This window comes from Vibrio sp. THAF190c (genome assembly GCF_009363355.1).
GTDB classification, from domain to species: domain Bacteria; phylum Pseudomonadota; class Gammaproteobacteria; order Enterobacterales; family Vibrionaceae; genus Vibrio; species Vibrio fortis_A.
On the sequence record NZ_CP045338.1, the window covers coordinates 2,363,459 to 2,594,144 of the forward strand.

The window sequence follows — 230,686 nt, forward strand, 5'->3', positions numbered from 1 at the left end:
ATTCATAGTGGCTTTATTACTAAATGATGTAAACCCCCAATAGGGAACAATCGTCAGTTTATCGAAAAATAAAAAAGGAAGCCTATCGCAAGGCTTCCTTAATTCAATTATTGGATCCGCTTATTATTCAGGGTATATCTGAATTGAGAGTTTCCTATTAATCGTCGTTTGACGAACCATCCCACACCATGTTGAAGTTCACGTCAGTGATGTACTCACTCCACTCACCACTGATCTGGCCAATGATGCTGTAAGTTTCATTTAGCTCAAGTGAATAGCTGTTACCTAATCCAAACAGGAATGAAAGGACTGCATTCGGCGTACTACCTTCGTAGATGTCATCACAAAACTCCGGATGTAAGCTAAAGCCATTGTCAGCGGAAAGCGACTCAGATGTCACAGTGAATCGTTCAAAGATAGCGGCATCACCATCATGAGAATTCAACAATCCATCACAGCTAATACCATTCATCCATACCTTGATGTAGTCGTGAGAGTTACCAGGTGAAAGCGCGGCTGTATTCATCTGCAATGAGGTAGAAATTAATTGGTATTGGTGCTCTCGTTCACCAGGCCAGTATAAGTAAGCATCACGCAACTCAGGGCCATCACTGGATTTTACTTGAATTCGCTTTTCTGCATCCGCTTTACTGCTAAATCCAACATAACGACTCGAGCGTCCCTCTTCTGTCCAAAGCATGGTCACCGCACCTTGCGAGATAACGTTGCTGTCGTAGTCATTAGTGACATCGTAGCGCATGGTCATCGTATCGCCGTCTTCAGTATATGAACCGACTATAGTGTCACCCTCGACAACATAAGTTCCCACTTTCATTGTCGCTTCAGTTGTACACGCAGTCTTATTACTTTGGTCGCGATCGTTATAGAAGATCTCCCCATCTTCAAAACGTACTGTGTCACACCATACTTGGGAGTAATTTGTGCCGTTAGAGCCTCTTTCAAGGAAGTACCAAGTATTATCCTCTAGCGGGTGAGAATCACCTGGTGGTAGTGGCGCTTCTTCAATAATCGGAAAGCTCAGAGTTGCCGAAACCCATTCACTGTTTACACCATCATTCACTGAAAGAGTCAGTGTTTCTTCACCCGCTGCAGCTGAACGCGGAATCAGACCGGTAAAGCTCACGACACCCTTGTTGTCCACTAGAGCGTTGAAACCCGTGCGTGCAACGGTTGATAGCGTCGTTTCTACTTTGTAGCTTAGAGTATCGCCATCTTGATCTGTGAACAGCGCGCTTACATCAAGCGTATCCGTCAACGACTCGCCTTCTGTCAGCATCCATGTATTCATTGTCGACTGTAGGTTTGCAAGCTCACCCTCATCAACAACTGGAGGCTGGTTATCCGTTAACACAGTAATTTCAAACGTCAGTGGGTATGAGCGAGCACCATGCGCATCGGTCGCGAAAATGTGATAAGTGAAACCACCAGCGATCTCAGGTTCACCCGTGATTAAGCCCGTTAGCGAATCGATAGACAGGCCATTATTGCCTTCACCGCCAACGACAACCATGGTGAAAGTAATATCATCGCCTTCAGCATCTTGGAATTTGTCACTCACGTTATATGGACGCCAAGCTTCACCCAACGTCAATTCAACGGGTTCAGTGGTACCGACAACTTTTGGTCGAGTATTTGGCGTCACAATGACATCACCGCCATCTGATGGAATATCAATAATAGGCGAGTAGTCGTCTAGTGTTTGGCCGTCGGCATCAATGATCTCTTGCGTTGCCTCCGCCATCGCTTGAGTCAACTTCAGCTTAGTTTCGATATCTTGGTCGGAATGATCTACCAGCACTTCACCAATCAAATTCAGTGCTTCTGCCTGCTCTGTGGTATCGGCAATGTAGTCACCAAAGATAAGAGCTTGTGACACCTCAAGACCTGCGTCACCAGTTATGGCAGCAACGACTTGTTCCTCAGCGTCAGCAACTGTCAACTCCGAGTCTTCAGCAAGAAGTTTGTTCACCATGTTAGTCATTGGGTTGATGATTGTGCCACTGCCCGCATTTGCCAGCGTGAAGTCATGTTGAACCAGACCACGGTTGCTATCTACCGTTTGACCAGCAACGGCATCTACACAGACAACGGCATTTCGATACTCTACGCTGAGATTTGCCTGACCTTTATTGTCCGTTTTGCCCTGAGACAGATCACAAACACCATCTTGAGTACTATCCACCGAAACATTGGCATTCGCTAAGTAGCCATCAATTGCGGTAATTGAAAATGATGTTGGGCCGCTTGAATCACTGTCTGAACCACACCCGACGAGAGCCACTGCAATTGACGCTGCCAGTAAACCTTGCTTTTTCATTGATATTCCCTTTGTAAGCCTTTTATTGTTTGAGCCATGACTGAATGTTGAGAATCAGTGGCATCAAGTCGGCGTTATTTTTAGGGAGATCGCTCACCACAAACAAGACACAGGGAACAACAGAAAAACCGTAAAACTTTTTATGAATTTATTAATAAAATTAGACACTTTACAAAGATCATGCGGCAAGCCTGCTGTAAAGCCAACTCTTAGCAAATTTAAGATCTTTTTCCACCAAGCTGGAGCTGCACTCTAGAAGCTGACAGATCTCGGTGTGCCTAAGCCCAATGTAATACTTTAGCTTTAAGACATTAGATTGGCGTGGATAGTAATTGGTAAACTCAACCAAAGATTGTTCTAGCGCGATCCTGCGCTCTAAAGGCAGGCCTTCAATTGACAAGGCTTTTTCTATGACAAGGGATTGATCTGGTTGACGCTTATCCGCTTGTGCTGCCCATGCTTGGTTGATAAGAATATGCTGCATTGCTTTGGCAGCCATCAAATAAAAATCTCGAGTTTTTTCGATGGTTCCTTTGTCCAAAGCGGATACCTTCAAATACGACTCGTGAATCAGAGCGGTAGTATTGGTTGATTCTTTGTTTAGGCTAGCACCCGACTTTTGACGACGCTGTTGAGCCAACTCTTTTAGCCTACGGTAGGCAAAACGAAATATCTGCTCTTCAGACTTTTTACAACCCACCTGCCATTGTGAAATCAGCTCCGTGAGATGATCGCTATCGACCCTAACCTCTTTGGTTACAGTCATTGCTTGTTACCCCACGGACTCATTGAAAATGACAACCTCATCGGTTGGATGAATCTCATCATGCTCTTGGTCTCCTTCAGACTGCATAAGCCGTATATTCATTGGATCAATGATGTTGTATTCGATGTCATCAGCAGTGCTGCTACTGACGACTTGCATTGAAGAATTCAAATCTCCTCGCCTTTGTGGCCAAAATGACCGTGAGGGAGTGTCCAACACGAGCTTGAGCTGGTTTTCTCGGTTCTCAATCACGGCTTCCCAATCTGTTAAATCGTTGTTTAGAGGATAAACACTGGCCGTGACGTCATTGAGCATCTCGTCCAATGTCAGCTTTTGACGATTGAGATCTTGAGTCGCGGTCGACAACGCCACAATGATAGCCATCATGCTCAGCACTAGAGCAGTACTACACAGAGTAAACACTGGAGAACGAATCATTGATTTCTTTATCACTTCAACGCTTACTTTGGACTCTTGGCTTAAAGGGAAAAAGCAGCGAACATTTTCGATATCTTGCGCAAGATCTTTGGCTCTTGCATATCTGCGGCTAGGGGAGGAATGAGTCGCTAAAGCCACGACCTTGGTGATATCGCCTCTCGGCTGAGCTCGGAGGATATCCAAATACAGAATCCGACCTAAGGCATACACATCTGTTCGCTTGTCTATCGCATCACTATCAAGCTGCTCTGGGCTTGCGTAGTTTCGCGTGAGTGCCAAAACATTTTGGGTGATTAATTCCCTATCCCCAGTGCTCAGCCTTTGTACTTTTTGAGCAATGTTAAAGTCGATGATTTTCGGTACACCATCACGACAAACCAGTATGTTTTCGGGTTTAAGATCGCCATGAATAACCTGATGTTGATGAGCATGATCGACAGCCAAGCAAATATCTCGAAACAGCACCAACTTCTGATCGAAACTCAACGACCGTGAGCTTAAGTAGTCGCGTAAGTTCACCCCATCGACGAACTCCATCACGATGTACGCTGCTCCGTTATAGATACCTGCGTCGTAGACTTTGGCAATATTGGAGTGGCTAACACTGGCAAGGAGCTGTGCCTCTGAAAAGAGTGCCTCTTGACCTAGCAGTCCTAAGATCTCGGGATGGAAAAATTTGATTGCGTACTGGTGATAAAACAGTGAATCGTGGCGAGCAGCATAATAAACCGCAGCAAACCCTCCTCTACCTAGCTCATGACCGATAACATAGCGATCAACGCGAAGGTTTTCATAACAAATGGTAGATTGATTAGCTGTCGATAGATGCACTTCCAATGCATCAATCGCACAATTATTGTTGGCGTGTTTCAATAATTCATCGACGTTACGAGCAAGTTGGGGCGAATTTTGACGAACATCAGAGAGGATAAGATCGCGTTCGCTGGCGTTCTTATCAACCAATTGATAAAAGAGTTGAGTACTACTGAGGTTAAAATCCATTTTAAGTGTCAGTTATTATAGCTACTGGTTTTATATCCCAGAACTTTTAACCCTATCAATTAAAGGGAAATAACTTGATACAGTTTGTAGACTCTTGAAATAAAATTCCAACAGTTCCATTAATCAAAAAAATAACAGGGTGACGAGCAACTAAGTCACAAATATAATTAAGCCTGAAACGCAAAAAACCCGACAACTCAAAGAGCTATCGGGTTTCTTAAAATAAATGGCACGCCCTGTAGGATTCGAACCTACGACCACATCCTTAGAAGGGACGTGCTCTATCCAGCTGAGCTAAGGGCGCGCTACAGGATAGAATTATACGAATTCGAATCAGTAAAGCAACGGCTTTGTCTAACATTCTGATCTAAGTGAGTAAAAAAAGGGCAAAGGCATTATAAGTGTTGAAAATTAGACCAAAGCAAACGTTTGCTTGATGGAAATCAAAAACGTTTTCTGGAATAATGCGCCAAAACATCAGCCACTAACTTGAATATCAATACTAAGGAAATTCATGACTGCTCAAAATATTGATGGAAAGCTAATATCTCAAACCGTTCGTTCTGAAGTTGCTGCACGTGTAAAAGCGCGTACTGAAGCAGGCTTACGAGCTCCAGGCCTAGCGGTAGTTTTAGTGGGTGAAGACCCAGCTTCTCAAGTTTATGTGGGGAGCAAGCGCAAAGCGTGTGAAGAAGTCGGCTTTGTATCAAAGTCTTTTGACTTGCCTGCAACGGCAACCGAAGAAGAGCTACTTACTCTTGTTGACCAATTGAACGAAGATCCAGAGATTGATGGCATTCTTGTTCAGCTACCTCTTCCTGCCGGTATCGATAGCACACACGTACTAGAGCGTATTACGCCAGAAAAGGACGTTGATGGTTTCCACCCATACAATGTCGGTCGTCTTGCACAACGTATCCCTAAGCTACGTTCTTGTACGCCAAAAGGTATCATCACTCTGCTTGACCGCTACAACATCGACCTACGTGGTAAGCACGCGGTTGTTGTCGGCGCATCAAACATCGTTGGTCGTCCTATGACTCTAGAACTGCTTCTAGCGGGTTGTACTACCACTACTTGCCACCGTTTCACTAAAGACCTAGAAGGTCACGTTCGCCAAGCTGACGTTGTTGTGGTTGCAGTAGGTAAGCCTAACTTCATTCCGGGTGCATGGATCAAGAAAGGTGCCGTGGTGGTCGATGTTGGTATCAACCGCCTAGAGTCAGGCAAATTGGTGGGTGACGTGGAATATGATGTTGCGAAAGAGAGTGCAAGCTTCATTACTCCAGTTCCTGGTGGTGTTGGCCCGATGACGGTTGCAAGCCTTATCGAGAACACAATGATCGCTTGTGAGCAGTTCCACTCTAACAAGTAACCACTGCCTCAAATAGCTATTATCTCATGTAGCCATTGCTTCAAATAATGAAAAGCCGCGACAATCCGTCGCGGCTTTTTTGTTGGCTATTCACTTATGGAAAAGACTATAGCGACAGCGCTACACCTGCAATCGAAGCACTCATCAAGTTCGCTAGTACGCCTGCACAAATCGCGCGGAAGCCATACTTAGAGATGAATGAGCGACGCTCTGGAACCAGGCTACCCAAACCACCGATTAGAATCGCCATGGTTGAGATATTCGCAAAGCCACACAGTGCAAAGGTTACGATAGCTTGAGAGTGTTCGCTTAGTACTTCCTTCGCTTCCATTAGCTGGATGAAGGCAACAAACTCATTCACAACGATCTTGTTGCCGATCAGTGATCCCGCAACAACCGCTTCGTTCCATGGCACACCAATCAACCATGCAACGGGTGCAAACACATAACCTAGAATAAGCTCGAAGCTTAGGTCCACGCCGAACCAACCACCAACTGCACCTAGCATGCCGTTCAGCATTGCAATCACGCTGACAAAAGCAAGAAGTGTTGCACCCACTGCGACTGCAATACGAAGTCCAGACATAGCCCCATCTGCCATTGCCTCAACTACGTTCGTTGCTCGTGGAATTTCTACATCTGACTCAATGCTCTCTTGAGTCTCATTAGCACTGCCCGGTACCAAGATTTTTGCCATCAATAAACCTGCAGGCGCAGACATAAATGCCGCTGCAATTAGGTAGTTCAGATCCACGCCTAGAGACGCATAACCAACTAGCGTGCCGCCTGCTACCGATGCCAAACCACAAGTCATTACCGCAAACAGCTGAGAATCGGTCATGTGCTTCAGGTAAGGCTTAACCACTAATGGTGCCTCAATCATGCCAACGAAGATGTTCGCCGTAGCAGAAAGAGATTCCGCACGGCCTGTACCTAACAGCTTCTGCAATGCGCCGCCAATTAGGTTGATCACTTTTGGCATGAAACCGATGTGGTACAAACCTGAAATCAGAGCCGAAAAGAAAATGATGATACCGAGAACGTTAATCGCAAATACAAACCCACTATTGGTTAGGCCACCAAATAGGAAGCCGATGCCCTCTTGGCCGTAATTGATTAAGCTCGAAACGGCTCCCGTCACGCCATTAAGCACGTCTTTACCCATAGGTACGTACAACACAAGCAGTGCAAAAGAGACCTGAAGTAAGAAAGCAAGAGACACCGTTCTTAGCTGAATATTTTTTCTGTCCGTAGATAGTAACCAAGCGATTACTAGAAGAGTAATGATTCCAATTAGGGATGCCATATGCGTCAAACCTGAAAAGTTGTAGTAGGAAAGGCGACGCATTGTATAGAGGAAACCGTTTGCGGCAAGCAGTGGTTGTTACATGGATGTTGGCTTAACTGTCCATTTAAGCACCAAATATATAACTCATTGAATTAATTAAAACTTTATTGATTATTTTTAATACTTTTTCCATATAGAAATTATATTTTCAAAAACAGCGACAGTTAGCGGTGTAATTCAACGCAAGTTTTCAGATTTTTATCCCAATACGTCGGAGAACCAATGTGCTGTTTCAGGAACTCAATCACCGTGGATAGCTTCTTTGGCATGTTCTTGCGGCTTGGATAGACAGCAAAAAATGGCATGATCTGACTGGCTTTCCACTCAGGTAATACCTGAATTAGCTGACCACTGCGAAACTCCTCTTTAACAAGATAAGTCGCAAGATAGGCAATTCCCCAACCTGCCACAGCTGCGTCTCTTACCGCCTCTGCTAGATCGACAGAGTAATCACCACTAACGGTGACACATAAACTTTCTTGTCCGTTATCGAACGCCCAAGAGGTATAATCACGCTCACGGCTACGATAGATAAGACAGTTGTGGTCGCTCAGATCCGAAGGACAACTCGGCGTACCCGCTTTGATCAAATAGTCTGGTGATGCCGCGACTACAAACTGGCTGTCTGCTAATCGCTGGGCGATGTACCCTTCTGGCAATTCTTCATTATTGGTGATCCACAGATCTAAACGCTCTTCGATCATATCGACTTTATAATCAAACAGGTGAACCTCAACCTTAAGTTGCGGATAGAGCTGACGTAACTGATCAATAGCGGGAATGACATGCAAAGTACCGAACGACTGGGAGATACCAACGCGCAATTTACCAGAGACATCATCACGCTGACTTTCCATGTCCATTTGTGCAGCTTTGAGCGTACCAAACAGCTGTTCACAGTGCTGATAAAACACTTCACCCGCTTCGGTCAACGTGAGGCTGCGCGTCGTACGCTGCACCAGCTTAATCCCAATGTTGTCTTCCAACAGTGCGATCTGCTTACTGATGTGCGATACCGATACATTTAAGCTCTTCGCTGCATTGGTAAAACCGCCATGCTTAATCAAGGCGTGGAAGATCACCATTTGTGCCGCTCTGTCTGTTAACACTCCGCCTACCCTCTATCTATCTTTATGAAACGGCCTATCTGGAATAAACCACTTGTTTGAAAACACTAAAAACAAAAGGACTCCGAAGAGTCCTTTTTAATCTGTTGGCTTACGCCGCTTTGCCTTGGTTACTTTCTTTTAACTTAAGCTATTTAAACTTAATTCGATCAGCGAGGTGACTCACTGCCAGTGCAAAGTAGTACGAACGATTCCACTTCATCAGTACATTGTAGTTGTTGTAAACCAAATAAGAGCGCCCGGTTTGGTCATCCGGCATGATCAACCAAGCTTTAATATCTTCATCAAGCTTAGGCAGTGGGCTACCATCAAAGCGCGTAATACCCAGCTTTGACCACTCTTGAAGGTACTTACCTTTCTCTTCCGAGCGGCCCTGCATATCTAGAGAAATATTCGCCGGCACTTTTACTTGTCTGCCCCATGTGTACTTATCATCCCAACCAGACTGGCTCAGATAATTCGCCGCAGAAGCAAAAACATCGGCTTCGGTATTCCAGATGTCTTTTTTACCGTCACCATTACCATCTGCTGCATAAGCTAGGAATGAACTAGGCATAAACTGAGGTTGCCCCATCGCTCCAGCCCACGACCCTTTCATATCCTGAGGTTTAATATGCCCCTCTTCAAGAATGGTCAGTGCTGCCATCGCTTCTTTGGTAAAGAACGCCTCGCGACGACCTTCGTAAGCCATGGTGGTTAGCGCGTCAATCACACGGTAATTACCAGTAAAAGTACCAAAGTTACTCTCAACGCCCCACAATGCGACAATAAAGCGAGGTTGAACACCATACTCATCACCGATGCGTTTCAGTTCAGCATGGTGCTTATCATAAAGCGACTGCGCTTGCTTAACCTTCCAAGCAGGAACTGCTCTTGGAATGTACTCGTCTAGCGTCAGCTTTTTCTCTGGCTGATTTTTATCCGCCTTTACTGCACGTGGTTTAAACGTCACGCCATCAAAGGCTTGGTCGATGATCGATTGAGAGATGCCTTGCTCTGAGCCCTGCTGTTTTAGCTTTTCAACAAACTGCTCAAAGCTTAATTCATTAGCATGCAATGGAGCCAATGCATTGCCGGCTAACAACGCCGACACGGTAATTAGGGTTTGCGATAATTTACTCAACGATCATTCCTCCCTGAATAAGGTGAGTAAGACTACTCTTCATCTTGAGTGTTTTGTTGAGCCTTACGCTCTTTATACAACTCAAGTTCATTCACTGGTGGTGGCGGCAATTGCAAAAAGAAGCCGTCGGTTTCTAGAGACTCACGAACTTTATCGATGTTCACTTGCGCCAATTTACGGCCATCCATTTTGATGACCATTACGAAGCTAGGTTTACCAAACATTTCCATCAATGCGTCAGGAACTTGTGAAAAATCATCCTTTTTAGGGATATAAAGGTATGTTCCTTCTTTTTTTGAGCTTTTATATATAGAACACAGCATGACAAACCTTTTCTAAATGTTTATGACTACAAAACTCTCACATGCGAGATCAATAGTTTATGTTGGTGAAATATTGGGAACAAAACGTCCATTTGACAACAAGATCACTTGCTGTGCTTGGTCTGGGAATATAACATGATAAGCCTAGTTTCAGGCAATGTCCTTTATCGTAAAGATGAAAGAAATTGTAGCCAACCGTTATTGAGGTCCTGTAGTTTTCGATGTCTAGTAACCCAGATTTAAAAGGTAGCAGCTTTACGCTATCTGTCTTGCACTTATCCGATGATAACGTCGAAAATGCAGCGTCATTCCTTCAAGAAAAAGTCGACCAAGCACCAAACTTTTTTGCTGCAGCTCCTGTGGTAATTAACATCAGTCAAGTTGCTGGTGATATCGACTTCCTTCAGCTTAAAAACGGCATCTTTCAAGCAGGTATGATCCCTGTCGGCGTAACGGGTTGTTCCGATAAGCGCATGCAAAACCTAGCAAAAGAAGCTGGCTTCGCTGTAATGACGGCCAGCAAGTCCCCTTCACAGGCTCCGGCTAAGATGGCGCCCACAAAAGTGGTAAGAACTCCGATTCGTTCTGGACAACAGGTCTATGCTAAAGATGGTGACCTATTAATTTTGAGTCACGTGAGTGCTGGAGCGGAAGTGATTGCGGATGGCAGTATTCATATTCATGGCACATTACGCGGCCGCGCAATTGCAGGCGCAAGCGGTCAAACTGAAGCAAAGATTATCTGTAACGATTTACAAGCCGAGCTGGTTTCCATTGCAGGCAACTACTGGCTCAGCGATCAAATTGAAAGCGAGTACTGGCAGAAGAAGACCATGTTCAGCATGGACAACGACGTACTACGTGTTGACGTACTCGCACTATAAAGAAATAAAAGGAAAAAATAATGGCACGCATTATCGTTGTAACGTCAGGTAAAGGCGGTGTTGGTAAAACTACCTCCAGTGCAGCTATTGCCTCAGGTTTAGCTTTGAAAGGAAAGAAAACAGCGGTTATCGACTTTGATATTGGTCTGCGTAACCTCGATCTTATCATGGGCTGTGAGCGTCGTGTCGTTTACGATTTCGTTAACGTTATCAATGGTGAAGCAACTCTGAACCAAGCGATGATCAAAGACAAGCGCACAGACAATCTATACATTCTTCCAGCCTCTCAAACTCGCGATAAAGATGCACTAACCAAAGACGGTGTTCGTCGTGTATTTGATGAGCTAGACGAAATGGGCTTCGACTTCATCATCTGTGACTCTCCAGCAGGTATTGAGCAAGGCGCTTTGATGGCACTCTACTTTGCAGATGAAGCTATTGTGACGACTAACCCAGAGGTGTCTTCAGTTCGAGATTCAGACCGTATTCTAGGCATCTTAGATTCTAAGTCACGTCGTGCTGAAGACGGCCTAGAGCCAGTGAAAACTCACCTACTGCTAACACGCTACAATCCTGCGCGTGTAACCCAAGGCGAAATGCTAAGCGTAGAAGATGTAGAAGAGATCCTTCACATCTCACTATTGGGCGTAATCCCGGAGAGCCAAGCAGTACTGAACGCATCGAACAAGGGTGTACCAGTAATCTTTGACGAAGCCACTGACGCAGGTATGGCTTACAGTGATACTGTAGACCGTCTACTCGGCAGCCAAGTGGACTTCCGCTTCCTAACGGAAGAGAAGAAAGGCATCTTCAAACGACTATTCGGGGGCTAAGCAACTATGTCACTACTAGAGTTTTTTAGACCACAGAAGAAAACCACAGCTAACCTAGCCAAAGAACGCTTGCAGATCATCGTGGCAGAACGTCGCAGCCATGACGACCCTGCGCCTTCGTACCTGCCGCAACTCAAAGAAGACATCTTGAAGTGTATTGCCAAGTACGTTGAGGTAGATCCTTCAATGGTCGACCTATCATTCGAGCACAAAGACGATGATATCTCGGTGCTTGAGTTGAACGTCAAACTGCCAGAAGACGACAAGTAAATTCGTCAAAGTTCTAGATACCTAAAACGGATCACTTGCTTTCAAGTGGGCCGTTTTTATATCTCAAGACAATCCATACATATATCAAACCATAACCACTGGTTATTATTTGTATAAAGAGTCAGCATTATCCAAGCCTGATTGTTTTTTGTACTCTGAATAGGTTCCCTACAGACAGAAAGAGTACAACTATGACTTACCTAAACAACACATTTAAAGCCATCATCATTACCTCTGTATTGGTTGTTACTGGATGTAGTTCCCCTGCAATGGACAAAGACAATGAAAATGCTGCCAGAAATCGCGGTGCCGCAGGAGGTGCTTTGATGGGGGCAACATTAGGCGCGCTTACGGGTGAACCAGGGCTAGCAGTGAAAGGCGCTGTAGCGGGTGGTGTTACAGGAGGTGTCGCTGGCTCAATGAAAGACCTTGATGACTCTCGCCAGAGTGAAAACACTCAGGTACTGGCGGATGGTCACTCACAAGATAACCGCAGTGACGCAGAGAAACGCGTTGCCGAGCTCGAAGCTGAACTAAGAATCATGGAGCTGGAACAGCAACTGGCTGAAGCTAAAGAGAAAGAGACGTCCACAAGCGACGACAAATCGTAATGAAAAAAAAGGGTAAAGCAACTGTGCTTTACCCCTTTATACCTGTCTGCGAATCAGAAAAATGACTACTTAATCAGCTTATTCAGTTTCTCTCCTGCAATCTCTAGTCGCCAGCCTTGCATTACATCAGGCAATTTTTCTGGGTTGCGATCGTGTTTCCAAACCCAACTCAAGACCTGATTAAGCTGTTTTTTAGAAGCGATAAACTCAGTCGCTAAACCACTATGTTGAGATGCTTTCTTCACTTCATCTTTGAGGACTTTAAACATCTGCTTGTAACCAGGGAAGTCCATCAAGCGTTCAACAACCGCTGGATACTCCTCTTCTGGAGTGTGCTCTGCCAGTTTCACGATAGAGCTAATTTTCGCACCGTGGCGACGCACTGAGCGGAAATCAAAACCTTCCTCTTCCATGCGCTTTGGATTTTTAATAGCAAAACGAGCCACCGCCCAAAGGTCTTGCTCTTTGAAAATGAAGTTAAGCGCTAGGTCACGCTTAATTGCTTCTTTTAATCGCCAAGTTGCCAAAGGCTTCAAGATAGCCAGTTGCTTAGGTTTTAGCTGCCAAGCACCTTTAATGTCTAGATAAGCGTTCTCTGGCTCAATTGAGCGAATACGCTTGCTGACTTGCAGATCAGACTCTTGCTGAGCGGCATCCCACCAGCCAGCTTCCATCACTTTCTCTAGCAGCTTGTTATACATTGGCAGCAAGTAGTAAACGTCTGCTGCAGCGTAATCCAACTGCTTTTGCGATAATGGGCGCGCCAACCAATCGGTGCGTGATTCACTCTTATCAAGGTCAATACCAACGAATTCAGACACCAGAGCTGCAAACCCCGTCGATAAACCGTGTCCTAAGAAAGCGGCCATGATTTGCGTATCCACCATTGGTGTTGGCGTACAACCAAATGCATTCTGGAATACTTCCAGATCTTCACCGCAAGCATGTAACACCTTCAGTACCGAAGCGTCTTTAAGAAGCGATACGAACGGGGTCATCTCATCCAATGCGATTGGGTCAATCAAAGACAGAGTTTCACCATCAAATAATTGAATCAAACCTAGCTGCGGGTAGTAAGTTCTGGTTCGGACAAACTCGGTATCAAGCATCACAACATCGGCTTCACGGGCTTGCTGACATACACGTTCAAGGTCTTTCAATTGGGTAATGATTTGATAGTTCACAAAAACTCTCACTGATTTAATTATTCCGCCGGATACAAAAATGCCGACATTCACTGTCGGCATTCTATCACTAATTTACATTAACCGCTTAGATTAAGCGGTAAGACCATCAGTTATGCACTTGCACGTTTAGCAAGCTCGGCATCGTTCTCTTCGCGCAGTACGCGACGTAAGATCTTACCTACGTTGGTCTTCGGTAGATCATCGCGGAACTCAACCAGTTTTGGCACTTTGTAGCCTGTTAGGTGCTCACGACAGTGCGCAATCACATCTTCTTTCGTCAGGCTTGGGTCACGTTTAACCACGTAAACCTTCACAAGCTCACCAGAAACTTCGTGTGGTTGGCCAATTGCCGCAACTTCCAGTACCTTACCGTGCAGAGCAACAACATCTTCGATTTCGTTAGGGTAAACGTTGAAGCCCGATACCAGAATCATATCTTTCTTACGGTCAACGATGTGCAGTAGACCTTCATCATCGAACTTAACGATGTCACCAGTCGACAACCAACCATCATGGTCAATCACTTCTTTGGTCGCTTCAGGACGCTGCCAGTAGCCTTGCATCACTTGAGGACCACGTACTTGCAGCTCACCCACTTGATCATTTGCAACAACATTGCCTTCGTCATCAATGATGCGAACATCTGTCGACGGCACAGGTAGGCCAATGGCGCCCGTGTAATCTTTAAGATCGTAAGGGTTACCCGTAACCAGTGGAGAACACTCGGTTAGACCATAACCTTCCAGTAGGTGAATACCTGTTACCTTCTTCCACTGCTCAGCAACAGCGCGTTGCACTGCCATACCACCACCCACAGATAAGCGTAGGTTGCTGAAGTCCAGCTCATGGAAATCTTCATTGTTCACAAGCGCATTAAACAGTGTGTTCACACCGGTAATCGCCGTGAATGGGACTTTCTGTAGCTCTTTGATGAAGCCAGGAATATCACGAGGGTTAGTAATAAGTAGGTTGCGACCACCCATTTCAACGAACAATAAGCAGTTCACTGTCAAGGCGAATACGTGGTAAAGAGGCAGTGCCGTTACCACTAGCTCACGACCTTCATTCAATACAGGGCCGTACGCTCCTTTCGCTTGAAGAACGTTCGCGATCATATTGCGATGCGTCAGGATTGCGCCTTTCGCAACACCCGTAGTACCACCTGTGTACTGCAAGAATGCGATGTCATCACCAGACATGAATGGTTTTACGTATTGTAGGCGGCGACCTTTATGCAGTGCCTTGCGGAATGAGATTGCACCCGGAAGATCGTACTTAGGAACCATGCCTTTTACGTACTTCACTACGAAATCGACAATCGTACCCTTCGCGCGCGGTAGCATTTGACCAAGACTAGTCAGCACCACGTGCTTAACAGGAGTATTATCGACCACTTTCTCAAGTGTACTTGCGAAGTTCGAAACGATAACAATCGCTTTCGCGCCCGAGTCGTTTAGCTGATGCTCAAGTTCACGTGGGGTGTACAGAGGGTTTACGTTAACTGCAATCATACCAGCACGAAGTACACCAAATAGTGCAATTGGGTATTGCAGTAGGTTTGGCATCATTAGAGCGACGCGATCGCCCTTTTTCAGCTTCAGATCATTTTGTAGGTAAGCGGCGAAAGCACGGCTGCGCTCTTCGAGCTTACGGAATGTCATGACCGAGCCCATGTTTTCGAATGCAGGTTGATCAGCGTACTTCTGTACAGACTGCTCAAACATCTCAACTAAAGATTGGTACTGATCTGGGTTGATCTGTTCTGGTACGTCACTTGGATAACGTGAAAGCCAAGGTTTATCCACGATGTTACTCCTCGTTTATCAGCTGACGACTGTTTCGCCGCTATTTATCATGGCGATATTACAGCACAGCTTTAGTGCATGAGCACTAAAAGGCTCAAACACTTGTTTAAATTTTGTTAACTACACCAAGAATTAGCTCAGAAACTGACTCTGGGTTCTCTAAATGACAATGGTGTCCACCTGAAATCATCTTAATAATTGGGGGATTTTGAGTGGATTTGTAGCGATTATGCTGTAAATCCTTAAATCCTTCATTTCCCAAGATTATCAATTGAGGGCATTCTATAGCCTCATTTATCGCATCCGCGTGTGACTGAGACATGCGATAAACAGAATCACACTTCAATTTTGGGTCACTACGCCACTGCCAAACGCCCTCAAATTGCGCAATGCCTCGAACAACAACGGGAGCGATCAAATCTGGTGCAATTTGATTAGCATGAGATCTCAGTTTAATGGCGTCCTCTAGGCTAGCTAATGGACGTGAAGGCTTTCTTCGCTGTCGTTGACGACTGAGTACCCCATCTCGCAAACGAGAGACTGTTGCTTGGGGAGCTTCGGAAAGAGGTCCGTGACCTTCAATTTGGATTAATCCAGACACCATTTCAGGAAAGGCGGCACTATAGCAACTTGCGATCAATGCACCAAGCGAATGTCCTACTAGTACCAGTCTGTTTGGCGATAATTTACCCATCAACTGATGTAAATCATCGATATAGTCATGAAAAGGGTAATAACTACCGGCTTTATGCGAGGAGTGTCCGTGTCCAAACAGGTCTATCGCCACCAAATGGTAGTGGTTTGACTGAGTGTGTATGGCCTGCATTAGAGAGGTAAAACTGGCCGAGTTATCCAGCCAGCCATGAACAAAAACGACCGTCAAAGCGGCCGTTTCTGGGTCTCCGAGCTCTTGGCACACCATAGTGCCGCTCGGCAGTGAATAGGATTTTTCAATCATCCGTTGTGATCATTCCTTAATCTTGTCTATTCAAACGGGATGTAAAAGCAATAGCTCAATGACTATTCTAAGTCTTGTACCACTCGGCCTTGTCTTGGCATGGTATGGAAGCTACGACAATGTAGGCTGCGACACGAGTAGTACGTCGGGGCAAAGTCATTCACAATCACACGCTCTGTGATTTGCCATAGGCGCTGATTATCAGCGTTCATCACTGGGAATGTATACGGGAACTCACCAATTTTGCCATCTTCTGAGCCTGCCGATTGACCCACAAATGTCACCAAGCGACCTTCCGCAAAGCTTAGAGGTTCTACGTAACCATCTACATAAGCCACGAAGCGACCACTTGGCTCCGCATCGAGATCGGGTTTACCGCTGCTAGAGATCGGCATGTTTACCACTTCAACGCGTGATTTATCTTTGAGGTTAGTGACTTTAGCTATCACACCACCCAGACGGACATCCTTAGCATCAGGGAGTTGATTTACCCACTCTTGGTAATCGGTAATTACTGGTTCTGAAGAGGCTTCCAATTCAGTAGGTAAAGAGGAGCATCCAACCAATAATACTGAGAATAAGCCGAGGACGAAAAGGCGTAACTTTGCAGGGGAAATCGACATGGTTCTAACCCTTAAAATAGAAGATAAATTGATGTTTTTATATATAAATATCGACACCGATGAGTCTTGTAAGTTCCTCTTTTTTCGCCTGGTTCATAACATCCATATACTCTTCCATCGCTTTTCGTCCACGTCCTTCAGGGAGGTCGTACTGAACTTGAGCTCGATGAATATCTGATTCTTGAACATGACGAATAGAGTGCGAGACAGCATTGGCTACCTTAGTGGGCTGCCCCACAGAGGTCTTTGCATCGGTTTTCTTTACCTGATTCTTCTTGTTGGTGCGATTAGCTTTAGATGTATTGCCTATCAAAGAAGGAGGTAAACCATTAATTGATACCATTCACTCAATCTCTGCCTCGGTATGACTCTAAATATGCTCTATTTAGAGTCATGGGTTATCAGAACCTTGTAAAAGTTATGACGTTTTTGTTTGTTCCTGATTAAGACGCTTACTTTACGACCAAGGAACTGTTCGCGACTAAAAAGCTATTCGCGACCTGGAAGCTTTTTCCACGCCACTTTATCACGCAGATACACAGGCTCAGACTCTTCTACTGGAACCGCTTTACCCGCCGCAAATGCAAACTGAGCGATAAACGCCATGTCTTGCGCTTCTGGGTAAAGAACATCACTTGGTTTTGTAGTTAATGATAGCGTATCCAGGTGCTCAGCGTACGCAGCCCAACCTGTACCAACCTTTGCCCAAGTGCTTTGGTCTGCTTCAATTTGGTTCACTAGCTCTTGTGGCGGGATAACGCACTCTTCATCAGTCAAAGACCAACGACCGTCTTGTTCACGACTGTAACGAGCCCAGTAAACTTCGCTCATACGAGCATCAATGGCACTTGCAACATGTGTATCACCAAACTGGCGGTAACTCGATTGTGCCATGGCTTCCAGTGTCGATACACCAATCATTGGCAGATCAGCACCAAACGCTAGACCTTGTGCGATACCGATACCAATGCGTACACCAGTGAAGCTACCTGGACCTTGACCAAATGCAATCGCATCAAGCTCAGCTAAGGTCAATCCCGCTTCTTTCAGTACTTCATCAACCATAGGCAGTACTTTCTTGGTATGGTCACGTGGTGCTACTTCACTGCGGGCGAACACTTGCTCTCCCACCATCAATGCTACTGAACAGTTTTCCGTTGCTGTATCTACTGCAAGAATTTTTGCGCTCATTTATGTCTCAAATATTCGTTATCTAAATCTAAAAACAGTGGCCAAAGCGTCACTTATGACTTGTTCGCTTCGGCTAGAAACTCTTTAATTACCCCTAAATCTCGGGTTCGTGGAATAGGAGGTAAACTCCCCAGGAAAATGCCGCCATAATCCCGAGTCACTAAACGATTATCACAAATGATCAGTGCGCCACTGTCGCTCTTATCTCGAATCAATCGCCCGACACCTTGCTTAAGGGTGATCACCGCATCAGGCAGTTGAACCTGAGCAAATGGATCGCCTCCTTTAAGCTTACAATCTTCGATCCGCGCTTTGAGCAAGGGATCATCCGGTGCCGTAAAGGGTAATTTATCGATGATAACACAGCTTAACGCGTCGCCCCTAACATCTATCCCCTCCCAGAATGCGCCCGTTGCCACCAGCAATGCGTTACCTAATTCCATAAATTCAGCCAAGGTTTTCTGTTTGCTGGTTTCACCCTGTAGCAGCACTGGAACGCTCAATGTTTCTCGAAAGCGCTCACCCAGCTCTCTCATCATGCTGTGAGAGGTACAAAGGAAGAAACACCGCCCTTGGTTCTGCTCAATCACAGGGGCAAGCATGCGCACTAGTTTATCTGCTAGTCCCGGGCTGTTAGGTTCAGGCAAGTAGCGAGGCACACATAAACGTGCCTGTTTCGGATAATCAAACGGGCTTGGTAAAGAGAACTGCTGACTCGGTTTTAAGCCAAGACGAGAGGTAAAGTGGTCAAAGTCATCCGATACCGCGAGCGTTGCCGATGTAAAGATCCATGCTCCAGGCTTGAGCTCAATCTGTTCATGAAACTTATCCGCCACAGACAGCGGTGTAATATGCAGGGCAAAATGACGTGGCGTGGTGTCATACCAATACGAATAACCAGTAATTGAAACATCACAAACGCGCTCAATGCGAGCCTTAATCAAAGTGGCACGCTCAAACGCGGTGTCCAATAATTGGCTTCGCCCAAGAGCCAGCTTAAGAACATCAACAGCCAACTGCAGAGCATCTTGCAAACGCACCAATTCACGAGCAATCGACTCAGACTTCAATGCTTCACGCCAGTTCCCACGAAACCCTGTATCACCCAGTACAATTCTGAGGTCAGCGGCAGACTGAACCAACCTATCTCCGACTTTTTGTAGCTGGCGCATATCCTTGGCTTCAGTGCGATAGCCAATTTCAATGTCTTTCGCGAGTTCGTGTATCTGGCGGCTCGACACCGATTGACCGAAGTACTCACTGGCAATGTCGGGCAGTTGATGTGCTTCATCGAAGATAAAGACATCAGCATCGGGAATTAGCTCACCAAAGCCAGTTTCTCTGATCGCCAAATCCGCCAAGAATAGATGGTGGTTCACCACAACCACATCCGAATCCATCGCTTTTTTACGAGCCTTAAGAACAAAACAGTCCGTATAACTTGGACACTCTTTACCTAAACAATTGTCGTTAGTAGAGGTAATTGTCGGGATAATTGGGCTATCTTCGGCGATATCATCACAGTCACCAAGATCGCCAGTTTGAGTCGATGACGACCAGCTGCGCACCTTAACTAACTGTGCAAGCAACGTTGGGTCAGTGTGTGTGCCGTGACTCTCAACCATCTGACGACTGAGTCTATCCAAGCACAAATAGTTAGAACGCCCTTTTAGCAGTGCCACTTGTCCATAAAAGCCGAGCGCGTCGGTCATTAGCGGAAGGTCGCGATGGAAAAGCTGCTCTTGAAGGTTTTTGGAACCCGTACTTATGATGGTTTTCTTACCACTCAGTAGAGCGGGAACTAGGTAAGCAAAAGTTTTACCTGTACCAGTCCCAGCCTCAACCACCAACTGGCTTGAATCTTTGATTGCATTAGAAACTGCTTCGGCCATATCAAGCTGAGCTTGTCGCGGCTGAAAACCGGGAATTGCTTTACCTAGCGCACCATCAGCAGAAAACGTTTTGGATATCATAATTTACGAACTTGGAGAAAACCGTGTACAGTTTAAGGAATCTGACCGTGAAGTATGGCAGGTTTGAGGAGCCAGTGCGAATCAAGACTGCATCAGTATGATAGAAATATTAAGCATATGAATAAGAAGCAAAAATAAACAATCTAAATGGGTTCGCAGTGGGATATTTATTAAAACAATCTTTCTTCAATATATTTTGTTGAAAGTCGGTTAATAATAGATTAATTATAACAGTCATATTACAGCGCGGTTAACCGTTCGACTGGCTGTAGTTTTTTTGAAAAATTAGAATTGTTTCATGGAAGTAAGATGGAAATGGAAAAGAAAACACTGCTGACGCATTGTACCGATGCGCCGGGACTAATCTCTAAAATCACCAACATTTGTTACAAACATCAACTTAACATCATCCACAACAACGAGTTCGTAGATAACACCAGCGGCCACTTCTTTATGCGTACCGAGCTTGAAGGGTATTTCAATGACGAGACCTTTCTTGCCGATTTAGATCAAGCTCTGCCAGAAAATGCTAAGCGTAAGCTAATGGGCTCATCACGCAAACGTATTGTAGTGCTAGTGACCAAAGAAGCGCACTGTCTAGGTGATATTCTGATGAAGAATTTCGATGGTAGCCTAGACGTTGAAATTGCTGCTGTGGTTGGTAACTACGATATTCTACAAAGCCTAACTGAGCGCTTCGACATCCCTTATCACCACGTTTCTCATGAAGGGCTCAACCGTGAAGAGCACGAGCAGAAAATGCTAGAGGTGATCGACAGCTACAATGCCGACTACCTAGTTCTAGCAAAGTACATGCGCGTATTAACTCCGGGCTTCGTCGAGAAATACAACCACAAGATCATCAACATCCACCATAGCTTCCTGCCTGCATTTATTGGTGCTAAACCATATCAGCAAGCCTATGAGCGCGGTGTGAAGATCATTGGTGCTACAGCTCACTTTGTGACGAATGATTTGGATGAAGGTCCAATCATCAAGCAAGACGTGATCCCTGTGGATCACAACTTCAGCGCCAAAGACATGGCTCAGGCTGGCCGTGACGTTGAGAAGAACGTATTGAGTAAAGCTCTAAACAAGGTGATCAATGATCATGTATTTGTTTACGGTAATAAAACAGTGATTCTATAACTCGCAACCTTAGCTTTAAGTACCAATAAAAAACGCGTAATAGGTTTCTCTACTACGCGTTTTTTGTATCGAAGCTTCCATGTGAGATTCCCGACTACGCTCCTTCGTCGCTATCGGGAATGACGAGCCACCTACTCCTACCCGTCATTCCGACGAGCCTAAGCGAGATCAGGAATCTCTTTTTGGCCAGATGATTAACCCTGCTCTGATTCCACAATCTTCTTCAACGAATGTGGATGCAGCTTAATACAAATCCCTTGATGCTTAAACGCTACCGTTGGGTTGTTCAAACGCTCGCCTTCGCCTTTCGGACTGGAAAGTTTGATCTTAACGCCTTGCTCTGCCAACGTTGCAAAGTTAGCAGAGAACTGCGGGTAAGTGTCTTTAAGATCCGCTAGGTACTCATCAGCGGTTTGTGCATGAGATGGAATCACAAATTCAACGTGCTCCCAATCTTGGCTTGGGTAAATCTTACCTTCTGCCGGATATGGCAGTTCTAAACACTCAATCGACCAACCGCGGCTTTTTAATGGCTCATCAAAAGCAATCACAACAATAGGACGACCATTGATCATCGCTTGAGAAATGGTTTCACCATAACCCGCCCACGCCTCATGCGCCGCTTTTGCTAAAGCGGTCTCGTTCACTCTCATCGCAATATGGTCTGCTTGAGCAAAGCTAAGATCTAACCCTAGCTTACTACCAAACTCTTCGATCTTGCCCATAAAATCATCTAGGCGTTCAATCATCTGTTGCGGTTCTAATTGTGCTTGCGTGAGCGTCATAATTTACTTTCTCCAAATCTGATGCGCGCATGGTAGCAGCTCTATTTTTTGCAACAAGCCTTCTATTGAGCGTTGTTTTGAAATCTCTACGGTAATTGCGTTTATTTGGTTAAAGGAAATGTAAATTTTCTATCAATACGCCCTATAAGAAGCCACACAAAATTGGTATCATTACCGCCATTTTTGTGAACTCAAACAGAGTCTGTTGTTCATTTCATCACTAAAGCGTTAAGTAAATTGCACCTTAACCTTAGCTGACTCCGAAGTAACGACAACTCTTATCATCCTTGAATTGAAGGAAACGCGTGTGAATATCCAAGCACTTATTAATGACAAAGTATCTCAGGCTCTAGAAGCCGCTGGCGCACCTGCAGGCTCTCCTGCGGCTGTTCGTCAATCTGCAAAACCACAATTTGGTGACTACCAAGCAAACGGCGTAATGGGCGTTGCAAAGCGACTAGGCACTAACCCACGAGAATTTGCTCAGAAAGTATTGGACGTTCTAAACCTAGACGGTATCGCTTCTAAAGTTGAAATCGCAGGCCCTGGTTTCCTAAACATCTTCCTAGACGAAGCTTTCCTTGCACAACAAGCAGACGCAGCCTTGGCTGATTCTCGTCTAGGCGTTGCAGCGGCTGAAGCTCAAACTATCGTTGCTGACTACTCTGCACCAAACGTTGCTAAAGAGATGCACGTTGGTCACCTACGTTCAACCATCATCGGTGATGCTGTTGTTCGTACTCTAGAATTCCTAGGCCATAACGTTATCCGTGCGAACCACATCGGTGACTGGGGTACTCAGTTCGGTATGCTTATCGCAAACCTTGAGCGTGTACAACAAGAGTCTGGCGAAGTTTCTATGGAGCTTTCTGACCTTGAAGCCTTCTACCGTGAGTCTAAGAAGCTATACGACGAAGACGAAGAATTTGCAGTTAAAGCACGTAACTACGTAGTGAAACTACAAAGCGGCGACGAGTTCTGTGCAGAGATGTGGAAGAAACTGGTTGATATCACAATGATTCAAAACCAGCGTAACTACGACCGTCTAAACGTATCTCTAACTCGTGATGACGTGATGGGCGAAAGTAAGTACAACGACATGCTTCCTGCAATCGTTGAAGACTTGAAAGCTCAAGGTCTTGCTCAAGAAGATGACGGCGCACAAGTTGTTTTCCTAGATGAGTACAAGAACAAAGATGGCGACCCAATGGGCGTTATTATCCAAAAACGCGACGGCGGTTTCCTATACACGACAACCGATATCGCATGTGCTAAGTACCGTTACGAAGAGCTAGGTGCAGACCGTGTTCTTTACTTCATCGATTCTCGTCAACACCAGCACCTAATGCAAGCTTGGACTATCGTTCGTAAAGCGGGCTACATCCCTGAGTCTGTATCTCTTGAGCACCACGCGTTCGGCATGATGCTAGGTAAAGACGGTAAGCCATTCAAGACTCGTGCAGGTGGTACGGTTCGCCTTGCGGATCTTCTTGATGAAGCAGAAGTTCGTGCAGCACAGCTGATCGAATCTAAGAACCCTGAGCTAGCGGAAGACGAAAAGAAAACTATCGCAAACACAGTTGCTATGGCAGCGGTTAAATACGCGGATCTTTCTAAGCACCGTACTACTGACTACGTGTTCGACTGGGACAACATGCTTGCGTTTGAAGGTAACACTGCACCATATATGCAGTACGCTTACACTCGTGTTGCTTCTGTATTCGCTAAAGCTGGCGTTTCTATGGACTCGCTTGAAGGTGAAATCAAGATCACTGAAGAGAAAGAAAAAGCACTTATCGCGAAGCTTCTGCAATTTGAAGAAGCGGTTCAGTCTGTTGCTCGTGAAGGTCAGCCGCACATCATGTGTACTTACCTATTCGAACTTGCTGGTCAATTCTCTAGCTTCTACGAAGCGTGCCCTATCCTAGTTGCTGAAGACGAAGCGGTTAAGCAAAGCCGTCTTAAGCTTGCTGCACTGACAGCGAAGACAATCAAACAAGGTCTGTCTCTACTAGGTATCGACACTCTAGAGCGCATGTAAGCGATTCGAGATTCGAGATTCGAGATTCGAGATTCGAGATTCGAGATAATTAGAAAGGTTGGCGTGAAAGCGTCAACCTTTTGTTTTATTTGGAGGTCTAGTTTTCTGCCCAAGCGCTGGTACACACTGGCGTTCATAGTAAGAGATCTCCTACTACGCTCCTTCGTCGCTTTAGGAGATGACGGGAATAAAAGCAGTGATTACAAAGCGACACCAATGACGCGCCACCACTCTCCCCAATCGTCATTCCCTACAGTGAGGAACGAACGTGATAGGGAATCTGCTTATTGAGAACGTAAGCGCTAGCCACATTCTTAATCCAACCTTATACTCAACTAAAACAATCAATTGGAAAAATCATGAGCTTCGAACTTCATCCTCAATTAGCAAAAGACACCACTGTTATTGGTGAGTTTCCACTAAGCCTTGCCCTACTACATAAAGATAATGCCGTGCCTTGGGTTATCCTTGTACCAAAGCGTGCCAACCTTAAAGAGTTGCACCACTTACCAATGAAAGAGCAACAGCAGTTCCTTCATGAATCTCAAGCGGTAAGCCAAGCTCTAGAAGCGACTTTTCAGCCAGACAAACTGAACTTAGGCGCACTTGGTAATATGGTGCCGCAACTACACATCCATCATATCGCTCGTTTCAAAGATGACATCGCATGGCCGGGACCGGTATGGGGCAATACCAAAGGCGAGCAACGCAGCGAAGACGAACAAGCAGCACTACTGACCCGAATTCAAAACGTTCTATCTCTGAGCTCTTTGTTTCAAAAAGCATAATTAAAAATTCGAATTCAAAAAAAAACCGCAGCCAATAAGCTGCGGTTTTTCATTTTCAATCTTAAGAACTACATCATTACATTGAGCGACAAACTGTCTTGTTGATTAATAGTGTAACGTATTCGAGTCGTGTGACCATGTTGGTTGGTGTCCACTAAGCGACTTACCTTACCTTTCTTAATCCAAACATTAAGCATCGCGTCGACGCCATCTTCACTCATGCCAAACTTTGTAGCTAGCTCTTTACGAGCTGCACCACCTTGTTCACCAATGTACTGATGTAATTCTCTTAAAATCATGCGAATTGAGCCTCTAGTGCGCGCTGTTTCTGACCCAGCTTTTTAAAGCCGATGTAAGTAAGAACAAAGCCAGCCACAATCACTACCATCCAAACTGCACTTGAGATTGGGTGAGCAGCGAAGTTAGCTGCTTGGTAGTAGAAAGTCGCGCCAAAATAGCCTAGAGCCATTGTCCAAACCGCAATAAAGCGTGCAAACATTTGGCCAAACTCTTTTACGTATGCGCCCATCGCAGCAACACAAGGAGTGTATAGTAAGATAAGAATTAGGTACGCAAACGCAGCATGGCTAGAGACAAACTTCTCTTTCAGGTTACCGAAGATAGATGTATCAACTTCTTGCTCTTCAGCCACAGCGCTTGAATCTGAAAGATCACCGACTTCAATACCTAGAGGATCTGAATAGCTAAGACCTGCTAGGTTATCTGGGATTGTCATTACTGCTTCATGTAGGCTGCCCGCTAAATCAAACTCCGCAGCTTCTTCATCAGAAGGTGTTGTGTACAAGCTGTTCAGTGTACCCACTACCGCTTCTTTAGCGAAGATACCTGTAATGATACCTACTGTCGCTGGCCAGTTCTCTTCTTGAATACCGATTGGCGCAAACACAGGCGTTACCACTTGAGCTGCTTTCGACAATACCGAGTTTTCGCTATCTTCGTTACCGAATGACCCATCAGTACCTAGTGAGTTAAGGAAGCTCAGTACTGCAACGACCATAACAATAGTTTTACCTGCACCAAGAACGAAACGCTTCAGTTTCTGCCATGTTTTTAGCATCACGTTTTGCATAGTTGGTAACTCGTAATCTGGCATCTCCATTACTAGGCTGTCACTGCTGCCCGGGTAAAGAGTATTCTTCAGGAATAGGCCCGTAAAGATAGACGCAACAATACCTAACAGGTAAAGAGCGAATACGATGTTCTGACCCGCACCCGGGAAGAACGCTGCTGCAAATAGAGCGTACACAGGTAGACGTGCGCCACATGACATAAACGGAGCCATTGCAGCGGCAAGTTTACGCTCGCGTTCTTGGTCAAGTGTACGTGTCGCCATAATAGAAGGAACGTTACAACCAAAACCTAGCACCAAAGGTACGAAAGCTTTACCAGGTAGGCCAATCTTCTGCATCACCTTATCGAGAACAAAAGCGGCGCGAGCCATGTAACCTGAGCTCTCTAGAACAGCAAGGAACAAGTACAAGCAAGCAATAACAGGAATAAAAGTCGCGACCGTTTGAATACCACCACCAATGCCATCAGCTAAGATCGTCACTAGCCAGACCGGTAAATGATCATCCAATAAGTAGTGACCACCATCTACCAACAGTGCACCAACGCCGATGTCAAAGAAGTCGATAAATGCGCTACCGATGTTAATGGAGAACATGAACATCAGGTACATCACAACGAAAAAGAACGGAATGCCTACCCACTTATTCAGAATCAGTTGGTCAGCTTTCTCCGTGAAGCTTCGGCTCAATTTACCTTCGCTACGACGCACGCGCTTACAAAGCTCATGCAGCATAGTGTATTTTGCATCTGCTACCGCTAAGTCGATATCAAACTGGGCCGCCGCTCTCAGTGCATCAACTTGTTGGCGCTCGTTCGGTGCAAGGCTGTTCAAAACTAGGTAATCATTTTCAAGGGCGCGAATAGCAAGTGCACGATGTGATACGTCAGCATCATTAAATTGAGTTTCGACTTGTGGTAGTAGCGCTTCGAACGCTTCTTCATATTCGATCTTAGTCGGCTCTAAGCTAACTCCTTGGACCAACAATTTATGCAGCTTCTCTTTAAAGCGTGCAACTTGTGATTTGTCGTTTGCTGATAAGCTTAAAACTGGACAGCCAAGAGCTTTTTCTAGTGCTTTCTGATCAATCACCTGACGCTCACGCTTAAGCACATCCATCTTGTTTAATACAACAATCATTGGACGACCCATCTCACGCAGCTGAAGCGTCATGTATAGGCTGCGCTCTAAGCTACTCGCATCGACAACATTGATGATCACATCTGCTGGATGGGTAAGTACTGCACGAGAAGCAATAGATTCATCAATACTGTTGCTGTCATTACCACTATCTAGGGCGTAAATACCTGGAAGGTCAGTCAGTTTAAACTGATCACCCGCATGATTATATGTACCTGTCTTTTTCTCTACGGTAACACCAGCCCAGTTACCGACGTGCTGTTTAGCACCGGTTAAAGCATTAAACAGAGTCGTTTTACCGCTGTTTGGATTACCAACAGTCAACACTTGATAGTTCATTAGCTCACCTCGATCTGTTCAGCAATGTTTTGACGAATAGCGATAGAGACACCTCTTACTTCAACCTGTAATGGATCTCCCATCGGTGCACGACGGATCAGAGTGACTTGGGTTTTCGGAAGAACCCCCATTACCATGAGTTTTTTTCTAACATCGGGAGATAGCCCGGTGAGAGCAACAACGGTAGCCGCTTTGCCTTGCTCAAGCTGTGACAGTTTCATAAGCATCCAGTAGAGATATTGATAATGAGAAATATTGTTATTAACGCGATCATACACATCAATAACCATAATAATAATGTGTGAAATCAAAGTTTCCGAAAATAGACACTCGTAAATTTCGTTAAAACACGCTACGTCAATTCCGTTATTTTCAACACTCAATGAAAACTAGCGCGCGAGTACAAAATCAAAGAACACCAAACAAATAGATTAAAATCAATAAGTTATGATTATGTCGCATTTATTACATAATGATGTCGTTAATTTTATAAGGAAAATAAGTGCTACCCCGTATAGTTAATTCCAACGAAGAGAAACTCCTTCTCTTTAACTTTATTCCAGAGGTGATATGGCTTTCGCTGTATCACTCCGGCAGCAAGCGAAGGTGTCTTTGACACCCGTGGTATAGTCCCCCCGGCTATACCACGATATTTTTTTCTTATCTTCTCTGTCCCATCTTTTACTAATCAATCATCTATTCTTTCGTATCTCGTATCTCGTATCTCGTATCTCGTATCTCGTATCTCGTATCTCAAAAGCATAAAAAAGCCCCGAACAATATCGAGGCTCATTAGTATTCCAATTTCTATTAGTCATCACTATTTTCAGCAAACTTCGAAGGTGACATGCCAAAGTGGTGTTTGAATCTCTGACTAAAATACGACGGGTCATTAAATCCAGAATTGAATGCCACGTCAGATACCTTCTCGCCAGCCAATAGTCTTTCGCAAGCATGCTCTAAACGTACTTGATTCAGGTACTCTTTAAACGTCTTATCAAAAGCAGATTTAAAACGACGTTGTAAGCTACGCTCAGACATATATAACAAGCGTGCAGCTGAAGCCGTACCAAACTCTGCATCCGAGTAATGCTCACTAACTAATAGCGTGACGCGGTTCTTCCACTCTTGCTCAGCGCTCAGTTTCTGCTGCTCTTGCGTAAGCACAGGGTGTCTAATGGTTTCTATCTGCTCTAGAGTACTTGCTTTAATTTTCTGAGAGGCTTGGTATTCGATCGGCCATGACAGTTGCACGACATTCTGCGAATCCGATATAAACGTCTTTAGTTCGCCCCCACTCTGGTGGATAAGGAGCGGTAGTTTTTCAATGTTTAAATCTGTTGACTGAGCTAATCCAGCCTCGGGATCGGCGGCCGCCCACTTAGGGAAAGGCATCCCAAAATCACGCAGTGTTATCACAAGCTGCTGCTTGACCTCTTCAACCGAGACAAGCATTCGTTGTGATTTAAAGTTGCGTTTGATCGCACTCGCCACCAAGCTATTAAAGACAATATCAAGATTGAAGTAGTTCAGCGTTATATATCGCTGCTTGGTATTTAAGTTAACCTCAAGTTCAATACCGGCCTTTGCAAGATCGTCCTTCCATGCGGTCAACACCGACTCTAAAACTAATACCAAGTCATAATACGTTGTTTGACCGTTCTCATGGCCTTGAGCGAGCTGCTCTAAACCTTGGCGAAGCTCTACGATAGGTGATACTTCATCACTTTCTTGCCAATTAGGGATAAGTGCTGCAGCACGATTGACCTCTTCAACCAGCCCACCAGCGGTATGGGTTACCAAAACATTTTTAACCGCCAACTGTTTTTTAAGTTGTTGGTTGGTTGCCAATAAAATTCGACTTTGATGACGTAACTGATCGGTCTTCAAAGCCACTTGAGCCTTAAGCTTGCGGTTAGCAAAGGTGACAAAACGGGAACGCCAAAATACCAGCACCGTAACGAAACCTATCAACAAAACCATAAAGCTTGCGGCTGCCCAATTGCTTAAATACCAAGGTTCCAAAATAGTAAATAGTTGCTTAGTTGAAACGAAGCGATAGTGAGAGTCTTTAACAGGCTTCACTTCAAGAACATAATCTCCAGGAAGAATATGCTCCAAAGCCAACAAACCGCCTTCAAACTCAATCCAAGGTTCGTCCTCATTCAGTCGATACTCCATTGCTTGGACAAAACCAACCGGCAATACCCCAAACTTAAAGCTCAATGAGGATCCATAGGGCACTTGTAATGACTCTATGTATTTCCCACCCAAAGCAACTGTATTTTGATCAACAGTGACTTTACTTACCAACGCACGCCTTTGTGGCGTATCAGACACCAAGAGCTCGTTGGACATTGCACCAACGAGGCCATACTTAGAGCCCATAACAAGCAAGCCCGATTGCAGTGGGTCAGCCACTGATAAGCTGCACGCCCCAGGCGCAAACTCATTGAGAATCAAGCCAAATGGTGAACCAATATGTTTGTTGAGAATGCCACTGAGTCCATAAAAGCTAATCCCCTTTGACGAACCCAACCAGATCCCGTGTTTATCACTGACCAAGCAAACCGGGCTGATGTTATCTTCTACCAACTCGATATCTTCAAGGTATTCACTTCCCTTGGCAATTCGATAAACGCCATAGCTTCCAGCAAACCAGTGTGAGCCATCATTCGAGTGAGCAATATCAACCACCTTACCAAATCTCAAACTGTCTCTTTTGAAGCTAATCCTGCCATCGACTAATGAATAGAAACCATGGTCGGTGCCAATATAGACTTCGCCTTGCTTATCTACCGAGAGATCTGTGATTTTTGCAGGTAAGTACTTACTGACTAGCCAATCCATGCCGTACGATGTCGCTTTATTAGTAGTTATATTGAACGAATAAAGGTTTTGTTCAGACGTCAGCCATAATAGCCCTTGTGTATTCAGCGCGAGAGTATCGACTGGTCGTTGACGCAAGCTTCTAGGTAGCTCTAATGAGGTGAGCTGGCGACTATGTTGGTCGACTGCATTTAAGCCTGTTGGAGTAGCAAGATAAACCAAGCCCTGATGCGCGACGATATCACTTACGGGCTCAGAATAAATTCGCTTTGGAAGCTCGCCCGCATCCGGTTTCGCTACGTAGAGACCCTCCGATGTTGCTACCCAAAACTCGGATTCACTGATAGACAGTATTTTATTGACGAAAAAGCGCACCGAATGCATGCCTAATCCAGAGATGGAAGTTCTTTGAAAGGTGCTACTGTATAAAGAAAAGTAGCGTATTCCATTGTTAGTGGCTATCCACAAACCACCAGCAGAGTCGTTGACTAACGAGTATATCTTTTCACCAGGAAGCGAAAAGTCTTGGTTATCAGAGCCTTGGAAACGCTGTATCTTACCCGTAATAAAGTTGTAGCTCATCAAACCGTGTTCGGTTCCAATCCAGTATTGATCGGAGGTTTCAGCAAGAGACAACACGTGAGAGCCGGGAATTCGATTTACTACATCCGGCGATGATAAGTTAATGATCACCAACCCATTGCGCGTCCCGACAAGCAGCTCACGTCGAGCATCAGAAAAGTAGACCTCCTCGATATAGAACTTACCGGAAGCGGTAATGTGTTCAAATTCTTTCTCTTCAGAGCGATACACCCCTGCCGACGTTGCGAGTACCCACTTCGAAAGTACCCGTTCAGCGTCATTGATTCGGATATCACTGCGCTTATTGTGACGATATAGCTTGAGTAATGAATACGTTTCAAATTCACTGGTGAGTGTATTGTAGGTATAGAAGTTATTTCTATCGGTAACCCAGATATAGTCACCTGATGCGCCGATATTACGAATTTCAGCTCCCGGGCTCAGACTAAATGCAAGGAAGCTCTCTATGCCTGGGACATGTCGATAGACCTCATTATCAAAGTAGGTCCAAAATTCATCGTTTAGAAAAGCCACTTCATCGGAAGAGAATTCAAGCAAACTGCCTTTCCTGGGTAAGAGAGTTCCACCATCATAAAACATGACTTTACCGTGGACATCGTGAATCCATAGACCGCCACCTTCACCCAAATAAAGGTTTTTAGCCGCAAGAAAGTTCCCTTGCCCTTGAACGGGTAAAGGATAGAAAACAGATGATGCGGCACTCAGTGTAGAAGCACCCAGCGAAATACTCATGAAGATGAGTAATCTGATGATCACTTGATACAAGGTTTTTCCCAAAAACAGCAAATACAGCGCGGCCCACACGGCTTTGAAAGTGCGATAACCGTCGACGAGTTATTTTGTGATTATAATTATCTCACTATTTTAGCGGAAATTACCTAGGGAAAAAGACGGTTTGTAAAATTGAGGAAGGATTTATCTTATAGATCACGAAAATGCCGCAAAAACGCGGCATTATTCATAAATGTCTGATTACTAAGTCCATAAGGACTTAACGCTAACGTGAATTATCGCGCTGATAGACAGTTTGAGTAACTATCAGTCAATTGCTGTAGGAACTCAAAGTAACTGCCCTTACCCACCTCGATATTTGAACCGACCGGATCAAGTTGTCCTTTCTGAGTTGAGCTACCACGTACCACTGATTCGATAACCGCCGGTGTAAATTGAGGCTCAGAGAAAACACATTGAACATCTTGCTTAGCCAATGTCTTCTTAATTGAGATCAGTGTCTTAGCACCAGGTTTACGCTCAGGGCTCACTGTAAAGTGACCAAGCTTATTTAGACCGAATTCATCTTCATAGTAGCTGTATGCATCATGGAATACGTAGTAACCCTTGTCTTTTACTGGTGCTAGTTGTGCTTCAATCGAGCTCTTTTTCTCAGCAAGCTGTTTCAAGAAGTTCTCTAGGTTTTTGTTATAAGCATCTGCATTCTGAGGGTCTAGTTCTACGAGCTTACCGGTAATATAAGATGAAGCGACTTCCACTTGATCAATACCTAACCAGAAGTGAGGGTCATGACTACCATGATCGTGCCCGTCATGGTGGTGGTCATGTGAATCTTCACCAAACTCTTTTAAGTTGATGTTCGGAATTTCACTAATAGTCACCACGTTGTCATTTGACTTAACGACTTTAGTCAGAAAGGCTTCTAGGTCTGGACCGAACCAAATTACCATGTCAGCTTGCTGAACTTTCTTCACGTCAGACGGTTTCAAAGCGTAATCATGAGGTGAGGCATTACTGTCCATTACCGCGTCTGGCTCACTAACACCTTGCGTTAATTCAGTAACAATCATTTGAATAGGTTTAAAACTTGTTAGAATAGTGCTCGCACTGGCAACGCTTGGGATTAATAATAAGCTTGTCAGTATAAAAGATGAACGTAACATATTACCTCGATAATAGAAAAGTAGCTTAGGCTTGCTATAAATGTTACATTATAACATTAGCTAATTGCAAATGAGTTCTATTCATGGATAACTTAATCCAATTGGATTCCGTCAGTGTTGAGTTCGACGGTAGAAAAGTTTTAGACAATATCTCTCTAAATATAGAGCGCGGCCAAATCACAACTCTAATAGGCCCAAATGGTGCAGGTAAATCGACCTTAGTCAAAGTGCTACTCGGACTTCAAAAGCGATATTCTGGCACCATTACCAAAAACAAAAAACTAAAAATTGGCTATGTTCCTCAAAAACTGAAGCTGAACGACTCTCTACCTCTAAATGTAGAGCGCTTCCTCAAGCTTACCGGTAAATTCAGCCAACAAGAGATTCTTGAATCATTAAAACTGGTTGGCGCAGAGCATCTGCTTAAAAACAACATGCACCAGTTATCTGGTGGTGAGAACCAGCGCGTGCTTATCGCTCGTTCACTACTCCGTCGCCCAGATTTACTGGTACTCGATGAGCCAGCACAAGGTGTTGATGTTCAAGGCCAAATTGATCTTTATGAACTTATCGACTCAATCCGTCACCGTTTCGGCTGTGCGGTATTCATGGTATCTCATGACTTGCACCTCGTGATGGCGAAAACCGATGATGTCATCTGCTTGAATCACCACGTTTGCTGTTCTGGTGCACCGGCCGATATCAAGCACCACCCTTCGTATATCGCTTTATTTGGTACAGCGGTACAAGAGAGCTTGGCTTTCTACCATCACCAACATGATCATCACCATCACGACTTGGCAGGCCAACCTGTTTCAGGCGATGTTCACGACTGCAAAAATCATAATCACGGACATCACTAATGCTTGAGTTCCTTTTACCTTCTATTCTTGCTGGCCTTGGCATTGCACTTATTGCTGGCCCACTGGGTTCATTCGTTGTGTGGCGTAAAATGGCTTACTTTGGTGATACGTTGGCTCACGCGTCATTGATGGGGCTAGCACTTGGCTTTTTATTAGAGATTAACCTCTACTTAGCACTGCTAATCTGCTGTTTGATGCTTGCGGTGCTGCTAGTTACCTTACAGAAACAGAAGCTGGTCGCGACCGACACACTTCTGGGCATACTCGCACACAGTGCACTTTCGCTTGGTTTAGTGGCCGTTAGTTTTCTCGACAACGTACGTGTAGACCTAATGAGCTATCTATTTGGTGATCTGCTTGCTGTGTCACCAACAGACCTTCTGTTTATTTATGGTGGCGCCGCCGCTGTGGCACTAGTTTTGGCGATCTTCTGGCGCCCGTTGCTATCCACAACGGTTAACGAAGATCTTGCCGCTGTAGACGGTATCAACATAGACCTGATGCGCTTGGTATTGATGTTAATGGTCGGTATCGTTATTGCGGTAGGTATGAAGTTTGTCGGTGCTCTGATTATGACATCGCTACTGATTATTCCAGCTGCGACAGCACGTAAATTTGCTCAAACCCCCGAACAGATGGCTTTTATTGCCTCGGGTATCGGTTCTTTGGCAGTACTCGGCGGCCTTAGTCTCTCTTGGTTCTACGACACCCCAGCGGGTCCTTCTGTCGTCATCACAGCAACGGCAATGTTTATGCTGTCCCAGATGGTAAAGAATCGAGCGTAACGTTACTTTTCGTATCTCGTATCTTCGAGAACATACAAAAAAGGCTTGGTCATCGACCAAGCCTTTTTATTATCTATCACTGTAAAGCGCTGATTACCAACCAGTAATCTCGCGTAGACCTTTACCGATGTCAGCAAGAGACTTAACTGTCTTAACGCCTGCTGCTTCTAGAGCTGCGAATTTGTCTTCAGCAGTACCTTTACCGCCAGAGATGATTGCGCCAGCGTGGCCCATACGTTTACCTGGAGGAGCAGTAACACCTGCGATGTAAGAAACAACTGGCTTAGTTACATTCTCTTTAATGAACGCTGCTGCTTCTTCTTCCGCTGTACCACCGATTTCACCAATCATTACGATTGCTTCTGTTTCAGGATCTTCTTGGAACAGTTTTAGGATGTCGATGAAGTTTGAACCTGGGATTGGGTCACCACCGATACCAACACATGTAGACTGACCGAAGCCTTCGTCTGTTGTTTGTTTAACTGCTTCGTAAGTAAGAGTACCTGAACGAGATACGATACCTACTTTACCTTTCTTGTGGATGTGACCAGGCATGATACCAATCTTACACTCGTCTGGAGTGATAAGACCTGGACAGTTAGGACCGATCATGCGAACGCCAGTTTCTTCTAGCTTCACTTTAACGTCGATCATATCTGTCGTTGGAATACCTTCGGTGATCGTTACGATCAGTTCGATACCTGCGTCGATCGCTTCAAGGATTGCATCTTTACAGAAAGGTGCTGGTACGTAGATAACTGTTGCTGTTGCACCAGTCACTTCTACTGCTTCACGTACTGTGTTGAATACAGGAAGACCAAGGTGAGTTTGACCACCTTTACCTGGAGATACACCACCAACCATTTGCGTACCATATGCGATAGCTTGCTCTGAGTGGAATGTACCTTGACCGCCAGTGAAACCCTGACAGATTACTTTAGTGTCTTTGTTAATTAGTACAGACATTATTTCGCCTCCGCAGCAGCAACAACTTTCTGAGCAGCATCTGTTAGAGATTCAGCTGCAATGATATCAACATCAGAATTAGCAAGTACTTCACGACCTAGGTCTGCGTTTGTACCTTCTAGACGAACAACAACTGGTACTGTTACGCCGACTTCTTTAACCGCACCGATAATACCTTCAGCGATCATGTCACAACGTACGATGCCACCGAAGATGTTTACTAGTACTGCGCTAACATTGTCATCAGAAAGGATGATCTTGAATGCTTCAGCTACACGCTCTTTCGTTGCGCCGCCGCCTACATCAAGGAAGTTTGCTGGTTTGCCACCGTGTAGGTTAACGATATCCATCGTACCCATTGCTAGACCTGCACCGTTAACCATACAGCCAACGTTACCGTCTAGTGCTACGTAGTTCAGTTCCCACTGTGCTGCGTGTGCTTCGCGCTCATCTTCTTGAGATGGATCGTGCATTTCACGCAGTTTAGGCTGACGGTACATCGCGTTTGAGTCGATGTTGATCTTGCCATCTAGACAAAGAAGATTGCCTTCGCCAGTGATAACAAGTGGGTTGATCTCTAGTAGAGCTAGGTCGTACTGAGAGAACATTTGGCCAAGACCCATGAAGATCTTAACGAACTGTTTGATTTGGTCGCCAACTAGACCAAGTTTGAACGCAAGTTCACGGCCTTGGTAAGCTTGAGGACCTACTAGAGGATCAATCGCAGATTGGTGAATCAACTCAGGAGTTTCTTCAGCGATTTTCTCAATGTCCACACCGCCTTCAGTAGACGCCATGAATACAATTTTACGAGTTGCACGGTCTACAACTGCGCCTAGGTAAAGTTCGTTAGCGATGTTAGACGCTTCTTCAACTAGGATTTTAGTTACAGGCTGACCATTTGCATCTGTTTGGTAAGTCACTAGGTTCTTACCTAGCCACTTTTGAGCAAACTCTTTAACGCCTTCTTTTGTGTCATGTAGTTCTACACCGCCCGCTTTACCGCGACCGCCTGCGTGTACTTGACACTTAACAACTTTCTTTTCAGTAGAGATACGACCCGCAGCTTCGAAAGCTTCTTGAGCTGTATCACATGCGAAACCTTCTGGTACAGGCAAACCGAATTCTGCAAACAGCTGTTTGGCTTGGTATTCATGCAAATTCATTTTGATATTCCGTTTATTTTCCCTTGAGGGATTATTATTTCCATAACGACACAGTTATCTGTGTTACGTCTGTAGGGTCTTCTCAAATCAGCCAAGATAACTCAGATAAATAGCGAATATTTAACAAGTAATCTTTAGCTCAAGTGAAGGCCAAACGTCGAGCTAGCCTAGCCTTTGAAACTATCAACGTCTAGCTGTTGAGCACAACTAGACGTTTTAGCGATATTAAACGTCTAATAGGAGACGTGCTGGATCTTCTAGTAGCTCTTTAATCGTTACTAGGAAGCCAACTGACTCACGGCCATCGATTAGACGGTGGTCGTAAGATAGCGCTAGGTACATCATCGGTAGGATTTCAACCTTACCGTCAACCGCCATCGGACGCTCTTGGATCTTATGCATACCCAGGATAGCCGCTTGTGGTGGGTTGATGATTGGCGTTGACATCAGTGAACCAAATACGCCGCCGTTTGTGATAGTGAAGTTACCACCCATAAGCTCATCAACAGTTAGCTTGCCGTCACGGCCTTTGATCGCTAGCTCTTTGATGCCTTTTTCGATATCAGCGAAGCCTAGAGTGTCACAGTCTTTAAGTACTGGAGTTACTAGACCACGTGGCGTAGATACCGCCATGCTGATGTCGAAGTAGTTGTGGTAAACGATATCATCACCGTCGATAGACGCGTTTACTTCTGGGTAACGCTTCAATGCTTCAGTTACTGCTTTCACGTAAAAAGACATAAAGCCTAGACGCGTGTCGTGACGCTTCTCGAACTGGTCTTTGTACTGCTTACGAAGGTCCATGATTGGCTTCATGTTTACTTCGTTGAACGTCGTTAGCATTGCAGTGCTGTTCTTCGCTTCAAGCAGACGGTTAGCGACTGTCTTACGTAGACGAGTCATTGGCACACGCTTCTGGCTACGAGCTGCTGCTGGTGCTTCTACCGCTGCAGGAGCCTCTGCTTTAGGTGCAGATTTCGCTGCCGCTAGGTGCGCATCGATGTCTTCACGAGTGATACGACCGCCTACACCAGTGCCTTTAACATCAGCTGGTTGTAGGTTGTGTTCAGCTAGAAGACGACGAACAGCTGGGCTTAACGCGTCGTTGCTCTCTTCAGAAAGCGTCGCTTTGTGGCGCTTGTCTGGAGATGCTTCAGTATCTTCTGTTGTATCAGTCGTTGGTTCACCAGCAACCGCGCCAGGCTTAAGCTTAGCGATAAGTTGCTTGGAAAGTACTGTTGCACCTTCTTCTTCGATGATTGCCTCTAGAACACCTGCTTCTGGAGCTGGTACTTCTAGAACCACTTTGTCAGTTTCAATATCTACGATGACTTCATCGCGTTCAACCGCTTCACCCGGTTGTTTGTGCCAAGTTGCGACTGTTGCGTCAGCCACCGATTCAGGTAAATCTGGAACCAGAATTTCAATTGTCATATCTGTGTTTTCCTTTTACTTCTAGTTCGAAAGTAGGGTCAGAGCGTCTTCAATTAACGCTTTTTGTTGTTTCAAGTGTACTGACATGTAGCCAACCGCAGGTGATGCTGAAGCAGGACGGCCTGCATATTTAAGATCAGCACCCGCTGGAATCGCAGCACGGAAGTTGTGTTGGCTGCTGTACCAAGCACCTTGGTTTTGTGGCTCTTCTTGACACCAAACGTAATCTTCAACATTTGTGTACTGTGCAATCGCAGCTTGAACTTCCTCAAGAGGGAATGGGTATAGCTGCTCGATACGCACAATAGCAACATCGTCTTGTTCGTTCTTACGGCGCTGTTCTAGTAGGTCAAAGTAAACCTTACCTGAACAGAACACTACGCGTTTGACGTTCTCTGGCTTGATGTCATCAATCTCAGCGATTGCTGGCTGGAATGTACCCTCTGCAAGATCTTCAAGTGAAGACGTACACAGTGGGTGACGCAGCAATGACTTAGGAGACATAACAATCAGAGGACGACGCATTGGACGAACAACCTGACGACGAATCATGTGGTAAACCTGAGCCGGTGTTGATGGAACAACAACCTGCATGTTCTGTTCAGCACATAGCTGTAGGTAACGCTCTAGACGTGCAGAAGAGTGCTCTGGACCTTGACCTTCGTAACCGTGTGGAAGCAGCATTGTTAGACCACATAGACGTGCCCATTTTTGCTCACCAGACGAGATGAATTGGTCGATAACTACTTGAGCGCCATTCGCAAAATCACCAAACTGTGCTTCCCAAAGGGTTAAGCCGCTTGGCTCTGCTGTTGCGTAGCCGTATTCAAATGCCAGAACCGCTTCTTCAGATAGTACTGAGTCAAATACTTGGAAAGGACCCTGCTTATCGTGAATGTTCGCTAGTGGAACGTAAGTGCTCGCATCTGTTTGGTTATGTAGAACAGAGTGACGGTGGAAGAAAGTACCACGGCCTGAATCTTGGCCAGAAATACGGATACGTTTACCATCATCAACCAGAGTCGCATACGCAAGCGTCTCCGCCATACCCCAATCGACTTCTTTCTCACCATTAATCATGGCAGTACGATCGTTGTACAGTTTGTTTACTCGGCTTTGTAGCTTGTGGCTATCTGGGTATTGGCACAGCTTAGTACCAAGCTCTTTTAGACGCTCGATATCAATTTTGCTGTTCCAATCGATGTTCCAATCGTGACCAATGTATGGGCTCCAGTCTACAGAGTGCAGTGCCATTGGGCGCCACTCTTTAACGACAACTTCACCATGGTCTAGAGCATCACGGTATTCGTTCACCAGCTGAGTTGCTGTGTCGATACCAAACTCACCGCGCTCCATTAGGATGTCAGCATATAGCTTACGTGGTGTTGGATGCTTCTTGATTTTTTGGTACATCAGCGGTTGAGTTGCATTCGGCTCATCTGCTTCGTTGTGACCGTGACGACGGTAACAAACAAGGTCAATAACAACATCGCGCTTGAACGTATTACGGTAATCCAGTGCCAGACGCGCAATGAAAGCTACTGCTTCTGGGTCATCTGCATTAACGTGGAAAATCGGTGCCTGTACCATCTTAGCGATATCAGTACAGTACATAGTAGAACGCGTGTCACGTGGGTTTGACGTTGTGAAGCCAACTTGGTTGTTAACAACGATACGAACAGTACCGCCAACACAGAAGCCACGTGCTTGAGACATGTTGAATGTCTCTTGAACTACACCTTGACCTGCAATTGCAGAGTCACCGTGAATAGTAATAGGTAGTACGCTGCTGCCATCTTTATCGTCTAGACGATCTTGACGAGCACGAACTGAACCAATAACTACTGGGTTTACAATCTCAAGGTGAGACGGGTTAAATGCCAACGCTAGGTGAACATCGCCACCTGGAGTTGCGAAGTCAGCAGAGAAACCTTGGTGATATTTCACATCACCTGTACCCCATGTTTCGTCGTGTTTGCCAGCAAACTCGTCGAATAGGTCTTGTGGTTTCTTACCAAGTACGTTCACCAGCATGTTCAAACGACCGCGGTGAGCCATACCAATAACAACTTCACGCATACCTTGACCACCAGCATGACGAATGATCTCTTTCGTCATTGGAATCAAAGCATCACCACCTTCTAGAGAGAAACGCTTCGCGCCTGGGAACTTAGCACCAAGGTAGCGCTCAAGACCTTCAGCAGCAGTTAGCTCTTCTAGGAAAGCTTGCTTCTCTTCTTTATTGAATGATGGTTGACCAGAAACAGACTCTAGACGTTGTTGAATCCAACGTTTTTGTTCTGTGTTAGTCATGTGCATGTATTCTGCACCGATAGAACCACAATACGTCTGCTTCAAAGATTTGTAGAGATCTTTAAGAACCATCGTCTCTTGGCCAATCGCATAAGAGCCGACGTTAAACGTCTCGTTGAGGTCTTCTTCGGTGAGAGTGTGGAAGGAAGGATCCAGTTCAGCGACTGTATCTCTTTTCCATAAACCTAGTGGGTCTAGGTTTGCTGCTTGATGCCCACGGAATCGGTAAGCATTAATAAGTTGCAGAACCTTTACTTGTTTCGCATCGACATCTGGATCACTAACTTGGACACTGTAATGCTTTGTTTCTTGAGCGAGTCGTCGGAAGTATTCACGAACACGAGAGTGTGGTTGTTCCACCGCTTCTGAAGCTTGCACAGGCAACTCTTCAAAAACGCTTCTCCATTCGTCACTTACCAAGTCGGGGTCACTTAGATACAGTTCGTAGAGTTCCTCTACGTATGTTGCATTGGCGCCAGCCAAGTGTGAAGACTCGAGCCATGCCTTCATCACGCCGTTGTGCATATTTTCCCTTAACCAGTAGTTTTCACGTTTGCTGCGGTCTTATAGCCGAGCTATTAAAAGGCCGCCCAAAACAGCTAGGGCGGCAATTTTTTTATTTCTCAAACCGAGCGATTTACAAGCATGGTCTTGATGTGACCAATCGCTTTCGTCGGATTTAATCCCTTAGGACAAACACTTACACAATTCATGATGCCATGGCAACGAAAAACGCTAAATGCATCATCAAGATCAGACAAACGTTCATCTGTCGCTGTATCTCGGCTATCAATTAACCAACGGTAAGCAGCTAGTAGGCCTGCAGGACCGATGAACTTGTCTGGGTTCCACCAGAAAGAAGGACAAGACGTTGTACAACATGCACACATGATACATTCATACAACCCATCCAAATGCGCTCGTTCATCAGGGGTTTGTAGGTTTTCGCGTGACGGTGGCACATTGCCATCAGACACTAAGAATGGCTTCACTTTTTCGTAGTTGTTGTAGAACTGAGTCATGTCCACGATAAGGTCACGCACAACCGGTAGACCCGGTAGTGGGCGAATCACAATCTTGTCTTGGCCAGACAGCGCAGACAATGGAGTGATACATGCCAGTCCATTTTTACCATTCATGTTAAGACCGTCAGAACCACATACACCTTCACGGCATGAACGACGGAATGAAATTGTTGGATCTTGCTCTTTTAGTAGGATAAGAGCGTCCAAAAGCATCATGTCTGACCCTTCGTCTACTTCAAGGACGTAATCCTTCATGTAAGGCTTTTGGTCAACATCTGGGTTGTAACGGTATAAAGAGAAATTCAGTTTCATGGTTAGATCTCCTTAGTACGTACGTGCTTTTGGTGGGAACGCTTCACGGTGGATAGGTTCCATGTTTACGTTACGCTTAGACATCTCTTCAGTATCAGGATTGTAAAGCGTGTGGCATAGCCATTGCTCATCATCACGATCAGGGAAGTCAAAACGAGCGTGTGCACCACGGCTCTCTGTACGGTAGTTAGCCGCTACAGCAGTCGCGTAAGCTGTTTCCATTAGGTTTTCAAGCTCTAGACACTCAATACGCTGAGTATTGAATTCTGTAGACTTGTCAGAAAGGTGTGCATTCTTCAGACGCTCACGAATCGCTTTAAGCTCTTCTAGGCCCTCAGCCATTGCTTTACCTTCACGGAATACAGAGAAGTTGTTCTGCATACATTGCTGTAGATCCTTACGGATCTGCGCTGGATCTTCACCGTCTGTGCTGTTTTCCCAACGGTTGTAGCGCTCTAGTGAACGTGCAATGTCTTCTTCAGTTGCTGGCTTCGCATCCGCTTGTTTCTTCAGTGTCTCACCTAGGTGTAGACCTGTCGCACGACCGAATACAACCAAGTCAAGTAGCGAGTTACCACCTAGACGGTTTGCACCGTGTACAGATACAGAAGCAATCTCACCACAAGCAAATAGACCTTGTACTTCAACATCGCTACCGTCTTCAGCTTGCTTGATCGCTTGACCAGAAACTTGCGTCGGAACACCACCCATCATGTAGTGACATGTTGGGATTACTGGAATTGGCTCTTTTACTGGGTCAACGTGTGCGAATGTACGAGACAATTCACAAACGCCAGGTAGACGAGATTCAAGCGTCTCTTTACCTAGGTGGTCCAGTTTTAGTTTGATGTGTGGACCCCAAGGACCGTCACAACCACGACCTTCACGGATTTCAACCATCATTGAACGAGCAACAACGTCACGACCCGCTAAGTCTTTCGCGTTTGGTGCGTAGCGTTCCATGAAACGCTCGCCGTCTTTATTTAGAAGGTAACCACCCTCACCACGACAACCTTCCGTTACAAGAACACCTGCGCCAGCGATACCCGTTGGGTGGAACTGCCACATTTCGATATCTTGCATTGGAACACCAGCACGGATCGCCATACCAACACCGTCACCAGTATTGATGTGAGCATTTGTCGTTGAAGCGTAAATACGACCAGCACCACCAGTTGCTAGGATAGTAGCTTTTGCTTTGAAGTAGCATACTTCGCCTGTTTCCATGCAAAGTGCTGTTGTACCAAGGATGGCACCGTCTTCGTTCTTCACAAGATCAAGCGCATACCACTCAGAGAATACGGTTGTTTTGTGTTTGATGTTTTGTTGGTAAAGCGTGTGTAGCAGAGCGTGACCAGTACGGTCAGCTGCCGCAGCGGTACGAGCCGCTTGCTCACCACCAAAGTTTTTCGATTGGCCACCAAAAGGACGTTGGTAAATGGTGCCGTTATCAAAACGAGAGAATGGAAGACCCATCTTCTCTAGTTCGATAACTGATTCTGGGCCATTTTTACACATGTATTCGATAGCGTCTTGGTCACCGATGTAATCAGAACCTTTAACCGTATCGTACATGTGTTGTTCCCAGTGATCCTCATGCGCATTACCTAGCGCAACCGTGATACCGCCTTGAGCAGAAACGGTGTGAGAACGAGTTGGAAATACTTTAGAAAGCAATGCACATGAAAGGCCTTGCTCAGAAATTTGTAGTGCGGCACGCATGCCAGCACCACCAGCGCCGATTACTACGGCATCAAACTCACGAACAGGAATAGTCACTTACGCACCCCACAAAACAAACAGACCAGAGAAGAAATATCCTAGAAGAACCGCAACTACACCTACTTGAAGACCAACACGCAGTTTCGCGCATTTGATGTAGTCGGTTAGCACTTGCCATAGACCGATCCAAGCGTGAACAAGAACCGATGTAAGCGCTAACATGGTAAAGACTTTAGTGAAGGTTCCACCAAAGAACTGAGTCCATGATACGTAAGAGATATCGGTGAAGGCACAAAAGCTCACCAAATAAATTGTGTAAAGCGTCATAATGATTGCAGTTGCACGAATCAGTAGAAAATCGTGAACGCCATTACGACCAAATGTAGAAACGTTGTTTACCATACTAAGATCCCCGCTAGTAGAGACAATACCGCTGTCGCTGCGAATGCAACCTTAGCGCTCTTAGCGCCAGATTCCAGCTCTTCAAAGTGACCTAGGTCCATAAGAAGGTGACGAATACCACCAGCAATGTGGTATGCCAAAGCGGTTAAAATGCCCCACAGAATAAACTTAACGAAAAAGCCATCGACGATGTCGCTTGCTTCCGTAAAGCCTTCCGGGGAAGAGAGGGAAATATTTAATAGATAAAGTAAAATTCCGATCGCAACAAAAGTAATCACCCCAGACACGCGGTGTAGGATGGAAGCTATTGCTGTGATAGGAAAGTGGATAGTCTGCAAATCTAAATTAACAGGTCTTGTCTTTCTTTCTTTCACGGGCTTGCTCACTCAGCTCCATTGAGCATTACGGTCATTAAATAACCTTTGATATTGTTATGGACAAAATTTGGTCGCAAACCTGTAAAATTTAACATTAACTTAACAAATAACTGAAGTTGAGCCTGAGTTAATTGTAAAATTTTTGTTAACAACAAGGTTAACGAAGACACCTCACATTTCTTCTTAGCCTTGCATTTATAAGGTTTTAACCAAACTTTTCAGCGCCACTATACGGACGGCAACATTCTAATACAATTGATGTAACAAATAATGCTACACAGCACAGATTTTTAACGAATTTAATGTAAAAAACACTAACAAGTGCACACAAAGCTGCAGAAAAATTGACTTTCCCACGTAAGACCAGTAAAAAAATGGCACATAAACATCCTGGACGGATTAAATAATAAACAAAGGAGATTGTTATGGCAGATAAGAAAGCTACCCTTCATATTGAAGGTCAAGCGCCAATCGAGCTGCCGATTACGGAAGGTGTACTTGGTACGCCAGTGATCGATGTTCGTACACTAGGTTCTAATGGTTTTTTCACTTTTGACCCTGGTTTTCTTGCCACTGCATCCTGTGAGTCTCAAATCACTTTTATTGACGGCGGCAAAGGTATCCTTTTGCACCGTGGTTACCCAATTGACCAACTAGCCAATAACGCTGATTACTTGGAAGTATGTTACATCCTTCTCTATGGTGAAGCCCCATCTCGCGACGAATACGAGAAATTCAAAACTACCGTTACTCGTCACACCATGGTTCATGAACAAATCGCAAGCTTCTTCCACGGCTTCCGTCGTGATGCACACCCAATGGCCGTTATGTGTGGCGTGGTTGGTGCTCTTGCTGCGTTTTATCATGACTCACTTGATATCAATAACGACACGCACCGTGAGATCGCGGCTTACCGCCTGATCTCGAAAATGCCAACGTTGGCGGCAATGTGTTACAAGTACTCGATCGGTCAACCGTTCATCTACCCTCGTAACGACCTAAGCTACGCAGAAAACTTCCTTCACATGATGTTCGCTAACCCATGTGAAGAGTACGAAGTAAACCCTATCGTTGCTCGCGCAATGGATAAGATCTTCACTCTGCACGCAGACCACGAGCAAAATGCTTCTACTTCAACAGTACGTCTATCTGGTTCTTCAGGTGCTAACCCGTTCGCGTGTATCGCGGCAGGTATCGCATCTCTTTGGGGTCCAGCTCACGGCGGTGCAAACGAAGCATGTCTACGTATGCTTGAAGAGATCGGCAGCGTAGATAACATCGAAGAGTATGTTGCAAAAGCGAAGGACAAAGACGACCCATTCCGTCTAATGGGCTTCGGTCACCGCGTTTACAAAAACTACGACCCACGTGCAACAGTAATGCGCGAAGCGTGTCACGAAGTACTGAAAGAGCTAAACATCAAAGATCCACTGCTAGACGTTGCAATGGAACTTGAGCGCATCGCACTTTCTGACGAGTACTTTGTATCTAAGAAACTGTACCCGAACGTAGATTTCTACTCAGGTATCATCCTGAAAGCGATCGGTATCCCTGTTTCAATGTTCACAGTAATCTTTGCGATGTCTCGTACTATTGGTTGGATTGCACACTGGAACGAGATGCATAGTGACCCAACGAACCGTATCGGTCGTCCACGTCAGCTGTACACTGGTCAAGAGCAGCGTGACTTTAAAGCACTTCACGAACGTGAATAATCGCTTTTAAAGTATGATTGTTAAAAAGGGTTGATGCGAAAGCATCAACCCTTTTCTTTTTATACGAGATACGAGATACGAGATACGAGATACGAGATACGAGATACGAGATACGAGATACGAGATACGAGATACGAGATACGAGATACGAGATATTTTGAATATCCGTAACGGCCTGTCAAGGAGATTCCCTACTCCTTCCTTCGTCAGTCTAGGGAATGACGGTAAGAACAATACTGACAATATCGTCATCCCCAAGAGCAAGGGACGAGCGAGTTGGGGATCTCACGAAGCGTATAGAAAAACTTACGAAGTTCCTCAAAGGTTTAAGGGATACTCTCTACTCGTATCCCTCATCCCGTATCTGCTCTTATACCGGATTATCGATATCGATAAACTCTACATCTAAACCATGCTCTTTAGCTAGCCACTCACCTAGCGCTTTAATACCATAGCGCTCTGTTGCATGGTGCCCTGCTGCGAAGTAATGAATGTCTTGCTCACGTGCTGAATACGTTGTGCGTTCTGAGATCTCACCCGAAATAAATGCATCTAAGCCGTTTGCTGCAGCAAGCTCAATGTAGTCTTGGCCACCACCCGTACACCAACCGACTGTTTCAATCATTTTATCGGCGTTTTCTGGAGCAATATGCAGTGGCTCACGATTCAAAACTTGATTGAGCTTCTCCGCAAATTCAGCACCTGTTATTGGTTTGCTCAATTTACCAAACATAGCGACTGATTGTGGGTGCCCTTCTAAACCGCCTTCTACCTCGATATCAAGCAGCCGAGCCAGCTCAGCGTTGTTACCTAATTCCGGATGAATATCCAGAGGTAAGTGATAACCCATAAGGTTGATGTCATTCTTAATCAAAGTGCGGATGCGTTTACCCTTCATACCACGAATCGGCTCAGGCTCACCTTTCCAGAAATAACCATGATGAACAAGCAGTGCATCTGCGTTTAGCTCAACCGCCTTATCAATTAAAGCTTGTGAGGCAGTAACACCTGTAACAATGCGTTTTACTTCAGGCGTACCTTCAACTTGCAGACCATTCGGACTGTAATCTTTAATCTGTTGAGGTTGCAGCTTCTCATTAAGAATTTTTTCTAATTGTAGGTTATTCATTGCTTGTTCCAGCTTACATTTTTGATAACGTGGTTATATCAATTTACGGGTAGAATGTCGAAAGCATACTTGGGTCGGACGACCTTAGCCAATCAGTGAGGAATAGATGGCGTCATTACAACGATTTTTTCAATGGATCATGGATTCACCGCCACTGTTAGAGTGCAAGCAACCCGTCAGTGATTTAACACAATTTGCATCGTCACATTCGCTGCCAAGCAACCATCAATATCAAGGTAATCCAAGACTAGGGTTTGTCTATCAGCACTTGTGTCAAACCCTTTTCGAAAACTCACCACATTACGTCATTTCTCATGATGAAATTCAAATCAATGTAAATGGTCGAACATTGGGTGCCATAGACTTTATTCTAAAAGATAAGCGCAACGCTCAATTGGAGCATTGGGAAGTGGCAATTAAGTTTTATCTGCTTCATGAAGATACTTGGTACGGTCCGAATGCGCATGACCAACTCGACAAGAAGTTTGATCGTATGCTTAGCCACCAGCTCAAGATGTCGAGTTCTGAAGCATTTCGCGCTCAATACCCTGACCTCGATATTCAATCGCAACATCTGTTAATGCAAGGCCGCTTGTATATTAACCCGTTTCTTGAACAAAAAGTTCCAACTCATTGTTTAAGTTATAAAATTAACTCCACACAAGTAAACGGCTACTGGTGCTATCAAAATCAAGCTCACCTCATTGAAGAAGCGCTGTACCCACTTACCAAAAACCAATGGGCGTCAGGTACTGAGGATTTCGAGCAATCACCCATTACAGAGTTTGGTGATCGCTTCGTACATGGCCAAACAAAGTCCGGTCAATTCTGGTTCGTGATGCCAGAACGTTGGCCACATGGATAAAGCTATTTTTAAAATGGTACAAAAAAGGTTGATGCGTTCACATCAACCCTTCTATTTATATAGCTAAAATCGATTGTCGATTATAGGCCTGCCGCAGCAAACACTTGGTTAACGATCTCTTGAGCTTCTGCTTCGATTTGCTTCAGGTGCTCTTCGCCTTTAAAGCTTTCGCAGTAGATCTTGTAGATATCTTCAGTACCTGACGGACGAGCTGCAAACCAACCGTTTTCAGTTGTCACTTTAAGACCACCGATTGCTGCACCATTACCAGGAGCGTGCGTTAGACGAGCAGTGATTGCATCACCCGCTAATGTTTCTGCTGCAACCATCTCTGGCGATAGCTTTTTAAGTACGTCTTTTTGAGGACCGTTAGCAACGGCTTGAATACGGTTGTACTTAGACTCACCGTGTTTTGCCGCTAGCTCTTCGTAGTAGTCTTGTGGGTTCTTACCCGTTACCGCGGTAATTTCAGCAGCAAGAAGACACAAAATGATGCCATCTTTGTCTGTTGACCATGGTGTGCCGTCTTTACGTAGGAATGATGCACCCGCAGACTCTTCACCACCAAAGCCGAACGTACCGTTGTATAGACCATCAACAAACCACTTAAAGCCTACTGGAACTTCACAAAGTTCACGACCAAGATCTGCAACTACGCGGTCAATCAATGCACTTGATACCAGTGTCTTACCAACAGCAACATCTTTGCCCCAACCTTCACGATGACGGTATAGGTAGTCGATACATACCGCTAGAAAGTGGTTCGGGTTCATTAGGCCTTTTGGCGTTACGATACCGTGGCGGTCGTAATCAGGGTCATTACCAAATGCTAGGTCGTACTCATCTTTAAGCGCTAGCAGACCTGCCATTGCGTAAGGAGAAGAACAGTCCATACGAACCACGCCATCTTTATCTAGAGACATAAACTGGAACGATGGGTCAATCGCTTCACTTACTAGAGTTAAATCAAGGTTGTATGCCTTACCAATTTGACGCCAGTAGTCGATGCCGCTACCACCAAGTGGATCAACACCAATTTTTAGGTTCGCTTTTTGGATTGCTTCCATATCGATCACATTAACTAGATCATCGATGTATGGCTTAACAAGATCCATCTCTACAAACAGTTCAGATGCTTTCGCTTCTACAAGAGACATGCGTTTTACACCCTGTAGACCTTCTGCGATCAGAACGTTTGCACGATCTTCGATAGCTTGAGTCAGCTCAGCTTCAGCAGGGCCGCCGTGTACTGGGTTGTACTTGATACCGCCATCTTGTGGTGGGTTGTGAGATGGCGTAATAACGATGCCGTCAGCCTTATCTTCGTGCTTAAGGTTGTACGTTAGAATCGCATGAGAAACACCCGGTGTTGGTGTGTAGCCATTGTCTTGTTGAGTGATCACTTGAACGCCATTGGCAACCAGTACTTCAACAACACTAGAGAATGCTGGCTCAGAGAGCGCGTGTGTATCTTTGCCTACAAACAGAGGACCTGTCGTGCCCTGCTCTGCACGCACTTCTGCTACTGCTTGAGCAATAGCAAGAATGTGGTTTTCATTAAATGTTGATTTGTCTGCTGTACCACGGTGACCAGAAGTACCAAACTGTACTTTATGGTCTGGGTTAGAAGCATCCGGTTGCTGTAAGAAATAGTTCGCAACTAAAGCCGGGATATTATGAAGATCTTCCTGCTGAGCTTTCTGCCCGGCACGAGGGTGCATAGCCATTTTGACATCCTTATATACAAAATTAAAAAACAAAAAAACCTCATAATATCTTCTTTAACATGGATATTATGAGGTTTAAATCAGATTTCCTTAGATTGAACCTGTTACTTTTTCTATTAGTTCAGCTTGGAAATTCATGCGACTCATCAACTGTTCAACCATCTGTCTCTTACGACTGGTGTTGTTGTTGGTGATTACCCAAAACGGGCTCTGCGGAATCGCTTTTGGCTTAGTGGTGTTACCGTTAGCCAATAGTGTCGCTTCATTGTCTGCGAAGTAAACACGTTTGCGACCTTTTACTTGAGTCGCTTCTGAAAAGCTCGCTGGGTCAATTTTATGCAGTGTTGATAGCACCAGCATGAAACGATCAATGGCTTTCTTTAAAGAGGCAAATTCATCTGAAATAAGCAGTGAGCGCATCTCTTTTACGCCATCCAGCTTCTCTGGAGTAAAGCCTACTTCCTTACTCACAACGATACCTTTCGGCTCCACGATCTCTTCAGCCGGAGCCAAGCCTTGGTTATCCACCTGCAATAAGCGGCGCAGAATATCTGAAGCACTTTCGCCGATACGTTCTGTCTGACCCGCGATATAACGGTATAGGTCCTCATCAACCTCAATTGTTTTCATTCGCTTTTCACAATCTCAATGTTTAAACTCTGGGGGATTATAGCGAGATCCGCGCGGATACTCTACGTCAAACCCACCATGAATAAGATAAAAATGTCAGTACAGCTCAACTATAAATTGGAAGGTGAGGGTCACACCATCGTTTTGATCCATGGATTGTTCGGCAATCTGGATAATTTAGGCCTACTTGCTCGCGATCTTAGAACCGATCATCAGGTACTCAGTATTGATCTACGTAACCATGGTGTATCCCCGCACAGCGGCACCCACGATTACCGTTCAATGGCCGAGGATGTTGCGCAGCTTTTGGCGTCACTCAACATCTCTAATCCTATCGTTATTGGTCACTCAATGGGTGGCAAGGTTGCGATGGCGCTGACTGAATTAACAGATATCGATAAACTCATTGTCCTCGATATGGCACCTGTCGCTTATACGCAGAACCGCCATGACAATGTTCTTGCTGGTTTGAATGCTGTTATTAAAGAGCAACCGACTTCTCGTTCAGAAGCGCTCGAGGTATTAGCTCGTCATATCGAAATTGACGGCGTACGACAATTTTTGACTAAGTCATTGTACAAAAACGAACATGGGATAATGATTTGGCGATTTAATGTTGCATCGCTAGAGGCCAATTACGCCAACATTATTGGTTGGGAACCAATTGAGAAAACCAGCGTCAAAACTCTGCTGATTAAAGGTGGCGACTCTGACTACTTGATGCCAGAACATCAACCTATGGTTCAGCAGCAGTTTTCTAATGTAAAAGCGCACGTCATTGCCAATACTGGTCACTGGCTGCATGCCGAGAAACCAAAAGAAGTCCTCAGAGCTATTCGCAAGTTTTTGAGCTAATAGTCTCGGCTTTTTGAAAGAACAATCTCTATATCAATAGATAAATGAGAAGTCAGCGATTTCTGCTGATTAACTTTATCCCACAACAGTGATATAGTGCGCCCAAGCAAAATTGGTATATAAGGTTCCCATGCTTTACGACTACATGAACATCATTGAATCTATTGGTTTAGATCTTCTATTTGCATCGATTTTCTTTCTAATCGGTATGGCAATCAAAGACGTTCTGAAACAGGGGAATGTTCCGGCATTTGGTCGTCGCATCGTATGGTTAGTGTTGTTCCTTGGCTGCGCAGGTTTTATCGCCAAGGGAATTATCCAAGTGAGCTGGGAAGGTTCAGGAATCGGTTGATTCTCGTCCAAACTTTATTACACCGACAACAGACAAAATGAAAGGTAATGATTCTATGGCAAGTGTAGGTCTCTTCTTCGGTAGCGATACAGGTAACACTGAAGCTGTTGCAAAGATGATTCAAAAGCAATTGAGCAAGCAGCTCGTTCACGTTCAAGACATTGCAAAAAGCAGCAAAGAAGACATCGATAACTTCGACCTGCTTCTTCTAGGTATCCCAACTTGGTACTACGGTGAAGCACAATGTGATTGGGATGACTTTTTCCCAGAGCTAGAAGCTATCGACTTCTCAACTAAGCTAGTTGCTATCTTTGGTTGTGGTGACCAAGAAGACTACGCTGAGTACTTCTGTGATGCTATGGGTACTATCCGTGATATCGTTGAAGCGAAAGGCGGTACTATTCTAGGTTACACTTCAACTGAAGGTTACGAGTTCGAAGCATCTAAAGCACTTGTTGAAGGCGACGATAGCCAATTCGTTGGTCTATGTATCGATGAAGATCGTCAACCAGAGCTAACTGACGAGCGCGTTTCAAGCTGGGTTAAGCAAATCCACGAAGAGATGTGTCTAGCAGAGCTAGAAGACTAATCCGTCTTTAAGCTAACTGAACATATTAAAAAACCTCCCAAGCGGAGGTTTTTTTGTTTCTACTTTTTACAGAATACGATTAGTTAGGCCTCAACAGGTTCATCGTCTTCCCTAAATTGTGGTTTCTTCCTTACGTAGAGCGTACGTTGGATTTCAGACACCACCTGCCCTTTTTTATCTTTTACATAAATAATAAACTCTGGGAAACACTTTTCACCCAGTTGAGTCTGACGATAAATGTCATCCAACTGATTTTGACTAATTTCAAACTCGGCATACAGATCCGACTGACCTGGCTTGATAAAGTTAATGCTCGCTTCTTTATCCCAAACATAATAACGCTCACCAAGAATTCCCATTAACATCAATGAGTAAACTGGATCAGTAAGAGAAAAAATGCTCCCTCCATACTGAGTGCGATTGGCATTTTTGTTCCACCAGCGTAGCTTCAATACGGTTTTTACAACTCGGAAATCAGGGCTAATGTGGGCAATTTTGATTCCTGCGCCCCAAAAAGGCGGCCAGATGTTGAGCGCAAACTTAACGATATTGGGTTTGTAGATTCTAGCGAGTTGCTTATTCATTACGATCTTCCATGTTCTGTTTTTTATTCACCACCATAATAACTGGTCGTACCTCCAATATAAGAGAGATATTTAGATTTTACAAAACAGATTGTGATGTAAGTGAGTAACCCTTTGAAGTTCGTGGTTTATTGTTGTGGTCGAGTATCCTATAATAATGGGAATATTGAATTCTGTTAATTGCTGCAGATCATCAACAGGAAAGTATATGTCAGACAACAATCAAGCGCTAAAAGATGCTGGTCTTAAAGTGACCCTCCCAAGGCTCAAAATTCTAGAAGTATTACAACAGCCAGACTGCCAACACATTAGTGCTGAAGACTTGTATAAAAAGCTAATCGACCTCGGTGAAGAGATTGGCCTTGCGACCGTTTATCGAGTTCTTAACCAATTCGATGACGCTGGCATTGTAACTCGCCACCACTTCGAAGGCGGTAAGTCTGTATTCGAACTATCAACGCAGCATCACCACGATCACCTTGTATGTTTAGACTGTGGTGAAGTGATTGAATTCTCAGACGACATCATCGAAGAGAGACAAAAAGAGATCGCTAAGCGTTACAACGTTCAGCTAACAAACCACAGTTTGTACCTTTACGGTAAGAGCATGACGGGTGATTGCAAAGGCAACCCAGACGCACATAAACCGAAGAAATAGAAAAAACGCTGGCCTCGGTCAGCGTTTTTTATTTGTCCGCTATGAATAATATCTCGACTTCATCATCTCAAAACGGCTTCACACTGATTGAAATGATTGTTGCTATAGCAATCATTGGTATCATTGCGGTAGTTGCCCTACCGCGATTCCTTGGTATACAAAACGACAGTCGAATTGCTCAATTTCAAGCTGCAGAGTCACAGTTCCAAACTGCCGTTACCTATGCTCATAGTAAATGGTTGGTCAATGGTGGTGGCAGCTCAGAGATGAATGATCTACCCGGGTTTGGTGAAGACGAAAACGGTAATCCTCAGCTCGATATCAACGACGAAGGTTATCCATTAGGCACAACCAAAAACAATCCTATGGGCGCACCGTATAATATTGGCCAAGGCCATCAAGGCTGTGTTGATATCTGGAATGCGATTATGAACACGGAACTAACCGTTACGACAGATAGGGATAATTTCGAAGGCTTTGACTTTGTATCGAGACGACAAAACCTCGATTTCTTCACCAAAGAAGGCCAATTTATTCAAAATGCTAAAGCCGTTTGCTATTACATTTATACGGCTATCGGCCATCACCGTAACCCAGATAGAGCCGAATACGTCTTTTGGTATAACTCGCGTACGGGTGAGATCAGTAACAGTCGGCCTGAGGATATGACTCCTTAAGTCAATAATCTCGGCTAACCCCTTTGGCCTCTATCATCTAGACGTAAAAAAGCCGGCAATTATGCCGGCTTTTAATATGTCTAACAGAAGATACAATTAAGCTTCTGTTTTACCCCAAGTATCACGTAGACCAACCGTACGGTTGAACACTAGCGCGTCTGCTTTCGAGTCTTTTGAGTCTACACAGAAGTAACCTGTACGCTCAAACTGGAAGCCTTGCTCTGGGGCTGCTTCTGCTAAGCTAGGCTCAACGAAGCCGTTCAGTTTAACCAAAGAGTCTGGGTTGATTGTTGCAGCAAAGTCATCCGCAGCCGCTGGGTTAGCTACTGTGAATAGACGATCGTACAGACGAATCTCTGCTGGTAGTGCTTTGTCAGCAGATACCCAGTGAATAACACCTTTTACTTTACGACCATCAGCTGGGTTCTTACCTAGCGTTTCATCGTCGTAAGAACAGAAGATCGTTGTGATGTTACCTTCTGTATCTTTCTCGATACGTTCAGCTTTAATCACGTAAGCACCACGTAGGCGAACTTCTTTGCCTAGAATCAAACGCTTGTACTTCTTGTTTGCTTCTTCACGGAAGTCATCACGCTCAATCCAAACTTCACGAGTAAATGGTACTTCACGAGTGCCCATTTCAGGTTTGTTCGGGTGGTTTGCTACCGTTAGTGTTTCCACTTTGTCCGCATCGTAGTTTTCGATCACGATCTTAACTGGATCCAGTACAGCCATTGCACGTGGTGCGTTCTCGTTAAGGTCGTCACGGATACAAGACTCAAGCGAACCGAACTCAATCATGTTTTCTTGCTTGGTTACACCAATACGCTTACAGAACTCACGGATTGACGCAGGCGTGAAACCACGACGACGCAGACCAGAGATGGTTGGCATACGTGGGTCATCCCAACCGTTAACTAGGTTTTCAGTCACAAGTGTGTTCAGCTTACGCTTAGACATCACCGTGTACTCTAGGTTTAGGCGGCTGAATTCATACTGACGTGGCTGACAATCAATCGTAATGTTATCTAGCACCCAATCGTACAAGCGACGGTTGTCTTGGAATTCTAGAGTACAGATAGAGTGCGTAATGCCCTCTAGTGCATCAGAAATACAGTGTGTGAAGTCGTACATTGGGTAAATGCACCACTTGTCACCAGTTTGGTGGTGGTGAGCAAAACGCACACGGTAAATAACTGGATCGCGCATTACCATGAACGACGAGCTCATGTCGATCTTAGCACGCAGACACGCTTTACCCTCTTCAAAGCCACCATCACGCATCTTTTCAAATAGCGCTAGGTTCTCTTCAGGGCTGCGATCGCGGTATGGGCTCGCTTTACCAGGCTCTTTTAGTGTGCCACGGTATTCACGGATCTGCTCAGGACTTAGCTCGTCAACGTACGCTAAGCCTTTATTAATTAATTCGACAGCGTAAGCGTAAAGCGTATCGAAGTAGTTTGATGAGTAACAGATGTCACCAGACCACTCGAAGCCTAACCAGCTTACATCATTCTTAATTGACTCAACGTATTCAACGTCTTCTTTTTCAGGGTTTGTATCATCGAAACGAAGATTACATTGTCCCTGGTAGTCCTGAGCAATACCAAAGTTCAAGCAGATAGATTTAGCGTGACCGATATGCAGGTAACCATTAGGCTCCGGCGGGAAACGAGTATGCACGCTAGTGTGTGTACCATCCGCTAAATCTTTATCAATAATTTGGCGAATGAAATTCGATGGACGAGCCTCAGCTTCACTCATCTATAGCACCTCTATGTATTTAGTATTGTCAGAGAAAAATTCTTCTTTCTGTTCTAGAAACAGCGCTTTTAACTCAAGCCTAGGATAGAAAGATCATTGTTGCTAATCATCCACAATTCTTAGGCTTTACACAATAAGAACCATCAGTTTATTGCGAATATTTCTGCTATTCGATGAAGAATAGAACGCTGAATGATTCAAGCGCCAAAGGCAGATACGAAAAAGCCTCCCATAAGGGAGGCTTCAATTTCGACTTACTTAGTTCCTTGCGCTGTTGCGTGAGTGTTTTACTCTACGCGAAAGCGACTAAGGAAGTTTAACGTCTGATAGGTCTTCACCTGCACCGATTGCTTTCATTTCGCCAGCAACGATTTCAGCTAGCGGGCCTAGGATAACCTGTAGGTTGTTTTCACCTAGTTTAACCACACCTTTAGCACCTAGTTTCTTAAGAACAGCTTCGTCAGCTACTGAGCGGTCTTTAAGAGTTAGACGTAGACGAGTGATACAAGCGTCGATTGAAGTTAGGTTCTCGTGACCACCAAGAGCTTTCAGGTATTGACGAGCTAGGTCACCTTTTGGCGCTTCACCGTCAGTTGCTGCAGCACCTTCTTCGTCATCTTCACGACCTGGCGACTTCAGGTTGAAAGCGCGGATTGCGAAGCTGAATGTGAAGAAGTATAGAGCACCGAAGCCTAGACCGATGAATAGTAGCGTCATTGGCTTAGTCGCTAGACCGAAGTTCAATACGAAGTCGATTAGACCAGCAGAGAAACCGAAGCCGTGAAGCGTACCGAACATGTTAGCGATTACTAGAGATAGACCAGTAAATACAGCGTGCATTGCGTATAGAGCAGGAGCTAGGAATACGAACATGAATTCTAGTGGCTCTGTGATACCTGTTAGGAATGAACAGAATGCTACTGAGAATAGTGCGCCACCAACTTGACCGCGTTTTTCAGCTGGAGCTGCTAGGTACATTGCTAGTGCTGCACCTGGTAGACCAAACATCATTACTGGGAAGAAGCCGTTCATGAATACGCCAGCGCCTTTGTCGCCGCCGAAGAAGCGGTGTAGGTCACCAGACTTAACTGTTTCAGTTACTTCTTTAACAACTGCAGTGATTTCTGGGTTTACAGAGTTCGCGAAGTTGAATGTGTACTCTTGACCAACAACTAGAGTTTTCGCTAGAGCTGGGTCAACACAAAGTTGCTTGAAGCTTTCGAAGCCAGCAGAACCAGCTACTACGATCTCTTGACAAGTACCCATACCGAACCAGAAGTAAGAGTTCAATACGTGGTGTAGACCTACAGGGATAAGTGCACGGTTAAGAGTACCGTATACAAACTGACCGATAGCGCCAGACGTTGATACTGCGTGAGCTAGTGCATCTAAACCAGATTGAACACCAGGCCATACCACACCAGAGATAGCACCAGCAACTAACGCAAATAGACCGGCCATGATAGGCACAAGACGTTTACCTGCGAAGAATGCTAGCCACTCAGGAAGGCGTGTTGCATGGAAAGCGTTGTATGAGTGACCTGCGATGATACCTGCGAAGATACCGCCGAAGAAAGACATGTTTACGTCAGCATTGATTGTTGTTGCTGTCGCTGTTAGTACGAAGTAAGCAACCGCACCAGCAAGACCTGCTGCACCGTTACCATCTTTAGAAAGACCAATTGCGATACCTAGACCAAATAGCAGCGGTAGGTTACCGAAGATAGCACCACCAGCTTGCGCCATGAATGGAATATCAAGTAGATCGCCTTGACCTAAACGTAGTAGAAGCGCCGCAATCGGAAGCGTTGCGATAGGAAGCATTAACGCTTTACCCAGCTTCTGTGCATATCCTAGAATATTCACCTGTTGTTTCCCCCTATAGGATTTTTAGAATTCGTTTGAGAAACTTATTTTAGTCGCTCAATTTAGTCCTAATCAGTGTATTCAATTAATTTTGCTCCGCAAATTAAAACCTTACCATTTGTGATCCTAATCACCAGTTTTTGCCAAATCCCAAGGTTTTTGCTAGCGAGATCATAAAACTTATTTTATCATTCAAAAAAATGAAGATTTACAGATAAAATTCGACACTAAACATTAGGCCAATGCATAGGTAGCACCCGCTTTCTTTGCCTCACTAATAATCAATAACCAGGCCGCCTAATGAAAGGCTACAACGTATTTGTTTACTGTATTTTCAATGGCTTAATTCGCACTTCACTTTGAAGTTTGCCGATTTAAAAAAGTTAAATCGTTACGTAAATGATGTTTGCAAACTAAGTCGACATTTAGGTAACGAACAAAATTTAAAGATCTCACGAAATAAGGATTAGCTGACTATGTACGCGCTAAGTAACTGTAAAATCTACACTGGTAGTGATGTTCTCACCGATCACGCAGTTGTTGTTGAAAACGGACTGATTAAGCAAGTCTGCCCTGTTGCTGAACTGCCAGACGGTATTGAGGTTCGTGACCTAGACGGTGCTAACCTAAGCCCGGGCTTTATTGACCTACAACTTAACGGTTGTGGTGGTGTGATGCTTAACGATCAAATCACAGCAGAGACTATGCAGATTATGCATCGAGCTAACCTTAAGTCTGGCTGTACTAGTTTCCTACCAACACTGATTACCTCTTCAGACGAAGATATGCGCGCAGTCATCACTGCTGCTCGTGAATACCACAACCAATACCAAAACCAATCTCTTGGTTTGCACCTAGAAGGCCCTTACCTTAACGTTGCAAAAAAAGGTATTCACAGCGTTGACCACATTCGCAAATCAGACAGCGAGATGATCGATCTAATCTGCGAAAACCGCGATCTCGTTGCTAAAGTTACTTTGGCTCCTGAATTAAACGACCCTGAGCATATCGAACGCCTACACAAAGCTGGCGTTGTGGTTTCTATCGGTCATACCAACGCGACTTACGCTGAAGCGCGTAAAGGCTTTGAATCTGGTATCACGTTCGCAACACACCTATTCAATGCGATGACACCAATGGTTGGTCGTGAACCAGGTGTTGTAGGCGCAATCTACGATACGCCTGAAGTTTACGCAGGCATTATCGCTGACGGCTTCCACGTTGATTACGCAAACATCCGTATTGCGCATAAAATCAAGGGAGAAAAGCTTGTATTAGTGACGGATGCCACAGCTCCTGCAGGTGCTGACATGGAATACTTTATTTTTGTCGGTAAGAAAGTATATTACCGAGATGGTAAGTGTGTTGATGAGAATGGCACACTGGGCGGCTCAGCTCTGACTATGATTGAAGCAGTACAGAACACAGTTGAGCACGCTGGAATCGCTTTGGACGAAGCTCTGCGAATGGCGACTCTGTACCCAGCAACAGCGATGGGTGTGGAAGATAAGCTAGGTCGAATCAAGAAAGGCATGGTTGCAAACCTGGCTGTATTCGATAGAGACTTCAATGTAAAAGCGACTGTTGTTAACGGACAATACGAGCACAATTAAGTATGAATGGCGGACAAATAGGTAACGTAGACTTAGTTAAACAACTAAACAGTGCGGCGGTATATAGGCTAATAGACCAACAAGGTCCTATCAGTCGTATACAAGTGGCTGACGTAAGCCAACTCGCACCAGCAAGTGTTACAAAAATTACCCGCCAATTATTAGAACGTGGCCTTATCAAAGAGGTCGCGCAGCAAGCGTCTACTGGCGGTAGACGCGCTATCTCCCTAACAACAGAGGTGGAACCTTTTCACTCCATCGCTGTTCGTTTGGGCCGAGATTATATCCAACTCAGCCTTCATGACCTTGGCGGTCGTGAACTGGCTTTTGTTCAAGAAGACCTAAATTACTCAGATCAATCCGATTTGATGGAAGGCTTGTTGACGACTCTTAAGTCTTTTGTTGCTGAGCAGCAGTATCAAATCGACCAATTGATTGCGATCGGTATTACCCTACCTGGCCTTGTAAACCCGACAACGGGTGTGGTTGAGTACATGCCAAATACCGATATCGATAACCTAGCCCTCAGCGACATTATTCGCGACACATTCCACGTTGCTTGTTTCGTAGGCAACGACGTTCGAGGTATGGCATTAGCAGAACATTACTTTGGTGCAAGCCAAGACAGTCAAGACTCTATCCTAGTCAGTGTTCACCGTGGTACGGGTGCGGGCATCATCGTTAACGGCCAAGTGTTCTTAGGGCATAACCGTAACGTTGGTGAGATTGGCCATATTCAAATCGACCCATTGGGTGAGCAGTGTCAATGTGGCAACTTTGGTTGTTTAGAAACCGTTGCAGCAAACCCAGCTATCGTGGAGCGCGTTCAAAAGCTTATTAAGCAAGGTTACGAGTCCTCTCTAACTGAGCTTGAGCGCATCACAATTCAAGATGTTTGTGACCACGCGATGAATGGTGATGAACTGGCGAAACAGAGCTTGGTTCGCGTTGGTAACCAATTAGGCAAAGCCATTGCCATGACGATCAACTTATTTAACCCACAAAAGGTGATCATTGCTGGTGATATTACTAAGGCTCAAGACATTGTTTTCCCCGCAATTAAGCGCAATGTAGAGAATCAATCGCTAACGACTTTCCATAGCGGCTTGCCTATTGTAGCATCTGAGATCGATAAACATCCGACAATGGGTGCTTTCGCGATGATCAAGCGTGCCATGCTCAACGGCGTGTTATTGCAGAAGTTACTCGAAGACTAAAGAAAAACAATATTGATTTTCCGCGGGCCGTGTTTGGATAAACACGGCCCGTTTTTATAAGCTAGGGAACAACAACTACAAGTTATGGAACTTATATTATTATCCGCTGCATTTATTGCAGGCTTTATCTCTTTAAAGTGTCAACTTCCCCCACTCGTTGGCTTTCTCATTGCTGGCTTTGCGCTTAACGCGTTTGGCTTTGAAAGTAATGACACCATCGTGACTCTTGCCGACCTCGGCGTAACCCTGTTGTTATTTACGATTGGCCTTAAGCTAGATATCAAAACCTTGCTATCCAAAGAGATCTGGGCTGGCGCAACAGTGCATAACCTGCTTTCTACCCTCTTTTTTGCACTGGCTCTGTTTGGCTTTAAACTACTTGGGATCTCTTCCCTTGCGGCAATGTCGAACGAACAGATCATCTTATTAGGTTTTGCACTCTCCTTCTCTAGTACTGTTTTTGCAGTCAAAACCCTTCAAGAGAAAGGTGAAATGAATGCCACCTACGGTACCCTAGCGATCGGCATCTTGGTTATGCAAGATATCTTCGCAGTGGTATTCCTAACGGCTTCTACCGGTAAAATCCCTGAATGGTATGCCATTGCCCTATTTGCACTTCCTCTACTGCGCCCACTCTTCTACAAAGTACTCGACTGGGTAGGTCACGGCGAAATGTTGGTGCTATTTGGTATCTTCTTCGCATTGGTTGTTGGTGCTGGCCTATTTGATTTTGTTGGTGTAAAACCCGATCTTGGCGCACTGATCTTAGGTATGTTGCTTGCAGGTCACGCTAAAGCATCGGAACTATCAAAGTCACTCTTTAACCTAAAAGAGCTGTTCCTTGTCTGCTTCTTCTTAAACATCGGCTTGTCTGAGCAACCGACTATTCAAGGCTTTATGCTGGCAATCCTGTTCTTACTGCTACTGCCAGTCAAAGGCTTCCTCTACTTTTGGGTGCTCAACTTCTTTAAATTCCGCGTCCGCACCTCGCTGCTTGCGTCGCTTTCTCTATTCAACTTCAGTGAGTTCGGCCTGATCGTTGGTGGTCTTGCATTTAAGATGGGATGGATGTCTGGCGATATTTTGGTCGCAGTCGCAATTGCTGTCTCTCTCTCTTTCTTGATTGCAGCGCCACTCAATCGCGCTGGGCATAAACTGTATCAACAGTCTGGTAAGTGGCTAAAAGAGCACGCGGCAGAAAAGCTCAATCAGCGTGACAAGCGAATTGACCCAGGGCATGCCCAAGTATTGATTCTTGGCATGGGTCGAATCGGTACCGGTGCTTATGACGAACTCCGCGCTCGTTACGGAAAAGTCAGCCTAGGGGTAGAAGTAAGAGAAGAAGCTGCACATAGCCATCGCAGCCATGGGCGTAATGTTATCTCTGGCGACGCAACCGACCCGGATTTCTGGGAACGCATCTTAGATACCGCGAATGTGAAGCTGGTTATCCTGGCGATGCCTCATCACCAAGGTAATCAGACGGCTCTCGAACAACTCAAAGCGCGTAACTTTAAAGGTCAAATCGCTGCTATCGCCGAATATTCAGATCAGTTAGAGACACTTAAAGAAAACGGTGTTGATGCTGCATTCAACATTTATAGCGAAGCGGGTAGCGGTTTTGCACGTCACGTATGCGAGCAGCTCAACCCTAACATCATGAAAATGTAGTCTTTGACTCCAGCCACTCCTTCTTATTTTCGATCAAATATTGTCGATAATTTGAGAGGAGTGGCTAAAATTCACACCACATCTAAACCTCATCAATCAGAATCGCATTTAAATTAAATGTTTTTTAATAGAACCCTCTTTATATAATTTTTTTCATCATACCCGGTTGCATTTTTTAACCAGAATGGCAAATTGAATGCAGTTGATTTGGAAATGATTTGAAAGGAAGTTCTATGTGTTCAGTATTTGGCATTCTTGATATTAAAAGTGATGCTGCAGCACTTCGCCCTGTTGCTCTAGAGATGTCTAAAAAACTCCGCCACCGTGGTCCAGACTGGTCTGGTATTTACGCAAGCGACAAAGCAATTCTTGCTCACGAGCGTCTAGCTATCGTCGGCCTAAATAGCGGTGCACAGCCTCTATACAGCCAAGACAAAAAACACATCTTGGCAGTAAATGGCGAAATTTATAACCACAAAGAACTTCGCGCTCGTTACCAAGATAAATACGAATTCCAAACGGATTCTGACTGTGAAGTTATCTTGGCACTATACCAAGAGCTTGGTGCAGACCTGCTTGAAGAGCTAAACGGTATTTTTGCATTCGTACTGTACGATGAAGAGAAAGACGAATACCTTGTTGGTCGTGACCACATCGGTATTATCCCTCTATACCAAGGTTATGATGAGCACGGTAACTACTACGTTGCCTCAGAAATGAAGGCACTAGTGCCAGTATGTAAAACAGTGAGCGAATTCCCTCCTGGTTGTTCATACGGTTCAAAAGATGCTGAGCCTCAACGCTACTACGTTCGTGACTGGAACGAATACGCAGCGGTACAAGGTAACTCAACCAGCAAAGAAGAGCTGACAGAAGCACTAGAAGCTGCGGTTAAACGCCAACTAATGACTGACGTTCCTTACGGTGTACTTCTATCCGGCGGTTTGGACTCATCTATCACATCTGCAGTAGCGAAACGCTTTGCGGCAATGCGTATCGAAGACGATGAGCAGTCTGAAGCTTGGTGGCCACAACTACACTCTTTCGCTGTTGGCCTTGAAGGCGCGCCTGACTTAGTCGCTGCTCGTGAAGTTGCTGACAAGATTGGTACGGTTCACCACGAAATGACCTACACAATCCAAGAAGGTCTGGATGCGATTCGCGATGTTATCTACCACATTGAAACTTACGATGTGACCACCATCCGTGCATCTACTCCAATGTACCTACTTGCTCGTAAGATCAAAGCGATGGGTATCAAGATGGTACTTTCTGGTGAGGGTGCGGATGAGATCTTCGGCGGCTACTTGTACTTCCACAAAGCACCGAACGCAAAAGAGTTCCATGAAGAGACAGTACGTAAACTTCTAGCTCTGAACATGTTTGACTGTGCTCGTGCTAACAAATCTCTAGCCGCTTGGGGTGTTGAAGGTCGTGTACCTTTCTTAGACAAAGAGTTTATTGATGTAGCAATGCGTCTAAACCCAGAAGATAAGATGTGTGGTAACGGTAAGATGGAAAAACACATCCTGCGTGAGTGTTTTGAACACTACCTACCAGACTCTATCGCATGGCGTCAGAAAGAGCAGTTCTCAGATGGTGTAGGCTACGATTGGATCGATACTCTGAAAGCAACAGCGGAAGCGAAAGTAACCGACCAGCAAATGGAAACAGCGAAATTCCGTTTCCCATACAACACGCCAACAACCAAAGAAGGTTACGCTTACCGTGAGATATTTGAAGAGTTGTTCCCGCTAGAGTCTGCAGCAGAGTGTGTACCAGGTGGTCCATCTGTCGCATGTTCATCTGCGAAAGCGATTGAGTGGGATGAGTCATTCAAGAACAATGCTGACCCTTCAGGTCGTGCTGTTAAAGCGGTTCACAACGACTCTTACTAGAAACCAGCATTCTAGAAAATCAAAAAAGGCGCTCACAGCGCCTTTTTTATTATCCAATGATTCGAAAGTCAGATTAGATACGCGCTGCTAGCGCTGCATTCTCAATGCTTACCGGAACCACTTGACTGATCATCTGTACCAGCATTATGGAGCGTGCTTCACCATCTTTTTCATGGTAAACCGCCTTGATACCTGCAAACTGACCACTGCAGATCTCAACCACATCACCTGCTTGATAGTCTGGACACAACTGCGGACAATCATCCACTGGGTAGCCCTGACACTCTCGTTCAATCTGCTTCAGTTCGTAAATCAGATCACCTTGGACCTCATGTGGCATCGCGCCAAATTTTATGAAATCCACCACGCCTCGTGTTGAACGCAACGTAGTAAAGCTTGGGCCCTGTTCATAGTCAAATCGAACAAAAATGTAAGAAGGAAACAGCGGCTCTTTGACACGCATCTTTTTTCCTCTAACAACTTTTTCGACTTCAAGTTGAGGATAGAAACACTCTACCCCCTGATTTTCCATATGCTGCTTCGCTCGGAGTTGCTCTCCTCGCTTACAGTAAAGTAGATACCAACGTTTCATTTTCCTAGCCATTTTGTATTTTTTTTACATCTTAACATAGCCAAATTCGGATTAACTCACGTTAATGACATGAATTGCCTATCGCTAACAAATATTGCGGAATAGACCAATTAATCAACAAAAATAACTTTATCGATAACCACAAACCGAACTATACAGTAAAGCGTACCTAAAAATACAGAGCAAAATACATACGCTTACAAATCACAAATTGTTACTTACAAGCTAAAAAGCCATCAATAACACCTTATTCAATAATGGAAAATTAGTTTGCAGCACATAAATACCGTCCAACATTTCCAATAAAACCAAACTAAATCATCTACTTAACAAATTTTAATTGTCATCACTATAAAAACACCCTATTGCAGCTTTTTATCTGGGTATGTATACATGAGTGACTATAAAATCTTTTAATATCTAAAATTAGTAAAACTTATGCCAAACACACACAACATCTTCGGCCATCCAAGAGGGCTGTTTCTACTCTTTAGTACAGAGCTGTGGGAGCGCTTCTCCTACTATGCAATGCGTGCCATCCTTGTTCTGTTTTTAACAGATACCACCATCAATGGCGGCCTAGGTTGGTCAACCAAAGACGCACTGGACCTTTACGGTATCTACACTGGTCTTGTTTACATTACCCCACTTATTGGCGGCTGGATTGCAGACAACTACCTAGGTCAACGTAAATCTATTCTCATTGGTGGCGTGTTGATGGCATTGGGTCAGTTCACTTTAGCACTACCTAACGGCTTTATGGGATTAGACCAGGTGAGCGCACTTTACCTTGGCTTGGCTCTACTGATCAGCGGTAACGGCATGTTCAAGCCAAACATCTCAACTATGGTTGGCGACCTTTATCAAGAAGGCGACAATCGTCGTGACGGCGCATTTACTATTTTCTACATGGGCATCAACCTAGGAGCACTACTGGGTGGTCTAATTTCTGGTGCTGCTGTGGATTCATATGGTTGGAAAGCCGGTTTCCTTGCTGCAGGTATCGGTATGGTCATCAGCCTTGTTATGCAAATGACAATGGCCCAATCTTGGTTAGGCGATATCGGCTCCGTACCAGCGGCTGCTCGTGCAAAAGCGCTAAGCAAATCGAAAGAAAAAGCGCCACTGACTAAGGAAGAGTTCGATCGACTAAAAGTTATTTTGATCATGGGTCTGTTCGTAATTGTTTTCTGGGCTGGCTTTGAACAAGCGGGCGGTCTAATGAACATCTACACCCAACAATACACTGACCGTATGATTGGTGATTTTGAGGTACCAGCTGCCTGGTTCCAATCTCTAAACCCATTCTTCATTATTACGCTAGCACCAATTATCGCTGCATTTTGGGTGAAACTAGGCAAGCGTGAACCAAACTCACCGGTCAAGTTTGCTATGGCTCTATTCTTCTTAGCTCTTGGCTTCGTTTGTATGATCGGTGCTGTTATGGAACAAGGTGGCGATCTGAGCGTTAAGACCTCAATGCTATGGTTAGTTGGCGCGTTCTTCTTCCATACTCTTGGTGAGTTGTGCCTATCGCCGATTGGGCTATCACTAGTAACGAAACTGGCTCCTCTTCGCCTCGCTTCTTTGATGATGGGTGCATGGTTCGGTTTCAATGCGATCGCAAACTATGTAGCTGGTCTAGTGGGTTCTCACGTCGGTGAGCTAGGTGCAATGGCTATCTTTAGTGGTATTGCTATCTCAGCAACGATTAGTGGTGTAATTCTACTTCTTTGTGCGAACAAGCTAGTTGCTTGGATGCATGGTGTCGAAGGCAACCCTGTGAATACCAAGTCAGAAGAGACTAGTGCACAAACTTCGCTAGCTTAATACTAGACTCAACAAACAGTAGATAAATAAAAAGGAGTGGCTCTGTGAGTCACTCCTTTTCTGTTTTCAATAATGCCGTTTAACTATCGATGCATCTCGACGAGTTCTGCCATCATTTGGATGTGTTCTTCATTGTCGTTGAGGCACTTAATATAACTGAAGGCTTCGCCACCAGCTTCAATGAAGGTCTCTTTGCATTGATCAGAGATCTCTTCCAATGTTTCCAAGCAATCTACAGAGAACGCCGGAGCCATGATGTCGAGCTTCTTAATGCCTTGCTTTGGCAACTCTTCTAACGTTTCGTCCGTATATGGCTTTAGCCACTCTTCACGACCAAAGCGCGACTGATACGTCATGGTAATCTTGTCTGCAGACAAACCAAGCTCTTTAGCTAACAACTCGGTCGTTTTCTCACAATGTTGAGGATAAATATCACCTTGGTCAGCCAAACGCTTCGGAATACCGTGGAAAGAACAAACAAGATGGTCACCTTGCCCATTTTCACGCCAATGCTTTCTCACACTCTCAGCCAGAGCTTTAACGTAGCTTGGATGACTGTAGTAATCACGGATAAAGCGGTAGCCCGGTATCACTGGCAGTTGCTTGAACGCTTTGGTGAGTCCGTCAGAGACTGCAGCCGTCGTTGTACCAGAATATTGAGGGTAAAGTGGTAGTACAATGACCTCTTCGACACCTTGCGCCATCAGGGCTTCAATACCGGATTTTAGACTTGGGTTGCCATAAGTCATACCAAGCGCAACTGGCATCTGCAATTTATCTTGTAGCTTAGCGACCTGACGTTGGGAATAAACCAACAGAGGCGACCCTTGATCCATCCACACAGAATGGTAGAGCTTTGCAACTTTAGGTGAGCGGATTGGTAAGATCACACCATGAAGAATCGGGCACCAAAGCCAGCGAGTGAGGCTCACAACTCGCTTGTCATGCAAAAATTCGCTTAAAAAACGGCGCACAGCTGCAGGCGTTGCTGCATCAGGTGTCCCTAAGTTCACCAACAACACACCCTGCTTTTTTTTATTTTCCATAGATACCTGAGACCATTAATGAAATTTGGAAAGCTTTATACTCAGCCAGTTACTCTAGGGATCACCTTGATATACCTATTCAAATTCTCAGCTCGTTTTGTGTAATCTAACAACCACTTTAGCGATTACATAATCGAACCTGACTGAGCATCAATATAAAAAAAGCGACCTAACCGGTCGCTTCCAATATATCAAATTATAAAACTGGCTGTTAGCCAATTATGCTAGTGCTTTCTCAAGTTCTGCACTAACTTCAGCAACTTGCTTAGTACCGTCAAATTTAAGGTACTTAGTGTTACCCGCTTCAGCTTCTTTACCGTAGTAAGCGATAAGTGGTGCTGTTTGCTCATGGTAAACACCTAGACGAGCACGAACTGTTTCTTCTTTGTCGTCATCACGTACAACTAGCTCTTCACCAGTTACGTCATCTTTACCTTCTTCTTTAGGCGGGTTGTACACAACGTGGTATGTACGGCCAGAAGGAAGGTGAGCACGACGACCAGCCATACGCTCAACAATCACATCATCAGCTACGTCAAATTCAACAACGTAATCTACAGCGATACCCATCTCTTTTAGGCCATCAGCTTGTGGGATTGTGCGTGGGAAACCGTCAAGTAGGAAACCTTTTTCGCAGTCATCTTGAGCGATACGCTCTTTGATTAGACCAAGGATAATTTCATCAGAAACTAGCTGACCAGCGTCGATTACTGATTTAGCTTGCTTACCAAGCTCAGTACCCGCTTTGATAGCAGCACGTAGCATGTCACCAGTTGAAATTTGAGGGATACCAAATTTGTTCATGATGAAGTTTGCTTGAGTGCCTTTACCCGCGCCAGGAGCACCTAGAAGAATGATGCGCATGTTTAATCCTCTTATAAAATTATGATTTATACCGAAGCTCACTATTTGATTTCACAGTTGACGAATAGAGTTCAAAAACTGCAAAAATAAGCACAACGGTAAGTTTCGGTATAACGTTTAAAAATCATACAGGTAGAAACCAATTTAACGATTGCTACCCGATTAGGTCGAGCATTCTACCACATTAATATTCATTATGGCTGAATTTAAGACTAAAGAATGTAAGGTTGAAGATCGATGCCTCACTCCTTGATATTTTTTAACCTAATGGCGACCGTTCAACGACGTTCATTAAAAAAGCCCGCATTTGCGAGCTTTTTAATACAATTAGACTTTTAGCCCAAAGTCGAAAGCTTAGCGTTTCGACAATAGTTCATTGATTGCACCCAAGAACTGTGATGGATCTTCCATTGAGCCCTTCTCTGCCAACATTGCTTGACCAAGTAGAAGCTCAACCCAGCGACCAAACGCTTGTTCGTCCGCTTCATCAGCCATTTGCTTAACAAGTGCATGTTCAGGGTTAATCTCGAAGATGTATTTCACTTCAGGTGCCGCCTGACCAGCAGCTTCAAGAAGCTTCGCCATTTGCGTGCCCATTTCGAAATCATCGGTAACAACAACTGCTGGTGTGTTTGCCAGCTTGAACGTTGTACGAACCTCTTTAACACGATCACCTAGGTAAGATTGAGTGCGCTCGATAACAGACTTGAACTCTTCTTCTGTCTCTTTCTGCTTTTCTTTCTCTTCTTCACCTTCGAACTTGCTTAGATCTAGGCCAGCCTTAGTGATAGATTGGAACTGTTTACCGTCGAACTCAGTTAGGTAGTTCATCAAGAATTCGTCGATACGATCAAACATCAGTACCACCTCAATCCCTTTCGCTTTAAATTGCTCTAGGTGAGGACTGTTCTTCGCTGCTGTGTAGCTGTCTGCCGTCAAGTAGTAGATCTTATCTTGACCTTCTTTCATACGCTCAACGTAAGACGCTAGGCTGATTGCCTGTTCAGAAGACTCCACTTCCGTTGAAGCAAAGCGCAGTAGGCCGGCAATCTTCTCTTTGTTTGCCATGTCTTCTGCTGGACCTTCTTTCATTACTAGGCCAAACTCTTTCCAGAACTCTAGGTACTTCTCGTTGTCATTTTTTGCCATGCGCTCAAGCATAGTAAGTACACGCTTGGTACATGCACCACGAAGAGACTGAGTTACCTTGTTATCTTGCAGAATTTCACGTGATACGTTCAGCGGTAGATCGTTTGAGTCAATCAGGCCGCGTACGAAACGCATGTAAGATGGCATAAATTGCTCTGCGTCATCCATGATGAACACACGTTGTACATAAAGCTTTAAGCCGCTCTTGTGGTCACGGTTCATCATGTCCCAAGGTGCTTTAGATGGGATGTAAAGCAGGCTTGTGTAGTCGTTTTTACCTTCAACTTTGTTGTGGCTCCAAGTCAGAGCGTCAGCAAAGTCGTGAGAAACATGCTTGTAGAACTCTTGGTACTCTTCTTTAGTAATGTCTGACTTGTTACGAGTCCAAAGCGCTTGAGCTTTGTTGATTTGCTCCCACTTCTTCTCTTCGGTGTCTTTACCTTCGTCATCTTTGACTGCGGTTAGAATCGAAACTGGGATGCCGATATGGTCAGAGTATTTGCTGATTACATCGCGTAGACGCCATTCATTTAGGAATTCTTTACCTTCGTCGCGCATGTGAAGGATGATGTCAGTACCACGAGACTCTTTTGAGATGGTCTCAATTGTGTACTCACCTTCACCCGCAGAGTGCCATTGAACCGCTTCGTCGTTTGCTAAGCCAGCAGCGCGAGTACGAACAGTTACTGCGTCCGCAACGATAAATGCCGAGTAAAAACCAACACCGAATTGACCAATCAATTGAGAGTCTTTGCTTTGGTCTTCAGAAAGCTTAGAGAAAAAGTCTGCTGTGCCTGATTTTGCGATCGTACCTAAATGCTCGATCACATCTTCGCGGCTCATACCAATACCATTATCAGAAATGGTTAGGGTGTTTGCGTCAGCATCGAAAGAAAGCTTCACGCCAAGGTCAGCATCGCCTTGGTACAAATCACCGTTTGATAATGCTTGGAAACGCAGCTTGTCTGCAGCGTCAGATGCATTTGAGATCAGTTCACGAAGGAAGATCTCTTTGTTTGAATATAGTGAGTGAATCATCAAGTGAAGCAACTGCTTAACTTCTGATTGAAAGCCACGAGTCTCTTTATTTTGCGTTGCTGTTTCGCTCATTTTTACTCCAAAACATCTATACTTTAAACGTCAAAATCGGAAGGATGTTCTGTTTGTCCCCCCAGCATGTTCATTAACATGAGGATGACAATTGTAAATTCAAGGTCAAAAATCATAAAAACACTGTTTTTTTGATCTGTTTTTATTATGCTAAGGATCATAAATATAAAAGAACATAAAAGAATCATGATTTAGATGGAATTGAAGCTGAATTCCTTCGCAATTTGTCTATTTCGCATCCAAAAAACCACTCAAAAACATAGAAGAGTTCAATGAGCAATATCGGCACAAAGTTTATTCTCGCGCAGCGATTTGTATTTGACCCTAATAGTAATTCCCTCGTTGATCAGACCAACGAAGGCGAGATCGTTCGTTTAGGCAGCAATGAAAGCCGCATTCTCCTTATGCTTTCAGAAAGACCGAATGAAGTGATCACTCGAAACGAACTTCACGAATACGTATGGCGCGACCAAGGTTTCGAGGTTGATGACTCAAGCCTAACTCAAGCAATCTCTACGCTGCGTAAAATGCTCAAAGACTCAACCAAATCCCCTGAGTTTGTAAAAACTGTGCCAAAGCGCGGTTACCAGTTTATTGCTACAGTAGAACGTTCAGCGCCGTTTTCATCAAGCGATCAAACCGCTTCAATGGAAAAACAAGAAGTTGCAGCGGAAGCAGTGAGTTCGGCACAAACTCCAGTTGAAGAGGCCGTTGAAGCAGCACCTGTTGAGCCAGTTGTATCTCCAACACCAGCCGCTAAGCCTGAAGTCCCTAGCCAAAATGCTAACGCTAATGCAGCTTCACCTGATGAAAATAAATGGCTATATCGCGCACTGTGCTTCTTAGCGATTCTACTGCCGATCTTAGTTGTTACGTTTACGAATCCTGCTGAGTCTGAGTTCCGAACGTTGACAGAAGTAGACGGTGTACAGATCCAATCACCAATTAATCACCCAGATTTATCGGGCTGGATTCCTGCGATTGAAAAATGTGTCACGCACTACAATGCAGAGCATGGTGGTCAGCTCAAGCCGACACAGATCATTGCGACTGGCGGCCAAACCAATAACTTGGCTCTTAACTACATCCATGCGCAAGAGTACTCAAGTGAGAACATCACACTAAGACTTTACGCTAACCAAACTGACCTAAGTGAAATTTGTAAGGGTGACCAGTAATATGAAATTAAAAATCTCACTCGCGTTACTCGTAGCTTCTGCACTATTCAGCGGTTGGTTGTATTGGGGCAGCGATGCCAAGGTTGAGCGCCTTTTAACTGCACATGAGTGGCAGTCAAAGATGGTGACTCTCATTACTGAAAACAAGCAAGAAGACACAATTGGTCCACTGCGTAAGGTAGAGCTATCTTCAAATGCTAAGTATCTACCAAACGGCACATATCTAAGAATGTCGATTGTTAGACTGTACGGTACAGAAACGGCACCAGCCAATGTCATCAACATTTCAGAGACTGGACAGTGGGACATCAACGACAACTACTTACTAGTATCACCAACTGAGTTTAAAGATGTGACTTCGGCGCAGCGCCAAGACTTCTCACAACAGCAGCTGGATTTGATCACTCAAGTCATCAAAATGGATGCTGAGCAAAGTAGAAGAATTGATATCGTAAATCCAAAGGCACTGTTATTAACTAGCTTGAACCACGGTTCTACAGTATTGTTTTCTAACTAAGTCACTCAACAATTACGATAAAAAAGGGGCATTACGCCCCTTTTTGCTATCTATGACTATATATTTGGTAAAACGAACGAATCCATACCATCGATGAGAGAACACGACATGGAACAATCTACTCTTAATCAAGCTTCTGATAAGCCAACAGTCACTATCTATTACTGCCGCCAGTGTAATTGGATGTTGCGCGCTAGCTGGTTATCTCAAGAGCTTCTGCACACCTTTAGTGAAGAGCTTGGCGCAGTAACGCTTTGTCCAGATACAGGTGGTCGATTCGAGATTTTTTGTAATGGAGTACAAATCTGGGACAGAAAAGCCGAAGGTGGATTCCCTGAAGCAAAAATACTCAAACAGAGAGTTCGTAATATTATTGCTCCAGAGCGAGATTTGGGCCACGTCGATTCAAAATAATCTCAGACCCTGTGTTTCAGACTGGGTTATAAAGTAGCTTAAAAGCAGATTCTCTTATAGAGCGCAGCTTTTCAACACTTCGCCATCGAAACTCACGACCGAAAACAATCCGTTCTCATAGAGACCATAACTGGCTGGGTGGCCATCACGAGGAAAGGTGACAGAGCTTGGATTAAAGATGAAAATTTCATCTTGGTACTCTGCAACTGGGATATGAGTATGGCCATGAGCAATAACGTCACCTGAATTCAATGGCGGACGCTTGTTGGTGTTATACAGATGACCATGAGTCAGAAAGATACGCTGTCCAGTAGGCAACAACACCCACGAGTAATCCATCATCATAGGGAAAGAAAGCAGCATCTGATCCACTTCACTATCGCAGTTACCTCGTACTGCAATAATCTGCGAAGCAAACTCATTTAATTTATCCGCAACAGCTGGAGGATTGTAACCTTCAGGAACTGGGTTTCTTGGCCCATGGTTTAGGGTATCGCCCAATAGCACTAAGTATTGGGCACCGGATGCCTTGTATAGCTCTAGCACTTTTTCAGTTGCTGGTAGCGAACCATGTAAGTCTGAAGCAAAAAATAATTTCACGCGCACATCTCCATAAAAACTATGGGCCTATTGTACGGTTACACTTACTTCACGTCATCCTTCGCCATGCCATTTATCACGATATTATTGTAACTGACCATGCCGATTATTTTTCCCTCTTGAATTACCGGAGCTCGGCTCACACCGAAACGTTCAAACAATCGAGCGCAATACTTAACATTCATATCCGCTGATACACTCAACGCGGGCTTAGTCATGATTTCGTAGATATTAGTCCGTTGCGGCGCTCGATTCTTGGCCAAGACCTGTTTAGCAATATCATTCATCAACACAATACCGTACTCATCACCATCGTGACGTTTATCAACGATGAGCGCTTTGACCTGATGCTGCCTAGCTAACCTGATCGCTTCATCAACGGTGATCAATCCATCCACAATAATGTAGGTATTCGCCATTACGTCAGCGACGCACATTGTTTGTTGTTCGCTCATAGCTTGTCCTCAACAACCTTGGTTAATGTTTCAACTTGGTGGGCTACGCCGACGGCATCCTCAACGTCGATCTGTACCGCAATCCCCTGTCCCGATTCTTGGTCGAATTCGCCCACCTCACTGATGGTTTCTAGAATATGGCGAGACAAGTGCTCCTCAACGACAAATAAAACTACGTCTTTCTGGACCTCTAGCGTTAACCCAAAAAATGTTCGCTTTTGATTAAGCCCTTCTCCACGAGCATTGCTGATCACCGTTGCGCCTGTCGCCCCAGCACCGCGCGCCGCATCAAGAACGATGTCCGTCTTACTGTCTTCAACAAAGGCTAAAATGAGTTTGAAACGCATCTACTGCTCCTTATATTCTTGTGATTGAACTTCTTGTGGCTGAGCTTTCTCTGGTTCTGTCCGCTGTGATTGATTGAGCCATTGAGTGATTTGTGCGTAACACATGACAGAAATAATTGGGAAGAGGCTGGCAAAAGCGATCAAACCAAAGCCGTCTATAACTGGGTTTCGACCAGGGACAGTCGAAGCTAAACCGAGTCCTAATGCGGTAACCAAAGGTACTGTAACCGTGGATGTCGTTACACCTCCTGAATCATACGCTAGGGGCACAATCAGCTTCGGTGCATAAAATGTCTGAATGACCACCACCACATAGCCACAAATAATGTAGTAATGAATAGGATCGCCCGCGACAATCCGATAGCTCCCTAAAGAGATACCAATGGCCACCCCTAAGGCGACGGCAATACGAAGCCCATTGACGCTAATACTGCCACCTGAGACCTGATTCGCCTTAATAGCAACTGCGATAAGTGAAGGCTCGGCTATCGTGGTACTAAAGCCGATAAAGAAAGCGAAAAGATAGACCCAATAATAGTCAAACCAACCAAGCTGCTGACCATCGCTGAATTTAAAGTTACTCAAAAAGTCTGGAGCCGTCAGCTGCATTGCCATCGTCTCTCCCAATGGGAACAAGGCAAGTTCTAGCCCCATTAAGAAAAGCGTTAAACCCAGTATGACGTAAAAAAAGCCAAGAATGACTCTAATCAGATTGGTAACAGGCTTGCGAAGAACGGCCAACTGAAAGCCGAAAATGATAGCCGCAATCGGTATCACATCTGTCACAGTGCCTAAAAATGTATCGATAAATAGGTTCAAACTCATCATGCGATCACCATCCCATATACCATCACAAACATCATTGGCAGTAGAGAGGCGAAGGCGATCAGGCCAAAGCCATCAATCATAGGGTTACGGCCTTTTATCGAAGAAGCCAGCCCAACCCCTAAAGCTGTGACAAGAGGGACGGTAATAGTTGATGTGGTTACCCCACCCGAGTCATAGGCGATACCGATTATGTTTTCTGGAGCAAATGCTGTCAGGATGACGACGCCCACATAGCCGCCAATGATCATGAAATGGATCGGCCAACCTTTCAGGATACGCAGCACGCCAAGCACGATCGCTAGTCCAACAGAGAGAGCTACTGTGACACGGAGGCCGTTGGCATACTCTTCCATCTCTTGGTTAGAATTAGGAATCACCCCACCTTCTGCCGCGACTTCTGCAGCCTCATCAGCGACTGCTGTCAATGCGGGTTCAGCGATAGTGGTGCCAAAACCCAAACAGAATGCAAAAATCAACAGCCACATGACGCTACCCTTGCGAGCAAACGCCTGTGCCATCGACTCACCAATAGGAAAGAGTCCCATTTCCAGTCCAAAGATAAAAAAGGTCAACCCCAGTACAACGAGTAACAGACCACTTAAGATTGAAAATAGATTTGGGAGTGGCTCTTGCAGCACCACCAGCTGAAAGAATGCAATAACAACGACAATGGGCAGCAAATCTCTTAGGCTACCGAGCATGGCTTTCATCAAAGCAAGTATCGCTGTCATCAAATCTCCTTGGCTATCGAGTTAGTGCGGGCAAATTAACCACACAGTGAGTGTTACTTCTCAAATAAGCATGACAAATTATCCTTCGTTGTTATGTGACTCGCATTAAGCACTCAGTAACATATTGAAACATTTTCGCTAAACTGTGAACACAACCACCCACTAAAGTTAACGCGCAATCTATTCCACTCTTTGCGCTATCACATGAATGAAACCTTATGATCGTTATATAGTTTTCTGCGTATTGGTTGGCAGACTAAAACAAGCCGGGTCTATAATTAATAAATTAAGAGGAGGTTGGTATGAAGATATTGTTGACGGGTGGCACTGGGTTTATTGGCTCAGAATTGATCAAAAGCTGGCAGACAGACGAAGTGACACTGCTCACTAGAGATCCGTCAAAAGCACAGAGCGCACTCAGCCACCTCAATCAAAATAATCTTCACTACATCACATCGTTGGATGAGCTTTCTGATCTGAATAACTTTGACGCGGTAATAAATTTAGCTGGTGAACCCATTGCCGATAAACGCTGGAGCTCACAACAGAAAGAGCGTATCTGTCAAAGTCGTTGGCACATTACCGAGAAAATCGTGGAACTGATTCACGCAAGTACTAACCCACCGAGCGTGTTTATTAGTGGGTCCGCCGTCGGTTATTACGGCGATCAACAAGAACACCCTTTTGACGAGGCTCTGCATGTTTCAGACGATAGCTTCCCGCATAAGGTGTGTGCGCACTGGGAAGAGATAGCCAAGCGTGCTCAATCAGAAAACACCAGAGTCGTGCTACTCAGAACGGGGATTGTCTTGGGAGAACACGGCGGCGCACTAAAGAAAATGCTACTGCCGTATAAGCTTGGTTTGGGTGGGCCGTTAGGTTCAGGTAACCAATATATGCCCTGGATCCACCTTCTCGATATGATTCGAGCAATCAACCACTTGCTCAAAACCCCCCACGCTCAAGGGGAATTCAATATGTGCGCCCCTCACCCTGCAACCAACAAACAGTTCAGTCGCACCCTAGCCAAGCAGCTTGGTCGACCACACATCTTATTCACGCCGAAGTGGGCTATGTCATTAATGATGGGCGAATCCTCATGCCTACTGTTTGACAGCATTCGCGCTAAACCAAAGAAACTCACTGAAATGGGCTTTATATTCAGTTACTCAAGAATTGAACCTGCATTGAAAAACTTGTTACAACATCAAGACTAATTCCTTTAACCTAAGGAAAGGTAACAGACCCTAGGAAAGGAACCCCCGTGACGAAATCAATATTGATTACTGGATGCTCAACCGGTATTGGCTACACCTGTGCTCACGCCCTCAAACAACGAGGCTTTCATGTGATTGCATCGTGCCGCAACGAGCAAGATGTCATAAAACTGCAGCAGGAAGGGTTAGATTGCATTCAACTCGATCTCAACAATGAACAGAGTATTGAACGAGGCATCGAACAAGCATTCGAGTTGGCCCCTAATGGCCTATATGCCGTATTTAATAATGGCGCTTATGGCCAACCGGGCGCGTTAGAAGATCTACCAACGCAAGGGTTACGCGACCAATTCCAAACCAATTTTTTCGGCTGGCATCATCTGATTCGCTTAGTGCTTCCTAGTATGCGTGAACGTGGTGAAGGACGAATCATTCAAAACAGCTCAGTACTTGGTTTCGCAGCGATGAAATATCGGGGTGCTTACAATGCTTCTAAGTTTGCGATTGAGGGATGGACAGATACCCTAAGGCTTGAGCTTCATGGTAGCGGTATCCACATTTCCCTGCTTCAACCAGGTCCGATTGAGACGGAGTTTCGACGCAACGCTCTGGTCGCATTCAATCGTTGGATTAATCCAACCAGTAGTGTTCACAGTCAGTACTATCAACAGCAACAACAGAGACTGGAAAACGAAACATCCGGCAACCGTTTCGTGCTTCCTCCTGAAAGCTGCGTTGAGCCTGCCTATCATGCACTCACTGCCGACAAGCCCAAACTACGCTATCGAGTCACGACGCCAACAAAGATCTTTGCGATCCTAAAACGCCTGCTACCCAACCGTTGGCTGGACCCGATTTTACGTAAAGCAGCCTAACAACAAATAATCGAATAAATCGCAAAAATAATGTAACGATGTAATTTGTTCGTAACAATAAGATGTCATGATTCACATCGTAGCATCAAGCGTCCCTGCTTGATGTATCCATTGAAGGTACATTCATGACTCTTAACACCTTAAACTGGGTTGGTGTGAGTGTTGCCATCACCCTATTTTTACTGTTTTGAGTACTAAAAGGGATTGCACCTCCAACCTGATTGGTAAATGACGCTATGCTTTCGCGCCCTAATAAACGGCGCCGAAAACGTAGCGTTTTTTATTATTAGCCTCTAATTCCTCTTATCCTTTTCACCTTGAAATTACGATGATTGCCCCCATAGTGTTGTTAGCACTCAATTAAACTCAAGGAACGCCGATGCAATCGCCGCATATTGTTGAACTCAATGAACAGAACTTTCGTCAGGTATTAGAAGGTTCGATGCAGACACCTGTTCTGATCCATTTTTGGGCACCAATGAGCCAAGAGAGCGCTCAGATCATCCCTGATCTGCAAACGCTTACCCAGCAGTACAATGGTACATTTACCTTGGCATTACTAAACTGCGAGCAAGAACAAGCGATTGCGAGCCAATTTGGTGTACAAGCACTGCCTACTATTGCTCTATTCGTTAATGGACAGCCAGTAGACGGCCTAGGTGGTCCTCAAACTTTAGAAGCGATTGTTGGCATGCTAAGCAAGCATCTTCCTAGCCAAGATGAATTAGCGCTTCGTCAAGCTTTGGAGCAGATGCAAGCAGGAGAACACCTACAAGCTCTGACTGCAATGCAGCAGTTGCCAGAAGAGCTCACCAGTAAAGGCGAAGTGAAACTAGCGATTGCCGAATGTCTTCTAGAAACGCAACAGTTTGAATTGGCGGAAGCACAACTCGCAGCTATCCCGCTAGAATACCAAGACAACTACTTCAAAGGCTTAGTGGCAAAACTCGAACTGCACAAACAAGCTGCCGATAGTCCTGAGATCCAAGCATTAGAAGCGAACCTACAAGCTAACCCTAGCGATGCGAAAATCGCTGCGGAACTCGCACTGCAATATCACCAAGTCAATCGAAGTGAAGAAGCGCTTGAGTTGCTGTGGTCATATCTAGTGAAAGACTTAAACGCACTAGACGGTGACATGAAGAAAAGCTTTATGGATATTCTAAGTGCACTTGGCCAAGGTAACGCCAGTGCGAGTAAGTACCGTAGACAGCTCTACTCGCTACTCTACTAGGCTCAATTACTGCGTAAACACTCAATAATTTAGCGAAACAATCAAGCGATAAGAATTCAAAATGGGCCATAAAATCAATGTTTTATGGCCCATTTCTCATTTATAAATTTGCTCAGAGTACAAAATTAAGCCACTATCTTTAAAAGTAAAATTGAAGACTCGTTTAAACAAGGATTTTGTATGGCTATTGATACTCTGATTACTATCGGCGGCTTCACCGTTGTTGCCCTTCTATTTATTTTCGCTGGTGTAAAAACCGTCCCTCAGGGGAACAACTGGACCGTTGAACGTTTCGGTCGTTATACCCACACCCTCAAACCTGGTTTGAATTTGATCATTCCATTCATTGATAGCATTGGTCAAAAGATCAACATGATGGAACGTGTATTAGATATTCCAGCACAAGAAGTTATCTCTAAAGACAACGCGAACGTTGTTATCGATGCAGTCTGTTTCGTACAGGTGATCGATGCGGCAAGAGCCGCTTATGAGGTTAACGATCTTGAGCACGCAATTCGCAACCTAACGCTCACTAACATTCGTACCGTCCTTGGCTCAATGGAACTGGATGAAATGCTAAGCCAACGTGACATGATCAACAGCAAGCTATTAAACATCGTTGATGAAGCCACCAATCCTTGGGGCGTCAAAGTCACTCGTATCGAAATCAAAGACGTGCAACCACCAGCGGATCTGACCGCAGCAATGAACGCACAAATGAAAGCTGAGCGTAACAAACGTGCTGACATCCTAGAGGCAGAAGGTGTGCGACAAGCTGAGATCCTAAAGGCTGAGGGTCACAAGCAGTCAGAAATCTTAAAAGCAGAAGGTGAAAAGCAAGCGGCTATCCTTCAAGCAGAGGCGCGTGAGCGTGCTGCAGAAGCAGAAGCGAAAGCAACGGAAATGGTATCTACGGCGATAGCCCAAGGTGACATGCAAGCGGTAAACTACTTTATCGCTCAAGGTTATACCGATGCGCTTAAATCGATTGGTCAAGCAGAAAATGGTAAGATCATCATGCTGCCACTAGAAGCATCGGGGCTAATGGGCTCAGTTGCGGGTATTGCTGAGATGTTTTCTCACAAAGGAACAAATAACAAGGAGTAGCTGATGATTGAACTGTTAGATCAGGTGAACCACTGGCACTGGCTTGCTTTTGGCTTACTGCTACTTGGATTAGAGCTATTGGGCACTGCAGGGTACTTTCTCTGGATTGGCATCTCAGCAATGATTGTCGGCGCACTACTTGGCGCTTTACCGCTGAGCTGGCAAATGCAATGGCTCTCTTTCGCCAGTTTCTCTCTAATCACCACCTGGCTATGGTGGCGTCGACAACTCAAAAGTGATCGTAAGTCAGATAAAGCTCGAGTTCTCAATCAGCGCGATAAGCAGTTGATAGGAAAAACGACTCGATTGGAAGATGATATCCAGAAAGGTAAATGTCGAATCCGACTCGGCGATACAACTTGGTCAGCCATTACTGCGACTGACATAACCGCAGGAACCGAAGTTGTGGTCACAGCGGTTGATGGTATTGTTCTCACTATCGCACCAGTAAACAAGTAATCACTAGGCCCTAGGCCATTAGGATGTATGTGAACACAACGTACTATGCTAATGGCCTAATCTATTGCTCATCGACCAGATCATTAATGATCGGGCAATGACTGTTAGTATCTCCAGGACACTTCTCAACCCACCCCTCTAATGTTGTCTTTATCGCCATCAAATCCGAAATTTTTCGATTCACTTCATCAAGCTTACTTTGAGCCTTAGCTTTGACATCGGCACTTTCTCGGCAAGGGTTGTCAGCTAAAGCGACCAATTCTTTACACTCTTCTAAAGAAAATCCGGCGCTTCTTGCCTTGGCAACCACGCTCAACTCTTTTAATTGCTTCTGAGTATAGGTTCGATAGCCATTTTCTGAACGCATTGGCTCAGAAATCACGCCTTTATCTTCGTACAGACGAATCGACTTCGTGGATAGGTTGGTTAGCTTAGCAACTTCACTTATATTCATGATATTACTCAAATCATTAGCTGAGTAAGGCCGTTTTCCTCACTCATAAATCATCATATTACACTCGTAATCATACACCCAAATACACTCGAGGCGTAGCAAAGATAATAAGAGAAAATAAAGCTTGCGAATTATGGTCAGTTTCGCTGACTTTTAAGTTAAACGAGCAAATTTCAACAAATAGGCGCTACGTAATTTCAATAAGTTACTGATTAATTTAACCAAACTATCGATTGTTATTTTTTATAAGAAATTTTTATATTTTTTTGATCTTTGAGAAATAGTTCACATACTAATGAGTATCTCTTATTTGAAGGGATTTTAAGTGAGGTGTCATTATGAAATATTTTTTAGCATTTGCGTGTAGTTTACTTTTTAGTTTCTCTGTATCGGCTCAGAACGTTGGAAGCACAGCTTCAGGTCCAATCGTAAAGTGTGAATCAAATAACGGAGTGGTTGAACATGTACCAATCATTATCTGTAAACACAGCAATGGGAAAGTACACTATTAAAAAAGGAGCCGTTAGGCTCCTTTCAAGGAATTTAGTAATCGAGTAATGATTTAATAATTAAATTTCTCTCGTCGTTTGACGCTTTTTCGAACCAATAGCTGAACATCTCAACTTCTTTTGAAGTTGTGTCGATACTATTCTTTACTCCATTGCGATTAGCAACAGCCCACGAAATGGTAGAATCTCGTTCGTCGACAGGGATTTCCTTAAACCAATAATTAGACATATCAACTGCTTTGGTTGTAGGCCCAGCTTCTACTGGTGGTGTCACAACAGCTGTTGATGTGGCCACAATCGCAGTCTGGGAAGCTGAACGCTCTTTAGCTGTTTTTACAATCGCTTCGATGTAGCCTGCAGGAATAGAGAAAGAAATACTATTAGAATTTGATGCCTGGACATCAAAAACTAAGTCCTTATATGGGGCCTGATCAAAAGAATCACTTTCAATAGGAAATTGGATGTATTGTGTTTGCGTACAAATATCGCTACAAGTTTCTGCAGCCGCTGCATAAGGCTTTAATTTAACCTTTTCTTCAGTCCCTTGGACAAATGCGGTTCGATACTCGTTGTAGTTCTTAAAATACTGTAGCTCCATTGTAATGTATGAATCTGGAGCGGAATTATTTCCATAAGGCTGAACGTAATTCAACTCAAGTGAAGAATTAACCAACTGCCCTTGATTTACTTTTATCACGTCAGGTGTTAGAGATTCACCTATCACTACCTTGTAGTTTTGCTTGCTATCTATGCGCTTAACCGCATCGGAAAAATCACTATTAGAATCTAATGTTGTACACCCTAGAAGAAAGAAAGGTATCGAGGCTAAAGCTATTTTTTTCATATTAACGACCTTGGGGATTCCCCTTAATATTAATCGATGCCCTTAGATTCGAAGGCAACACATAAACTAATAAGCGCTGGCTTTTAACGGCCAGCGCAATAATTATTCGAGCAAAGAGTGTCTTAGAAACCGTACTCTAAGCCAATACGTGTAACAAACGTATCTGTTTGTGCACCACCAGATTTGATATCACGTTGTGCAAGACGGATGTATGGAACAAATCCATTGTGAACATACATTAGCTGACCAGAGATAACGCTATCTTCATCATCCTGTTTAACACCGGCGGTTTTAGACTCCATGTTAGCAGCATAGCCTAACTTAAAGCCCCATGGACCATTCCAGTATTGACCGATTACAGAGTAAGAAGATTGCTCAGATTTAGCGCCACCCTGAACATCTGACTCACCAGACTTGTATGCCGCTGAGATACCAAAACCAGCAGGCAGTGAAGCTTCGAAGCCAACTAAGTAGCCGAAAGTATCAGCCATTTCAGCATCAGTTGCGGCAATAGCATCACCAAAATTGATACCTGTACCACAACCTGCCGCTTCTACACATGTGCTCGCAGCTGTTGCTGCCTTTAACTGACGATCTGATTCAGCTTCTACTGCTGCGTGGAAAGTAATAGTATCAGCTAGACGGTAATGAGCAGCTGCACCATAGAAGTAGTTATCTTTAACGCTAGAGTCACCACGACCTGTTGCTAGGTTAAATGTGAAACCATTTAAGTCAGCAGAATCGTAACGAGCCATATCGCCATGACGGTCACGGTTGTATTTAACATCACCGCCCCAGTCCCATACTGCGCCCAGACCTGGGTTTGCGTATGGCCAGTCAATTACTTCGTACATTGGTGTTAGCATACGACCGAAACGAACTTTACCCCAATCACCTTGTAGGCCTAAGAACGTATCACGGTTACCTAGCGTAGCACCGTCACCATTTTCACCCACGTAACCCGATTCGATCTGCATAAAGATATTTACGTTATCGAACATATCTTTACTTGCACGGAAACCGATACGAGATTCATTCTCGTAGTCGTAGCCAGTACCGGTATCAGTTTTAACGCCGCCTTCCGTTTTTTCAGAATCATAGTTAACGACTGAGATCGCTGCCACACCGTAAGCTTGCACATTAAAGTCAGAGATAATACCAACTTGTGAAGACTCAGATGCCATTGCACCAGAAGAGATCATTGCTACTGCCGCACCTAATAGAGTGCGCTTGAAAATTTTGTTGTCCATGGAATAAAACTCCTAAAAATGGATATAGCTGTTTGATTATTTCTCACCTAAAGTTGGCCGCCGTAGAGAGAAATACCTTTTCTTGTTTAGAACCTCTAACCGCCCGAGGCTCTTTTTCCTTACTGGGTATACACTGCGTGCATCCATGTCACTAAGACTAACTTTGCCCTTAAAAAGATCAATGAGAACTTAATTTTCATCTAAAAAAATATGAGTTGGTGCAAATTTATCTATGACTTAGTGATCCTGATCGACAAAATCCAAACTATTAAGAAAACAAAAACAAAAACAAACCAAATCAATAGCTTAGTTTAAATCTCACTTTATAAAAAGTGATATCACTCGCAAATAAACAAGCGACAGAACGGTATTTTATTATTATTGAGCAAGCTCACAGTCCCAAAATCAGACTTAATATAGCTACAAATTTTTCTTCAGATAAAAAGAGCAAAACTTAGTGTCCGCATACAAAAAAGGCACTCCACATTGGGAGTGCCTTTTAGCTTTTTTTAGAGCAGGTTAATTATGAAAGTAGGTCAATTAAGTCTTGCTCATTTCTTATTTCGATACCCAAATCTTGTGCCTTAGTGAGCTTAGAACCTGCCGCTTCACCAGCAAATAGAATGTCTGTTTTCTTAGAAACGCTGCCTGTTACTTTTGCACCCAGTGCTTGTAGCGCTGCTTTAGCTTCGCTGCGTCCTAATTGAGAGAGGGAACCTGTCAAAACTACCGTCTTACCTTCAAGTGGTAGTGACTGCCCTTCTACAGGCGCTTCTATTGCTGGCCAAATGAGCCCTAGCTCTAGAAGTTCATCAACTACTTCACGGTTCTTCTCTTGGGAGAAGAAGCTGGTAATGTGACTAGCAACAATATCACCGATATCTTGCACTTCTACGAGTTGTTCGTGAGTCGCAGTCTGAACCATATCAAGCGACTTAAAGTGCTGAGCAAGGTTCATTGCCGTTGCCTCACCAACCTCTCTAATACCCAGAGAGTACAAGAAACGAGCTAGCGTCGTTTCTTTCGCTTTGGTCAATGCATTCACCACGTTCTGAGCTGATTTCGGCCCCATGCGGTCTAGCACAGTTAAGACACCAGCACTTAACTTAAAGAGATCAGCTGGGGTTTCAACCATTTCACGGTCAACCAACTGCTCAATCACTTTCTCGCCCAAGCCGTCAACATCCAGTGCTTTACGCGAAACAAAGTGCTTGAGCGCTTCTTTACGTTGCGCCTGACACACTAGTCCGCCTGTACAACGAGCCACAGCTTCACCCTCTACACGTTCGACAGCAGAGCTACACACAGGGCAAGCTTCAGGGAAAACAATCTCTTTTGCAGTCTCAGGGCGACGCTCCGCCACTACAGCAACAATTTGAGGGATCACATCACCGGCACGGCGAATAATCACACTGTCCCCGACCATAACGCCTAAACGTTCTATTTCATCAGCGTTATGCAGAGTCGCATTACTTACCGTTACACCGCCAACAAACACAGGCTCCAGTTTCGCTACTGGTGTAATTGCACCCGTTCGACCGACTTGGAACTCTACGTCGTTAAGTAACGTGATCTCTTCTTGTGCCGGGAATTTGTAAGCTATCGCCCAGCGCGGAGCTCGAGCAACAAAGCCTAGAACCTCTTGAGCCGCAATATTATCAACTTTGATCACTACGCCGTCGATCTCATAAGCTAACGCGTCGCGGCGAGCCATAATGTCTTGGTAGTACGCTTTAACGTCATTTAATGAGCTCAGTTGCTTTGTCTCTGGGCACATAGGTAAGCCCCAGCTCTTCAACTGAAGAAAACGTTGGTAGTGGCTACCTGAAAGCTCTGCACCTTCAACAACGCCAACGCTATAAGCATAAAACGCTAACGGACGCTTAGCCGTAATACGAGAGTCTAACTGACGTAGGCTACCTGCCGCGGCGTTACGAGGGTTTACAAAAACCTTTTCGCCTTTCTTCAGTGCTTGTTCATTCAGTTTGTCGAATCCCGCTTTCGGCATAAAGACTTCGCCACGCACCTCAATACGTGTCGGCCATCCCTCACCTTGAAGCTTGAGTGGAATTGAGCTAATGGTACGAACGTTTTCAGTGATGTTCTCACCGGTTGTACCATCACCACGAGTGGCTGCTTGAACAAGCGTGCCATTTTCATAAAGAAGACTCACCGCTAATCCATCTAGCTTTGGCTCACAACAGAATGTTGTTAAGTCAGCCAGAGGAGCGCGATCAGACATACGCTTGTTAAATGCGTCTAAATCTTCATCAGAGAAAGCATTGTCTAAAGAGAGCATCGGAATTTCATGGGTCACTTGGGTAAAGCCATCCAACGGTGCTCCACCAACACGCTGACTTGGCGAGTCAACGGTGACCAGTTCTGGATTTTCTTGCTCAATCTTCAGCAGTTGCTGCATTAATCGATCATATTCTGCGTCAGGGATCTCTGGGCTATCCTCAACGTAATAGCGAACGGCATGATAGTGCAGAGTCTCTTTTAACTGCTCTAAAGTACTTTGAATGGATTCTTTCATATCATTCTCTGTCAGATTGAAATATCAAAAAGGGCCCCATCAGGAGCCCTTTCTATCATTATAGATTAACTGTAAGGCTTACATTGTCTACTAAGCGCTTTGATTAGCCATAAAGTCTCGAATTTGTTTGCGGTAATCAGACAAGCGGTTTGGCGTCATCAGGTTTCTTGACTCATCCAATACGTTACCGCCCAAATCGTCAGCAATTTGTTGTGCTGCGCTCAACATAACATTGAAGTTCTGATCAGCCTGACCGTAACAAGGCAGCGTCATAAAGAACGAAATGCCTTTGGTTGTGAAGTCTGCAGGGTTGTCGTGTTCTAACGTACCTGGCTGCATCATGTTCGCAACACTAAAGATCACCTTCGGTGTCTCTGCCGCTTCAGCGAAGCAGTGGTAAATAGACATCTCACCATAGGTTAGTCCATTGTTTTCCATACTGCGGAAAAGCTCAGTACCTACAAACGGCGTTTCACCGGCACAGTGTACATTCAGTACAATCACTTCTAAGCCCAAGTCATCTTCTTGTGCTTCTTGAGGTGCAACTGCTGCCGCTTCAACGGTTGGGGTGGTGTCTTCTTGTTGCAAATTCTGTTGAACAGGCTGAGTGTCAGACTCAGGCTCTTGCGACATAGCGCCGTAATGCTCTTTAAAGTCAGCGTGGCTCTCTTTTTGCTCTTCGGTTAACTCAAAGCTTGGGACAGCTGGCTCAGCGGGTGCCTCTGTTTGAAATTCTGGCTCTGCTTTAACAGGAGTCTCAACACTGAAAGATGGTAGATCGTTGAGCTCAAGATCCTCTTGCTCACTTTTCGCCGATGGGCTTGAAGTCAACGGATCTGAATCAATCAATGGGTCTGCATTTGTTGGTGATACAGCAAAGTCCGGTTCTTTACGCTCTTTACGAATGATCTCGAAGTCGTCTTCTGGCGCAAAAGAGCGCTCTGGCATAGCGCCCACGTCATCTAAGCTGTCGTTGTCGAGCTTGCCAAGTGGCTTATCACCAAATTTGGCTTTCCCTTCTTTTTTACTCGTCCACAATCCGTGGAACAATAATGCGGCGATCGCTAATGCGCCAACAATAATGAGTACAAATCGCAATTCCTGCATTTTTCGCTCTCAGCTTTCATAGTCACCCTGAGTTTTCAGGTCGCTATATCAGTTAGGTTAATTTGACCAATCTCACTACTCTATCAAAAGTAGCTACTGTTTTAGAACAACTTAATACAATAAGTTCCTCAGTTGATGTGATTTTCACCACGCTTTTTTTCTTAATATCGGTCGAGTACACTATAGGTGTTTGCTATTTAACCAACTCCCCTTATGTGAGCTGATATTCTAATATGACTAATTTATCGATTCCTCGCTCTGGCTTCGGCTATTTCATTTTCGGCGCTAAAATCGCTCTTTCTCCAAGTATCCGTAAATTCGTACTGATGCCTTTATTAGCTAACGTATTGTTGGTTGGTGGCGCGTTGTTTTACATCTTTTCTAACCTCAATACTTGGATTGATGGCTGGTTAGAAGGCCTTCCTAGCTTTCTCACTTGGTTGACTTATGTTTTGTGGCCACTGCTGGCGCTGACCATTCTTGCCACCTTCTCATACTTCTTTAGTACCTTAGCGAATTTCATCGCCGCCCCATTTAACGGCTTACTATCAGAGAAAGTAGAAGAACTTTTAACGGGCAAAAAAGTGAATGACGATGGCTTAATGGACGTGGTTAAAGATACGCCGCGTATCCTGGCTCGTGAATGGCGTAAGCTGGTTTACACACTACCAAAAGCAATCGGGCTTTTCTTATTGCTGCTGATCCCAGCTCTTGGTCAAACTGTCGCGCCGTTTTTGTGGTTCATTTTTACAGCGTGGATGCTGGCAATTCAATACGCAGATTACCCGTTTGATAACCACAAAATCAGCTTTGATGATATGAGAAGTTCATTGAAACAAAAGCAAGGTAAGAGCTATGGATTTGGAGCATTGGTTTCTATTTTCACAACCATTCCAATCCTTAATCTAATTGTTGTACCTGTAGCAGTATGTGGCGCCACTGCTATGTGGGTATCAGAACACAAAGGGCAATTTACCCACCTTCGCTAACCTCTTCTATTATTAGCAGAACTCTCGCCCATTTCGTTGAATCACTGATTTCTATCAAAATGGGCGTGCATTCTGCTACATATCTATATGATATAACTTTTTAATCCTTTTACCTTTTTTTCAACTTGTTTAATCTAAATTCAAGTTAAACAAACATTGAAATAAACGGGACGACTAAGTCATTGATATGCCGCGTTTAGTTCTGTCATCAAATGAAGGAATATTCCATGAGCAAGATTTACGAAGATAACTCCCTTACGATCGGTAACACACCACTGGTTCGTTTGAACAAAGTAAGTAAAGGTAATGTACTAGCGAAAGTGGAGGCTCGTAACCCAAGCTTCAGCGTTAAGTGTCGTATCGGCGCGAACATGATCTGGGAAGCTGAAAAAGCTGGCACTCTTAAGCCAGGCGTAGAGCTTGTAGAACCAACAAGTGGTAACACTGGTGTGGCACTTGCTTTCGTTGCAGCAGCTCGTGGTTACAAACTAACGCTAACTATGCCTGAGTCGATGAGTCTAGAGCGTCGTAAGCTACTTAAAGCACTAGGTGCCAACCTTGAGCTAACAGAAGCGGCTAAAGGCATGAAAGGCGCGATCGCAAAAGCAGAAGAAATTGTTGCAAGCGATCCAGAGAAGTACCTACTTCTTCAACAATTCAACAACCCTGCAAACCCAGAAATTCACGAGAAGACTACTGGTCCTGAAATCTGGGAAGCGACTGACGGTGAGATCGATGTATTTGTAGCGGGTGTTGGTACTGGCGGTACGATTACGGGTACAAGCCGTTACATTAAAGGTGAGAAAGGCAAAGCAATTACTTCTGTAGCGGTTGAGCCAGCAGAATCTCCAGTGATTGCCCAAGCGCTTGCAGGCGATGAAATTCAGCCAGCACCACACAAAATCCAAGGTATCGGCGCAGGTTTCATCCCTGGTAACCTTGATTTAGAGCTTGTAGACCGTGTTGAGTCGGTGACTTCAGAAGAAGCAATTGAAATGGCACAACGCCTGATGGCTGAAGAAGGCATCCTAGCTGGTATCTCTTCTGGTGCAGCAGTAGTTGCAGCAAACCGTCTAGCGGAACTACCTGAATTTGCTGGGAAAACAATTGTTACAGTTTTACCAAGCTCAGGTGAACGATACCTCAGCACAGCCCTGTTTGCCGGCATTTTTACCGACAAAGAGAACCAACAGTAATATGTGGTCAAATCAATATTTGGTCTAAAAAAGCCCCTAATTGGGGCTTTTTTGTTGATCCCTGCCTCACCTTTGGTAATATCACCCCTGTTTTATTTTTCGCTTCAAAATAAAAGAAGCAATAAACCAGATTCTGAAAGTCGTGAGTTCTCACAAAAGAGCACCATGGCTGGATAAAATTTTAACCAAACTGTTCAAACACGAACATGGCGTACTACACTCTGGCGCATGCATGTCAAAGAAGTTAAGCTAAACTTGGTTATAAACTTTACAAATAATAAATTAATTGGGGTATATAAAATGTACGAGAAGCAAGTAGAAATCACAGCAGAAAACGGTCTTCACACTCGTCCAGCTGCACAGTTCGTTAAAGAAGCAAAATCTTTCGACGCAGACATCACTGTGACTTCTAACGGTAAAAGCGCAAGCGCTAAGAGCCTATTCAAACTACAAACTCTAGGCCTAGTTAAAGGTACTGTAGTTTCTATTTCTGCTGAAGGCCCACAAGCTCAGCAAGCTGTAGACCACCTAGTTGCTCTAATGGACCAACTACACTAATTCGGTCTCCTTCTTTCAAAGCCATTTTGCCCTGCAAAGTGGCTTTGTTCGAAATAGAACAGAATAAGCTCGGCATAACGCCAAGCGGAAAAAGTCACACACTCTCCCGTTTACAGTTGACCAACTTAAGGTAAAGCTATGATTTCAGGTATCCTAGCATCTCCTGGTATTGCTATCGGTAAAGCACTACTACTTCAAGAAGATGAAATCGTTCTAAACACTAACACTATCACTGATGACCAAGTTGAAGCAGAAGTTCAGCGTTTCTTTGACGCACGTAACAAATCTGCAGCTCAACTAGAAGTTGTTAAGCAAAAAGCGCTTGAGACTTTCGGTGAAGAAAAAGAGGCGATCTTTGAAGGTCACATCATGCTTCTTGAAGATGAAGAGCTAGAGGAAGAAATCCTAGCACTCATCAAGAACGACAAGATGCACGCTGATAACGCAATCCACACGGTTATCGAAGAGCAAGCATCTGCACTTGAGTCACTAGACGACGAATACCTAAAAGAACGTGCAACTGATATCCGTGATATCGGTACTCGTTTTGTTAAAAATGCACTAGACATCAATATCGTCTCTCTAAGCGATATCAATGAAGAAGTTATCCTAGCAGCATACGACCTAACGCCATCTGAAACTGCACAAATCAACCTAGACTACGTACTAGGCTTCGCTTGTGACATCGGCGGTCGTACATCTCACACATCTATCATGGCGCGTTCACTAGAGCTTCCTGCTATCGTTGGTACTAACGATATCACTAAGAAAGTGAAGAACGGCGACATGCTTATTCTTGATGCGATGAATAACAAGATTGTTATCAACCCATCAGAAGCTGAGCTTGAAGAAGCAAAAGCAGTTAAAGCTGCATTCCTAGCTGAAAAAGAAGAGCTAGCAAAACTTAAAGATCTACACGCAGAAACTCTAGACGGTCACCGTGTAGAAGTTTGCGGTAACATCGGTACCGTTAAAGACTGTGACGGCATCATCCGTAACGGTGGTGAAGGCGTTGGTCTGTACCGTACTGAGTTCCTATTCATGGACCGTGATGCACTTCCTACTGAAGAAGAGCAGTACCAAGCGTACAAAGAGGTTGCAGAAGCAATGAACGGTGAGTCAGTGATCATCCGTACTATGGATATCGGTGGCGACAAAGATCTGCCATACATGGATCTTCCAGAAGAGATGAACCCGTTCCTAGGCTGGCGTGCAGTACGTATCAGCTTAGATCGTCGCGAAATCCTACGTGACCAACTACGCGGTATCCTTCGTGCATCTGCGCACGGTAAACTTCGCATCATGTTCCCAATGATCATCTCTGTTGAAGAGATCCGTGAACTGAAGAAAGCTATCGAAGAGTACAAAGCTGAGCTTCGCGCTGAAGGCCTAGCATTCGATGAAGAGATTGAAATCGGTGTAATGGTTGAAACTCCAGCTGCGGCAGCTATCGCGCACCATCTAGCGAAGGAAGTTGCTTTCTTCTCTATCGGTACTAACGACCTAACTCAGTACACACTTGCTGTAGACCGTGGTAACGAGATGATTTCTCACCTTTACAACCCACTGTCTCCTGCTGTTCTAACAGTAATCAAGCAGGTTATCGATGCATCTCACGCTGAAGGTAAGTGGACTGGTATGTGTGGTGAGCTTGCTGGTGATGAGCGTGCAACACTGCTTCTACTAGGTATGGGGCTAGATGAGTTCTCTATGAGCGGTATCTCTATCCCTAAAGTGAAGAAAGTTATCCGTAACTCTAACTTCGCAGAAGTTAAAGCAATGGCTGATGAAGCACTTTCTCTACCAACTGCTGAGGAAATCCAAGCAGTAGTAGAAAAGTTCATCGCTGAGAAAACTCAGTAATCACCAATGGCTTAATATGGTTAGACGACTAAAAAAAGTCGTCTAATTTGCTAGATTGGTATAGTATATTCTACAGAATAAAACTAAACGTTAGGAGCATGACACAATGGGTCTGTTTGACAAACTTAAGAAGCTAGTATCTGATGACAGCGCTGACGCTGGTGCAATCGAAATCATCGCACCTCTATCTGGTGAAATCGTAAATATCGAAGACGTGCCAGATGTTGTTTTCGCTGAGAAAATCGTTGGTGACGGCATCGCGATCAAACCAGCTGGCGACAAAATGGTAGCTCCAGTTAACGGTACTATCGGTAAGATCTTCGAAACTAACCACGCATTCTCTATCGAGTCTGACGACGGTGTTGAGCTATTCGTTCACTTTGGTATCGATACTGTTGAACTTAAAGGCGAAGGCTTCACTCGCGTAGCAGAAGAAGGCCAAACTGTTAAAGCTGGTGACACTATCATCACTTTCGACCTAGCGCTTCTAGAAGAAAAAGCAAAATCAACTCTTACTCCAGTTGTTATCTCTAACATGGACGAAATCAAAGAGCTGAACAAACTTGCTGGTTCTGTAACTGTAGGTGAAACTCCAGTTCTGAAAGTGACTAAGTAATCTTTACTTAGCATTTCAAAAGTTCAAAAAGCGCAGCCTCACGGCTGCGTTTTTTGTTGTCTGGAAAAATTAACCTAATAAAGAAAGAGCAGTACCCGTATTTTGATTCGCTTGTGCGAGCAGTGTTGACGTGGCACGTTCAAGCATCTGAGATTTGGTCAGCTCTGTCGTGAGCTTAGCGTAATCGGTATCTTTGATTTGCCCCTCTGAATCAGCAATACGATGAAAGGTATTGTTGAGGCTATTCATAGTGCGGCTGACTCCGTTCTGGAAACCACCGATTTCACTACGATGCCCGTCTACATAATTCAATGAGGCATCAATCACCGCAACACCAAGCTGCGCTCCACCGACGGTTGTCATGTCCACATCATCTAACGATATCGCCTGAGTATCACCAAAATCAAACTCATTCGCGGCACTACCCGAGACTTCAAAGCCTTGAGGAGAGTCAGCATAAGCAGCGAACAACTGAAGCTGGTGTTCTTCGTTTACCGATGCTCTAACCACACCCTGCTGCCCGTTAATATAGGTGGCTACCTGATAGATATCATCGCCCTCTTTAAGCTTAAAATCGAGCGCCTGTGACTCATCATTGCTATCTTGATAGCTGATACTTAAACCTTGATCATTAGAAGAGACTTGCCAATTCTCATCAACGTCACTATTTGCTTCTGTAAACTGCCCTCCCATCTGTGGGATATTGGTGTACATGCTCTTAAGCGTGAGCGAGACCGCATTCGAATCAGGGCCAAGATTGAAGTTACGCTTTCCAAAAGAGCCATCAAATAGCTCATCCCCTGCAAAGGTCGTTGAGGATGCAATACGATCAAGATCATTGATCAGCATCTCCGATTCGATCTGGATACTTTCGCGCTCATCCCGACTCAATGCACCATTGGACGCCTGTAATCCAAGATCACGGAGTTTTTGGAGCATATTAGTACTTTCGTGCAGCGCGCCTTCGGCAGTTTGTGCAATAGAATCAGCATTAGTCGCATTCGACAAGGCAGCATCAATCCCTCGAGTTTGGGCTTTGAGTCGATTGGCTATTTGAAGACCTGCGGCATCGTCGCTACCCGCGTTGATACGCGAGCCGGATTGCAGTTTTGATTGTGCATCAACGGCTTGGCTTTGAGCTTCACCAAGATGTCGCTGAGCAATAGAGGAAGATATATTGGTTTGTATCGATACCATTTAGTTGTATTCCATTTAGCTAGGTTTACCCCAACTCACCATTTGTGTCGTTCCTTCAACACCAATTGCATACATCTGAATGATACAACCTACACCATCAATACAATTAATCATTCGGTAAATTTTACTCATAAAAAGAAAGCTAGGTGTTTGACCACCTAGCTTTCGGTTTCAATTTTATTTCTAATTAGCCAAGTAGGCTAAGTGCTGAGTTCGGTGCTTGCTTCGCTTGAGCAAGAATCGAGCTAGACGCTTGAGAAAGAATTTGCGACTTAGTCATTTGCGTCGTTTCTTTCGCGAAGTCTGTGTCTTTAATACGGCTCTTAGATGCATTCACGTTTTCGTTGATGTTATCTAAGTTGTTGATAGCATGGTCGAAGCGGTTCTGGAATGCACCCAGCTCTGCACGGTGGCTATCTACGTACTTCAGTGCAGCATCGATGATAGCAACAGATTCTTGTGCGCCACCTACCGACGTTACGTCAATAGTATCAACCGTTACTTCTTTACCACCTTGAATGCCAAGCTCACCTGCAAGACCACCAGAGAAGTCTACGTTGCCGTCTACTTTATTGTTACCTGCGAACATTTGTAGCTTGCCATCTTCAGTTACAGACGCTTTTACAGAGTCTTGTTGACCGTTGATGTAAGTTGCTAGCTCTTCGATGTCGTCGCCTGCTTTTGCATTGATGTCGATTTCTTGAGCTTGACCAAAGTTATCTGTGAACGTCATTTTTAGGTCGTTAGAGCCTGCTTGTACGTTCCAGTTCTTGTCTTTAGCGCTTTCAGTTTGGTAGCTCTTACCACCCATTTGAGCGTTGTCTGAACGCATGTCTTTCAGCTCAAGCATTACGGCTTCACCGTTGTCTGCACCGATTTGGAAAGACTTAGTGCCGTGTGTACCGTTCAGAAGCTTGTTACCACCAAAAGAGGTAGTTTCTGCGATACGGTTAAGTTCGTCGTTTAGTGCTGTTACTTCTTCTTGAATCGCTACACGCTCAGACTTAGAGTTTGAACCGTTTGCAGATTGTAGAGAAAGGTCACGCATACGTTGCAGGATGTTTGTTGTCTCGTTCATTGCACCTTCAGCAGTTTGTGCAATCGAGATACCGTCGTTCGCGTTACGTACTGCTACGTCTAGGCCGCGGCTTTGTACGTTCAAACGGTTAGAGATTTGTAGGCCCGCAGCGTCATCTTTTGCGCTGTTGATTTTAGAGCCAGAAGCTAGACGCTCCATAGAAGTCTGTTGAGCGCTGTTTGCGTTGTTTAGGTAACGTTGCGCAGTCATCGCTGAAACGTTGGTATTTACATTCACTGCCATGGTGATTTCTCCAATTGATTTTCCGGTGTTGCGGTTTCCGACGTCTCGGAAAACCAAGTAGTTCTCTCAAAGTTACTTTTAATAGCGGCGCTAAATCTGAAACCTTTAGAGAAAAAATGAGAAAATTCAGAAATAAATTCGGTTGAATGAAAAAACGTGATTGGTGGGGTAAATATAAGAAAAAAGGAGAAAAAAACACTAAAGTTGTCAGGAGTGTTGCCGAGAGACGTGGCAATTTACCCCAGCAGAGTTAACGCCAAATTAGGCGCCTGTTTGGCTTGAGCAAGAATAGTGGTGCTCACCTGCTGCAAGATTTGCTGCTTGAGCATCTGCGTAGTTTCTTTGGCGTAATCGGTATCTTTAATACGGCTGTTTGAGGTCGCCAAATTCTCATGCACGTTTTGCAGGTTATTAATCGCGTGATCAAATCGATTCTGCATCGCACCCAGCTCTGAGCGATGGCTATCTACATATTTCATCGCTGTATCAAGAATAGATACCGCTCGTTGCGCTCCACCAGCGCTAGTTACATCAATATCATTGACCGATTCATAGCGACCTGATGACATGGATAACTCATCCGCTAGAGAACCTGAAAAGGAGATTGTTCCTGACGTTTGCTCGCCCGCCATGTAGATTTGTAGCTGCCCATCTTCATTGACCGATGCAGATACTTGGTCTGTTTGGCCGTTGATATAGGTCGCAAGCTGCTCAATACCATCACCCGCCTTAGCATTGATCGAGATGGATTGAGATTGCCCAAAACGATCGGTAAACGACATATTGAACTTAGTATTACCTGAACTCACCGCCCAACTCTTATCAGCCATACCATTAGCAACATAGCTAAAGCCGCCCATGTCGATACCATCTGTTCGCATACTTTTTAGGCCTACTTGTACCGCCTCACCAGAACTACCACCTATTTGGAAAGCGGTATTCCCAAAACTCCCATTCAATAGCTTCTTGCCACCAAATGAAGTCGTTTCGGCAATTCGGTTCAGCTCGTCATTAAGGGCAGTAATCTCTTCCTGAATAGCAATTCGCTCAGATTTACTGTTCGAACCATTCGCTGACTGCAAAGAAAGATCACGCATGCGTTGCATGATATTGGTGGTCTCATTCATCGCACCCTCTGCGGTCTGCATAATAGAGATACCGTCGTTAGCGTTTCTAACCGCAACGTCAATACCGCTCATTTGCGCTTCAAGTCGATTTGAGATTTGTAGACCGGCAGCATCATCCTTAGCGCTATTAATACGGTTACCTGAAGCCAGTCGCTCCAAAGATTGATTCAGCATGTTGCTGGCATTAGAGAGATTTCTCTGAGCCACCAGTGCTGAAACATTGGTATTTACCGTAATAGCCATAGATGTTCGCTTATCCGTTGGGAGGTAATAAAGTCAATCGTTGCTTCTATATCGACCAACTTTGCCAACTCTTTAATCAAAAAAAGAGGCATAACGCCCCTTTTTGTATTTATTTAATTGTCGCTACGGCTATCGTTACTTAATCGACAGTTCAGCCAACATCTGCTGTGACGGTGCGAAGTAGTAAGCGCCAGTCACTGCACGGGTAAAGCGCAGCAATTGGTCAGTCTTACCATCTGTTACGCCATACATGCTTTCAAGCATTGCATCAAAGTTATGGCGAACATTACAGTAAGCGATGAATAGCAAGCCGTGATCTCCCGTCGCGCTACCGTAAGGCAGGCTATGACGAACAATTTTCAGACCTTTGCCTTCTTCTTTGATATCAACACGGCCAACATGCGATGCTGCAGGCACATCGTCTAGCTCAATAGAATCAGGCTTAGTACGGCCGACTACCTTCTCTTGCGCTTTAACATTTAGGCGATTCCAAGCAGGTAGGTTATGGATAAAACGCTGAACCATAACGTAACTGCCACCCGCAAATTCACCTTCAGGGATAAGTGCCACTTCAGCACGCTGAGCATCTTTCGGGTTCTCGGTGCCATCGACAAAATCCGTCATATCACGGGAATCTAGATAGCGGTAGCCGTAAGTCTCATCAACGACTTCTACATCTTCAGACACGTGCTCTAGCAACTTACGAATCACATAGAAGTGCAAATCGTGGCGGTTAGAGTGGCAGTGAAGCAGCACATCAGAGTCTGTACTTGGTGCCGTTACGTCACCCTCACCAAGTGCCGGGAAGGCGATTAAGTCAGCCGGAGCTGCTTGTTCAAACTTGTCCCAAAATGTCTTAGAGAAAGCCAATGAAAGAGTCAGGTTAGACTCTGGTTGTGTCTCGTTCAGTTCTGCAACTAAAGAAGGCAGCTGCTTTAGTTGTTCTAATACTTGTGGTGCATTGTTTACGACTTTTAGCTGCACATACAGAGCGAAAGGCCCAGCTTCAGGTAAAATAGCACCTTGCGCTAGAGGCTGCTCATTTGAAGAGTTAAGCATAGTTCGATCCTTTCATTTTTAGCTTCTAGTATAAATATGATTGTATTAATTATTTTTGATTATTGTCAGTCTTCAGCTTCAACGGTGATAAAACAATCTCGTACAGTATTGCTCTTGATGAGATAGATTAAAAACCACAATAACAGCGTCAGTGTGACGCCATGTAACCAATGAAACACACCGTGATCGAGATAGACAAGATAAACGGTATGTGCAAACTGGCTTAAAACAGCGAAAAGGGTGACCCATCGTCCCCAAGAGACAATCGTATTAACATACGGGCGTTCCGGCGATCTCAGGCCAAACAGCCACATCAATAGAACGCTCGGCACACTGAGAGCAATTCCCACATAAAACATTTGATGGTCGGGGTAAGCTATCTCTAGTATTTTAGCTCCTGACTCACGACTGGCACCAGCCACAACAAACACGACCAAGGCCTTGGCCAAAAACAACCAACCCAGCCACAGTAAAATCGGTGCTTTAAGAAAGCCGTGTTTATCATATTGTTCTAAAGAATACCGCACAGCTCTCACTTCAGCTTATTAGAAAACAGACACTTTAACGCAAATCATTCATACTTCTCTAGGTTTACGTTATCTTATCTACATATTGGTATTAACGATTATCTCAGCATGAAAAAGAAGACACAGACTCCTTCTGTTGAATCCCAACAAGAAGCGTTCAAAATTGCCAAAGCAACTCAAAAGCCAGGGCAAACCAAAGAGCAGACTAAACTCATTGCTCAAGGCATCGAGAAAGGCATCGCGCAATACAAAAAACAGCAAAAAGAGCGAAACCGTCAGGCCGATAAGGCTAAAAAGAAGCAACAAAAAGAGAAGCAGCAAAACCTTGCTCAAGCCAAAGAGGTCGCCACTGAGCCCGCCGCAGAACCAGCACAAAAACAAAGTATGCTGCCGTGGGTACTATTGATTGTGAGTTGGCTTGGCTTTGCTGCCTACATTACTCAATCGTGAGATGATGAAATGAAACGACTAACAATAGGGCTACTGACTCTCGGCCTACTAGCAGGGTGTACAACCCCGACTAAAGTGCCACATGAGAACGCTCACCTAGTAAGGATGGACTACCATGGCATTATTGACATCAGTGGTTGCCAATACAAAGGGGAGATAACCGGGAGCGAGGGGCATTGGTATAGCTATCTATTCTTCCCGAATGATACCTTGGTTCAAGGAGCGATGAATGAGCTTAAATCTAATGCTATCGCGCTAGATGCAGACACCGTCATTTTTACGCTACCGCAAGACTTCGCGACATCGGTGACCATGCTTGGCGCTGCTTATGACTGCCCATAATGTTTTCGCGGTTTCGATAACATCAAATTGAAAACGAGTTGATAAAAAAGAAAAAGCCAGCTTTCGCTGGCTTATGCACTAAATCCAAGACTGGACGCTATATCATTCTTACGCTCCAGAACCCATTGACTGTCGAATGGTCCCCAATCAGATAACTGATAGTAACCATCATTATGACGTCGCCCATCTTGAATAAACATGAGTTCGATACCGATCCCCGGTAACGCCTTGAGTACATCTTGAATAGTACGACGAGGCCAACCCGTTTTTTCGATGAGTTTAGGCACATTCGGCCTTTCAAGGCTTTCGACGAGTAACGCTAAATATAGCCGCCTTGCAAAAACAGGACTCAACTCCATTGACACCTCCTATATATGTGCCAGTTAATTATTTCTTTTTTCTCATCCGACATGTTGAGGTTGATCAATAAGTCTCCATTCGTGACATTTTCTTACTGTTTTTTTTCGTTCTTTGAAATATTCCTCACTCTGTTTTGTCTGAATTCCGAGTTCCTGATAGGATTCCACACATAACAATGAAAGAAGATCACCAAAAGGAAGAATAATGACTATCACAATGTTTGGTATCCCGAACTGCGACACAATCAAAAAAGCTAAAAAGTGGCTACAAGCTGAAGAGATCAGCTTCGAATTTCACGATTACCGTAAACAAGGTGTCGATGAAGCGCTAGTCCGCGGCTTCTGTGAGGAGCTAGGTTGGGAACAAGTGCTTAACAAGCGTGGCACGACTTATCGCCAGCTCACTCAAGAACAAAAAGATGGCCTAAATGAAGAAAATGCCATCGCTCTTTTGGTTGAACAACCTGCAATGATTAAGCGACCAATCCTAAAAGTTGATGATAAGCTGCATATTGGCTTCAAAGCTGATCAATATTCCGCTATTTTTGCTTAATCCCCATTTGCACTAGCACTGAAAACAACTTTAGAAACGTGGTGACCAAACGCCACGTTTTAAAAAAACAAAAGACAAGTAGAACAAGGAACTCAAGGATGACAGACAGCCCAACTTTGGCTCTGGCAAAAGACCTCATTAGCCGTCAATCAGTAACACCAGAAGACGCTGGCTGCCAAGAAGTAATGATCAATCGCCTCAAAGCCCTCGGCTTTGAAATCGAGGTGATGGTATTCGAAGACACCACCAACTTTTGGGCTCGCCGTGGCACAGAAGCACCGCTGTTCGCTTTCGCAGGTCATACAGATGTCGTTCCTTCTGGTCCTGCAGAGCTTTGGGATACGCCACCATTCGAACCAACGATTGTTGATGGTTACCTTCACGGCCGTGGTGCAGCGGATATGAAAGGTTCACTGGCTTCGATGATTGTTGCCGTTGAACAGTTCATCGCAGAAAACCCGGTTCACAAAGGCTCTATCGGCTTTTTGATCACTTCGGATGAAGAAGGACCATTCATTAACGGTACTGTACGTGTTGTTGAAACACTGATGGCTCGTGGCGAGAATATCGACATGTGTATCGTGGGTGAACCTTCAAGTACAGAATTCGTCGGAGATGTAGTAAAAAATGGCCGCCGTGGCTCAATCACGGGCGATCTTACAGTCAAAGGTACACAAGGCCATGTTGCCTACCCGCACCTAGCGAATAACCCTGTACACAGCTCTCTGCTTGCGATTCATGAGCTTGCAACAACCGAGTGGGATAAAGGTAATGATTACTTCCCACCAACGAGCTTCCAAATTCCAAACGTGAGCGCAGGCACTGGTGCATCAAACGTTATTCCTGGCGAATTCAACGTTCAGTTTAACCTTCGTTTTAGTACTGAACTAAGCAACGACATCATTGTAGAGCGCATTACGAGCACTCTAGACAAGTACGACTTTGAATACGACCTGAAGTGGACATTCAATGGCGACCCGTTCCTGACTGATACTGGTGCTCTTCTGGATGCCATCGTTGATGCCGTTGACCACGTAAACGACGTAAAACCAGCGCTGTTAACCACTGGTGGTACATCTGACGGTCGCTTCATTGCACGCATGGGTGGACAGGTTGTGGAACTAGGCCCGGTGAATGCAACCATTCACAAAGTGAACGAGTGTGTGAAAGTCGCTGATCTAGAGAAGCTGACTGATATGTACCAACGTACATTGGTGAACCTACTAGCAAACTCATAGTCTTTAAAAACCAAAAAGACAACAATAAAGTTGGGCAACCTCATGACACCTAAAGAGTTAACCGGACAAGTAGAGTCTCATTTAGCAGAGACATTAATTGGAAGTAAAACCTTTCTTGTACATCATGAGGTCGCCCAAGATCTTCGCCGCTTAGTTGCTGCCGCCGAGCAAGCAGGTTACAAAATGGAGATCGCCAGTGGTTTTCGAAGCTATCAGCGTCAGTCTTTGATCTGGAATCGAAAATACGCAGGAGAAACCGCTATTTTAGACAGCGATAGTCAACCGTTAGATGCCGCTCAGTTAACGGACACTGAAAAACTGTGGGCTATCTTGCGCTGGTCTGCCCTACCCGGTGCCAGTCGTCACCACTGGGGGACTGATTTTGACGTCTTTGCTCGCAATTATCTTCCCGCTGACACCCAACTGCAGTTAGAGCCTTGGGAATACTTCGAAGGCCACCAACATAGCTTTTATCAATGGCTAGAAGCTAACGCTGATGAGTTTGGCTTTTTCTTCCCATATCGCAAGGACTTAGGAGGCGTGGCTGTGGAGCCGTGGCACATTAGTCATAAACGTACTGCGCAGCTTTGTCTATCACAGTTATCGTGTCCCCTACTTGGCAATCAACTTCAGTCTGAGCCAATATTAGGGTATGAGGTCGTTATGGAGCACCTTGAATCCATCTATGATCGTTTCATAACGAATATCAGTAACTAGGAGCTTATATGCTTGAATGGCTAACCAACCCTTGGGTCATCATTTTTATCGTGGTTAGTGTTGTCGTCGGTAACATTGCAGCACTCAAGTACACAGCAAACATGAACGTCGGCAAGGCAGATAAACTGAAAAAAGAGAGTGATCTCGACAAGCTCAACCGTTTAGACAAACTCAATCGAGAAAACCTCGACGACAAGTAACGAATAGACGATACCGAGCCGTCATTCTCAAGCTAACAGACACAAAAAAGAGGACATAGCGTCCTCTTTTTTAATTGATGTCATTGAGACAGTAACGGATCAGCTAAGTTACTTTTCTTTGGTATCTTTAGTTTGATCTGCTACATGCGCCAAGATAGGAACCAGAGACTTCAATAGTTCTTCTTCCACTGGTTTACCCGAAGCGTCAGTAACGTTGATAGACGTACGGTTACCCAAGTCACCAAATAGGAAGGTGTATGTACCCGGGCTTAGGTCGATCGGCTTAAGACCAATCTCATCCCAAAACTCGTCATCTGGAGACGCATATTTCGCTTTCACGGTACCTTGTGACTGGTTACGTTCCTCTAGCTCAAAGCCCATCTGAGGCAGAAGCTTAGGCAGACGCTGCCACAATACGTTATAAGGCGTACGCGCGATGATCACAGGGAATCCGCTACGGTCTGAGCCCATCGAAATTGGGATCTTCTTAACCAGCTCTTGCGCTTTCAATGCTGCTTCAGCACGCAAGTTCTCGTCATACTTCGCCATCACCAAGTTGGTCATGAAGGCGTTGTAACGCTCTTTATTGGTCGCTGACACAGGCTTCTCTTCAGAACCCTCACGCCAATCAATCAAGTTAATCTTAAAGCCGTGACGATTATTCGCTTCAAAACGAGAGATAGTGTAACGACTGCCGATCTCAACTTCTTCGTCTTCAGAGACCCAAGTAACCCAATCAGTCTCAATCTCTTTATCAGACTGCTCACGAATACCAATGTTACGCTCTGTCAGCATGTCCACGGCGGTTTGCCACACACGATCAGCTTCTTCAGCACGCAGTAACCAAAGAGTGACTTCACCGTTTTGACGCTCAGCACGCGCACCTGGGATCAGCTCCAACACCTGTTGTGGTGGGCGAATATCGACATCGCGGCCAATACCACCAGCAAACTCTCCCTTAGGGATATCGTAGTTTGGGTAGAATTGAGGGGTAGCGTCTTCAGGCAGTTGCCATTGAGTCAACGCTGGGGTTTCTAAGTATTCGAAGTCATCCTTGGCTTGACGACGTTGAGTCGGGCTGCCAGAGCATGCTGTAAGAACGAAAACAGCCAGTGAGCCGATCACTAGCTGGTGAGAATACTTCATTTATACTCCTAAATGCCGAAGACAAGCTTCGGCACTGTTTCAAACATTTAGTAAATACACGCTTCTGTCATTGCTTGCGCAACGATAGGTTGAGCTGGTTCTGACAGTTCTGTCAGCGGAAGTCGAAGACTGCCCTCAGCGATCAAACCCATTTTATGAACCGCCCATTTTACTGGAATTGGATTAGATTCAATGAACAAATGTTTGTGAAGTGGCATTAAACGCTCGTTAATTATCTCTGCCTCTTCAAATTTGCCCTCTTTCGCCAGCTTAAACATAGTAGCCATGTCAGCTGCTGCAACGTTATTCGTTACTGAGATAACACCATCACCGCCACGTTTTACGAATTCTAGGCCTGTGAGGTCGTCACCACTTAGTAAGATAAAATCTTCGCCACAAAGTTCACGATGAATTGCAATTCTGTCTAGATCACCCGTCGCATCTTTAAGTGCAACGATGTTTTCAATCTTTGAAAGACGAGCCACAGTCTCTGGCAATAGGTCTACTGCCGTACGGCCCGGTACGTTGTACAAGATTTGAGGAACGTCGCTCACTTCTGCGATCGCTTTGTAGTGCTGGTACAAACCCTCTTGTGTTGGTTTGTTGTAGTAAGGTGTCACACTTAGACAACCTGCAATACCAGAACCATTGAGCAGACGGCTGAACAGTACTGACTCATGAGTTGCATTTGCACCCGTACCTGCAATCACAGGTATACGGCCATCAGCAAACTCAACCATCTTAGTAACGACTTTGACATGCTCTTCGATAGTCAATGTAGAAGATTCACCCGTAGTGCCTACTGCTACTAGACCATCACTACCTGCTGCAATGTGGTGCTCGACCAGTTTTTTAAGGCTTTCGAAATCCACTTCACCGTCAGAATTAAATGGTGTAACCAGCGCAACGATACTTCCTGAAAACATGTCTATCTCCCTTAATTTGTTCTTTTTGCATGTTACTGTAAGCCGATTAAGAAACACAAGCGATTAAAGTCGCTTCGCGGCCACAACTGTATGAAATATTGTCGTATGTTAGAGGTCAAACGACTTATAAGCAGGTTCAATGCTAGAAATGATTTGCTTACGCCCAATGTAACCGATTTAACACCTAACTTGTCAGCGCTCGGTTAGTGGTAGGCTTTTCTCAATATGTTCTCAAACTGAAGTGTCATACTCCGCTCATTGAGTACCCACTTAAGTCTAAGTGACTCATAAAAACACCCCGACCTTCACTCATTAGTTCCTGTATCTGTGCTAACATGCTCTCATCAATGGAATATAAAGAGACGTGATTTTATGACTCAACATCTAGTAATCACCGCAGTGGGCACAGATCGCCCGGGTATTTGTAACCAAGTGGTTCAGTTAGTCACCCAATCAGGCTGTAATATTATCGACAGCCGTATCGCGATGTTTGGTGAAGAGTTTACTCTCATTATGCTGTTATCAGGCAAAGCCAACAATATTACGCGTGTGGAGACGACCCTACCCTTGCTTGGTCAGGAGCATGACCTGATTACTATCATGAAGCGAACGTCCCCGCATGATCATATCGAGAACTCCTATACGCTCGAAGTATTTATCGAATCTGACGATAGACTTGGTCTTACCGAAAAGTTCACTCAGTTCTTCGCCGATAGAGAGATTGGTTTGGACTCGCTCAGCGCGCAGACCATCAACAAGTCGAAGGTACAACTCGATAACGATCAATTCCATATTTCAATTACTGCTTCTGTTCAATCAGAATGTAACCTGATGCAGCTACAAGAAGAATTTAACGCGCTGTGTCAGAGCCTATCAGTCCAAGGCTCGCTCAACTTTATCAAAAACAGTCTTTAAAAAGGAAATGTCATGAATACGCTGACAGCTGGCACTCCAGCACCTGCATTCTCTCTTCCAGATCAAGATGGCAACATCGTTTCTCTTGGTGACTTCAAAGGCAAGAAAGTCCTTTTCTACTTCTACCCAAAAGCGATGACACCGGGTTGTATTGTGCAAGCAGAAGGTCTGCGCGACATCAAGGCTGAGCTAGATGCACTAAACGTTGTGGTTCTTGGTGTAAGCATCGACCCAGTTAAACGTCTACCAAACTTCATTACCAAGAAATCACTGAACTTCTCACTGCTTTCTGATGAAGACCACGCCGTTGCTGAGCAGTTTGGTGTTTGGGGCGAGAAGAAATTCATGGGTAAGGTTTACGATGGCCTGCACCGCATCAGCTTCTTAATCAACGAAGAAGGTGTTATTGAACACGTATTCAACAAGTTCAAGACCAAAACGCACCATGAAGTGGTTCTAGATTACTTCAAGCAAGACTAAACCAGCTTCTGAGACTGTTTCAGTCCAATATAAAGAAAGGCCGAATATCTTTAATATTCGGCCTTTCTTTTTAATCGTGTTTTAAATCAAGCAAGTTACGCTTGTTCTATCTCATCTTCTAAAGCATGGCTTGGTAGTGCGTTCCACACAGCCTTCACCAACGTTGCGAGAGGAATCGCGAAGAAGACGCCCCAGAAGCCCCACAGACCACCAAACACCAATACCGCGACAATGATAGCCACTGGGTGCAAGTTTACTGCCTCTGAGAACAACACAGGAACTAAGACATTACCATCAAGCGCTTGGATGATACCGTACGCCAATAGCAGCCAGTAGAACGGTGGCGCCAGTCCCCACTGGAACAGACCAACGATAGCCACCGGCACAGTTACCGCCGCTGCACCAATGTACGGAATCAACACCGATAGGCCAACCGCGACAGCTAACAGCGCTGAATAACGCAAGTCTAGGATAGCGAAGGTCACATAGCTCACACCGCCAACAATTAAGATCTCAAGTACCTTGCCGCGAATGTAGTTTGAGATTTGTTGATTCATCTCAACCCATACTTTAGTTGCCAAACGACGGTTCTGAGGCAGTAGTCCGCTCGCCATTCTGATCATCTCTTCTTTGTCTTTCAGCAAGAAGAAAATAAGCAGTGGTACCAAGATTAGGTATACAGCAAGCGTTGCAATACTCACCAGTGATGCCAGAGAGCCTTTCACAACGCTCTCACCCATACCTAACACTTTGTTTTTCGCGTTCGACATCACTGACTCTACGATTTGTAGGTTAGCCAGTTCTGGGTAACGTTCAGGGATCGTCGCGATGAACTTTTGCAGCCCGAGGTACATATTCGGGATATCGTTAAGTAGGTTGCCAACCTGATTCCAAATGGTTGGAACCAAACCAAATAGAGCTATCAGCATCACACTGAAGAACATCAAGATAACCAACATCACAGACGGCGTTCTTGGCAAACCGAGACGCTGTAGTTGTGTCACTGGCCACTCAAGTAAGTAGGCAAGCACTATCGCCACCAGCAGTGGTGCGATCAAATGACCGAAAAAATAGATGGTAATAAAACCAAATAAAATGATGGCCACCAAACTGACTGCATGTGGATCAGAAAAACGTCGTTTATACCAACGATTCATCATTTCAAGCATTTGATTGCAATTCCTTTTTTGTAACTTGGATTTGGTGATGACCAGAGCAAGCTTCAACTTCTACACTAAAGGCATGCTTGGATAAAAAGCTTACAATATCGGTCATTGAGCTCTGATCAGCAATATGTATCAACAAGGACTGACCATTTTCTAACTTAACACTGTGACGCTTGGCTAATAATAACGCCATTGGGCAGCGCTCTTGGCGTAAATCTAGAATATTAGGTTTCATTATCTAGCTCGATGCTTATTATAAGGGTCGTATTGTAATCTGTTTTTGAAAACGTGCCATCTTTCATTCCGCAACCTTTAGTTTAACGCACGTACTTAAACAAAGGTGAGAACAGATAAAGAACCATTTCGTGTTGTCCTTGTCTTACTGTCAGAAGAAACGGAGTATTACTGACTAATATGTTTAAACGCGCTCGCTCAATAGCTTGCTTATGCATCGCTACAACACTCGGTAACCCATTACTGGCTCAAGCAAATAGTTTGGACCTTCCCGATATCGGAACGGCGGCCGGCGGCACCCTGACCATAGACCAAGAGTTGATCTATGGTGATGCTTACATGCGCATCATTCGTAGCAGTCAGCCTGTGGTTAATGATCCCGTGCTTAATCAATACATTGATAGCCTGGGTCACCGACTCGTCGCCAATGCCAACGACGTAAAAACGCCGTTCAACTTTTTCATGATTCGCGACAGAAACATCAACGCATTCGCCTTCTTTGGTGGCTATGTCGCATTGCACTCCGGTCTGTTCCTACACGCTCAATCTGAAAGTGAGCTGGCTTCGGTACTGGCTCACGAGATCGCACACGTGACTCAGCGCCACTTAGCGCGAAGTATGGAAGACCAAGCTCGTCGATCGCCGGCAACCATTGCTGCACTTGCTGCATCGGTGTTGTTGGCAATCGCTGCACCAGAAGCAGGTATCGCGGCTCTGACAGCCACAACAGCTGGAAACATGCAGAGTCAGATCAACTACACGCGTAGCAACGAGAAAGAAGCCGATCGCTTTGGTATCAGCACCATGGCTAAAGCCGGATTTGATGTGAATGCGATGCCCCGCTTCTTTGGCCGTCTTGCTGACGAGTACCGTTATGCAAGTACACCACCACCAATGTTGCTGACTCACCCATTACCAGAGGACCGTATTACCGACTCGCGCGCACGTGCTCGCAGTTACCCGCCTCTCAAACTCGCACCATCACTTGACTACCATTTGGCCAGAGCGCGCATTGTTGCTCGCTATGCAGGTATTGATGGCGATGCGGCATTAGATTGGTTTGAGCGTAAGTTGAAGAAGGCTCCGAAATCTATGGTCCCATCTCTAGAGTACGGACAGGCGCTGGTATATCTAGATACGAAGAAGCTTGATAAAGCCGAACCGATTCTAAACAAGCTGATCACCAATGACCCGACTAACCTTTTCTATCTCGATGCGATCTCGGATCTGCACATCGAACAGAAAAAACCGCAAAAGGCGATCAAAGAGCTGAAGGCGGCATTAGTACGTCAACCAAATAACTCAGTGCTGACAATCAATTACGCTAATGCGTTACTTGAGAACCAGGAGCAGCAGGAAGCGGTCCGAGTGCTACAGCGTTATACTCACGACAACCCAAATGACACCAACGGTTGGCATCTATTGTCGAAAGCAAATATCGACTTAGGTAACAGTGATGAAGACCTAGCTGCACGAGCGGAAATTCTAGCTCTGCAAGCGAACTGGAATAAAGCGATCCAGTACTACACTCAAGCCAGTCAAATCGCCGAGCTAGGCAGCCTTAAACAAGCGCGTTACGACGCACGTATTGACCAATTAATGATTCAACGTGAACGCTTCTTGGCACTACAATAGTAATCACCTTAAACAAGACTCAACCTGTTAGGGTTGCCTAATGTGTCGCCCTAACAGAAATAAACTAAAAATAATACCGAGGAAGAACCATGTCTGTCGTAATTTATCATAACCCTCGCTGCTCAAAGAGCCGTCAAACTTTAGCGATTCTTGAAGAAAATGGTGTTCAACCAGAAATCATCAAATATCTAGAGACGCCTTTGTCTGTTGAGCAACTAAAGGTTCTGTTTTCCCAACTAGGTTTTGAAACCGTTCGCGAGATGATGAGAACAAAAGAAGCAGATTACAAAGAAGCAAACCTAGGCGATAGTTCAGTAACCGATGAGCAACTGTTCGCTGCGATGGCGGATAATCCAAAACTATTTGAACGCCCTGTTGTTGTTGCCAATAACCGCGCAAAAATCGGCCGCCCACCAGAGCAAGTACTAGAGATCCTATAAGGCTTTATGAGCGTTTCAATACTGGTCTTATATTACAGTCGTCACGGCAACACACTCGCATTGGCTCGACAGATCGCGCGTGGCGTTGAATCAGTCTCTGGTTGCCAAGCCGTGTTACGAACAGTGCAAGAGATCCACACCAGCGATGCTTCTCCACGTAATGACGTTACAGTGAACGACCCGTGCGCTAGCCTTGAAGACCTAAAAGGATGTGATGGCTTAGCGCTAGGCAGCCCTGTGTGGTTTGGTAATATGGCAGGGGCGATGAAGCACTTCTGGGATAGCACGACCCCGCTATGGGTTAACGGTGATCTCATCGATAAACCAGCCTGCGTCTTTACTTCCTCTTCCTCTTTACATGGTGGTCAAGAGACTACTCTACAAACGATGATGCTACCTTTACTGCATCATGGCATGCTCGTTATGGGAATTCCCTACTCTGAACCTGCTCTGCACACCACTCAAACGGGTGGCACACCCTATGGAGCAAGCAGCGCTGGTGAAAACAGCACGTTGAGCAAAGAAGAGATTGAACTGGCACAAAATCTTGGAAAGCGTTTGGCGAGAACGGCAATAAACCAGAAAGGAATATCTTGATTATGTATATGTCTGAAAAAGCGATGTCTCCCAAGACTAAGCTATTTCGTTACTTTGCTTTGGTGGGTAACTTATTGCTTTTGGGCTGGGTAGTTGCATGGCAAATGACCCTTTCCCCGCACCCTCATTTAGACAACGTCACACTGGCGATTGTATGGGCGGTACCACTGCTTTTGCCACTACCGGGTATTTTGTCGGCTAAGCCTTACACCCATGCGTGGGCTAACTTCATCTTGATGCTCTATTTTCTACATGCATTAACGATTTTGTATGTCGATGGTGGTGAGCGCATGCTCGCGGCAGTTGAGCTTCTGCTCACGACCTTAGGTTTCGCTGGCAACATTCTGTTTGCTCGTTTCCGAGCGAGAGAGCTGGGCATTAAGCTTAAACGCCTATCTGAAGTCGAAAAGAAAGAGAAAGCCAAGTTTGAACAGTAATTGGTAGGTGATCTCTTCGTTAGCACCGCTATCGATTACAGCACCCAACAGCTATAAAAAAGCCCTGCATCGCAGGGCTTTCTTCATTGTTAAGCTCGATTATCGAATCCACTCATAAACCAGGCTTGGCTTTAGTGGTTTTGGAGCGCTGGTAGTCTCAACAATTTCACGGCCTGCGACTTCTCCGGCTGCTTCTTCACTGACATTCGTTTCTGACTTGACTTCCGATGCTTTGACTTCAGCAGATAAGTTACTTGGAGTAACCACTTGTGGCGCTTTCTCAGCTTCCGATTGTGGTTCAACGCCACCCACCGACAAGGTGTTGTCTTGTGCTTCAAATTCAGGCGTCTGCTCTGGCTCTATATAAGATGCTTCAACTTTCGCCACAGAACGTAGGCGCTCCACTTCTGTCTCAAACTCATCTTGAGTAGATAACAGGTGAATTCTGAACGTCACTTCATGATTCTGAATCTTTAGGATATCTAAGCTTGCTACTGAATTAAGTGCTTTTAACGCATTCTCTAGCTGGAAGAAGTCTTGTGCATTATTCAAACTAATGAATTGCGCAAGAATTGACTCCGAAGACTCACTCGCGACTGTGACCGCACTTTTCTTAGCGTAGTAGTTACTGATATCGTTAATCAATGACTGAGACGCAGACGCAGAAGCACCAGTGCCTGAAACAGACCCCGTTACCGGTGATTTCGGTGAACTGGTTATCTGGTTAGGCTGTTGATCGTAAAGTGTCCAACGTAGACCTGACGGCTGAGCACGCACAACCAACACCGCATCCACAGGATAACGTTGACTTGCTTGACTGATAGGTGAAACAAAACCACCCCACAGATCAGACGTTGCAATACCTGTGATGTCGTCGAAGTCACCTACAGGTAGCGTAATTGGTAGGCCACGCAGTTTCGCATTTTGTTGAATGCCTGCCGCTAGCTCAGAATTCGAGTGCTCCCAAACGATATTCTTGTCGTAGTTTTGTTCTTCAACTAGCCACACTAATACGTTGGAACGTGTTTCAGGCCAGTAAGGTAATTGAGCTTGAGTCAGTAGGTTGCGAATCTGGGCGCCATTAAAGCGCATGCGCAACGTAGTTTGCTCACTTGCCTCACCAAAACTCATTTGTGACAGGTACTGAGCGCTTTGACGCATCGCCTTTTTTACCGTCTCATTAGCAGCAACGTCTGTTTGGCCAGTTGCACGGACCAGCACCTGTTGCATGCCCTCATTTCTAGCCGCTCTCTCTGGCTCTTTCTGTTCTGAATTGATGGCCACTTCGGCACTGAAAATATCCACCTGAGTCAGTGCATAACTCGGCGCAGCCAAAAGTCCCATCAACAATGCTAAATAACGCATATCGATCCTAGTCTTAAAATCTTGTGCCCTGATGATAAGCAACTATGGGTAACTGGGCAAGGACGATGGCAGATACTCGATTGAATAACCGAGAATTATCGGGGTGATATATAACTATTAAGGAAAAATAGTGAAGACTTAAGTGATAATGCACATATTTTCGGCAAATGAGCGATAAATTTGACATAACCTATATAGCAATCGATTGCGAGGTGATAAAATCCCGCGAATTTTATTTTTTACTTCACGATTAGCTCAAGGACCTATCATGAAAAATGCTTTGCAAGGTGCGCAAATGCTCTTTGTCGCCTTTGGTGCACTGGTATTAGTCCCCCTACTTACCGGTTTAGATCCCAATGTTGCACTGTTCGGTGCTGGTATTGGTACCCTCCTCTTCCAAGTCATTACTCGCCGTTCGGTTCCAATTTTCTTAGCCTCTTCTTTCGCGTTTATCGCACCGATCATGTTTGGCGTACAAACTTGGGGCATAGGTGCCACAATGGGCGGCCTAATGGCAGCAGGTGTGGTCTATGTGCTGATGGGCGGCCTAATTAAAGTTCGCGGCGTTGGTTTTATCCATAAGCTATTACCGCCAGTGGTAGTTGGTCCGGTTATCATGGTTATCGGTCTTGGTTTAGCACCGGTAGCCGTTAACATGGCACTGGGTAAAACTGGAGACGGCGCAGTACAGCTGGTGGATGCCGATGCGGCTCTTTGGATCTCAGCGATTTCACTGATTGTTACCATCATTATTAGCGTATTCGCTAAAGGCTTTTTAAAACTGCTGCCAATCTTTGGTGGTATCGTAGCGGGTTACATCACTAGCCTAGTCTACGGCGCGGTCGACTTTACTCCGGTAGCTCAAGCCTCTTGGTTGGCTATGCCTAACTTTGTGGCGCCAGAGTTCAACATCAATGCGATCTTCTTCATGGTGTTCGTTGCTATCGCTCCTGCCGTTGAACACGTTGGTGACATGCTGGCCATTTCGAACGTAACGGGTAAAGACTACCTTAAAAAGCCAGGCCTTCACCGCACCATCACAGGTGACGGCGTGGCAACGATTGCTGCTTCTATGCTGGGCGCGCCACCAAACACAACTTACAGTGAAGTAACGGGTGCGGTGATGCTAACGAAAGCCTTCAACCCAGTAATCATGACTTGGGCTGCGGTCACCGCTATCGTGCTTGCACTGGTTGGTAAGCTTGGTGCATTACTTCAAACTATCCCGGTTCCAGTTATGGGCGGTATTATGATCCTACTGTTTGGTTCTATTGCAACAGTTGGCCTAAATACGCTCATCAAAAACCAAGTTGACCTACACAAATCACGCAACCTAGTGATCGTCGGTGTGACACTGGTATTTGGTATCGGCGGCATGGCTTTTGGTATCGGCGATTTCAGCCTTCAGGGCGTAAGTTTGTGTGGTATCGTAGCAATCCTACTAAACCTTGTATTGCCGGAAGAGCTAGGTGAGAACCACTCTGTAGACACTGCGCAAATCAAGTAATCGAATCAATCGAGCACAAACAAAAAGGGAGCGTATCGGATGATACGCTCCCTTTTTTCATTATTATTGGTCATAGCAAATATCGCTACAACCAACCGAATTACTTAGTACCGAAGATCTTATCGCCAGCATCACCTAGACCAGGAACAATGTAGCCCTTGTCGTTTAGCTTCTCATCGATTGCCGCAGTGTAAAGCTCTACATCTGGGTGTGCTTTCTCAAGTGCTGCAATACCTTCTGGCGCAGCAACAAGAACAAGAATCTTAAAGTGCTTACAACCTTTCTCTTTCATAAGATCGATAGTTGCGATCATTGAGCCACCTGTTGCTAGCATTGGGTCAACAACAAGAGCAATACGCTCATCGATGTTAGACGCTAACTTGTTGAAGTATGGCACAGGCTCAAGTGTTTCTTCATCACGGTAGATACCAACTACACTGATACGTGCACTTGGAATATGCTCTAGTACACCGTCCATCATGCCAAGACCAGCACGTAGGATTGGCACAACTGTTACTTTCTTACCTTTAATTTGGTCAACTTCTACTGGACCATTCCAGCCGTTGATCTCTACACGCTCAGTTTCGAAATCTGCTGTCGCTTCATATGTTAGAAGGCTACCCACCTCTGTTGCTAGTTCACGAAAACGCTTCGTGCTGATTTCGCCTTCACGCATCAGGCCAATCTTGTGCTTAACTAGCGGGTGTTTTACTTCAACAACTTTCATTTCCAACTCCGGCAATATTTAAATAAACCCACAGATTATACATCGTTTTTATCACATTTTCAGTATGTTTATTTGGCAAAAAATTTACGCAAACGTTTGCTCTTATTTGGCAAGCCCTGTTAGAATAGCGCCGTTTTCACATCCAACTTAAGACCGAGGACTATCCCGTGAGCGGTAATAATTCTTCTCTAAGCTACAAAGACGCTGGTGTTGATATCGATGCAGGTAACGCACTAGTAGATCGTATTAAAGGTGCTGTAAAACGCACTCGTCGCCCAGAAGTAATGGGTGGCATTGGTGGCTTTGGCGCCCTATGTGAACTACCAACTAAATACAAAGAGCCCGTACTGGTTTCTGGTACAGATGGTGTAGGTACTAAACTTCGCCTTGCTTTGGATATGAAAAAACACGACACCATAGGTATCGACCTAGTGGCAATGTGTGTGAACGACCTAATCGTTCAAGGTGCAGAACCTCTATTCTTCCTAGACTACTACGCAACAGGCAAGCTAGACGTTGATACCGCAGCAGACGTAGTTTCTGGTATCGCTGAAGGTTGTGTGCAATCAGGCTGTGCACTTATCGGTGGTGAAACTGCTGAAATGCCTGGAATGTACGAGGGCGAAGACTACGACGTAGCTGGCTTCTGTGTTGGTGTTGTTGAGAAAGCAGACATCATCGACGGCACTAAAGTTGCGGCGGGTGATGCGCTTATCGCTGTAGGCTCAAGCGGCCCACATTCAAATGGTTACTCACTGATTCGTAAAGTACTAGAAGTATCTGGTGCAGATAAGAACGAAGAGCTAGAAGGTCGCACCATTGGTGAACACCTACTAGAACCAACTAAGATTTACATCAAGTCAGCACTTAAGATGATTGCAGAGCATGATATCCATGCTATCTCGCACATCACAGGTGGTGGTTTCTGGGAAAACATCCCACGCGTACTTCCAGAAGGTACCAAAGCAGTCATCGACGGCAACAGCTGGGAATGGCCAGCTATCTTCAACTGGCTACAAGAGAAAGGTAACGTGGAGACATTTGAGATGTACCGCACTTTCAACTGTGGTGTTGGCCTAGTCGTTGCTCTTCCTAAAGAGCAAGCTGAAGCTGCTGTTGAACTGCTAAAAGCTGAAGGCGAGAACGCTTGGGTGATTGGTGAAATTGCACAAGCGGCTGAAGGTGAAGAGCAAGTTGAAATCAACTAAGCTTGATTGCTAGCTCGCACGATTAAGAATGAGGACTTTAGGTCCTCATTCTGCTATTTACGCCCCAGAAAACCTTAAAATATGTAGGTAAATTGTTATTTACTCTCACTCATCGCGTTTGATACCTCTATGAAAAATAATGCCCCTCAGAAAAACATCGTCGTTTTGATCTCCGGAAGCGGAAGCAACCTCCAAGCCATCCTTGATGCTTGTCAGAACCAGCACATTAATGCTTCTATCAAAGCAGTTTTCTCAAATAAAGCAGAGGCATATGGCTTAGAGCGTGCACGTACTTCAGAAGTCCCAGCACACTCTCTTGATCCAAAATCATTCGAATCAAGAGAAGCGTTCGATCACGAACTAATGCAACAGATCGATGCCTATCAACCTGACTTAATTGTTCTCGCTGGCTATATGCGTATTCTGAGTGCTGATTTTGTTCGTCATTACTTAGGGAAAATGATCAACATTCACCCTTCACTATTGCCGAAGTATCCAGGGCTGCACACACACCAAAGAGCCATTGATGCCAAAGACAAAGAGCACGGAACCAGTGTCCACTTTGTCACGGAAGAGCTAGACGGTGGCCCTGTGATCTTACAGGCAAAGGTGCCTGTTTTTGTAGAAGACGATGCAGACGAATTGGCAAGCCGAGTACTGACACAAGAGCACCAAATCTACCCATTGGTGTGTCAGTGGTTCTGTGATGATAGATTGGTGATGAAAGAGGGTTGTGCTGAGCTCGATGGAAACACGCTTGGCAAGCATGGCTACGCACAAGACTAAAAACGTGCTCATGGCCATAAAACATGTTAGTTCGAATACTAAAAAGGCCGCATTGCGGCCTTTGTTATTTGGAGCTTAGTGTAATGATTACTCTAAGGGTTCGGTCGGAGCTTGGCTTGCCACCTTTTTAGGAGCGTAAGCCACATCAGCTAAAGCTTGATGGTTTGACTCAATCAACTCACCGAAATGGAACAGTGCAAATTCGCCTGGTTTCATGCGCGCCCACTCTTCGTTGTCCGTTAATGGCTGTGTTGCAACCACACTCACAACATCATTCGGCGTGGTCTCTTCCTGAAAATTGATCTCTACATCTTCATCAATCAGGCTCGCTTTTCCAAACGGAGCTCGTCGTGTGATCCAGTAAAGGTGATTGGTACAGTAAGTCATCACATACTCGCCATCACTCAGAAGCATATTGAATACGCCCTTTTCACGCAGCTTGTCACAGCACTCAGCAACAAAGCGGAACATCCCCATCATATCTTGAGGAGGCTCAGGAAAACGATCTTCTAACTGCTTAAGTAGCCAGCAAAACGATAGCTCACTGTCTGTCTGACCAACTGGGCGAAAACGGCCGCTTTCAAGGTCATCATAGTCGGTTAACTGACCATTGTGAGCAAAGGTCCAGTACTTACCCCATAACTCGCGAGTAAAAGGATGAGTATTTTCTAGGTTAACACCACCACGATTTGCTTGACGGATATGACTAACAACAGCACAGCTTTTAATTGGATAGTTTTGAACCAGCTCTGCGATCTTTGACTCGCAGCTTGGATTCGGATCCTTAAAAGTACGAAAGCCTTTTCCTTCATAGAAGGTAATGCCCCAACCATCTCGGTGTGGGCCAGTTTTACCGCCACGTTGCATCAATCCAGTAAAACTAAAACAAATATCCGTTGGCACATTAGCGCTCATGCCGAGCAATTCACACATGGTTAAACCTACTCCCTCTTCAACCAAACATGGAGCTCAACTTAAAGAGCTCCAATCTATTGTTACTTTTTATTCCATCTCTTTTTCAACAAGTTGAATGATGATGTGAATAATTTTGATATGAATTTCCTGAATACGGTCAGCGTAACCAAAGTGCGGAACTCGGATTTCAATATCCGCGCAGCCAGCCATTTTACCGCCATCTTTACCCGTTAAAGCAATTGTCTTCATGCCTTTCGCTTGAGCGGCTTCAATTGCTTTCAGGATGTTGCCAGAGTTACCAGACGTTGATAGACCGAATAACACGTCACCCTTACGGCCAACCGCTTCAACATAGCGAGAGAAAACGAAGTCGTAACCAAAGTCGTTGCTCACACAAGAAAGGTGGCTTGGGTCAGAAATAGCGATGCCTGCATAACCTGGACGGTTCTCGCGGTAGCGACCTGTTAGCTCTTCCGCAAAGTGCATAGCGTCACAGTGTGAACCACCGTTACCACAAGAAAGTACTTTACCCTCTTGTTTGAAAGAATCAGCAATCATCTTAGCGGCTGCTTCAATTTGCGCGATGTTGTGATCATCACTTAAAAACTTGTTCAGAACCTCAGCAGCTTCGTTTAATTCACTTTTGATTAGGTCTTGGTACATAAGGCTTATCTCTTATATGTTTGTGCGTCACTTAAGCATACGCGAAATGAGAATGGAGGTTGTTTCCCCCTTTTACTTGAGTTTACCCACAAACATTTAAGAGTGTCGACAGTTAAGCCAAAAGATTGCCACCTTTATTGTTGTTCTGGTTTCAATTCGCACATTTATTCACCACACACCTCTCACAATTAGAACTTTAACTCTACAGAGATCACTTTTTGCTCAAATTAGAGTTTTACAAATATTTAATACTTTGTTTACACTTAACTGGTTAGACCTCTTACCTAGACCAAAACAATAAGTGATCTCTGAAAAGGAAATCGATCATGAACATACTGCTCTCTCTACTGTGCATGACCATCGTACTAAGTGTCTGCCTGTACCATCGAGTCACCATCACTCGTGCACTCGTGGCATTAACTGCCACTATGTTTGCTCTGACCTTCGCCGCTGATGTCGGCATGACGGGTTGGCTGAGCTACCTACTTGCTGTCGCTATTTTTGCTATTCCAGCAATTAGACAAACACTCATTAGCCAAAAAGCACTGACTGTCTTTAAGAAAGTGCTACCTGCTATGTCTCAAACAGAAAAAGAGGCATTGGAAGCGGGTACAGTTTGGTGGGAAGCAGAGCTGTTTAAAGGCAAGCCAGATTGGAAGAAGCTGCAGAACATCGCAGATCCTAAACTATCCGCAGAAGAACAAGCTTTCTTAGACGGCCCAGTAAATACTGTGTGTGAGATGGTGAGCGATTACCAAGTCACGCATGAGCTTGCAGATCTACCACCGGAAGTTTGGCAATATCTGAAAGATGAAAAATTCTTCGCGATGATCATTAAGAAGAAATACGGCGGCTTAGAGTTTTCTGCATACGCACAATCATTAGTACTACAAAAACTGACTGGTGTTTCTAGCGTTCTATCATCAACCGTAGGCGTGCCTAACTCTTTAGGTCCCGGTGAATTGCTACAGCACTACGGTACTGAAGAGCAAAAGAATCACTACTTACCTCGCCTAGCTGAAGGTAAAGAGATCCCTTGTTTCGCTCTGACTAGCCCAGAGGCAGGTTCAGACGCTGGCTCAATTCCTGATTACGGCATCGTATGTAAGGGCGAGTGGCAAGGTGAAGAAGTTCTGGGTATGCGCTTAACATGGAACAAGCGCTACATCACTCTAGCACCTGTGGCAACAGTTCTTGGCTTAGCATTCAAACTGCGCGACCCTGACGGCTTGCTCGGTGACACACAAGACCTTGGCATTACCTGTGCACTTATCCCAACCGACCTTCCAGGTGTTGAGATTGGTAATCGTCACTTCCCATTGAACGTTCCATTCCAGAATGGACCTACTCAAGCTCAAGACCTGTTCGTTCCAATGGATTTCATCATTGGTGGACAGAAAATGGCAGGCCAAGGTTGGCGTATGCTGGTTGAGTGTCTTTCGGTGGGACGTGGAATCACACTACCGTCAAACTCAACAGGTGGCCTGAAAACGGCAGCTCTCGCAACCGGTGCTTATGCACGTATCCGTCGCCAATTTAAACAGCCTATCGGTCGTATGGAAGGTGTCGAAGAGCCGTTGGCACGCTTGGCGGGTAACGCTTACGTCATGGATGCGGCAAGCAATTTAACCGTTGCTGGTATCGACCTAGGTGAAAAGCCTTCGGTTATCTCAGCTATCGTTAAGTACCACTGTACTCACCGTGGCCAACGCAGCATCATTGATGCAATGGACATCGTAGGCGGTAAAGGTATCTGCTTAGGGCCTTCAAACTTCCTAGCACGTGGTTATCAAGGGTCACCAATTGCGATCACCGTAGAAGGTGCCAACATCCTAACTCGTTCTATGATCATCTATGGTCAAGGTGCTATCCGTTGTCATCCTTATGTACTGGAAGAGATGAATGCTGCCTACTCTGAAAGCAGTGATGCACTCGATAAATTCGATAGTGCACTGGCAGGGCATGTAAGCTTCACCATGAGTAACCTAGTACGCAGCCTATGGTTTGGTTTAACTGATGGTCGCGGTTCAAGCACACCAGCAGATAAAGAGACTAAGCGTTACTACCAGCAACTGAATCGCTACAGTGCCAACTTAGCACTACTATCTGATATCTCGATGGCGGTACTGGGTGGTTCACTGAAACGTAGAGAGCGTTTATCTGCTCGTCTAGGTGACATTTTGAGTCAGCTATACCTTGGCTCAGCGACTCTAAAACGCTTTGAAAGTGAAGGAAGCAATAAAGAAGATCTGGCTTTGGTTCACTGGGGTATGCAAGACAGCCTTCGTCAAACAGAAGTTGCTATTGATGAGTTCCTAGCGAACTTCCCTAACCCAGTTGTCGGTCGTCTACTGCGTGTTATCTTGTTGCCATTTGGCCGTATTCGCCGTGCTCCAAGTGACAAACTAGATAGCCAAGTGGCTCAAATCATCCAAACTCCAAGCGCAACTCGCTCTCGCCTTGGTCGCGGACAGTTCCTTGCACCAACTGAACACAACGCAGTCGGTAAGATTGAGCGTGCACTAGAAGTGATTCTAGAGGCTGAACCGTTATTTGATAAGGTGTGTAAAGAAACGAGTCAACGACGTCCATTCCTACGCTTAGACCTAGTAGCTGAGATTGGTTTAGACAAAGGTATCTTAACTAACGAAGAGGCAGCCCTACTGAAGAGTGCTGAAGAACATCGTCTGTACACCATTAACGTTGACGACTTCGCTCCTGAGGAACTAGCAGCAAAGCCTCAATACCCAGAGACATCGATTGATAACGTCGCATAGGGTTAATGTTGCCTAATTATAATAGTTGATATTAGAAGCAAAACGGGACTCATTGAGTCCCGTTTTTTTATACTTAATTTTGGCACACTGAAGAGCTATATGTGGAGGTAATAATCAGCGTTGAATCCCCCCCAGCTCAAATGGTTTGAGCGCTAACAAACAGTGACCACCCAATAGCGGCAATCAAAAGATCACTACGCTATCTTGCAGTAATAACATCAAAGAGAGCTTTAAGCTTGTGACGACTAAGACTTCGGTACCGATAACTGCATCTCTGGCTGTGCTTGCTTCTTGGCTCTAATTTTACGAACGACAAACCAAATCAGCAGGCCAAGTAGAATAGCCACAACATTACCAACACCGATAATGATCATGCTGCGCTGTCGCTCTTCTTCACGCTGCTTCAACAACAGCTGCTCAGCAGCAATACGTTTTTGCTCAGCTAAAGCCTCTTCCTGTAGGCGACGAGACTCAGCTAAATCGATATCTTCAACGACACTGTAGGTTTGTTGTTTAATTGGGAACATCAACGGACGTTGGCTTGAAGCGTCCGTTGCAAATACACGTCCAGACCAAGAGTAAATTCCCAGTTCACCAACGTAAGGAACCTCCATCGAGACTTTCATACCGTCAGTCGCTGCTTGTCCTTGCTGATAAGAGACATACTCGTCTGGCGCAGTGTGCTCGACATGAGTGGCCAACGAGCTTGGTGCAATCATGCCCTGCTCGCCGGATACAATAATCGTGTGCGGTGAGCCCTCTTTGCGAGACTGGATAAATGTGGTTGAGATCGGTGACGGATAAACAAGGACTTGCTGTTCTTGAGCTCGAAGGAATACCCCGTTTCCAGATGTAATTCGAGCACGATACTTACCCGGTTCAATATCAATCGGTAACGCAACAGTGAATACGCCATCGCCCGCTTTCTCATCAAGATCTTCACCGTTATCGGCAAATTCCCCCATGATAACAGGCACAGGGCGAGCTTCTCGAACCAAGGCATCTTCGTTTTCGATGTATTTAGTAAAGGTCACCTTGAGATTAACTCTATCCAGAAAATCACGAAGTACTAGAGGCTTGCCATCGGAAGTCAGACGAGCCGTGAACTTCAGAACCTCTGTTTGATAGAGTTTGTCTGGGAACTGCTTGGCATCGAGCACCAGATGAGAAAGCAACTTAATGTTATTCTTTGGAGAGACTTTCCCTACAGCCTGCCAAGGCCCCGGCATAGGGTGATCAATCGAGACAATGTCCATTGATGACTCTTGGTACCAACGAACATTGTCTGCGTTGCGCCACGAATAGTATTTTTTACCATCCGGACGCACCAATACTACAGGTTGAGAATTGTCGGCTCGATAGATAACAAATGTAATCTGTTCAATACTTGGATCTACTCTAAAGCGGTTATCCAAGAGTCGAATTGAGGACTCTGTTGCCGCTTGTACACCGATACTAATAAGTAACAAGCAACTCCAAGCCAATGCCTTAAACATACTCTCTCCCTACTGACGCCAGAGGCAGCTTCCACTCTCCTCGACGAGATCTAAACGATTTTTATGCGCTTCTAATTCATCGGCCGTTGCACGCAAAACCTTTAGCGATTTTCGTCCACTTTCGACACGACGGATCCCTTCAACTGCACCTTCTTGCTGACCCGCATTGAATTGTAGTGAGGTTTGTCCACCTGTCATTAACAAGTAAACGTCGGCTAGGATCTCCGCATCGAGCAAAGCCCCGTGGAGCGTTCGGTGAGAGTTATCAATACCGTATCGTTCACAGAGGATATCGAGGTTATTACGCTTACCTGGGAAGGTCTTCTTCGCCATGGCAAGGGTATCGGTGACCTTACAGTAATCGTCGGTCTTGCCTATACTTGGGTCGAGTCTCTCAAACTCGTAGTCCATAAAGCCGGTATCGAAGGGCGCGTTGTGCGCGACCAGTTCTGCGTCTTTAATGAACTCGAGAAACTCTTTATGAACATCTTGGTATTCAGGTTTATCAACCAAGAACTCATCGGTAATACCGTGAACGCCAATCGCCTCTTCTTGAATCGCACGATCGGGCTTGATATAGACGTGGAAATGACGCCCAGTCAGTTTACGGTTAATGATCTCTACCGCACCGATCTCGACAATGCGGTGCCCTAGGTAATGCGGTCCACCCTCGGTGTTCATACCCGTGGTTTCGGTATCGAGTACAACAATACGCTTATTTTCAGCGTTTGAGTGGTGTTCAGAATTGTTACTGGTATTCATAAGGATAACTGTGTCAGACTATGCCGATAATGTGCTTGAGGTAATAGTATCAAATCATGACGAAACAAGTTGAAATTTTCACTGATGGTTCGTGTCTCGGAAATCCGGGCCCTGGTGGCTATGGGATTGTACTCCGTTATAAACAGACTGAGAAAACTCTCGCAAAGGGCTATTCGTTAACAACAAACAATCGTATGGAGATGATGGCTGCGGTTGTCGCTCTACAAACCTTGAAAGAGCCTTGTACAGTTATCCTGACTACCGATAGCCAATACGTTCGTCAAGGTATCACCCAGTGGATCCACAACTGGAAGAAGCGCGGCTGGAAAACTGCTGATAAAAAGCCGGTAAAAAATGCCGACCTCTGGCAGCTCCTTGATAAAGAGACTGCACGTCATCAAGTAGACTGGCGCTGGGTTAAAGGCCATGCGGGTCATCGTGAGAATGAGATGTGTGATGAGCTAGCGCGCACAGCTGCAGAAAACCCGACTGAAGAAGACACGGGTTACCAAGCGAGCTAAGCTTCTTGAACAAACTCGTTAACTCGATTAGTCGTTCATTCCAATAACATTAGCTGACCGCACTAAGATCTAACAAAACGTAAACGCAATAAAGCCGACCATCAGTCGGCTTTTTTATTGCCGTTGGATAATGAAGAAGGCTCAAGAGACGTGCTGCGAACTCCGGCTCTGAAGCTTGCTCCGACCGGAGAAAAGCGTCTCTTAAGGTGCCAGTGAGGTTTAATTGGCTTAATTGGGTATGTGCGTTTACGCGCCACAATAAAGTACTGGCTACCCGCTACCGAAGCACAGCTGCCGAGGCTGTTCTCAAGCCATGTCCAAAACGCGCGATAGCGGCTCATTGGGAATAACGCATAGGTATCGCAGTGAATGACTTGATAATTAAGGACACCTAACCAATCTTTAACTCGGTTTGGCGTGTACATTCTGCCGCTCCAAGGTAGACTGTTTTTGCGCCACGGCAATAAGCTTGCGAGCCCTGTAAAGCTGAATGGATTGAACCCAGTGACAATCAGATAACCATCATCCATCATCACTCTATCGACTTCCCGCAACATCCGGTGAGGGTCATTGCTATAATCTAGTTGATGACTAAGGACGACAACATCAAAGCTCTTCTCTAAAAAGGGCAAATTATAGTCATCTGCAATCACATTATGTAAAGGGTTCTGGATATCTAGATTTACTTGATGTTGAATATTGCATGTGCAGCTGGATATCTCGCAACTGAGACCGCCGAGCTTGAGCATATGATAGCCAAACAGCTTAGGGCACCATTCATCCAGACGAGTTTGAATAGACTCGCGGAGCCAAGGGCCATTGTGTAATTGTTCCCAAGTATAAGGTCGCTCAAATTTCTTACGGCTGCGTGCTGGCTTCATCAATAATCTGTCTCACTATTCTGTCGCACTAAAAGTGACTGGAGAACCAATAATGTTACATATCAAAAGCATACCTGCATTCAATGACAATTACATCTGGCTGATTGAAAATAGCGATCGTCGTTGTGCTGTTGTCGATCCTGGTGATGCGGCTCCAGTGCTTGAATACTTAGAGCGCCATGAGCTAACTTTAGATGCAATCTTAATTACGCACCACCACAACGATCACATCGGTGGCGTTCCAGAGTTAGTAAGACAATTCCCAACCATTGATGTTGTTGGCCCTAAAAACGAGCCTATCCCAACCCTAACTCATCCAGTCGACGATGGTGATCAGTTAGAACTGTTCGGCGAAGTGTTCTTAGTACTTGGCTTAAGTGGCCATACTGCAGGCCACATCGGTTATGTGGGCGACGGTAAGTTATTCTGTGGTGATGTACTCTTCTCTGCTGGTTGTGGTCGTATCATGGAAGGTACGCCAAAGCAGATGTTTGACGCCTTAAATAAGATCACTGCACTGCCTCAAGAGACTGAGGTCTACTGCGCCCATGAGTACACAGCAGCTAATATCGCGTTTGCCCTTGCGGTTGAACCTGACAATATGCAACTTCAGCAATACCGCGACGACGTGAACCGTTTACGCGCACAAAATAAGTCGACCATTCCGACAAATTTGCGTTTAGAGAAGTGGATCAACCCATTCCTTCGCTACAGCGAACCAAGTGTAATTAAATCAGTGTCTAATCGAACTGAGCAAACGGATCCCCTTTCAGTATTTACAGCGCTTCGTGCGTGGAAGAACGAATTTTAACAATTAGAGACTTGTCACTCATAGGGAGTGACAAGTATTATCAGCAGCCGTTTAAAAAAAAGGCTGTAACATGCGAGTTAAGTACAGCTGGGCTTTGGTATTACTACTTTCTGGTTGCCAATTAACTCAGCCAGATAATCAAGACCAAGCTTCCGAGCAAACCAACACCTCCCCTGCGAAAGAGATTTCTCAATCAGAAGTTTCCGTATCCAAAGCAGAAAAAGAACAACCGAAAGTTGAAGCACCTGTCGTAACTCCACAAACACAACAAGATGTTTGGAAACGCATTGCGATGCAACTTGAAATGGATGTACCTAACCACAAAAAAGTCGACTACTACCGCACTTGGTATTTGAAGCACCCTAACCACCTAAAAACCGTATCGAAACGAGCTGAACCTTTCCTCTACTTGATCACAGAAAAGATTGAAGAGAAAGGCCTACCGCTTGAGCTTGCTCTACTCCCGGTCGTAGAGAGCTCATTTGACGCGTTTGCCTACTCTCATGGTAGTGCTGCCGGTTTGTGGCAATTCATCCCAGGTACCGGTAAATACTATGGCCTTGAACAGAACTTCTGGTACGACGGCCGCCGAGATGTTGCAGCGTCAACTGATGCAGCTCTTGAGTACTTAGAATCACTAAATAAGCGCTTTGATGGTGATTGGAGCCACGCTATTGCTGCTTATAATAGCGGCGGTGGTCGCGTAAATAGCGCGATCCGCAAGAACAAGAAGTTGGGTAAGCCGACAGATTTCTTCTCTCTCGACCTTCCGAAAGAGACCAGTGGCTATGTGCCAAAACTGCTGGCTCTAGCAGATGTGATTGCCAACCAAGAAAAGTACGGCATCGACATTCCACCTATTGCCAACAAACCCGTTCTTAAGCTAGTGAACCCTCAAGAGCAGCTTGATCTAGCGATTGCGGCCAACTACGCGGGCATCCCTGTAAAAGAGCTACAAAGCTACAACCCTGCTTACAACCAATGGGCAACTGCGCCAGAGAAACATCAACAACTCCTTCTTCCAATCAATTCGGTTGAACAGTTCAACAAAGAAGTGGCTGCGAACAAGGGTAAAGGCATGAAGCTTGTCCGCTATAAGGTAAAGTCAGGCGATAGCATCAGCGTACTTGCTCAGCGTTACAACACCACCAGCAAAGTCATTCGCAGTGCCAATGGCATGTCCAACAACAACATCCGCGTTGGTCAGCACCTAATGATCCCGTCATCAACCAAAGATGACAAAGTCTATGCCCTAAGCGCCTCTAACCGCTTGGCCAATACACAGTCGAAAAGCCGTGGCCAATACAAACTGACCCACACTGTAAAAAGTGGCGATAGCCTATGGACGATTGCACGTGCTAATAAAGTCTCTCATCAATCTCTTGCTAAATGGAACGGCATGGGGCCAAGAGACACACTACGCATCGGTCAAAATCTAGTCATTTGGAAGAACAGTTCTGATGGCGCGATCATACGAACTGTCTACTACAGCGTAAAATCTGGTGACACAGTCAGCGGTATTGCATCAAAGTTCAAAGTAAAAACTTCGGATGTTGTAAAATGGAACACTTTGCAAAACAAGAAGTACTTGCAGCCAGGCCAAAAGCTCAAGCTGTATGTTGATGTAACTAAGGTAAGTGTATGAACCCGTCAAGTAACCCACTCGTAATGCTGTTGGATATTTTCCGTTCTCCAACCGCGTGTTTCCTAGCGCTGTATCAGCGAGGAGCCTGGGGGTGGCAACCCTACGTTGTCTTAATGCTCAGTCCATTTCTATTTTGGGGTGCCTATTTTTCTAACGTAGATTTCACCTGGTTAAGTGCAGAGTTGACTCGCCAACTTGCACAAACTAACCCGGATCAATTGGAGTTACTTGATAGCAATACACTGCTTGCCAGTGAAATCATCAGTGATGTCTTTGGTCGTACGCTGACTATTGCAATGCTGGCTTTCTGGTTCAACCTAGCAACGAAACCAAGCCAGCACCAACACGGCTACTGGAAATGGTTTGCTGCCTCAGCAGTGATCACCTTCCCAGCCGTGATCGGCGATATTGCTAGCTACGCAAGCCTGCTTCTTAAGCATGGTCAGGTAATGAACTACGCTGCTGACCTGAACAGCATTAATGGTCTGATTAAGCTGCCACTAACCAATGATTGGTCACAGTTTGCAAGCTCATTCCCACTGTTGTTGCCTTGGTACATCGTACTCGGTTACGCAGCGGTACTCACTTGGACTGAGTTTGAACGTGGTCAAGCACTGGTAATCTCGGCACTGCCTTGGGTCGGCTACTACCTGATCTGGGCGCTGTATATTCTAGTGTCTTAATTCAGTCTGATTACTGAACATCAAACGTAACCTGCATAGGGTTATGATCAGAAGCGTTCGATTCGGGCGCTTTTGCGTTTCTTACGGTCAGTCCACGATAGAAGATATGGTCCAGCACTAACCCAGTCACAAACTGAGTTCGATGATCTGGTGTAAAAGTAACCTCAGCTAAACCAACCTCACTCAAAGCTTTCTGTAAAACTTCAAAGCGGGCTTCACTCCAACTGTTAAAATCTCCAGCAAAGATAATTGGACCGCGATACTCTCGTAATACTGATGTCAGTGCCGATAGCTGCTGTACATAGTCTTCGGTACCCAGAGTAAAGTTGACTGCGTGAATGTTCACCACAGCAAGCTGCTCACCATTACTCAATTGATAACGCGACCATAGTGCCGATTTCGGTAACTGTAGCCAAGGCTCTTCATGAGTGTAAGCACAGGCCTCAATAGGAAGATGCGCCGCAAGGTTTAGCACCCCAGCACTTTGATTGAACGCCTCAAAGGCGTTAACGCGATTGCTACCCCATAAACCGCTGGTGATCCAAGATTGCATCTCTTCGCTCATGCTTGCCTCTTGAAGCAGTACCAACTGGCTCTCATTGGTCAATGCGTTAAGGGCCGTGCGCCAGTTATCACGATTCTGTTTGTAGATATTCCATACCGTCACATTCAACCCATTGGTGACATCTAGCGCTTGTGGTTCTGAGTTTTGATAGCAGCTATAAACGTCATTGCTGATGGTGGGAGAATAAGTGACAAGATTGGGTTGAGTCGGAATCTTGAAAATCAGTTTAAAGCTCGCAAAAACAAGCGCGGAGCCAACAACAAAACCAAGCAATATTTTCTTCAACATACACCACGCCCTAAAAAATGAAAAAGGAGCGATAATCGCTCCTTTTAGGGTAAATGTTTTTTTAAACGGCGTCTTCGTCTTCTTCGCCAGTGCGGATACGAACCACACGCTCAACGTCGGTAATGAATATCTTACCATCGCCGATTTTACCGGTCTGTGCTGTCTCGATGATGGTATCAACACATTGATCCGCCACTTCGTCAGTCACTACGATTTCTAGTTTTACTTTTGGAAGAAAATCAACCATGTACTCTGCACCACGGTAAAGCTCAGTGTGGCCTTTTTGACGTCCAAAGCCTTTTACTTCAGATACAGTCATGCCCGTAATACCCACTTCAGCCAGTGCTTCACGTACATCATCAAGTTTGAATGGCTTGATAATGGCTTCAATCTTTTTCATGTTCATCCCTTAAACTCTACGAATAGCCCATTATCGAATAGCTATCATAAACATTCAATGAAAAAAGCCAGCGCTAACAAGCACTGGCTTAGAAATCACATTCACATGTAAAACTATTTTAGGCTTGCATAGTAAGCCGCAAGGTTCGCGATATCTGCATCGCTTAACATTGCAGCCTGAGCCTGCATCACAGCAGCAAGGCCGCCATTACGCTGCTTGTTTTTGTAAGCATTAATTGATGTAACTAGGTACTGCTCGTTTTGACCTTTCAGGTTTGGGTAACCTGGGATCACCGCGATACCGTCAGCACCGTGACAAGCTGCACACACTGCTGCTTTTGCCTGACCTGCTGCAACATCACCTGCTAGAGCATTGCCACTTAATAGTCCCAGTCCAAGGACAAATCCTACTGCTATCTTCTTCATTGCTTATTCCATTGATTATTATTGATATAAGTGCCTTTAAATTGTGCCACAAAGTTCTATTACTTGCTCCAGACAGCTTCACAATCTTGGCCTTGGTAGCGCCTATCAACAAAAAGTCCCATCACCGCTACTACATGTTCTCCATCCATGAGTATCGGTGTTCTTCTGCGCAGCCAACTCGGCACCTTATATTCTTGGAACAGCTTTTTCATTTTTCGGCTATGCCCTCGCTCCACGGGGTGAGCCTCTAAACCTTCAGGATTAAATATCACTTTTAATGGGCCAGAAGCATTAGACAATGAGAAATTTAGCGCGCCTTTCGCCTCTTTCGAATACTCGTTGTCGATGATGCTTAATGAGAGGGAACCTAAACTATCGGGTAGTTTCAGAGACTGCCCCACTTGTAACTCAGCTTGCCAAGATTCTAATGAAGATCGAGATTCGATAATAAACAGCTTGTTGTCAAAGCGTCGCACTTCGGCATGACCTAACACCAAAACTGGATTTGCATCTTGCTGTGCACAAGCGACCTCACTCCACAACAGTTCTAATTGCTTCTGACTTGGCATAACTAGACCATTGTCAGCTAGCCACATTCTTAGTAGCCGTGCGCGCATCAAGCTTGAACACTCTGACAAGCTTTCAATTTTCAAACTATGATAATGGCCAAGTGCTTGGTTCAATTTGGGAACCAGCAATTCATCGAGCAGTAATTCTTGCTCAGCACATAATTGCGCACTGCGAGTAACCGAGTTAGGGAAAGAGGGCCAGCGCGCCACCAGCTTAGGCGTCACCTCATGACGAATGAAATTGCGGTCGAAGCGCTGATCTTGATTACTTTCATCTTCGACCCATTCAAGCCCACTTTGACTGGCAAACGCTTCTATCTCTTGACGAGAAGCACCAAGCAAGGGGCGAACCAAAAATGCTTCACCCATCGGCATCACTTTTGCCATTGAAGACAGACCTTTAGGTCCACTGCCTCGCTTTAACGCAAGCAAAAACGTCTCTAGCTGATCATCTTGATGCTGCCCGGTAAGCAAAATGTCGCCCTTACGAAGGTGTGCTTTTAGCACCCCATAACGTGCATCTCGAGCAAGCTTTTCTAGGCTTTCACTGCTTGAGGTATCTAGAGAGACTCGCTCGACATAAAGCTTTACAGCTGACCCCAAACACCATTGTTGGCATTGTTCTACCCAAACATCGGCGTTGGTGCTCAAGCCATGATGAACATGAACGGCAATGCACTCAATGCCTTGCTCTTTACCATAACGAGCAGCCAACTCTAACAACACTCGTGAATCAACACCGCCACTGAATGCGATAACAATTCGATTGATAGAAGATGAATGAATTTCGAGTGCAGATGAGAACGCCTGATATAGATGGGACATGGGGATATGGTAGTTAAGAGTAATGTAATCATAATAAAAAAGGGTTGGCACTGAGTCCAACCCTTTCATTGTTGCTTATCCAATCTAAAAGACTGTGATAATCAAACTGTCGTCACCGAATTAGCAGTAACCGTAGCTCATTAGGCGCTGGTAACGACGCTCAAGTAGCGTATCGTTATCAAATTGCTCTAACTCTTCTAGTTGTTTAACTAGTGTCGCTTTCATGTTCTCAGCCATTTGGATTGGATCACGGTGAGCACCACCTAGTGGCTCAGGAATGATCTCATCAATCAGCTCAAGCTCTTTTAGACGAGGAGCAATTAGGCCCATCGCTTCTGCAGCTTGTGGTGCTTTGTCTGAGTCGCGCCATAGGATTGATGCACAACCCTCTGGAGAGATAACTGAGTACGTAGAGTACTGAAGCATGTTCACGTAGTCGCCAACACCGATAGCTAAAGCACCGCCTGAACCACCTTCACCAACAACGTTACAGATAACAGGAACCGTTAGACCTGCCATTACTTTTAGGTTCTTCGCGATCGCTTCAGATTGACCACGCTCTTCTGCGCCAACACCTGGGTATGCACCTGCAGTATCGATGAAAGTAATGATTGGCATGTTGAAACGCTCAGCCGTTTCCATTAGGCGAAGCGCCTTACGGTAACCTTCTGGCTTTGGCATACCAAAGTTACGGATTACTTTTTCTTTAGTCTCACGACCTTTTTGGTGACCAATAACCATAACTGGACGACCGTTTAGACGAGCCATACCACCAACGATCGCTTTGTCGTCAGCGTAAGCACGGTCACCCGCTAGCTCTTCAAATTCAGTGAATACGTTCTCTAGGTAATCTAGCGTGTAAGGACGCTGTGGGTGACGAGCAAGTTGAGCCACTTGCCATGCACCTAAGTCACTAAAGATTTTCTGTTTAAGCTCTAAGCTTTTTTTCTCTAGTTGTTCAATTTCTTTGTCTAGATCTACCGCAGCATCACCACCGTGACGAGAAACGTCACGTAGCGCTTCAATTTTTGCTTCAAGTTCAGCGATAGGCTTTTCAAATTCTAGAAAGTTCAGGCTCATCTATGAATCCTTGTTGACTCAGCTCCCATTAGCAAGAGCTGAATTTTAGTTAAATTCGAGTTCTACTTGGCTATTTCCAAGTAGCTGTTTTAATTCATCTATCAATGTATCACTTGGCGTTACGCGCCATTCTGTGCCCAATGTTAACCGCGCTCTAGCGTCGGCACGCTGGTAGTATACATTGACTGGGACCGTTCCGGCTCTATATGGTTCTAAGATTTGGCTAAAACGCTCAAAAAATTGACCATTAATTTGTGATTGATCGATAGAAATCGATAATCCGCGAGCATATTTTTCTCGGGCGCTTCCTAAGTCCATGACCTCGCGCGCGGACATTTTAAGCCCACCATTGAAGTCATCAAAGCTGACCTGTCCGGAAACGACCACAATTTTGTCTTTTTCGAGCAATTCTGCGTAGCGTTCGAGCGCATCTGAGAACAACATCACTTCCATTCGACCAGATCGATCGTCGATCGTCATCAAGCCGATTCGTGTACCACGTTTAGTGGTCATCACTCGAGCCGCAATCACTAAGCCGGCAATCGTCAATGACTGATCACGACGAGTCGGTGTCGCATCTTTTAAACGACAGCTAGTGTATTTGGCAAGCTCTTTAATATACGCATTAACCGGGTGACCTGTTAGGTATAGACCTAGAGTTTCTCTTTCCCCTTCTAGCCATACCTTCTCTGGCCATTTAGGTACCTGAGTATATTTCTGTTCAACCTCTTCTGGCGCATCAGTCAACACACCAAACATATCCGATTGACCGAACGATTCTGCGTGGTGATGTTGGCTCGCCGCTTTCACCGCATCGTTAAGCGAAGCCATCATTGCTGCACGGTGTGGGCCCAAGCGATCGAGTGCACCCGACATAATAAGCTTCTCAATAACACGCTTATTAACTTTCTTGAGGTCGATACGAGCACAGAAATCAAACAGGTCTTTAAAATATCCACCCTTATTTCTGGCTTCGATGATCGCTTCAATCGGGCCTTCACCTACCCCTTTAATCGCACCGATGCCGTAAACAATTGCACCATCTTCATCTACGTTGAAGCGGTATAAGCCGGAATTGATATCTGGCGGCAGCAGCTTCAACTTCATACGGAAACACTCATCCACAAGGCCGATGACCTTCTCAGTGTTATCCATATCCGCTGTCATTACCGCAGCCATAAATTCAGCAGGATAGTGCGTTTTCAGCCATAGAGTTTGATAAGAAACCAGAGCATAAGCAGCAGAGTGAGATTTGTTAAAACCGTAGCCTGCAAACTTCTCTACCAAGTCGAAGATTTTCATGGCCAGTTCGCCATCTACTCCGTTGGCTTCTGCACCCTCTTTAAAGGTACCGCGCTGCTTCGCCATCTCTTCTGGCTTTTTCTTACCCATCGCACGACGCAACATATCTGCGCCACCTAGCGTATAACCCGCTAGGATTTGGGCAATCTGCATTACCTGCTCTTGATACAAGATAATGCCGTAGGTTGGCTCAAGCGTCTCTTTTAACGATTCGTGTTGCCATGTTTCATCTGGGTATGAAATAGCTTCTCGGCCGTGCTTACGGTCGATAAAGTTATCTACCATGCCCGATTGCAGTGGACCCGGACGGAACAGGGCTACCAATGCGATAATATCTTCGAAACAGTCAGGTTGAAGACGTTTGATTAGATCTTTCATACCACGAGATTCCAGCTGGAATACCGCAGTAGTTTCTGAATTTTGTAACAGGTTGAACGACGCTTGGTCATCTAACGGAATCGATTCGATACGAACTGGATCTTTGCCTTCGCGCTCAAGTCTTGGGTTTACTAATCCTAACGCCCAGTCGATGATGGTCAGTGTACGTAGACCCAAGAAGTCAAACTTAACCAGACCTGCAGTTTCTACGTCGTTCTTATCAAACTGAGTTACAGGGAAGTTACCTTCGGCATCAGCATAGATAGGTGCAAAATCCGTGATGGTGGTTGGTGAGATTACAACACCACCCGCGTGCTTACCGGCGTTACGAGTACAACCTTCAAGGATACGACATTTGTCGATCAGCTCACGCACCTCTTCATCACCATCATACAGCTCTGGCAATGCTGGCTCAGCTTTAAAGGCTTTTTCGAGAGTCATTCCCGGATCAGGCGGGACGAGTTTGGAGATTCGATCAACGAAGCCAAACGGGTGACCAAGTACACGACCCACGTCGCGAATTACCGCTTTTGCCGCCATCGTACCGAACGTGATGATCTGAGATACCGCATCACGACCATACATTTCTGCAACGTGATCAATAACTTGGTCACGCTTATCCATACAGAAATCGATATCGAAATCGGGCATTGAGACACGTTCAGGGTTCAAGAAACGTTCGAAAAGTAGATCGTATTCAAGTGGATCAAGATCGGTGATATCCAACGCGTAGGCCACCAGTGAGCCAGCACCCGAACCACGACCAGGGCCTACCGGTACATCATTATCTTTAGACCACTGGATGAACTCCATTACGATCAAGAAGTAACCCGGGAAACCCATGTTATTAATTACTTCAAGCTCGACTTTCAAACGATCATCATAGTCTGGTCTGCGCTCGGCACGTACTTGTTCATCAGGGAAAAGAAATGCAAGACGGCGCTCAAGCCCCTCTTCAGACTTCTTAATCAAGAAGTCTTCAATCGCCAAACCTTCTGTTGGGAAGTTTGGTAGGAAGTACTCACCTAAACGAACCGTAACGTTACAACGCTTGGCAATCTCAACGCTGTTTTCTAGTGCTTCTGGAATGTCAGCGAAGAGCTCACACATCTCTTCTTCACTACGAAGATATTGCTGCTCACTGTAGTTTTTAGGGCGTCGAGGGTCTTCTAAAGTGTAACCATCATGAATCGCTACTCGAATCTCATGCGCTTCAAACAAGTCTTCCGAGATAAATACCACTTCATTGGTTGCAACCACTGGCAGTTCTACTCGTTCAGCAAGATCCAGAGCAAAGTGCAGGTAAGATTCTTCATCAGGACGGCCAGTACGAATCAGCTCAAGATAAAAGCGATCGGAAAAGTGTTCTTTGTAAAAGGCAACACAGCTATCGACAAGAGCTTGATTGCCCTTCAATAGTGCTTTACCAATCTCGCCGTCTTTCGCACCAGATAGAATGATTAAGCCTTCCGCATTCTCAATCAGCCACTCCTTATCAATAACAGGGTGGTGTTGAACATGCCCACGAAGATAGGCCTTCGATATCAACAGAGTTAGGTTGTTATAACCCTTGTTGTCCGTCGCTAGCACCGTTAAGCGCGTGAGCTCCTCACCAAATTCTGGAGACTGCATCAGGAAGTCTGCACCAATGATAGGCTTTACACCACAGCCATGAGCTGTGCCATAAAACTTCACCAGACCACATAAGTTGGTAAAGTCGGTGAGCGCCATCGCAGGCATGCCCATCTCAGCAACTTTTTTCACCAACGGCGGTACTTTGGAGAGTCCATCGACCATTGAAAAGTCACTATGAACACGAAGGTGGACGAATTTAGGATCTGACATTCTTCTTCCTGATTTCTAGGCTAAGCCTAGGGGGTAACAACGTTTTGTTAATTCTATGAGTTTCTATTGGTCAACGCGACTGCTAATCAAGCCCTAAAATGCGTTTTACAGGCTTAAAGCTCTTACGATAATGCTCAGTCACACCATGTTTTTCAATAGCTTCAAAGTGTGCTTTGGTTGGATAGCCTTTATGTTTCGCAAAACCAAATTCTGGATGTAGCTTGTCCAACTCTTCCATCTCTTGGTCTCTCACCACCTTGGCAATGATCGAAGCTGCACTGATTTCTGCAACTCGAAGGTCGCCTTTGACAACGGCTTGACCTGCCATTGGTAAATCAGGCACTCGGTTACCATCAATCAATGCCATATCAGGTTGTACACTTAAACCAGCGATTGCGCGTTGCATCGCAACCATGGTCGCTTGCAGGATATTTAACTCATCGATCTCTTGAGGCGAGCAGCGTCCTACAGACCACGCTAGCGCTTTCTCTTTGATCTCAGGTAATAGGGCTAGGCGTTTCTTTTCTGATAGCTTCTTCGAGTCGTTAAGCCCTTCAATCGGATTATTTGGGTCAAGAATTACCGCTGCGGTTACCACATCACCGACCAAAGGCCCACGACCAACTTCATCAACGCCTGCAAACAACTGGTAGCCTGCAGGATACTCGAAAGGAGGAAGTTCTTTTTTATCTTTTACTGCCATAGTGTTCTCTTGGGCATTTAGTAATCTGTTATTTGTCCTGCGTTGGCCAGCCAATCAGCTTCAACACTTGGCTCGCCGCTTGTTTATCAGCATCTTTACGAATCCAGTGGTGCATCTCGGTAAAGCGCTCGATTAAAGCAGAGTTATCACGAGAAAGCATGGCGTCTACCGACGGGAATAAGAAGTCAGGGTGGCACTCTTCAAGGATGTGCTCCTTAACGATCTCTTCGCCAGCAAGAATATTAGGCAAAGAAACAAACTCGGTAATCGCTAGCTTCTTAACAATGTAGCCAGTCAGTTTATTTACCTTGTAACCGACCACCATAGGGCGTTTCAGTAGCATACATTCCAGCGCAACCGTACCAGAAGCGAGTAGTACTGAGTCGGCAGCGGTAATTACATTGCGCGCAGTATCTTGCACAATAACAAAGTCCAGCTCTGGTGCCGTTGCCTTCCAGATCTCGGTAAACTGCTGCTTGCGAGTCTCATTCACTGCTGCGACAACAAAGCCGATCTCCGGGTACTTTTCGTGAACGCGTTGGCAAGTTTCGATAAATGGTTGAGCAATCAGCTTCATTTCACCGCCACGGCTACCAGGAAGTACGGCTAACCATTTCTTGTCTTGATCTAAACCGAGCAATTCACGTGCTTGTGCCTGATTTGGTTCTAGTGGAATCGCATCAGCTAACGTATGCCCAACGAACTCACAAGCAACGTTATATTTGTCATAAAACGCCTTTTCGAATGGAAGGAATGCCAATACCAAGTCGGTCGCTTTATCGATTTTAAAAATGCGTTTAGGACGCCATGCCCACACAGATGGACTTACATAGTGAACCGTTTTAATGCCTGCATTTTTTAGGTCTAACTCAAGGCGTAAATTGAAATCTGGCGCATCAATGCCAATAAAAACGTCTGGTGGGTTACTTGTGAAATACTTCACCAACTCCGCCTTAACTTTCAGCAATCGTGGCAGTCTTCCAAGCACTTCCACCAAACCCATTACAGCAAGCTCTTCCATTTCGAACAGAGACTCGCAGCCCAAGGCTTTCATTTTTGGACCACCAATACCAACAAACTCCGCATTAGGGTACTGCTCTTGAATCGCTTTCATGAAGCCTTCACCTAGGGTATCACCAGAGAGTTCACCAACAACAATACCCACTCTTAATGGGCGTTCAGAAGGCGCTTGATTATGGTTTGATTGCATCGTTTCTACTGACATAAACCTTTCCTGATTCCTTACGGCTTAAAACAAAAAAGATCGCTTATGTGAGAGCGATCTTTTTGTTAATGGGTAAATGAAACTGTGAATACACACATAAACGCCATTTACCCTGTCATTTTACTATCGGATAATTCCGCGCTCTGAGCTTTCAAGCATCTCAAGCATTGGGTTGATCGATGGGAATTCATTCGCCATCTCTACCAATGTCTCTTTTGCTTCGTCTAGCGTTTTACCTGAACGGTAGATTTCTTTATACGCTTTTTGTAGCGCACGAATCTCAGGCTTCTCGAAACCATTACGCTTTAGACCAACAAGGTTCAAGCCAAATGGCGCCGCATGGTTACCTTGAGCCAGAACATACGGAAGTACATCTTGTACAACTGCAGAACAGCCGCCAATGTAAGCATAAGCACCGATAGAGCAGAATGGGTGGATAGCAGATAGCGCCATAACACCGGCGTAATCACCAACCGTTACGTGCCCCCCCAAGATAGCATTGTTGCCAATGTGGGTGTGATTACCAACAATAACGTCATGCGCTACGTGAGCGTTAACACAAAGCAGGTTGTCATCACCAATCACTGTGGTCGCTTTATCTTGAACCGTACCACGGTGAATTTGAACCGCTTCACGAATCACGTTGCGATCACCGATAACTACAGTCGTATCTTCACCACCGTACTTTTTATCTTGGTTCTCTTCACCAATCACAGCATGCGGGAAGATTCGGTTATCTTTACCGATTGTCGTGTGACCTTTAATCACAACATGCGACATAACTTCAGTGCCTTCACCAATAGTTACGTTGCCAGAAATGTAAGTGAATGGCCCCACAGATACGTTTGCACCAATGGTCACCTCACCTTCTATTACCGCTGCTGGGTGAATGTTTGCTGTTTCATGGATCATATTAAAACTCTCTACGAGCACATTTTAGTTCAGCTGAACATACTACTTCACCGTCCACTTTTGCTACACCATTGAATGATGCGATGCCACGGCGTTCTTTAAGGAATTCCACTTCAATAACAAGCTGGTCACCAGGGACTACTGGCTTGCGGAACTTAGCTTTATCAACACTTGCAAAGTAGTACAACTCATTCTCTGATGGTGCACCAAAAGATTTAAATGCAAGCAGACCTGTTGCTTGAGCCATAGCTTCAAGAATCAACACACCTGGGAATACAGGAAGTTGTGGGAAGTGGCCAGTAAACTGAGGCTCGTTCACAGAGACATTCTTAATCGCTGTCAGTGTCTTCTCTTCTTCAAAGTGAGTAACACGGTCGATCATTAGGAATGGGTAGCGATGAGGTAGTAGTTCCTGAATTTCAGTAATGTTCATCGTTTTCTGTTCAGTAGTCAAAGTCGTATTCCTATTTGTATTCTTTAGTCAATTAAAGGGATTATAAACGAAAAAGACCCGCATGACGCGAGCCTTTTAATTAGAAATGCTGGAATTATGATTCCGAGCCCTTCTCGATAAGTTTTTCAACAGTTTTCAGACGCTTGTTCATCTCATCAATACGGTGAACGCGCGTTGCCGTTTTACGCCACTCTTTATTTGGCTGTAAAGGAATACCTGAAGAGTACATACCTTTCTCAGTGATGCTACGCATAACCATACCCATACCGGTAATCGTTACGCCATCAGCGATCTCAATATGACCATTGATAACGCTACCACCACCAATGATACAGTACTTACCTATCGTTGTGCTGCCAGCGACGATAGTACCACCCGCCAACGCTGAACCATATCCGATGTGAACGTTATGAGCAATTTGCATCTGGTTATCAATGATTACGTTATCTTCAATAACAGTATCATCTAGCGCACCACGGTCAATCGTCGTACATGCACCGACCTCAACACGGTTACCAATGCGAACGGTGCCGACTTGAGGAATCTTAATCCACTCGCCTTTCTCATTCGCATAACCAAAGCCATCAGAACCAATCACGGTGCTTGATTGAACCAAACATGCTTCACCTAACACCACTTCATGGTAGATGCTCACATTAGCCCACAGCTTGGTACCTGAGCCAATCTTCGCATTTTTGCCGATGAAACAGCCGGCACCAATTACAACGTTATCACCCAGCTCAACACCAGATTCAATCACCGCATTCGCACCGATAGATACGTTTTCACCTAAAACTGCTGACTCAGCAATCACTGCAGAATCTGCGATAGCCGAAGCCGGTTCAGGAGTAGTATCAAGAGCTTGTGCTACTTTAGCAAACGCAACATATGGATCATCAACCACAATTACATGAGTTGTGCACAGTTCGCGTTCACTCTCTTTTACCATCACAGCAGACGCTTTACATTCAGCTAAGTGTTTGCTGTATTTTGCATTTGAAAGGAATGTTACGTCCCCTTCTTGTGCCTTATCCATTGGAGCTACTGCAGAGACAACCACGCTGCCTTCACCATGTAGCTCACCTCCGGTAATTTCTGCCAGTTCGGCTAAAGTCAGATTCTTCATAGAGCTTATTTCAGTGATTTGATTACTTTCTCAGAGATATTGTATTCAGGTTTCGCGTATTGAAGTGTAGAGATGTCTACGATCATATCGTAGCCTTCTTTCTCAGCTACTTTTTCTACTGCTTCTTGAATCACTTTAAATAGCTTCTGCTTCTCTTGAGCTTCACGACGTTGGCTCGCTTTCTCAAGCGCTTGCGCTTTAATCTTGTACTTGCTGTCTAATTGGCCAACTTCAATACGTAGCTTTTCAACTTCTTCTGGACCAAGCAGCTCGCCATCGCGCTTTAGCTTTTCAATCTTGGTTTGAGCTTCCGCTTGAATGCTTTGCAGTTCAGCCGCTTTGTCTTTGAACTCTTCCTGCATTTTTTGAAGAACAACTTCACGCTGAGGTAGAGCTTGGAATACTTGTGCAGTGTTCACGTAGCCAATTTTCTGTGCCGCTTCTGCAGCTGTTGCAAAGAAAGAAGAGCTAAGAACGATTAGGCCTAGACCTGCTGCTTTCATCATATTTTTCAAAATATTGTCCTTTAAGTATTAGAAAGTTCTACCAATGGTGAATGTGAAGAACTCTTCATCATCACCTTCGTAAATTTTAATTGGTTTAGCTAGAGAGAAAACCAGTGGTCCCATCGGCGACATCCACTGTAGGGCTGCACCGTATGAAGAGCGATAATGTGTTGGGTCAGAGTAATCGTAGTAGTACTGAGAGCCGTTACTCGGCGCTTCACGATCGACAAACTCTGTATCCCATACACTTGCCATATCAAAGAACACACTGGTTCGGATCTGGCTGCGAGCCTCATCTGAAGCAAATGGCGTAGGTACAATTAACTCTAAGCTTGCAAGTGCGATTGCGTTACCACCAATTGAGTCATCAGTTGCTGTATCGTAAGTCGGGTTGTTACCCGTGCTGTTTGAGTAAACAGCCTTTGGACCAGCAGAGTTAGAGCCGAAGCCACGCAACGTTGTGAAGCCACCAGCGTAGTAGTTCTCGTAGAATGGGAACAGGTTATCATTACCATCTGTCTGGCCATAACCATTACCATAGCCTAAACGACCACGCATCAGTAGCGTAAACTCATGCTTTTTAGTCAGCGGGATGTAATGTTTTACATCGTACTGCATCTTGAAGTACTTAACGTCAGAGCCTGGTACTGTCATTTTAGCGAAAGCACGTTGGTGGTTACCCGCAGTTGGGAAGAAGCCACGGTTCAGATTGTTACGCGTCCAAGAAATGTTGATGTCGAAATCATCGGTAAGGATGTTTTCATCACCATATTGGTTGATACTTCTAGCAAACTGTTCAACTTGAATATAGGTAGGAACATTACCGATCTTGTTGTGGGTGTAACCGACACCAAACTCAAGACGGTTTAGTTCATCCATAGGGAAACCCCAAGTCAGGCTGGTACCATAACTTTGGTTGGTATAGTCAACAATACCCGCTTCCGATGCTTCAAACTCGTTGTAGAAGATCTTACCACCTAAACTCACACCATCAAGGTTCCAGTATGGGTCGCGATAGTCCAAGCTCACATTCTTTTGGTAATCGTTCATCATGGCACTGACACCAACACGGTTACCAGAGCCCGCAAAGTTATCTTGCTGAAGACCAACTTGGAAACTGATGCCTGATTCAGTACCGTAGCCGACACCAAAGTTGATGCTACCCGAGTTTGCTTCTTTCACGTTATAAACCAAATCAACTTGGTCTTCGGTACCCGGAACACGTACCGTCTGAACATCAACGGTTTCGAAGAAGCCCAAACGATTCAAGCGGCTTTTACCCGTATCAATAGACTTCGAGTTAAGCCAGCTGCCTTCCATTTGACGCATTTCACGACGTAGTACTTCATCTTTAGTTGAGTTATTACCCGTGAAACGGATATCACGCACGTAGATACGGCTGCCCGCTTCTACGTTAATAACCAAAGAAACCTCTTGGGTCTCATCGTCGAATTCAGGAATAGTACGTACTTGTGGGTAGGCATAACCTGACTCACCTAGGATACGCTTAACGTTCTCTTCTAGAGAGGTCACCGCAGAGCCGTTGTAGGTATCACCCTCTTCAAACGGTACCAGCGCTTCGAAGTCCGCTTCTCGACCAATAAGCTCACCACGGAACTTAACGTCTTTCACCTTATAAGGCTTACCTTCATCTAGGCCAAGCGTAATGTACACGCCCTTCTTATCAGGTGAGATAGAGACTTGAGTCGAATCAACTTGGAATTTTAAGTAACCACGGTCCAGGTAGTATGATTTCAACGCTTCAATATCACCCGCAAGCACTTGCTTCTGATATTTTTCGTCCGCTAAGAAGTTCCACCAAGCAACATCCACATTAAGGTTAAAGCGGCTCAACAACTCCTCATCACTGTATACTTCGTTACCGATGAAGTTGATCTGTTGGATCTTCGCAGATACACCTTCAGTGAACACAAACTTAAGGTCTGAGCGGTTACGAGGGAGAGGTGTTACCACCGCTTTTACAGTCGCGTTGTATTTACCCACACTGTAGTAAAAATCTTCTAACCCTTTTTCAATGTTGCTCAGAGTCGTACGATCTAGCGCTTCACCTTCACGCACACCTGATGCATCTAGGTTTTGCTGAAGCTGCTCTTCTTTAATCGCTTTGTTGCCAGAAAAAGAGATACTAGCGATTGTTGGACGCTCTTTAACTTGAACAATCAACACACCTTCATCACGTAATACTTTTACGTCCTCAAAGTTGCCTGATGCGTAAAGCGCACGAATGATCTCAGATACATCGCTTTCGTCTACTTGGTCGCCAATACGCACTGGCATTTTCAAGAGAGCAGCACCTAATGCTACGCGTTGTAGGCCTTCAATCTTAATATCTTGAACTACGAAGTTTTCTGCCCCATTCGCAGCCACGCTTGTGGCCAATAGACTTGCGAACAGAATTTGCTTAATCGCCATACTTATTCTAATTATTCCTTGCTACTACCAAAGCCTGTGAGGAACCATTCACAGACGAGTAAAGTCGTTAAATATTGCTAGGGCCATCAGTGAGAAGATAATCGCACTGCCCACTCGGTATCCCATCTCTTGTACCTTTTCTGGTACAGGTTTACGAGTAATTGCCTCAATAGCGAAAAAGAGCAAATGACCGCCATCTAACATAGGCAGCGGTACTAAATTAATAATGCCTAAGTTCACACTAATCAGAGCTAAGAAACCTAAGAAATAGACCAAGCCATAATCTGCTGTGGTGCCCGCACCTTTAGCAATCGAGATTGGCCCACTTAGGTTATTTAGTCCTACATCACCCACGATAAGCTTCTTAAGCATCGTCAGTGTTAGGTCAATGATTTGACCCGTTTTATCAATCGCCTTTCCTACTGCTTCAAATACACCAAATTGCAGCTCAAAGCGATAGTCTTCCGGCCATTCTGCGACTTCTGGAGCAATACCAGCATAACCGATTGAACTACCATCAGACAGTTCACGAGATTTCGGTGTTAACGTCAGCTCAGTTTGATAGCCATTGCGGTCGACAGCTATATTCAATGCTTGTTCAGGATTAGAGCGAATGGCTTCGACCACCATCGGCCAATCATTCACCTCTACGCCATCAATGCTGACAATCTGGTCACCTACTTCAAAGCCTGCTGAATACGCCGCACCATCTTCCATTACCTGAGCAAGCGTTGTTGAGATTTCAGGAGAAAATGGTTTGAAGCCTAAGGTCGACATTGCCGATTCTGTTTCAGGGTCAAAAGACCATTGAGTCAGATCAAGAGTCAACTTCTGTTCTAGACCAATATTGTCTTGAGAAGCTACGGTCACTGTCATGCTGTCATCACCAATATGTGAGATCAGACCAATGTTCACAGATTCCCAATCAGCGGTTTTGATTCCTGAAATAGATTTAAGTTCCATTCCAGATTCAATTCCTGCTTGAGCAGCGATAGATTGCGGAGCCACCTCACCAATTACGGGCTTAACTGCAGGCACACCTATCAAAAAGACTAACCAATAGGCAAAAATGGCGAACAAAAAGTTAAACGCTGGGCCAGCACCCACAATCGCCGTTCGTTTCCACAAAGGCTTCTTATCAAAAGCGTATTGTTGCTGCTCTTCGGTGACGTCATCGACTCTACCGTCGAGCATTTTAACGTAGCCACCAAGAGGAATAATTGACAGGCTGTACTCCGTGCCATCTTTTCCGACTTTGCTCCAGATTGATTTACCAAAACCAATCGAAAACTTTTCAACTTTTACGCCACAGCGACGAGCGACCCAAAAATGGCCAAACTCATGAACTGCGACCAGTATCCCTAACGCAACGATGAAGGATACGAAGTTCCATAAAATTCCACTCATAACAACTGCTCTTCAATAAACTGAACGGCAAGGTTTCGTGCCATAGTATCTAGCTCTAGCAAGCTTTCCAAGCTATCTAGACTTTCAGACGTGTGCTGTTCACAGACTTTGTTCATAACGTATTCGTTAATCACAGCAATGTCGGTAAATTTCACTTTTTCATTTAAGAATGCATCCACCGCCACTTCATTAGCAGCATTAATTGCCGTTGTAGCATGCTGTCCAAGGTAGCAAGCTTCGATGGCCAGTTTTAAGCATGGGTAGCGTGCATAATCCGGCTCTAAGAAAGTCAACTCACCTACTTTGGTAAAATCGAGAGGCTTCACACCAGCATCGATACGGTCTGGGTAAGACATCGTCAGTGCGATTGGCGTTGCCATATCAGGCTCGCCCATTTGTGCCAATACTGAACCGTCTTTGTATTGCACCATAGAGTGAATCACTGACTGCGGATGAATAATCACTTTCAGCTGCTCTTGAGATGCATTAAAAAGCCATTTCGCTTCAATGTACTCTAGACCTTTGTTCATCATAGTCGCTGAATCGACTGAGATCTTAGGCCCCATAGACCAGTTAGGGTGCGCTATCGCTTTTTGCGGAGTCACCGACTCCAGTTCAGATACTTCTGTGTAGCGGAACGGACCGCCAGATCCAGTCAAAAGGATATGGTTGATGCCGTTTTCGGTAAGGTCGCAACAGCCAAGTTGAGTTTGAACTCGCTCTGGCAAGCATTGGAAAATCGCATTGTGCTCACTGTCGACAGGAAGCAGTTCAGCACCGTACTTTTCGACGGCATCGATAAACAACTGCCCCGACATAACCAAAGCTTCTTTGTTTGCAAGCAAAATACGCTTACCAGCCTTTACCGCAGACATCGTTGGCAACAAACCAGCAGCACCAACAATAGCTGCCATCACTGTATCGACATGGTCTAAAGCCGCAACCTGACACATGCCATCATTGCCACTTAACACTACCGTTGAAACAGCGTCTTGTTGCAGTTGACGCTCTAGTTCTTCAGCCGCTTGAGGACACGCCATAGCAACGTATTCCGGCTGCCACTTAGCCACTAGCGCTCGCATTTTTTCTACATTAGAACCCGCAGCTAGCGCCACAATATTGTATTGAGTAGGATTCTGTTCAACGACTCTTAGGGTGCTCGCACCAATTGAGCCTGTTGCGCCAAGGATAGTTAGATTTCGCATCTCAGTAAGACCGTAGGAATAAAACAAAGGGCAGATTGCTCTGCCCTTAAAATTTAGAATGCTAAGTAAAGCAGAGCAAAGACTGGGAAGGCAGCGGTTAAGCTGTCAATTCGGTCCAGTATTCCACCGTGACCAGGAATTAAATTGCTGCTGTCTTTAATACCAGAAACTCGCTTGAACATACTTTCAACGAGGTCACCCAATACAGAGATCACTACGGTAATTAAAGTGATCGCAACCATTTGGATCGGACTAGTAAATTGAATATCAAATAGACCCGCGAAAATCCATGCAACAATCAGCGCAGTAATGATACCGCCAATCAAACCTTCAATGGTTTTATTTGGACTCACTGCTGGAGCCATTTTACGTTTACCAAAGCTCTTTCCAGCAAAGTAAGCACCGCTGTCCGCTGCCCATACAAGCAAGCAAACAAACATAACCAGCTTAGCACCATGGTATGGGTCTTGGTCGATACCATTTGCTCTTAGAATCACTACGCTCCAAAAGAACGGGAGTAGTGTCAAAATACCGAAACAATGTCTCAGTAAACTAGAACCCTGCCATGCTGACGTAGACTTAGGATAGGTCACGGCTAAACCACTTGCGATAACCCACCATACAGAACCGATCGCTAACACAGCAAAATGCGCGCTTGAGAGGTGGTTTAAGCTAAACGCATCAAATGGAATTAACGCGAAGCTTGCAACACTGATCGCCACCGTTGGCACAAGAGCCAAGTAACGTGACTTGCTCTCTACAAACTGAGTCCATTCCCAGTAACCTAAAAGGGTAATCACGAAGAGTGATAAAATGAAGGTTGCCAGTGATAACTCGAAAATGCCCAGAATAACCAGAGGAGCCAAGATCAGCGCAGTTATAATTCGTTGTTTCAAACTAAAAAATCCTTATTAGCTGTCCATCATTGCTTTGATTTGCTCACCAGTACAACCAAATCGACGCTCTCGATTTACAAACCATGTTACCGCTTCAACCAAGCTATCTTCGTTAAAGTCAGGCCAGTACTGTTCTGTGAAATACATTTCTGCATAAGCAAGTTGCCACAGCATGAAGTTGCTGATTCGACATTCACCACTAGTGCGAATAAGCAGATCGACTTCTGGAATATCAGACATAGTAAGGTGCGAAGTGATCAGTGGCTCATCGATCTCATCAATGTTGAGTTCGCCCTCTTTCACTTGAATTGCAATAGACTTAACTGCCTGTTGAATATCCCATTTACCGCCATAGTTGGCTGCAATATTAACAACCATACCGGTGTTATTACTGGTTAAAGCTTCCGCTTCTTCGATTTTCTTTTGTAGTCGTTCATTGAAACGACTTTTGTCACCAATAACACGCAACTGTAGATTGTTCTTATGCAGCTTTTTAACCTCGCTAGCGAGAACGGTAATAAAAAGCTCCATAAGGACACCCACTTCTTCCTCTGGACGACGCCAGTTTTCACTACTGAACGCAAACAAGGTTACGGCTTTAATGCCGAGTCTTGCAGAAGATGAGATGGTTTTACGAACCGCTTGAACGCCATTTTTATGGCCAAAAACGCGAGGTTTACCCTGAGCCTTAGCCCAGCGGCCATTACCATCCATGATGATAGCAATGTGCTTTGGGAGAGAGTCTGTGAACGCTTGAGAATTATGCATAAAAGAGTGAATCAAATTCTAATAGTCGGACAGAGTAGCATAAAAAAACGCTGAACGGTGAGAACAGCGTTTTTCCAACAGAGAAGAATGTGGAAAATTAAACTTCCATCAACTCTTTTTCTTTAGTTGCTAGTACTTCATCTACGTTCTTAACCGCAGCGTCAGTTAGCTTTTGAATTTCGTCTTGTGCTTTGCGATCTTCGTCTTCAGAGATTTCTTTATCTTTAAGAAGTGCTTTTAGGTCGCTGTTTGCGTCACGACGGATGTTACGGATAGCAACACGGCCACCTTCAGCTTCGCCACGAACGATTTTAACTAGGTCTTTACGACGCTCTTCCGTTAGCGGTGGAAGTGGAACACGGATAACCGTACCCGCAGACATAGGGTTTAGACCTAGGTCAGAAGTCATGATCGCTTTTTCAACTAGTGGCGTTAGTGTTTTATCAAACACTGTGATTGCTAGAGTACGAGCATCTTCAGCGATAACGTTAGCAACTTGAGTCAGAGGTGTTGGTGCACCGTAGTACTCTACAGAAATACCAGACAGTAGGCTTGGATGCGCACGACCTGTACGGATTTTTTGAAGGCTATTTCTTAGTGCTTCAACACTTTTTTCCATGCGCTCTTGAGCGTCTTTTTTGATTTCGTTAATCACAATTTCACCTTGATTATGTTCTTTCTTCAAGAAAGCTTTTTAGGAGTGATGAAAATAAACTCGCCAAGGCAATACCTTGGCGAGAGGGTCATTATTCAGTTTCGCTGATTAATGTACCTTCAGTCTCACCCATCACCACGCGGCGTAGTGCGCCTGGCTTGTTCATGTTAAATACGCGGATTGGCATCTTGTGATCACGTGCTAGCGTAAATGCAGCCAAGTCCATTACTTTTAGCTCTTTCTCAAGAACTGTGTTGTAAGACAAAGTATCATACAGCTCTGCGTCTGGGTTTGCTACTGGGTCTGCCGTAAATACACCATCTACTTTAGTTGCTTTTAGCACAACATCAGCTTCAATCTCGATACCACGTAGACATGCAGCAGAATCTGTAGTGAAGAATGGGTTACCTGTACCCGCAGAGAAGATCACAACACGACCCTGACGAAGTTGAGAAATCGCATCAGCCCAGTTGTAGTCGTCACATACACCTTTAAGAGGGATTGCAGACATTACACGTGCGTTTACGTAAGCACGGTGTAGAGCGTCACGCATAGCAAGGCCGTTCATTACTGTTGCTAGCATACCCATGTGGTCACCCACAACGCGGTTCATACCTGCTTCAGCAAGACCTGCGCCACGGAAAAGGTTACCGCCACCAATTACAACACCTACTTGAACGCCTAGTTCAACCAATTCTTTTACTTCTTGAGCCATACGATCAAGGATCGTTGGGTCAATACCAAAACCTTCTTCGCCTTGTAGCGCTTCACCGCTAAGTTTTAACAGAATACGTTGATACGCTGGTTTAGGGTTCGTAGTCATGGAGTTTACCTTCCAAAGAGTTGATGATTAACAGTCATGAATAAACAAAAATGTGTCGAGATTCTTATCCATTCATCACGGCTAATTTTCCATGCGCTATTCATAAAAAGACCGTAGCATGGGCCACGGTCTTTTTTCGAACAATACGCTAAGGATTAACCTTTTTGTACCGCTGCAACTTCGTCAGCGAAGCTCATTTCAGCAGCTTTCTCGATACCTTCACCAACTTCTAGACGTACGAAGTTAGATACTGCAGCGCCTTTCTCTTTAAGGATTTCGCCAACAGTTTTCTTAGGTTCCATGATGAAAGCTTGACCTGTTAGAGAGATTTCGCCCGTGAATTTCTTCATACGGCCGATAACCATTTTCTCAGCGATCTCTTGAGGCTTGCCTTCGTTCATAGCGATTTCAACTTGAACAGCTTTCTCTTTAGCTACTACGTCTGCAGGTACGTCTTCTGGGTTAACGAACTCAGGACGAGATGCAGCAACGTGCATTGCAACGTGCTTAAGAGTTTCAGCTTCGCCTTCACCAGCTACAACAACACCGATTTTCTCACCGTGACGGTAAGAAGCTAGTGCAGCACCTTGTACGTATGCTACGCGACGGATGTTGATGTTTTCGCCGATTTTTGCAACTAGAGCAACGCGAGTTTCTTCGAACTTAGCTTGTAGCTCTTCTACAGAAGCTTGAGTAGCTACTGCGTCAGCTGCTACTTCTTCTGCGAATGCAGTGAAGCTAGAATCTTTTGCTACGAAGTCAGTTTGACAGTTAACTTCAAGAAGAGCAGCTACGCCGTTCTCTTCTTTGATGATGATTGCGCCTTCAGCAGCAACGTTACCAGCTTTCTTAGCTGCTTTCGCTGCGCCAGATTTACGCATGTTTTCAATTGCTAGTTCGATGTCAGCGTTTGCTTCTACAAGCGCTTTCTTACATTCCATCATGCCAGCGCCAGTGCGCTCGCGAAGTTCTTTAACTAGAGCAGCAGTTACAGTTGCCATTCTCTATTCCTCGGTTGATTCGAAAATAAGGTAAAAATCAGGGGCCAAAATGAGGCCCCCGATCTAACTATAACTTAGCTTACATTTAATAAAGATTTCAAAATCTAGATTAGTAAACCAAGCGTGATTCAGAGCCGCTATTATTCAGCTTCTACAAAACCATCTTTTTCAGCAGCTACAGCAGCAACATCTTTGTTACGACCTTCTTTAACCGCGTCTGCAGCAGCGTTTAGGTAAAGCTGTACTGCACGGATTGCATCGTCGTTACCTGGGATAACGAAGTCAACGCCGTCTGGGTTAGAGTTAGTATCAACTACAGCGTAAACTGGGATACCTAGGTTGTTTGCTTCTTTAACTGCGATGTGTTCGTGATCAGCATCGATTACGAATAGAGCGTCTGGTAGGCCGCCCATGTTCTTGATACCACCAAGAGACTTCTCTAGCTTCTCCATTTCACGAGTGCGCATTAGAGCTTCTTTCTTAGTTAGCTTGTCGAAAGTACCGTCTTGAGCTTGAGCTTCTAGGTCTTTTAGACGCTTGATAGACTGACGAACAGTTTTGTAGTTCGTTAGCATACCGCCTAACCAGCGGTTGTTAACGTAGAACTGGTTGCTGTTTACAGCAGCTTCTTTAACAGCTTCAGATGCAGCGCGCTTAGTACCAACAAAAAGAACTTTACCTTTCTTCTCGCCAACTTTAGCTAGTTCAGCTAGAGCGTCGTTGAACATTGGTACAGTTTTTTCTAGGTTGATGATATGAACCTTGTTACGAGCACCAAAGATGAATGGCTTCATTTTTGGGTTCCAGTAACGAGTTTGGTGACCGAAGTGAACACCAGCTTTTAGCATATCGCGCATTGATACAGTTGCCATTTTTAAAATCCTCTATGGGGTTAGGCCTCCACATCCCCCATGAATCCGACCCCTAACAACTAACGGCTTAAAGCAGCGGTTATTTATGTTGTTGAAGCACCCCGGAACATGTGTCGGAATGTGTGTGATTTAAAGATATAGTAAGTGAACACAAAGGCTGTTTCGCCAAGAGGGAGAAAACAGTCCTGATGTCCGGCGCGCTTTATACCATATTTTGTCTATCTTTGGCTAGAAAAAATTCTGTTTTAAGGCTCAACAACAGCTACTGATAAAGTGCATTTTTACGTCGCTGTGATGGAATCATTTGTCGTCTTTCCACCAGCACTAAGAGTAACCACCCCTTTAGTATGGATATGGCAGTGTTGCGCTAAACTGCTGCACTGCTAGAATAGCCCCATACGCACACTTAGGTGCGACCTAATTAAGAGATATGCAATGGCTGTAAAAATTAAAACTGCTGAAGAAATCGAAAAAATGCGCGTCGCCGGTAAACTGGCTGCAGAAATCCTAGAGATGATCGAACCTCACATTCAAGTGGGTACGACAACGGAAGAGCTGAACAAGCTTTGCCACGAGTACGCTCTAGAGAAAGGCGCATATTCAGCTCCCCTTGATTACCATGGTTTCCCTAAGTCAATTTGTACTTCTATCAACCACATCGTTTGTCACGGTATTCCAGCAGAGCAAGACGAAGTGGGCAGCACTGGTCAGCACAAGCCAGCAGTACTTAAAGACGGTGACATCCTAAACGTAGACATCACGGTTATCATCCCTGATGACAAAGACGCAGACTTAAGCGTACGTCCTCAAGGTTACCACGGTGACACTTCTAAAATGTTCCTAGTTGGTGACGTATCACCAGCAAACAAACGTCTATGTATGGTTGCACAAGAAGCCCTATACGAAGGCATGCGTCAAGTTAAGCCAGGTGTTCAACTAGGTCAAATCGGTACTGCGATTGAGAAGTACATCAAGACCAACAACAAGAACAACCCTCGTGCTAAGTTCTCTATCGTAAAAGATTACTGTGGTCACGGCATCGGTTCTGAATTCCACGAAGATCCACAAGTCGTACACTACAAAAACAATGACCGCACAGTACTGAAAGCGGGTATGTGTTTCACTATCGAGCCAATGATCAACGCAGGTAAGTTTGGTTGCCGTCTTGATGACGAAGACAGCTGGACAGTGTACACCGCAGATAGCAAGAACTCTGCACAGTGGGAGCACACGCTTGTTGTGACAGACACTGGCTGTGAAGTTCTAACGCTACGTAGCGATGATACTATTCCTCGTATCATGAAAAACGCTTAATTCATCGAATTAAACAGCTCGAAAGAATGAAAATGTCCTCGCCTTGTCGAGGATATTTTTTTATCTGCAGATCTTCTCACCTCTCTTCGATAAACCGTTTGCACAACCATTTCGGTTTCCGCGCAACCTCTGGTAAATTGTCTGTTATTCCTATTTTTGCTTGCACGGATAGCAAACTATGCCATACCAATGCCCTCTTACGTTCAAAGAAGAACAGATAGAAATCAGTGAACTCAAACAAAAACTCGAACAGTTCACCGAGCATCAGAAAAACGAGTTTCTCAATCATCACCCCGTTACCGACCTAGTCCTCTCACGCTCCGAATATATGGACCGTATTTTGAGTCGACTTTGGCAGCACTTTGGATTTAGTGAATTACCCCACATCAGTCTAGTTGCCGTGGGCGGCTATGGCCGCGGCGAACTTCACCCGCTTTCCGACATTGATATTCTTGTCGTTTCCCAGAAAACACTACCCAAAGCGTTAGGCGATAAGGTCAGCGAGTTCATCACGCTCCTTTGGGACCTGAGATTAGAAGTCGGTCACGCAGTTAGAACCGTCGCTGAATGTTTAGACATTGGCAGTGCCGATCTTACAGTAGCAACGAACCTGCAAGAATCTCGTTTATTGTGTGGCAGTGAAGATACCTTCCAGCAGCTAAAGATGAAGATCCATTCTGACTCATTTTGGCCAAGCGAGACCTTCTACAAAGCAAAGATTCAAGAACAGAAAGAGCGTCATGCGCGCTATCACGACACAACCTACAACTTAGAGCCAGACATCAAGTCGACTCCGGGCGGCCTGCGCGACATTCATACATTAAGTTGGGTTGCTCGCCGTCACTTTGGCGCGACGTCTCTACTTGAGATGAGCAAATATGGCTTCCTTACCGACGCCGAGTACCGCGAGTTAGTCGAATGTCAGGATTTCTTATGGCGCGTACGTTTTGCGCTACATATTGAACTGCGCCGCTACGACAACCGACTCACCTTTGCCCACCAAGCTCAGGTTGCCGAGCATCTTGGCTACTCTGGTGAAGGTAATCGCGGCGTAGAGATGATGATGAAGGAGTTCTATCGAACCCTGCGTCGAGTCGCTGAGCTCAATAAAATGCTGCTTAAACTGTTTGATCAGGCGATCATTAATGGCGGAGAAACCCAAGACGCTCAAATTCTCGATGAAGACTTTCAAAGACGCGGCTCTCTGATTGAGGCTCGCAAGCCAGCTCTATTCCAGGCGCGTCCAGAAACCATTCTCGATATGTTTATCCATATCGCTAATGATTCCTCTATTGAAGGCGTGAGCCCCCCAACGTTAAGACAGCTACGTACAGCACGTCGCAGGCTTAACCGCTTTCTGCATACGATCCCTGAAGCGCGTGAAAAGTTCATGGCCTTGGTACGCCACCCTAACGCACTGCATAAAGCCTTTAGCCTGATGCACAAACTTGGGGTACTTTCCGCTTACCTACCACAGTGGAGTCAGATTGTCGGTCAGATGCAATTCGACCTTTTCCACGTTTACACCGTGGATGAGCACAGCATTCGACTGCTAAAACACATCAACCGCTTCAGTTATGCTGCCAACCACGACAAACACCCAATCTGTTGTGAAGTTTACCCACGTATCCAGAAAAAAGAGCTGTTGATTCTGGCAGCCATTTTCCATGATATCGGAAAAGGGCGCGGTGGTGATCACTCTGAGATTGGCGCTGTGGAAGCGTACTCTTTCTGTATCGAACACGGTCTATCTAAACCCGAAGCTAAGCTTGTCTCTTGGCTGGTTCAAAACCACCTATTGATGTCAGTGACCGCTCAGCGTCGTGACATTTACGACCCGGATGTGATCACAGAATTCGCCAAGAAAGTACGTGATGAAGAGTCACTGGAGTATCTGGTCTGTCTAACTGTCGCTGATATCTGTGCAACCAACCCTGAGCTCTGGAACAGCTGGAAGCGAACCCTGTTAGCTGAACTCTTCCACTCTACTCAGCGAGCTCTACGCCGTGGCTTAGAGAACCCTGTCGATGTGCGTGACCGTATTCGCCACAACCAACAGATGGCATCTGCCCTACTGCGTAAAGAAAGCTTTACTGCACGCGAAATAGAGGTGCTGTGGCAACGCTTTAAGGCTGACTACTTCCTGCGCCATAGCCATAAGCAGATCGCTTGGCATTGTGAGAACCTGCTGCGCCTTGAAGACTCTAGTCAGCCCCTGGTACTGATCAGTAAAAAACCAACACGTGGCGGTACAGAGGTATTTGTGTATTCAAAAGACCAGCCGGCACTGTTTGCGACCGTGGTCGCAGAGCTGGATCGACGCAACTTCAACGTCCATGATGCTCAAGTGATGGTAAGTAAAGATGGTCATGTTCTCGATACCTTTATGGTGCTCGATCAGCATGGCGAAGCCATCGACGAGGCGAGACATAAAGCGGTCATCAAACACCTAACCCATGTATTGGAAGATGGTCGACCAACCAAGATCAGAACTCGTCGCACACCGCGTAATTTGCAGCACTTTAAGGTGAAAACTTCCGTAGAGTTTTTACCAACCAAGAGTAAGAAGCGTACCTTAATGGAGCTAAGAGCGCTCGACACGCCAGGATTGTTGGCGCAAGTGGGTGCAACCTTTGCCGAGCTCAACATCAACTTACATGCAGCAAAAATTACCACCATAGGTGAACGTGCCGAAGACTTGTTTATCTTAACCAGTGATATTGGAGGGCGCTTAACCGAAGAGCAACAGCAAGCCCTACGTGAACGTCTTACTGAGCACGTATCAGAGCTCGCGCCATAGTTAGACCACCTCTAGCAGGTAGTTGAATATTCTGCTTTTAGTGTGGGCAAGGTCGAGAGAGCGATCTTGCCCACAACTTAGTATCAATTCATTCACCAGCGCTATCTAGCTCATGATTAGGCTGCTACATTAACCTATGTAATCCGTCTTCCATTCAGATACTAGAGGTCGCTTATGTATCCAAACCTCACTGGTTTAGGCATCCATGAACCTAAACAGATTGAACGTTACTCACTTCGTCAAGAAGCTCACAAAGACATCCTAAAGATCTACTTCCGCAAGCAAAAAGGCGAGCTGTTCGCTAAAAGCGTCAAATTCAAATACCCACGCCAAGTAAAAAGTGTGTTGGTCAGCGGCGGTAACAACCAGTATAAGGAAGTTACTGAGATCAACCGCAATCTAACGCTAGTGATTGATGAGCTGAATAAGATCACCAAGCCATCACCAAGCAGTGACGTCGATGTGAAACAGAAGATACTGACCGACTTACGTCACCTAGAAAAAGTAGTTTCAAGCAAGATCGCAGAGATCGAAGCGGATCTAGAAAAACTGAAGTGATCCCTTTCTTAAGTTAATAAAAAGGGCTGGTAGTTTTCCACTATCAGCCCTTTACTTTATTTTGTAGTCAGCGATTTACTTCTGCGCAACTAACTCAGTATCCCACTCAAACTGCCTAAACAGGTTCAGCCAAGTCTCATCTAAACTCGCTCTCATCACCACCTCTTGCTGAGTAAACGGGTGAATGAAGCGCAATTCTGAAGCGTGTAGCAGCAGACGGTGTGAATCAAGGTTCTCTCTAAATAGTCGATTGTGCTTACCATCACCATGCGAGGTATCCCCGACAATTGGATGTCTCAAGTGAGCCATATGGCGACGCAGTTGATGCTTTCGACCTGTCTTTGGCAACATTTCAACTAAACAGTAACGACTGGTTGGAAAGCGCCCTGTCGAATACGGCACTTCTACTTTAGCGAGAGGCTCATAGACAGTGATCGCCTCCTGCGCCTCTTTATCTTCTTTTGCGAACTTGTCAGCGATCTTATCCAGTTCAACCTTAAGTGCGTAATCTAGGGTATCACCCTCTTCTATCCACCCACGTACGATCGCATGATAGGCTTTCTGCATCTCATGGTTCGCAAACATCGGCATCACCTCAGAGGCAACTTCACTCGATAAAGCAAAAACGAGCACACCCGATGTCGGCCTATCTAAACGGTGCAGAGGAAACACGTGTTGACCAATTTGATCACGCAGCGTCTGCATAACAAATTGTGTTTCATGTTTATCAAGCCACGAGCGGTGAACCAACATACCTGCAGGCTTATTGACCGCGACAAAGTACTCGTCTTGATAGATGATTTCTAACATTATGCGCACACCTCATCAATCTGCTTTATGAGCATCAATAGCTCACTCTTAAACGCATCATTTTTCCACACTTCAACAAAGTAAGGAGCCATTGAAAAACCTTTCGGCAGTGCTGCACCTGACGCGATCATCGCCTTAATTCGAGCAATGAATATCCACTGAAGCCACTGTTCAGGCTCAAGCGTATCAATAGCAAAAGGCTGCGTGCTCGCCAGTGCTTCATCGCTAGGCGGCACCTCACTCCATAGCTGTGCGTGTTGTAATTGCAGCTCCAACTGCTGAAGCAAAGAGAATAACTGTGTGGTTGCCGTCATTTTTCACCAAGTAATTTATCGCATGACCTTGAAATTGGGCCATAGAGTACCATCTATTGGGGAAAGAAAGTTAGGAGCTTATTACTGATGGAAACAATTCACACGCTCACCCAGCTGTTGAAAAATAGCGGCTGCCAATATGAAATCTACGATCTTGGCCGTCGAATTCAAAAAGTCGACAACGATCTATTTGCCGATGTTGAACAAGGCATGCAGCCCTACCCGTTCCCATTACAAAAACAGGCACACCTAGCAATCAGCTACTGGAACGAACAGAAGCAGCCTTGGATCTGGTTTCTAAAATTTAAGCTCGATGAGCGCGGCCTATTGAGCCAAGCTGATATCGGTAACTTCTTAAAATTCGTACTGGAGGCAATGGGCACTCGTCTAAGTGGCGATATGAGTGAAGAGCAGCAACAAAAGCTCTCTAACAACCCATATACCTTTAAGCCATCAGAAGACAAAATGGCGGTATTCCATAGCCAAGTTCGCGCTGAGCTATCACTGCCAACGAGCCAGTACTATGAGCATGCACAGCACTACTTTACGGGCGATCTTGGTTGGGAGAACTGGCAGACCGTGGGCTTGCAAGGCATCACGGATATGTGTGCTCGTTTAGGCGATAAGCAAAACGGCGTTGCCATTCGTAAAGCCCTTCGCAAACTGCCTTCTGAACCACTTTATGCCACCCTTGGTGCACTTGAACACGCCACTCTTAGCGATAAGCTTGCAGAGCGTATTCAAGAGATGGCTGACGACCAGATCAACAGCCAAGATCCAGACCTATTCTTACTGTCTGCATTAGTTCGTGCTCTATCAGGCGCTGACTCTTCAATCGCAAAACAAGTCGTCAACAGCGTACTGGCTAGCCCAAGACTGAGTCACCAAGAGGTATTGATTGGTCTTGCAGGAAGAGGCTGGCACACATTACAAGACGCTAAAATCGCAGAGCAGTTCTTGCTTCGCCTTGCCCAAACAGGCAACCAGAACCTGTTCAATCAGCTGTTTGCTGATCTTGTGATGATTCCAAGCTTACGAATGGTATTCTTACCACTCTTAAACTCGAACCCATCACCAGAACTAGCTAACGCTTTGATTAAGCTACAACAAGCTGCAAAAGCCTAATCAATTCAAGCTTTGTGAAGATTGAATACAAGCATTAAAACCGGATTGATACAAAAGGACGTGTCGAAGAATGATAGATAATTTATTGGGGATTCTGTTTCTTTGTTTCTTTTGCTTTCTGTTTTGGCAGCAACGCCGACAGTCAGAGCTTGCTAAGGCGGCGATTGCGAGAAAATGCAAAGAACTCGATCTTCAGTTGCTAAGCGTGGCATTCAGTGGTCACAAATTAAAAATGCGTCACGAGTTAACCACAATTTGGCGCTGGCACACCGTATATCAGTTCGAATTCTCTGCTCTAGGTGATGACTGCTACAAAGGCAGTCTTACCATGGTTGGCTTTCGCGCGATGCGTTTTGAGCTACAGCCTCATAGAATGTGATTTTCTTTTCGCTAAGTTCCGAGTAACGATATTCGTGGTAAGGACCAAATTCATCTTGCTTGGTTCCTGCAAATTCAAAGCCTAGCTTGTCTAGCAATTTAATGGAGGGGTTGTGAGTGACATTCACTGTTGCCACAACCTCATTCAGATCCGCTTCAAATCTCGCCATATTGAAAAAGGGTTTCGCCACTTCGCTGGCAATACCTTGATTCCAAAAGCGCTTGTCTAGAATAAATCCCAGCTCATAACGACCTTCGCTGTGAGAGATAAAGATATGTCCCATATATTCGCGAGTTTGGTTATTAAGAATGGCGCGGGCAAAGCCTTCTTGATCAGATAATATGTGCTGAAACAGACGCTTTGCTGATGAGATGGTATGAGGTCCATTCATTTCTGCTCGATTTACCGGACAACAGTTGAGCTTGATAAAATCAAGTTCTAGCTGCTCGGTATACGGCACGATTAAAGTTCTTGCAGTCGCAATCGTCATATCACACTCCTTGTGTGGACAATATTGAATTTGAATAGATAAAGAAAAGCCCCGACACCGAAGTGTCAGGGCTAGGGTCTTACTCGCAGCAGTCCGGCTACTAATTAATGCTCCATGCATCATCCATAATAGTGGCTGTAATCCTTCAGCTCTTTCCTTTACTTCGCCGTCCTAGCGGTGTCCTATCATCCTGAAAGCTAACAATCCTCGTTAGCGCACATCACTTGTTCCGTGAGCGGTGTCCTTTACATCATCCTGATGTTGTTCCTAACCTTTATCCTAAAGGTGTCCATTGCCAATCCGTTGCAGTTAATGTCCTATCAACTGTCGTATCCCTACAATGTCCTTACGCTCCATGCTTGATCACTCATCCTAAGTAACCAAATCTTCATCCTGAAGATAACCAAATCCTTGGTGCTTTCCTGTTCCGTGTCAGACTCCTTCCGACAAGGTTTAATTTACGCGATTTAGGATTTCGGACAATAGATTTGCATCACATTTTGAGTTCAACCAAGTTGTTAATTATATAAAACAATTAAAATTCAATACCTTAACCATATGCATATCAATTTCTCCAAAGAAGTATTCGCGTTATCTCACAACGTTTGTAAGAGATCTCTCACAAGCGAATGTCGCTTTTAGGATTCGCTATCCACAGCTTGAGCGAGTAACATACAGAGAGATGACGTTATGGAGGTTAATATGCTAACGAAAGATGTCTCAGACGAGCTAAAAAGTGTTCTGGAAGGACTGCAAGCTCAAGGAAAAGAACCGACGGTTGCACTGGTCAAGGCACGTATGAGTACACCGGTGCCAATGCCGGCACTGATAACGACGATTAAAAGCTGGAAGAGTGCCAACCGAGTTCCAAAAGTCGAAGTCGCAGCTCCACAAGACAATGCCACCGACAAACTTGCACAACTCGAACAACAAGTGATCGCCCTTACTGAGCGTGTAACTCAACTTGAAGCAAAACTAGCAGAGAAAGAATAGATGATGAAGATTTGGGTTGATGCCGACGCCTGTCCTAAGGTAATTCGAGAAACCATCGTACGTGCCGCAGAGCGTACAGGCGTTGAGTGTACCTTTATTGCCAACCACGTAGTGCCTGTTCCAAAGCGCAATAACATTCACTCGATCCAGGTACCCAGTGGTTTCGACATTGCAGACAACGAGATCGTCAAACGTACCGAAGCGGGTGATCTAGTGATCACATCAGATATTCCACTCGCCGATGAAGTCATAACCAAAGGTGCATTAGCACTCAGTTCTCGTGGTGAGCTATATACTAAGGAGACCATCAAAGCACGTCTCAATATTCGTGACTTTATGGAAACCATGCGTTCTAGTGGTGTACAAACGGGTGGCCCAGCATCACTTTCACAGACGGATCGACGAGAGTTTGCCAACCATCTCGATCGCATTCTTGCTAAACGCTAAGCCACTCATAAATCATCTCTGAAATAAAATTCGCACTGCTCCGTTCTTATCTATTACGACAATAACGGAGTATTGCTTATGATGTCTCGCATCGCCCTTCCACTTGCCCTGGCTGTCACTGCCAGTTACCCCACTTTTGCCAGTGAAGAATATGGTATTGTGGGTGGTAGCCTCACTGTAGGTGAAAGCGTCTTTTCAACCAAGGACTCAACTCAAGTGGGTGCTACACCCAACCTTTTCTATTCAGGCCCTATCGGATTTGTTGACGGCAGCTTAGCCAATTGGCAGGTCTTACCCTATGTTGGTCTTTCTGGTCAGTGGCGCTTCGCCGAAGTGTCCGATACCTTTACCGACTTACCTAATGGTATTGAAGACAGAGACGGGAGTGGTGAACTCGGCTTAACACTCGGCACTGTTGGAGCGCGTGTAACTTTTCTGCATGATGTAACCTCAGAGCATGAAGGCTATGAAATTCAGCTGCACCTAGGACGCACACTTGATACTTGGGATTCTGCATTCACCCTTACCCCCTACTTTGAAGTCGACTATCGTGACGAAAAACTCTCAAATCATCTTTATGGGATAAGCGCAGCAGAATCGACCGCATCTGGCTTAGCCGCCTTTGATGCAGACGGGACATTTGTTTATGAGGCTGGTGTGATAGGACTGTATGAGTTTACTCCTCACTGGATTGGTATCAGTAAGGCTGAGTTTATTCACCATGATACCGATAGCCCGCTTATCCAAAGAGATGTAGGTTGGTCGTTAGAGGTAGGTTTGACCTATCGTTTCGCAGGCCTGTAGTCTTGTGATACTCGCTATTAGCTCTTCTATAAGTTGTTTATAGCTAGCTACAACATGAACAAAAAAGCCTGCACACTGTGCAGGCTTTTACATTCATTATGAATTTACGATTCAGTACTATGGCGTGTAGTAAGTTGCAGCGCCAGGACCTACAGGTAGGCCGAATACGAATACCCATACGTAGAACATTAAGCTCCAACCAACGATGAATACAATCGAGTATGGAAGCATAGTTGCGATCAGAGTACCAATACCTAGGTTCTTCATGTAACGCGTTGCTACTGCAAGGATAAGACCGAAGTAGCTCATCATTGGAGTGATGATGTTCGTAGTTGAATCACCGATACGGTAAGCCGCTTGAATCGTTTCTGGCGCGTAACCAACAAGCATAAGCATTGGAACAAAGATAGGTGCTGTTACCGCCCATTGAGCAGAAGCTGAACCGATCATCAGATTAATGAAGCCACACATTAGGATGAATGCGAAGAACAGCATTGGACCTGTTAGACCGATGTCTTGTAGGAAGCTTGCACCCGCTACTGCGAATACTTGACCGAAGTTCGTCCACTTGAAGAAAGCAACAAACTGAGCAGCGAAGAATACAAGTACGATGTACATGCCCATAGAAGACATAGACTTAGACATTGCATCGATAACGTCGCGGTCAGTTTTCATTGTGCCGGTCACTTTACCGTAAACGAAACCAGGAACTGCGAAGAATACGAAGATGAACGCTACGATACTCTTAAGGAACGGAGAACCCGCTACCGTGCCAGCTGCAGAACGTAGAACACCGTCTTCAGGAACAATTGTCCAAGCAAGAAGAGCTGATACTGCTAGAACTGCGATACCTGCTAGCTTAAGACCTTTCTTTTCAACGTCTGTCAGCTTGCCCATTGAATCGTTTGATAAATCTTCAGACGCTTCTTCGTCATTGTATTTACCCAGTTTTGGTTCAACAATCTTCTCGGTTACGAATGCACCCGTAATTGCGATGAAGAAAGTAGACACAAACATGAAGTACCAGTTTGACTCAGGACCAACTGTGTAAGTCGGGTCGATCATTTGTGCTGCTGTTTCTGTAATACCAGAAAGCAGTGGATCAACCGTACCGATTAGAAGGTTTGCAGAGTAACCACCAGATACACCAGCGAATGCTGCCGCTAGACCGGCAAGAGGGTGACGACCTAAAGAGTGGAAAAGCATTGCTGCAAGTGGGATAAGTACCACGTAACCAAGCTCAGAAGCTGTGTTAGAAATGATACCTGCGAATACCACAGTTACAGTAACCATACGCTTAGATGCGCCCATTACCATGCCACGCATCGCAGCAGATAGTAGACCAGAGTGCTCAGCAATCGCTACACCTAGCATTGCAACAAGCACAGTACCTAATGGCGCAAAGCCAACAAAGTTTTTAACGAGATTCGTTACGATAAGTTGTAAGCCTTCAGCATTAAGTAAGCTTACAACGTGGATCATGCCGTCTGCAGCACGACCAGGGGCACCTTCTGGACGAGGGTCCATAACAGACACTTCAAAGTAACCAGCGATACCTGAAGTAACTAAGATTGCGACACAAAAGATTGCGAAAAGAGTGATCGGGTGGGGTAATAGATTCCCCAAATACTCAACACCATCGAGAAAACGGGTAAAAATAGGTTTCTTTGGCGAGTTGTTTTTTATTGAAGCTGATGAACTCATCAGTTCCCTCCTTGTAGTGATTCCTATGCAAATGTGACAAAAATGTTCAAATTGCAGGCGCAGAGTACTCGACAAAACAGTCAATTAGAAATGCAAAATGTTACAAAGTGTGTAATAAATCATATAAATTAACGCCATTAGAACAAAAAATTAGCAAATAACACCAATTTAAATACAAATAACAGATTAATAATTCATATAAATACATTCATTCTGTTTATACGTCGTACCCTAACTACTTGATTCAACTGCGAGTAAAATTACTCCGTACGATAAAAAACCTTCTAAAATCGTTAAAATGCTCGCTAGAGAAAGAGATCACTGCCTAATAATGAAAAATGTGACCTCATCTCCGATTTTTACATGCTTTTCACATGCCATTGACGCTTACTTTTGCACCGCTTTGAATCTTGGATTGGTTTTGCAAATTACATAAAGGCGCCCTCTTCGCTTCACGATTTGGCAATCAGGATGACGACTTTTAGCGCTTTTTAGGGATTTAACGACTTTCATTTACTTCTCTCCTTTGCTGAATTGACCAAAGCGACGTGTAAAGTTCGCCACGCGACCTTCTTTATGGATCACACGCTGCTTGCCGGTGTAGAAAGGATGTGATTTCGACGACACTTCAATCGTGAAGTACGGGTAAGTGTTACCATCTTCCCACTCAATAGTGCGATCCGTTTGCAGGGTCGAACCAATTAGAAAATACTCATCAACACTCGTATCGTGAAAAACAACAGTACGGTACTCAGGGTGAATATTCGGCTTCATTTCTTTACTCCATCATTTAATTGTTATGATATAACGTTGCAAATGATAATTATTATCAAAAGAAACACAAGCGGTTTTATGATATTTTTGCCACAAATCGTAAGTTGAGACGCCCAAAGTATGTACACAATTGAGCCTATTGGTTTTATAGAATCGCCATATAAAGAGAAGTTTGCCGTACCTAGACAGCCAAGGTTAGTGCCTTCAGCACGTGCTCGCGTCAAACTATCGGGAACCGCGAACTGCTTAGAGTCAGTGCGAGAAATAGAACAATTCAGCCATATTTGGTTACTGTTTCTATTCGACCAAAACTTACAAGCGGGCTGGAAGCCTACGGTTCGACCACCACGCTTGGGCGGCAACGATAGAGTTGGCGTGTTTGCTTCTAGAGCCACTTTTAGACCAAACGGTATTGGCATGTCAGCAATAGAGCTAAAAGGTGTCACGCAAGAGAAAGGCCAAACTTACCTAGAATTGGGCAGTGTTGATTTGGTTGATGGCACACCAATTATCGACATCAAACCCTACATCCCCTACTCAGATTCGATTCCAGATGCACAAGGGGGTTTTGCGACCGAAGAGCCGATGACATTAGAAGTTAATTTCTCTCAACAAGCGCAGCATAAACTCAGTCAACACCCAAGTGGCCGTCATATGATCGCCGTGATCAAAGAGGTACTTGCCCAAGATCCTCGCCCTGCTTATAAGAAAGGCAAGCCAGATTCCAAGGAATATGCAGTAAATTTGTTCGATCTGAACGTGAAATTCACTGTTGAGGCACTTTTCATCAATGTTACTGACATTGAACGCTTTTGAGATCCCAAATAGGCTGATATTATATGCGGCTAAATCGGATTTATTGTGGCAAAAGCTGCAGTAAATTTTCTTTAATTTATGATGAAACGGATACCATAGAATGCGTACCAGTAACTATCTTCTTTCTACTCTGAAAGAGACTCCAAACGACGCAGAAGTTATCAGCCACCAGCTGATGCTACGTGCAGGTATGATCCGTAAGCTAGCTTCAGGTTTATACACTTGGCTACCTACCGGTCTGCGTGTACTGCGTAAAGTCGAAAACATCGTTCGCCAAGAGATCGATAATGCAGGTGCAGTTGAGACTTTAATGCCCGTAGTGCAGCCGTTTGAACTATGGGAAGAGACTGGTCGCAGCGAAAAAATGGGCCCAGAGCTACTTCGCTTTACTGACCGTCATTCACGTCCGTTTGTTCTTAGCCCAACAGCTGAAGAAGTGATCACAAGCCTAGTTCGTAACGAAGTAAACTCGTACAAACAGCTACCACTGAACTTGTACCAGATTCAAACTAAGTTCCGTGATGAGCGTCGTCCACGTTTCGGCGTAATGCGTGCACGTGAATTCAGCATGATGGATGCGTACAGCTTCGATATCGACAAAGCAGGTCTAGAAAAATCTTACCAAGCGATGCACGATGCTTACTGTAAAGCCTTCGACCGTATGGGTCTTGAGTACCGTCCAGTACTAGCAGACTCAGGCGCTATCGGTGGTAGTGGTTCTCAAGAGTTCCACGTACTAGCTGAAAGCGGTGAAGACCTAATTGCATTCTCTACAGAATCTGATTACGCAGCAAACATCGAAAAAGCAGAAGCACTTGCTCCTACTGAAGAAGCTGCGGCTCCAACTCAAGAGATGGAACTGGTTGATACTCCAAACGCGAAAACTATCGCAGAGTTGGTAGAGCAACACGGCCTAGCAATCGAGAAAACAGTTAAGACTCTATTCGTTAAAGCTTCTGATGAAGTAGATGCAGACATCATTGCTCTAATCATCCGTGGCGACCACGAACTGAACGAAGTGAAAGCGGAAAACCTTCCACAAGTTGCTTCTCCACTAGAGATGGCTTCTGAAGAAGAAATCCGTGCACTAGTAGGCGCTGGCCCTGGTTCACTTGGCCCTGTAGGTTTAGAGCTACCATTCATCGTTGACCGCTCTGTTGCTGTAATGAGCGACTTTGGCGCAGGTGCAAACGTAGACGGTAAGCACTACTTCGGTATCAACTGGGGTCGTGACGTTGAGCTTGCTCAAGTAGAAGATCTACGTAACGTAATCGAAGGCGACCTAAGCCCATGTGGTAAAGGTACACTTCAGCTTAAACGTGGTATCGAAGTGGGTCATATCTTCCAACTGGGTAACGTTTACTCAGAGGCGATGAACTGTGGCGTGCTTGGTCCTGACGGTAAGAACGTTATCCTTGAGATGGGTTGTTACGGTATCGGTGTATCACGTGTTGTTGCTTCTGCAATCGAGCAGAACCACGACAAATACGGCATCATCTGGCCAGACGCACTAGCACCTTTCCAAGTTGCTATCGTTCCAATGAACATGCACAAGTCTGAAGAAGTGAAAGCAGCAGCTGAGAAGCTATACGCTGAACTAACAGCTATGGGTATCGAAGTACTATTCGATGACCGTAAAGAGCGTCCAGGCGTAATGTTCTCTGACATCGAGCTAATTGGTATCCCTCACACTATCGTGATTGGCGACCGCTCAATGAAAGAAGGCAACTTCGAATACAAGAACCGTCGCGAAGGCACTAAAGAAGCAATCGCAATGGATTCAATCGTTGAGCACGTAACTGCTCAGTTTGCTAAGTAAGCAGACCGTCATCGATTGAAGCGACACTCGATTGAACCTATATTCGATTAAAACTCTAAAAGGCTGCCACATGGCGGCCTTTTTTATGCCCCTCGTCTTCTCCCCTCTCTCTTAAGCTGAATGTAAATCATTGTAAGTTAATCCTCTGTTCATCTTCGGGAACGTATAGTGAATCTAAAGACAATTCCAATGTGTTTATTTCTGGAGGTTCCATGGATATTAAAAGTTTACTAAACCAAGCATTACAATCGGATCTGGTAAAACAAGGCAGCCAAAAGCTCTCTCAAGGCTCCTCCAGCTTAAGCGGGCTGACTCAAGACAAAGGTAAACTCGGTGCGCTCGGTGCAGGAGCAATTGGTGGTGGTCTATTAGGCGCGTTAATGGGGTCTAAGAAAACCAAGAAAATCGGCAAAAAGGCGGTTGGTATTGGCGGCGCTGCAGCACTCGGCGCTTTAGCTTATAAGGTGTATAACGATTACCAAGCTAAACAAGGCGCACCGGACTCATCTCCACAAGCGACCTTTGATGAACAAGATTCTAATCATAATCTGCTGATCCTGCGCTCAATGATTGCCGCCTCAAAAGCGGATGGCCACGTTGATGAAGAAGAGATGGCGAAGATAGAACAAGCGGTTGAAAATATGGGCGCAGACTATCAACTGACCAAGCTTGTCTCTGAAGAACTGCATAAACCTTTAGACCCAAGTGATATTGCGCAACTAGCCACCAGCCCACAACAGGCAAGTGAAATCTATCTCGCTTCGTTAATTGTGGTAGATGAGCAGAATTTCATGGAAAAAGCGTACCTCAAAGAGCTCGCTCGCCAGTTAAACCTAGCCGATGAGGTGAAACTACAGCTAGAACAACAGGTCACCGTTTAACCTCATAAAATGAGATCTTGAGCAAGAACAAACTAAACTGAATATTCGTTGAATGCGCTTTGTTTTTGCTTTTCTCTGTGTGTATATTGAGAGAAGTTATCATTTAGTTAGGTATAGAAATGAAAGTATACGATTGTTGTGATTTAGTTCGTGAGCTTTACTCTCAAATCGGTAGTGGCGATCAAGGCTACATCCCTCAAGCTATTACATGTGCAGTGAAAACACTCAACGATTTAGCCGCAGACGAGTCTTTGCCACGCGAAGCACGTGAACGTGCCGCTTTTGCTGCAGCAAACTTGTTGATCTCTGATTTCGAGGACTAGGCATGAACTTAGCGAATTTTGAAACCATGGATCCTGTGATGCTGATGAGCATCGTAAACATGAAGCTACGTGACGACTTCTCTGGCGACCTCGATAAACTCGCTAACTTCTTCGATATTGATAAAGCTGCACTCGAGGCAAGACTCGCGACTGCAGGCTTTGAATTCCTACCAGAAGCGAAACAATTTCGATAAATCCTCGTATCGTCTAGATTGATAAAGGCCAACCTCGTGTTGGTCTTTTTTATTGGCGCGAGTTAAAAGCAAAAAACTTATTATAAATTATCGATTTGCACCTATACTTTTATATCTTTACATCTACTTACGCTCCTTGAGTCGAAGCCTGTCGTTGTAAAAGCTACCCGAAGCAGGAAGCAAAAATCGTCGCTAAAAAGAATAAAGGTGAAGGATTAACAATGAAAAAACTCGGACTTTTTACTGTGTTCGCAGCAACACTCATCACTGCAGGTTGTGCTTCCAATACTCAACAAGACAACTTTCGTGAAGCCTCTTTTGAACTATGTAATACAGAAGTCGATCTCTATTCAGTGAGCCATGACGAAAGAGTTCGTATTGTCTGCTCAGACGGCTCCAAGTTCGCCCTCAGTAATGAAGATACGCTAGAAATCATGCGCGATATCAACATCGACTATTGTGATGGCGAAGGCTTAGGTCAATTCAGCGAAAGCCGCCATTATTACTCATTTAAATGTAAGTCAGGCACCCTACTCAGCATCAAAAAGTAGAACCAAAACACGCAAATCGCGAAGAGTTAATGTCACTGCATTAACTCTTTCTAGCACCTGCCTTCTATACTCTCAGCCCCTAAACACCAGATATAAAAAAGGCCCCTATAAAGGAGCCTTTCAAATCGTATTTTTCAATCAAATAGCTTTCGTTCAATCAAAAGGCGCGGAGTTTTCAACTCCCCCCCCCCTAAAAACGAAAAGGCCCCCAAAGGGACCTTTTAAACTCTTTTTCAAAGTAGATGAGCGAAGTTCAAGGAGCTCACACGGAGTTTGCGCTAGCAAATGAGTATGTGCGACACAGAAATTCGTTCACTCTACGCAGAAAAAATTAAGCATAAACTGGTAGACGCTTACAGATTTCTAGCACTTTTGCTTTTGTTGCTTCGATAACAGACTCATCACCCATGTTATCTAGGATGTCACAAATCCAACCTGCTAGCTCTTTCGCGTCTGCTTCTGTGAAACCGCGACGAGTGATAGAAGGAGAACCAATACGGATACCTGACGTTACAAACGGGCTACGTGGATCGTTTGGTACTGAGTTCTTGTTTACTGTGATGTTTGCCGCACCTAGTGCTGCATCCGCTTCTTTACCTGTGATGTCTTTGTCGATTAGATCAACTAGGAACAGGTGGTTCTCTGTAGAACCTGAAACGATGTTGTAACCGCGAGCGATAAACTCTGCAACCATTGCTTTTGCGTTAGCAACTACGCGTGCTTGGTACTCTTTGAACTCTGGCTCTAGAGCTTCTTTGAACGCTACTGCTTTACCAGCGATAACGTGCATTAGAGGGCCACCTTGGCCGCCTGGGAATACTGCTGAGTTCAGCTTCTTATATAGGTCTTCGCCTTCGTTAGAAAGGATAAGACCACCACGTGGACCTGCTAATGTTTTGTGCGTTGTTGTTGTAACAACGTGTGCGTGTGGTACTGGGTTCGGGTAAACACCTGCCGCGATTAGGCCAGCTACATGCGCCATATCAACGAATAGGTAAGCACCTACTTTATCAGCGATTTCACGCATGCGTTTCCAGTCACAGATTTGAGAGTAAGCAGAGAAACCACCGATGATCATCTTAGGCTTGTTCTCGATAGCTAGCTTTTCCATCTCTTCGTAATCGATTTGACCTGCTTCGTCGATACCGTAAGGGATAATGTTGTATAGCTTACCAGAGAAGTTTACTGGAGAACCGTGAGTTAGGTGACCACCGTGCGCTAGGCTCATACCTAGAACTGTGTCGCCTGCGTTCAGTAGCGCCATGTATACAGCGTTGTTCGCTTGAGAACCTGAGTGAGGCTGTACGTTCGCGTACTCAGCACCGAAAAGCTCACATGCGCGCTCGATTGCTAGAGTTTCAACTTTATCTACGTACTCACAACCACCGTAGTAACGCTTGCCTGGGTAGCCTTCAGCGTATTTGTTTGTTAGCTGAGAACCTTGAGCTTCCATTACACGTGGGCTTGTGTAGTTTTCTGAAGCGATTAGTTCGATGTGTTCTTCCTGGCGAAGAGTTTCTTCTTGGATAGCTGCGAATAGATCCGCATCGTAATCAGCGATGTTCATGTCACGCTTAAGCATCTGTATCTCCTGACTCAGATTGTACTGAAAGTTTCAAAAAAACCACATAACGACCGAAAGCAAACGTTTTCGTCACCGTTCTAATGGGACGCATCATACATAATTTGATCTAGGTCATAAAGAGCTAATTGCAATTTTATCATGCAGTTTTTTCATAATGACATATAAGCTTCATCATACTTATGCGACACATCGCATCAGCACGCGACTTACTGTCAAGTTTTCGCTTTACACCCTGTAAAACGAATATTACATAGGTTTACCTTAATTTTGTGTCTCAAGCTACCGAAAATGCATGTTTTTCTCTACTATGCTCGCCTTTATTGGCTAGGTAATTATTAAAACGATGGAAAAACACTCACGTAAAGAAGATTGGGTTGCCATTCTTACAGGCACCTTCTTAGTTGCACAAGGCGTCTTCTTTTTACAGTCTGCTCAACTACTTACTGGCGGTACCACAGGCTTGGCTCTTCTATTGAGTCAATTTCTACCTGTCACCTTCGGTGCGCTTTACTTTATCGCAAACTGTCCATTCTATATATTGGCATGGAAACGCTTTGGGCGTAATTTTGCCATTAGCAGTGCTTTTTCCGGTGCTTTAGTGTCTGTTTTTGCGGATCATCTGTATTTAGTTATCTCTCTTGATGCCCACAATGAAATTTACTGTGCGATTGCTGGCGGCCTGCTCATGGGGCTAGGTATGCTGATTCTATTCCGCCATCGCTCAAGTTTGGGTGGCTTCAACGTACTGTGCCTATACATCCAAGACCGTTATGGCATCTCAGTAGGTAAGACTCAAATGGCTATTGATGCTTGTATCCTATTTGCGTCGTTCTTTTTTGTATCACCTTGGATCATCGCTGTTTCTGTACTTGGCACTGCGGTACTGAACGTCGTGCTCGCGATGAACCACAAACCTACACGATACTCGGTTAGCTACAGCTCATAGGCTTGTTGGTTAGCGCTCACTTTCTCGATTTTGAGCCAGAATAAAGTTAGTGCTTTTATCCGGGATACTTAGCTGCTTTTTATAAACAAAGCAGCTAAAATCGTCTGCTTTTATGAAACACGGTTTCCTATGCAAGACTTCCTCGCTGCTGCTCAGGCTAACAATACCTCTATCGTCATTGCCGATCTGGTGTACAACCCTAGTACCCGTGAGTTAAGCACACCTCAAGAAGTCATCAACCTAGAGCCACGCTCAGTTGAGCTACTGGAACTGCTGTTACGTCATGTTGGAGAGCCACTCTCAGCTGAGCTGATCATCCAAGAGATTTGGCAAAGCAGCTTTATCTCTAAAAACGTTCTGACTAATCGAATCAGCACGCTGCGTTCAATACTGCAGAAGCACCTCCCAGACAGCGACGCCACTAAAATTTTAGTGACCTACCCGCGCAAGGGCTACTTTCTCAATCCTAGCTCTGTGCGCCTAGATAACGCTGAAATAGAAAACAATGTAGAACCAAAGCCAAAGCATAACAAAACGGCTTCAAAGCCATCTTGGTTATGGTTGGTGACGCTCGTGTTACTCGCAAGCACCATCACGCTTGGCTATCTGTTGTGGCAATCCCCAAATCAGAACTCTGAGCTTACCCGACAGCAACGTCTAATTCCTAAAGTCGAACTATTGCTTAGCCGCATCGATGCCGTCGGTGATAACGCTAGGCAATATCGAGCGTCTATTAAAGCCCTACTGTTACAACAGCAGATCGAATACTCCTACACAGATCTCGCAAATCAAGATGCACCGAGTTACTTCGTCGATCCAATAGATAATTCCCCGTTCTTCCCGGGCGCAAAAAACATGCGTACCAGCGATTACCTCTTAAACATTCAGTTGAAAGATCAAGATGTCGACTCTCGCCTTGGCGCTCAGGTCAGCCTAATCTACCCAAGTTCAGGCAAACTGGCCTTTCGTGGCGTCTATACCCTCGATGTTGATAGTCTTAGTGACAGCCTGATGGAAATAAATCGAGATCTCGCAGACTACTTCGCGTTACCTAAGCCAGGAATGCCACATTGGTCTATCGATAACAGTCAACTTAGTGCGTTACTAACTAAGCAGTTTATTGATTTAGAATCTATTGAGCTTAACTGCATGAATTCAACCCTGATGGCTCGCCACCTCGCGCTGTTCGAAACTGACCATCAGCGTTTAATCCGTTTTACCAACCGAGTGCAAACCCACTTTAAGTTGCTTCCAGACGAGCTCAAACTGTGGCTTGGCGTCATCCATTTTAAGCTGCGCGATCTACCAACTGCCAAAGAGCTACTCACCAATCCATCTGGTCACTCGAGCATTGAGAATGCACTTATCTATATGATGATCTCTCACATCAGCTTTCAACAAGGCAACCTCGATAACTTCCGTTTGAACTACATGGAATCTTTAGTCGCTCTATTAAGGGTTATCCCTTCCGAAGAACTGTTTTCTAGGCTGTCGCAGCCGGAGTCAAAAGAGACCTGCCTGCAACCTTGGAGCAGCCTAAAGCTGAGTATCAAGGAGCCTTTGATCATCAAACAATGGGAAAACCTAATGATTAACTACTGCACCTCAGTAGGTGAAGAGTTCGCCAATTAAAAAATATAAAAACTTTAAAATCATAATCTTAAATATAAATTAAGATCTCATGTGACTTCGTTTTTTGCCCTCTAAACAACCAAAAACCTAGTATTCCGAGCAGTTTCGGCAAGCCTTGCCAGTTCACTTTAGGAATACTTAACATGCATAAAACTCTGACTCTACTTACCGCTTCATTGGTTGCTCTATATGGCTGTGGCGGCGGTGGCTCTTCTTCAGGCTCATCAACTGGAAACCAAAAAGGTCCAAACAACCAAGCAGACTTTCCAATCAAAAATGCGCAGTTTGCTCCTAAGCACAGTACAACTATGAACTATGAGTTAGAGGCCGATGGTCAACCAGAAGGCAATATGTCTATGCTCTACGTGCCATTGAGCCCAGACGAACTCATCAAACACTTACAAGAAACCCCTGATAGCGAAGCATTACTAAAAGTTGTTCACGACCTTCGTAACTATGGCGTCACTCAGTTCTACCTGTCTGAAACCATCATTGATGAAGATATAATGACAGCGGACTATACGTTTTACTTTGCAGGCACCGACAGCGCCCTTCATGAAATCACTGATACCTACTTTATCGATAGCCAGTACATCACAACCATTATGCGCAGCAGCCCTCTGTTCCGACTTACTGGTGCAGATGTAAAAGAGAGCAACCCTATCATTGATATCAGTGAAGAGACCGTATCCATCCAAGCAACCCTAGATGGTGAAGCAGTGATTAATATGCTTACTGACTTTGACGATCACCAATGGGTAAAGAACCTGCCTGCTAATGACTCTTGCAGTGTGGTGTGGCAACAACAAATCAATGAAACGGGTGTAAGAAAGAGCTTCACCGTTTCTGGAAAATCCATCGAAGCAGCCAACCTTACCGAAACCAACGAATACTACTTAAATTGCGACAGCGTGGATGACTCAATGCACTTCTCTAGCACAACTGAGCGTTGGTTTAACCCAAGCATTGGCCTTCTAACGCAAATCGAACTTCTCAATGCAGAAGGTGCGGTGATTACTGAAGAGAAAGCGACCTTGACGGCAATTAACCAAGCCTCATAAACAAACGGTTAAACATATAAAAAAGAAAGGCTTTGAGGAGCACCGCAAAGCCTTTCTTGGACATCGAGCCCCTACCCTATCTAGGTGGGGGCCTATTTAGGGCAAGCCTATGGCTCAATATTACGCTTCGTTATCGATCAACAGAATGCGCGTCTCATAGGGACGCAGTACTTGATGATGAGATGCCGCTGAGTTTTGAGTATCCGTATAGTTAGACAGTAGAGTCTTAGCGCGATTCATCGCAAAGCGCTCAGGAAGCACACACTCAGTCTCTTCACCGTAATAGTTGTTGATACATAACAGAGTTTGGGTTTCAGTCTGGCGAGCATACGCAAAAATGCTTGAGTGCTCTGGCAGCAAGTCTTGATAATCACCATCGGTGATCACTGACACTTCTTTGCGTAACTCAATCAATTTTTTGTAGAAATAGAACACTGAGTCGGAATCTTCAACTGCCTGTTTGGCATTCACTTCACGGTAATTGCTTGCGACTTCAAGCCAAGGCTGAGCCTTTGAAAAACCAGCATAATCCGAAGTATCCCACTGCATTGGAGTACGAGAGTTATCACGAGATTTCTGCGCCAGAATTGCCATCATATCTTGGTGTGAAACGCCTTGCTCATTAACCATCAGCTGGTAGATATTGGTGCTTTCGACATCACGGTACTGAGCAATATCTTGGTAGCCAGGGTTGGTCATGCCAATCTCTTCGCCTTGATAGATGTATGGCGTGCCTTGCATCATATGTACTGACGCCGCCAACATCTTCGCAGATTCAACGCGGTAGTTCTGATCGTCACCCAAACGGCTTACCACACGAGGTTGGTCGTGGTTACACCAGAAAAGCGCGCCCCAACCTTTGCCGTTGAGTCCACTCTGCCAATGGTTAAAGATCGACTTCAGCTGTAAGAAATCAAACGGCGCTTTAGTCCACTTTTCACCATTCGGATAATCCACCTTCAAGTGGTGGAAATTGAACACCATTGATAACTCTTTGTTATCTAGGCTTGAGTATTGCTGACAGTGTTCAAGGGTTGTCGATGACATCTCACCAACCGTTACGCTGCCGTACTTTTGGAACACTGCGTCACTGATCTCTTGCAAGTATTCGTGAACTCGTGGGCCATCCGTGTAGAAACGGCGACCGTCACCAATATCATCGTTAGGGAAATCTTGCTGCTTAGAAATCAGGTTGATGACATCTAAACGGAAACCATCCACGCCTTTCTCTGCCCAGTAACTGATGATCTCTTTGACTTCACCACGAACCTTAGGGTTTTCCCAGTTTAGGTCGGCTTGCTCTTTCGCAAATAAGTGCAAGTAGTATTGACCCGTAGCTTCATCTAGCTCCCAAGCATTACCACCAAACTTCGACTGCCAGTTAGTTGGTGCCTTGCCATCAACCGGATCTTTCCAGATGTAGTAATCACGATATGGACTCTCTTTATCGCCCAAAGCCGATTGGAACCAAGCATGGTGAGTGGACGTGTGGTTAACAACAATATCCATGATAATGCGAATACCGCGTTGGTGAGCCTCTGCCAACAATTGGTCAAAGTCCGCCATAGTGCCGAACTCTGGGTTTATCGCGTAGTAATCAGAAATATCGTAACCATTATCGACCATCGGTGATTGGTATACTGGCGTTAACCAAATGGCGTCTACACCCAGCGTTTTTAGGTAATCTAACTTTGATATCACCCCTTGAATGTCGCCAGTTCCTTTGGCGCCGCTATCGCAAAAACTCTTCGGATAAATTTGATAGATGGTTGCGGTCTTCCACCACATCGCATCGCTATTCTGATTGGTCATCTCTACTCACTTACAAAAAGAAAAATGGAGCAACAGTGACTCAAACAACTGTTGCTCCCAATAAAATTAAGCACTTACTGCTGTTAACTCACCCTTAGCCTGCGCTCGCTTGTAGAAAAATAGTGTCAGGATGATTGGAACTGCAATCGCAACTGCCAGTGCCAACAGATAAACCGTCCAGTATTGAGGCTGAATCGAAAGGATGCCCGGCAAGCCGCCTACACCGATACCATTCGCCATCACCCCAGCGCCACCACAAATTGCAGCTGCTGCAGCACTACCTAGCATTGCACTCAGCATTGGGAACTTGTATTTCAAGTTGATGCCGTACATCGCAGGCTCTGTAACACCTAAGTAAGCTGAGATTGCGGCTGGGACTGAAATGTCACGCTCGCCTTCGCGCTTGCTCAAAATAATGATGCCGACAACCGCAGATGCTTGAGCCACATTTGAAAGAGCAATTAATGGCCAGATTGGTGTACCGCCAAGCTCTTGCATCAGTTGTAGGTCTACTGCGTTGGTTGTGTGGTGAATACCGGTAATTACCAGTGGTGCGTATAGGAAACCAAAGATTGTTGAACCTAGAATCGCAAAGTCGCCCGTCATTGCTGCCTTAGCTGCGAAAGCAACGCCGTCACCTAGTACACGACCAAATGGGCCGATGAACGCGTGAGCCAGAATTACAGAAAGAATGATAGATACGAATGGCACAACCACTAGATATAGGTAAGCCGGAACAATGCGTTTGAGGTTGGTCTCAATGAAGGCCAGCGCGACACCTGCGAGCATGGCAGGAATCACTTGTGCTTGATAACCGACTTTTTCAATGACAAACAGGCCGAAGTCCCACACCTCTGGTGCGGCTTTACCTATCATGTAGGCGTTCATTAACTGTGGTGAAACCAAGGTGACACCAAGCGTGATACCTAAAATCGGTGTACCGCCCAGTTTCTTCACTGTAGACCAACATACGCCAACAGGTAGGAAGAAGAAGATCGCTTCACCAATCAGCCATAGGAAGGAGTGAACCGTAGCCCAAAACTGGCTAAGCTCAACCAAAGTCTTACCATCGAACATACGAATGTCGCCGATGACATTACGAAAGCCAAGGATAAGACCACCAGTGATAATGGCAGGAAGCAGCGGTACAAAGATTTCGGCAAGGTGTGAAATACCGCGCTCTAGCACATTCATGTTTTGACGAGCTGCCAACTTCGCCTCATCTTTCGACGATTCCTGTTTGCCGGTCTGCTCAATGAGTAGCTTGTAGACCTCATCGACCTCAGTACCAACCACAACTTGGAATTGACCTGCGTTGGTAAAACACCCTTTTACTAAGCTCAGTTTTTCCAACTCAACTTTGTCTGCTTTATCTGTGTCGTTCAACACAAAACGTAAGCGAGTTAAACAGTGGCTAACGCTTGCGATATTGTCACTACCACCCACTAACTCAATAAGACGCGTAATGTCTTGCTTCGCTATCTTACTCATACTACCCCACCCTGGTTCTCTTCGTTCTACACTCAAATTCAGATGAATTTGTTATTCATGGGAACATTCCCATAGATTGGTAAGTATAATGCCTGCATGATTATAAAATTAAAATGGGAACAGTCCCATTAATTGAATAAGATCACACTCTTCAGTTTAGTAAATAGACCTAGTTCACCCTAGAAATAAGGGGTTAAACAATGGGTTTTTGGGTGTGATGAGAGATAGGTGTTTGGCCAAGTAATTGAGATATCAATAATTTAGCAGCCAAAGCACCCGCCGATTGATAACCCGGATCAATACTAAATACACGTGGGAATAAAAATGAAAGTAGATCGTTGCCACCGACCCCGGTGACCACTACATCTTCACGTTGCAACTCTTGCAGACGCTTGATCACGCCAAGTGCCAATGTATCACTAGCACAAGCAATCGCTTGAGTCGTAGAGGTAAGCACTTGATCAACCAATTGGTAAGCACTCTCATGGTGTAGAGCACCAGTCTGGTAATTCGGCTCAATGTTGTTTTCACCACACCAGTTAAGGTAGGCATTCAGACGCAGTTCACCGGTCGATTTATCACTAGGGTCAACACCAATAAAGCCAATGTCTGATAAACCCTGATCTTTCAAATGCGCGAGAGCAGTACCAATCACCTGCTGGTTATCGTAGTTAATCGAGGTGACGTTCTCGGTATCTAATGCAATAACAACCGCGCGATGTTCCCAAGATTCAATGGCTTCAATATCACAATCGGTAAAACCAAACACAATAATGCCATCGACATTACGCTGCTTAAGAACCTGAAGGTGCTCATTGGCTTTCTCGCGATCGAACAAACTCTCCATGATCACCACATCGTAGCCAGCTCGATACAGCTCCTCGAGCATGGTACTTACGGCTTTATTCTCTGAAGGGGAATCCAGACGAGAGATGATCACGCCAACCACTTTTTGGCTGCCGCCACGCATCGATTGTGCAGATTTAGAGGGAGTATAACCCGACTCCTGAATCACTCTCTCTACTCTTTCACGCGTTTCTGGCTTTACTTTAGGATCATTAGTGAGAACACGAGAAACCGTTGATTTGCCAACACCTGAAAGCTTTGCGATATCGAGTATAGTGAGTTTTTTTTGCATGGAGTCTTACATAGTTGTTTAGATAAAAAACGACAAGTGACTGCTTTTAAAGCCGCTTGTCGTCATGGAGTAGTAAATTATTGAATACGGCAATTACGGTAAATAACTCGCCCTAGCTCAAGTCTGGCGTGCTCGCCTTTAGTAAACAGGGTAATACCGTTCATCAGTTCCGTGGTACCGTCATCAAGAATATACTTAGTACCAGAAGCTGCAACCACTTGTTTGAGTCGGTATTGGTTGTCAGGAAGTCGCAGTACCGCTTGCTCATCACCGTAAGCGACATCAAACGTTCGCTCAGATTCACACTGATAAGTCATGTATTCACCACTAGAGATATCTTTCTCAACCACTGCAGATTGAGAACATCCCATCAATGCGGCCAACGTAAAGGCACAAACTGTAAACTGTCTCTTCATAAACATCCCTTTCGATTAAAAGAACAACCCAATCACTGTTGTTGTTGAATTAACGCTTCAGGTAAGCAGGCACGTCTGCAATGCTATCGAGGACCACGCTCGCTAAGGCTTCACCTTTTTCTGTTACTGGTTTACCAGTTCTGACGAGCACCTTAGTGCCAACACCCGCAGCTTCTGCTGCCATCATATCTTCCGCTTTGTCGCCAATCATCACTGACTTCGCCATATCGATCTTCAAGAAGTCGCGCGCAGAAATGAACATTCCAGGCTTTGGCTTACGACAATCGCAGTCTTGCTTATATTCGCCAATACCGTGCTCTGCATGATGTGGACAGTAGTAAATACCGTCAAGCTCGACGCCATTGTCAACAAAGTTCCAATCCATCCATTGAGTTAACGATAGAAAGCGGTCTTCGCTAAACATACCGCGAGCGATACCCGATTGGTTGGTGACCAATACTAAAAGGTACCCCATGTCCTTGAAGGCTTTTGCCGCTTCAAAGACGCCGTCGATATACTCGAAATCATGCTCATCATGCACGTAACCGTGGTCTACGTTAATTACGCCATCACGATCTAAAAATACAGCCGGTTTTGACAAAATTTGGTTCTCAATCAACTCTCTATTAATCACTAATTATTGCACGCTTTAGTAGCTTCATCACCTGCTAATTACAGAGCTCGATATAGATATTTTTACGTTTAGACGTCTAGACGTAAAAATATCTATTGACTTAGATCACGTTACGCCATAGCATCGTCTGTAAATCGAACGAACTATCAACATATTATTCTGTTCACCGTTACAGGTTTATTTATGATTAAAGTGAATCAAGTCAACAAGGTTTTCTATCAAGGCACTAAAGAAATCAATGCCTTAATAGACATTAACCTTCACATCCCTCAAGGTCAGATCTTTGGCGTTATCGGCTCATCAGGTGCAGGTAAAAGTACACTGATCCGCTGCGTAAACATGCTAGAAGCACCAACCTCAGGTGAAGTGATTGTTGATGGCGTAGACCTCACAAAGCTAAGCAAATCAGAGCTGAGTGAAGCGCGACGCAATATCGGTATGATTTTCCAACACTTTAACCTGCTTTCTTCTCGTACCGTGTTCAATAATGTTGCACTGCCGCTAGAACTTGCTGGTACAGATAAGGCAATCATCGAAGAGAAAGTAAGCCAACTGCTTGAACTTGTTGGCCTTGCAGATAAGCGCGACAGCTACCCATCAAACCTAAGTGGTGGTCAAAAGCAGCGTGTTGCGATTGCTCGTGCACTGGCGTCTGACCCTAAAGTGCTACTGTGTGATGAAGCGACCAGCGCACTAGACCCGGCTACGACTCAATCTATCCTTGAGCTACTTAAAGAGATCAACCGCAAGCTAAACATCACAATGCTATTGATTACGCACGAGATGGACGTAGTAAAGAGCATCTGTCATGAAGTCGCGATCATCGGCGGTGGTGAATTGGTAGAAAAAGGCACTGTTGGCGACATCTTTGCGCACCCTAAAACAGAGCTGGCGCATCAATTTATTCGTTCAACACTCGACCTTTCTATTCCAGAAGATTACGAAGCGAGATTACAAACGACACGCGTTGAAGGTAGCTACCCTCTGGTTCGTCTTGAGTTTACTGGTGCAACCGTTGATGCACCGCTGATGACTCAAATCGCTCGTAAGTTCAACATCGACGTTAGCATCTTAAGCTCTGACCTCGATTACGCCGGTGGCGTGAAGTTCGGCATGATGGTCGCAGAACTTTTCGGCACAGAAGCAGACGACAACGCAGCAATCGAATTCCTACGTGAACACAATGTAAAAGTAGAGGTACTTGGCTATGTCCTTTAATGAGATCACAGATTGGTTGAGCCTAAACGGAAACCTACTACTTGGCGCAACTTGGGAAACGCTATACATGGTAGCCATTGCTGGCATCGTGGGCTTTGCTGTGGGTATTCCACTGGGCGTTATTCTGCACACCACTAAAAAAGGTGGCTTGCTAGAAAACACTAAGCTAAACAAAATTCTTGGCGCGATAGTGAACGTGGGCCGTTCTGTCCCTTTCCTAGTATTGATGGTCGCTATCATCCCACTAACTAAGCTACTGATCGGTACCTTTATCGGTACAACAGCAGCGATTGTTCCTCTAACTATTGGCGCAATCCCATTTGTGGCTCGTCTTATTGAAGGTGCGCTGCTGGAAGTCCCAACTGGGCTTGTTGAAGCAGCACAATCTATGGGCGCAACGCCAACGCAGATCATCACAAAAGTTCTGCTACCAGAGGCGTTACCCACTATTATCAATTCAGTAACCATCACACTAGTGACCCTAGTGAGCTACTCTGCAATGGCAGGTACCGTGGGCGGTGGTGGTCTTGGTGACGTAGCGATTCGCTATGGTTTCCACCGCTATGATGTAACGATTATGGCTGTCACGGTTGTGATGCTGATTGTTCTAGTTCAAATCATTCAATCCATTGGTGACTCGATTGTTCGCCGTGTTGATCACAGATAAAAAGATGTATTAAAAGGAGATTATTATGAAATTCAGCCTAAAAAGTTTACTTGCTATCGCAGCAGCGGCATCAGCACTAGTGCTATCTGGTTGTGGCGAGAAAGAGATCGACACATCAAAAGTTAAAGTCGGCGTTATGGCAGGTGCAGAAGCTCAAGTAGCAGAAGTAGCAGCTAAAGTTGCAAAAGAGAAGTTTGGTCTAGACGTTGAGCTAGTAACGTTCACTGATTACGTAACACCAAACGCAGCACTGGATGATGGTTCAATCGACATCAACGCATTCCAGCACAAGCCGTACCTAGATCAGCAAGTTGCTGACCGTGGCTACAAGCTAACTATTGCGGGCAATACATTTGTTTACCCAATCGCGGGTTACTCTAAGCAAGTAACTTCTGTTGACCAAATTGAAGACGGTGCACGTATCGCGGTACCAAACGATCCAACAAACCTAGGTCGTTCTCTACTGCTTCTTGAGCAACAAGGTCTACTAGAACTACGTGATGGTGTTGGCCTTCTAGCAACTGTTCGTGACATCGTAGGTAACCCAAAGAACCTAACTATCGTTGAACTAGACGCAGCACAACTTCCACGTTCACTGGATGACGTAGCGCTATCTATCATCAACACAACTTACGCAAGCTCTATCAACCTAACTCCACAAAAAGATGGCGTTTTCGTTGAAGATAAAGAGTCTCCATACGTAAACCTAATCGTTTCACGTGAAGAGAACCTAAACGCAGAAAACGTACAAAACTTCGTTAAAGCTTACCAAACTGAAGAAGTGTACAACGCAGCGTCTGACATCTTCCAAGGTGGCGTAGTAAAAGGTTGGTAATCCACTCTTTTAGTTCACCTCAATAATGAAGGGCTGACATCATGTCAGCCCTTTTCTTTGCCCGATATTTTACGAGTAGCTATATGGTGTGAATTACCACCAAGCTTCTACCTGCATACCCAGGCTCACTTCACTGTTCTCGCCAGTACCGAATGCATCGTCATTCTCCGCATCATGGATGTAGGTTGCGAAGATACGGAACTCAGGACGCGCCCAGAAACCCGTTTTAGGAACCCAAGCCTGTGCCACTGTAAATTTACCGCCGGCACCATCTTGGTTATTAATTTTCTCAACGAAGCCACCTAGCTCCAGAACGGTACGCATTTTCTCATCCCACTTGTACAGCGGTCGAATAACGGCACTGAAAGACTCATCTTTGGTATTGTTAGCACCTACATCCGTCGCGTAGGCATAGCGAACCGTGTGACCAAATTCGATGTTATCGCCAATTGAAACCACACCCCAGTTGATCAAGCGGAAGCCTTCAGCGTTGTTGTTGTTTTCATCACGCACCAAGTTACTGCCTGTACCGAAGGTCGTCATCTGCTCAGCATAACCAGAGTTTGCAACTTGCAAGATGGTTTTGTTAAATCCAGTCGGTAAGTTCTGGTTTAGGCTTGCTGTCAGCATCACGCTATCATCAGCATCAAGCGATTGGTCTTTCTTCTCTTTGCCAAAGTTAAAGTCAGCACCTAGCTCTAAGTCTGCATTTTTCCATAATGGGATACCTGCGTAGCGAACATCGGCAATCATTGCTGTTGTCTCTTTCCCATCATCAACGTCGCCCGTCACCGTGTCTTGAATTAGAGCCAGAGAGAGTTTACCTGGGCCTAAGTTAATGTGCTCAACACCACCACCAATACCGCTCACATCCCAGTAGTAGTTATCGATGATGTGCACGTCATGACGTTGGTAGTAACGCTCACCCGCCCACATAGTAATGTCTTTGTCGTCGAACAGACCCGTCGCTTGGATGTTCAGCTGTACCACTTCCACATTGCGATCTTTCGCGTTCTCATCTTGGCCTTCCCAGTAAGCCAACATCGAATCAATCAGGAAAGTCGATTCTTCATCATTGAACAGCTCTTTCTTAAACCCAAACTCGCCATATAGGTCATTTTCGTTGCCTAAACGACCTACTTTATTCACTTCCCATTTGCTATTTGAGCCGCCGTTGTCACTCATTCCGACACCGCCACGCATGTAGCCATTAAATTCCAATGGTGCCGTCTCAGCCAGTAAAGTGGGAGTAACTAAAACAGAAGTAAGGGCAGCGGCAATTGGTAACAGTTTCATAATCCATTCCTTTCGTATCAATGATTGAACTTATCATTTTATAAATGGGAACATTCCCATGGGATCGATCCCATTTATATTGGCAAGATTATAAAAAGGAAGTTATTAGATAGATTATTGTGATCCAGATAACTATTGATGAAGGCTAAAGTTGATGCAGATTGGATTATTGGAATGAATATTTTTTGTCGATTTAAGAAGCGAAGGGACGGGAAAGCAAAACAGACATATGCAACTAATACATTAATATAAAAAGAGAAAAAAGCGCAAAGAAAAAGCCCTCACACCATAGTGCAAGGGCTTTAAAAATAAAGACCAAGTTGATAGTGATTACTTACACACATCTCAACTTAAAGAGCTACTTGATATGATCCCATGACATATTGGAAACGATACGACAGTCATCACATTTGAAATGGAAAATATCGTGAAGCGGTTCATCTAACAACCACTCACCACCACACTTCGGGCACTTTCTGGCTTGCTCATCCGCAAGACTCTTACCGCCGACTCGGTACTGATAGTAGTATGTCGGCACTTTTGACAAGTACTCTAAACGACCTCGTAGATCCCAACCGCGCTTGAACAGCACACTGTCAGCATCGCAAATTTCATGCAGCGCCGCGTGCTCAGCACGACAGCCACCAGCCATCTGAATTTCGTCACACGCCTGCCACTCAGTTTGCCACTTCACTACCGCTTTATGGTCACCGTTGGAAGTCGGCGGATTGCGATAAAGTGGGATTGGCAACAAGGTCTCACCGCTACGCAGCGGCGAGCAAGTATGAACATAAGTGGTGTAAAGCACTTGCCAACTTGGCTGTTCATCTTCGGCTGCTTCTTCGGAATTTAGGTCGCGGCCAAGCATGCGCATTTTCGGCGCTAGCAAGCTCGCTTCGGATAAACGGTTAAAGCAAACCTTCACAAAATCTGAGTGGTTTCTTGGGTGTAGGCTATCTTGTTCAGGACAAACAACACGGACGAAGAACTCGCCCTCGCCCATCACAACCGGGAACTCACGGCCTAATACCTGCCCGTTATAACGCAGCGCATCCATCAGACCATTGATTGCCTTATCGACCGCGCTAATAGTGGTGTTATCAAAACACTCGAATTGAAGTTCTACAACGTACATCTTAAACAGCCGGTTCCAATTTCTCTAAAAATTCAGCCAGCGTCTCTGTCAGTACATCACGGTTGCTGGTACCAAGGCGCTCAAGAATGACATTACCTGTTAGGTTACAGATAGAGATCACGTCCATATCGGCATCTGTTGCGGCAATAAATACCGTAGGCTTAAGCTTTAGACGGCGCTGAGTTACTAGGTGCCCAAGAATGTTTTCTTGAAGACGAACAAAGTCTTCATCGCTCCAAACTTGTAGTAGTGTCAAAGGGTTGCCATCAAAGGTCGCATCCATGTCTGCACTGTATTGCGCGCCGTAGAATGTCTTAATATCTTCATGCAGTGATAATTCAATACCATTTTCAACGTTGGTAAAATCTGCATGTTGCTCGCGAGGATAGTTTTTCCATAACACAGCACCCGACAACTTTTCTTCAACGCATGGAGAAACCAGATCTGCTAGCTCTTCACTACGAGGTAAAGATTGATGTTGCTGCTGCCAAGCATCGACATACTGCTGACTGAATGAAAGTAGTGCGTCTTGGGCACGTTGAGTCATGAAAATCTCCTAAAGCGAAAATAATAATTAGAATCGGGCACCTTTCCACGTCGATTAAGCGATGACCTAATGACACAGTAATGGGGATTCAGTAAAATCGCCCCCATTCTAATCGAATTTGAAACGAAAGTATGAGCAAATATTCTGACGCTAAAGAGCTAGCGGGTTTAACCCTAGGTCAAAAAACTGAGTACGCTAACCAATACGATGCCAGCCTATTGCAGCCTGTTCCACGTAGCTTGAACCGTGATGACCTCGCTTTAGGCGACGAACTGCCATTCATTGGTCACGATATCTGGACTATGTATGAGCTATCATGGCTGAACGACAAAGGTCTACCTCAGGTGGCTGTGGGTGAAGTTTTCATTCCAGCGACAAGTCCGAATCTCATTGAATCAAAATCGTTCAAGCTGTACCTAAACAGCTACAACCAAACTCGTTTCTCTGATTGGGAAGCGGTAACTGAGCGCCTGACTCAAGACTTGTCAGCGTGTGCAGGTGAAACAGTACTGATTAACGTAAACAAGGTGACTGATTACACCAATCAACCGATTGTTACTATGCAAGGCGATTGCATTGATGATCAAGATATTGAGATCACCAGCTACGACTTCGAAGCATCAATCTTGGAAGGTGCGGCTGAGCAAGAGCACGTTGAAGAGACTCTTCATAGCCACCTTTTAAAATCTAACTGTCTGATCACCAATCAGCCAGACTGGGGCAGTGTTGAGATTGCCTACACAGGTTCAAAAATCAACCGTGAAGCCCTGCTGCGTTATCTTGTCTCTTTCCGCGAGCACAACGAGTTCCACGAGCAGTGTGTTGAGCGTATCTTCACTGACATCATGAAGTACTGCGCACCAACCAAGCTGACGGTGTTTGCTCGTTATACTCGTCGTGGCGGCTTAGACATCAACCCATACCGCTCAACAGAACAGGATAAACCTGCTCACAACATGCGTATGGCTCGTCAGTAAATCATTGGAAGATTTCGCCTCTAACTCTGTATTTCGTCTCTATATCTACAGTTCGACTTAAAGGAAAATAAAATGCGTTGGTTAACTTTTATTGGCCTGCTGCTTGTTAGCTTAAGTGCTTCTGTTAGCGCCTCTGTATATTCATCGGCTCTACTTAATGAAGCCAATAACTTGGTTGAGATAGAACCAAGCCGAGCCAAACAGATGGCCAACAGTTATCTAACGCTTCGTGTCTTGTCGGATCAAAGCGAGAAAAGCCCATCCGCGATTTCTCGCGAAGAGACGGACTCTTCCATTCGTACCCCGAATAGCAGTATTGATGCCTACAAGATCCTCGCTAAGGCAGAGTTCAACTTAGGGCATACGCGCACCGCAATTCAGCATATCGAAACCGCAAGCGAGCTAGCCAAGACCTACAAGCTCCAGTACTTAGAGCTTGACCTTGAGATCTTAAAGACGCGCTTGTTGTGGCTTAATAACCGTAAATCAGCGGAAGCCAAAGAAGTACTTACTAGTATTGAAGCAAGTCTCCAATCGATCAGCCAAACCCTGCGTTTAACCGAAGGCATTACCTACCGCTTAATTATGCTTAAGGCTGAAATCGCTTCATACGAGAACCAGATTGATGAAGCTGAAAGCCTATATCAACGTGCTAAAGCCTTTCTAGACCAGCGCTACTCTGAGAAAGTGACCATCGACTACCATATTGCGGTGGGTGAGTTTTATCTGACACACAAAGAGTACAACCACGCGCTGTCGGAGTTACTTTACGGTTATTGGAAATCGGTTGAAGGAAACCTGAGTGCACGTTTGGCGAAGGTAAACCGCTTACTAGCACAGCTCTTTTTTGAAAGACAGGTGTTGGATAAAGCGGTTGAACACCTTTCGCAAGCAGCCGACTTTTATGACAACTTCGAAAACTCACCGATTCTGGCTCAAGTATTGAAAAAGATGGGTGATGTGTACTACTTCCAAGGTAAGTACAACCTCGCTCTAGTCCACTTCTTCAACGTTTTGGATCATGAGAGTACCGACCGCGATATTAACCAAGTCATTGATATCCGTCTAAGTCTATCGGCGACTTACTTACGCCTTTACAACTACCCATTGGCAGAGCAGTACCTGTCGCGAGCGCTTGAACTGCTTGAGTACACAGACAACCTAAAACTCGAAGGTCGTGCGGCTTTGCTTTCAGCAGGGCTTGCTTACCACCTTCAAGACAGTGACCAAGTGATCAAATACGCTCAGCGTGCACTGGATATCTCACGACAAGTTGAGAATATGCGTCTGTCACAGCGCTCATACCACCTACTTTCGTTGGGTTATGAACAGGCACAACAGCCTCAAAAGGCGCTAGAGAACCTCAAACAATACACATCTCTGATCTCACTTGAGCAACAGAACCTCAACCGAATCAGTGAAGATGCCTTCCGCCAGCAGAAAGAGTTTGCTGAGCGTACCCTGCACTATGCCGGACAAGCAGAAGAGCTAGAGCTGTACAAAGAGGAGCATCGTAAGTTTCAAAAGATCTCTTTTGCGCTATTCCTATTCAGCATCATCTTATTTTTCTTTGTGCTACGCCGTGGCTACATCATTCAGAGCCAAGTCAGAGAAAATGATCGCCTGAGTACCGACCTCTTTACTCACTCGCGCTCTAAACTGCCAAACCTGAGAATGCTCAATGCCAAGCTGTCTAACTCGCTTGAGCAGACCAGCCAGACCTTCGAGCAGTGGCAACTCGGTGAACTGATTCATGAACCATTGAATGACCGCCTGCGCTTTGTGATGATTGACCTGCCATTCCTGCGCAACATGTACACACAAAATGGCTATAAAGCAGGTCTTGAGCTCGAAGATGCGTTTGGCGAGTATCTGAAAACCAAGCTTGATGGGCCGTCACGTATTTATCACTTCTCTGATGCGAATTTGTTATACATCGAGCCAAATTCAGACCGTGACGCATCTCCAGAGGCGATGTTCCGCAAGATTCAATCTTGGATCTCTGACTTTGAACCAGAGCGTAATATGAATCGTACCATCCGCGTTGGTATTGCTGATTACCCATTCTTACCGCGCGCCTATACCGCTATCAATGACCAAGAGCTACTCGATGTGCTGCTGATGTCGACCAACATTGCGCGTGAAGTGAGCCTTAAAGAACGCAGCAGTCAATGGGTCTATTTGAAGGCTATCGACAATGCGCCAGCAGCGAGCCTTGCAACTGGTAACATAAGAGAAGCGTGTAAAATCGCTATTAATCAAGGGTTAATAAAAATACAATCCTCTTATCAGAATGAGGACAATATCAAAAAAATGCTAAAAGATGAGTAATTTGCGAGCGGTTAATCGTTCGAAACAGTGACCTTATTTTTAGTTTTGTTATTATCGATAGATTGGCATTTCATCTAAGCGATCGTAATCGATCTACGTGGCACTAATTTATTGACCTATGGGCATTCTCGAACAAGACATACAGGCTCAGCTGCATCAACTGAAAACTCAGCTAGATCAGGCGCGTCTGAATCAGAGAGACACCTCGTTCAAGTTCATACGTGAGCAAAAGGTCCTTAAACGTATTGTCACATCGTTAAGCGATGCTTGTGTCGGCACCAATGACCACCTTGATGAAAATTTAATCGCCCTTAGGGAAGCGCTGCAAAAACAGAAAGATGTCAGCTCAATGATTCCGAAGTTGGCTGTTTTGGAGCGCATGCTAAAACAAAAAACGGTGGCTATGGAAAAACAGAACGGATATTTAGACGAAAGCATCAAGCACAGTGGTGAAACTCTGCAGCGCGTAACGGGCCTACCGGCTCAAATTAAACGCGACCTGCGTAATCTACTGAGTTTTTCTGAAGGCAATGGCAGTCAGAAAATCGACCATGCAATGAAACTGCTCAGCATCTACGAGCGCGCAGTGAAAATCATGGCGACTAATTCCCGTTCTCATTTTTCTGACACCGATAACTCTCCAGAACAAGCGGTACTCTCAGATCTTTCAACGGAACTGCAACACCTGATCACTGAACTCGATTTTGAGGGTGAATCTGGTGACTTGTTAATTGATATCCGTGCCAAGCTACTCCTAGGTGTTACGACTGAAAACCTGTTTGAACTGACACTACAAGTGTTAAAACTGGTGATTGAAGGGACTAACCTAGAGCGTAAAAAATCAGAACAGTTCATTGAACAGCTGAACGCGTCTCTCTCAGCAAGCATTAAAACAGCCGACCAAAACAGTGACCAAAGCCAAACCTACTTTGAACACCGCCAGAGCCTTAACAATGAGCTCGGCAATCTAGTAGGCAAGAGCCAGCAATCTGTCGAACAAGCTACAGATATTCAAGTACTTAAACAGTCTATAACCCCACTGTTGAATGAGATCGCATCGCTTTCTGAAAGGCTTAGTCACGCCGAGCAAAAAGAGCAGGCTCTGATCGATCGAATGAGCTACGGCAAGACCCAACTTGATTCCCTGTACGAAGTGACCCAAGACTACCGTCGTCGCCTTGAAGATCAGGCGCAGCGTATGTTGCTTGACCCACTGACTAAGGTTTACAACCGTACCGCATTTACCGACCGCCTCGAGTTAGAGTATCGCCGTTGGATTCGTGCTCAGCACTCGCTGCGTGTGGTTCTGCTTGATATCGATAACTTTAAAGCCATCAACGATAGTTTTGGTTACACTGCTGGTGATAAAGCCCTGAAAATCATCGCTCGCACTATGACCAAAGAGCTGTCTAAAACTGATACTGTGGCACGTTTCTCGGGTGAAGAGTTTATTCTACTTCTACCAGAGCAGAACGATGAATACTGCCATCAAGTGATTCAGAACATTCAGACACAAGTCAGCCGACTACCATTTAAATTCCGCGATCAGCAGATCACCATCACGCTGTGTGCGGCAAGTACTCAATTCAGCCAATCGGATACGCCTGAAGAGGTGCTTGAGCGCCTAAATCGCATCCTAACTAAGGCAAAACAGCGCGGTACTAACCAGCTCGTTTGGCAATAACTGTGTCTCTCCGAGAAATTATTTCTCTTTTTCAAATACTTATCACATACCAAATAGGAAAATATTTGCTAAGCTAATGGTTAACATTTGCTTAACAAGCCTTTTCTGGCGATCAAGCCTGTGCCAAGACCATTTAGCAAGGCATAGAATAACGTGATTATCATCAAACGCCCTCTGGCTTTGTATACCTTGCTTCACTACTCCCGAGTTTGAGGGTGACGTTGCATCTTGTCTCCCCAACTCTTATTCAACAAGGAGGCACTATGATCACTCATATCAGTCCTGCCGGTAGCATGGATTTACTCTCTCAACTTGAAGTTGAGCGCCTTAAGAAAACCGCATCCAGTGATCTATACCAACTGTATCGTAACTGTACCCTAGCGGTACTTAACTCTGGCAGCCACACCGACAACTCGAAAGAGCTGCTGGATAAATACCTCTCTTTCGATGTTGAGGTGGTAAGGCGCGAGCGCGGCATTAAGCTCGAGCTGCACAATCCACCTGAGCACGCCTTTGTTGATGGCGAGATCATCAAGGGTATTCAAGAACATCTATTTTCAGTGTTACGTGACATTGTCTACGTCAACATGCACCTTGCCGATAACCAAAGGCTCAACCTGACCAACGCCACCCATATCACCAACTTGGTATTTGGTATCTTGAGAAACGCAGGCGCATTAACGCCGGGTATTGAACCTAACTTGGTTGTTTGCTGGGGCGGTCACTCCATCAATGCCAGCGAATACCAGTACACGCGCGAAGTGGGAAACGAGCTTGGTTTGCGTGAACTCAATATCTGTACGGGTTGTGGTCCCGGCGCGATGGAAGGCCCAATGAAAGGTGCGGCCATTGGTCATGCTAAGCAGCGTTACACTGAGCACCGTTACCTTGGCTTAACCGAGCCATCGATCATTGCTGCTGAGCCGCCAAACCCAATTGTGAATGAGTTGGTGATCATGCCGGACATCGAGAAACGTCTCGAAGCCTTTGTTCGTATGGCACATGGCATCATCATCTTCCCTGGTGGTCCGGGTACTGCGGAAGAGCTGCTCTATATCCTAGGTATCATGATGCATCCGAACAATGCCGATCAGCCAATGCCGATTGTTCTGACGGGTTCGAAAGAGAGTGAAGAGTATTTCCGCTCTATTGATCGCTTTATCGGTGAGACATTGGGTGAAGAAGCGCAGAAACACTATAAGATCGTGATTGATGATCCTGCTAAAGCGGCGAAAATCATGAAGCAAGCGATGCCAGCAGTGCGTTCACACCGCAAAGAGACCGGAGATGCATACAGCTATAACTGGTCACTGCACATTGAGCCTGAGTTCCAACTGCCATTTGACCCAACTCACGAGTCTATGGCGGCGCTCGATCTACACATGGATCAGAAGGCAGAAAACTTAGCGGCAAATCTACGTAAAGCCTTCTCAGGTATTGTGGCGGGTAACGTCAAAGCAGAAGGCATTCTAGAGATTGAAAAACACGGCCCATTCATCATTGATGGCGATAAAGCGCTAATGGCGAAAATGGATAGACTGCTCAATGACTTTGTAGAGCAGCATCGTATGAAGTTGCCGGGCGGCACCGATTACGTACCGTGTTATAAGATTGCACAAAACAACGACTGACCATTCTGCACAGAGCATTTCAACTGCTTAAGCGATACGTTACTATAAGGGGCGAGTTCATCCGCCCCTTTATTTATTGCTTAGTTATTGGAAACTTATGTCTATCCATCTTGTTATTATCGATGCCCTTAACCTCATCCGTCGCGTTCACTCTGCACAGCCGGATCCAAGCGATATAGCAAGAACCATCACTACAACTACGCGAACGCTAAATAACATCATCAAAGAGTCGAAACCAAGTCATATCATTGCGGTGTTTGATCACCATCTACAAGATCGTGGCTGGCGCGCAGAGATTCTTCCTAGCTACAAAGAGAACCGTAAACCAATGCCTGAGCCATTAATGGCTGGATTGGATGCCATTCAACAAGCTTGGTGGGATTTAGGCATAGATTCCCTGTTATCCGATGGAGATGAAGCGGATGATTTGGTCGCAACGCTTGCCAAGAAAGTAGCAGACCGCGGTCAAACGGTAACCATTATCTCAACCGATAAAGGCTACTGTCAGCTGCTCTCTCCTACTCTACAAATTCGCGATTATTTCCAACACCGTTGGTTAGACACGCCCTTTATCGAAGCAGAGTTCGGGGTTAAACCGAGCCAACTTGCAGATTACTGGGGCTTAACCGGCGTGAACTCTAGTCAAGTACCGGGAATTCCTGGCGTTGGGCCTAAGGCAGCCAAAGAGATCTTAACCAGCTACCCAGATATTGAAGCAGCCTACCTAGCTGTAGACCTGCCGAAAAAATATCGTAAGAAGTTCGATGAACACATTGAGTCTGCACGTGTATGTAAGCAGGTTTCCGCGTTGAAAACCGACATCGAATTAGGGTTCAACCTTCAAGATATCCGCTTCAATAACAGTCCTGACTAACCTCATTGCATGTTAATCAATCCTGTTGTGTTCTCCTTTACATTCACAAGCTTTTAATAAAGTTAATCAATACCTTACCAAGTGCTGATTAACTTTTAACCGCCATCACAGTCTTGTTGATATAAGTATTTATTTTCATTGCTCCAATAAGGAGAAACACAATGAAAAAAATACTACTAATTTCACTCGCTACCCTCTTGCTGCATGTCGCCCCTTTTAGTTCCGCATCGGAAACGTGCGGAGAACACCTCGTTAAAGGCATGCCCTCCAACAACAGCGATCAAGTGCTGTGCCGGACAGGATATGCAGTCGGCTACAACTATCAAACCAAGAATGCGGATTGGGTGGCGTATCATGTCACCAAAGAAAGCGTGAATGCGCAATTCAAGCGCAGTAATAATTTCAAGGCTGATACTGAGCTACCCGAGTATGCACAATCCACATTAAGTGACTATTCCAAATCAGGGTACGATCGTGGACATCTTGCGCCGTCCGCAGCGATGGATTTCAGCCAACAATCAATGCAAGAGAGCTTCCTGTTAAGCAACATGTCTCCACAACTTCCCGGCTTTAACCGTGTCGGTTGGCGATTATTAGAGGAGCATGTAAGAGATCTCGCGAACGAATACCAAGAATTGTATGTCGTGACGGGTCCTATATACGAAGGCAATGAAGCCTCTATTGGAGATGGTGTTGTCATCCCAAGTGCATTTTACAAAGTTATCTTGGACCCATATTACAACGATGCCATCGCGTTTATCGTGCCTCACCGAGATGTATCCGGTAGTGAGCTTGTCAACTTTGTCACGACCATTGATGACGTAGAGGATCGCACCAACTTAGACTTCTTCGCCAATACCAGTGACGACATTGAAAACTCAATGGAGGCAATGCTATGGGAGATGTGGCCAACGCCAGAGTAGGCACAAATTATCGTCATCCGTAACTAATTTGATTGTCCTAAGTGATGGTCGATAAACAAAAAACGCTCCTAAATAGGAGCGTTTAACGTCATTGTTTCGATTAGTGCGGAGAGATGTTTGACAGCGACTGAATGTGTACCGTGATCTCTTCACGGTCATGGTACAAGTGCTTCGCCTGCATCTTAAACTTCACTTTGTTTTCGATTAGAAACTGCTTCAGGTTCTCGATATCTTGTAGAACCTCATCGTAGCGACCTTTCATCGGTAGCTTGAGGTTGAATAGTGCTTCTTTCGCCCAACCTTTGATGATCCACTCACCCATTAGGTGTGCAACACGAGCAGGCTTCTCAACCATGTCACAGATGATCCAAGTAACGTTCTTACGGTCTGGTTCGAATTTAAAGCCATCTACCATGTGGTGTTTGATCTGACCTGTTTCCATCAGGCTATCAGCCATCATGCCGTTATCGACACAGTGAACGAACATAGAGCGCTTCACCAGTTGGTAAGTCCAACCACCCGGACACGCACCTAGGTCGACACCCCACATACCCGGCGCAAGACGCTCATCCCACTCATTACGTGGAATGAATACGTGGAATGCTTCTTCAAGTTTCAGCGTTGAACGGCTTGGCGCGTCTGCGGGGAACTTAAGACGTGGGATACCCATGAAGAACTGAGAGTTGTTGTTCGGGTAAGAGTAACCAACAAAGCAATGACCCGGTGCGATGAAACACAGATGAAGTACTGGCTTCTTAGGATTATCTTTCGCGGTCATCAAGCCTTTGCCACGCATCGCTTGACGCATCGGCACGGTAAACTTACGACAGAACTTCAGTAGTTCCTTCGCTTCGTTTGTATCCGGCGTTTCAATACGAATGTCGCCACAGCGTGGGAAACCTTCTTTGTCTGCAAGCTCATCAAGGATTGGAGATATGCGATCATCTTTTGGCAGATCTTTGATTTCAACGGCTACTGCTAGCATTTGACGAGCAAAGATCAGCGATTGGAAATCAATTTCTTTGATCAAACGATCCGCTTCGCCATCTTGATAACACTCAAACAATACAAAGCCAGTATTGTTTTTTAAGCGAGGAAAACCAAACACTTCCAGCTGTGTTGCTTTGTCTTGAATTTCGCCAGCACATTCTTTTTCAAAACCAGAGCGACAATAAAGTAGTACGTGTTTCACTGAGTTACCTCTTTTATATTCAAAGCAGCGAAGGAGAAGACTCCCCAACCAATGATAAATAGTAGTCCACCTAACGGCGTTATTGGACCAAACCATTTAATTCCTGTCAGCGCCAGCGCATAGAGGCTGCCACTAAAACAAAGGATGCCGATGATAAAGCAAATTGCCGCAATGAAAAAATATTTTTGTGATTTAGCACCAAGTTTCAATCGCAGCAAGATAGCACACGCCACAATAGCGAAGGTATGGATGAACTGATACAAGACACCGGTTTCGAACACACCCAATAGATAAGGGGCTAGCTGAGATTTAAGTCCGTGTGCTGCAAATGCCCCAAGCATCACCGCAATCGCACCAGATGCGCCTGCAAAGACAAGCAGTCCCTTACTTTTCATCGATGGCTCCTTTAATGAACTTAGCCAGTTTCTCGACCGCTAGTGCAATGTTTTGCTGTTCAGTATGCCCTGAGATCTTACGCGGCTTGAAGCTATGGTCACCATCCGGAATAAACTCAACAGAAACTGAGTCAGAGAGATTAAACGCAGGAAACTCTTCACGCTTACCAAAGGTATCGCGTTCCCCCTGTAGGATAAGGCACGCTTTACTCAGCTCAGCTAAGTGCTCACCTTTATACTTATCCGGTTTACCCGGCGGATGGAAAGGAAAGCCCAAGCAAGCGACGCCAGCCACTTTCTCATGCTCAGACAAGTGGCTGGCCATACGCCCACCCATCGATTTACCGCCGATAACCAGCTGCTGGGCATCGATTTGCTCAATCACCTCTTGGTAAGCCTCTAATAGCTTAGGCGCGCGATCTGGCGGTCGACGTTTACCATCTTCAGCACGTTTTATCATGTAAGGGAAATTGAATCGAATTACGCGAATACCTTTAAACGCCAGGCCCTTAGCGACTGACTGCATGAATTCATGATCCATACCTGCGCCTGCACCGTGAGCAAACACAAAGGTGTACTGGCTATGCTCTTCACCATCGATAAGCCAATTATTCATCGAGCAGTTCCTCTTGTTCACTTTGTGCTTTCGCCAGCATCCAATCACGGAACGTCGCAATACGTCCCATGTCTGCCTGTTTGTCATGACACACGACATAGAAAGCGTTTTTACTAATTAACACTTCATCAAACGGGGCGATTAGACGCCCAGCCTCAATTTCAGGCTGCGCTAATACGTTGTTGCCTAATGCGATACCTTGGCCGTGAGCGGCTGCTTGCAACACCATGGTTGAATGGCTAAAGATAGGACCGTGATTAACGTTAACCCCATCAATACCATTTTGTTTTGCAAACTGTTTCCAATCTTTACGAGAAGTATCATGTAATAGCGTATGACATGCCAAATCACTTAGTGATTCTAATGGTTTATTGCCCAATAGAATTGAAGGTGCACACAGTGGGATCAGATATTCTTGATAAAGTTTGTCCGCACGTAGACCCGGCCAATTACCTCGCCCGTAGTAAATCGCGACATCAACATCGTCTGTCAGTGAGCCTTCATCCATATCTACCGCTTTGATACGAACGTCAATATCAGGCTCTTGTTGATTAAAGTCCGCCAGACGAGGTACCAACCATTGAATCGCAAAGCTTGGTGGCAAGCTGATGGTCAATGCACCTTTCTCACTGCGCTCAAGCACCTTATCGGTCGCCTCAGCAAGCGATGTGAAGATGTCTTTAATGTCTAAGAAATAGCTCTGCCCCTCTTCGGTAAGCAGTAAAGAGCGATTCCTGCGGCGAAAGAGCTTCAAGGAGAGAAACTCTTCCAATGATTTTATCTGGTGACTCACCGCAGCTTGAGTAACAAACAACTCTTCTGCAGCACGCGTAAAACTCAAGTGTCTAGCCGCAGCTTCAAACACTCGTAAGGAGTTTAATGGGGGTAATCGACGAGACATAGTTACTCTCTAAAATGACATTAGTTTTTTTTATCTGAAACATTATAATTTGTCCATTGCTTAGCGGCTAGAGAAATTCTATATTTCCTCCCGCAGTCACTAGCCTGAACGGCTTGATTCTCTCTGAATCAATTGGCTTAGTCACTGCGATGTTGTGTTTGCAAACTCGTACTTTTCGAGTTGGGTAGAGTTCTACCAAATGTTTTGTTTTAGTTATCCCCTAAAACGAGGCATCTACTTCCTGTATTTATTTTGACCTGTCTGTCAAATTTCTTTACACCGCCTTTATGGCGGTGTTTTTTTATCTACCGTTTAATAACAATAAGTTTATCAATAGCTCACCTTATTGAAACACTCTTAATCAGACTGGCTTCTTGTTAATCTTGCAAATTAAATTTGAACGTACGTTCAGGTTGAATTATAGTCAATGCACAAGCACGGATGTGCCGCAGACAAATAACGAACTAGGAGTTCACTGATGATTAAGTTCTACTTCCACCGTACCCCAAACCCAATGAAAGTTGCGCTCTATCTTGCAGAGACAGGTCTAGCCTACGAGCTTGTCCCAGTCGATACGCTCAAAGGTGAGCAACACACTCCGGAATTTCGCCTAGTTAACCCAAATGGAAAAACCCCGGCAATTGAGGATGACGGCACACGCATTTTCGATTCCAATGCAATCCTGCTTTATCTATCAGAGAAAACCGGCCTGTTTGCAGGTAAGCCACAAACGCGCGGTGAGTTGCTCTCTTGGTTGATGTTTATCGCATCAGGACTAGGGCCTTTCTCGGGTCAATCAGTTCATTTTCATAAAGCGGCGCCAGAAGATCTTCCTTACGCAAAGAATCGCTACCGTCGTGAAGCACAACGACACTATGAAGTGCTAGACAATCATCTGGCTGATAAGACGTACATGGTGGGTGACGAATACACTATCGTCGATATGGCGGCTTGGGGCTGGATAGACAAAGCGCCATTTGTTCTTGGTGATGACAACGCGCTTGATGAATACCCCAACCTAAAACGTTGGTTCGAGAGCATTAATGCACGCCCAGCGGTTGCCCAAGCGCGTGAGATTGAGAGTGGTATCGATTTTAAATCGACGATCGATGAAGAAGCAGCAAGAGCCCTGTTCCCGCAGAACTTTCCTAAAGCCTAGAGCTCAGTTACTTGGAACACTCTGTTTCTAACGACCAATAAAAAAGCCGCTGTTATAGCGGCTTTTTAGATGATGTGTGGAGAGTGACCTAAGGGCGGTACACTTTCACGTTAGAGAAGCCTTGCTCTTGCAAGTAAAGCGCTTGCAGACGGCTCATAACACCACGGTCACAGTACAGTAGGTACTCTTTGCTCTGGTCAAGATCACCAAACTGCGTTGCGAGCTTGTAGAAAGGCAGGTGCTTCACGTCAACGCCATCGATCTCTAGTGGGTTTTCGTCTTCCTCATCAGGGCTACGGATATCCAGTACGATTGCGTGCTCAGCAACAGCTTGAACTTGCTCAACTTCAGGCGCTTGCTCTTGGCTCTCTTTCTCGATGTCACGAATGTCCATCACGCGAGCGTTCTCGATCACTTGCTCAAGCACTTCAAAGTTAAACTTCGCTTCTTCCGCTTCTAGTTTACCTTTCTTCGCTTTCACTGTTGGCTTCTTAGAAATAACACCACAGTATTCAGGCATTACTTTTGCGAAATCTTCAGTACCAATGTTACGAGCAAGGTCGATGATGTCTTCTTTGTCCCAGTTGATCAGAGGACGAAGGATCAAAGTGTCTGTTACGTTATCGATGTGACGTAGGTTAGTCAGCGTTTGGCTTGATACCTGACCTAGTGCTTCACCTGTAACCAGTGCTTCGATCTTGAACTTCTCTGCAACCATACCACCAGCACGCATGAACATACGCTTAAGTACAACGCCCATTTGGCCATCTTCAACGTTCTCAAGAATTTCAGCGACTACTGGTTCGAAGTCGATAGAGATAAATTTCACTTTTGCAGAAGAACCGAACTTGTTCCAAAGGTAGTGAGCCACTTGCTTAACACCGATTTCGTGTGCAGGACCGCCTAGGTTGAAGAAGCAATAATGTACTTTAGAACCACGTTTGATGTGCAGGTAGCTTGAAACGCCAGAGTCAAAACCACCAGAAATCAGGCTCAACACGTCTTCTTGAGTACCTAGAGGGAAACCACCTAGGCCCTTGTGACGAGCGATAATCTGGTTAAGCTTGTCGTTTGCGATCTCTACTTTAACCGTCACTTCTGGATCTTTCAGCTTAACGCTTGCCGATTCTACCGCTTGGTTTAGGCCACCACCAACGTAACGCTCTAGTTCGATAGACGTGAACTCGTGCTTACCACGACGCTTGGCACGAACAGAGAAAGTCTTACCTTCAATGTCGCCACGGCTGCGCTCTAGTACCTGCTCGAAGATATCGTGTAGATCTTTGAATTCAGACTGTTGAACTTCAAGAGAGTGGTGGATACCTGGAGTTTGAGTCAGGATCTCAAGCACTTCTGGGTAGTACTTATCGCTCTCAGATGTGACTTCGATGTGGTCACGACGGTTGAATACCGCAACGCTTTCACAGCGACGCTGGATAACGTTACGAATGTTGCACTCTAGAATCCTTGTGAAGCGCTTACGCACCGATTCACTTTTTACAAAAATTTCCGGATGGGGCTTAACAATAAATTTCATAGTACTTTCACAACATTAAACAAGTTTAAGGGGCTCGGCGCTAAGCAAAAAACTGAGATTTCACCGAGCACTTGAAGCAAGAATAGATCATATCTAAATCTAAGGGCGCGAATTATACATGAGAAAGTCATACAAGGAAAAGAATGCTTGCCCTAACCCTATCATCAACAGGGAATAAGCACTCAACCTGTAGAGTTTGTACTGCTAAACACAGTGAAAGGTTTAGTTTTTCCCACAAAAAAGCCCGAGTCTCGATAACTCGGGCTTTCGATTTAAGCTTTATTATTGAGGTGATTCTATTCAGTCACGACCGGAACTTCATCACTGTAGAGCGGTTCGCCCTGCATGATGCTGATCTCAACTCGGCGGTTAAGACTTCTTTGCCAGTCAGTATCATTCGGCTCCAGTGGCTCAGTATCTGCCATGCCGCGTACTCGCAGTCGCTGGTGAGAGAAACCTCTGACCTTCTCCATCTCTTGAGCAACCGATACTGCTCGCTGAGATGAGAGATCCCAGTTTGAACGGTACAGCTCTGAATCTAGGCGTTGGTTATCGGTATGTCCTGATATGCGAACAATACCTGGTACGTCTTTCACCAACTCAGCCACCTGTCTTACCAAAGGACGGAACTTAGGTTGCAAGAACGCCGAACCTTCAGGGAACGCTCCTTTCTCACGAATTCGAATCACAATCTGCTGACCTAGGTTCTCAACCTCGATAGCACCTTGGTCAATCTCACGCTCCAAGGCTTTCTTGATGCTCTCCATCAAGGTTTCCATCTCTTGAGATTGCGCTTCAGACTGCTGCTGTTGTTCCTTCTCTGACTCAGAGTTTTGGTTGTCGTGAGTCGACGTCTCTGGAGACTTACCGCCAGTCATCTTACCTTGGTCACGCATGGTACCACCGGCACGCTCAGACTCCCCTTCATGAAACTCTAGCGTTTGCTGGGTAATATCGATGGTCTGCTGCATGATGACATCGATCGGTGTCGGCTCTGGACGCCCCGGACGAAACTCTTGCGCTATGATGCTGGTCCCCTTTGGAATGTCTTTCACTTCCAAACGGTTTTGTACACCAAAGGCAAACTTCATCGAACCGGCGATCTGTTTAAACTTCAGTACGTCCATCTCAGAGAAAGAGAGCAGCAGTACGAAGAAACACATCAACAGTGACATCAAGTCAGCAAAGGTACCCATCCATAAAGGTAAGCCGGGGGGAGGACATTTACAGGGAGTTTCTTCTTCCATTACCGAGCTCCTTAATCAGCTTCGCCATCTAGAAGACGTTTGCCCTCATTGAGGTAGTTCTTCAGGTAACCATCGATAACTCGTGGGTTTTGACCATCTTGAATCGCTAATACGCCATCCATTACTAGTCGGCGGTTTAGCGTCTCTTGTTCGCGACGCAGTGCTAGTTTGTCGGCAATCGGGAAGAACACCATGTTAGATAGAATCGCACCATAAAGGGTCGTCAAGAGTGCTACCGCCATCGCAGGACCGATCGCTTTTGGATCATCCATGTTCGAAAGCATCGCAACCAGACCAACCAGAGTACCAATCATACCCATCGCCGGGGCAACGTCACCGAAGGCGCTGAACACTTTACCGCCCTGTTCATGACGTTCATCGGTTAGAGCAATATCTTTTTGCAGTGCTGCTCTTACTACGTCAGCATCGTGGCCATCTACTAGCAAGTCGATGCCTTTCTGCATAAAGCTGTTGTTGATTTCCATCTCTTCGAGTGCAAGAAAACCACCTTTACGTGCCGCATCTGCCATCTCAACCACTTTCGCGATCAGATCTTCTGGCTCGTCAGCTTTGAACATAAAGGCTTTACCTGCAATCTTTGCAGCACCAAAGAACTGACCCATTGTGAACTTCATCAAGACCACAAAGGTTGAACCACCAACCACGATCAAGATCGAAGTCGTGTCATAGAACATCCCAAGGCTTCCGCCCAAGATCATCGCCATGATCACGAAGGCAAATCCACCAATTAAACCTATTAGGGTTGCTAAATCCACTGAGCACTCCTCATGCTTTTTCTTGTTCTACCTCGAGAATAATCTTCTTATCGGCAAGACTATAAGATCTTTTAGAAAATTCTTGGCCTAAGTATCACACTTTTGAGTCTGAATGACATTAAGACTTATGAATAACTGCGCATTACAAGTAAGCACATCGGAAGTAGGTCTTCTCAGACGTGGCACTTCTGTAGTCACACCGATATGGCTGCCAAGCGCCCGATAAAACAAACTTTCTAGCAAATTTTATTGGTTACATTTGACCATCTCTACGCCCTAGGGTAACGTTCGTTCATCTTTCCAAACGCAGAACTATTATGGCTACTAAGAAACCGGAAAATATGAGCTTTGAAGCAGCAATTGAAGAGCTTGATGGCTTGGTTGATCAACTTGAAAATGGTGATCTAGCTCTAGATGATGCGCTGAAGAAATTCGAGCGTGGAATTGCACTAGCTCGTGCAGGTCAAAGCAAACTCAACGACGCAGAACAGCGAGTGAGTATTCTTCTTCAAAACGACGAAGATGCTGAGCTAAGTGACTTCAACCCACAACCAGAATAACGAATAGTATGAGATCCCCTATGATTGAGACTTTAACGTCTTATCAAGCACGTAATAACGAGCAGTTAAACCAATGGCTTGATCGCCTTCCACATCAAAACCAAAACCTAATCAAGGCTATGCGTTATGGCTTACTGCTAGGTGGAAAACGCGCACGTCCATTTCTTGTCTACATCACAGGGGAAATGCTTGGCTGCAGCGCTGAAGAGCTAGACACACCAGCATCAGCGATTGAGTGTATCCATGCCTACTCATTAATTCACGATGACCTACCAGCAATGGACGACGACGAACTGCGTCGCGGTCATCAAACCTGTCACATTAAATTTGACGAAGCCACGGCTATTCTTACCGGTGATGCACTACAAACGCTGGCCTTTACTATACTTGCAGAAGGCACATTAAGTGCTGCTGGAGAGAGTAACCGCGTACGTATGATTCAACGCCTAGCTGAAGCCTCTGGTGCTCAGGGTATGTGCATTGGACAAGCACTCGATTTAGAAGCGGAAAACCGCACTATTTCGCTGCAAGAACTGGAAGAAGTCCATCGCAATAAAACGGGTGCATTGATGAAGTGTGCCATTCGTTTAGGTGCATTGGCCGCTGGCGAGAAAGCCTTCGAGGTGCTGCCGCAGCTTGATAAATTTGCCGACGCGATTGGTTTAGCTTTTCAGGTTCAAGACGACATTCTCGATATCATTAGTGATACAGAGACTCTTGGTAAACCACAGGGTTCTGATGAAGAACTGAACAAAAGCACCTACCCTTCTTTGTTAGGATTGGACGGCGCTCAAGAAAAAGCTCAAACTCTATTGAACGAAGCGCTTCAAGCTTTAGACGCAATCCCATACAATACCCAGTTACTCGAAGAGTTCGCCCGATATGTCATCGAGCGCAAGAACTAAGACTATAAGCGCGCATTACCTATGACTCTTGATATTTCAAAGTACCCAACTCTTGCTTTGGCTGACAAGCCAGAGGATTTGCGTCTTTTACCAAAAGAGACGCTTCCACAGCTCTGCGATGAGCTACGTACCTACCTCTTGAACTCTGTGAGCCAGTCAAGTGGTCACTTGGCATCAGGCCTTGGTACGGTGGAACTGACGGTTGCTTTACACTATGTATACAACACTCCTTTCGATCAGTTGGTTTGGGATGTGGGCCATCAGGCTTACCCACATAAAATTCTAACTGGTCGACGTGATCGCCTATCGACTATCCGCCAGAAAGACGGCTTACACCCTTTCCCTTGGCGCGAAGAGAGCGAGTACGACACACTTTCTGTTGGTCACTCATCGACATCTATCAGTGCCGCTCTTGGTATGGCAATCAGTGCTAAAAAAGAGGGTAAAGATCGTAAGGTCGTGAGCGTGATAGGTGATGGTGCGATCACTGCTGGTATGGCATTCGAAGCTATGAACCACGCCGGTGATGTTCACAACGACATGCTGGTTATCCTTAACGATAACGAAATGTCTATTTCCGAAAACGTGGGTGCATTGAACAATCACTTAGCTCAGGTTCTTTCTGGCAATCTTTACACGTCAATTCGTGAAGGTGGCAAGAAAGTGCTATCTGGCGTTCCGCCGATTAAAGAGCTAGTGCGTCGTACTGAAGAACACCTTAAAGGCATGGTAATTCCTGGAACCATGTTCGAAGAGCTTGGCTTTAACTACATCGGCCCAGTTGATGGCCACGATGTTAACGAGCTAATCAAAACGCTTAAGAACATGAGAGATCTAAAAGGTCCTCAGTTCCTGCACATCATGACCAAGAAAGGCAAAGGCTACGAGCCAGCTGAAAAAGATCCGATTGGCTACCACGGTGTACCTAAGTTCGATCCTGCACACTCTAGCCTACCAAAGAGCACCAGTGCCAAGCCGACCTTCTCTAAGATCTTCGGTGACTTCCTTTGTGATATGGCCGCGCAAGATCCTAAGCTGATGGCGATTACTCCTGCGATGCGTGAAGGCTCAGGCATGGTTCGATTCTCGAAAGAGTACCCAGAACAGTACTTCGATGTGGCTATCGCAGAGCAGCATGCAGTGACGCTAGCAACTGGTATGGCGATTGCGGGTAATAAGCCAATTGTGGCTATCTACTCGACCTTCCTACAACGTGGCTACGACCAACTGATCCACGATGTGGCTATCATGGATTTACCTGTGATGTTCGCCATTGACCGTGCAGGTCTTGTGGGTGCCGATGGTCAGACTCACCAAGGTGCGTTCGACTTAAGCTTTATGCGCTGCATTCCAAACATGGTGATCATGGCACCAAGCGACGAGAACGAATGTCGTCAAATGCTATACACTGGCCACCAGCATAATGGCCCAAGTGCGGTTCGTTACCCACGTGGTAATGGTATGGGCACAGAGATTCAGAGTGAATTTACTGCACTTGAGATTGGTAAAGGCCGTATCGTTCGCAGCAGCCAGCAGCAGAAAGAGGGTTCGAAAGTTGCAATCCTAAGCTTCGGTACCTTCCTTGAGAATGCACTGCAAGCCGCTGATACTATCGATGCAACGGTTGCTGACATGCGCTTTGTGAAACCTCTCGATGAAGCACTTATCAAACAATTAGCCGCTGAACACGACGTTCTGGTAACGATTGAAGAGAATGCGATTGCCGGTGGTGCTGGTGCAGGTGTGGTAGAGTTCTTGATGCAAGAGAAACTGCCAATGCCAGTATTGAACCTTGGTCTACCAGATAAGTTCATCGCTCAAGGCACCCAAGGTGAGCTGCACGAAGAACTTGGCTTAGATGCGAAAGGTATTGAGAAAGCGATCAACGACTACCTCGCTAAATAAGCAGCGAATGCTTCAGATACAAAAAAGGTTGGCCATATGGTCAACCTTTTTTATTACCGATTTGATAGCAAGCAATTCGCTTATTTCAGAACAGGTGCGTCGTAGTTCTCTGGTTCATCGGTGTAGATACACACATTGAACTTCTCAACTAGGCCAGTCTCTTCAACGCATTGCTGCTGGAAGAACTCTTGAATTTCACGACGTTGGCAGTGCGCTTCAAATGCTTGATTGTCTGCCCAGATCTCGTTGAATGCGATTGGGTAGCTCTCACCTTCAGCAAATGGGCTCTGCAGGTGACGAGTCACTGTGTACTGAATACAACCATCTTCACGCATTGTGTTTGGCTCAAGCGCTTTTAGTACTTCGAAAAGCTCATTCAGTTTGCCCTCTTTTGGCTGAAACTGAGCGATACAGTAAACCTTCTTAGACATTATTATTCCTTGTTTTCTTTTGTGTAACTAACCAACTAAGGCGCTCTAACTCAATATTGGCATGCCAGAGCACCATAAACTGTTTATGCTAACCAACCCGCAAAATGACCCACAGCGTAAAGCGCAATGCCTGCCATCACGCCCGCGACGATATCATCAATCATGATGCCTAGGCCGCCATGGATGCGTTTGTCTAACCAACCAATCGGCCACGGCTTAACCATATCAAAGAAGCGGAACAGTACGAAGCCTGTCAGCAACCACTTCCAGTCATCGGTTGGGAGCTGTAGCAAAGGCACTAGGCACATAGTGATCCAAAAGCCTGCAAACTCATCCCAGACGATTGAACCATGATCGTGCACACCCATGTCATCAGAGGTTACCTGACAGATTTTGACACCAATGATGCAGCTAATAACCACAGCCACGACATACATCGGGAACGGCAACTGAACCAATAATAGGTACAGTGGGATCGAGGCCAAGGTGCCCATGGTGCCAGGCACGACCGGAGAAAGTCCGCTACCAAACCCAGTAGCCAACAAATGCCAAGGGTTCTTTAGTGAGATAAGAGAGAGAGGGTTTGTCATCCGTTTACCTTAAAATGATCGTATCCACTTAAGTCCCAACTTAGTGGTTGACCGTTGTTATGCAATTCAAAGAATTCTACAGGTCTTATCTGACCAATGCAGGTAACTTTTGTTCCAGTGTGTGACAAAGCACTTTCCAATGAACCTTTATTTTCTTCCGGCACGGTAAAGCAAAGCTCATACTCTTCGCCACTGGTCAGCGCATAATGTTGTGCTGCTGAAATATCTGATGCGAACTGGCGTAGCTCTTGAGAAATAGGCAATGCACTCACATCGATGCTCGCGCCCACTTGTGAACGCTTAAGGATATGCTTCAAATCTGCAATCACGCCATCTGAGATATCAATGGCGGATGAGGCGAGGTTCACAAGAGCCTGGCCAGCAAGCACTCGTGGAGAGCTAACATAGTGTCTCTCTTCAAGCTCTTTAGCGTAGGGTTTGGATTGGTTTGTTTGTGGGTCCAGTAACACCTCTAGGCCAGCCTTGCTGTCGCCTAGGTTACCTGTCACGTAAATCCAATCCCCGACTTTGGCACCGTCACGACGCAGCGCCTTACCTTCTGGCACAAAGCCTTGCACTGTCAACGTAAGGCTCAAAGGGCCCTTAGTGGTATCACCACCGATCAGTTGAATACCAAAATAGTCCGCAAGCTTAAAGAAAGAATCACAGAAAGGAGCCAGCCACTGCTCATCAACTTCAGGCATGGTCAGCGCGAACGAAACCCAAGCAGGGGTTGCGCCCATAGCGGCCAAATCGCTGATGTTCGACGCCAGTGCCTTATGCGCCACCCAAGCCGGATTCGCTTCGGCTAAAAAATGTGTACCTGCGACTAAGGTGTCAGTGCTGATAGCAATCTCTACATTACTTGGTGGCTTGACCAAAGCGCAGTCATCACCTGCGGCAAGATGTACATCCTTACGTTGAGGCTGTCGGTTTACGAAGTATTTATCAATCAGGTTAAACTCACCAGACATGTGATTACCTTTCTTTTACCGTCATCAGTTACAAAAAAGGCCAGCATATTTGCTGACCTTTCGATTCTATGTCGAACGTATTATTTCTTACGAACGTGCGGTGCCGCTTTATCAAGTACACCGTTAACAAACTTGTGGCTGTCTTCTGCTGCAAATACTTTTGCAAGTTCGATAGCTTCGTTGATGACCACTTTGTATGGTACATCTTCGCGACGAGTCATCTCGTACATAGCTAGACGAAGAAGAGCAAGCTCCATTAAGTCCAGATCTTGCATCGGGCGAGATACGAATGGACGAAGTTTGCTGTCTAGTTCCATGTGGCTTAGAGCAACACCAGTTAGCAGGTCGCGGAAGTATGCAACGTCTGTTTCTGGCATAGCAAGCGCAGGCTCAGCTGCGTGATGCTCTTCTTCATCATACTTACCACCAGATAAGAACTGTTCTTCAACTGTGGCAATATTTTCTTTAGTAATTTGCCAAGAATAAATTGCTTGTAGAGCAAATTGACGTGCATTACGACGTGCGGCTGGTTTCACACTGGCCCCCATTAGGAATCGATTTCAGAAAGAACGTTGATCATCTCAAGTGCGCTTAGTGCAGCTTCTGCACCTTTATTACCAGCCTTGGTTCCTGCGCGTTCAATAGCTTGATCGATCGTATCAACAGTTAGCACACCGAATGCTACTGGAAGAGAGTATTCCAGAGACACTTGCGCCAAACCTTTATTACATTCACTACAAACATAGTCAAAATGAGGCGTACCGCCACGAATTACTGTACCTAGAGATACAATCGCGTCGAACTTACCTGTTTTTGCAACGCGCTGCGCTACAAGTGGAAGTTCAACTGCACCTGGACAACGAACAACAGTGATGTTGTCTTCGCTAACTTGTCCGTGACGTTTTAAAGTATCGATTGCACCAGAAAGTAAACTTTCGTTAATAAAACTGTTGAAACGAGCAATAACGATAGCAATTTTTGCATTTGGCGCTGGGAAGCCACCCTCGATCACTTTCATAAGCCTTCCTTTAACTATTTTCATCAAGTGAGAATCGCCGGATTCTAGCACAAAACTGTGAGCAATATCTAATGCTAATTTTATTGAACTGATACCGGAGAAACAAAGTGGTAACGACAGCGTGATTCCTTTGTCGATAAGGCTCAAAACGCAGAGAGCGGACTATGCAATCTTGTGCTCTCTGCTTGCTACCTATCGTTTAATCGAGACTGTATTACCTAAAAAGTTTGCTGATTGTTCTGTTTTGAATCAGCGTTATTCGCACACGTACTCAACAACGTTCAAACCAAAACCACCCAGTGCGTGGTAGCGTTTGGTACTTGAAGAGAGTAGGCGCATGTCTTGAACACCAAGGTCTTGCAGGATCTGAGAGCCTACACCAACACGACGTGACGTGCCTTGCTTCTTAGCCATAGTTGGCTGCTCGTTCTTATCTTGAGCTTCGAAAGTCTTCACTTTGTGGATGAGAGAATCAGACGACTCTTCATTACCAAGAATCACTAGAACACCACCTTCTTCGCCGATACGCTTCATCGCTTTATCTAGCGACCAGCTGCGCTCAGTCCCACGATCAGAATGCAGCAGATCGGTGAATGTGTCATGCAGGTGAACACGAACCAATGGCGCTTCACCCGTTAGGTCACCCTTTTGCATCGCGTAGTGGATTTGGTTATCAATCGTATCGCGGTATGTCACGAGTTCGAAATCACCAAACTCAGTCGGTAGATGACACTGCGCGACGCGCTCAATCGTTGTCTCGGTGTTGTTGCGGTATTCGATAAGGTCTGCAATCGTACCTAGTTTGATGTCGTGCTTTTCAGCAAACACTTCAAGGTCTGGACGACGTGCCATAGTGCCATCGTCATTCAGGATTTCAACAATCACAGATGCTGGTTCACAGCCTGCCAAGCGAGCCAAGTCACAACCCGCTTCAGTGTGACCTGCACGAGTTAATACACCGCCCTCTTGAGCCGTCAATGGGAAGATATGGCCCGGTTGAACTAGATCTGCCGCTTTCGCCTCTTTCGCCACAGCCGCTTGAACAGTCACAGCACGGTCTGATGCAGAAATACCCGTCGTTACGCCTTGTGCAGCTTCAATAGAAACGGTGAAGTTAGTAGTGTATTGCGCGTTGTTGTCTTGAACCATTGGCGCGAGACCTAAACGGCTCGAGCGCTCTTTGGTTAGCGTCAGACAGATCAAGCCACGACCGAACATCGCCATAAAATTGATTGCTTCTGGCGTTACATGCTCTGCCGCCATGATCAGATCACCTTCATTCTCGCGATCTTCATCGTCCATCAGGATAACCATCTTTCCTAGGCGGATGTCTTCAATAATTTCTTGAGGAGTACTAATTGGCATTATTTTATATCCTTTGAAATGGTTCTGCTTCCAAGAACCGACACTGTTTAAACCTGATTGGAATTGCTCAACTCCACTGCCCTTCGCTGTCGCGCACAAGGAGTCGTTGATTAAGCAAAACCGTTTTGTTGTAAGAATTCCATTGTTAGACGAGACTCTGGCTTAGACTCTTCTTGCTGGCCTTGCAGTAGTCGCTCCATGTAACGAGCAAGTACATCTACTTCAAGGTTCACCTTACGACCGACATTAAATTGATCGATCGTCGTCTCTGATGAGGTGTGAGGAACAATAGTCAGCTTAAACGCGTTCTTACGTAAATCATTCACTGTAAGGCTGATACCATCGACAGTGATAGAGCCTTTTTGAGCGACGTACTTTGAGATCTCCGCAGGCATCTCTACCCAGAATTCAATCGCACGACCAACTTGGTTGCGCTCGACAATCTCACCAACACCGTCAACGTGACCAGAAACAATGTGACCGCCAAAACGCGTGGTCGGCAGCATTGCTTTCTCAAGGTTTACTTTATCGCCCGCTTGATAGTCGATAAAGCCGGTCTTTTTCAGAGTTTCCAGTGATAAGTCAGCGCTATAGCTGTTGTCATCGAATTCAACCACAGTCAAACACACACCATTGGTGGCGATGCTGTCGCCGAGCTGTACATCAGACATATCCAGCTTACCGACATTCACGGTTACCGTAATATCTTCACCGCGAGGTGTGATAGCACTTAGGGTACCTACGGCTTCTACAATTCCTGTAAACATTCTAAAACTCTTGTTCTTACTGCTTTTACATCAAGCAGTTAAATTACTATAGATATAACTATCACGGATTAAGATTTCCATACTGGCTGAGCGACAATGCGAATGTCAGGCCCTACCATACGTACATCTTTGATCGACAAATCGATCACGTCATCCATTGAGCTTAAGCCCAACGCACCCATCAAACCGCGGCCATCGCTGCCCATTAGTTTAGGTGCTAAGTATAAGATTAGCTCGTCAACCAGTTGATTCTCAATAAAGCTTTTTGCCAATGTTGCGCCTGCTTCCACCCAAATATGGTCAATGTGATGACTAGGAAGATCTTGAATCAGCTGGGTAATATCAAGCTGCCCCTCTCTGTCGAGAGCAACCATAATGTCAGCTTTAGACTCAGCAACCCGTAGCACTGGCGCTTCAGATTGATACAACTTGAGACCTTGATTAGCCGCTTGAAGCAATTTTGCCTGTCGATCGAGAATCACACGCGTAGGTTGACGCAGCGAAGATTGCGGATAAAGAGATTGAACCGCTTGCGGTAACTCGTCCCAACGTACATTAAGTGACGCATTATCTTCAATCACGGTTTGACTGGTCGATAATACCGCTCCCGCTTTAGCACGGTAATGTTGCACATCACGACGAGCATGCGGCGAAGTAATCCATTGGCTCTGACCATTACTTAAAGCGGTTTGACCGTCTAAGCTTGCTGCCATCTTCAATTGAACAAACGGCATACCTGTTTGCATGCGTTTGATAAAGGCTGGGTTTAACGCCAATGCATCTTGCTCTAGCAGCCCGACTTGCACCTCAATACCCGCATCACGCAGCATTTTGATGCCGCGGCCTGCAACTTTCGGGTTTGGGTCCTCCATTGCACAAATCACTTTTGCAACTTGAGCCTTAATCAACCCTTCAGCACATGGCGGTGTACGACCGTAATGAGAACACGGCTCTAGCGTGACATAAGCAGTCGCGCCTTTGGCTTTGTCGCCGGCCATTCTCATGGCATGAACTTCTGCGTGTGCTTCACCCGCTTTGGCATGAAAACCTTCACCAACAATGTTGTCGCCGTGCGCGATAACGCAGCCCACATTTGGGTTTGGTGCAGTGGTATAAATGCCGCGCTTAGCCAGTTGCATGGCACGCGACATCATTTGAAAATCTAACGGAGAAAATTTTGACATGAGTGGGAGTTAGTCCTCTAGCTTGGCAATCTCTTCGCCAAACTCTCGGATGTCTTCAAAGCTACGATAAACAGAGGCAAAGCGAATGTAAGCCACTTTGTCGAGCTCTTTCAGTTGGTCCATGACAAGGTTACCAATCATCTCTGTTGGTACTTCACGCTCGCCAGTTGCTCGCAGTTGAGACTTGATAGTACTGATCGCAAGTTCAATGGCGTCTGCGCTCACTGGGCGCTTCTCTAATGCACGCTGTACCCCACCGACCATTTTGTCTTCGTTAAAGGGTTCACGGTTGCCATTCGACTTGATCACTTTTGGCATAACAAGCTCAGCCGATTCGAATGTCGTAAAACGCTCACTACATGCCAGACATTGACGGCGACGACGAACTTGATGCCCGTCTGCGACTAGCCTTGAGTCGATTACTTTAGTGTCGTTCTCTGAACAAAAAGGACAATGCATATCACCTCCAAATAATTGATTGTCAGTGTAACGGAATTGCCAAACGTAGGGAAAGAAAAAGGGCCAATTAAGGCCCTTTTATGTGGTTATTCGTTGATTATGACTAACCGAGCTTCACATTCATCCTAGCTACGAACTAGGTAGTTCGCTTTACCAACCCACTTGTAGCTGGTTAGCTCTTCCAATCCCATAGGACCGCGAGCATGAAGCTTCTGTGTTGATACTGCCACTTCTGCGCCCAGACCAAACTGCGCACCATCCGTAAAGCGAGTTGACGCGTTCACATAAACCGCCGCAGAACCGACTGAGTTAATGAAACGCTCAGAGCTCTCTAGGCTGTTTGTCATGATTGCATCTGAGTGGCTCGCATTATGTACGCGCATGTGGTCAATCGCCTGCGCTACGTCAGCAACCACCTTGACACCTAAGGTGTAGCTTAGCCACTCAGTATCGAAATCATCTTCACCCGCATCACGCACGTCAGCGAAATCAGCAAGCAGCGCTTTAGCACTTGCATCAGCCACTAATGTCACTTTACCCGCTAGGCGTGTTTTAAGCTTACCAAGGAACTCCTCAGCGACCGCTTCATGAACAAGCAAGGTATCCAGAGAGTTACATGCTGATGGGCGCTGAACCTTTGAGTTTTCAACCACATTCACTGATTTTTCTAGGTCAGCCGACTCATCAACGAAGATGTGACTAATACCAAAGCCACCGATGATTACTGGGATAGTGCTGTTCTCTTTACACATTTTGTGTAGACCTGCACCACCGCGTGGGATGATCATATCAACGTACTCGTCTAGCTTAAGCAGTTGAGACACAAGTTCGCGATCTGGCTTCTCAATGTATTGTACCGATGCCGCTGGTAGCTCTGCTTTTTCAAGTGCAGATTGGATAACTTTAACCAGCTCCATGTTTGAGAAAAACGTCTCTTTACCACCACGTAGGATGCTTGCGTTACCTGTTTTCAGGCACAGTGCCGCAATGTCGATGGTTACGTTCGGGCGTGCTTCATAAATAACACCAACAACACCAAGCGGTACGCGACGACGAGATAGTGACATACCGTTTTCTAGTACTTTGCTGTCAATTTCGCTGCCTACAGGGTCATTCAGGCTGATAACGTTGCGCACATCGTTAGCAATACCCGTTAGACGCTCTTCGTTAAGAAGTAGGCGGTCAAGCAGCGCTTCTGTTAAACCAGCTTCACGACCTAATTCGATATCTTTTGCGTTCGCTTCAAGAATGGTCGCCGCATTTGCTTCTAGTTCATCTGCAATGATAGAGAGCGCTTTGTTCTTCTGCGCTGTTGATGCTGTTGCTAGGTGAAAGGCAGCCTCTTTTGCTGCGATACCCATGTTAGTTAAATCCACGTTTAACTCTCCCTTAATTCTGTCTATCTGAAATTCTGGGTACGCTAGTTAATGAAATAGCCACCTTCTATCGGCAGCTATTCATTGGTCTCTCATTTTCTGAGTAAGCGTACTAAGTTTAGCTCGTCTGTTACTCTTGGATCACTACCATGTCATCACGGTGAATAACCTCTGAGCCGTAGTCATAACCCAGAATTTCTCCAATATCTTTACTGTGTTTGCCCGCAATCTTCGCCAAGTCTTGGCTTGAGTAGCTTGCGATACCACGCGCAATCACTTTACCTTTGTTGTCTGTTACTTGAGTCACTTCACCACGAGAGAACTCACCGCGAACTTGAATCACACCTTTAGCCAACAAGCTGCTGCCCTTGGTGTTCACAGCATTCACTGCACCGTCATCAACCACGATATCACCCGCCGATGCAGGGCCAGCCAGGATCCAACGCTTACGGTTTTCAAGCGCCTCTTCCAATGGCAAGAAACGTGTGCCTTGTGGCTCTGCGCTGAGTGAGTCAAATACCACATTCTCTGCGCTGCCTGCTGCGATGATAACTTCAATACCTGCACGACGCGCAATATCCGCCGCTTGCAGCTTAGTGGCCATGCCGCCAGTACCCAAGGTGGTACCACTGCCGCCAGCAATCTTACGCAAGGTATCATCGATGGTCTTAACCTCTTTGATCAACTCAGCATTTGGGTCTTTGCGAGGATCAGCGGTAAATAGACCTTTTTGGTCAGTCAGGAGTAGAAGCTTATCAGCACCACACAAAATACCGACTAAAGCCGACAAGTTATCGTTGTCGCCTACTTTAATCTCGTTGGTTGCTACCGCATCGTTCTCATTAACGATTGGGATAATGTCGTTATCCACCAATGCATTGATGGTGTCACGTGCATTTAGGAAGCGCTCACGGTCATCGAGGTCGGCACGCGTTAACAGCATTTGGCCAATCTTGATGCCGTAGATAGCAAACAAAGACTCCCAAACCTGAATCAGTTGACTCTGTCCTACTGCAGCAAGCAACTGTTTGCTCGCCATTGAGTTGGGCAGTGCGGGGTAACCAAGGTGCTCACGTCCAGCTGCGATAGCGCCAGACGAAACCATAACCACAGAGTGGCCTTGCTTTTTCAGTTCTGCACACTGACGTACAAGCTCTACCATGTGAGCTCGATCTAACGCTAATGTGCCACCAGTTAAGACACTGGTACCCAGTTTAACAACCACAGTTTTGCGCTGTGTTGCTGTCCCGCTTTGATGATTAGTTGTCATGAAGTCTTTATATGAATAAAACAAATAAGAGGTGATGTTTTAACAATCAAAACGGGAATTCACAAGTAGAAAAGGTGCGAAATCGCACCTTTTTACCTTATAGAGAGGAGTAACCTTTAAAATTAGACAAATTCGACAGAAGCTGCGTCGAGCTCAACCTCCAGTTCGAACTTAGATTTCAGTTCCTCGGATAGCTTTTGATGAAACGCTTCCTGAGTACGAGTCACCTCAGAAACGGCTTTCTTAGGAAGTTCCAGCTCTTCCCATTCACCCTCAACGTTATATTTGCCAATGTTGTACTTGGCAGTAAAGCCTTGTTCAGATTTTGCCAATTCTAGCCACCATCCCCAGAACTCACGCTCTTCTGGTGACTTCTTATCGTTTACACACACCGAAAGGCAATCGAAGATGTAATGTCCCTCTTCCGATTGTGGCTCTCTCAAATATGGACCAATGGCCTTTAAAACATTTAGCAAACGATAATGAGTTGGTTGTTGTGTCACTTCTGACATATTGAATCTCCGTTTTCAATGTTAAGAATGACGCTACTCAGACTGTAATACGTAGAAAACACGCAAGTGGATTTTATAAATTATCTCTGAGTATCAGGTACTTAATCTGTACACTATTCATGCTTAACTAATTTAGGAGAAATGTCATCTAAATAATTCATCCTCAAGCCATTTTATCGCCAATTCGAGGGATTGCTCATACCCTTGTGTAATTGACTTGGACTTAATTTTCTTCGCCTTGCCGTAATCACTGTAAATAGCAACCAGTTGATTATCCGATGGTGGTGATACCGGGTCGCCATCCAGAGCCAATGCTAGGATAGGAACTCGCGTTTTACTGTTAGCCAGTAGCCCCTGAACCTTCAGAGACCAAGCCATCAGTTGACCTGACAAGCTATTGATATCAACTGCACCTTTACCCAAACGAGAAGCAAGCACATCAAGGTGCATCTTGGGCATCTGTTTCAATTTATCCGCATGTACGAAGATATCGTGAATCGGTGCACCGAGCGCCACACAGGCTTTGATCTTCTGTTGCTCTAGGAAAGACAAACGAACCATCGCGTTGCCGCCAAAGCGGAAACCGAACAGACCGACCTTGTAGTGGTCAACCCATGGGATATTCGGCAGCTCATTCAGGACCGCTTGGTGCAAACAGGAAGAATCTTCGGTTAGCGGCCACTGAGAACTGTGACCTATTGATGGCATATCTACCGTCAACATCGCGATATTCTTTGGCGCAAGGTAGTCGCGGAACAGACGCCACATATCCGTTTGTAAGCTATCTAGCCCAGCACTAACAATTACCACAGGTTGAGGCTTATCGGTATTGGAGAGATGCAGGTGCGCTTTGATCTTACGATTTTGATACGGGATCTCGAGCTGCTTTACTACCAGCTTAGTGTGCTTAATCGCTTCCGCATAAGCTGTGTTGGCCAACACCTGAGCTTGAGTCGCTAGGTTGTCATTTTTCAAATGTGGGTAGCCAGCAATACTGAAGCAAAGTGACGCAGAAAACAGTTCCTCTGCAACCTCTTCGCCGCTCTTATTGTTAGCGCGGTTTTGGTGTTGCATACCTAGCTTTGTCCACTCATAAGCCCAGTTACCACTGCGGTAGCCCATGACGGTATCTAACCAATCATCCGTCGTACGAGAATGGGTCGATGATGCAATGCGCGACAACACGGCTTCTTGCTCGATCGGGTTCACCCCTTGCCAAACCCACTGCATACGGCGCAGGTTTCGGTACCACGCGCTGTCTTGCTGCTCATGCTTTTGTTCAAGCAAATCAACAGAGCTCGGCATATATTGCGTCAGCATTGAGGTCTCTTTCGCCTGTTTGTGTTTGACGAATAGAGTTTCAGATAGGTTTTTACTGGTTTCTTCAGATAACGACATGGGGATTCTCAGTCGAGGATGATGACTGTAATGATATAAAAAAAAATGACCCTATAAAGGGTCATTTCTCAAAAAACACAGATTATGCTTATTTTGACTTGCGATTTACTGGCTCAATGTAACCTAGGCTTAGGTCCCATGGCTGTTCAATCCATGTGTCTTGTGCGATATCAACGATGTAATCGTCTAGTAGTGCAGCACCTGAAGGCTTAGCACATACTGCAATTAGCTTCGCTTTAGGGTACATTTCACGCAGTTTACGTGCAGTGTCACCGCTGTCTACTAGGTCTTCAACGATTAGGAAACCTTCACCGTCACCCTCTGGCGCTTTAACGACAGTCATATCACGTTGGTGATCGTGGTCGTAGCTAGAAATACAAATTGTATCAACGTAGCGAATACCTAGCTCACGAGCCAAGATTGCGCCTGGTACTAAACCACCACGACTTACTGCCCAGATACCCTTCCACTGTTCTGCTGGCATTTGCTTAGCAGCCAGTTCACGGCAGTAAGATTGCATGTTGTCCCATGTGATGATGAATTTGTTACTCATAGTAATTAAACCTAATAAATTGTCATGTTGTTAGAGGCCATGTCGACATGGCCTCTGCAAGCGATTAAGCGAAGATGTACTTAAGGATAAAGATCACAGACATTACCCAAACGGCAATAGAAACGTCGCGACCTTTGCCACTTAGCAGCTTAATTGCAGCGTAAGCGATGAAACCTAGAGAGATACCCTCTGCAATAGAGTACGTCAACGGCATAAGCAGACATGTTACCACGACTGGTGCTGCTTCTGTAAGATCACGCCAATCAATGCCAACCAGACCAGACATCATCAGAATTGCTACATAGAATAGCGCACCTGACGTTGCGTAAGCTGGAATCATGCCCGCTAGCGGCGAGAAGAATAGAGCAAGAAGGAAAAGTACGCCCACGACAACAGCCGTTAGACCAGTACGACCACCTTCTGCAACACCTGAAACACTCTCTACGTAAGAAGTGGTGTTTGATGTACCTAGAAGTGCACCGATAGACGTTGCTGTTGAGTCAGCAAGCAGTGCTTTGTTAAGACGAGGAAGTTTGCCGTCTTCTTTGATTAGGTTTGCTTTTGTCGCAACGCCAACTAGCGTACCTGCGGTATCAAATAGGTCGACGAATAGGAAAGCAAACACAACCGAGATCATGCCGATTTCAAATACAGCAGAGAAATCTAGCTGCATGAATGTTGGCGCTAGGCTTGGTGGCGCAGAAACGATACCACCGTATTGCACATCACCAATAACAATTGCAATCGCAGTGATAGCAAGAATCGCGATCATTACTGCACCTTTCACACCACGGTGAACCAGTGCAACTGTTAAGAAGAAGCCAAGTGCCCCCAGAATAGGGCCAATCGCTGTGATATCACCCAGAGATACCTTCGTTGCTGGGTTAGAAACAACGATACCAGCGTTGCTTAGAGCGATAAACGCAAGGAAAAGACCGATACCTGCAGAGATACCCACACGCAGTGACATAGGAATCGAGTTTATGATCCATTCGCGGACTTTAAAAATGCTTAAGAAAATGAAGATAACGCCCGACACGAATACCGCAGCCAAAGCAACTTGCCACGTATACCCCATGCCCATTACAACCGCGTAAGTAAAGAACGCGTTCAGACCCATACCTGGTGCTTGAGCGATCGGGTAGTTGGCTACAAAGCCCATGATGAAACAGCCAATAGCCGCAGCTAGACAGGTTGCTACAAATACAGCGCCGTGATCCATACCTGCGTCAGCTAAGATCATTGGGTTTACAAAAATGATGTAAGCCATGGTTAGGAAAGTCGTTAGACCGGCGATGATTTCAGTGCGCACATTGGTGCCGTTTTCACTGAGTTTGAATAGCTTTTCGAACATTATCGAATCCTATGAGGGTAGAAAGTAAACGGTTGCGTAATCGATTGGCTCAGGATTATAAAGTCATCAAATAACAAATTCCAGATAGAATTAAGACTCTAACCAATATTAATAGAGAAAATGTATGAAACAGGGCGATTAAAGGAGGCTAACCTTAGTCGTGAAATCTTTTTAAAACAGAGAGTTAAAATCATCAAAAAAATGCAAAACAAGTGGTGTTTTTTTCTACCACCTTGAAAATTCACCAAGAAAAGACAGTAAAGACCGTACGATAAAAGTCATTAAAGCACCGCTCTTTTCAACAGATCTGGTAATAATGGAAGTTCCGCTCAGTTGTAGTGCAAAATTTAACCAGATCTTATTACCATCAGAATAGAGTGGTATCAAAAGTCCTGATTTCAATAATGCATTGGAGTGGCTATGAAGCCTTGGGATAACAAATCGTGGAATTAGAAAAATGATGGAAAACAGCAGGCAAAAAAAACGCCACTCAAATCTGAGTGGCGGTAGAATCAGTCAACCAAGAGGGTTGTAAAAAAATTCCAATATATAGGGGTGAACAAACTGTTCAAGTCACACGCTCAGATTACTTGTTGTAACCAAAGCTAGTTGGGTATGCAAAGTTGCTAGTGTAAACAGAGCTGTTAAGCCAGAACATTGCAGATGGTAAACCTTTCATAACTATCACCTTAATAAATCAATTAAAAACAATTTTGATTTCTCAGTTCCTTGGAGGCGATAAACGGACTCATCCTTTGAGCATTTACTCTTCGTCTCAGAAGTTGGTTATTAATATACCCTAACGAAAAAAGATTACAAGTATTTTTTGCACTAAATCACATTTTCAGTCTAAAAAGACTAAATAACAAACCCAATATGTAATTAAATTACAAAACAGACCAATAAAAACGTTTGCACGGCAACTTATTAAGCAACTGGGCACCTATTTTTGATCGAAGCAACAAATCTATTTTCAAACTTTGCAACAATTGCCTGTTACAACACCTACTCGTTGCCTCACTCAAATGGTATGCTGTCGGCATCAAAACAGACCCATATTTTAGATAATTGTCCTTTATACCAAGCCACTTTTACCTAAAGATATGGTTATTAAATAAAAAAGGAGTCATCCGTGTCTGAATTCCATTCTGAGATCAGTAAATTATCCCCTGCCCCACTTTGGCAGTTTTTCGATAAGATTTGCTCAATCCCACACCCATCAAAGCACGAAGAAGAGCTTGCTCAATACATTATTGCTTGGGCAACAGAACAAGGCCTAGATGTACGCCGTGACCCAACGGGTAACGTATTCATCAAGAAGCCAGCAACGCCGGGTATGGAAAACAAAAAAGGTGTGGTACTACAAGCTCACATCGATATGGTTCCACAAAAGAACGAAGATACGGTTCACGACTTCACTAAAGACCCAATCCAACCGTACATCGACGGCGAGTGGGTAACAGCGAAAGGCACAACACTTGGCGCAGACAACGGTATGGGCATGGCATCATGTCTTGCGGTTCTTGCATCAAACGAAATCAAGCACGGCCCAATCGAAGTTCTACTAACGGTAGATGAAGAAGCAGGTATGACTGGTGCGTTCGGTCTTGAAGCGGGTTGGTTAGAGGGTGACATCCTTCTTAACACCGATTCAGAGCAAGAAGGCGAAGTGTACATGGGTTGTGCTGGCGGCATCGACGGCGCAATGACATTTGACGTTGCTCGTACTGCAATCCCAGCAGATTTCGTGACTCGTAAGCTAACGCTTAAAGGTCTTAAAGGCGGCCACTCAGGTTGTGATATTCACACAGGTCGTGCAAACGCAAACAAACTGCTTGCTCGTTTCCTAGCGGGTCACGCAAAAGAGCTAGACCTACGCATCGTAGAATTCAAAGGCGGTAGCCTGCGTAACGCAATTCCTCGTGAAGGTTTCGTAACCGTTGCTGTACCAGCGGCAAACCAAGAGAAACTGGCTTCGCTATACAACTACTACACGGAGCTTCTTTCAACAGAGCTAGGTAAAGTAGAAGACAGCATTGTGACTTTCAACGAAGAAGCTTCAGTTGAAATGGGCGCACTTGCAGCGGCTGACCAAGCTCGCTTCATCGCAGCACTTAACGCAGCGCCAAATGGCGTGATCCGTATGAGTGACGAAATTGAAGGCGTTGTTGAAACCTCTCTAAACGTTGGCGTTATCACAACTGAAGAGAACTCAATCACTGTACTTTGCTTGATCCGCTCTCTTATCGACTCTGGCCGTAGCCAAGTTGAAAGCATGCTTCACTCTGTAGCTGAGCTTGCGGGTGCAACTATCGAATTCTCTGGTGCTTACCCAGGTTGGAAGCCAGATGCGGACTCAGAAATCATGCACATCTTCCGCGACATGTACGAAGGCATCTACGGTCACAAGCCAAACATCATGGTTATCCATGCTGGTCTTGAGTGTGGTCTATTCAAAGAACCTTACCCGAACATGGACATGGTTTCTTTCGGCCCTACTATCAAGTTCCCTCACTCTCCAGATGAGAAAGTGAAGATTGATACGGTTGAGCTATTCTGGAACCAAATGGTTGCACTACTTGAAGCAATCCCAGAAAAAGCATAATTCGCTTTTCTAGCTGAAACAAAAACAGGTACTCATTGAGTACCTGTTTTTTTAACTAACGAATATTACGTATTACGCGCGAGCTGCCGCGTAAGCCGCTAACTCATCCATTGAGGTTTGAGCAACAATCTCACCATCGATAGAGTACGTCACCACTTCGCCATCACGCACACCAATCAAAGTCGCCTCTTCACCATTTTGGTAAGTGATGCTCATTTGAATCGTGTTTTCATCCAACTGCACCATTTCGCCACGCTCAATCACACGATTTTGAGTTAGAGGTGCGATTGGCGCTTCAGTGAGAGACTTATCAAGCTGGTGGTTGATGTCGATGTAAGTATCAGTTTTGCTATCGAAGATATGCGGGGTACCAGTAATTGGGTTTTTACCCGTCCAAAACTCTAAAGAGTTGAAGACTAAGTAGTCCGCTGCCACAGTTAGACCGTAAACAGGTGCGAGCAACATGTTCAACCCACCACGCGCGTAACGGTTGTCGACCGCTTTAAGGTTAAATTGCATTAGGTAACCAGTAACAGCATTACTGCCCACACAGCCTGAAATAGCTACCGACGCGACAGCCAGAGCTACGATCTTAGTGATTGTTTTTTTCATAACGATCTCAGTTAATTAATATAGTCGCCCAAAAAAAGGCGCTGGATAGTAGCAGTCGATTTCTTCTCAATTATCAGCGAATTGTCAGAAATAAAACGCTAAGCAATTAACTTGATTAAGATTAAATCAACGCCAATTCCATTCTCAAACACACCTCATTAAAAATTTTTGTCGTCACCGTAAAGTGATTGATTCGTACTAAAAATCAACGATTGGTACATTCCGATTTAATCCATTATCCATTCGTTGAGAAACCTAAATGGCAAGACTAAAACCTAACCAACCATTCGAACTCCTTGGTCAAACTGTACAACCAGGCCAACGAATGGAGATTGAGCTGCAAGCGGCTCAGCTATATACCCACTCACCACTATCGATCCCTATCGAGGTGATTCATGGTCGTCAGGCGGGACCAACGTTGATGGTGAACGCAGCGATTCACGGAGACGAGCTCAATGGTGTTGAGATTGCACGTCAACTTACCAACGCTATCGAACCGAAAAAGCTAAAAGGTACCCTGATTGTCGTACCTATCGTTAACGTGTTTGGCTTTATTCATAAGTCTCGCTACCTACCGGATCGCCGCGACCTAAACCGCTGCTTTCCAGGAAGCGAAAAAGGCTCACTAACGTCTCGTATCGCCTACACATTCTTTGAAAATGTCGCGAAACGTTGTGACTATATTTTGGATTTGCATACAGGTGCCATTCACCGCACCAACCTGCCTCAGATTCGTGCAAACTTATCGAACCCTGAGACATTAAGAATCGCTAATGCGTTTGCGACACCAGTGATCATCGACTCACCACTTCGTGACGGTTCACTGCGCAGTGAAGCCGAGAAGCTTGGTATTCCGGTACTGACGTACGAAGGCGGTGAAGCGCTGCGCTTTGATCACCTAGCAATCCGTGCTGGTTACTTGGGAATTCATCAGGTAATGAAAGCTATCGGTATGCTTAGACCAAACCGTAAAAAGCTACCGGAGCCTGTGATCAGTCGCTCCACCAGCTGGATTCGCGCAGAATCAGACGGCATCTTACGTAACATGGTGAGATTAGGTGAAAAGGTTGAGGCGGGACAAACACTGGCGTATGTCAGTTCGCCGCTAGGACACCAAGAGAGTCAAATCATCACCAAGAAAGGCGGTATTGTGATTGGTCAGCAAACTCTGCCACTGGTTAATGAAGGTGATGCGGTGTTCCACATTGCTTACTTCAAACAAGATGATGAAGATGTAGAACAGTCAGTAGAAAACTACATTGAAGAAGTTGCTGAAGAAGATTGGCTGACGACTCTGAATAACTGATCGCTTGCCCAGCAATAAAACAAACTCCACAAAAAAGGCCCCAGTCGCTCAATACGATTGGGGCCTTTCTTTACTAGGTGAGTAAACTCAATCTAGTAGAATCTGAATCTTATTCAGCGTCAAGCTCAGCTGCTGCGCGAGCTTTTGCACGTGCCTCACGCGCTTGCTCAGCTTTTAGCTCTTTAGCGTGGCGCAGTTCATCACGCTCTTTACGCTGCTCTGCTTTACGCTCGTTACGCTCAGCTTGGTTAGCAACGAAAGATGCCAGCTCTTTCTCTGCCCACTCTTGTGCTTGAGCTTCAGTTTCAAAACCCGTTTCACGCTTAGAAACGCGAGTTGAGCGAGAAGTTACTTGACGAGTAATCTCTGCACACCAGCCATTGCGTTTTTCTGAAAGGCGGATATCAAATTTTTTGGTCTTAGACATGTTCTGTATTTTCCTAAGGGAGATCATTAAGGGATCGGTCAACTTTGATAACTCCATCTATGTGAGCATCTTTTAACACCATCCCTTGGTAAGCGCGGTATTAGAGCACAAATACATAAACATTGCTGCAAATATTTGCAGCGGATCACACCCCAATTGTGCAAATCGTTTGCGACTCAGTGTTCTCGATTTCATTCCTCCTTTCTTCCCCTCCATTTTGCAGAGAATAAAGCGTTAATGATGAAATGAACTATGCTCAAACATAGGCAAGTGAACCCACTAATCGACTCGATTACCCATCAATGTTCAATGTCTTAACTACTCCGCCCATAATTAAAATAGCTAAGGAGTCGCTATGGATAGCTTCATCAAAAATCTACCGAAAGTTGAGCTGCACCTACATATAGAAGGCACACTCGAACCAGAACTGATGTTTGAATTGGCAAAACGCAACAACATCGACATCCCATTCGACAGTCCAGATCAAGTGCGTCAAGCGTATCAATTTCACAACCTACAATCGTTTCTCGATATCTATTATCAAGGTGCCAATGTCCTGATTCACGAGCAAGATTTCTACGACCTGACATGGGCTTACCTGCTCAAATGCCAACAAGACAATGTGATTCATACCGAGATCTTTTTTGACCCTCAAACCCACACTGAGCGAGGGATTGGATTTGAAACAGTGATCGCTGGCATCACTCGCGCCCTCAAACAGGCCGATCAAGAGCTCGGAATCAGCAGTCAATTGATCATGTGTTTCTTACGCCACCTTGATGAAGAGAGCGCCTTCGCCACTCTCAGTAAAGCCCTTCCCTACAAAGAGCACATTATTGGCGTCGGGCTCGATTCATCTGAAATGGGCCACCCACCAGAAAAGTTTCAACGTGTGTTTCAAGAGGCACTCAACCACGGCTTCCTCAGTGTGGCGCACGCGGGTGAAGAAGGGCCGGCTCAGAACATTCGAGATGCCATCGAGATGTTAGGTGTTACTCGTATCGACCACGGTGTGCGCTGCAGTGAAGATCCTGAGCTCGTAGCAGAGCTGTCCGCGCATCGTATGCCTTTAACGGTGTGCCCTTTGTCGAACACCAAACTAAAAGTGTTTGAGACTATGCAGCAGCACAACATCGTTGAGCTTTTAAGAAAAGGGTTATGTGTAACCATAAACTCGGATGACCCAGCCTACTTCGGTGGCTACATGAACGATAACTTCTTAGCCGTTGCGCACGCTCATGAGATCACCAAACAAGAGCTCGCACAATTTAGCATCAACGCCATCGAAGCGAGTTTCATCTCCCCTCATGCCAAGGAAGATATGATCACCCAAGTTCGACACTACCTCACCAATCACTAAAATCGACTAAAAGGTCTAAAACGAAAAAAGGAAGCACAGCGCTTCCTTTTTCACTATTCATAGACCTAATCAGTTAACCCGGATGGCCATCAACTCTTGGCGTTAGCAACATCATGCCAAATTTAAGCACATACATACCAAACGCAAGTACCCATAAACCCGCACTAATATTAACGATAGGCATCATGTAAGCAGGGAACAAACTCACTCCAACACTGCGTAATAACGCGGCCAGAATTAAGGCTGCAAATGCCACAGCCATGTTCGGTCCTTTGTAGATAGCACGCCCTGTATGACCCATAGTGACACGAGCAATCATCGCCAAGATCAAGCCACTTAAACCACCAATTGCGAATAAGTGAATCATGTTGTGTCCTGCAAATGGGTTATCCAGTAAGCCACGTAGCAACAGACTCAACGGAATACATAGATATGCTGCATGCAGTGACCAAACCAACGGCTCAGATAGCGTCGCCCAAGGTTTCCAGCGAATCACACGCACCAACTGAGCAATACCAGCAAACATCATCAGAGGCTTACCGACTTCGACAAACGTTAGTGGGAAGAAGCTCAACACAAACAGTCCGACCAAAGGCAGGTTGGATAACCACTCAAGCCATAGCAAGGGTTGTGGCTTATCAAAGTTAAAGCGACGTGCGGTGAAGAATGGGATGACTCTCCCTCCCATCACAGACAACAGCAGCGTAAACCACCACAGCATTGCGTGCCAAACCGCTGAAGGAGGAAATGGCGGCATCCCCTTAATGGTTGCATAGCTGGCAAAATTCGCCACGATTGCCAAAACAAACAGCGGAACGAAGAATAGATTTTTCCACCCTTTGGCATGCACCACTCGAAAACCAATTTCGTAAGCTGCAAAAGCCAAAAACAGCGCTTCAATCGACGAAATTAACCACAATGGTGCTGGTGTCCAAAACAGAATTCGAGGTGCGAGCCAAAGGCCAACCAAAGCTCCGAGGCGATAGTGTTTAGTACCGTTGACGCCCGTCCATGTCTGTACCGCGGTTAACACAAACCCGACAACAATCGCCATCGAGAAACCAAACAGCATCTCATGAACATGCCACCACAAGGCTGGCACTTGTAAGATTTCGGGTTGACCGTTTTGGAACATGTATACCCAAAGAACAATGGCGAGCACCGCATAGATGCTACCGAGGAAGAAAAAGGGTCTAAAGCCCAAGCGTAGATAAGCGGGAATCGCATCCTCGACACTTTTGTCTGTGATATTTAACAAAGTCGCTCCTAAATTAATAAGCGTATCGCCAAAACGGATTCGAGAGTGGTTTGGCGATAGATTCACATATAACTAGGTCAATGCATGAAGCATTCCAACATACTAAACCACTGTATTTATTGACTTTAGGAAGACTCATTTGTCGATATAGAGTCAATTAAACACATCACAAAGAGTCAATAAGACACAATAAAGTCTTTCAGTTATATGCTGACTTTTATTGGCTTCCCCCATATAGTAGGTGAGGCTTTCAACAATAAACAGACAAGGATAGCGATGTATATTTTTGGCTATGGCAGTTTAATCAACTCCTCTTCACGACAACTCACCGGACAGACCGGAAAAGCAATCCCAGCGATAGTCGATGGTCTAGTAAGGCACTGGAGTAAAATCGATGACAGCTATGTGATCTCTCCTTTGATCGTGAATCAAGGGCAAGGTCAGGTAAATGGGGTATTACTTGAGGTCGATGACGTGGCGCTGGCCGAGTTTGATCGTCGCGAGCGCGGCTATCACCGAATTGAGTTAGATCCCGATCAAATCGAAGCGCATCAAGGCTTTGATCCTTCCCAAACGATCTGGGTTTACATTAAAGATGAGATTGAAGCGCCCTGCAGCAATAGCCCGATTGTTCAGACTTATGTCGATACGGTCATTGCAGGCTGCTTAGAGATATCAGAAAGTTTCGCTTCTCACTTTGTGCAACATACACAGGGTTGGCAACACCCTATGATTAATGATCGCCACCAGCCTAAATATGGCAATTTGGCAGGCGTGTCTGAGCACCACCACAGCATCATTGATGACCTACTTCTAGTGGTGCGCAGCTCGTAAGTTACTAAACGATGCGAACCCCTGCTGGCATCACACGCTCTGGTGTCAGCAGTACACTCTCTGACTCATCGTCTGTTTCAGCACACAGCAACATGCATTCCGATGTATGCCCGCGCATCTTGGCCTTCGCCAGATTACACAGCACCACCACTTGCTTGCCCATCAACTCTTCCTCTGTGTAGTAAGGTACTAGGCTGGTGACTGTCTGCAAGGTTTTCTCACCGACATCAACCTGAACAATATAGAGTTTGTCTGCGTTCTCATGACGAGCAACCTCAATGATCTTACCTACACGCATCTCTAGCTTAGCGAAATCGCCGTACGCAATCGTATCCATATCTATTCCCTTGTTATTGATGAAATTAACTTTTACTTAATTTTAGTAAAGTGTAAACATTTACACTAGCACTAAAGCTAATAATTACAAGCGGTAAAGATCTCAATATTGGAAGTAAAAGATAAGTTTGATTGCCATACTATCAGCGACGGTGTTAAATAGGAGCGGTACTGAGTAGAGGTTAAAAATGGCAACAATAAAAGATGTGGCAAAGGAAGCGGGCGTATCTGTCGCAACCGTTTCCCGTGTAATTAACAAGTCCCCTAAGGCAAGTGCAAGCTCTATCGAGTCGGTCACACAGGCCATGAAAAAGCTGGGTTACCGCCCTAACGCCAATGCTCGTGCATTAGTCAGCCAAAGCACCAATACTGTCGGTGTTTTGGTTGGTGATATCTCAGACCCCTTCTTCGGTACGCTGGTAAAATCGGTAGACAATGTGGCGCGTGAAAACGGCAAACACATTTTGGTCGGTAATGGTTCTCACGATCGCGAAGAAGAGAAGCAAGCCATCGAACTCTTAATCAACAACCGTTGCGAGTCTTTAGTGATTCACTCCAAAGGTCTTACCGATGAAGAGCTGATCGCTTATGCGAAAGAAGTGAAGGGCTTGGTAGTCATCAACCGCTATATCGAAGAGATTGGCGAGCGCTGTATCTTCCTCGATAACCAAAAAGGCGCCTACCTCGCTACTGAATACCTTATCCGTCATGGTCATCGCAATATCGCCTGCATCGCCTCATCAATTAACATTGAAGATGCTGACGAACGTGTTCAGGGCTATCGAGCAGCACTGAGTGACTACAACATCGAGTTGCCAGAGAGCTACATCGAAAGCTCACAACCAAGCAGCGAAGGCGGTGAATACGCCATGACTAACCTGCTCACCAAATCGCTACCGATTACTGGCATCGTCGCTTACAACGATTACATGGCAGCTGGCGCGCTTTCAGTCCTCGATGAGAATGGTATTCAAGCACCCGATCAAATGTCAATTGTCGGCTTTGATGACGGTTTAATCGCTCGCTACGTCTCACCAAAGCTGACCACCATTCGTTACCCAATTCAGATCATGGCAGAGAAAGCGACACGCCTAGCTTTGCAGCTTGCCAAACAGGAAGTGACCAGTTCAGAAACCATGAGGTTCTCACCGACTCTGGTACGCCGAAACTCAGTATCTAAAGTGAGTTAAAAAGATAAAAAAAAGCCCTAGCGAAAACCGTTCGCTAGGGCTTTGTTACCATACTCTCACTAATGTATCTTTAGTCATTCCCTCGTCAGTAATCTCCCCATAACGAGGTTCACCAAATCCTTTGAGCTGAGTGGTTCGGTCTGATTAATCCCCCGAAAATTCAAACTGATAGCAAGTTTGGTAGCGATACTCTTGTTCAGGTCTAAGAATACAACTCTCTTGCTTCCACTCTGGATGGTTTGGCGAGTCTGGTAAAAACTGAGTTTCCAACGCGACACCTGCGTAGTCTTGGTAGCTTGTATCAGAGCGATTTGGCGTTCCTGCCAACCAGTTTCCGGTGTAAAGCTGCATTGCAGGCTTAGTCGTAAACACTTTTAAAGTGACAAGTGCGTCGGGCGAAGTCACCGTCGCTGCACATTTCCCAGCGCGGCACTCTTCTGCTAACAAAAACGAATGGTCATAGCCTTTGGCATTTTTCTGCTGTTCATCGCCCATCAAACGCTCTGAGATCATCGTAGGCCGATTGAAGTCAAAACTGGTCGACTTCACCGACTTAAGTCCGCTCAAAGGAATGCCAGATTTGTCTGTTGGTAAGAATTGAGACGCGTTAATGCTGACAATGTGCGACAAGCAGTCTTGTTCTAGCTCAGCACCTAACAGGTTAAAGTAGGCATGATTGGTGAGGTTAACCACCGTCTCTTTATCGGTCGTTGCAAAGTAGTCGATGGACACACTGTTGTCTTCCGTCAGCTGGTAACTCACCGATACCTTGAGTGTGCCCGGGAATCCTTGATCACCATCTGGAGACGTTAACGTATAGGTTACTGAGCTTTCGGTTTGCTCCTGAACCTGCCAACGCCTCTTATCAAAACCGTTAGGACCGCCATGCAGAGTATTCCCTGCTTGATTCACATCGACCTTGTGGTTGGTACCGTCGATCTTAAAGCGGCCTTTCGCAATGCGATTCGCGTAGCGACCGACAGTGGTTCCCATATAACTGGCTTGCTTGTTGAAGTTTTCCATTGAGTTAACACCCAATAGAACTTCTCTCTTATTGCCTTTCAGTGGCAGGATACAGCTCAACCAGGTCGCGCCAATATCCATCAGTGTCACTTCCATGCCGTGTTGGTTGGTCAGTGTCACCAACTTGGCAGGTTGCCCATCATAGGCTGCCGTTTGAGTCATTGACTGATGCAAACTTTGCGCTTGTGTCATCCTACATTCCTTCCTAGTGCCAGCAAAAAGCCTCTACAAAAGTGCAAAGGCTTTACTATTTGGCCTACCATGATCTTTTTACTTCTGTAGGCCTATAATCAGAGGGTTAGATTACTTCAACTAAGCCCGCACCGTCTTTCGCTTGGCACACATAAATGGATTCTTTTAGGCCCGTCGCCGCTTGATATTTCTGTTCTACCGTCGCTTTGATGTCATCAACCAAGGTTGGTGGAACTAAAGCTACGATACAGCCACCAAAGCCACCGCCTGTCATACGTACGCCGCCCTGATCGCCAATCACCTCTTTAACCATCTCAACCAAAACGTCGATCTCTTTCACTGTGATTTCAAAGTCATCGCGCATTGAAGCATGAGATTCCGCCATCAACTCACCCATGCGTTTCATGTCGTGGTTGCGCAGTGCGACCGCCGCTTCTTCAGTACGATCGTTCTCAGTGATTACGTGGCGAGCGCGCTTAGCCACCATCTCATCCAACTCGTCGACTTTGGCATTGAATTGTTCAATGGAGACATCACGCAGTGCAGGTACGCCAAAAATACGCGCCGCTTCTTCACACTGTTCGCGACGAGTGTTGTATTCACTGTCGACCAACCCACGCTTCTTGTTGGAGTTGATGATCACTACTGCCATGTCCTCAGGCATCGAAACTGGCGTCGTTTCTAGACTACGACAATCTAACAGCATCGCATGGTTCGCTTGGCCTTCTGCTGAGATCATTTGGTCCATGATGCCGCAGTTACAACCAACAAACTCGTTCTCAGCTTGCTGGCCGTTCAATGCGATCTCCGCTTGGGTGATCTCTAGGTTGTAGAGCACCTTAAAGGTTTGACCGATAACCACTTCTAAAGCCGCCGAAGAGCTTAATCCTGCGCCTTGAGGCACGTTACCCGTTACCGAGATATCGGCACCGTTAAACTCATAGCCACGCGCTTTCAGACATTTCACCACACCACGAATGTAGTTCGCCCACATCTTGTCTTGTTGAAAAGTGATCTCTTGAGTCAAGTCGAACTCGTCCACTGCATCACCGTAATCAACCGATACTACTCGTACGATATTGTCGTCACGTTTTGCTGCCGCCACTACGGTTTGGTAGTTAATGGCACACGGTAGGACAAAACCATCATTGTAGTCGGTATGTTCACCAATTAGGTTTACACGACCCGGAGCTTGGATGATGTGAGTCGGAGCGTAATTGAGTACCGCATTGAAAGACGCTTTTGCGTTTTGGATTAGATCAGACATAGGAGACTCTCTGGTTAAACTTTAATTCAATTGATTGTGGCCCCTTACTGGCACCACTTTAATTCTGTTCGATTCCCTATCTCGTTCGTCCTCCTCTATCGGGAATGACAACATCAGCTTTTTAGCTTGTAGATTCCTAGGAACGTCACTTCTTAGGCGTCTCTCCAGTTGTCATTCCAGAATCGAGGGACGAGATATCTGGAATCTCGTTGTTACTTACCAAGCAGCGGGTTACTGCTCTTTGTAATGCACGTCACTCAAATCACGTAGACGCTGCGCCGCTTGCTCTGCCGTCAGATCACGTTGCGATTCAGCCAGCATTTCATAACCCACCATGAACTTGCGTACCGATGCGCTACGCAATAGTGGTGGATAGAACAGTGCGTGTAGCTGCCAATGATCAATGTCGGTCCCCTCTTCGAAGAATGGCGCATAGTGCCAGCCCATCGAGTATGGGAATGAACATTGGAATAGATTGTCGTAGCGGCTTGTTAGCTTCTTAATCGCAACCGCCAAATCATCGCGTTGCTCGTCAGTCAGTTCGCTCATACGACGAATGTGTGTCTTTGGCAGCAACATGGTTTCGAACGGCCACGCTGCCCAATAAGGTACAACGGCAATCCAATGTTCCGTTTCAACCACAGTGCGTGAGCCGTCTTTCATTTCAGCTTCAACATAATCCACTAATAGGTTTGAACCTTGTTGTTCGAAGTATTCTTTTAGAAGCTTCTCTTTACGTTCAATCTCATTTGGCAGAAAGCTGTTCGCCCAGATCTGACCGTGTGGGTGAGGCTGAGAACAGCCCATAGTCTCGCCTTTGTTTTCAAACGCTTGAACCCATAGGTAATCTTTACCTAATTCTTCAATCTGCTCGTTCCAGGTATCAATCACACCGCGGATTTTATTGACCGGTAACTCTGGCAGTGTTTTGCTGTGGTCTGGCGAGAAACAGATCACGCGGCTCAACCCTCGAACACCTTGAGTCTTAAATAGAGGGTTTTCAGACTCTGGAGCGTCAGGCGAGTCAGGCATCAACGCCGCGAAATCATTACTAAATACGTAAGTTCCGTCGTAGTCTAGGTTTACATCACCCGAGATACGTGTGTTGGTTGGACAAAGAAAACACTCTTTGTCGTACGCTGGAAGCTGTTCGGTTGATGGCTTCTCGTCTTGACCACTCCAAGGACGTTTCGCACGGTGTGGTGATACCAAAATCCACTGACCCGTTAGTGGGTTATAACGGCGGTGCGGGTGATCGACTGGGTTAAATTCAACTTTTGACATACTTACATTGCTCTTAATTTTTGTGTTCTTGGCACATCCACCAAGATAAATAATTCTTCTACAAGGAGATTCCCTATCACGCTCGTCCCTCGCTGTAGGGAATGACGTAAAGGTTCATAGCGTTAGGAACCAAGTACTCACTCGTCATTCCAGAATCGAGGTACGAGATATCTGGAATCTCTCTTTTCTCACGAACCTAAAATCTTCTTAATAGCCATTAGGGTTGTTGGACTGCCAATTCCACGTATCCGCCGTCATTTCATCAACGCTGCGAGTCGCTTTCCAACCTAGATCTCGCTCGGCTTTTTCAGTACTTGCCCAACACTCGGCAATATCTCCCGGGCGACGTGGACAGATTTCATAAGGGACTGGCTTACCAGAGGCTTTTGCAAAGGCTTCTACCATCTCTAGAACACTTGAGCCTTTACCTGTGCCTAGGTTGTAGATATGCAAACCCGCTTTCTCACCGACCGCTTTTAGTGCTGCAACGTGCCCATCGGCTAAGTCCATTACGTGGATGTAATCACGAACGCCTGTACCATCTGGAGTTGGGTAATCGTTACCAAATACCGCTAACTTCTCACGGCGACCGACGGCCACTTGAGCGATAAATGGCATTAAGTTATTTGGAATGCCTTGCGGGTCTTCACCCATAGTGCCTGATGGGTGTGCGCCAACCGGGTTGAAGTAGCGAAGCAGCGTTACGCTCCAATCGTTTTCGGCGTTAAACAGATCGCTCAAACACTCTTCAACCATGTATTTACTGCGCCCGTAAGGATTAGTTGTTGCACCTGTAGGAGAATCTTCAGTAATTGGCACAACCTCTGGGTCGCCATAAACCGTTGCTGAAGAGCTGAATACGATGCTTTTTACGCCCGCTTTTTTCATGCAACGAGCCAAAACCAAAGAGCCGTTTACGTTGTTGTCGTAGTATTCAAGAGGCTTAGCCACCGATTCACCCACGGCTTTTAAGCCCGCAAAGTGAATCACAGCTTGAATGTTGTTTTCTGAAAACACGTTATCGAGGAAAGATTCGTCGCGAATATCGCCAAGGTAAAAGGTTGGGCGTTGACCTGTTAACGCTTCGATTCTCTCAAGCACCAACTCTTTGCTGTTACACAAGTTATCAACGATGATCGGCTCCATACCCGCCTGCATCATTTGAATGCAAGTATGACTTCCGATGTACCCCATGCCGCCTGTAACCAGTACTTTCACAATCAACCTCTCTCTTAATCTTGATGACACTCAAGTGGAATATCCAAACTCAATAGCGTCGCGTTAATTAAATACTAGCAGTCAATTTGGAACTAATTCTGTGATCAAAACCACGAAGTGTAAACGTTTACACAAAGTTTCACAGATAGGTCACAGAGCGAAAGACGTGATAAATGAATGGTTAGCAACCTAATCCAT

221 protein-coding genes, 1 tRNA gene and 1 pseudogene are annotated in these 230,686 nt (G+C 45.3%); 90 read left to right on the plus strand and 133 right to left on the minus strand.

The annotated features are described in order from the left end of the window. Positions 1-157: 157 nt before the first annotated feature. The 4 genes from FIV04_RS10460 to FIV04_RS10475 form a co-directional block, all read right to left on the minus strand. The gene (locus FIV04_RS10460) at positions 158-2,338 is read right to left on the minus strand and encodes a putative Ig domain-containing protein (protein ID WP_152469087.1); all 2,181 of its coding nucleotides are present in this window, start codon (positions 2,336-2,338) and stop codon (positions 158-160) included. Positions 2,339-2,516: 178 nt separating this feature from the next. After that, entirely contained in the window at positions 2,517-3,104 is a 588-nt protein-coding gene (locus tag FIV04_RS10465) for an ECF-type sigma factor (protein WP_152469088.1), read from the minus strand. A 6-nt stretch (positions 3,105-3,110) separates the two neighbouring features. After that, positions 3,111-4,544, minus strand: a complete 1,434-nt coding sequence (locus FIV04_RS10470) for a serine/threonine-protein kinase (RefSeq protein WP_152469089.1) — start codon at positions 4,542-4,544, stop codon at positions 3,111-3,113. 227 nt (positions 4,545-4,771) lie between these two features. Beyond that, positions 4,772-4,848, minus strand: a tRNA-Arg gene (locus FIV04_RS10475). 210 nt (positions 4,849-5,058) lie between these two features. Between FIV04_RS10475 and folD the strand changes: the two genes are divergently transcribed. Next, positions 5,059-5,919, plus strand: coding sequence for a bifunctional methylenetetrahydrofolate dehydrogenase/methenyltetrahydrofolate cyclohydrolase FolD (gene folD, locus FIV04_RS10480; RefSeq protein WP_032551891.1), 861 nt, complete (start codon positions 5,059-5,061; stop codon positions 5,917-5,919). A 106-nt stretch (positions 5,920-6,025) separates the two neighbouring features. Here folD and FIV04_RS10485 read toward each other — a convergent pair whose 3' ends face one another. From FIV04_RS10485 to FIV04_RS10500, 4 genes are all read right to left on the minus strand, one after another. Further along, on the minus strand, positions 6,026-7,225 hold the full coding sequence (locus tag FIV04_RS10485) for a NupC/NupG family nucleoside CNT transporter (RefSeq protein WP_032551890.1): 1,200 nt from the start codon (positions 7,223-7,225) through the stop codon (positions 6,026-6,028). A 206-nt stretch (positions 7,226-7,431) separates the two neighbouring features. Then, positions 7,432-8,352: a LysR family transcriptional regulator gene (locus FIV04_RS10490; RefSeq protein ID WP_152469564.1), complete on the minus strand. Its 921-nt coding sequence runs from the start codon at positions 8,350-8,352 to the stop codon at positions 7,432-7,434. A gap of 172 nt (positions 8,353-8,524) precedes the next feature. Next, positions 8,525-9,517 carry a lytic transglycosylase domain-containing protein gene (locus tag FIV04_RS10495; protein ID WP_152469090.1) on the minus strand — a complete coding sequence of 331 codons (993 nt, stop codon included), beginning with the start codon at positions 9,515-9,517 and terminating at the stop codon, positions 8,525-8,527. Between the two features lie 32 nt (positions 9,518-9,549). Further along, positions 9,550-9,840 carry a YcgL domain-containing protein gene (locus FIV04_RS10500; RefSeq protein WP_032551887.1) on the minus strand — a complete coding sequence of 97 codons (291 nt, stop codon included), beginning with the start codon at positions 9,838-9,840 and terminating at the stop codon, positions 9,550-9,552. Between the two features lie 221 nt (positions 9,841-10,061). Here FIV04_RS10500 and minC point away from each other — a divergent pair, with 221 nt between their 5' ends. From minC to FIV04_RS10520, 4 genes are all read left to right on the plus strand, one after another. Further along, a complete protein-coding gene (gene minC / locus FIV04_RS10505) occupies positions 10,062-10,724 on the plus strand; it encodes a septum site-determining protein MinC (RefSeq protein WP_152469091.1) in 663 nt (220 codons plus the stop codon). A 20-nt stretch (positions 10,725-10,744) separates the two neighbouring features. Beyond that, positions 10,745-11,557: a septum site-determining protein MinD gene (gene minD, locus FIV04_RS10510; protein ID WP_032551885.1), complete on the plus strand. Its 813-nt coding sequence runs from the start codon at positions 10,745-10,747 to the stop codon at positions 11,555-11,557. 6 nt (positions 11,558-11,563) lie between these two features. Continuing rightward, positions 11,564-11,827: a cell division topological specificity factor MinE gene (gene minE, locus FIV04_RS10515; protein WP_032551884.1), complete on the plus strand. Its 264-nt coding sequence runs from the start codon at positions 11,564-11,566 to the stop codon at positions 11,825-11,827. A 191-nt stretch (positions 11,828-12,018) separates the two neighbouring features. Continuing rightward, positions 12,019-12,438, plus strand: coding sequence for a glycine zipper family protein (locus tag FIV04_RS10520; RefSeq protein WP_152469092.1), 420 nt, complete (start codon positions 12,019-12,021; stop codon positions 12,436-12,438). A gap of 65 nt (positions 12,439-12,503) precedes the next feature. Here FIV04_RS10520 and rnd read toward each other — a convergent pair whose 3' ends face one another. The 7 genes from rnd to FIV04_RS10555 all read right to left on the minus strand — a co-directional run bounded on the left by rnd (position 12,504) and on the right by FIV04_RS10555 (position 20,175). Beyond that, positions 12,504-13,622, minus strand: coding sequence for a ribonuclease D (gene rnd / locus FIV04_RS10525; protein WP_152469093.1), 1,119 nt, complete (start codon positions 13,620-13,622; stop codon positions 12,504-12,506). Between the two features lie 113 nt (positions 13,623-13,735). After that, positions 13,736-15,430: a long-chain-fatty-acid--CoA ligase FadD gene (gene fadD / locus FIV04_RS10530; RefSeq protein ID WP_150869048.1), complete on the minus strand. Its 1,695-nt coding sequence runs from the start codon at positions 15,428-15,430 to the stop codon at positions 13,736-13,738. A 106-nt stretch (positions 15,431-15,536) separates the two neighbouring features. Further along, positions 15,537-16,388 carry an alpha/beta fold hydrolase gene (locus FIV04_RS10535; RefSeq protein ID WP_152469094.1) on the minus strand — a complete coding sequence of 284 codons (852 nt, stop codon included), beginning with the start codon at positions 16,386-16,388 and terminating at the stop codon, positions 15,537-15,539. Positions 16,389-16,450: 62 nt separating this feature from the next. Beyond that, complete coding sequence (locus tag FIV04_RS10540) at positions 16,451-17,011, minus strand: Slp family lipoprotein (protein ID WP_150869050.1); 561 nt, start codon at positions 17,009-17,011, stop codon at positions 16,451-16,453. 37 nt (positions 17,012-17,048) lie between these two features. Beyond that, positions 17,049-17,354, minus strand: coding sequence for a chromosome partitioning protein ParA (locus FIV04_RS10545; RefSeq protein ID WP_152469095.1), 306 nt, complete (start codon positions 17,352-17,354; stop codon positions 17,049-17,051). A 146-nt stretch (positions 17,355-17,500) separates the two neighbouring features. Continuing rightward, a complete protein-coding gene (gene tsaB, locus FIV04_RS10550) occupies positions 17,501-18,202 on the minus strand; it encodes a tRNA (adenosine(37)-N6)-threonylcarbamoyltransferase complex dimerization subunit type 1 TsaB (protein WP_152469096.1) in 702 nt (233 codons plus the stop codon). A 53-nt stretch (positions 18,203-18,255) separates the two neighbouring features. Beyond that, positions 18,256-20,175, minus strand: coding sequence for an ATP-dependent DNA helicase (locus FIV04_RS10555; RefSeq protein ID WP_152469097.1), 1,920 nt, complete (start codon positions 20,173-20,175; stop codon positions 18,256-18,258). A gap of 315 nt (positions 20,176-20,490) precedes the next feature. On the opposite strand from FIV04_RS10555, the gene purU reads away from it, so the two are divergent. After that, entirely contained in the window at positions 20,491-21,324 is an 834-nt protein-coding gene (gene purU / locus FIV04_RS10560) for a formyltetrahydrofolate deformylase (RefSeq protein WP_032552212.1), read from the plus strand. Between the two features lie 194 nt (positions 21,325-21,518). Here the strand turns inward: purU and FIV04_RS10565 are convergent, their stop codons facing one another. Further along, positions 21,519-22,109 (minus strand): VOC family protein, encoded by a 591-nt coding sequence (locus tag FIV04_RS10565; RefSeq protein ID WP_152469098.1) that lies wholly within the window; start codon positions 22,107-22,109, stop codon positions 21,519-21,521. Positions 22,110-22,416: 307 nt separating this feature from the next. Here FIV04_RS10565 and argS point away from each other — a divergent pair, with 307 nt between their 5' ends. Beyond that, entirely contained in the window at positions 22,417-24,150 is a 1,734-nt protein-coding gene (gene argS / locus FIV04_RS10570) for an arginine--tRNA ligase (protein WP_150893820.1), read from the plus strand. A gap of 359 nt (positions 24,151-24,509) precedes the next feature. Then, on the plus strand, positions 24,510-24,938 hold the full coding sequence (locus FIV04_RS10575) for an HIT domain-containing protein (protein WP_152469099.1): 429 nt from the start codon (positions 24,510-24,512) through the stop codon (positions 24,936-24,938). Between the two features lie 68 nt (positions 24,939-25,006). Here the strand turns inward: FIV04_RS10575 and FIV04_RS10580 are convergent, their stop codons facing one another. The 5 genes from FIV04_RS10580 to znuA form a co-directional block, all read right to left on the minus strand. Continuing rightward, entirely contained in the window at positions 25,007-25,237 is a 231-nt protein-coding gene (locus tag FIV04_RS10580; protein WP_152469100.1) for a FeoC-like transcriptional regulator, read from the minus strand. Next, a complete protein-coding gene (feoB, locus tag FIV04_RS10585) occupies positions 25,234-27,507 on the minus strand; it encodes a Fe(2+) transporter permease subunit FeoB (RefSeq protein ID WP_152469101.1) in 2,274 nt (757 codons plus the stop codon). The genes FIV04_RS10580 and feoB overlap by 4 nt, the downstream gene beginning before the upstream one ends. Beyond that, positions 27,507-27,728 carry a FeoA family protein gene (locus FIV04_RS10590; RefSeq protein WP_152469102.1) on the minus strand — a complete coding sequence of 74 codons (222 nt, stop codon included), beginning with the start codon at positions 27,726-27,728 and terminating at the stop codon, positions 27,507-27,509. Before FIV04_RS10590 ends, feoB begins: the two co-directional genes overlap by 1 nt. Positions 27,729-28,317: 589 nt before the next feature. Beyond that, the gene (locus tag FIV04_RS10600; protein WP_152469103.1) at positions 28,318-31,671 is read right to left on the minus strand and encodes an AraC family transcriptional regulator; all 3,354 of its coding nucleotides are present in this window, start codon (positions 31,669-31,671) and stop codon (positions 28,318-28,320) included. Positions 31,672-31,946: 275 nt separating this feature from the next. Next, entirely contained in the window at positions 31,947-32,834 is an 888-nt protein-coding gene (znuA, locus tag FIV04_RS10605; protein ID WP_152469104.1) for a zinc ABC transporter substrate-binding protein ZnuA, read from the minus strand. A gap of 83 nt (positions 32,835-32,917) precedes the next feature. Here znuA and znuC point away from each other — a divergent pair, with 83 nt between their 5' ends. Both znuC and znuB read left to right on the plus strand, forming a co-directional pair. After that, the gene (gene znuC, locus FIV04_RS10610) at positions 32,918-33,697 is read left to right on the plus strand and encodes a zinc ABC transporter ATP-binding protein ZnuC (protein WP_152469105.1); all 780 of its coding nucleotides are present in this window, start codon (positions 32,918-32,920) and stop codon (positions 33,695-33,697) included. After that, the gene (znuB, locus tag FIV04_RS10615; RefSeq protein WP_152469106.1) at positions 33,697-34,482 is read left to right on the plus strand and encodes a zinc ABC transporter permease subunit ZnuB; all 786 of its coding nucleotides are present in this window, start codon (positions 33,697-33,699) and stop codon (positions 34,480-34,482) included. The genes znuC and znuB overlap by 1 nt, the downstream gene beginning before the upstream one ends. A 93-nt stretch (positions 34,483-34,575) precedes the next feature. On the opposite strand, the gene sucD is transcribed toward znuB, so the two are convergent. The 8 genes from sucD to sdhC form a co-directional block, all read right to left on the minus strand. Continuing rightward, the gene (sucD, locus tag FIV04_RS10620; RefSeq protein WP_004737919.1) at positions 34,576-35,448 is read right to left on the minus strand and encodes a succinate--CoA ligase subunit alpha; all 873 of its coding nucleotides are present in this window, start codon (positions 35,446-35,448) and stop codon (positions 34,576-34,578) included. Then, positions 35,448-36,614 carry an ADP-forming succinate--CoA ligase subunit beta gene (gene sucC / locus FIV04_RS10625; protein ID WP_032551865.1) on the minus strand — a complete coding sequence of 389 codons (1,167 nt, stop codon included), beginning with the start codon at positions 36,612-36,614 and terminating at the stop codon, positions 35,448-35,450. The genes sucD and sucC overlap by 1 nt, the downstream gene beginning before the upstream one ends. A gap of 225 nt (positions 36,615-36,839) precedes the next feature. Further along, positions 36,840-38,048, minus strand: coding sequence for a 2-oxoglutarate dehydrogenase complex dihydrolipoyllysine-residue succinyltransferase (gene odhB, locus FIV04_RS10630; protein WP_032551864.1), 1,209 nt, complete (start codon positions 38,046-38,048; stop codon positions 36,840-36,842). Positions 38,049-38,069: 21 nt separating this feature from the next. Then, positions 38,070-40,886, minus strand: coding sequence for a 2-oxoglutarate dehydrogenase E1 component (sucA, locus tag FIV04_RS10635; RefSeq protein WP_152469107.1), 2,817 nt, complete (start codon positions 40,884-40,886; stop codon positions 38,070-38,072). 98 nt (positions 40,887-40,984) lie between these two features. Continuing rightward, positions 40,985-41,698, minus strand: coding sequence for a succinate dehydrogenase iron-sulfur subunit (locus tag FIV04_RS10640; protein ID WP_150869062.1), 714 nt, complete (start codon positions 41,696-41,698; stop codon positions 40,985-40,987). A 12-nt stretch (positions 41,699-41,710) separates the two neighbouring features. Beyond that, positions 41,711-43,477 (minus strand): succinate dehydrogenase flavoprotein subunit, encoded by a 1,767-nt coding sequence (gene sdhA / locus FIV04_RS10645; protein ID WP_032551861.1) that lies wholly within the window; start codon positions 43,475-43,477, stop codon positions 41,711-41,713. After that, positions 43,478-43,822 (minus strand): succinate dehydrogenase, hydrophobic membrane anchor protein, encoded by a 345-nt coding sequence (gene sdhD / locus FIV04_RS10650; protein WP_032551860.1) that lies wholly within the window; start codon positions 43,820-43,822, stop codon positions 43,478-43,480. Then, positions 43,816-44,208 (minus strand): succinate dehydrogenase cytochrome b556 subunit, encoded by a 393-nt coding sequence (gene sdhC / locus FIV04_RS10655; protein WP_152469108.1) that lies wholly within the window; start codon positions 44,206-44,208, stop codon positions 43,816-43,818. The genes sdhD and sdhC overlap by 7 nt, the downstream gene beginning before the upstream one ends. Before the next feature lie 416 nt (positions 44,209-44,624). Between sdhC and FIV04_RS10660 the strand changes: the two genes are divergently transcribed. Then, a complete protein-coding gene (locus FIV04_RS10660; protein ID WP_032551858.1) occupies positions 44,625-45,914 on the plus strand; it encodes a citrate synthase in 1,290 nt (429 codons plus the stop codon). A 370-nt stretch (positions 45,915-46,284) separates the two neighbouring features. Here FIV04_RS10660 and FIV04_RS10665 read toward each other — a convergent pair whose 3' ends face one another. After that, entirely contained in the window at positions 46,285-47,043 is a 759-nt protein-coding gene (locus tag FIV04_RS10665) for a Nif3-like dinuclear metal center hexameric protein (RefSeq protein ID WP_152469109.1), read from the minus strand. A 106-nt stretch (positions 47,044-47,149) separates the two neighbouring features. Between FIV04_RS10665 and FIV04_RS10670 the strand changes: the two genes are divergently transcribed. Next, positions 47,150-47,908: a DUF1853 family protein gene (locus FIV04_RS10670; RefSeq protein WP_152469110.1), complete on the plus strand. Its 759-nt coding sequence runs from the start codon at positions 47,150-47,152 to the stop codon at positions 47,906-47,908. 80 nt (positions 47,909-47,988) lie between these two features. Here FIV04_RS10670 and pgm read toward each other — a convergent pair whose 3' ends face one another. Both pgm and seqA read right to left on the minus strand, forming a co-directional pair. Next, a complete protein-coding gene (gene pgm / locus FIV04_RS10675; protein ID WP_152469111.1) occupies positions 47,989-49,635 on the minus strand; it encodes a phosphoglucomutase (alpha-D-glucose-1,6-bisphosphate-dependent) in 1,647 nt (548 codons plus the stop codon). Positions 49,636-49,725: 90 nt separating this feature from the next. Next, the gene (gene seqA / locus FIV04_RS10680; protein WP_032551854.1) at positions 49,726-50,265 is read right to left on the minus strand and encodes a replication initiation negative regulator SeqA; all 540 of its coding nucleotides are present in this window, start codon (positions 50,263-50,265) and stop codon (positions 49,726-49,728) included. Positions 50,266-50,358: 93 nt separating this feature from the next. On the opposite strand from seqA, the gene FIV04_RS10685 reads away from it, so the two are divergent. From FIV04_RS10685 to fldA, 3 genes are all read left to right on the plus strand, one after another. Beyond that, a complete protein-coding gene (locus FIV04_RS10685; protein ID WP_152469112.1) occupies positions 50,359-51,120 on the plus strand; it encodes an alpha/beta fold hydrolase in 762 nt (253 codons plus the stop codon). 130 nt (positions 51,121-51,250) lie between these two features. Continuing rightward, the gene (locus FIV04_RS10690; protein ID WP_032551852.1) at positions 51,251-51,472 is read left to right on the plus strand and encodes a DUF2788 domain-containing protein; all 222 of its coding nucleotides are present in this window, start codon (positions 51,251-51,253) and stop codon (positions 51,470-51,472) included. A 55-nt stretch (positions 51,473-51,527) separates the two neighbouring features. Beyond that, positions 51,528-52,061: a flavodoxin FldA gene (fldA, locus tag FIV04_RS10695; protein ID WP_150869066.1), complete on the plus strand. Its 534-nt coding sequence runs from the start codon at positions 51,528-51,530 to the stop codon at positions 52,059-52,061. Positions 52,062-52,144: 83 nt separating this feature from the next. Here fldA and FIV04_RS10700 read toward each other — a convergent pair whose 3' ends face one another. Beyond that, positions 52,145-52,645: a DUF4442 domain-containing protein gene (locus tag FIV04_RS10700; protein WP_152469113.1), complete on the minus strand. Its 501-nt coding sequence runs from the start codon at positions 52,643-52,645 to the stop codon at positions 52,145-52,147. Positions 52,646-52,853: 208 nt separating this feature from the next. Here FIV04_RS10700 and fcrX point away from each other — a divergent pair, with 208 nt between their 5' ends. Then, positions 52,854-53,303 (plus strand): ferric iron uptake transcriptional regulator FcrX, encoded by a 450-nt coding sequence (gene fcrX, locus FIV04_RS10705; RefSeq protein ID WP_032551849.1) that lies wholly within the window; start codon positions 52,854-52,856, stop codon positions 53,301-53,303. A 41-nt stretch (positions 53,304-53,344) separates the two neighbouring features. Next, a complete protein-coding gene (locus FIV04_RS10710) occupies positions 53,345-53,980 on the plus strand; it encodes a prepilin-type N-terminal cleavage/methylation domain-containing protein (RefSeq protein ID WP_152469114.1) in 636 nt (211 codons plus the stop codon). A 96-nt stretch (positions 53,981-54,076) separates the two neighbouring features. On the opposite strand, the gene glnS is transcribed toward FIV04_RS10710, so the two are convergent. Together glnS and nagE are read right to left on the minus strand one after the other, a co-directional pair. Next, positions 54,077-55,744: a glutamine--tRNA ligase gene (gene glnS / locus FIV04_RS10715; protein WP_152469115.1), complete on the minus strand. Its 1,668-nt coding sequence runs from the start codon at positions 55,742-55,744 to the stop codon at positions 54,077-54,079. A gap of 306 nt (positions 55,745-56,050) precedes the next feature. Further along, positions 56,051-57,568, minus strand: a complete 1,518-nt coding sequence (gene nagE / locus FIV04_RS10720; protein ID WP_235201740.1) for an N-acetylglucosamine-specific PTS transporter subunit IIBC — start codon at positions 57,566-57,568, stop codon at positions 56,051-56,053. Positions 57,569-58,086: 518 nt separating this feature from the next. Between nagE and nagA the strand changes: the two genes are divergently transcribed. The 4 genes from nagA to asnB all read left to right on the plus strand — a co-directional run bounded on the left by nagA (position 58,087) and on the right by asnB (position 64,009). Beyond that, positions 58,087-59,223, plus strand: a complete 1,137-nt coding sequence (gene nagA, locus FIV04_RS10725) for an N-acetylglucosamine-6-phosphate deacetylase (RefSeq protein WP_152469116.1) — start codon at positions 58,087-58,089, stop codon at positions 59,221-59,223. 2 nt (positions 59,224-59,225) lie between these two features. Beyond that, on the plus strand, positions 59,226-60,440 hold the full coding sequence (locus tag FIV04_RS10730) for an ROK family protein (protein ID WP_032551845.1): 1,215 nt from the start codon (positions 59,226-59,228) through the stop codon (positions 60,438-60,440). Positions 60,441-60,524: 84 nt separating this feature from the next. Beyond that, the gene (locus tag FIV04_RS10735; RefSeq protein WP_032551844.1) at positions 60,525-62,111 is read left to right on the plus strand and encodes a cation:proton antiporter family protein; all 1,587 of its coding nucleotides are present in this window, start codon (positions 60,525-60,527) and stop codon (positions 62,109-62,111) included. Positions 62,112-62,344: 233 nt separating this feature from the next. Beyond that, positions 62,345-64,009: an asparagine synthase B gene (gene asnB / locus FIV04_RS10740; protein ID WP_032551843.1), complete on the plus strand. Its 1,665-nt coding sequence runs from the start codon at positions 62,345-62,347 to the stop codon at positions 64,007-64,009. A gap of 73 nt (positions 64,010-64,082) precedes the next feature. Here asnB and rfaH read toward each other — a convergent pair whose 3' ends face one another. Next, complete coding sequence (rfaH, locus tag FIV04_RS10745) at positions 64,083-64,601, minus strand: transcription/translation regulatory transformer protein RfaH (RefSeq protein ID WP_152469117.1); 519 nt, start codon at positions 64,599-64,601, stop codon at positions 64,083-64,085. Positions 64,602-65,039: 438 nt separating this feature from the next. On the opposite strand from rfaH, the gene FIV04_RS10750 reads away from it, so the two are divergent. After that, the gene (locus FIV04_RS10750) at positions 65,040-66,431 is read left to right on the plus strand and encodes a peptide MFS transporter (RefSeq protein WP_152469118.1); all 1,392 of its coding nucleotides are present in this window, start codon (positions 65,040-65,042) and stop codon (positions 66,429-66,431) included. Between the two features lie 83 nt (positions 66,432-66,514). Here the strand turns inward: FIV04_RS10750 and hemH are convergent, their stop codons facing one another. The 3 genes from hemH to htpG all read right to left on the minus strand — a co-directional run bounded on the left by hemH (position 66,515) and on the right by htpG (position 70,600). Further along, a complete protein-coding gene (hemH, locus tag FIV04_RS10755; RefSeq protein WP_152469119.1) occupies positions 66,515-67,477 on the minus strand; it encodes a ferrochelatase in 963 nt (320 codons plus the stop codon). Between the two features lie 219 nt (positions 67,478-67,696). Then, positions 67,697-68,341: an adenylate kinase gene (gene adk, locus FIV04_RS10760; protein ID WP_032551838.1), complete on the minus strand. Its 645-nt coding sequence runs from the start codon at positions 68,339-68,341 to the stop codon at positions 67,697-67,699. A gap of 354 nt (positions 68,342-68,695) precedes the next feature. After that, on the minus strand, positions 68,696-70,600 hold the full coding sequence (gene htpG / locus FIV04_RS10765) for a molecular chaperone HtpG (protein WP_150869074.1): 1,905 nt from the start codon (positions 70,598-70,600) through the stop codon (positions 68,696-68,698). Positions 70,601-70,872: 272 nt separating this feature from the next. Between htpG and FIV04_RS10770 the strand changes: the two genes are divergently transcribed. The 3 genes from FIV04_RS10770 (at position 70,873) to FIV04_RS10780 (ending at position 72,709) form a co-directional block, all read left to right on the plus strand. After that, entirely contained in the window at positions 70,873-71,778 is a 906-nt protein-coding gene (locus FIV04_RS10770) for a transcriptional regulator (protein WP_152469120.1), read from the plus strand. 1 nt (position 71,779) lies between these two features. Beyond that, entirely contained in the window at positions 71,780-72,295 is a 516-nt protein-coding gene (locus FIV04_RS10775; protein ID WP_032551835.1) for a regulatory protein ToxS, read from the plus strand. A 108-nt stretch (positions 72,296-72,403) separates the two neighbouring features. Continuing rightward, positions 72,404-72,709, plus strand: a complete 306-nt coding sequence (locus tag FIV04_RS10780; RefSeq protein ID WP_150869077.1) for a SelT/SelW/SelH family protein — start codon at positions 72,404-72,406, stop codon at positions 72,707-72,709. Between the two features lie 54 nt (positions 72,710-72,763). On the opposite strand, the gene yfcE is transcribed toward FIV04_RS10780, so the two are convergent. Genes yfcE through FIV04_RS10805 form a run of 5 tightly spaced genes read right to left on the minus strand, consistent with a single transcriptional unit; the run spans position 72,764 to position 75,670 of the window. Continuing rightward, entirely contained in the window at positions 72,764-73,309 is a 546-nt protein-coding gene (yfcE, locus tag FIV04_RS10785) for a phosphodiesterase (protein WP_152469121.1), read from the minus strand. A 44-nt stretch (positions 73,310-73,353) separates the two neighbouring features. Next, positions 73,354-73,764 (minus strand): CBS domain-containing protein, encoded by a 411-nt coding sequence (locus FIV04_RS10790; RefSeq protein WP_032551831.1) that lies wholly within the window; start codon positions 73,762-73,764, stop codon positions 73,354-73,356. Continuing rightward, a complete protein-coding gene (locus tag FIV04_RS10795; protein WP_150869079.1) occupies positions 73,761-74,111 on the minus strand; it encodes a P-II family nitrogen regulator in 351 nt (116 codons plus the stop codon). Before FIV04_RS10795 ends, FIV04_RS10790 begins: the two co-directional genes overlap by 4 nt. After that, a complete protein-coding gene (locus FIV04_RS10800; protein WP_152469122.1) occupies positions 74,112-74,939 on the minus strand; it encodes a DUF1538 domain-containing protein in 828 nt (275 codons plus the stop codon). It lies immediately after the preceding gene. Continuing rightward, the gene (locus tag FIV04_RS10805; protein ID WP_032551829.1) at positions 74,936-75,670 is read right to left on the minus strand and encodes a DUF1538 domain-containing protein; all 735 of its coding nucleotides are present in this window, start codon (positions 75,668-75,670) and stop codon (positions 74,936-74,938) included. The genes FIV04_RS10800 and FIV04_RS10805 overlap by 4 nt, the downstream gene beginning before the upstream one ends. A gap of 302 nt (positions 75,671-75,972) precedes the next feature. On the opposite strand from FIV04_RS10805, the gene FIV04_RS10810 reads away from it, so the two are divergent. From FIV04_RS10810 to FIV04_RS10830, 5 genes are all read left to right on the plus strand, one after another. Then, entirely contained in the window at positions 75,973-76,887 is a 915-nt protein-coding gene (locus FIV04_RS10810) for a TIGR01777 family oxidoreductase (protein WP_152469123.1), read from the plus strand. Between the two features lie 47 nt (positions 76,888-76,934). Continuing rightward, positions 76,935-77,762 carry an SDR family oxidoreductase gene (locus FIV04_RS10815; protein ID WP_152469124.1) on the plus strand — a complete coding sequence of 276 codons (828 nt, stop codon included), beginning with the start codon at positions 76,935-76,937 and terminating at the stop codon, positions 77,760-77,762. A 379-nt stretch (positions 77,763-78,141) separates the two neighbouring features. Then, entirely contained in the window at positions 78,142-78,996 is an 855-nt protein-coding gene (locus FIV04_RS10820) for a co-chaperone YbbN (protein WP_152469125.1), read from the plus strand. Between the two features lie 180 nt (positions 78,997-79,176). After that, positions 79,177-80,103 (plus strand): SPFH domain-containing protein, encoded by a 927-nt coding sequence (locus FIV04_RS10825; protein WP_032551825.1) that lies wholly within the window; start codon positions 79,177-79,179, stop codon positions 80,101-80,103. Positions 80,104-80,106: 3 nt separating this feature from the next. Next, a complete protein-coding gene (locus FIV04_RS10830) occupies positions 80,107-80,562 on the plus strand; it encodes an NfeD family protein (protein ID WP_032551824.1) in 456 nt (151 codons plus the stop codon). Between the two features lie 61 nt (positions 80,563-80,623). Here the strand turns inward: FIV04_RS10830 and cueR are convergent, their stop codons facing one another. The 6 genes and pseudogenes from cueR to zipA form a co-directional block, all read right to left on the minus strand. Next, positions 80,624-81,016: a Cu(I)-responsive transcriptional regulator gene (gene cueR / locus FIV04_RS10835; protein ID WP_150869084.1), complete on the minus strand. Its 393-nt coding sequence runs from the start codon at positions 81,014-81,016 to the stop codon at positions 80,624-80,626. Positions 81,017-81,559: 543 nt separating this feature from the next. Further along, positions 81,560-82,369 carry a DUF2057 domain-containing protein gene (locus FIV04_RS10840; RefSeq protein ID WP_152469126.1) on the minus strand — a complete coding sequence of 270 codons (810 nt, stop codon included), beginning with the start codon at positions 82,367-82,369 and terminating at the stop codon, positions 81,560-81,562. Positions 82,370-82,491: 122 nt separating this feature from the next. Continuing rightward, on the minus strand, positions 82,492-83,619 hold the full coding sequence (locus tag FIV04_RS10845) for a porin (protein ID WP_152469127.1): 1,128 nt from the start codon (positions 83,617-83,619) through the stop codon (positions 82,492-82,494). Continuing rightward, positions 83,603-83,707: pseudogene (locus tag FIV04_RS27385) on the minus strand (DNA ligase); the annotation flags it as partial. The gene FIV04_RS10845 and the pseudogene FIV04_RS27385, both read right to left, overlap by 17 nt. A gap of 435 nt (positions 83,708-84,142) precedes the next feature. Then, the gene (ligA, locus tag FIV04_RS10855; protein ID WP_152469128.1) at positions 84,143-86,155 is read right to left on the minus strand and encodes an NAD-dependent DNA ligase LigA; all 2,013 of its coding nucleotides are present in this window, start codon (positions 86,153-86,155) and stop codon (positions 84,143-84,145) included. A gap of 90 nt (positions 86,156-86,245) precedes the next feature. Next, positions 86,246-87,262, minus strand: a complete 1,017-nt coding sequence (zipA, locus tag FIV04_RS10860; RefSeq protein WP_152469129.1) for a cell division protein ZipA — start codon at positions 87,260-87,262, stop codon at positions 86,246-86,248. A 233-nt stretch (positions 87,263-87,495) separates the two neighbouring features. On the opposite strand from zipA, the gene cysZ reads away from it, so the two are divergent. From cysZ to crr, 5 genes are all read left to right on the plus strand, one after another. After that, entirely contained in the window at positions 87,496-88,251 is a 756-nt protein-coding gene (gene cysZ, locus FIV04_RS10865) for a sulfate transporter CysZ (protein WP_032551818.1), read from the plus strand. Between the two features lie 227 nt (positions 88,252-88,478). Next, positions 88,479-89,447 (plus strand): cysteine synthase A, encoded by a 969-nt coding sequence (cysK, locus tag FIV04_RS10870; protein WP_032551817.1) that lies wholly within the window; start codon positions 88,479-88,481, stop codon positions 89,445-89,447. A gap of 300 nt (positions 89,448-89,747) precedes the next feature. Next, positions 89,748-90,005 (plus strand): HPr family phosphocarrier protein, encoded by a 258-nt coding sequence (locus FIV04_RS10880; RefSeq protein ID WP_032552209.1) that lies wholly within the window; start codon positions 89,748-89,750, stop codon positions 90,003-90,005. Between the two features lie 138 nt (positions 90,006-90,143). Then, complete coding sequence (gene ptsI, locus FIV04_RS10885; RefSeq protein ID WP_152469130.1) at positions 90,144-91,868, plus strand: phosphoenolpyruvate-protein phosphotransferase PtsI; 1,725 nt, start codon at positions 90,144-90,146, stop codon at positions 91,866-91,868. A 106-nt stretch (positions 91,869-91,974) separates the two neighbouring features. Further along, positions 91,975-92,484 carry a PTS glucose transporter subunit IIA gene (gene crr, locus FIV04_RS10890; protein ID WP_032551815.1) on the plus strand — a complete coding sequence of 170 codons (510 nt, stop codon included), beginning with the start codon at positions 91,975-91,977 and terminating at the stop codon, positions 92,482-92,484. Positions 92,485-92,553: 69 nt separating this feature from the next. Here crr and FIV04_RS10895 read toward each other — a convergent pair whose 3' ends face one another. From FIV04_RS10895 to FIV04_RS10915, 5 genes are all read right to left on the minus strand, one after another. Continuing rightward, positions 92,554-93,681, minus strand: coding sequence for a flagellin (locus FIV04_RS10895; protein ID WP_152469131.1), 1,128 nt, complete (start codon positions 93,679-93,681; stop codon positions 92,554-92,556). A gap of 187 nt (positions 93,682-93,868) precedes the next feature. Next, positions 93,869-95,002, minus strand: a complete 1,134-nt coding sequence (locus FIV04_RS10900) for a flagellin (protein ID WP_150871420.1) — start codon at positions 95,000-95,002, stop codon at positions 93,869-93,871. Between the two features lie 236 nt (positions 95,003-95,238). Then, entirely contained in the window at positions 95,239-96,372 is a 1,134-nt protein-coding gene (locus tag FIV04_RS10905; RefSeq protein ID WP_152469132.1) for a flagellin, read from the minus strand. A gap of 135 nt (positions 96,373-96,507) precedes the next feature. Then, positions 96,508-97,431: a Dyp-type peroxidase gene (locus FIV04_RS10910; protein WP_152469133.1), complete on the minus strand. Its 924-nt coding sequence runs from the start codon at positions 97,429-97,431 to the stop codon at positions 96,508-96,510. A 65-nt stretch (positions 97,432-97,496) separates the two neighbouring features. Next, positions 97,497-97,958: a DUF2919 domain-containing protein gene (locus FIV04_RS10915; RefSeq protein WP_152469134.1), complete on the minus strand. Its 462-nt coding sequence runs from the start codon at positions 97,956-97,958 to the stop codon at positions 97,497-97,499. A 108-nt stretch (positions 97,959-98,066) separates the two neighbouring features. Between FIV04_RS10915 and FIV04_RS10920 the strand changes: the two genes are divergently transcribed. After that, a complete protein-coding gene (locus tag FIV04_RS10920; RefSeq protein WP_150869094.1) occupies positions 98,067-98,408 on the plus strand; it encodes a DUF2956 domain-containing protein in 342 nt (113 codons plus the stop codon). A gap of 9 nt (positions 98,409-98,417) precedes the next feature. Further along, a complete protein-coding gene (locus tag FIV04_RS10925; RefSeq protein WP_152469135.1) occupies positions 98,418-98,750 on the plus strand; it encodes a DUF4156 domain-containing protein in 333 nt (110 codons plus the stop codon). A gap of 71 nt (positions 98,751-98,821) precedes the next feature. Here the strand turns inward: FIV04_RS10925 and FIV04_RS10930 are convergent, their stop codons facing one another. Further along, a complete protein-coding gene (locus tag FIV04_RS10930) occupies positions 98,822-99,109 on the minus strand; it encodes a helix-turn-helix domain-containing protein (protein ID WP_152469136.1) in 288 nt (95 codons plus the stop codon). 205 nt (positions 99,110-99,314) lie between these two features. On the opposite strand from FIV04_RS10930, the gene FIV04_RS10935 reads away from it, so the two are divergent. The 4 genes from FIV04_RS10935 (at position 99,315) to FIV04_RS10950 (ending at position 101,817) form a co-directional block, all read left to right on the plus strand. After that, on the plus strand, positions 99,315-99,662 hold the full coding sequence (locus FIV04_RS10935; RefSeq protein ID WP_152469137.1) for an ArsC family reductase: 348 nt from the start codon (positions 99,315-99,317) through the stop codon (positions 99,660-99,662). Positions 99,663-99,760: 98 nt separating this feature from the next. After that, on the plus strand, positions 99,761-100,900 hold the full coding sequence (gene dapE, locus FIV04_RS10940; protein ID WP_152469138.1) for a succinyl-diaminopimelate desuccinylase: 1,140 nt from the start codon (positions 99,761-99,763) through the stop codon (positions 100,898-100,900). A 42-nt stretch (positions 100,901-100,942) separates the two neighbouring features. Then, positions 100,943-101,617 carry a M15 family metallopeptidase gene (locus tag FIV04_RS10945; protein WP_152469139.1) on the plus strand — a complete coding sequence of 225 codons (675 nt, stop codon included), beginning with the start codon at positions 100,943-100,945 and terminating at the stop codon, positions 101,615-101,617. An 8-nt stretch (positions 101,618-101,625) separates the two neighbouring features. Further along, positions 101,626-101,817: a DUF2897 family protein gene (locus FIV04_RS10950; protein ID WP_150869099.1), complete on the plus strand. Its 192-nt coding sequence runs from the start codon at positions 101,626-101,628 to the stop codon at positions 101,815-101,817. 108 nt (positions 101,818-101,925) lie between these two features. Here FIV04_RS10950 and bamC read toward each other — a convergent pair whose 3' ends face one another. Together bamC and dapA are read right to left on the minus strand one after the other, a co-directional pair. Then, complete coding sequence (gene bamC, locus FIV04_RS10955; protein WP_150869100.1) at positions 101,926-102,963, minus strand: outer membrane protein assembly factor BamC; 1,038 nt, start codon at positions 102,961-102,963, stop codon at positions 101,926-101,928. Positions 102,964-103,010: 47 nt separating this feature from the next. After that, complete coding sequence (gene dapA, locus FIV04_RS10960; protein ID WP_152469140.1) at positions 103,011-103,889, minus strand: 4-hydroxy-tetrahydrodipicolinate synthase; 879 nt, start codon at positions 103,887-103,889, stop codon at positions 103,011-103,013. A gap of 372 nt (positions 103,890-104,261) precedes the next feature. Here dapA and FIV04_RS10965 point away from each other — a divergent pair, with 372 nt between their 5' ends. Beyond that, entirely contained in the window at positions 104,262-104,804 is a 543-nt protein-coding gene (locus FIV04_RS10965) for a glycine cleavage system protein R (protein WP_032551739.1), read from the plus strand. 12 nt (positions 104,805-104,816) lie between these two features. Then, positions 104,817-105,284, plus strand: coding sequence for a thioredoxin-dependent thiol peroxidase (gene bcp, locus FIV04_RS10970; RefSeq protein WP_150869101.1), 468 nt, complete (start codon positions 104,817-104,819; stop codon positions 105,282-105,284). Positions 105,285-105,379: 95 nt separating this feature from the next. Here bcp and FIV04_RS10975 read toward each other — a convergent pair whose 3' ends face one another. Both FIV04_RS10975 and FIV04_RS10980 read right to left on the minus strand, forming a co-directional pair. Next, positions 105,380-106,453 carry an AI-2E family transporter gene (locus FIV04_RS10975; protein ID WP_032551737.1) on the minus strand — a complete coding sequence of 358 codons (1,074 nt, stop codon included), beginning with the start codon at positions 106,451-106,453 and terminating at the stop codon, positions 105,380-105,382. Beyond that, positions 106,446-106,685 (minus strand): sulfurtransferase TusA family protein, encoded by a 240-nt coding sequence (locus FIV04_RS10980; RefSeq protein WP_032551735.1) that lies wholly within the window; start codon positions 106,683-106,685, stop codon positions 106,446-106,448. Before FIV04_RS10980 ends, FIV04_RS10975 begins: the two co-directional genes overlap by 8 nt. A 179-nt stretch (positions 106,686-106,864) precedes the next feature. On the opposite strand from FIV04_RS10980, the gene FIV04_RS10985 reads away from it, so the two are divergent. The 4 genes from FIV04_RS10985 (at position 106,865) to FIV04_RS11000 (ending at position 109,793) form a co-directional block, all read left to right on the plus strand. Beyond that, positions 106,865-108,319 (plus strand): M48 family metallopeptidase, encoded by a 1,455-nt coding sequence (locus FIV04_RS10985; protein WP_152469141.1) that lies wholly within the window; start codon positions 106,865-106,867, stop codon positions 108,317-108,319. An 89-nt stretch (positions 108,320-108,408) separates the two neighbouring features. Then, positions 108,409-108,759, plus strand: coding sequence for an arsenate reductase (glutaredoxin) (arsC, locus tag FIV04_RS10990; RefSeq protein WP_032551733.1), 351 nt, complete (start codon positions 108,409-108,411; stop codon positions 108,757-108,759). Positions 108,760-108,765: 6 nt separating this feature from the next. Further along, on the plus strand, positions 108,766-109,356 hold the full coding sequence (gene wrbA, locus FIV04_RS10995; protein WP_152469142.1) for an NAD(P)H:quinone oxidoreductase: 591 nt from the start codon (positions 108,766-108,768) through the stop codon (positions 109,354-109,356). Further along, positions 109,356-109,793 (plus strand): DUF2069 domain-containing protein, encoded by a 438-nt coding sequence (locus tag FIV04_RS11000; RefSeq protein WP_172974270.1) that lies wholly within the window; start codon positions 109,356-109,358, stop codon positions 109,791-109,793. Before wrbA ends, FIV04_RS11000 begins: the two co-directional genes overlap by 1 nt. A gap of 99 nt (positions 109,794-109,892) precedes the next feature. Here the strand turns inward: FIV04_RS11000 and FIV04_RS11005 are convergent, their stop codons facing one another. Next, positions 109,893-111,158, minus strand: a complete 1,266-nt coding sequence (locus FIV04_RS11005) for a DUF2066 domain-containing protein (RefSeq protein WP_152469143.1) — start codon at positions 111,156-111,158, stop codon at positions 109,893-109,895. Positions 111,159-111,426: 268 nt separating this feature from the next. On the opposite strand from FIV04_RS11005, the gene FIV04_RS11010 reads away from it, so the two are divergent. After that, positions 111,427-112,665: a uracil-xanthine permease family protein gene (locus FIV04_RS11010; RefSeq protein ID WP_150869106.1), complete on the plus strand. Its 1,239-nt coding sequence runs from the start codon at positions 111,427-111,429 to the stop codon at positions 112,663-112,665. 100 nt (positions 112,666-112,765) lie between these two features. On the opposite strand, the gene upp is transcribed toward FIV04_RS11010, so the two are convergent. Next, a complete protein-coding gene (gene upp, locus FIV04_RS11015; RefSeq protein WP_172974240.1) occupies positions 112,766-113,392 on the minus strand; it encodes a uracil phosphoribosyltransferase in 627 nt (208 codons plus the stop codon). A 167-nt stretch (positions 113,393-113,559) separates the two neighbouring features. Here upp and purM point away from each other — a divergent pair, with 167 nt between their 5' ends. Together purM and purN are read left to right on the plus strand one after the other, a co-directional pair. Then, positions 113,560-114,600, plus strand: a complete 1,041-nt coding sequence (purM, locus tag FIV04_RS11020) for a phosphoribosylformylglycinamidine cyclo-ligase (protein ID WP_032551727.1) — start codon at positions 113,560-113,562, stop codon at positions 114,598-114,600. Between the two features lie 129 nt (positions 114,601-114,729). Continuing rightward, on the plus strand, positions 114,730-115,386 hold the full coding sequence (gene purN, locus FIV04_RS11025; protein WP_152469144.1) for a phosphoribosylglycinamide formyltransferase: 657 nt from the start codon (positions 114,730-114,732) through the stop codon (positions 115,384-115,386). A gap of 87 nt (positions 115,387-115,473) precedes the next feature. Here the strand turns inward: purN and FIV04_RS11030 are convergent, their stop codons facing one another. Continuing rightward, a complete protein-coding gene (locus FIV04_RS11030) occupies positions 115,474-116,319 on the minus strand; it encodes a class II glutamine amidotransferase (RefSeq protein WP_032551725.1) in 846 nt (281 codons plus the stop codon). A 69-nt stretch (positions 116,320-116,388) separates the two neighbouring features. Then, positions 116,389-116,964, minus strand: coding sequence for a D-sedoheptulose 7-phosphate isomerase (gene lpcA / locus FIV04_RS11035; RefSeq protein WP_032551724.1), 576 nt, complete (start codon positions 116,962-116,964; stop codon positions 116,389-116,391). Positions 116,965-117,290: 326 nt separating this feature from the next. On the opposite strand from lpcA, the gene fadE reads away from it, so the two are divergent. Further along, entirely contained in the window at positions 117,291-119,741 is a 2,451-nt protein-coding gene (gene fadE / locus FIV04_RS11040) for an acyl-CoA dehydrogenase FadE (RefSeq protein WP_152469145.1), read from the plus strand. A 245-nt stretch (positions 119,742-119,986) separates the two neighbouring features. Here fadE and FIV04_RS11045 read toward each other — a convergent pair whose 3' ends face one another. Together FIV04_RS11045 and dnaQ are read right to left on the minus strand one after the other, a co-directional pair. Beyond that, the gene (locus FIV04_RS11045; RefSeq protein ID WP_150869112.1) at positions 119,987-121,237 is read right to left on the minus strand and encodes a TIGR03503 family protein; all 1,251 of its coding nucleotides are present in this window, start codon (positions 121,235-121,237) and stop codon (positions 119,987-119,989) included. A 9-nt stretch (positions 121,238-121,246) separates the two neighbouring features. After that, on the minus strand, positions 121,247-121,999 hold the full coding sequence (gene dnaQ / locus FIV04_RS11050) for a DNA polymerase III subunit epsilon (RefSeq protein WP_152469146.1): 753 nt from the start codon (positions 121,997-121,999) through the stop codon (positions 121,247-121,249). Between the two features lie 56 nt (positions 122,000-122,055). Here dnaQ and rnhA point away from each other — a divergent pair, with 56 nt between their 5' ends. Beyond that, a complete protein-coding gene (gene rnhA, locus FIV04_RS11055; RefSeq protein WP_152469147.1) occupies positions 122,056-122,520 on the plus strand; it encodes a ribonuclease HI in 465 nt (154 codons plus the stop codon). Between the two features lie 101 nt (positions 122,521-122,621). On the opposite strand, the gene FIV04_RS11060 is transcribed toward rnhA, so the two are convergent. Next, positions 122,622-123,401 (minus strand): class I SAM-dependent methyltransferase, encoded by a 780-nt coding sequence (locus FIV04_RS11060; protein ID WP_152469148.1) that lies wholly within the window; start codon positions 123,399-123,401, stop codon positions 122,622-122,624. Between the two features lie 52 nt (positions 123,402-123,453). Between FIV04_RS11060 and gloB the strand changes: the two genes are divergently transcribed. The 3 genes from gloB to FIV04_RS11075 all read left to right on the plus strand — a co-directional run bounded on the left by gloB (position 123,454) and on the right by FIV04_RS11075 (position 126,540). Continuing rightward, on the plus strand, positions 123,454-124,212 hold the full coding sequence (gloB, locus tag FIV04_RS11065) for a hydroxyacylglutathione hydrolase (RefSeq protein WP_152469149.1): 759 nt from the start codon (positions 123,454-123,456) through the stop codon (positions 124,210-124,212). Between the two features lie 70 nt (positions 124,213-124,282). After that, complete coding sequence (locus tag FIV04_RS11070; protein ID WP_150893728.1) at positions 124,283-125,857, plus strand: LysM peptidoglycan-binding domain-containing protein; 1,575 nt, start codon at positions 124,283-124,285, stop codon at positions 125,855-125,857. Further along, entirely contained in the window at positions 125,854-126,540 is a 687-nt protein-coding gene (locus tag FIV04_RS11075) for a YIP1 family protein (protein WP_032551716.1), read from the plus strand. Before FIV04_RS11070 ends, FIV04_RS11075 begins: the two co-directional genes overlap by 4 nt. A gap of 10 nt (positions 126,541-126,550) precedes the next feature. Here the strand turns inward: FIV04_RS11075 and FIV04_RS11080 are convergent, their stop codons facing one another. The 21 genes from FIV04_RS11080 to rpsB form a co-directional block, all read right to left on the minus strand. After that, complete coding sequence (locus FIV04_RS11080) at positions 126,551-127,393, minus strand: endonuclease/exonuclease/phosphatase family protein (RefSeq protein ID WP_152469150.1); 843 nt, start codon at positions 127,391-127,393, stop codon at positions 126,551-126,553. 61 nt (positions 127,394-127,454) lie between these two features. Next, a complete protein-coding gene (gene glnB / locus FIV04_RS11085; RefSeq protein ID WP_004738609.1) occupies positions 127,455-127,793 on the minus strand; it encodes a nitrogen regulatory protein P-II in 339 nt (112 codons plus the stop codon). Between the two features lie 113 nt (positions 127,794-127,906). Then, a complete protein-coding gene (locus tag FIV04_RS11090; RefSeq protein WP_032551714.1) occupies positions 127,907-128,218 on the minus strand; it encodes a cytochrome c in 312 nt (103 codons plus the stop codon). 59 nt (positions 128,219-128,277) lie between these two features. Continuing rightward, positions 128,278-129,612 carry a tRNA lysidine(34) synthetase TilS gene (gene tilS, locus FIV04_RS11095; protein ID WP_152469151.1) on the minus strand — a complete coding sequence of 445 codons (1,335 nt, stop codon included), beginning with the start codon at positions 129,610-129,612 and terminating at the stop codon, positions 128,278-128,280. 120 nt (positions 129,613-129,732) lie between these two features. Continuing rightward, on the minus strand, positions 129,733-130,692 hold the full coding sequence (gene accA / locus FIV04_RS11100; protein ID WP_032551713.1) for an acetyl-CoA carboxylase carboxyl transferase subunit alpha: 960 nt from the start codon (positions 130,690-130,692) through the stop codon (positions 129,733-129,735). Between the two features lie 45 nt (positions 130,693-130,737). Continuing rightward, a complete protein-coding gene (gene dnaE, locus FIV04_RS11105; protein WP_152469152.1) occupies positions 130,738-134,217 on the minus strand; it encodes a DNA polymerase III subunit alpha in 3,480 nt (1,159 codons plus the stop codon). Positions 134,218-134,299: 82 nt separating this feature from the next. After that, entirely contained in the window at positions 134,300-134,920 is a 621-nt protein-coding gene (gene rnhB / locus FIV04_RS11110; protein WP_150869122.1) for a ribonuclease HII, read from the minus strand. A 28-nt stretch (positions 134,921-134,948) separates the two neighbouring features. Then, positions 134,949-136,145 (minus strand): lipid-A-disaccharide synthase, encoded by a 1,197-nt coding sequence (gene lpxB / locus FIV04_RS11115; RefSeq protein ID WP_152469153.1) that lies wholly within the window; start codon positions 136,143-136,145, stop codon positions 134,949-134,951. A gap of 123 nt (positions 136,146-136,268) precedes the next feature. Further along, a complete protein-coding gene (gene lpxA, locus FIV04_RS11120; protein WP_032551710.1) occupies positions 136,269-137,057 on the minus strand; it encodes an acyl-ACP--UDP-N-acetylglucosamine O-acyltransferase in 789 nt (262 codons plus the stop codon). A 1-nt stretch (position 137,058) separates the two neighbouring features. After that, positions 137,059-137,511, minus strand: a complete 453-nt coding sequence (gene fabZ, locus FIV04_RS11125; RefSeq protein ID WP_032551709.1) for a 3-hydroxyacyl-ACP dehydratase FabZ — start codon at positions 137,509-137,511, stop codon at positions 137,059-137,061. Positions 137,512-137,605: 94 nt separating this feature from the next. After that, the gene (lpxD, locus tag FIV04_RS11130; RefSeq protein ID WP_152469154.1) at positions 137,606-138,637 is read right to left on the minus strand and encodes a UDP-3-O-(3-hydroxymyristoyl)glucosamine N-acyltransferase; all 1,032 of its coding nucleotides are present in this window, start codon (positions 138,635-138,637) and stop codon (positions 137,606-137,608) included. Between the two features lie 5 nt (positions 138,638-138,642). Beyond that, entirely contained in the window at positions 138,643-139,143 is a 501-nt protein-coding gene (locus tag FIV04_RS11135) for an OmpH family outer membrane protein (protein WP_032551707.1), read from the minus strand. Positions 139,144-139,170: 27 nt separating this feature from the next. After that, a complete protein-coding gene (bamA, locus tag FIV04_RS11140) occupies positions 139,171-141,576 on the minus strand; it encodes an outer membrane protein assembly factor BamA (protein ID WP_152469155.1) in 2,406 nt (801 codons plus the stop codon). Positions 141,577-141,624: 48 nt separating this feature from the next. Next, the gene (gene rseP, locus FIV04_RS11145) at positions 141,625-142,983 is read right to left on the minus strand and encodes a sigma E protease regulator RseP (RefSeq protein ID WP_152469156.1); all 1,359 of its coding nucleotides are present in this window, start codon (positions 142,981-142,983) and stop codon (positions 141,625-141,627) included. Beyond that, complete coding sequence (ispC, locus tag FIV04_RS11150) at positions 142,980-144,188, minus strand: 1-deoxy-D-xylulose-5-phosphate reductoisomerase (RefSeq protein ID WP_152469157.1); 1,209 nt, start codon at positions 144,186-144,188, stop codon at positions 142,980-142,982. The genes rseP and ispC overlap by 4 nt, the downstream gene beginning before the upstream one ends. Positions 144,189-144,241: 53 nt before the next feature. Further along, positions 144,242-145,084 carry a phosphatidate cytidylyltransferase gene (locus tag FIV04_RS11155; RefSeq protein WP_152469158.1) on the minus strand — a complete coding sequence of 281 codons (843 nt, stop codon included), beginning with the start codon at positions 145,082-145,084 and terminating at the stop codon, positions 144,242-144,244. Between the two features lie 15 nt (positions 145,085-145,099). Continuing rightward, positions 145,100-145,852: an isoprenyl transferase gene (locus FIV04_RS11160; RefSeq protein ID WP_152469159.1), complete on the minus strand. Its 753-nt coding sequence runs from the start codon at positions 145,850-145,852 to the stop codon at positions 145,100-145,102. 97 nt (positions 145,853-145,949) lie between these two features. Further along, positions 145,950-146,507 carry a ribosome recycling factor gene (gene frr, locus FIV04_RS11165; RefSeq protein WP_032551765.1) on the minus strand — a complete coding sequence of 186 codons (558 nt, stop codon included), beginning with the start codon at positions 146,505-146,507 and terminating at the stop codon, positions 145,950-145,952. Between the two features lie 91 nt (positions 146,508-146,598). Further along, positions 146,599-147,330 (minus strand): UMP kinase, encoded by a 732-nt coding sequence (pyrH, locus tag FIV04_RS11170; RefSeq protein ID WP_032551701.1) that lies wholly within the window; start codon positions 147,328-147,330, stop codon positions 146,599-146,601. A gap of 155 nt (positions 147,331-147,485) precedes the next feature. Beyond that, positions 147,486-148,331 carry a translation elongation factor Ts gene (tsf, locus tag FIV04_RS11175; RefSeq protein ID WP_150869129.1) on the minus strand — a complete coding sequence of 282 codons (846 nt, stop codon included), beginning with the start codon at positions 148,329-148,331 and terminating at the stop codon, positions 147,486-147,488. A 140-nt stretch (positions 148,332-148,471) separates the two neighbouring features. Continuing rightward, on the minus strand, positions 148,472-149,203 hold the full coding sequence (gene rpsB / locus FIV04_RS11180; protein WP_032551700.1) for a 30S ribosomal protein S2: 732 nt from the start codon (positions 149,201-149,203) through the stop codon (positions 148,472-148,474). 435 nt (positions 149,204-149,638) lie between these two features. Here rpsB and map point away from each other — a divergent pair, with 435 nt between their 5' ends. The 3 genes from map to FIV04_RS11195 all read left to right on the plus strand — a co-directional run bounded on the left by map (position 149,639) and on the right by FIV04_RS11195 (position 153,875). Further along, a complete protein-coding gene (gene map / locus FIV04_RS11185; protein WP_152469160.1) occupies positions 149,639-150,517 on the plus strand; it encodes a type I methionyl aminopeptidase in 879 nt (292 codons plus the stop codon). Positions 150,518-150,695: 178 nt separating this feature from the next. After that, a complete protein-coding gene (glnD, locus tag FIV04_RS11190; RefSeq protein ID WP_152469161.1) occupies positions 150,696-153,317 on the plus strand; it encodes a bifunctional uridylyltransferase/uridylyl-removing protein GlnD in 2,622 nt (873 codons plus the stop codon). 174 nt (positions 153,318-153,491) lie between these two features. Beyond that, the gene (locus FIV04_RS11195) at positions 153,492-153,875 is read left to right on the plus strand and encodes a DUF3461 family protein (RefSeq protein ID WP_032551697.1); all 384 of its coding nucleotides are present in this window, start codon (positions 153,492-153,494) and stop codon (positions 153,873-153,875) included. A gap of 75 nt (positions 153,876-153,950) precedes the next feature. Here FIV04_RS11195 and truC read toward each other — a convergent pair whose 3' ends face one another. Together truC and FIV04_RS11205 are read right to left on the minus strand one after the other, a co-directional pair. Then, positions 153,951-154,685 carry a tRNA pseudouridine(65) synthase TruC gene (gene truC, locus FIV04_RS11200; protein WP_152469162.1) on the minus strand — a complete coding sequence of 245 codons (735 nt, stop codon included), beginning with the start codon at positions 154,683-154,685 and terminating at the stop codon, positions 153,951-153,953. Continuing rightward, positions 154,685-154,999, minus strand: a complete 315-nt coding sequence (locus FIV04_RS11205; RefSeq protein WP_152469163.1) for a YqcC family protein — start codon at positions 154,997-154,999, stop codon at positions 154,685-154,687. The genes truC and FIV04_RS11205 overlap by 1 nt, the downstream gene beginning before the upstream one ends. An 87-nt stretch (positions 155,000-155,086) precedes the next feature. Here FIV04_RS11205 and FIV04_RS11210 point away from each other — a divergent pair, with 87 nt between their 5' ends. Together FIV04_RS11210 and FIV04_RS11215 are read left to right on the plus strand one after the other, a co-directional pair. Then, entirely contained in the window at positions 155,087-156,124 is a 1,038-nt protein-coding gene (locus FIV04_RS11210) for a DUF3549 family protein (RefSeq protein WP_152469164.1), read from the plus strand. A gap of 70 nt (positions 156,125-156,194) precedes the next feature. Beyond that, positions 156,195-156,503 (plus strand): DUF3301 domain-containing protein, encoded by a 309-nt coding sequence (locus FIV04_RS11215; protein WP_150869133.1) that lies wholly within the window; start codon positions 156,195-156,197, stop codon positions 156,501-156,503. Here the strand turns inward: FIV04_RS11215 and FIV04_RS11220 are convergent. Further along, a complete protein-coding gene (locus FIV04_RS11220) occupies positions 156,448-156,993 on the minus strand; it encodes a GNAT family N-acetyltransferase (protein ID WP_032551693.1) in 546 nt (181 codons plus the stop codon). The genes FIV04_RS11215 and FIV04_RS11220 overlap by 56 nt on opposite strands. Positions 156,994-157,695: 702 nt before the next feature. On the opposite strand from FIV04_RS11220, the gene FIV04_RS11225 reads away from it, so the two are divergent. The 3 genes from FIV04_RS11225 (at position 157,696) to FIV04_RS11235 (ending at position 159,237) form a co-directional block, all read left to right on the plus strand. Continuing rightward, positions 157,696-157,986 (plus strand): hypothetical protein, encoded by a 291-nt coding sequence (locus tag FIV04_RS11225; RefSeq protein WP_032551692.1) that lies wholly within the window; start codon positions 157,696-157,698, stop codon positions 157,984-157,986. Positions 157,987-157,989: 3 nt separating this feature from the next. Then, positions 157,990-158,433, plus strand: coding sequence for a YaiI/YqxD family protein (locus FIV04_RS11230; RefSeq protein WP_150869436.1), 444 nt, complete (start codon positions 157,990-157,992; stop codon positions 158,431-158,433). 78 nt (positions 158,434-158,511) lie between these two features. Then, positions 158,512-159,237: a MipA/OmpV family protein gene (locus tag FIV04_RS11235; RefSeq protein ID WP_152469165.1), complete on the plus strand. Its 726-nt coding sequence runs from the start codon at positions 158,512-158,514 to the stop codon at positions 159,235-159,237. A 117-nt stretch (positions 159,238-159,354) separates the two neighbouring features. On the opposite strand, the gene FIV04_RS11240 is transcribed toward FIV04_RS11235, so the two are convergent. The 3 genes from FIV04_RS11240 to FIV04_RS11250 form a co-directional block, all read right to left on the minus strand. After that, positions 159,355-160,941 carry an AbgT family transporter gene (locus FIV04_RS11240; RefSeq protein WP_032551689.1) on the minus strand — a complete coding sequence of 529 codons (1,587 nt, stop codon included), beginning with the start codon at positions 160,939-160,941 and terminating at the stop codon, positions 159,355-159,357. Positions 160,942-161,328: 387 nt separating this feature from the next. Then, on the minus strand, positions 161,329-161,454 hold the full coding sequence (gene ykgO, locus FIV04_RS11245) for a type B 50S ribosomal protein L36 (protein WP_005380299.1): 126 nt from the start codon (positions 161,452-161,454) through the stop codon (positions 161,329-161,331). Further along, positions 161,455-161,715, minus strand: coding sequence for a type B 50S ribosomal protein L31 (locus tag FIV04_RS11250; RefSeq protein WP_150869137.1), 261 nt, complete (start codon positions 161,713-161,715; stop codon positions 161,455-161,457). 120 nt (positions 161,716-161,835) lie between these two features. On the opposite strand from FIV04_RS11250, the gene tsaA reads away from it, so the two are divergent. The 6 genes from tsaA to FIV04_RS11280 all read left to right on the plus strand — a co-directional run bounded on the left by tsaA (position 161,836) and on the right by FIV04_RS11280 (position 166,299). Beyond that, on the plus strand, positions 161,836-162,531 hold the full coding sequence (gene tsaA, locus FIV04_RS11255) for a tRNA (N6-threonylcarbamoyladenosine(37)-N6)-methyltransferase TrmO (RefSeq protein ID WP_152469166.1): 696 nt from the start codon (positions 161,836-161,838) through the stop codon (positions 162,529-162,531). A gap of 100 nt (positions 162,532-162,631) precedes the next feature. Next, the gene (locus FIV04_RS11260) at positions 162,632-164,350 is read left to right on the plus strand and encodes a proline--tRNA ligase (protein ID WP_152469167.1); all 1,719 of its coding nucleotides are present in this window, start codon (positions 162,632-162,634) and stop codon (positions 164,348-164,350) included. A gap of 212 nt (positions 164,351-164,562) precedes the next feature. Further along, positions 164,563-165,231: a tellurite resistance TerB family protein gene (locus FIV04_RS11265; protein WP_152469168.1), complete on the plus strand. Its 669-nt coding sequence runs from the start codon at positions 164,563-164,565 to the stop codon at positions 165,229-165,231. Between the two features lie 119 nt (positions 165,232-165,350). Next, complete coding sequence (locus FIV04_RS11270; protein WP_032551682.1) at positions 165,351-165,554, plus strand: YaeP family protein; 204 nt, start codon at positions 165,351-165,353, stop codon at positions 165,552-165,554. A gap of 2 nt (positions 165,555-165,556) precedes the next feature. Next, positions 165,557-165,748: a DUF4250 domain-containing protein gene (locus tag FIV04_RS11275; protein ID WP_152469169.1), complete on the plus strand. Its 192-nt coding sequence runs from the start codon at positions 165,557-165,559 to the stop codon at positions 165,746-165,748. A gap of 221 nt (positions 165,749-165,969) precedes the next feature. Beyond that, entirely contained in the window at positions 165,970-166,299 is a 330-nt protein-coding gene (locus tag FIV04_RS11280) for a hypothetical protein (protein WP_032551679.1), read from the plus strand. Between the two features lie 331 nt (positions 166,300-166,630). Here the strand turns inward: FIV04_RS11280 and glyA are convergent, their stop codons facing one another. Beyond that, on the minus strand, positions 166,631-167,881 hold the full coding sequence (glyA, locus tag FIV04_RS11285) for a serine hydroxymethyltransferase (RefSeq protein ID WP_150869141.1): 1,251 nt from the start codon (positions 167,879-167,881) through the stop codon (positions 166,631-166,633). Positions 167,882-168,227: 346 nt separating this feature from the next. Between glyA and FIV04_RS11290 the strand changes: the two genes are divergently transcribed. The 3 genes from FIV04_RS11290 to FIV04_RS11300 all read left to right on the plus strand — a co-directional run bounded on the left by FIV04_RS11290 (position 168,228) and on the right by FIV04_RS11300 (position 171,523). Next, complete coding sequence (locus FIV04_RS11290; protein WP_032551676.1) at positions 168,228-168,830, plus strand: YitT family protein; 603 nt, start codon at positions 168,228-168,230, stop codon at positions 168,828-168,830. 129 nt (positions 168,831-168,959) lie between these two features. Then, positions 168,960-170,462: a winged helix-turn-helix domain-containing protein gene (locus FIV04_RS11295; protein ID WP_152469170.1), complete on the plus strand. Its 1,503-nt coding sequence runs from the start codon at positions 168,960-168,962 to the stop codon at positions 170,460-170,462. Between the two features lie 143 nt (positions 170,463-170,605). Beyond that, on the plus strand, positions 170,606-171,523 hold the full coding sequence (locus FIV04_RS11300; RefSeq protein WP_152469171.1) for a hypothetical protein: 918 nt from the start codon (positions 170,606-170,608) through the stop codon (positions 171,521-171,523). 120 nt (positions 171,524-171,643) lie between these two features. Here FIV04_RS11300 and treC read toward each other — a convergent pair whose 3' ends face one another. The 5 genes from treC to gmhB form a co-directional block, all read right to left on the minus strand. Then, positions 171,644-173,335 (minus strand): alpha,alpha-phosphotrehalase, encoded by a 1,692-nt coding sequence (gene treC, locus FIV04_RS11305; protein WP_152469172.1) that lies wholly within the window; start codon positions 173,333-173,335, stop codon positions 171,644-171,646. 66 nt (positions 173,336-173,401) lie between these two features. Next, positions 173,402-174,826: a PTS trehalose transporter subunit IIBC gene (gene treB, locus FIV04_RS11310; protein WP_032551671.1), complete on the minus strand. Its 1,425-nt coding sequence runs from the start codon at positions 174,824-174,826 to the stop codon at positions 173,402-173,404. 193 nt (positions 174,827-175,019) lie between these two features. Continuing rightward, on the minus strand, positions 175,020-175,964 hold the full coding sequence (treR, locus tag FIV04_RS11315) for a trehalose operon repressor TreR (RefSeq protein ID WP_152469173.1): 945 nt from the start codon (positions 175,962-175,964) through the stop codon (positions 175,020-175,022). 77 nt (positions 175,965-176,041) lie between these two features. Continuing rightward, on the minus strand, positions 176,042-176,380 hold the full coding sequence (locus FIV04_RS11320) for an MliC family protein (protein WP_152469174.1): 339 nt from the start codon (positions 176,378-176,380) through the stop codon (positions 176,042-176,044). A 49-nt stretch (positions 176,381-176,429) separates the two neighbouring features. Then, the gene (gene gmhB / locus FIV04_RS11325; RefSeq protein ID WP_032551763.1) at positions 176,430-176,981 is read right to left on the minus strand and encodes a D-glycero-beta-D-manno-heptose 1,7-bisphosphate 7-phosphatase; all 552 of its coding nucleotides are present in this window, start codon (positions 176,979-176,981) and stop codon (positions 176,430-176,432) included. Positions 176,982-177,197: 216 nt separating this feature from the next. On the opposite strand from gmhB, the gene metN reads away from it, so the two are divergent. From metN to metQ, 3 genes are read left to right on the plus strand one after another with little or no spacing between them, the layout of a single operon-like run. Beyond that, positions 177,198-178,232, plus strand: a complete 1,035-nt coding sequence (metN, locus tag FIV04_RS11330; protein ID WP_150869146.1) for a methionine ABC transporter ATP-binding protein MetN — start codon at positions 177,198-177,200, stop codon at positions 178,230-178,232. Continuing rightward, a complete protein-coding gene (locus FIV04_RS11335; protein WP_152469175.1) occupies positions 178,222-178,899 on the plus strand; it encodes a methionine ABC transporter permease in 678 nt (225 codons plus the stop codon). The genes metN and FIV04_RS11335 overlap by 11 nt, the downstream gene beginning before the upstream one ends. A gap of 25 nt (positions 178,900-178,924) precedes the next feature. Beyond that, positions 178,925-179,734 carry a methionine ABC transporter substrate-binding lipoprotein MetQ gene (metQ, locus tag FIV04_RS11340; protein WP_150893676.1) on the plus strand — a complete coding sequence of 270 codons (810 nt, stop codon included), beginning with the start codon at positions 178,925-178,927 and terminating at the stop codon, positions 179,732-179,734. 93 nt (positions 179,735-179,827) lie between these two features. Here the strand turns inward: metQ and FIV04_RS11345 are convergent, their stop codons facing one another. The 3 genes from FIV04_RS11345 to syd form a co-directional block, all read right to left on the minus strand. Next, positions 179,828-181,030 carry a carbohydrate porin gene (locus tag FIV04_RS11345; RefSeq protein WP_032551664.1) on the minus strand — a complete coding sequence of 401 codons (1,203 nt, stop codon included), beginning with the start codon at positions 181,028-181,030 and terminating at the stop codon, positions 179,828-179,830. A 358-nt stretch (positions 181,031-181,388) separates the two neighbouring features. Continuing rightward, positions 181,389-182,165: a Zn-ribbon-containing protein gene (locus tag FIV04_RS11350; protein WP_152469176.1), complete on the minus strand. Its 777-nt coding sequence runs from the start codon at positions 182,163-182,165 to the stop codon at positions 181,389-181,391. Between the two features lies 1 nt (position 182,166). Next, entirely contained in the window at positions 182,167-182,712 is a 546-nt protein-coding gene (gene syd, locus FIV04_RS11355; protein WP_032551662.1) for a SecY-interacting protein, read from the minus strand. A gap of 131 nt (positions 182,713-182,843) precedes the next feature. Between syd and queF the strand changes: the two genes are divergently transcribed. The 6 genes from queF (at position 182,844) to FIV04_RS11385 (ending at position 191,132) form a co-directional block, all read left to right on the plus strand. Then, positions 182,844-183,689, plus strand: a complete 846-nt coding sequence (queF, locus tag FIV04_RS11360) for an NADPH-dependent 7-cyano-7-deazaguanine reductase QueF (protein ID WP_152469177.1) — start codon at positions 182,844-182,846, stop codon at positions 183,687-183,689. A gap of 72 nt (positions 183,690-183,761) precedes the next feature. Further along, positions 183,762-186,020, plus strand: a complete 2,259-nt coding sequence (locus FIV04_RS11365) for a lipopolysaccharide assembly protein LapB (protein ID WP_152469178.1) — start codon at positions 183,762-183,764, stop codon at positions 186,018-186,020. Between the two features lie 118 nt (positions 186,021-186,138). Then, on the plus strand, positions 186,139-187,704 hold the full coding sequence (locus FIV04_RS11370; RefSeq protein ID WP_152469179.1) for a diguanylate cyclase: 1,566 nt from the start codon (positions 186,139-186,141) through the stop codon (positions 187,702-187,704). Positions 187,705-187,967: 263 nt separating this feature from the next. Continuing rightward, a complete protein-coding gene (gene ppnN, locus FIV04_RS11375; RefSeq protein WP_152469180.1) occupies positions 187,968-189,335 on the plus strand; it encodes a nucleotide 5'-monophosphate nucleosidase PpnN in 1,368 nt (455 codons plus the stop codon). A 97-nt stretch (positions 189,336-189,432) separates the two neighbouring features. After that, a complete protein-coding gene (gene xni, locus FIV04_RS11380) occupies positions 189,433-190,209 on the plus strand; it encodes a flap endonuclease Xni (RefSeq protein WP_152469181.1) in 777 nt (258 codons plus the stop codon). A 161-nt stretch (positions 190,210-190,370) separates the two neighbouring features. Further along, positions 190,371-191,132 carry a DNA/RNA non-specific endonuclease gene (locus FIV04_RS11385; RefSeq protein ID WP_152469182.1) on the plus strand — a complete coding sequence of 254 codons (762 nt, stop codon included), beginning with the start codon at positions 190,371-190,373 and terminating at the stop codon, positions 191,130-191,132. Between the two features lie 100 nt (positions 191,133-191,232). Here FIV04_RS11385 and rlmM read toward each other — a convergent pair whose 3' ends face one another. Genes rlmM through FIV04_RS11405 form a run of 4 tightly spaced genes read right to left on the minus strand, consistent with a single transcriptional unit; the run spans position 191,233 to position 194,236 of the window. Continuing rightward, positions 191,233-192,324: a 23S rRNA (cytidine(2498)-2'-O)-methyltransferase RlmM gene (rlmM, locus tag FIV04_RS11390; RefSeq protein ID WP_152469183.1), complete on the minus strand. Its 1,092-nt coding sequence runs from the start codon at positions 192,322-192,324 to the stop codon at positions 191,233-191,235. Beyond that, complete coding sequence (locus FIV04_RS11395; RefSeq protein WP_152469184.1) at positions 192,321-192,719, minus strand: DUF423 domain-containing protein; 399 nt, start codon at positions 192,717-192,719, stop codon at positions 192,321-192,323. The genes rlmM and FIV04_RS11395 overlap by 4 nt, the downstream gene beginning before the upstream one ends. Continuing rightward, a complete protein-coding gene (locus tag FIV04_RS11400) occupies positions 192,709-193,335 on the minus strand; it encodes an alpha/beta fold hydrolase (RefSeq protein ID WP_152469185.1) in 627 nt (208 codons plus the stop codon). The genes FIV04_RS11395 and FIV04_RS11400 overlap by 11 nt, the downstream gene beginning before the upstream one ends. Continuing rightward, the gene (locus FIV04_RS11405; RefSeq protein ID WP_032551652.1) at positions 193,328-194,236 is read right to left on the minus strand and encodes a transcriptional regulator GcvA; all 909 of its coding nucleotides are present in this window, start codon (positions 194,234-194,236) and stop codon (positions 193,328-193,330) included. The genes FIV04_RS11400 and FIV04_RS11405 overlap by 8 nt, the downstream gene beginning before the upstream one ends. Before the next feature lie 478 nt (positions 194,237-194,714). Between FIV04_RS11405 and FIV04_RS11410 the strand changes: the two genes are divergently transcribed. After that, on the plus strand, positions 194,715-195,395 hold the full coding sequence (locus FIV04_RS11410; RefSeq protein ID WP_152469186.1) for a glutathione S-transferase family protein: 681 nt from the start codon (positions 194,715-194,717) through the stop codon (positions 195,393-195,395). A gap of 88 nt (positions 195,396-195,483) precedes the next feature. On the opposite strand, the gene thiI is transcribed toward FIV04_RS11410, so the two are convergent. From thiI to pomA, 3 genes are all read right to left on the minus strand, one after another. Then, on the minus strand, positions 195,484-196,932 hold the full coding sequence (gene thiI, locus FIV04_RS11415; protein WP_032551649.1) for a tRNA uracil 4-sulfurtransferase ThiI: 1,449 nt from the start codon (positions 196,930-196,932) through the stop codon (positions 195,484-195,486). Positions 196,933-197,228: 296 nt separating this feature from the next. Next, entirely contained in the window at positions 197,229-198,179 is a 951-nt protein-coding gene (locus FIV04_RS11420; RefSeq protein ID WP_032551648.1) for a flagellar motor protein MotB, read from the minus strand. An 11-nt stretch (positions 198,180-198,190) separates the two neighbouring features. Continuing rightward, the gene (pomA, locus tag FIV04_RS11425) at positions 198,191-198,955 is read right to left on the minus strand and encodes a flagellar motor protein PomA (protein ID WP_032551647.1); all 765 of its coding nucleotides are present in this window, start codon (positions 198,953-198,955) and stop codon (positions 198,191-198,193) included. Between the two features lie 317 nt (positions 198,956-199,272). On the opposite strand from pomA, the gene xseB reads away from it, so the two are divergent. From xseB to dxs, 3 genes are read left to right on the plus strand one after another with little or no spacing between them, the layout of a single operon-like run. Further along, on the plus strand, positions 199,273-199,515 hold the full coding sequence (gene xseB, locus FIV04_RS11430; protein WP_032551645.1) for an exodeoxyribonuclease VII small subunit: 243 nt from the start codon (positions 199,273-199,275) through the stop codon (positions 199,513-199,515). Positions 199,516-199,535: 20 nt separating this feature from the next. Next, positions 199,536-200,420 carry a (2E,6E)-farnesyl diphosphate synthase gene (ispA, locus tag FIV04_RS11435; protein ID WP_032551644.1) on the plus strand — a complete coding sequence of 295 codons (885 nt, stop codon included), beginning with the start codon at positions 199,536-199,538 and terminating at the stop codon, positions 200,418-200,420. Between the two features lie 21 nt (positions 200,421-200,441). Next, a complete protein-coding gene (gene dxs, locus FIV04_RS11440; RefSeq protein ID WP_152469187.1) occupies positions 200,442-202,325 on the plus strand; it encodes a 1-deoxy-D-xylulose-5-phosphate synthase in 1,884 nt (627 codons plus the stop codon). 80 nt (positions 202,326-202,405) lie between these two features. Here the strand turns inward: dxs and FIV04_RS11445 are convergent, their stop codons facing one another. From FIV04_RS11445 to FIV04_RS11515, 15 genes are all read right to left on the minus strand, one after another. After that, positions 202,406-202,756 (minus strand): putative quinol monooxygenase, encoded by a 351-nt coding sequence (locus FIV04_RS11445; RefSeq protein ID WP_152469188.1) that lies wholly within the window; start codon positions 202,754-202,756, stop codon positions 202,406-202,408. Between the two features lie 83 nt (positions 202,757-202,839). Further along, positions 202,840-203,346 (minus strand): phosphatidylglycerophosphatase A, encoded by a 507-nt coding sequence (gene pgpA, locus FIV04_RS11450; RefSeq protein WP_152469189.1) that lies wholly within the window; start codon positions 203,344-203,346, stop codon positions 202,840-202,842. Next, positions 203,343-204,320 (minus strand): thiamine-phosphate kinase, encoded by a 978-nt coding sequence (gene thiL, locus FIV04_RS11455; RefSeq protein ID WP_152469190.1) that lies wholly within the window; start codon positions 204,318-204,320, stop codon positions 203,343-203,345. The genes pgpA and thiL overlap by 4 nt, the downstream gene beginning before the upstream one ends. A gap of 80 nt (positions 204,321-204,400) precedes the next feature. Then, positions 204,401-204,868, minus strand: a complete 468-nt coding sequence (gene nusB, locus FIV04_RS11460; protein ID WP_004734399.1) for a transcription antitermination factor NusB — start codon at positions 204,866-204,868, stop codon at positions 204,401-204,403. Further along, positions 204,868-205,338 carry a 6,7-dimethyl-8-ribityllumazine synthase gene (ribE, locus tag FIV04_RS11465; protein WP_004741508.1) on the minus strand — a complete coding sequence of 157 codons (471 nt, stop codon included), beginning with the start codon at positions 205,336-205,338 and terminating at the stop codon, positions 204,868-204,870. The genes nusB and ribE overlap by 1 nt, the downstream gene beginning before the upstream one ends. Before the next feature lie 255 nt (positions 205,339-205,593). Then, positions 205,594-206,703: a bifunctional 3,4-dihydroxy-2-butanone-4-phosphate synthase/GTP cyclohydrolase II gene (ribBA, locus tag FIV04_RS11470; protein ID WP_032551636.1), complete on the minus strand. Its 1,110-nt coding sequence runs from the start codon at positions 206,701-206,703 to the stop codon at positions 205,594-205,596. Between the two features lie 110 nt (positions 206,704-206,813). Then, a complete protein-coding gene (locus FIV04_RS11475; protein WP_032551635.1) occupies positions 206,814-207,470 on the minus strand; it encodes a riboflavin synthase in 657 nt (218 codons plus the stop codon). Between the two features lie 68 nt (positions 207,471-207,538). Further along, positions 207,539-208,654: a bifunctional diaminohydroxyphosphoribosylaminopyrimidine deaminase/5-amino-6-(5-phosphoribosylamino)uracil reductase RibD gene (ribD, locus tag FIV04_RS11480; RefSeq protein ID WP_253895346.1), complete on the minus strand. Its 1,116-nt coding sequence runs from the start codon at positions 208,652-208,654 to the stop codon at positions 207,539-207,541. A gap of 9 nt (positions 208,655-208,663) precedes the next feature. Next, complete coding sequence (gene nrdR, locus FIV04_RS11485) at positions 208,664-209,113, minus strand: transcriptional regulator NrdR (protein WP_032551633.1); 450 nt, start codon at positions 209,111-209,113, stop codon at positions 208,664-208,666. Positions 209,114-209,238: 125 nt separating this feature from the next. Next, positions 209,239-210,489, minus strand: a complete 1,251-nt coding sequence (locus FIV04_RS11490; protein ID WP_152469191.1) for a glutamate-5-semialdehyde dehydrogenase — start codon at positions 210,487-210,489, stop codon at positions 209,239-209,241. A 130-nt stretch (positions 210,490-210,619) separates the two neighbouring features. After that, on the minus strand, positions 210,620-211,759 hold the full coding sequence (gene proB, locus FIV04_RS11495) for a glutamate 5-kinase (RefSeq protein ID WP_032551631.1): 1,140 nt from the start codon (positions 211,757-211,759) through the stop codon (positions 210,620-210,622). 122 nt (positions 211,760-211,881) lie between these two features. Beyond that, on the minus strand, positions 211,882-212,271 hold the full coding sequence (gene crl, locus FIV04_RS11500) for a sigma factor-binding protein Crl (protein WP_032551630.1): 390 nt from the start codon (positions 212,269-212,271) through the stop codon (positions 211,882-211,884). A gap of 144 nt (positions 212,272-212,415) precedes the next feature. Next, complete coding sequence (gene frsA, locus FIV04_RS11505; protein WP_152469192.1) at positions 212,416-213,669, minus strand: esterase FrsA; 1,254 nt, start codon at positions 213,667-213,669, stop codon at positions 212,416-212,418. A gap of 88 nt (positions 213,670-213,757) precedes the next feature. After that, on the minus strand, positions 213,758-214,222 hold the full coding sequence (gene tet(34), locus FIV04_RS11510) for an oxytetracycline resistance phosphoribosyltransferase domain-containing protein Tet(34) (protein ID WP_032551628.1): 465 nt from the start codon (positions 214,220-214,222) through the stop codon (positions 213,758-213,760). Positions 214,223-214,286: 64 nt separating this feature from the next. Next, positions 214,287-215,576 carry an NCS2 family permease gene (locus FIV04_RS11515; protein WP_032551627.1) on the minus strand — a complete coding sequence of 430 codons (1,290 nt, stop codon included), beginning with the start codon at positions 215,574-215,576 and terminating at the stop codon, positions 214,287-214,289. A 1,132-nt stretch (positions 215,577-216,708) separates the two neighbouring features. Between FIV04_RS11515 and FIV04_RS11520 the strand changes: the two genes are divergently transcribed. Then, positions 216,709-218,181: an aminoacyl-histidine dipeptidase gene (locus FIV04_RS11520; RefSeq protein WP_152469193.1), complete on the plus strand. Its 1,473-nt coding sequence runs from the start codon at positions 216,709-216,711 to the stop codon at positions 218,179-218,181. 72 nt (positions 218,182-218,253) lie between these two features. On the opposite strand, the gene FIV04_RS11525 is transcribed toward FIV04_RS11520, so the two are convergent. Next, positions 218,254-218,793, minus strand: a complete 540-nt coding sequence (locus FIV04_RS11525) for a DUF3332 domain-containing protein (RefSeq protein ID WP_152469194.1) — start codon at positions 218,791-218,793, stop codon at positions 218,254-218,256. A 259-nt stretch (positions 218,794-219,052) separates the two neighbouring features. Here FIV04_RS11525 and FIV04_RS11530 point away from each other — a divergent pair, with 259 nt between their 5' ends. After that, the gene (locus tag FIV04_RS11530) at positions 219,053-220,099 is read left to right on the plus strand and encodes a succinylglutamate desuccinylase/aspartoacylase family protein (RefSeq protein ID WP_150893639.1); all 1,047 of its coding nucleotides are present in this window, start codon (positions 219,053-219,055) and stop codon (positions 220,097-220,099) included. Between the two features lie 109 nt (positions 220,100-220,208). Here FIV04_RS11530 and FIV04_RS11535 read toward each other — a convergent pair whose 3' ends face one another. After that, positions 220,209-220,526, minus strand: coding sequence for a DUF3622 domain-containing protein (locus FIV04_RS11535; protein ID WP_032551623.1), 318 nt, complete (start codon positions 220,524-220,526; stop codon positions 220,209-220,211). 355 nt (positions 220,527-220,881) lie between these two features. Between FIV04_RS11535 and FIV04_RS11540 the strand changes: the two genes are divergently transcribed. Beyond that, entirely contained in the window at positions 220,882-221,886 is a 1,005-nt protein-coding gene (locus tag FIV04_RS11540) for an adenosine deaminase (protein WP_152469195.1), read from the plus strand. Between the two features lie 73 nt (positions 221,887-221,959). Here the strand turns inward: FIV04_RS11540 and FIV04_RS11545 are convergent, their stop codons facing one another. Continuing rightward, positions 221,960-223,144, minus strand: coding sequence for an NnrS family protein (locus tag FIV04_RS11545; RefSeq protein ID WP_152469196.1), 1,185 nt, complete (start codon positions 223,142-223,144; stop codon positions 221,960-221,962). Positions 223,145-223,420: 276 nt separating this feature from the next. On the opposite strand from FIV04_RS11545, the gene FIV04_RS11550 reads away from it, so the two are divergent. After that, positions 223,421-223,978, plus strand: a complete 558-nt coding sequence (locus FIV04_RS11550) for a gamma-glutamylcyclotransferase family protein (RefSeq protein WP_032551621.1) — start codon at positions 223,421-223,423, stop codon at positions 223,976-223,978. A 4-nt stretch (positions 223,979-223,982) separates the two neighbouring features. Here the strand turns inward: FIV04_RS11550 and FIV04_RS11555 are convergent, their stop codons facing one another. Continuing rightward, positions 223,983-224,315 (minus strand): tRNA-binding protein, encoded by a 333-nt coding sequence (locus FIV04_RS11555; RefSeq protein ID WP_152469197.1) that lies wholly within the window; start codon positions 224,313-224,315, stop codon positions 223,983-223,985. A 187-nt stretch (positions 224,316-224,502) separates the two neighbouring features. Here FIV04_RS11555 and FIV04_RS11560 point away from each other — a divergent pair, with 187 nt between their 5' ends. Continuing rightward, a complete protein-coding gene (locus FIV04_RS11560) occupies positions 224,503-225,504 on the plus strand; it encodes a substrate-binding domain-containing protein (protein ID WP_150869170.1) in 1,002 nt (333 codons plus the stop codon). Between the two features lie 144 nt (positions 225,505-225,648). On the opposite strand, the gene galM is transcribed toward FIV04_RS11560, so the two are convergent. The 4 genes from galM to galE all read right to left on the minus strand — a co-directional run bounded on the left by galM (position 225,649) and on the right by galE (position 230,488). Then, positions 225,649-226,719, minus strand: coding sequence for a galactose-1-epimerase (galM, locus tag FIV04_RS11565; RefSeq protein ID WP_152469198.1), 1,071 nt, complete (start codon positions 226,717-226,719; stop codon positions 225,649-225,651). Between the two features lie 106 nt (positions 226,720-226,825). Then, positions 226,826-227,986, minus strand: a complete 1,161-nt coding sequence (gene galK / locus FIV04_RS11570; RefSeq protein ID WP_152469199.1) for a galactokinase — start codon at positions 227,984-227,986, stop codon at positions 226,826-226,828. A 231-nt stretch (positions 227,987-228,217) separates the two neighbouring features. Continuing rightward, complete coding sequence (locus tag FIV04_RS11575; protein WP_152469200.1) at positions 228,218-229,270, minus strand: UDP-glucose--hexose-1-phosphate uridylyltransferase; 1,053 nt, start codon at positions 229,268-229,270, stop codon at positions 228,218-228,220. 207 nt (positions 229,271-229,477) lie between these two features. Then, the gene (gene galE / locus FIV04_RS11580) at positions 229,478-230,488 is read right to left on the minus strand and encodes a UDP-glucose 4-epimerase GalE (RefSeq protein WP_152469201.1); all 1,011 of its coding nucleotides are present in this window, start codon (positions 230,486-230,488) and stop codon (positions 229,478-229,480) included. Positions 230,489-230,686 lie beyond the last annotated feature (198 nt).

Bases quoted from the DNA above. Each gene is read 5' to 3' on its own strand.
- FIV04_RS10460 (WP_152469087.1), bottom strand. From the start codon at position 2,338: ATGAAAAAGCAAGGTTTACTGGCAGCGTCAATTGCAGTGGCTCTCGTC.
- FIV04_RS10465 (WP_152469088.1), bottom strand. From the start codon at position 3,104: ATGACTGTAACCAAAGAGGTTAGGGTCGATAGCGATCATCTCACGGAG.
- FIV04_RS10470 (WP_152469089.1), bottom strand. From the start codon at position 4,544: ATGGATTTTAACCTCAGTAGTACTCAACTCTTTTATCAATTGGTTGAT.
- folD (WP_032551891.1), top strand. From the start codon at position 5,059: ATGACTGCTCAAAATATTGATGGAAAGCTAATATCTCAAACCGTTCGT.
- FIV04_RS10485 (WP_032551890.1), bottom strand. From the start codon at position 7,225: ATGGCATCCCTAATTGGAATCATTACTCTTCTAGTAATCGCTTGGTTA.
- FIV04_RS10490 (WP_152469564.1), bottom strand. From the start codon at position 8,352: ATGGTGATCTTCCACGCCTTGATTAAGCATGGCGGTTTTACCAATGCA.
- FIV04_RS10500 (WP_032551887.1), bottom strand. From the start codon at position 9,840: ATGCTGTGTTCTATATATAAAAGCTCAAAAAAAGAAGGAACATACCTT.
- minC (WP_152469091.1), top strand. From the start codon at position 10,062: ATGTCTAGTAACCCAGATTTAAAAGGTAGCAGCTTTACGCTATCTGTC.
- minD (WP_032551885.1), top strand. From the start codon at position 10,745: ATGGCACGCATTATCGTTGTAACGTCAGGTAAAGGCGGTGTTGGTAAA.
- minE (WP_032551884.1), top strand. From the start codon at position 11,564: ATGTCACTACTAGAGTTTTTTAGACCACAGAAGAAAACCACAGCTAAC.
- FIV04_RS10520 (WP_152469092.1), top strand. From the start codon at position 12,019: ATGACTTACCTAAACAACACATTTAAAGCCATCATCATTACCTCTGTA.
- FIV04_RS10535 (WP_152469094.1), bottom strand. From the start codon at position 16,388: ATGATTGAAAAATCCTATTCACTGCCGAGCGGCACTATGGTGTGCCAA.
- FIV04_RS10540 (WP_150869050.1), bottom strand. From the start codon at position 17,011: ATGTCGATTTCCCCTGCAAAGTTACGCCTTTTCGTCCTCGGCTTATTC.
- FIV04_RS10545 (WP_152469095.1), bottom strand. From the start codon at position 17,354: ATGGTATCAATTAATGGTTTACCTCCTTCTTTGATAGGCAATACATCT.
- tsaB (WP_152469096.1), bottom strand. From the start codon at position 18,202: ATGAGCGCAAAAATTCTTGCAGTAGATACAGCAACGGAAAACTGTTCA.
- FIV04_RS10555 (WP_152469097.1), bottom strand. From the start codon at position 20,175: ATGATATCCAAAACGTTTTCTGCTGATGGTGCGCTAGGTAAAGCAATT.
- purU (WP_032552212.1), top strand. From the start codon at position 20,491: ATGGAAAAGAAAACACTGCTGACGCATTGTACCGATGCGCCGGGACTA.
- FIV04_RS10565 (WP_152469098.1), bottom strand. From the start codon at position 22,109: ATGACGCTCACGCAAGCACAATTAGAACCGCAACAGATGATTGAACGC.
- FIV04_RS10575 (WP_152469099.1), top strand. From the start codon at position 24,510: ATGAGCTTCGAACTTCATCCTCAATTAGCAAAAGACACCACTGTTATT.
- FIV04_RS10580 (WP_152469100.1), bottom strand. From the start codon at position 25,237: ATGATTTTAAGAGAATTACATCAGTACATTGGTGAACAAGGTGGTGCA.
- feoB (WP_152469101.1), bottom strand. From the start codon at position 27,507: ATGAACTATCAAGTGTTGACTGTTGGTAATCCAAACAGCGGTAAAACG.
- FIV04_RS10590 (WP_152469102.1), bottom strand. From the start codon at position 27,728: ATGAAACTGTCACAGCTTGAGCAAGGCAAAGCGGCTACCGTTGTTGCT.
- FIV04_RS10600 (WP_152469103.1), bottom strand. From the start codon at position 31,671: ATGAGTATTTCGCTGGGTGCTTCTACACTGAGTGCCGCATCATCTGTT.
- znuA (WP_152469104.1), bottom strand. From the start codon at position 32,834: ATGTTACGTTCATCTTTTATACTGACAAGCTTATTATTAATCCCAAGC.
- znuC (WP_152469105.1), top strand. From the start codon at position 32,918: ATGGATAACTTAATCCAATTGGATTCCGTCAGTGTTGAGTTCGACGGT.
- znuB (WP_152469106.1), top strand. From the start codon at position 33,697: ATGCTTGAGTTCCTTTTACCTTCTATTCTTGCTGGCCTTGGCATTGCA.
- sucD (WP_004737919.1), bottom strand. From the start codon at position 35,448: ATGTCTGTACTAATTAACAAAGACACTAAAGTAATCTGTCAGGGTTTC.
- sucC (WP_032551865.1), bottom strand. From the start codon at position 36,614: ATGAATTTGCATGAATACCAAGCCAAACAGCTGTTTGCAGAATTCGGT.
- odhB (WP_032551864.1), bottom strand. From the start codon at position 38,048: ATGACAATTGAAATTCTGGTTCCAGATTTACCTGAATCGGTGGCTGAC.
- sucA (WP_152469107.1), bottom strand. From the start codon at position 40,886: ATGCACAACGGCGTGATGAAGGCATGGCTCGAGTCTTCACACTTGGCT.
- FIV04_RS10640 (WP_150869062.1), bottom strand. From the start codon at position 41,698: ATGAAACTGAATTTCTCTTTATACCGTTACAACCCAGATGTTGACCAA.
- sdhD (WP_032551860.1), bottom strand. From the start codon at position 43,822: ATGGTAAACAACGTTTCTACATTTGGTCGTAATGGCGTTCACGATTTT.
- FIV04_RS10660 (WP_032551858.1), top strand. From the start codon at position 44,625: ATGGCAGATAAGAAAGCTACCCTTCATATTGAAGGTCAAGCGCCAATC.
- FIV04_RS10665 (WP_152469109.1), bottom strand. From the start codon at position 47,043: ATGAATAACCTACAATTAGAAAAAATTCTTAATGAGAAGCTGCAACCT.
- FIV04_RS10670 (WP_152469110.1), top strand. From the start codon at position 47,150: ATGGCGTCATTACAACGATTTTTTCAATGGATCATGGATTCACCGCCA.
- pgm (WP_152469111.1), bottom strand. From the start codon at position 49,635: ATGGCTATGCACCCTCGTGCCGGGCAGAAAGCTCAGCAGGAAGATCTT.
- seqA (WP_032551854.1), bottom strand. From the start codon at position 50,265: ATGAAAACAATTGAGGTTGATGAGGACCTATACCGTTATATCGCGGGT.
- FIV04_RS10685 (WP_152469112.1), top strand. From the start codon at position 50,359: ATGTCAGTACAGCTCAACTATAAATTGGAAGGTGAGGGTCACACCATC.
- FIV04_RS10690 (WP_032551852.1), top strand. From the start codon at position 51,251: ATGCTTTACGACTACATGAACATCATTGAATCTATTGGTTTAGATCTT.
- fldA (WP_150869066.1), top strand. From the start codon at position 51,528: ATGGCAAGTGTAGGTCTCTTCTTCGGTAGCGATACAGGTAACACTGAA.
- FIV04_RS10700 (WP_152469113.1), bottom strand. From the start codon at position 52,645: ATGAATAAGCAACTCGCTAGAATCTACAAACCCAATATCGTTAAGTTT.
- fcrX (WP_032551849.1), top strand. From the start codon at position 52,854: ATGTCAGACAACAATCAAGCGCTAAAAGATGCTGGTCTTAAAGTGACC.
- FIV04_RS10710 (WP_152469114.1), top strand. From the start codon at position 53,345: ATGAATAATATCTCGACTTCATCATCTCAAAACGGCTTCACACTGATT.
- glnS (WP_152469115.1), bottom strand. From the start codon at position 55,744: ATGAGTGAAGCTGAGGCTCGTCCATCGAATTTCATTCGCCAAATTATT.
- nagE (WP_235201740.1), bottom strand. From the start codon at position 57,568: ATGCTTCCTATCGCAACGCTTCCGATTGCGGCGCTTCTACTACGTTTA.
- nagA (WP_152469116.1), top strand. From the start codon at position 58,087: ATGTACGCGCTAAGTAACTGTAAAATCTACACTGGTAGTGATGTTCTC.
- FIV04_RS10730 (WP_032551845.1), top strand. From the start codon at position 59,226: ATGAATGGCGGACAAATAGGTAACGTAGACTTAGTTAAACAACTAAAC.
- FIV04_RS10735 (WP_032551844.1), top strand. From the start codon at position 60,525: ATGGAACTTATATTATTATCCGCTGCATTTATTGCAGGCTTTATCTCT.
- asnB (WP_032551843.1), top strand. From the start codon at position 62,345: ATGTGTTCAGTATTTGGCATTCTTGATATTAAAAGTGATGCTGCAGCA.
- rfaH (WP_152469117.1), bottom strand. From the start codon at position 64,601: ATGAAACGTTGGTATCTACTTTACTGTAAGCGAGGAGAGCAACTCCGA.
- FIV04_RS10750 (WP_152469118.1), top strand. From the start codon at position 65,040: ATGCCAAACACACACAACATCTTCGGCCATCCAAGAGGGCTGTTTCTA.
- hemH (WP_152469119.1), bottom strand. From the start codon at position 67,477: ATGGAAAATAAAAAAAAGCAGGGTGTGTTGTTGGTGAACTTAGGGACA.
- adk (WP_032551838.1), bottom strand. From the start codon at position 68,341: ATGCGCATCATTCTTCTAGGTGCTCCTGGCGCGGGTAAAGGCACTCAA.
- htpG (WP_150869074.1), bottom strand. From the start codon at position 70,600: ATGAGCGAAACAGCAACGCAAAATAAAGAGACTCGTGGCTTTCAATCA.
- FIV04_RS10770 (WP_152469120.1), top strand. From the start codon at position 70,873: ATGAGCAATATCGGCACAAAGTTTATTCTCGCGCAGCGATTTGTATTT.
- FIV04_RS10775 (WP_032551835.1), top strand. From the start codon at position 71,780: ATGAAATTAAAAATCTCACTCGCGTTACTCGTAGCTTCTGCACTATTC.
- FIV04_RS10780 (WP_150869077.1), top strand. From the start codon at position 72,404: ATGGAACAATCTACTCTTAATCAAGCTTCTGATAAGCCAACAGTCACT.
- FIV04_RS10790 (WP_032551831.1), bottom strand. From the start codon at position 73,764: ATGAGCGAACAACAAACAATGTGCGTCGCTGACGTAATGGCGAATACC.
- FIV04_RS10795 (WP_150869079.1), bottom strand. From the start codon at position 74,111: ATGCGTTTCAAACTCATTTTAGCCTTTGTTGAAGACAGTAAGACGGAC.
- FIV04_RS10800 (WP_152469122.1), bottom strand. From the start codon at position 74,939: ATGATGAGTTTGAACCTATTTATCGATACATTTTTAGGCACTGTGACA.
- FIV04_RS10805 (WP_032551829.1), bottom strand. From the start codon at position 75,670: ATGACAGCGATACTTGCTTTGATGAAAGCCATGCTCGGTAGCCTAAGA.
- FIV04_RS10810 (WP_152469123.1), top strand. From the start codon at position 75,973: ATGAAGATATTGTTGACGGGTGGCACTGGGTTTATTGGCTCAGAATTG.
- FIV04_RS10820 (WP_152469125.1), top strand. From the start codon at position 78,142: ATGCAATCGCCGCATATTGTTGAACTCAATGAACAGAACTTTCGTCAG.
- FIV04_RS10825 (WP_032551825.1), top strand. From the start codon at position 79,177: ATGGCTATTGATACTCTGATTACTATCGGCGGCTTCACCGTTGTTGCC.
- FIV04_RS10830 (WP_032551824.1), top strand. From the start codon at position 80,107: ATGATTGAACTGTTAGATCAGGTGAACCACTGGCACTGGCTTGCTTTT.
- cueR (WP_150869084.1), bottom strand. From the start codon at position 81,016: ATGAATATAAGTGAAGTTGCTAAGCTAACCAACCTATCCACGAAGTCG.
- FIV04_RS10840 (WP_152469126.1), bottom strand. From the start codon at position 82,369: ATGAAAAAAATAGCTTTAGCCTCGATACCTTTCTTTCTTCTAGGGTGT.
- FIV04_RS10845 (WP_152469127.1), bottom strand. From the start codon at position 83,619: ATGGACAACAAAATTTTCAAGCGCACTCTATTAGGTGCGGCAGTAGCA.
- ligA (WP_152469128.1), bottom strand. From the start codon at position 86,155: ATGAAAGAATCCATTCAAAGTACTTTAGAGCAGTTAAAAGAGACTCTG.
- zipA (WP_152469129.1), bottom strand. From the start codon at position 87,262: ATGCAGGAATTGCGATTTGTACTCATTATTGTTGGCGCATTAGCGATC.
- cysZ (WP_032551818.1), top strand. From the start codon at position 87,496: ATGACTAATTTATCGATTCCTCGCTCTGGCTTCGGCTATTTCATTTTC.
- cysK (WP_032551817.1), top strand. From the start codon at position 88,479: ATGAGCAAGATTTACGAAGATAACTCCCTTACGATCGGTAACACACCA.
- FIV04_RS10880 (WP_032552209.1), top strand. From the start codon at position 89,748: ATGTACGAGAAGCAAGTAGAAATCACAGCAGAAAACGGTCTTCACACT.
- ptsI (WP_152469130.1), top strand. From the start codon at position 90,144: ATGATTTCAGGTATCCTAGCATCTCCTGGTATTGCTATCGGTAAAGCA.
- crr (WP_032551815.1), top strand. From the start codon at position 91,975: ATGGGTCTGTTTGACAAACTTAAGAAGCTAGTATCTGATGACAGCGCT.
- FIV04_RS10895 (WP_152469131.1), bottom strand. From the start codon at position 93,681: ATGGTATCGATACAAACCAATATATCTTCCTCTATTGCTCAGCGACAT.
- FIV04_RS10900 (WP_150871420.1), bottom strand. From the start codon at position 95,002: ATGGCAGTGAATGTAAATACCAACGTTTCAGCGATGACTGCGCAACGT.
- FIV04_RS10905 (WP_152469132.1), bottom strand. From the start codon at position 96,372: ATGGCTATTACGGTAAATACCAATGTTTCAGCACTGGTGGCTCAGAGA.
- FIV04_RS10910 (WP_152469133.1), bottom strand. From the start codon at position 97,431: ATGCTTAACTCTTCAAATGAGCAGCCTCTAGCGCAAGGTGCTATTTTA.
- FIV04_RS10920 (WP_150869094.1), top strand. From the start codon at position 98,067: ATGAAAAAGAAGACACAGACTCCTTCTGTTGAATCCCAACAAGAAGCG.
- FIV04_RS10925 (WP_152469135.1), top strand. From the start codon at position 98,418: ATGAAACGACTAACAATAGGGCTACTGACTCTCGGCCTACTAGCAGGG.
- FIV04_RS10930 (WP_152469136.1), bottom strand. From the start codon at position 99,109: ATGGAGTTGAGTCCTGTTTTTGCAAGGCGGCTATATTTAGCGTTACTC.
- FIV04_RS10935 (WP_152469137.1), top strand. From the start codon at position 99,315: ATGACTATCACAATGTTTGGTATCCCGAACTGCGACACAATCAAAAAA.
- dapE (WP_152469138.1), top strand. From the start codon at position 99,761: ATGACAGACAGCCCAACTTTGGCTCTGGCAAAAGACCTCATTAGCCGT.
- FIV04_RS10945 (WP_152469139.1), top strand. From the start codon at position 100,943: ATGACACCTAAAGAGTTAACCGGACAAGTAGAGTCTCATTTAGCAGAG.
- FIV04_RS10950 (WP_150869099.1), top strand. From the start codon at position 101,626: ATGCTTGAATGGCTAACCAACCCTTGGGTCATCATTTTTATCGTGGTT.
- bamC (WP_150869100.1), bottom strand. From the start codon at position 102,963: ATGAAGTATTCTCACCAGCTAGTGATCGGCTCACTGGCTGTTTTCGTT.
- dapA (WP_152469140.1), bottom strand. From the start codon at position 103,889: ATGTTTTCAGGAAGTATCGTTGCGCTGGTTACACCATTTAATTCTGAC.
- FIV04_RS10965 (WP_032551739.1), top strand. From the start codon at position 104,262: ATGACTCAACATCTAGTAATCACCGCAGTGGGCACAGATCGCCCGGGT.
- bcp (WP_150869101.1), top strand. From the start codon at position 104,817: ATGAATACGCTGACAGCTGGCACTCCAGCACCTGCATTCTCTCTTCCA.
- FIV04_RS10975 (WP_032551737.1), bottom strand. From the start codon at position 106,453: ATGCTTGAAATGATGAATCGTTGGTATAAACGACGTTTTTCTGATCCA.
- FIV04_RS10980 (WP_032551735.1), bottom strand. From the start codon at position 106,685: ATGAAACCTAATATTCTAGATTTACGCCAAGAGCGCTGCCCAATGGCG.
- FIV04_RS10985 (WP_152469141.1), top strand. From the start codon at position 106,865: ATGTTTAAACGCGCTCGCTCAATAGCTTGCTTATGCATCGCTACAACA.
- arsC (WP_032551733.1), top strand. From the start codon at position 108,409: ATGTCTGTCGTAATTTATCATAACCCTCGCTGCTCAAAGAGCCGTCAA.
- wrbA (WP_152469142.1), top strand. From the start codon at position 108,766: ATGAGCGTTTCAATACTGGTCTTATATTACAGTCGTCACGGCAACACA.
- FIV04_RS11005 (WP_152469143.1), bottom strand. From the start codon at position 111,158: ATGCGTTATTTAGCATTGTTGATGGGACTTTTGGCTGCGCCGAGTTAT.
- FIV04_RS11010 (WP_150869106.1), top strand. From the start codon at position 111,427: ATGAAAAATGCTTTGCAAGGTGCGCAAATGCTCTTTGTCGCCTTTGGT.
- upp (WP_172974240.1), bottom strand. From the start codon at position 113,392: ATGAAAGTTGTTGAAGTAAAACACCCGCTAGTTAAGCACAAGATTGGC.
- purN (WP_152469144.1), top strand. From the start codon at position 114,730: ATGAAAAATAATGCCCCTCAGAAAAACATCGTCGTTTTGATCTCCGGA.
- FIV04_RS11030 (WP_032551725.1), bottom strand. From the start codon at position 116,319: ATGTGTGAATTGCTCGGCATGAGCGCTAATGTGCCAACGGATATTTGT.
- lpcA (WP_032551724.1), bottom strand. From the start codon at position 116,964: ATGTACCAAGACCTAATCAAAAGTGAATTAAACGAAGCTGCTGAGGTT.
- fadE (WP_152469145.1), top strand. From the start codon at position 117,291: ATGAACATACTGCTCTCTCTACTGTGCATGACCATCGTACTAAGTGTC.
- FIV04_RS11045 (WP_150869112.1), bottom strand. From the start codon at position 121,237: ATGTTTAAGGCATTGGCTTGGAGTTGCTTGTTACTTATTAGTATCGGT.
- dnaQ (WP_152469146.1), bottom strand. From the start codon at position 121,999: ATGAATACCAGTAACAATTCTGAACACCACTCAAACGCTGAAAATAAG.
- rnhA (WP_152469147.1), top strand. From the start codon at position 122,056: ATGACGAAACAAGTTGAAATTTTCACTGATGGTTCGTGTCTCGGAAAT.
- FIV04_RS11060 (WP_152469148.1), bottom strand. From the start codon at position 123,401: ATGAAGCCAGCACGCAGCCGTAAGAAATTTGAGCGACCTTATACTTGG.
- gloB (WP_152469149.1), top strand. From the start codon at position 123,454: ATGTTACATATCAAAAGCATACCTGCATTCAATGACAATTACATCTGG.
- FIV04_RS11070 (WP_150893728.1), top strand. From the start codon at position 124,283: ATGCGAGTTAAGTACAGCTGGGCTTTGGTATTACTACTTTCTGGTTGC.
- FIV04_RS11075 (WP_032551716.1), top strand. From the start codon at position 125,854: ATGAACCCGTCAAGTAACCCACTCGTAATGCTGTTGGATATTTTCCGT.
- FIV04_RS11080 (WP_152469150.1), bottom strand. From the start codon at position 127,393: ATGTTGAAGAAAATATTGCTTGGTTTTGTTGTTGGCTCCGCGCTTGTT.
- glnB (WP_004738609.1), bottom strand. From the start codon at position 127,793: ATGAAAAAGATTGAAGCCATTATCAAGCCATTCAAACTTGATGATGTA.
- FIV04_RS11090 (WP_032551714.1), bottom strand. From the start codon at position 128,218: ATGAAGAAGATAGCAGTAGGATTTGTCCTTGGACTGGGACTATTAAGT.
- tilS (WP_152469151.1), bottom strand. From the start codon at position 129,612: ATGTCCCATCTATATCAGGCGTTCTCATCTGCACTCGAAATTCATTCA.
- accA (WP_032551713.1), bottom strand. From the start codon at position 130,692: ATGAGCCTGAACTTTCTAGAATTTGAAAAGCCTATCGCTGAACTTGAA.
- dnaE (WP_152469152.1), bottom strand. From the start codon at position 134,217: ATGTCAGATCCTAAATTCGTCCACCTTCGTGTTCATAGTGACTTTTCA.
- rnhB (WP_150869122.1), bottom strand. From the start codon at position 134,920: ATGGCAGTAAAAGATAAAAAAGAACTTCCTCCTTTCGAGTATCCTGCA.
- lpxB (WP_152469153.1), bottom strand. From the start codon at position 136,145: ATGTCAGTAGAAACGATGCAATCAAACCATAATCAAGCGCCTTCTGAA.
- lpxA (WP_032551710.1), bottom strand. From the start codon at position 137,057: ATGATCCATGAAACAGCAAACATTCACCCAGCAGCGGTAATAGAAGGT.
- lpxD (WP_152469154.1), bottom strand. From the start codon at position 138,637: ATGAAGAATCTGACTTTAGCCGAACTGGCAGAAATTACCGGAGGTGAG.
- FIV04_RS11135 (WP_032551707.1), bottom strand. From the start codon at position 139,143: ATGATGAAAGCAGCAGGTCTAGGCCTAATCGTTCTTAGCTCTTCTTTC.
- bamA (WP_152469155.1), bottom strand. From the start codon at position 141,576: ATGGCGATTAAGCAAATTCTGTTCGCAAGTCTATTGGCCACAAGCGTG.
- rseP (WP_152469156.1), bottom strand. From the start codon at position 142,983: ATGAGTGGAATTTTATGGAACTTCGTATCCTTCATCGTTGCGTTAGGG.
- ispC (WP_152469157.1), bottom strand. From the start codon at position 144,188: ATGCGAAATCTAACTATCCTTGGCGCAACAGGCTCAATTGGTGCGAGC.
- FIV04_RS11160 (WP_152469159.1), bottom strand. From the start codon at position 145,852: ATGCATAATTCTCAAGCGTTCACAGACTCTCTCCCAAAGCACATTGCT.
- pyrH (WP_032551701.1), bottom strand. From the start codon at position 147,330: ATGACTACGAACCCTAAACCAGCGTATCAACGTATTCTGTTAAAACTT.
- tsf (WP_150869129.1), bottom strand. From the start codon at position 148,331: ATGGCAACTGTAACTGCTGCTCTAGTTAAAGAACTTCGCGAGCGCACT.
- rpsB (WP_032551700.1), bottom strand. From the start codon at position 149,203: ATGGCAACTGTATCAATGCGCGATATGCTAAAAGCTGGTGTTCACTTC.
- map (WP_152469160.1), top strand. From the start codon at position 149,639: ATGGCTGTAAAAATTAAAACTGCTGAAGAAATCGAAAAAATGCGCGTC.
- glnD (WP_152469161.1), top strand. From the start codon at position 150,696: ATGCCATACCAATGCCCTCTTACGTTCAAAGAAGAACAGATAGAAATC.
- FIV04_RS11195 (WP_032551697.1), top strand. From the start codon at position 153,492: ATGTATCCAAACCTCACTGGTTTAGGCATCCATGAACCTAAACAGATT.
- truC (WP_152469162.1), bottom strand. From the start codon at position 154,685: ATGTTAGAAATCATCTATCAAGACGAGTACTTTGTCGCGGTCAATAAG.
- FIV04_RS11205 (WP_152469163.1), bottom strand. From the start codon at position 154,999: ATGACGGCAACCACACAGTTATTCTCTTTGCTTCAGCAGTTGGAGCTG.
- FIV04_RS11210 (WP_152469164.1), top strand. From the start codon at position 155,087: ATGGAAACAATTCACACGCTCACCCAGCTGTTGAAAAATAGCGGCTGC.
- FIV04_RS11215 (WP_150869133.1), top strand. From the start codon at position 156,195: ATGATAGATAATTTATTGGGGATTCTGTTTCTTTGTTTCTTTTGCTTT.
- FIV04_RS11220 (WP_032551693.1), bottom strand. From the start codon at position 156,993: ATGACGATTGCGACTGCAAGAACTTTAATCGTGCCGTATACCGAGCAG.
- FIV04_RS11225 (WP_032551692.1), top strand. From the start codon at position 157,696: ATGCTAACGAAAGATGTCTCAGACGAGCTAAAAAGTGTTCTGGAAGGA.
- FIV04_RS11230 (WP_150869436.1), top strand. From the start codon at position 157,990: ATGAAGATTTGGGTTGATGCCGACGCCTGTCCTAAGGTAATTCGAGAA.
- FIV04_RS11235 (WP_152469165.1), top strand. From the start codon at position 158,512: ATGATGTCTCGCATCGCCCTTCCACTTGCCCTGGCTGTCACTGCCAGT.
- FIV04_RS11240 (WP_032551689.1), bottom strand. From the start codon at position 160,941: ATGAGTTCATCAGCTTCAATAAAAAACAACTCGCCAAAGAAACCTATT.
- ykgO (WP_005380299.1), bottom strand. From the start codon at position 161,454: ATGAAAGTCGTTAAATCCCTAAAAAGCGCTAAAAGTCGTCATCCTGAT.
- FIV04_RS11250 (WP_150869137.1), bottom strand. From the start codon at position 161,715: ATGAAGCCGAATATTCACCCTGAGTACCGTACTGTTGTTTTTCACGAT.
- tsaA (WP_152469166.1), top strand. From the start codon at position 161,836: ATGTACACAATTGAGCCTATTGGTTTTATAGAATCGCCATATAAAGAG.
- FIV04_RS11260 (WP_152469167.1), top strand. From the start codon at position 162,632: ATGCGTACCAGTAACTATCTTCTTTCTACTCTGAAAGAGACTCCAAAC.
- FIV04_RS11265 (WP_152469168.1), top strand. From the start codon at position 164,563: ATGGATATTAAAAGTTTACTAAACCAAGCATTACAATCGGATCTGGTA.
- FIV04_RS11270 (WP_032551682.1), top strand. From the start codon at position 165,351: ATGAAAGTATACGATTGTTGTGATTTAGTTCGTGAGCTTTACTCTCAA.
- FIV04_RS11275 (WP_152469169.1), top strand. From the start codon at position 165,557: ATGAACTTAGCGAATTTTGAAACCATGGATCCTGTGATGCTGATGAGC.
- FIV04_RS11280 (WP_032551679.1), top strand. From the start codon at position 165,970: ATGAAAAAACTCGGACTTTTTACTGTGTTCGCAGCAACACTCATCACT.
- glyA (WP_150869141.1), bottom strand. From the start codon at position 167,881: ATGCTTAAGCGTGACATGAACATCGCTGATTACGATGCGGATCTATTC.
- FIV04_RS11290 (WP_032551676.1), top strand. From the start codon at position 168,228: ATGGAAAAACACTCACGTAAAGAAGATTGGGTTGCCATTCTTACAGGC.
- FIV04_RS11295 (WP_152469170.1), top strand. From the start codon at position 168,960: ATGCAAGACTTCCTCGCTGCTGCTCAGGCTAACAATACCTCTATCGTC.
- FIV04_RS11300 (WP_152469171.1), top strand. From the start codon at position 170,606: ATGCATAAAACTCTGACTCTACTTACCGCTTCATTGGTTGCTCTATAT.
- treC (WP_152469172.1), bottom strand. From the start codon at position 173,335: ATGACCAATCAGAATAGCGATGCGATGTGGTGGAAGACCGCAACCATC.
- treB (WP_032551671.1), bottom strand. From the start codon at position 174,826: ATGAGTAAGATAGCGAAGCAAGACATTACGCGTCTTATTGAGTTAGTG.
- treR (WP_152469173.1), bottom strand. From the start codon at position 175,964: ATGCAAAAAAAACTCACTATACTCGATATCGCAAAGCTTTCAGGTGTT.
- FIV04_RS11320 (WP_152469174.1), bottom strand. From the start codon at position 176,380: ATGAAGAGACAGTTTACAGTTTGTGCCTTTACGTTGGCCGCATTGATG.
- metN (WP_150869146.1), top strand. From the start codon at position 177,198: ATGATTAAAGTGAATCAAGTCAACAAGGTTTTCTATCAAGGCACTAAA.
- FIV04_RS11335 (WP_152469175.1), top strand. From the start codon at position 178,222: ATGTCCTTTAATGAGATCACAGATTGGTTGAGCCTAAACGGAAACCTA.
- metQ (WP_150893676.1), top strand. From the start codon at position 178,925: ATGAAATTCAGCCTAAAAAGTTTACTTGCTATCGCAGCAGCGGCATCA.
- FIV04_RS11345 (WP_032551664.1), bottom strand. From the start codon at position 181,030: ATGAAACTGTTACCAATTGCCGCTGCCCTTACTTCTGTTTTAGTTACT.
- FIV04_RS11350 (WP_152469176.1), bottom strand. From the start codon at position 182,165: ATGTACGTTGTAGAACTTCAATTCGAGTGTTTTGATAACACCACTATT.
- syd (WP_032551662.1), bottom strand. From the start codon at position 182,712: ATGACTCAACGTGCCCAAGACGCACTACTTTCATTCAGTCAGCAGTAT.
- queF (WP_152469177.1), top strand. From the start codon at position 182,844: ATGAGCAAATATTCTGACGCTAAAGAGCTAGCGGGTTTAACCCTAGGT.
- FIV04_RS11365 (WP_152469178.1), top strand. From the start codon at position 183,762: ATGCGTTGGTTAACTTTTATTGGCCTGCTGCTTGTTAGCTTAAGTGCT.
- FIV04_RS11370 (WP_152469179.1), top strand. From the start codon at position 186,139: ATGGGCATTCTCGAACAAGACATACAGGCTCAGCTGCATCAACTGAAA.
- ppnN (WP_152469180.1), top strand. From the start codon at position 187,968: ATGATCACTCATATCAGTCCTGCCGGTAGCATGGATTTACTCTCTCAA.
- xni (WP_152469181.1), top strand. From the start codon at position 189,433: ATGTCTATCCATCTTGTTATTATCGATGCCCTTAACCTCATCCGTCGC.
- FIV04_RS11385 (WP_152469182.1), top strand. From the start codon at position 190,371: ATGAAAAAAATACTACTAATTTCACTCGCTACCCTCTTGCTGCATGTC.
- FIV04_RS11395 (WP_152469184.1), bottom strand. From the start codon at position 192,719: ATGAAAAGTAAGGGACTGCTTGTCTTTGCAGGCGCATCTGGTGCGATT.
- FIV04_RS11400 (WP_152469185.1), bottom strand. From the start codon at position 193,335: ATGAATAATTGGCTTATCGATGGTGAAGAGCATAGCCAGTACACCTTT.
- FIV04_RS11405 (WP_032551652.1), bottom strand. From the start codon at position 194,236: ATGTCTCGTCGATTACCCCCATTAAACTCCTTACGAGTGTTTGAAGCT.
- FIV04_RS11410 (WP_152469186.1), top strand. From the start codon at position 194,715: ATGATTAAGTTCTACTTCCACCGTACCCCAAACCCAATGAAAGTTGCG.
- thiI (WP_032551649.1), bottom strand. From the start codon at position 196,932: ATGAAATTTATTGTTAAGCCCCATCCGGAAATTTTTGTAAAAAGTGAA.
- FIV04_RS11420 (WP_032551648.1), bottom strand. From the start codon at position 198,179: ATGGAAGAAGAAACTCCCTGTAAATGTCCTCCCCCCGGCTTACCTTTA.
- xseB (WP_032551645.1), top strand. From the start codon at position 199,273: ATGGCTACTAAGAAACCGGAAAATATGAGCTTTGAAGCAGCAATTGAA.
- ispA (WP_032551644.1), top strand. From the start codon at position 199,536: ATGATTGAGACTTTAACGTCTTATCAAGCACGTAATAACGAGCAGTTA.
- dxs (WP_152469187.1), top strand. From the start codon at position 200,442: ATGACTCTTGATATTTCAAAGTACCCAACTCTTGCTTTGGCTGACAAG.
- FIV04_RS11445 (WP_152469188.1), bottom strand. From the start codon at position 202,756: ATGTCTAAGAAGGTTTACTGTATCGCTCAGTTTCAGCCAAAAGAGGGC.
- pgpA (WP_152469189.1), bottom strand. From the start codon at position 203,346: ATGACAAACCCTCTCTCTCTTATCTCACTAAAGAACCCTTGGCATTTG.
- thiL (WP_152469190.1), bottom strand. From the start codon at position 204,320: ATGTCTGGTGAGTTTAACCTGATTGATAAATACTTCGTAAACCGACAG.
- nusB (WP_004734399.1), bottom strand. From the start codon at position 204,868: ATGGGGGCCAGTGTGAAACCAGCCGCACGTCGTAATGCACGTCAATTT.
- ribE (WP_004741508.1), bottom strand. From the start codon at position 205,338: ATGAAAGTGATCGAGGGTGGCTTCCCAGCGCCAAATGCAAAAATTGCT.
- ribBA (WP_032551636.1), bottom strand. From the start codon at position 206,703: ATGCCAATTAGTACTCCTCAAGAAATTATTGAAGACATCCGCCTAGGA.
- FIV04_RS11475 (WP_032551635.1), bottom strand. From the start codon at position 207,470: ATGTTTACAGGAATTGTAGAAGCCGTAGGTACCCTAAGTGCTATCACA.
- ribD (WP_253895346.1), bottom strand. From the start codon at position 208,654: ATGTCAAAATTTTCTCCGTTAGATTTTCAAATGATGTCGCGTGCCATG.
- nrdR (WP_032551633.1), bottom strand. From the start codon at position 209,113: ATGCATTGTCCTTTTTGTTCAGAGAACGACACTAAAGTAATCGACTCA.
- proB (WP_032551631.1), bottom strand. From the start codon at position 211,759: ATGACAACTAATCATCAAAGCGGGACAGCAACACAGCGCAAAACTGTG.
- crl (WP_032551630.1), bottom strand. From the start codon at position 212,271: ATGTCAGAAGTGACACAACAACCAACTCATTATCGTTTGCTAAATGTT.
- frsA (WP_152469192.1), bottom strand. From the start codon at position 213,669: ATGTCGTTATCTGAAGAAACCAGTAAAAACCTATCTGAAACTCTATTC.
- FIV04_RS11515 (WP_032551627.1), bottom strand. From the start codon at position 215,576: ATGTTCGAAAAGCTATTCAAACTCAGTGAAAACGGCACCAATGTGCGC.
- FIV04_RS11525 (WP_152469194.1), bottom strand. From the start codon at position 218,793: ATGAAAAAAACAATCACTAAGATCGTAGCTCTGGCTGTCGCGTCGGTA.
- FIV04_RS11530 (WP_150893639.1), top strand. From the start codon at position 219,053: ATGGCAAGACTAAAACCTAACCAACCATTCGAACTCCTTGGTCAAACT.
- FIV04_RS11535 (WP_032551623.1), bottom strand. From the start codon at position 220,526: ATGTCTAAGACCAAAAAATTTGATATCCGCCTTTCAGAAAAACGCAAT.
- FIV04_RS11540 (WP_152469195.1), top strand. From the start codon at position 220,882: ATGGATAGCTTCATCAAAAATCTACCGAAAGTTGAGCTGCACCTACAT.
- FIV04_RS11550 (WP_032551621.1), top strand. From the start codon at position 223,421: ATGTATATTTTTGGCTATGGCAGTTTAATCAACTCCTCTTCACGACAA.
- FIV04_RS11555 (WP_152469197.1), bottom strand. From the start codon at position 224,315: ATGGATACGATTGCGTACGGCGATTTCGCTAAGCTAGAGATGCGTGTA.
- FIV04_RS11560 (WP_150869170.1), top strand. From the start codon at position 224,503: ATGGCAACAATAAAAGATGTGGCAAAGGAAGCGGGCGTATCTGTCGCA.
- galM (WP_152469198.1), bottom strand. From the start codon at position 226,719: ATGACACAAGCGCAAAGTTTGCATCAGTCAATGACTCAAACGGCAGCC.
- galK (WP_152469199.1), bottom strand. From the start codon at position 227,986: ATGTCTGATCTAATCCAAAACGCAAAAGCGTCTTTCAATGCGGTACTC.
- FIV04_RS11575 (WP_152469200.1), bottom strand. From the start codon at position 229,270: ATGTCAAAAGTTGAATTTAACCCAGTCGATCACCCGCACCGCCGTTAT.